The 229336-nt window shown below is 63.9% G+C and carries 206 protein-coding genes, 2 tRNA genes, 1 pseudogene and 1 riboswitch (1 of these 210 only partly in view); of the genes and pseudogenes, 99 read left to right on the top strand and 110 right to left on the bottom strand.

Annotated features, from left to right (window positions below; all coding sequences use genetic code 11):
- On the top strand, positions 1–819 hold the 3' portion of the coding sequence (gene folD / locus QCE49_RS04655; protein ID WP_250456459.1) for a bifunctional methylenetetrahydrofolate dehydrogenase/methenyltetrahydrofolate cyclohydrolase FolD. 36 nt of this gene lie to the left of the window's left edge; only the last 819 of its 855 coding nucleotides appear in the window; the start codon falls outside the window, past its left edge; its stop codon occupies positions 817–819.
- A 167-nt stretch (positions 820–986) separates the two neighbouring features.
- A complete protein-coding gene (locus QCE49_RS04650; protein WP_250456460.1) occupies positions 987–3110 on the top strand; it encodes a M3 family metallopeptidase in 2124 nt (707 codons plus the stop codon).
- Positions 3111–3161: 51 nt separating this feature from the next.
- Here QCE49_RS04650 and QCE49_RS04645 read toward each other — a convergent pair whose 3' ends face one another.
- Together QCE49_RS04645 and QCE49_RS04640 are read right to left on the bottom strand one after the other, a co-directional pair.
- Complete coding sequence (locus tag QCE49_RS04645) at positions 3162–4439, bottom strand: amidohydrolase family protein (protein ID WP_008350489.1); 1278 nt, start codon at positions 4437–4439, stop codon at positions 3162–3164.
- Positions 4440–4508: 69 nt separating this feature from the next.
- The gene (locus QCE49_RS04640) at positions 4509–4991 is read right to left on the bottom strand and encodes a hypothetical protein (protein ID WP_250456462.1); all 483 of its coding nucleotides are present in this window, start codon (positions 4989–4991) and stop codon (positions 4509–4511) included.
- Between the two features lie 91 nt (positions 4992–5082).
- Here QCE49_RS04640 and QCE49_RS04635 point away from each other — a divergent pair, with 91 nt between their 5' ends.
- Entirely contained in the window at positions 5083–5982 is a 900-nt protein-coding gene (locus QCE49_RS04635) for a LysR family transcriptional regulator (protein ID WP_175979921.1), read from the top strand.
- On the opposite strand, the gene QCE49_RS04630 is transcribed toward QCE49_RS04635, so the two are convergent.
- The 8 genes from QCE49_RS04630 to QCE49_RS04595 form a co-directional block, all read right to left on the bottom strand.
- A complete protein-coding gene (locus QCE49_RS04630; protein ID WP_008350495.1) occupies positions 5966–6550 on the bottom strand; it encodes a GNAT family N-acetyltransferase in 585 nt (194 codons plus the stop codon). The genes QCE49_RS04635 and QCE49_RS04630 overlap by 17 nt on opposite strands.
- 46 nt (positions 6551–6596) lie before the next feature.
- Entirely contained in the window at positions 6597–9386 is a 2790-nt protein-coding gene (locus QCE49_RS04625) for a DUF4118 domain-containing protein (protein ID WP_250456464.1), read from the bottom strand.
- A gap of 710 nt (positions 9387–10096) precedes the next feature.
- The gene (kdpC, locus tag QCE49_RS04620; RefSeq protein WP_309805755.1) at positions 10097–10666 is read right to left on the bottom strand and encodes a potassium-transporting ATPase subunit KdpC; all 570 of its coding nucleotides are present in this window, start codon (positions 10664–10666) and stop codon (positions 10097–10099) included.
- A gap of 5 nt (positions 10667–10671) precedes the next feature.
- On the bottom strand, positions 10672–12801 hold the full coding sequence (kdpB, locus tag QCE49_RS04615; protein ID WP_284504285.1) for a potassium-transporting ATPase subunit KdpB: 2130 nt from the start codon (positions 12799–12801) through the stop codon (positions 10672–10674).
- 14 nt (positions 12802–12815) lie between these two features.
- Entirely contained in the window at positions 12816–14600 is a 1785-nt protein-coding gene (gene kdpA / locus QCE49_RS04610; RefSeq protein ID WP_250456465.1) for a potassium-transporting ATPase subunit KdpA, read from the bottom strand.
- Entirely contained in the window at positions 14597–14692 is a 96-nt protein-coding gene (kdpF, locus tag QCE49_RS04605; RefSeq protein ID WP_008350504.1) for a K(+)-transporting ATPase subunit F, read from the bottom strand. Before kdpF ends, kdpA begins: the two co-directional genes overlap by 4 nt.
- Before the next feature lie 277 nt (positions 14693–14969).
- Positions 14970–15698, bottom strand: a complete 729-nt coding sequence (locus QCE49_RS04600) for a polysaccharide deacetylase family protein (RefSeq protein ID WP_250456466.1) — start codon at positions 15696–15698, stop codon at positions 14970–14972.
- Positions 15699–15795: 97 nt separating this feature from the next.
- On the bottom strand, positions 15796–16659 hold the full coding sequence (locus QCE49_RS04595) for a YfaP family protein (RefSeq protein WP_250456467.1): 864 nt from the start codon (positions 16657–16659) through the stop codon (positions 15796–15798).
- Positions 16660–17115: 456 nt separating this feature from the next.
- Here QCE49_RS04595 and QCE49_RS04590 point away from each other — a divergent pair, with 456 nt between their 5' ends.
- Positions 17116–17625 (top strand): DUF2628 domain-containing protein, encoded by a 510-nt coding sequence (locus QCE49_RS04590; RefSeq protein ID WP_250456468.1) that lies wholly within the window; start codon positions 17116–17118, stop codon positions 17623–17625.
- A gap of 52 nt (positions 17626–17677) precedes the next feature.
- Here the strand turns inward: QCE49_RS04590 and QCE49_RS04585 are convergent, their stop codons facing one another.
- From QCE49_RS04585 to QCE49_RS04570, 4 genes are read right to left on the bottom strand one after another with little or no spacing between them, the layout of a single operon-like run.
- Positions 17678–18097, bottom strand: a complete 420-nt coding sequence (locus tag QCE49_RS04585; protein WP_250456469.1) for a hypothetical protein — start codon at positions 18095–18097, stop codon at positions 17678–17680.
- Complete coding sequence (locus QCE49_RS04580) at positions 18094–19416, bottom strand: phosphatase PAP2/dual specificity phosphatase family protein (protein ID WP_409017143.1); 1323 nt, start codon at positions 19414–19416, stop codon at positions 18094–18096. Before QCE49_RS04580 ends, QCE49_RS04585 begins: the two co-directional genes overlap by 4 nt.
- Before the next feature lie 56 nt (positions 19417–19472).
- Positions 19473–21248 carry a bifunctional alpha/beta hydrolase/class I SAM-dependent methyltransferase gene (locus QCE49_RS04575; protein ID WP_250456471.1) on the bottom strand — a complete coding sequence of 592 codons (1776 nt, stop codon included), beginning with the start codon at positions 21246–21248 and terminating at the stop codon, positions 19473–19475.
- Between the two features lie 40 nt (positions 21249–21288).
- Positions 21289–21903, bottom strand: coding sequence for a CDP-alcohol phosphatidyltransferase family protein (locus QCE49_RS04570; RefSeq protein ID WP_008350520.1), 615 nt, complete (start codon positions 21901–21903; stop codon positions 21289–21291).
- A gap of 230 nt (positions 21904–22133) precedes the next feature.
- On the opposite strand from QCE49_RS04570, the gene QCE49_RS04565 reads away from it, so the two are divergent.
- The 3 genes from QCE49_RS04565 to xth all read left to right on the top strand — a co-directional run bounded on the left by QCE49_RS04565 (position 22134) and on the right by xth (position 24594).
- Entirely contained in the window at positions 22134–22763 is a 630-nt protein-coding gene (locus tag QCE49_RS04565; protein WP_034474110.1) for a lysophospholipid acyltransferase family protein, read from the top strand.
- A 32-nt stretch (positions 22764–22795) separates the two neighbouring features.
- Entirely contained in the window at positions 22796–23725 is a 930-nt protein-coding gene (locus QCE49_RS04560) for a phosphatidate cytidylyltransferase (RefSeq protein ID WP_034474132.1), read from the top strand.
- Positions 23726–23811: 86 nt separating this feature from the next.
- The gene (gene xth, locus QCE49_RS04555) at positions 23812–24594 is read left to right on the top strand and encodes an exodeoxyribonuclease III (protein ID WP_008350523.1); all 783 of its coding nucleotides are present in this window, start codon (positions 23812–23814) and stop codon (positions 24592–24594) included.
- Positions 24595–24611: 17 nt separating this feature from the next.
- Here the strand turns inward: xth and ntrC are convergent, their stop codons facing one another.
- The 3 genes from ntrC to glnA all read right to left on the bottom strand — a co-directional run bounded on the left by ntrC (position 24612) and on the right by glnA (position 28926).
- The gene (ntrC, locus tag QCE49_RS04550; protein ID WP_008350524.1) at positions 24612–26102 is read right to left on the bottom strand and encodes a nitrogen regulation protein NR(I); all 1491 of its coding nucleotides are present in this window, start codon (positions 26100–26102) and stop codon (positions 24612–24614) included.
- Between the two features lie 100 nt (positions 26103–26202).
- Positions 26203–27345, bottom strand: a complete 1143-nt coding sequence (gene glnL / locus QCE49_RS04545) for a nitrogen regulation protein NR(II) (RefSeq protein ID WP_008350525.1) — start codon at positions 27343–27345, stop codon at positions 26203–26205.
- 165 nt (positions 27346–27510) lie between these two features.
- Positions 27511–28926, bottom strand: a complete 1416-nt coding sequence (glnA, locus tag QCE49_RS04540; RefSeq protein WP_008350526.1) for a type I glutamate--ammonia ligase — start codon at positions 28924–28926, stop codon at positions 27511–27513.
- 346 nt (positions 28927–29272) lie between these two features.
- Here glnA and QCE49_RS04535 point away from each other — a divergent pair, with 346 nt between their 5' ends.
- Positions 29273–29737 carry a rhodanese-like domain-containing protein gene (locus QCE49_RS04535; protein ID WP_008350527.1) on the top strand — a complete coding sequence of 155 codons (465 nt, stop codon included), beginning with the start codon at positions 29273–29275 and terminating at the stop codon, positions 29735–29737.
- A 9-nt stretch (positions 29738–29746) separates the two neighbouring features.
- Here QCE49_RS04535 and QCE49_RS04530 read toward each other — a convergent pair whose 3' ends face one another.
- From QCE49_RS04530 to hrpA, 6 genes are all read right to left on the bottom strand, one after another.
- Complete coding sequence (locus tag QCE49_RS04530; protein WP_250456472.1) at positions 29747–30442, bottom strand: copper homeostasis protein CutC; 696 nt, start codon at positions 30440–30442, stop codon at positions 29747–29749.
- Positions 30439–31257 carry a molybdopterin-binding protein gene (locus QCE49_RS04525; RefSeq protein WP_008350529.1) on the bottom strand — a complete coding sequence of 273 codons (819 nt, stop codon included), beginning with the start codon at positions 31255–31257 and terminating at the stop codon, positions 30439–30441. Before QCE49_RS04525 ends, QCE49_RS04530 begins: the two co-directional genes overlap by 4 nt.
- Before the next feature lie 25 nt (positions 31258–31282).
- Positions 31283–32134, bottom strand: a complete 852-nt coding sequence (locus tag QCE49_RS04520) for an EI24 domain-containing protein (protein WP_008350531.1) — start codon at positions 32132–32134, stop codon at positions 31283–31285.
- Positions 32135–32210: 76 nt separating this feature from the next.
- The gene (locus QCE49_RS04515; protein WP_008350532.1) at positions 32211–33230 is read right to left on the bottom strand and encodes a sterol desaturase family protein; all 1020 of its coding nucleotides are present in this window, start codon (positions 33228–33230) and stop codon (positions 32211–32213) included.
- 81 nt (positions 33231–33311) lie between these two features.
- Complete coding sequence (locus tag QCE49_RS04510) at positions 33312–34325, bottom strand: beta-propeller fold lactonase family protein (RefSeq protein WP_034474119.1); 1014 nt, start codon at positions 34323–34325, stop codon at positions 33312–33314.
- 116 nt (positions 34326–34441) lie between these two features.
- Positions 34442–38809 (bottom strand): ATP-dependent RNA helicase HrpA, encoded by a 4368-nt coding sequence (gene hrpA, locus QCE49_RS04505; RefSeq protein ID WP_250456474.1) that lies wholly within the window; start codon positions 38807–38809, stop codon positions 34442–34444.
- Positions 38810–38915: 106 nt separating this feature from the next.
- Here hrpA and argA point away from each other — a divergent pair, with 106 nt between their 5' ends.
- The 3 genes from argA (at position 38916) to proP (ending at position 42760) form a co-directional block, all read left to right on the top strand.
- Positions 38916–40286, top strand: coding sequence for an amino-acid N-acetyltransferase (gene argA / locus QCE49_RS04500; RefSeq protein ID WP_309805749.1), 1371 nt, complete (start codon positions 38916–38918; stop codon positions 40284–40286).
- 58 nt (positions 40287–40344) lie between these two features.
- Complete coding sequence (locus QCE49_RS04495) at positions 40345–40617, top strand: oxidative damage protection protein (protein WP_008350541.1); 273 nt, start codon at positions 40345–40347, stop codon at positions 40615–40617.
- Positions 40618–41284: 667 nt separating this feature from the next.
- Positions 41285–42760, top strand: coding sequence for a glycine betaine/L-proline transporter ProP (gene proP / locus QCE49_RS04490; protein ID WP_033536864.1), 1476 nt, complete (start codon positions 41285–41287; stop codon positions 42758–42760).
- A 54-nt stretch (positions 42761–42814) separates the two neighbouring features.
- Here proP and QCE49_RS04485 read toward each other — a convergent pair whose 3' ends face one another.
- Positions 42815–43267: a metallophosphoesterase family protein gene (locus tag QCE49_RS04485; protein ID WP_175979903.1), complete on the bottom strand. Its 453-nt coding sequence runs from the start codon at positions 43265–43267 to the stop codon at positions 42815–42817.
- A 203-nt stretch (positions 43268–43470) separates the two neighbouring features.
- On the opposite strand from QCE49_RS04485, the gene QCE49_RS04480 reads away from it, so the two are divergent.
- A tRNA-Leu gene (locus tag QCE49_RS04480) sits at positions 43471–43555 on the top strand.
- Positions 43556–43584: 29 nt separating this feature from the next.
- Here the strand turns inward: QCE49_RS04480 and QCE49_RS04475 are convergent.
- Together QCE49_RS04475 and QCE49_RS04470 are read right to left on the bottom strand one after the other, a co-directional pair.
- Positions 43585–43797, bottom strand: a complete 213-nt coding sequence (locus tag QCE49_RS04475; protein WP_008350546.1) for a hypothetical protein — start codon at positions 43795–43797, stop codon at positions 43585–43587.
- Positions 43798–43908: 111 nt separating this feature from the next.
- Positions 43909–44193 carry a hypothetical protein gene (locus QCE49_RS04470; RefSeq protein WP_008350548.1) on the bottom strand — a complete coding sequence of 95 codons (285 nt, stop codon included), beginning with the start codon at positions 44191–44193 and terminating at the stop codon, positions 43909–43911.
- Positions 44194–44392: 199 nt separating this feature from the next.
- On the opposite strand from QCE49_RS04470, the gene QCE49_RS04465 reads away from it, so the two are divergent.
- Complete coding sequence (locus QCE49_RS04465; protein WP_250456475.1) at positions 44393–44749, top strand: hypothetical protein; 357 nt, start codon at positions 44393–44395, stop codon at positions 44747–44749.
- 59 nt (positions 44750–44808) lie between these two features.
- Positions 44809–45609 (top strand): phosphodiesterase, encoded by an 801-nt coding sequence (locus tag QCE49_RS04460; RefSeq protein ID WP_250481515.1) that lies wholly within the window; start codon positions 44809–44811, stop codon positions 45607–45609.
- 9 nt (positions 45610–45618) lie between these two features.
- On the opposite strand, the gene QCE49_RS04455 is transcribed toward QCE49_RS04460, so the two are convergent.
- The 5 genes from QCE49_RS04455 to QCE49_RS04435 all read right to left on the bottom strand — a co-directional run bounded on the left by QCE49_RS04455 (position 45619) and on the right by QCE49_RS04435 (position 47999).
- The gene (locus QCE49_RS04455; protein WP_008350554.1) at positions 45619–46059 is read right to left on the bottom strand and encodes a response regulator; all 441 of its coding nucleotides are present in this window, start codon (positions 46057–46059) and stop codon (positions 45619–45621) included.
- A gap of 49 nt (positions 46060–46108) precedes the next feature.
- Positions 46109–46741: a response regulator transcription factor gene (locus QCE49_RS04450; RefSeq protein WP_008350556.1), complete on the bottom strand. Its 633-nt coding sequence runs from the start codon at positions 46739–46741 to the stop codon at positions 46109–46111.
- Between the two features lie 94 nt (positions 46742–46835).
- Positions 46836–47411 carry a bacterioferritin gene (locus QCE49_RS04445; RefSeq protein ID WP_008350558.1) on the bottom strand — a complete coding sequence of 192 codons (576 nt, stop codon included), beginning with the start codon at positions 47409–47411 and terminating at the stop codon, positions 46836–46838.
- A gap of 195 nt (positions 47412–47606) precedes the next feature.
- A complete protein-coding gene (locus tag QCE49_RS04440; protein WP_008350559.1) occupies positions 47607–47768 on the bottom strand; it encodes a DUF1328 family protein in 162 nt (53 codons plus the stop codon).
- Between the two features lie 54 nt (positions 47769–47822).
- Positions 47823–47999, bottom strand: coding sequence for a DUF1328 domain-containing protein (locus QCE49_RS04435; RefSeq protein WP_008350561.1), 177 nt, complete (start codon positions 47997–47999; stop codon positions 47823–47825).
- Between the two features lie 149 nt (positions 48000–48148).
- Here QCE49_RS04435 and QCE49_RS04430 point away from each other — a divergent pair, with 149 nt between their 5' ends.
- From QCE49_RS04430 to QCE49_RS04420, 3 genes are all read left to right on the top strand, one after another.
- Positions 48149–49612 carry a sensor histidine kinase gene (locus QCE49_RS04430; RefSeq protein ID WP_250456477.1) on the top strand — a complete coding sequence of 488 codons (1464 nt, stop codon included), beginning with the start codon at positions 48149–48151 and terminating at the stop codon, positions 49610–49612.
- Positions 49613–49800: 188 nt separating this feature from the next.
- Positions 49801–49935 (top strand): entericidin A/B family lipoprotein, encoded by a 135-nt coding sequence (locus tag QCE49_RS04425; RefSeq protein WP_008350566.1) that lies wholly within the window; start codon positions 49801–49803, stop codon positions 49933–49935.
- A gap of 293 nt (positions 49936–50228) precedes the next feature.
- The gene (locus QCE49_RS04420) at positions 50229–50870 is read left to right on the top strand and encodes a dihydrofolate reductase family protein (RefSeq protein ID WP_175980118.1); all 642 of its coding nucleotides are present in this window, start codon (positions 50229–50231) and stop codon (positions 50868–50870) included.
- A 59-nt stretch (positions 50871–50929) separates the two neighbouring features.
- On the opposite strand, the gene QCE49_RS04415 is transcribed toward QCE49_RS04420, so the two are convergent.
- From QCE49_RS04415 to QCE49_RS04400, 4 genes are all read right to left on the bottom strand, one after another.
- Positions 50930–51712, bottom strand: coding sequence for a DUF4397 domain-containing protein (locus QCE49_RS04415; RefSeq protein ID WP_008350569.1), 783 nt, complete (start codon positions 51710–51712; stop codon positions 50930–50932).
- Between the two features lie 300 nt (positions 51713–52012).
- Entirely contained in the window at positions 52013–52879 is an 867-nt protein-coding gene (locus tag QCE49_RS04410; RefSeq protein ID WP_250456478.1) for a hypothetical protein, read from the bottom strand.
- 199 nt (positions 52880–53078) lie between these two features.
- The gene (locus QCE49_RS04405) at positions 53079–55133 is read right to left on the bottom strand and encodes a YadA family autotransporter adhesin (RefSeq protein WP_250456479.1); all 2055 of its coding nucleotides are present in this window, start codon (positions 55131–55133) and stop codon (positions 53079–53081) included.
- Between the two features lie 455 nt (positions 55134–55588).
- Positions 55589–56530 (bottom strand): EamA family transporter, encoded by a 942-nt coding sequence (locus tag QCE49_RS04400; protein WP_250456480.1) that lies wholly within the window; start codon positions 56528–56530, stop codon positions 55589–55591.
- Positions 56531–56750: 220 nt separating this feature from the next.
- Positions 56751–56891, top strand: a riboswitch (TPP riboswitch).
- Positions 56892–57020: 129 nt separating this feature from the next.
- Between QCE49_RS04400 and thiC the strand changes: the two genes are divergently transcribed.
- The gene (gene thiC, locus QCE49_RS04395; protein ID WP_008350573.1) at positions 57021–58952 is read left to right on the top strand and encodes a phosphomethylpyrimidine synthase ThiC; all 1932 of its coding nucleotides are present in this window, start codon (positions 57021–57023) and stop codon (positions 58950–58952) included.
- Here thiC and QCE49_RS04390 read toward each other — a convergent pair.
- Positions 58940–59170, bottom strand: a complete 231-nt coding sequence (locus QCE49_RS04390) for a hypothetical protein (RefSeq protein ID WP_250456482.1) — start codon at positions 59168–59170, stop codon at positions 58940–58942. The genes thiC and QCE49_RS04390 overlap by 13 nt on opposite strands.
- Before the next feature lie 22 nt (positions 59171–59192).
- Between QCE49_RS04390 and QCE49_RS04385 the strand changes: the two genes are divergently transcribed.
- The 6 genes from QCE49_RS04385 (at position 59193) to QCE49_RS04360 (ending at position 64051) form a co-directional block, all read left to right on the top strand.
- Entirely contained in the window at positions 59193–59372 is a 180-nt protein-coding gene (locus tag QCE49_RS04385; RefSeq protein WP_372492622.1) for a glycine zipper 2TM domain-containing protein, read from the top strand.
- A gap of 205 nt (positions 59373–59577) precedes the next feature.
- Entirely contained in the window at positions 59578–60102 is a 525-nt protein-coding gene (locus tag QCE49_RS04380; RefSeq protein WP_051996818.1) for a hypothetical protein, read from the top strand.
- Positions 60103–60362: 260 nt separating this feature from the next.
- Positions 60363–60491 carry a hypothetical protein gene (locus QCE49_RS04375; RefSeq protein ID WP_268811669.1) on the top strand — a complete coding sequence of 43 codons (129 nt, stop codon included), beginning with the start codon at positions 60363–60365 and terminating at the stop codon, positions 60489–60491.
- A 257-nt stretch (positions 60492–60748) separates the two neighbouring features.
- Entirely contained in the window at positions 60749–62350 is a 1602-nt protein-coding gene (locus QCE49_RS04370) for an L-lactate permease (RefSeq protein WP_175979898.1), read from the top strand.
- 119 nt (positions 62351–62469) lie between these two features.
- A complete protein-coding gene (locus QCE49_RS04365) occupies positions 62470–63402 on the top strand; it encodes a DMT family transporter (RefSeq protein ID WP_175979897.1) in 933 nt (310 codons plus the stop codon).
- Positions 63403–63526: 124 nt separating this feature from the next.
- A complete protein-coding gene (locus QCE49_RS04360; RefSeq protein ID WP_008350584.1) occupies positions 63527–64051 on the top strand; it encodes a hypothetical protein in 525 nt (174 codons plus the stop codon).
- A 1-nt stretch (position 64052) separates the two neighbouring features.
- Here the strand turns inward: QCE49_RS04360 and arfB are convergent, their stop codons facing one another.
- The 4 genes from arfB to recC are packed head-to-tail and all read right to left on the bottom strand — an operon-like array spanning position 64053 to position 73511.
- Positions 64053–64466, bottom strand: coding sequence for an alternative ribosome rescue aminoacyl-tRNA hydrolase ArfB (arfB, locus tag QCE49_RS04355; protein ID WP_244807860.1), 414 nt, complete (start codon positions 64464–64466; stop codon positions 64053–64055).
- Positions 64463–66415 (bottom strand): exodeoxyribonuclease V subunit alpha, encoded by a 1953-nt coding sequence (recD, locus tag QCE49_RS04350; RefSeq protein ID WP_250456484.1) that lies wholly within the window; start codon positions 66413–66415, stop codon positions 64463–64465. Before recD ends, arfB begins: the two co-directional genes overlap by 4 nt.
- Entirely contained in the window at positions 66412–70116 is a 3705-nt protein-coding gene (gene recB, locus QCE49_RS04345; RefSeq protein ID WP_250456486.1) for an exodeoxyribonuclease V subunit beta, read from the bottom strand. Before recB ends, recD begins: the two co-directional genes overlap by 4 nt.
- The gene (gene recC / locus QCE49_RS04340) at positions 70113–73511 is read right to left on the bottom strand and encodes an exodeoxyribonuclease V subunit gamma (RefSeq protein ID WP_250456488.1); all 3399 of its coding nucleotides are present in this window, start codon (positions 73509–73511) and stop codon (positions 70113–70115) included. The genes recB and recC overlap by 4 nt, the downstream gene beginning before the upstream one ends.
- A gap of 203 nt (positions 73512–73714) precedes the next feature.
- On the opposite strand from recC, the gene QCE49_RS04335 reads away from it, so the two are divergent.
- Positions 73715–76261 carry an FUSC family membrane protein gene (locus QCE49_RS04335; protein ID WP_250456490.1) on the top strand — a complete coding sequence of 849 codons (2547 nt, stop codon included), beginning with the start codon at positions 73715–73717 and terminating at the stop codon, positions 76259–76261.
- 7 nt (positions 76262–76268) lie between these two features.
- On the opposite strand, the gene QCE49_RS04330 is transcribed toward QCE49_RS04335, so the two are convergent.
- Together QCE49_RS04330 and QCE49_RS04325 are read right to left on the bottom strand one after the other, a co-directional pair.
- Positions 76269–76490 carry a hypothetical protein gene (locus QCE49_RS04330; protein WP_008350594.1) on the bottom strand — a complete coding sequence of 74 codons (222 nt, stop codon included), beginning with the start codon at positions 76488–76490 and terminating at the stop codon, positions 76269–76271.
- Positions 76491–76771: 281 nt separating this feature from the next.
- Positions 76772–77245 (bottom strand): Lrp/AsnC family transcriptional regulator, encoded by a 474-nt coding sequence (locus QCE49_RS04325; protein ID WP_033536869.1) that lies wholly within the window; start codon positions 77243–77245, stop codon positions 76772–76774.
- Positions 77246–77372: 127 nt separating this feature from the next.
- Between QCE49_RS04325 and QCE49_RS04320 the strand changes: the two genes are divergently transcribed.
- Complete coding sequence (locus tag QCE49_RS04320; protein WP_051079032.1) at positions 77373–77981, top strand: cysteine dioxygenase family protein; 609 nt, start codon at positions 77373–77375, stop codon at positions 77979–77981.
- Between the two features lie 7 nt (positions 77982–77988).
- Here QCE49_RS04320 and QCE49_RS04315 read toward each other — a convergent pair whose 3' ends face one another.
- Positions 77989–80658 (bottom strand): mechanosensitive ion channel family protein, encoded by a 2670-nt coding sequence (locus QCE49_RS04315; protein WP_250456491.1) that lies wholly within the window; start codon positions 80656–80658, stop codon positions 77989–77991.
- 115 nt (positions 80659–80773) lie between these two features.
- Positions 80774–81247, bottom strand: a complete 474-nt coding sequence (locus tag QCE49_RS04310) for a hypothetical protein (RefSeq protein WP_051079045.1) — start codon at positions 81245–81247, stop codon at positions 80774–80776.
- Positions 81248–81424: 177 nt separating this feature from the next.
- Here QCE49_RS04310 and QCE49_RS04305 point away from each other — a divergent pair, with 177 nt between their 5' ends.
- The 7 genes from QCE49_RS04305 (at position 81425) to QCE49_RS04275 (ending at position 92959) form a co-directional block, all read left to right on the top strand.
- On the top strand, positions 81425–82006 hold the full coding sequence (locus QCE49_RS04305; protein WP_250456492.1) for a DJ-1/PfpI family protein: 582 nt from the start codon (positions 81425–81427) through the stop codon (positions 82004–82006).
- Between the two features lie 194 nt (positions 82007–82200).
- Entirely contained in the window at positions 82201–82509 is a 309-nt protein-coding gene (locus tag QCE49_RS04300) for a hypothetical protein (RefSeq protein ID WP_144403775.1), read from the top strand.
- A 512-nt stretch (positions 82510–83021) separates the two neighbouring features.
- Positions 83022–83855, top strand: a complete 834-nt coding sequence (locus QCE49_RS04295; RefSeq protein WP_008350606.1) for an IclR family transcriptional regulator — start codon at positions 83022–83024, stop codon at positions 83853–83855.
- 321 nt (positions 83856–84176) lie between these two features.
- Positions 84177–85532, top strand: coding sequence for an MdtA/MuxA family multidrug efflux RND transporter periplasmic adaptor subunit (locus QCE49_RS04290; protein ID WP_250456493.1), 1356 nt, complete (start codon positions 84177–84179; stop codon positions 85530–85532).
- Between the two features lie 15 nt (positions 85533–85547).
- Positions 85548–88667 carry an MdtB/MuxB family multidrug efflux RND transporter permease subunit gene (locus QCE49_RS04285; protein ID WP_008350610.1) on the top strand — a complete coding sequence of 1040 codons (3120 nt, stop codon included), beginning with the start codon at positions 85548–85550 and terminating at the stop codon, positions 88665–88667.
- 3 nt (positions 88668–88670) lie between these two features.
- Positions 88671–92006, top strand: coding sequence for an efflux RND transporter permease subunit (locus tag QCE49_RS04280; protein WP_250456494.1), 3336 nt, complete (start codon positions 88671–88673; stop codon positions 92004–92006).
- Positions 92007–92281: 275 nt separating this feature from the next.
- Positions 92282–92959: an SDR family oxidoreductase gene (locus tag QCE49_RS04275; RefSeq protein ID WP_008350614.1), complete on the top strand. Its 678-nt coding sequence runs from the start codon at positions 92282–92284 to the stop codon at positions 92957–92959.
- On the opposite strand, the gene kdpE is transcribed toward QCE49_RS04275, so the two are convergent.
- The 4 genes from kdpE to QCE49_RS04255 are packed head-to-tail and all read right to left on the bottom strand — an operon-like array spanning position 92935 to position 95845.
- The gene (gene kdpE / locus QCE49_RS04270; protein ID WP_008350616.1) at positions 92935–93633 is read right to left on the bottom strand and encodes a two-component system response regulator KdpE; all 699 of its coding nucleotides are present in this window, start codon (positions 93631–93633) and stop codon (positions 92935–92937) included. The genes QCE49_RS04275 and kdpE overlap by 25 nt on opposite strands.
- 31 nt (positions 93634–93664) lie before the next feature.
- Entirely contained in the window at positions 93665–94639 is a 975-nt protein-coding gene (locus tag QCE49_RS04265) for a quinone oxidoreductase (RefSeq protein ID WP_008350618.1), read from the bottom strand.
- Between the two features lie 23 nt (positions 94640–94662).
- Positions 94663–95052: a methylglyoxal synthase gene (locus QCE49_RS04260; RefSeq protein ID WP_008350620.1), complete on the bottom strand. Its 390-nt coding sequence runs from the start codon at positions 95050–95052 to the stop codon at positions 94663–94665.
- A 13-nt stretch (positions 95053–95065) separates the two neighbouring features.
- The gene (locus QCE49_RS04255) at positions 95066–95845 is read right to left on the bottom strand and encodes an SDR family oxidoreductase (RefSeq protein ID WP_008350622.1); all 780 of its coding nucleotides are present in this window, start codon (positions 95843–95845) and stop codon (positions 95066–95068) included.
- Positions 95846–96057: 212 nt separating this feature from the next.
- On the opposite strand from QCE49_RS04255, the gene upp reads away from it, so the two are divergent.
- The 9 genes from upp (at position 96058) to rng (ending at position 104173) form a co-directional block, all read left to right on the top strand.
- Complete coding sequence (gene upp, locus QCE49_RS04250) at positions 96058–96711, top strand: uracil phosphoribosyltransferase (RefSeq protein WP_008350624.1); 654 nt, start codon at positions 96058–96060, stop codon at positions 96709–96711.
- Positions 96712–97029: 318 nt separating this feature from the next.
- Positions 97030–97758: a YebC/PmpR family DNA-binding transcriptional regulator gene (locus tag QCE49_RS04245; RefSeq protein WP_008350627.1), complete on the top strand. Its 729-nt coding sequence runs from the start codon at positions 97030–97032 to the stop codon at positions 97756–97758.
- 266 nt (positions 97759–98024) lie between these two features.
- Complete coding sequence (gene purD, locus QCE49_RS04240) at positions 98025–99326, top strand: phosphoribosylamine--glycine ligase (protein ID WP_008350628.1); 1302 nt, start codon at positions 98025–98027, stop codon at positions 99324–99326.
- A gap of 133 nt (positions 99327–99459) precedes the next feature.
- Positions 99460–100419, top strand: a complete 960-nt coding sequence (hemF, locus tag QCE49_RS04235) for an oxygen-dependent coproporphyrinogen oxidase (protein ID WP_008350629.1) — start codon at positions 99460–99462, stop codon at positions 100417–100419.
- Positions 100410–101087, top strand: a complete 678-nt coding sequence (locus tag QCE49_RS04230) for a nicotinate-nucleotide adenylyltransferase (protein ID WP_008350630.1) — start codon at positions 100410–100412, stop codon at positions 101085–101087. Before hemF ends, QCE49_RS04230 begins: the two co-directional genes overlap by 10 nt.
- Before the next feature lie 2 nt (positions 101088–101089).
- Positions 101090–101542: a ribosome silencing factor gene (rsfS, locus tag QCE49_RS04225; protein WP_008350631.1), complete on the top strand. Its 453-nt coding sequence runs from the start codon at positions 101090–101092 to the stop codon at positions 101540–101542.
- Positions 101543–101556: 14 nt separating this feature from the next.
- A complete protein-coding gene (gene rlmH, locus QCE49_RS04220) occupies positions 101557–102027 on the top strand; it encodes a 23S rRNA (pseudouridine(1915)-N(3))-methyltransferase RlmH (RefSeq protein WP_008350632.1) in 471 nt (156 codons plus the stop codon).
- 54 nt (positions 102028–102081) lie between these two features.
- The gene (locus tag QCE49_RS04215; RefSeq protein WP_008350633.1) at positions 102082–102696 is read left to right on the top strand and encodes a nucleoside triphosphate pyrophosphatase; all 615 of its coding nucleotides are present in this window, start codon (positions 102082–102084) and stop codon (positions 102694–102696) included.
- Positions 102697–102703: 7 nt separating this feature from the next.
- Positions 102704–104173: a ribonuclease G gene (gene rng / locus QCE49_RS04210; RefSeq protein WP_008350634.1), complete on the top strand. Its 1470-nt coding sequence runs from the start codon at positions 102704–102706 to the stop codon at positions 104171–104173.
- A 35-nt stretch (positions 104174–104208) separates the two neighbouring features.
- Here the strand turns inward: rng and msbA are convergent, their stop codons facing one another.
- Both msbA and QCE49_RS04200 read right to left on the bottom strand, forming a co-directional pair.
- The gene (msbA, locus tag QCE49_RS04205; RefSeq protein ID WP_372492573.1) at positions 104209–105936 is read right to left on the bottom strand and encodes a lipid A export permease/ATP-binding protein MsbA; all 1728 of its coding nucleotides are present in this window, start codon (positions 105934–105936) and stop codon (positions 104209–104211) included.
- Between the two features lie 142 nt (positions 105937–106078).
- The gene (locus QCE49_RS04200; RefSeq protein WP_250434310.1) at positions 106079–107356 is read right to left on the bottom strand and encodes an O-antigen ligase; all 1278 of its coding nucleotides are present in this window, start codon (positions 107354–107356) and stop codon (positions 106079–106081) included.
- Positions 107357–107514: 158 nt separating this feature from the next.
- Between QCE49_RS04200 and QCE49_RS04195 the strand changes: the two genes are divergently transcribed.
- Together QCE49_RS04195 and QCE49_RS04190 are read left to right on the top strand one after the other, a co-directional pair.
- Positions 107515–108510: a glycosyltransferase gene (locus tag QCE49_RS04195; RefSeq protein WP_033536667.1), complete on the top strand. Its 996-nt coding sequence runs from the start codon at positions 107515–107517 to the stop codon at positions 108508–108510.
- Between the two features lie 58 nt (positions 108511–108568).
- Positions 108569–109330, top strand: a complete 762-nt coding sequence (locus QCE49_RS04190) for a glycosyltransferase family 2 protein (protein WP_008350638.1) — start codon at positions 108569–108571, stop codon at positions 109328–109330.
- A 5-nt stretch (positions 109331–109335) separates the two neighbouring features.
- Here QCE49_RS04190 and QCE49_RS04185 read toward each other — a convergent pair whose 3' ends face one another.
- Both QCE49_RS04185 and dnaE read right to left on the bottom strand, forming a co-directional pair.
- Positions 109336–110400: a glycosyltransferase family 4 protein gene (locus QCE49_RS04185; protein ID WP_250434306.1), complete on the bottom strand. Its 1065-nt coding sequence runs from the start codon at positions 110398–110400 to the stop codon at positions 109336–109338.
- The gene (gene dnaE / locus QCE49_RS04180; protein WP_409017139.1) at positions 110400–113927 is read right to left on the bottom strand and encodes a DNA polymerase III subunit alpha; all 3528 of its coding nucleotides are present in this window, start codon (positions 113925–113927) and stop codon (positions 110400–110402) included. Before dnaE ends, QCE49_RS04185 begins: the two co-directional genes overlap by 1 nt.
- Positions 113928–114137: 210 nt before the next feature.
- Between dnaE and QCE49_RS04175 the strand changes: the two genes are divergently transcribed.
- Together QCE49_RS04175 and gluQRS are read left to right on the top strand one after the other, a co-directional pair.
- On the top strand, positions 114138–115001 hold the full coding sequence (locus QCE49_RS04175; protein ID WP_244807851.1) for a sulfurtransferase: 864 nt from the start codon (positions 114138–114140) through the stop codon (positions 114999–115001).
- On the top strand, positions 115001–115870 hold the full coding sequence (gene gluQRS / locus QCE49_RS04170; RefSeq protein ID WP_008350646.1) for a tRNA glutamyl-Q(34) synthetase GluQRS: 870 nt from the start codon (positions 115001–115003) through the stop codon (positions 115868–115870). The genes QCE49_RS04175 and gluQRS overlap by 1 nt, the downstream gene beginning before the upstream one ends.
- A 55-nt stretch (positions 115871–115925) precedes the next feature.
- Here the strand turns inward: gluQRS and QCE49_RS04165 are convergent, their stop codons facing one another.
- Positions 115926–117407, bottom strand: coding sequence for a DEAD/DEAH box helicase (locus QCE49_RS04165; protein ID WP_034471240.1), 1482 nt, complete (start codon positions 117405–117407; stop codon positions 115926–115928).
- Between QCE49_RS04165 and QCE49_RS04160 the strand changes: the two genes are divergently transcribed.
- Positions 117406–117807: a hypothetical protein gene (locus QCE49_RS04160; RefSeq protein WP_244807849.1), complete on the top strand. Its 402-nt coding sequence runs from the start codon at positions 117406–117408 to the stop codon at positions 117805–117807. The two genes, QCE49_RS04165 and QCE49_RS04160, sit on opposite strands and share 2 nt — an antisense overlap.
- Before the next feature lie 64 nt (positions 117808–117871).
- On the opposite strand, the gene QCE49_RS04155 is transcribed toward QCE49_RS04160, so the two are convergent.
- The 3 genes from QCE49_RS04155 to purT are packed head-to-tail and all read right to left on the bottom strand — an operon-like array spanning position 117872 to position 119698.
- Positions 117872–118228, bottom strand: coding sequence for an MliC family protein (locus tag QCE49_RS04155; RefSeq protein ID WP_250456496.1), 357 nt, complete (start codon positions 118226–118228; stop codon positions 117872–117874).
- Between the two features lie 37 nt (positions 118229–118265).
- Positions 118266–118421 (bottom strand): DUF6726 family protein, encoded by a 156-nt coding sequence (locus tag QCE49_RS04150; RefSeq protein ID WP_308196654.1) that lies wholly within the window; start codon positions 118419–118421, stop codon positions 118266–118268.
- A gap of 44 nt (positions 118422–118465) precedes the next feature.
- Positions 118466–119698, bottom strand: coding sequence for a formate-dependent phosphoribosylglycinamide formyltransferase (gene purT, locus QCE49_RS04145; protein WP_008350653.1), 1233 nt, complete (start codon positions 119696–119698; stop codon positions 118466–118468).
- 257 nt (positions 119699–119955) lie between these two features.
- Between purT and QCE49_RS04140 the strand changes: the two genes are divergently transcribed.
- Positions 119956–120546, top strand: a complete 591-nt coding sequence (locus QCE49_RS04140; protein ID WP_008350655.1) for an META domain-containing protein — start codon at positions 119956–119958, stop codon at positions 120544–120546.
- Between the two features lie 143 nt (positions 120547–120689).
- Complete coding sequence (locus QCE49_RS04135) at positions 120690–124271, top strand: DNA translocase FtsK (RefSeq protein WP_250456498.1); 3582 nt, start codon at positions 120690–120692, stop codon at positions 124269–124271.
- Between the two features lie 17 nt (positions 124272–124288).
- Here the strand turns inward: QCE49_RS04135 and QCE49_RS04130 are convergent, their stop codons facing one another.
- The 3 genes from QCE49_RS04130 to QCE49_RS04120 all read right to left on the bottom strand — a co-directional run bounded on the left by QCE49_RS04130 (position 124289) and on the right by QCE49_RS04120 (position 127310).
- Positions 124289–125341, bottom strand: a complete 1053-nt coding sequence (locus QCE49_RS04130; protein WP_008350659.1) for a transporter — start codon at positions 125339–125341, stop codon at positions 124289–124291.
- 85 nt (positions 125342–125426) lie between these two features.
- Positions 125427–125990: an antimicrobial peptide resistance and lipid A acylation PagP gene (locus QCE49_RS04125; RefSeq protein WP_250456500.1), complete on the bottom strand. Its 564-nt coding sequence runs from the start codon at positions 125988–125990 to the stop codon at positions 125427–125429.
- Between the two features lie 39 nt (positions 125991–126029).
- Positions 126030–127310, bottom strand: coding sequence for a lactonase family protein (locus QCE49_RS04120; protein WP_409017206.1), 1281 nt, complete (start codon positions 127308–127310; stop codon positions 126030–126032).
- A gap of 213 nt (positions 127311–127523) precedes the next feature.
- On the opposite strand from QCE49_RS04120, the gene QCE49_RS04115 reads away from it, so the two are divergent.
- A complete protein-coding gene (locus QCE49_RS04115; RefSeq protein ID WP_008350665.1) occupies positions 127524–127676 on the top strand; it encodes a DUF3096 domain-containing protein in 153 nt (50 codons plus the stop codon).
- 151 nt (positions 127677–127827) lie between these two features.
- Here QCE49_RS04115 and QCE49_RS04110 read toward each other — a convergent pair whose 3' ends face one another.
- Positions 127828–128076 (bottom strand): hypothetical protein, encoded by a 249-nt coding sequence (locus tag QCE49_RS04110; protein ID WP_033536686.1) that lies wholly within the window; start codon positions 128074–128076, stop codon positions 127828–127830.
- A gap of 451 nt (positions 128077–128527) precedes the next feature.
- On the opposite strand from QCE49_RS04110, the gene QCE49_RS04105 reads away from it, so the two are divergent.
- A complete protein-coding gene (locus QCE49_RS04105) occupies positions 128528–130402 on the top strand; it encodes a glycoside hydrolase family 15 protein (protein ID WP_175981864.1) in 1875 nt (624 codons plus the stop codon).
- Positions 130403–130757: 355 nt separating this feature from the next.
- Positions 130758–132029, top strand: coding sequence for a polyhydroxyalkanoate depolymerase (locus tag QCE49_RS04100; protein WP_008350671.1), 1272 nt, complete (start codon positions 130758–130760; stop codon positions 132027–132029).
- 109 nt (positions 132030–132138) lie between these two features.
- Here QCE49_RS04100 and QCE49_RS04095 read toward each other — a convergent pair whose 3' ends face one another.
- On the bottom strand, positions 132139–132771 hold the full coding sequence (locus tag QCE49_RS04095; RefSeq protein ID WP_008350673.1) for a TetR/AcrR family transcriptional regulator: 633 nt from the start codon (positions 132769–132771) through the stop codon (positions 132139–132141).
- Positions 132772–133148: 377 nt separating this feature from the next.
- On the opposite strand from QCE49_RS04095, the gene rsxB reads away from it, so the two are divergent.
- The 3 genes from rsxB to QCE49_RS04080 all read left to right on the top strand — a co-directional run bounded on the left by rsxB (position 133149) and on the right by QCE49_RS04080 (position 135153).
- Entirely contained in the window at positions 133149–133985 is an 837-nt protein-coding gene (gene rsxB, locus QCE49_RS04090; protein ID WP_250456502.1) for an electron transport complex subunit RsxB, read from the top strand.
- 16 nt (positions 133986–134001) lie between these two features.
- The gene (nth, locus tag QCE49_RS04085) at positions 134002–134646 is read left to right on the top strand and encodes an endonuclease III (protein WP_008350681.1); all 645 of its coding nucleotides are present in this window, start codon (positions 134002–134004) and stop codon (positions 134644–134646) included.
- Positions 134647–134721: 75 nt separating this feature from the next.
- Positions 134722–135153, top strand: a complete 432-nt coding sequence (locus QCE49_RS04080; RefSeq protein WP_008350683.1) for a DUF1841 family protein — start codon at positions 134722–134724, stop codon at positions 135151–135153.
- A gap of 81 nt (positions 135154–135234) precedes the next feature.
- Here QCE49_RS04080 and QCE49_RS04075 read toward each other — a convergent pair whose 3' ends face one another.
- Both QCE49_RS04075 and QCE49_RS04070 read right to left on the bottom strand, forming a co-directional pair.
- Positions 135235–135615 (bottom strand): c-type cytochrome, encoded by a 381-nt coding sequence (locus tag QCE49_RS04075; RefSeq protein WP_008350685.1) that lies wholly within the window; start codon positions 135613–135615, stop codon positions 135235–135237.
- A gap of 40 nt (positions 135616–135655) precedes the next feature.
- Positions 135656–136021: a c-type cytochrome gene (locus tag QCE49_RS04070; RefSeq protein ID WP_008350687.1), complete on the bottom strand. Its 366-nt coding sequence runs from the start codon at positions 136019–136021 to the stop codon at positions 135656–135658.
- A 398-nt stretch (positions 136022–136419) separates the two neighbouring features.
- Here QCE49_RS04070 and QCE49_RS04065 point away from each other — a divergent pair, with 398 nt between their 5' ends.
- The 7 genes from QCE49_RS04065 (at position 136420) to QCE49_RS04035 (ending at position 142382) form a co-directional block, all read left to right on the top strand.
- Positions 136420–137262: a MoxR family ATPase gene (locus tag QCE49_RS04065; RefSeq protein ID WP_008350690.1), complete on the top strand. Its 843-nt coding sequence runs from the start codon at positions 136420–136422 to the stop codon at positions 137260–137262.
- A 7-nt stretch (positions 137263–137269) separates the two neighbouring features.
- Positions 137270–137860, top strand: a complete 591-nt coding sequence (locus QCE49_RS04060; protein WP_008350692.1) for a GNAT family N-acetyltransferase — start codon at positions 137270–137272, stop codon at positions 137858–137860.
- Between the two features lie 19 nt (positions 137861–137879).
- The gene (locus QCE49_RS04055; protein WP_008350694.1) at positions 137880–139055 is read left to right on the top strand and encodes a VWA domain-containing protein; all 1176 of its coding nucleotides are present in this window, start codon (positions 137880–137882) and stop codon (positions 139053–139055) included.
- 13 nt (positions 139056–139068) lie between these two features.
- Positions 139069–140265: a benzoate/H(+) symporter BenE family transporter gene (locus tag QCE49_RS04050; protein WP_175981862.1), complete on the top strand. Its 1197-nt coding sequence runs from the start codon at positions 139069–139071 to the stop codon at positions 140263–140265.
- A gap of 72 nt (positions 140266–140337) precedes the next feature.
- Positions 140338–140595, top strand: a complete 258-nt coding sequence (locus QCE49_RS04045) for an energy transducer TonB (protein WP_250456503.1) — start codon at positions 140338–140340, stop codon at positions 140593–140595.
- Positions 140596–140823: 228 nt separating this feature from the next.
- Complete coding sequence (tal, locus tag QCE49_RS04040) at positions 140824–141777, top strand: transaldolase (RefSeq protein WP_008350701.1); 954 nt, start codon at positions 140824–140826, stop codon at positions 141775–141777.
- A gap of 176 nt (positions 141778–141953) precedes the next feature.
- The gene (locus tag QCE49_RS04035) at positions 141954–142382 is read left to right on the top strand and encodes a VOC family protein (protein WP_008350703.1); all 429 of its coding nucleotides are present in this window, start codon (positions 141954–141956) and stop codon (positions 142380–142382) included.
- Between the two features lie 12 nt (positions 142383–142394).
- Here QCE49_RS04035 and QCE49_RS04030 read toward each other — a convergent pair whose 3' ends face one another.
- The 6 genes from QCE49_RS04030 to QCE49_RS04005 form a co-directional block, all read right to left on the bottom strand.
- On the bottom strand, positions 142395–143501 hold the full coding sequence (locus tag QCE49_RS04030; protein WP_008350705.1) for an FUSC family protein: 1107 nt from the start codon (positions 143499–143501) through the stop codon (positions 142395–142397).
- Positions 143502–143614: 113 nt separating this feature from the next.
- Complete coding sequence (mctP, locus tag QCE49_RS04025) at positions 143615–145165, bottom strand: monocarboxylate uptake permease MctP (RefSeq protein WP_008350706.1); 1551 nt, start codon at positions 145163–145165, stop codon at positions 143615–143617.
- Complete coding sequence (locus tag QCE49_RS04020) at positions 145165–145413, bottom strand: DUF3311 domain-containing protein (protein WP_008350708.1); 249 nt, start codon at positions 145411–145413, stop codon at positions 145165–145167. The genes mctP and QCE49_RS04020 overlap by 1 nt, the downstream gene beginning before the upstream one ends.
- Positions 145414–145641: 228 nt before the next feature.
- Positions 145642–146535 (bottom strand): spermidine synthase, encoded by an 894-nt coding sequence (locus QCE49_RS04015; protein WP_175981856.1) that lies wholly within the window; start codon positions 146533–146535, stop codon positions 145642–145644.
- Positions 146532–147014 carry a DNA-deoxyinosine glycosylase gene (locus QCE49_RS04010; protein ID WP_250456504.1) on the bottom strand — a complete coding sequence of 161 codons (483 nt, stop codon included), beginning with the start codon at positions 147012–147014 and terminating at the stop codon, positions 146532–146534. Before QCE49_RS04010 ends, QCE49_RS04015 begins: the two co-directional genes overlap by 4 nt.
- On the bottom strand, positions 147011–147652 hold the full coding sequence (locus QCE49_RS04005) for a chorismate lyase (protein WP_250456505.1): 642 nt from the start codon (positions 147650–147652) through the stop codon (positions 147011–147013). The genes QCE49_RS04010 and QCE49_RS04005 overlap by 4 nt, the downstream gene beginning before the upstream one ends.
- 137 nt (positions 147653–147789) lie before the next feature.
- On the opposite strand from QCE49_RS04005, the gene QCE49_RS04000 reads away from it, so the two are divergent.
- On the top strand, positions 147790–148047 hold the full coding sequence (locus tag QCE49_RS04000; RefSeq protein ID WP_008350714.1) for a hypothetical protein: 258 nt from the start codon (positions 147790–147792) through the stop codon (positions 148045–148047).
- Between the two features lie 54 nt (positions 148048–148101).
- On the opposite strand, the gene htpG is transcribed toward QCE49_RS04000, so the two are convergent.
- Positions 148102–150006 (bottom strand): molecular chaperone HtpG, encoded by a 1905-nt coding sequence (gene htpG / locus QCE49_RS03995; protein WP_008350715.1) that lies wholly within the window; start codon positions 150004–150006, stop codon positions 148102–148104.
- Positions 150007–150124: 118 nt separating this feature from the next.
- On the opposite strand from htpG, the gene QCE49_RS03990 reads away from it, so the two are divergent.
- Positions 150125–150670 (top strand): hypothetical protein, encoded by a 546-nt coding sequence (locus QCE49_RS03990; protein ID WP_034471272.1) that lies wholly within the window; start codon positions 150125–150127, stop codon positions 150668–150670.
- Here the strand turns inward: QCE49_RS03990 and QCE49_RS03985 are convergent.
- A complete protein-coding gene (locus QCE49_RS03985) occupies positions 150667–152133 on the bottom strand; it encodes a PLP-dependent aminotransferase family protein (RefSeq protein WP_034471274.1) in 1467 nt (488 codons plus the stop codon). The genes QCE49_RS03990 and QCE49_RS03985 overlap by 4 nt on opposite strands.
- A 177-nt stretch (positions 152134–152310) precedes the next feature.
- Between QCE49_RS03985 and QCE49_RS03980 the strand changes: the two genes are divergently transcribed.
- From QCE49_RS03980 to QCE49_RS03965, 4 genes are all read left to right on the top strand, one after another.
- A complete protein-coding gene (locus QCE49_RS03980; RefSeq protein ID WP_051079033.1) occupies positions 152311–153093 on the top strand; it encodes a VOC family protein in 783 nt (260 codons plus the stop codon).
- Complete coding sequence (locus QCE49_RS03975; RefSeq protein ID WP_250456506.1) at positions 153090–154031, top strand: DMT family transporter; 942 nt, start codon at positions 153090–153092, stop codon at positions 154029–154031. Before QCE49_RS03980 ends, QCE49_RS03975 begins: the two co-directional genes overlap by 4 nt.
- A gap of 75 nt (positions 154032–154106) precedes the next feature.
- Positions 154107–155303: a PLP-dependent aminotransferase family protein gene (locus QCE49_RS03970; protein ID WP_250456507.1), complete on the top strand. Its 1197-nt coding sequence runs from the start codon at positions 154107–154109 to the stop codon at positions 155301–155303.
- Between the two features lie 24 nt (positions 155304–155327).
- Positions 155328–155789: a RidA family protein gene (locus QCE49_RS03965; RefSeq protein ID WP_008350722.1), complete on the top strand. Its 462-nt coding sequence runs from the start codon at positions 155328–155330 to the stop codon at positions 155787–155789.
- A 109-nt stretch (positions 155790–155898) separates the two neighbouring features.
- Here the strand turns inward: QCE49_RS03965 and QCE49_RS03960 are convergent, their stop codons facing one another.
- Positions 155899–156426, bottom strand: a complete 528-nt coding sequence (locus QCE49_RS03960; protein ID WP_250456508.1) for a hypothetical protein — start codon at positions 156424–156426, stop codon at positions 155899–155901.
- On the opposite strand from QCE49_RS03960, the gene QCE49_RS03955 reads away from it, so the two are divergent.
- Both QCE49_RS03955 and QCE49_RS03950 read left to right on the top strand, forming a co-directional pair.
- Entirely contained in the window at positions 156417–157328 is a 912-nt protein-coding gene (locus QCE49_RS03955; protein ID WP_250456509.1) for a PhzF family phenazine biosynthesis protein, read from the top strand. The two genes, QCE49_RS03960 and QCE49_RS03955, sit on opposite strands and share 10 nt — an antisense overlap.
- Before the next feature lie 453 nt (positions 157329–157781).
- The gene (locus QCE49_RS03950; protein WP_250456510.1) at positions 157782–160223 is read left to right on the top strand and encodes an EAL domain-containing protein; all 2442 of its coding nucleotides are present in this window, start codon (positions 157782–157784) and stop codon (positions 160221–160223) included.
- Positions 160224–160236: 13 nt separating this feature from the next.
- On the opposite strand, the gene QCE49_RS03945 is transcribed toward QCE49_RS03950, so the two are convergent.
- From QCE49_RS03945 to QCE49_RS03920, 6 genes are all read right to left on the bottom strand, one after another.
- On the bottom strand, positions 160237–160695 hold the full coding sequence (locus QCE49_RS03945; protein ID WP_008350729.1) for a CopD family protein: 459 nt from the start codon (positions 160693–160695) through the stop codon (positions 160237–160239).
- A 204-nt stretch (positions 160696–160899) separates the two neighbouring features.
- Positions 160900–161076 carry an XRE family transcriptional regulator gene (locus QCE49_RS03940; protein WP_409017205.1) on the bottom strand — a complete coding sequence of 59 codons (177 nt, stop codon included), beginning with the start codon at positions 161074–161076 and terminating at the stop codon, positions 160900–160902.
- A gap of 115 nt (positions 161077–161191) precedes the next feature.
- A complete protein-coding gene (gene parC / locus QCE49_RS03935) occupies positions 161192–163510 on the bottom strand; it encodes a DNA topoisomerase IV subunit A (RefSeq protein ID WP_008350732.1) in 2319 nt (772 codons plus the stop codon).
- A gap of 26 nt (positions 163511–163536) precedes the next feature.
- Positions 163537–165516: a DNA topoisomerase IV subunit B gene (locus tag QCE49_RS03930; protein ID WP_008350734.1), complete on the bottom strand. Its 1980-nt coding sequence runs from the start codon at positions 165514–165516 to the stop codon at positions 163537–163539.
- A gap of 301 nt (positions 165517–165817) precedes the next feature.
- Complete coding sequence (locus QCE49_RS03925; RefSeq protein WP_250456511.1) at positions 165818–167752, bottom strand: ATP-binding cassette domain-containing protein; 1935 nt, start codon at positions 167750–167752, stop codon at positions 165818–165820.
- Between the two features lie 202 nt (positions 167753–167954).
- On the bottom strand, positions 167955–168362 hold the full coding sequence (locus QCE49_RS03920) for a DUF4399 domain-containing protein (RefSeq protein ID WP_033536673.1): 408 nt from the start codon (positions 168360–168362) through the stop codon (positions 167955–167957).
- A 217-nt stretch (positions 168363–168579) separates the two neighbouring features.
- On the opposite strand from QCE49_RS03920, the gene QCE49_RS03915 reads away from it, so the two are divergent.
- Positions 168580–168762, top strand: coding sequence for a rubredoxin (locus QCE49_RS03915; protein ID WP_008350739.1), 183 nt, complete (start codon positions 168580–168582; stop codon positions 168760–168762).
- A 41-nt stretch (positions 168763–168803) separates the two neighbouring features.
- Here the strand turns inward: QCE49_RS03915 and QCE49_RS03910 are convergent, their stop codons facing one another.
- The 6 genes from QCE49_RS03910 to QCE49_RS03885 all read right to left on the bottom strand — a co-directional run bounded on the left by QCE49_RS03910 (position 168804) and on the right by QCE49_RS03885 (position 176116).
- On the bottom strand, positions 168804–170615 hold the full coding sequence (locus QCE49_RS03910; RefSeq protein WP_250456512.1) for a GT99 family glycosyltransferase N-terminal domain-containing protein: 1812 nt from the start codon (positions 170613–170615) through the stop codon (positions 168804–168806).
- Positions 170616–170739: 124 nt separating this feature from the next.
- Positions 170740–172704 carry an HAD family hydrolase gene (locus QCE49_RS03905; RefSeq protein WP_250456513.1) on the bottom strand — a complete coding sequence of 655 codons (1965 nt, stop codon included), beginning with the start codon at positions 172702–172704 and terminating at the stop codon, positions 170740–170742.
- 2 nt (positions 172705–172706) lie between these two features.
- Entirely contained in the window at positions 172707–173789 is a 1083-nt protein-coding gene (locus QCE49_RS03900) for a glycosyltransferase (protein WP_250456514.1), read from the bottom strand.
- Positions 173790–174374: 585 nt separating this feature from the next.
- Entirely contained in the window at positions 174375–175121 is a 747-nt protein-coding gene (locus QCE49_RS03895; protein ID WP_250456515.1) for a bifunctional 2-polyprenyl-6-hydroxyphenol methylase/3-demethylubiquinol 3-O-methyltransferase UbiG, read from the bottom strand.
- Positions 175121–175918, bottom strand: a complete 798-nt coding sequence (locus QCE49_RS03890) for a hypothetical protein (protein WP_008350748.1) — start codon at positions 175916–175918, stop codon at positions 175121–175123. Before QCE49_RS03890 ends, QCE49_RS03895 begins: the two co-directional genes overlap by 1 nt.
- Before the next feature lie 123 nt (positions 175919–176041).
- Positions 176042–176116 (bottom strand) — tRNA-Arg (locus QCE49_RS03885).
- 140 nt (positions 176117–176256) lie between these two features.
- Here QCE49_RS03885 and QCE49_RS03880 point away from each other — a divergent pair.
- Positions 176257–176574: a hypothetical protein gene (locus tag QCE49_RS03880; protein ID WP_008350750.1), complete on the top strand. Its 318-nt coding sequence runs from the start codon at positions 176257–176259 to the stop codon at positions 176572–176574.
- A 6-nt stretch (positions 176575–176580) separates the two neighbouring features.
- On the opposite strand, the gene QCE49_RS03875 is transcribed toward QCE49_RS03880, so the two are convergent.
- The gene (locus QCE49_RS03875) at positions 176581–178479 is read right to left on the bottom strand and encodes a bifunctional sugar phosphate isomerase/epimerase/4-hydroxyphenylpyruvate dioxygenase family protein (RefSeq protein ID WP_033536690.1); all 1899 of its coding nucleotides are present in this window, start codon (positions 178477–178479) and stop codon (positions 176581–176583) included.
- Positions 178480–178728: 249 nt separating this feature from the next.
- Between QCE49_RS03875 and QCE49_RS03870 the strand changes: the two genes are divergently transcribed.
- Positions 178729–179586 carry a shikimate dehydrogenase gene (locus QCE49_RS03870; protein ID WP_250456516.1) on the top strand — a complete coding sequence of 286 codons (858 nt, stop codon included), beginning with the start codon at positions 178729–178731 and terminating at the stop codon, positions 179584–179586.
- A 69-nt stretch (positions 179587–179655) separates the two neighbouring features.
- Here QCE49_RS03870 and QCE49_RS03865 read toward each other — a convergent pair whose 3' ends face one another.
- The gene (locus QCE49_RS03865) at positions 179656–180336 is read right to left on the bottom strand and encodes a TetR family transcriptional regulator (RefSeq protein ID WP_008350756.1); all 681 of its coding nucleotides are present in this window, start codon (positions 180334–180336) and stop codon (positions 179656–179658) included.
- 131 nt (positions 180337–180467) lie between these two features.
- On the opposite strand from QCE49_RS03865, the gene QCE49_RS03860 reads away from it, so the two are divergent.
- Positions 180468–180866 carry a hypothetical protein gene (locus QCE49_RS03860; protein WP_239295192.1) on the top strand — a complete coding sequence of 133 codons (399 nt, stop codon included), beginning with the start codon at positions 180468–180470 and terminating at the stop codon, positions 180864–180866.
- On the opposite strand, the gene QCE49_RS03855 is transcribed toward QCE49_RS03860, so the two are convergent.
- Complete coding sequence (locus tag QCE49_RS03855; protein ID WP_250456517.1) at positions 180867–182345, bottom strand: sensor domain-containing diguanylate cyclase; 1479 nt, start codon at positions 182343–182345, stop codon at positions 180867–180869. It lies immediately after the preceding gene.
- Between the two features lie 281 nt (positions 182346–182626).
- On the opposite strand from QCE49_RS03855, the gene QCE49_RS03850 reads away from it, so the two are divergent.
- The 6 genes from QCE49_RS03850 (at position 182627) to QCE49_RS03825 (ending at position 186810) form a co-directional block, all read left to right on the top strand.
- Positions 182627–183130, top strand: coding sequence for a YbhB/YbcL family Raf kinase inhibitor-like protein (locus QCE49_RS03850; protein WP_008350762.1), 504 nt, complete (start codon positions 182627–182629; stop codon positions 183128–183130).
- A gap of 103 nt (positions 183131–183233) precedes the next feature.
- Complete coding sequence (locus QCE49_RS03845; RefSeq protein ID WP_250456518.1) at positions 183234–184601, top strand: MFS transporter; 1368 nt, start codon at positions 183234–183236, stop codon at positions 184599–184601.
- Between the two features lie 116 nt (positions 184602–184717).
- Positions 184718–185266, top strand: coding sequence for a type 1 glutamine amidotransferase domain-containing protein (locus QCE49_RS03840; RefSeq protein ID WP_244807824.1), 549 nt, complete (start codon positions 184718–184720; stop codon positions 185264–185266).
- Positions 185267–185291: 25 nt separating this feature from the next.
- The gene (locus QCE49_RS03835; protein ID WP_051079046.1) at positions 185292–185822 is read left to right on the top strand and encodes a DUF4142 domain-containing protein; all 531 of its coding nucleotides are present in this window, start codon (positions 185292–185294) and stop codon (positions 185820–185822) included.
- A complete protein-coding gene (locus QCE49_RS03830; RefSeq protein WP_008350770.1) occupies positions 185819–186178 on the top strand; it encodes a DUF1488 domain-containing protein in 360 nt (119 codons plus the stop codon). The genes QCE49_RS03835 and QCE49_RS03830 overlap by 4 nt, the downstream gene beginning before the upstream one ends.
- A gap of 56 nt (positions 186179–186234) precedes the next feature.
- Positions 186235–186810, top strand: a complete 576-nt coding sequence (locus tag QCE49_RS03825; protein WP_034471300.1) for a glycine zipper domain-containing protein — start codon at positions 186235–186237, stop codon at positions 186808–186810.
- A gap of 58 nt (positions 186811–186868) precedes the next feature.
- Here the strand turns inward: QCE49_RS03825 and QCE49_RS03820 are convergent, their stop codons facing one another.
- Positions 186869–187120, bottom strand: coding sequence for a hypothetical protein (locus QCE49_RS03820; protein ID WP_250456519.1), 252 nt, complete (start codon positions 187118–187120; stop codon positions 186869–186871).
- Between the two features lie 183 nt (positions 187121–187303).
- Here QCE49_RS03820 and QCE49_RS03815 point away from each other — a divergent pair, with 183 nt between their 5' ends.
- Positions 187304–187756: a PA2169 family four-helix-bundle protein gene (locus tag QCE49_RS03815; protein ID WP_008350776.1), complete on the top strand. Its 453-nt coding sequence runs from the start codon at positions 187304–187306 to the stop codon at positions 187754–187756.
- A 102-nt stretch (positions 187757–187858) separates the two neighbouring features.
- Here the strand turns inward: QCE49_RS03815 and QCE49_RS03810 are convergent, their stop codons facing one another.
- Positions 187859–188080 carry a hypothetical protein gene (locus QCE49_RS03810; RefSeq protein ID WP_008350777.1) on the bottom strand — a complete coding sequence of 74 codons (222 nt, stop codon included), beginning with the start codon at positions 188078–188080 and terminating at the stop codon, positions 187859–187861.
- 322 nt (positions 188081–188402) lie between these two features.
- Positions 188403–188744 (bottom strand): BON domain-containing protein, encoded by a 342-nt coding sequence (locus QCE49_RS03805; protein ID WP_008350779.1) that lies wholly within the window; start codon positions 188742–188744, stop codon positions 188403–188405.
- Positions 188745–189194: 450 nt separating this feature from the next.
- Between QCE49_RS03805 and QCE49_RS03800 the strand changes: the two genes are divergently transcribed.
- The gene (locus QCE49_RS03800) at positions 189195–190682 is read left to right on the top strand and encodes an RNA polymerase factor sigma-54 (RefSeq protein ID WP_175981825.1); all 1488 of its coding nucleotides are present in this window, start codon (positions 189195–189197) and stop codon (positions 190680–190682) included.
- Positions 190683–190754: 72 nt separating this feature from the next.
- Here the strand turns inward: QCE49_RS03800 and QCE49_RS03795 are convergent, their stop codons facing one another.
- The 9 genes from QCE49_RS03795 to QCE49_RS03755 form a co-directional block, all read right to left on the bottom strand.
- Complete coding sequence (locus QCE49_RS03795; RefSeq protein ID WP_034471304.1) at positions 190755–191666, bottom strand: YihY/virulence factor BrkB family protein; 912 nt, start codon at positions 191664–191666, stop codon at positions 190755–190757.
- A gap of 116 nt (positions 191667–191782) precedes the next feature.
- The gene (locus QCE49_RS03790) at positions 191783–192130 is read right to left on the bottom strand and encodes a hypothetical protein (RefSeq protein WP_008350784.1); all 348 of its coding nucleotides are present in this window, start codon (positions 192128–192130) and stop codon (positions 191783–191785) included.
- Between the two features lie 108 nt (positions 192131–192238).
- Positions 192239–193693, bottom strand: a complete 1455-nt coding sequence (gene otsA / locus QCE49_RS03785) for an alpha,alpha-trehalose-phosphate synthase (UDP-forming) (protein ID WP_008350786.1) — start codon at positions 193691–193693, stop codon at positions 192239–192241.
- A 191-nt stretch (positions 193694–193884) separates the two neighbouring features.
- The gene (locus QCE49_RS03780; RefSeq protein ID WP_008350788.1) at positions 193885–194121 is read right to left on the bottom strand and encodes a hypothetical protein; all 237 of its coding nucleotides are present in this window, start codon (positions 194119–194121) and stop codon (positions 193885–193887) included.
- A 224-nt stretch (positions 194122–194345) separates the two neighbouring features.
- Positions 194346–194564 carry a hypothetical protein gene (locus QCE49_RS03775; protein ID WP_008350790.1) on the bottom strand — a complete coding sequence of 73 codons (219 nt, stop codon included), beginning with the start codon at positions 194562–194564 and terminating at the stop codon, positions 194346–194348.
- Positions 194565–194786: 222 nt separating this feature from the next.
- Positions 194787–196190, bottom strand: coding sequence for a sigma-54 dependent transcriptional regulator (locus tag QCE49_RS03770; RefSeq protein ID WP_008350792.1), 1404 nt, complete (start codon positions 196188–196190; stop codon positions 194787–194789).
- Positions 196191–196513: 323 nt separating this feature from the next.
- Positions 196514–196747: a hypothetical protein gene (locus QCE49_RS03765; RefSeq protein WP_008350794.1), complete on the bottom strand. Its 234-nt coding sequence runs from the start codon at positions 196745–196747 to the stop codon at positions 196514–196516.
- 71 nt (positions 196748–196818) lie between these two features.
- Positions 196819–197136, bottom strand: a complete 318-nt coding sequence (locus tag QCE49_RS03760) for a YqjD family protein (RefSeq protein ID WP_008350795.1) — start codon at positions 197134–197136, stop codon at positions 196819–196821.
- A gap of 48 nt (positions 197137–197184) precedes the next feature.
- Positions 197185–197514: a hypothetical protein gene (locus tag QCE49_RS03755; protein ID WP_008350796.1), complete on the bottom strand. Its 330-nt coding sequence runs from the start codon at positions 197512–197514 to the stop codon at positions 197185–197187.
- A gap of 589 nt (positions 197515–198103) precedes the next feature.
- Between QCE49_RS03755 and QCE49_RS03750 the strand changes: the two genes are divergently transcribed.
- The 3 genes from QCE49_RS03750 to QCE49_RS03740 all read left to right on the top strand — a co-directional run bounded on the left by QCE49_RS03750 (position 198104) and on the right by QCE49_RS03740 (position 200541).
- Positions 198104–199171, top strand: coding sequence for a sigma-54-dependent Fis family transcriptional regulator (locus tag QCE49_RS03750; protein WP_008350797.1), 1068 nt, complete (start codon positions 198104–198106; stop codon positions 199169–199171).
- 294 nt (positions 199172–199465) lie between these two features.
- The gene (locus QCE49_RS03745) at positions 199466–200020 is read left to right on the top strand and encodes a hypothetical protein (RefSeq protein ID WP_008350798.1); all 555 of its coding nucleotides are present in this window, start codon (positions 199466–199468) and stop codon (positions 200018–200020) included.
- Positions 200017–200541 (top strand): hypothetical protein, encoded by a 525-nt coding sequence (locus tag QCE49_RS03740; RefSeq protein WP_008350799.1) that lies wholly within the window; start codon positions 200017–200019, stop codon positions 200539–200541. The genes QCE49_RS03745 and QCE49_RS03740 overlap by 4 nt, the downstream gene beginning before the upstream one ends.
- Positions 200542–200604: 63 nt before the next feature.
- Here the strand turns inward: QCE49_RS03740 and QCE49_RS03735 are convergent, their stop codons facing one another.
- The 4 genes from QCE49_RS03735 to QCE49_RS03720 all read right to left on the bottom strand — a co-directional run bounded on the left by QCE49_RS03735 (position 200605) and on the right by QCE49_RS03720 (position 204523).
- Positions 200605–201006 carry a type II toxin-antitoxin system HicB family antitoxin gene (locus QCE49_RS03735; protein ID WP_175981817.1) on the bottom strand — a complete coding sequence of 134 codons (402 nt, stop codon included), beginning with the start codon at positions 201004–201006 and terminating at the stop codon, positions 200605–200607.
- 11 nt (positions 201007–201017) lie between these two features.
- Positions 201018–201218 (bottom strand): type II toxin-antitoxin system HicA family toxin, encoded by a 201-nt coding sequence (locus tag QCE49_RS03730; protein ID WP_074168898.1) that lies wholly within the window; start codon positions 201216–201218, stop codon positions 201018–201020.
- Positions 201219–201391: 173 nt separating this feature from the next.
- On the bottom strand, positions 201392–202747 hold the full coding sequence (locus tag QCE49_RS03725) for an AAA-associated domain-containing protein (protein ID WP_033536675.1): 1356 nt from the start codon (positions 202745–202747) through the stop codon (positions 201392–201394).
- 12 nt (positions 202748–202759) lie between these two features.
- A complete protein-coding gene (locus tag QCE49_RS03720; protein WP_250456520.1) occupies positions 202760–204523 on the bottom strand; it encodes an ABC transporter permease subunit in 1764 nt (587 codons plus the stop codon).
- Positions 204524–205249: 726 nt separating this feature from the next.
- On the opposite strand from QCE49_RS03720, the gene QCE49_RS03715 reads away from it, so the two are divergent.
- On the top strand, positions 205250–206935 hold the full coding sequence (locus tag QCE49_RS03715; RefSeq protein WP_033536694.1) for a diguanylate cyclase: 1686 nt from the start codon (positions 205250–205252) through the stop codon (positions 206933–206935).
- A gap of 120 nt (positions 206936–207055) precedes the next feature.
- A complete protein-coding gene (locus QCE49_RS03710; protein WP_008350806.1) occupies positions 207056–207319 on the top strand; it encodes a hypothetical protein in 264 nt (87 codons plus the stop codon).
- A gap of 31 nt (positions 207320–207350) precedes the next feature.
- On the opposite strand, the gene QCE49_RS03705 is transcribed toward QCE49_RS03710, so the two are convergent.
- Positions 207351–208691, bottom strand: a complete 1341-nt coding sequence (locus QCE49_RS03705; RefSeq protein ID WP_008350808.1) for an ATP-binding protein — start codon at positions 208689–208691, stop codon at positions 207351–207353.
- Complete coding sequence (locus QCE49_RS03700) at positions 208675–209397, bottom strand: response regulator (protein WP_008350810.1); 723 nt, start codon at positions 209395–209397, stop codon at positions 208675–208677. Before QCE49_RS03700 ends, QCE49_RS03705 begins: the two co-directional genes overlap by 17 nt.
- A 245-nt stretch (positions 209398–209642) precedes the next feature.
- On the opposite strand from QCE49_RS03700, the gene QCE49_RS03695 reads away from it, so the two are divergent.
- Positions 209643–210239, top strand: a complete 597-nt coding sequence (locus QCE49_RS03695; RefSeq protein WP_034471310.1) for a periplasmic heavy metal sensor — start codon at positions 209643–209645, stop codon at positions 210237–210239.
- A 69-nt stretch (positions 210240–210308) separates the two neighbouring features.
- Here the strand turns inward: QCE49_RS03695 and QCE49_RS03690 are convergent, their stop codons facing one another.
- On the bottom strand, positions 210309–211007 hold the full coding sequence (locus tag QCE49_RS03690; protein WP_250456521.1) for a pirin family protein: 699 nt from the start codon (positions 211005–211007) through the stop codon (positions 210309–210311).
- Between the two features lie 355 nt (positions 211008–211362).
- On the opposite strand from QCE49_RS03690, the gene QCE49_RS03685 reads away from it, so the two are divergent.
- From QCE49_RS03685 to QCE49_RS03665, 5 genes are all read left to right on the top strand, one after another.
- Entirely contained in the window at positions 211363–212049 is a 687-nt protein-coding gene (locus QCE49_RS03685; RefSeq protein ID WP_309805718.1) for a histidine ABC transporter permease HisQ, read from the top strand.
- Between the two features lie 27 nt (positions 212050–212076).
- Complete coding sequence (locus QCE49_RS03680) at positions 212077–212790, top strand: ABC transporter permease (RefSeq protein ID WP_008350819.1); 714 nt, start codon at positions 212077–212079, stop codon at positions 212788–212790.
- A 25-nt stretch (positions 212791–212815) separates the two neighbouring features.
- Positions 212816–213595 (top strand): ABC transporter ATP-binding protein, encoded by a 780-nt coding sequence (locus QCE49_RS03675; RefSeq protein ID WP_008350821.1) that lies wholly within the window; start codon positions 212816–212818, stop codon positions 213593–213595.
- A gap of 550 nt (positions 213596–214145) precedes the next feature.
- Entirely contained in the window at positions 214146–215294 is a 1149-nt protein-coding gene (locus QCE49_RS03670) for a porin (RefSeq protein ID WP_008350822.1), read from the top strand.
- A 333-nt stretch (positions 215295–215627) separates the two neighbouring features.
- A complete protein-coding gene (locus QCE49_RS03665) occupies positions 215628–216737 on the top strand; it encodes a porin (RefSeq protein WP_008350824.1) in 1110 nt (369 codons plus the stop codon).
- A gap of 78 nt (positions 216738–216815) precedes the next feature.
- Here the strand turns inward: QCE49_RS03665 and QCE49_RS03660 are convergent, their stop codons facing one another.
- The 3 genes from QCE49_RS03660 to zwf form a co-directional block, all read right to left on the bottom strand.
- A complete protein-coding gene (locus tag QCE49_RS03660) occupies positions 216816–218726 on the bottom strand; it encodes a bifunctional transcriptional regulator/glucokinase (protein WP_033536676.1) in 1911 nt (636 codons plus the stop codon).
- On the bottom strand, positions 218707–219417 hold the full coding sequence (pgl, locus tag QCE49_RS03655; RefSeq protein WP_175981807.1) for a 6-phosphogluconolactonase: 711 nt from the start codon (positions 219415–219417) through the stop codon (positions 218707–218709). The genes QCE49_RS03660 and pgl overlap by 20 nt, the downstream gene beginning before the upstream one ends.
- 128 nt (positions 219418–219545) lie before the next feature.
- On the bottom strand, positions 219546–221006 hold the full coding sequence (gene zwf / locus QCE49_RS03650; RefSeq protein ID WP_008350831.1) for a glucose-6-phosphate dehydrogenase: 1461 nt from the start codon (positions 221004–221006) through the stop codon (positions 219546–219548).
- Positions 221007–221589: 583 nt separating this feature from the next.
- Here zwf and QCE49_RS03645 point away from each other — a divergent pair.
- The 6 genes from QCE49_RS03645 (at position 221590) to QCE49_RS03620 (ending at position 228616) form a co-directional block, all read left to right on the top strand.
- Positions 221590–222843 (top strand): ABC transporter substrate-binding protein, encoded by a 1254-nt coding sequence (locus tag QCE49_RS03645; RefSeq protein WP_008350833.1) that lies wholly within the window; start codon positions 221590–221592, stop codon positions 222841–222843.
- 255 nt (positions 222844–223098) lie between these two features.
- Entirely contained in the window at positions 223099–223956 is an 858-nt protein-coding gene (locus QCE49_RS03640) for a sugar ABC transporter permease (protein ID WP_309806051.1), read from the top strand.
- On the top strand, positions 223946–224803 hold the full coding sequence (locus QCE49_RS03635; protein WP_008350838.1) for a carbohydrate ABC transporter permease: 858 nt from the start codon (positions 223946–223948) through the stop codon (positions 224801–224803). Before QCE49_RS03640 ends, QCE49_RS03635 begins: the two co-directional genes overlap by 11 nt.
- A 30-nt stretch (positions 224804–224833) precedes the next feature.
- Positions 224834–225952: an ABC transporter ATP-binding protein gene (locus QCE49_RS03630; RefSeq protein ID WP_008350840.1), complete on the top strand. Its 1119-nt coding sequence runs from the start codon at positions 224834–224836 to the stop codon at positions 225950–225952.
- A 106-nt stretch (positions 225953–226058) separates the two neighbouring features.
- Positions 226059–228170: a prolyl oligopeptidase family protein gene (locus tag QCE49_RS03625; RefSeq protein WP_250456522.1), complete on the top strand. Its 2112-nt coding sequence runs from the start codon at positions 226059–226061 to the stop codon at positions 228168–228170.
- A gap of 89 nt (positions 228171–228259) precedes the next feature.
- Positions 228260–228616: a hypothetical protein gene (locus tag QCE49_RS03620; protein ID WP_250456523.1), complete on the top strand. Its 357-nt coding sequence runs from the start codon at positions 228260–228262 to the stop codon at positions 228614–228616.
- A 278-nt stretch (positions 228617–228894) separates the two neighbouring features.
- On the opposite strand, the pseudogene QCE49_RS03615 reads toward QCE49_RS03620, so the two are convergent.
- A pseudogene (locus tag QCE49_RS03615) lies at positions 228895–229336 on the bottom strand (Bcr/CflA family drug resistance efflux transporter); the annotation flags it as partial.

The following is a 229336-nucleotide window of genomic DNA, read 5'->3' as shown; positions in this document are numbered from 1 at the left end:
AAGACCCTTCGCGCCGATGTCGCCCGGCGCGCCGCCGCCCTCTCCGCCCGTGGACACAAGCCGGGCCTGGCCGTCGTGCTCGTCGGCGACAATCCGGCGAGCGAAGTCTACGTGCGCAACAAGGTGAAGGCCTGCCAGGACAACGGCCTGCACTCGGTGATGGACCGTTTCCCCGCGACGCTCGCCGAAAACGAACTGCTCGCGCACATCGAAAAGCTCAACGCCGATGCGTCGATCCACGGCATCCTCGTGCAACTGCCGCTGCCCGCCCACATCGACAGCCACAAGGTCATCGAGGCGATCGCGCCGGAAAAGGACGTCGACGGTTTTCACGTCGCCAATGCGGGCGCGCTTCTGACCGGCAAGCCGCTCTTTCGCCCGTGCACGCCCTACGGCGTGATGAAGATGTTCGAAGCGCACGGCATCGACCTGAAAGGCGCGAACGCCGTCGTGATCGGGCGCTCGAACATCGTCGGCAAGCCGATGGCGCTGCTCCTGCTCGAAGCGGGCGCGACCGTCACGATCTGCCACAGCAAGACGCGCGACCTCGCCAAACATACGCGCGACGCCGATGTGATCGTCGCCGCGGTCGGCCGCCGCGACATCCTCACCGCCGACATGGTGAACCCGGGCGCGACGGTCATCGACGTCGGCATGAACCGCAACGACGAAGGCAAGCTGTGCGGCGACGTCGATTTCGCGGGCGTGAAGGAAGTGGCGGGCTATATCACGCCGGTGCCGGGCGGCGTCGGCCCGATGACCATCACGATGCTGCTCGTCAACACGATCGAAGCGGCCGAGCGCGCGGCGCAGGCTTGAGCGGCGTGGGGCGGCCGCGGGTTGTAGGGGAATGCCGGGCATTGCCTTAATCGGCCCCTTAAAAACAAACGATTGGAATTTGCCGCGCCCGCCCCAATAATCTCCGAACGAGCCGGCGCGGGGCGCGACACCCGTGCGGCGTCATCCAATATCAGCACGGGAGAGCCATGAGCGATACCACGTCAGCCATCACGTCCGAAGCGGCAGCGGCCAATCCGCTGCTCGACTTCTCCGATCTTCCGCGTTTCGGCGAGATTCAGCCGGCGCACGTCACGCCCGCGCTCGATGTGCTCCTTGCCAATGCCAAGGCCGCCGTCGACCGTGCAAGCGCGCCCGAGACGCCTGCGACGTGGAAAGACGTCGTCGCTGCCGTCGAGCAGGAATCGGAAAAATTGTCGCGCGCGTGGGGCATCGTCGGCCATCTGAACGCCGTCGCCGATACGCCCGAACTGCGCGCCGCCCACGCTGAAAACCTGCCGCGCGTGACCGAATTCTCGGCGAGCGTCGGACAGAATCTCGCGCTCTACGAAAAGTACAAGGCGATCGCCGCCGGTACCGAATTCGCGGGCTTGTCGGCCGAGCGCAAAAAAATCCTCGAAAACTCGCTGCGCGATTTCCGTCTCTCGGGCGCCGAATTACCCGAAGACCGCAAGCCGCGTTTCGCGCAGTTGCAGGAAGAACAGGCGGCGCTGTCGAAGGCGTTTTCGGATCACGTCCTCGATTCGACCAACGCCTATGCGTACATCGTCACGCAGAAGAGCGATCTCGCCGGTCTGCCCGACGACGTGATCGAAGCCGCCCACGAAGCCGCGCAACGCGACGGCAAGGAAGGCTGGAAGTTCACGCTGCATTTCCCGTCGTATTTCCCGGTGCTGCAGTATTCGGAGCATCGTCCGATGCGCGAGGCGATGTATCGCGCGTACGTCACGCGCGCGTCCGAACTCGGCGCGACCTATGGCAACGGCAAGGCCGAATGGGACAACACGGCGAACGTCGTCGAGCATCTGAAGCTGCGCGAGGAAGAAGCGAAGACGCTCGGTTATCAGAACTTCGCGGAAGTGTCGCTCGCGCCGAAGATGGCGGAATCGCCCGCGCAGGTCATCGCGTTCCTCGAAGACTTGGCGAAGCGCGCCCGCCCCTACGCCGAAAACGACTGGATGGAACTGCGCGCGTTCGCCGCGACCGAGCTCGGCATGCCCGAGTTGCAGCCGTGGGACATCGCGTACGCGGCGGAGAAGCTGCGTCAGAAGCGCTATTCGTTCTCGGAAAACGAAGTGAAGCAGTACTTCCCGCAAGAAGCCGTGTTGAAGGGCCTCTTCAAGGTGACGGAGACGCTCTTCAACGTGTCGATCCGCCGCGACGAAGCCGCCGTGTGGAATCCGGACGTGCGCTTTTTTCGCGTCGAGAACAAGGACGGCACGCTCGTCGCGCAGTTCTATCTCGACCTCTACGCGCGCGAAGGCAAGCGCGGCGGCGCATGGATGGACGACGCGCGCTCGCGTCACAAGCGCGGCGAAGGCGGCGTGCAGACGCCGGTTGCTTATCTCACCTGCAACTTTTCGGCGCCGGTGGGCGGCAAACCCGCATGCTTCACGCACGATGAAGTCATCACGCTGTTCCACGAATTCGGGCATGGGCTGCATCACATGCTGACGCGCATCGACGAACTGGGCGTGTCGGGCATCAACGGCGTGGAGTGGGATGCGGTCGAACTGCCGTCGCAGTTCATGGAGAATTTCTGCTGGGAATGGGACGTGTTGACCGACATGTCCGCGCACGTCGAAACCGGCGCGCCGCTGCCGCGCGAACTGTTCGACAAGATGCTCGCCGCGAAGAACTTCCAGAGCGGTTTGGGCACGCTGCGCCAGATCGTCTTTTCGATGTTCGATATGGTGCTGCACACGTCCTACGATCCGGCCAACGCGACGCAGAACGTCAACGATCTCGCACGCGCGATCAACGAGAAGTTCCATGTGATCCCGCAGGCGCCCTTCTCGCGCTGGCCGAATACGTTCAGCCATATTTTCGCGGGCGGGTATGCGGCGGGGTATTACAGCTACAAGTGGGCAGAAGTTTTATCCGCCGATGCGTACGCCGCGTTCGAGGAAGCCGCGAAGGCCGGAAGCGGTTCGGTGCTCGATGCGACCACGGGTACGCGTTATCGTCGCGAGATTCTGGAAGTCGGCGGCAGTCGTCCGGCGATGGAATCGTTCAAGGCGTTCCGTGGGCGCGAGCCGGATATCGACGCGTTGTTGAGGCATAACGGGATGTCGGGCGCGACGGTGCATTGACGTCTCCTGCCGATTGATGCGAAAACCCGGTCCGCGAGGACCGGGTTTTTTTTATCGCCTCTCAATCCTGAAATCCACCTCCCCCGGCCTTCCTTCCAGCGCCAGCGTCGCGCGCACGGCCGGACTCCGGCTCACCACCTTTCCGCGCCTGACAACAACCGTTCGCGCCGCCCGCAGCCGAATAGCTTCGACAGGATCGCGCGCATCCAGCACCACGCAATCCGCGTTGCAGCCCACTTCGATGCCATACCCTTCGAGCCCGAGAATCCGCGCAGGATTTTTCGTGACCGCATCGAAGCACGCGCGCATCGCGTCGACGCCCGTCATCTGCGCGACGTGCAAGCCCATGTGCGCGACGTCGAGCATGTCGCCCGAACCCAGGCTGTACCACGGATCCATCACGCAGTCGTGCCCGAACGCGACCGTGATGCCCGCCGCCATCAGTTCCGGCACGCGCGTCATGCCGCGCCGCTTCGGGTAAGTATCCGAGCGCCCCTGCAACGTGATGTTGATGAGCGGATTCGCGATCGCATTCACGCCCGCCTCGCGCATCAGCGGAATGAGCTTGCTGACGTAGTAGTTGTCCATCGAATGCATCGACGTGAGATGCGAGCCGGTGACGCGTCCATGCAAGCCGAGCCGATGCGTCTCCGCAGCGAGCGTTTCGATGTGGCGCGACATCGGATCGTCGGACTCGTCGCAGTGCATGTCCACGCGCAAGCCCTGCTCCGCCGCGTATTCGCACAGCAGTTTCACCGATGCCGCGCCGTCCGCCATCGTGCGCTCGAAGTGCGGAATGCCGCCGACGACATCGACGCCCATCGCGATCGCGCGCTTCAGATTGTCGAACGCGCCCGGGCTGCGCAACACGCCGTCCTGCGGAAACGCGACAAGTTGCAGATCGAGATACGGCTTCACGCGCCGTTTCACTTCGACGAGCGCTTCGACGGCCAGAAGCCGCGGATCGCACACATCGACATGAGAACGGATCGCGAGCAATCCGCGCGCGACGGCCCAGTCGCAGTACTGCAGCGCGCGCTCGACGAGCGCTTCCTGCGTGAGATCCGGCTTCAATTCACCCCATAGCGCGATGCCTTCGAGCAGCGTGCCGGACGCATTCACGCGCGGCAGGCCGTAGGAAAGCGTCGCGTCCATATGGAAGTGCGCGTCGACGAAAGGCGCGGTGACGAGCGAGCCGTTCGCATCGATTTCCTCGCGCGCGGTGGCCGCAAGATGCCGCTCGATCGCGGCGATGCGCCCCGCCTCCATGCCGATGTCGACGAGTTCGCGCGAGTGAGCGAGCGCCGCGCGGCGAATGATCAAATCCATGTGCGAAACCTCCGTGCCGGGCTGTTCGTCCGATTGTATCGGGACATAAAAGCCGTGCGGAGGCGCGATTCAACCCGTCAATCCATGACGGCCGACGATCGCGAAACTGAGCGGCAGCGAACCGCGCGGCATCGTGCGTTCCGTCGTGCGTTCCGTCTCGTGCGCAAGCGGATGCGCGTCGAATACGCTGAAGCGATCGCCGCTGTGCGAACCGCGCCGCGCCGCACTCGGCATGCGATGACGCACGCGCGCGCCGCCGGGAAAACATATCGCGTAGCTGTCGAAGCGCCCGCCGTCTTCGGTGCGCTCGATCCAGCCGACGCCCGCCGCGACGCCGCTTTCATCGACGGCGGCGGCGATCGCGTGAATCGACGGATCGTCGAACGGATCGGCGCGCGAATCGTCGATACCCGAAGGGGAAAACAGCGCGAGCCACACGCCTTGGCGCGCGGCATAGGCGAGCTTTGCGGCGATGAATCGACAGTCGAGCGCGGCATCGCCCTTCCGCGATTCGAGCGCGATGACGGCGACACGAAACGATGCGGCATCCAAGTGGAACTCCCGATGTGACGAGTGAGTATCCTCATTGAAGCGCTCGGCAATCGATAAGTAAAATGAATGTTTCGACGTGTTCGATCGCCAGATGGAATTAAAACTCCTGCGCTCCTTTCTCACCATCGCCGAATTGCGTCATTTCGGCCGTGCCGCCGAAGCGCTGCACTTGAGCCAGCCTGCGCTCAGCAAGCAGATTGCGTCGCTCGAAGAAAGCCTCGGCGCGCGCCTCTTCGAACGCGGACGCCACGGCGCGGATCTGACGACGTTCGGCGCGGGCTTCATCGGCGATGCGCAAGCGCTCGTGCGCGACGCCGACGCCGTGCTGGCCCGCGCACGCGAAGCCGCGAGCGGCGCGCGCGGATTTCTGCGCGTCGGCTTGTGCCTGTCGACGCTCACGCATGTGCCGAAGCTGATCGCCGAATTCGGCGCGCTGAATCCGGACGTGAGCATCACGCTGCACGATCTCTCGTCGCACGAACAGACGCGCCGCATCCTCGCGAACAAGCTCGATGTCGGATTCATGCGGATGCCCGCGAGCGCCGGGCTTTCCGGCTTCACCGTGCTCGATGAAACGCTCGCGCTCGCCGTGCCCGAGCACACGCGCTACAAGCGTCTGCCCGCGAATCTGAACGAACTGAACGAACCGGGATTCATCGCGCTGTCGCGTGGCCGCGGGCCGGGGCTTGCTGCGCAGATCGATCGCTGGTGCGCGAAGCACGATTTCGCGCCGCGCGTGATTCAGGAAGCGGACGATATCCAGTCCGTGCTCGCATCGGTGGCGGGCGGCGTGGGCGCTGCGTTCCTGCCATCGCGCGCGCAGTACTTGCTGCGCGATGCGCGCGTGCTGACATTGCGCGATCGAGCGGCGCGCTGGCGCGTCGGACTTGCATGGCAAGACGAACGCGACGACACCGTCACGCGCCGCTTCGTCGCGTTCATGAAGGCGCGCGTGAAAGCGCTGAAGGCGCGCGCTACGCTCGACGCGTGAGCTTGGCGAGCAGCATCGCTTTGACGTCGGGCCATTCGTCGTCGATGATCGAAAAGCGCACCGAATTGCGCTTGCGGCCATCGGGCATGATGCGCTCGTGCCGCACGATGCCTTCCTGTTTCGCGCCGACGCCGAGTATCGCCGCGCGCGATTTCGCATTGAGCTCGTCGGTGGTGAACTGCACGCGCACGCAACGCATTGCTTCGAACGCGTGCGCGAGCAGCAGAAACTTCGCTTCCGTGTTGATGCCCGTGCGCTGCGTCGATGCCGCGAGCCACGTATGTCCGATTTCGAGCTTGCGGTTCACGCGGTCGATCTTCCAGTAACGCGTGCTGCCGACGACGCGCGCATCGCTGGCGCGCACGATCACGAACGGCATCACGGTGCCGGCATCGCGGCCCGCGAGTGCGGTGTCGATATAACGATCGATGGTGTCTTCGTTCGGCACGACCGTCACGCTCAGATTCCAGAGTTCGCCGTCGGCGGCTGCATCGAGCAAGGCGGCGCGATCCTCGCGTTGCAGCGGACGAAGCTGCACGCGCTCGCCGTTCAAAGTCGGTTGGCTCATCGTTGGTTTGCAGTTTGCTCGTGAGCCGACATCATAATTCGCCGCGTCAGACATCGTCCGTTCCCGGCGCGGCCGCCTTCGAGTCGACATCCTCGTCGGGCGGCAATTCTTCGGGCGGCGCATCGTTGGCCGGCAGCGTGAACCGGAATCGTGCGCCGAGAATGCGCCCGTTCGCGTCCGCGCGATTCTCGACGCCGATGTGCCCGCCATGCGCCTCGACGATCGCGCGGCAGATGGCGAGACCGAGCCCGATGCCCGGTTGCGCCGATTCCTTCTCGCCGCGCGTGAACTTGTCGAAGAGACGGTTCTGCATGCCGGCCGGCACGCCCGGCCCTTCATCGTCGATGCACACGCGCACGAAGCGCGCATCGCCGTCGTGCGCGAGCGCCGCGCCGATGCGGATCGGCGTCGCGGGCGGCGTGTACTTCGCGGCGTTTTCCAGCAGGTTGGCGAAGAGACGCTCCATCAGCACGGCGTCGAGTTGCAGCAAGGGCAGGTCCGCCGGCACGCGCGTCTGTACGGGACGCCCGGCGAGCACGCGGCGCGAACTCGCGAGCGCGGCGCCCACGGTTTCTTGGAGCATCGACCATTGACGATTCAGCCGGATCGCGCCCGCCTGCAGACGCGCCATGTCGAGCAGATTGATCACGAGGCCGCTCATGCGCAGCGCTTCTTCGTGGATCGCGTGCACGAGTTCCTGCGATGCCTCGCTATGGCCGCCTGCTTCCCGCGCCTCTTCCTCCAGCACCGAAGCGAAGCCGACGATCGAGGTGAGCGGCGTGCGCAGATCGTGCGATATCGCGGATAAAAGCGAGTTGCGCAGGCGCTCCGATTCCATGTTGACGAGCGCGTCCTGCGCGATTTCGACGTAATGCACGCGTTCCAGCGCAAGCGCGATCTGCGACGCGAACGTTTCGATCATGCGGCGCTGCTCGGGCACCGCGAGTTCGGCTTCGCGCCCGGTCACGAGCGCGAGCACGCCGCGCGTGCGCATCGGCGCCTTGAGCGGGAGATAAAGCGCCTGGCTCGCGGGCAAGGTCTCGGTGCCGCGTCCCGCCGGTTTCTGCTGGTCATAGACCCATTGCGCGATGTCGAGATCGAGACGCGCGGCATCGAGCGTCACATCGGGATTCGGTTCGTCCACTTTCTGCCGCACTTTCTCGGCGGCGTCGGGCAGGAGCATCGCGACCTTCGCCTGAAACACTTCCGCGACGTGGCGCGTGCCGATCTCGATGATCTGCTCGGTCATCAACGCGGCGCCGAGTTCCTTGGTCATCGCGTACATCGCGCCCGTGCGCCGCTCGCGTTGCGATGCGATGCGCGCCTCGCGCCGCAGACTGGACGTCAGATGGCTGATCGTGAGCGAGGTCAGCAGCATGACGAGGAACGTGAGCAGATACTGCGTGTCCGTCACGGAGAAAGACAGCTCGGGCGGCACGAAGAAGAAGTCGAACGCGGCGACCGACAGAAACGACAGCATCACGCCGGGACCGCGCCCGAGCCGCACGGCCGCGAAGATCACGCCGAGCAGATAGAGCATCACGAGATTCGTGATTGCGAACTGACGGGCGGCGAGCATGTCGGCGACGAGCGTGATGCCCCCGCCGATCGCGAACGCATGAAGATAGGCGCGCGGCGGCGAGTGCGCGCCGTCGCGCCAGGTGCCGAAGGCTTGCGTGATCCTGCGGCGTGGCTCGTCGCGTGTGCCGGTCGACACGAGCGTCACGTCGATATCGGATCCTTGCCGGATGATGCGCTCGCTCACCGGCCGAGCGATGAGACGCCGCCATCCCGCGCTCGCCGACGCGCCCGCCACGAGCTTCGACACGTTGCGCATGTGCGCGTAGTCGATGAGCGTCGCGGCGGCATCGGCGCCATCGAGCGTGACGGTTTCCGCGCCGAGTTCGGAGGCGAGCTTGAGCGCGTCGAGCGTGCGGCGGCGCTGATCGTCGGAGAGGCGCTGCAGCTTCGGCGTCTCGACGTACACCGCGAGCCAGTCGGCCTTGAGCGCCGTGGCGAGCCGCGCGGCCGCGCGCACGAGCGTCGCGCTTTCCGGTCCCGGGCCGATGCACGCGATGAGCCGTTCGCGCGCGCGCCAGATGCGTTCGATCGACTGATCGGCGCGGTATTCGCGCATTTGCGCGTCGACGCGATCGGCCGTGCGGCGCAAGGCGAGTTCGCGCAGCGCGATCAGATTGCCCTTGCGAAAAAAGTTGCGCACGGCGTGCTCGGCCTGCGCCGGCAGGTAGACCTTGCCTTCGCGCAGACGGTCGAGCAGTTCTTCGGGCGGCAGGTCGACGAGCGTGACTTCATCGGCGAGGTCGAAGATGCGATCGGGCACGGTCTCCCAGACCCGAATGCCGGTGATGCGCCCGACGATGTCGTTGAGGCTTTCGAGGTGCTGGACGTTGACGGTCGTATAGACGTCGATGCCCGCGTCGAGCAGTTCTTGCACGTCTTGCCAGCGCTTCATGTGGCGCGAGCCGTGCACGTTCGAGTGCGCGAGTTCGTCGACGAGGATGAGTTGCGGTTTTCGGGCGAGCGCGGCGTCGAGGTCGAATTCGGCGAGCAGACGGCCGCGGTGTTCGATGCGCGCGGGCGGGAGCGTTTCGAGGCCTTCGACCAGTGCAAGGGTTTCCTTGCGGCCATGCGTTTCGACCACGCCGACGACTACTTCCACGCCCTCATCGCGGCGGCGGCGTGCGGCCTGCAACATCGCGAAGGTCTTGCCTACGCCCGCCGATGCGCCGAAGAAAATCTTCAGTCTGCCGCGCTCGCGTTTTTCTTCCTCGCGGTGGAGTTTGTCGAGGAGTTCTTCTGGGGTTGGGCGGGGCATGGTTTTTTTTGGGGTTCTTGCTGGCGCTTGTTGTGGTGGTTCGCTTGCGATTTCGCCGGATCCCGTTTTCGTGTCGGTCTGTTAGCACTGCCCCTGTGCGGGGCGGCACTCACTTTCTTTGCTGCTGCAAAGAAAGTAAGCAAAGAAAGCAGCTCCCGATACGCCCGCGGTCACACGCAATTTGGGTAGTCCTCTCGTCCATCGTGGGCTGCCTAAAGAGTGCCCTCAAACGCCTAATCGGGCTTGGCTCGCGCACGGTCTGCCACATCGCACCACACAACAAACTGGTTCAGCACCAAATAGCTCCAGCCCGCTTCGCGGCCGACCGGTCAATCGGGTCTGCGCGTGCTCCTCTACTAACGTCTCCATCTCTCCGCAAGTGCCGCACGTTGGTTTCCCTTGCATACCCGGCGGCAGCGCGTAGCGCTGTGCCGAAGCTCTTTCGTGCTGAACCAGTGTCCTTGGAAAACTAGCTCGTCAGACCGTGCGCGATCCAAGCCCCGTTATTGTGATGAGGGCACTCTTTAGGCGAGTGCCACCTGGAACGAGAGAACTACCCAAATTGCGTGTGACCGCGGGCGGTGACGAGCTGCTTTCTTTGGTTACTTTCTTTGCAGCAGCAAAGAAAGTGACTGCCGCCCCGCACAGGGGCAGTGCAAATAAACCGAGAGCAAAACGGGATCCGGCGAAACCAAGCCAAGCGCCCCCAACTACTCCCCATCCAACGCAAGATTCAATTTAAGCACATTCACCCGAGGCTCTCCGAGCACTCCAAACTGCCTCCCGCTAGTAGCTTGAGCGACAAGCGCTTCAACGCGAGCCACCGACATCCCCCGCGCCTTCGCGACCCGCGAAACCTGATACGCCGCAGCCGCCGGACTGATTTCCGGATCGAGCCCGCTCCCGGACGAAGTCACCAGATCGACGGGAACAGCCGCCTCATTCCCCGGATCGGCATCGTGCAAGGCGGCAATGCGCGCTTTGATCTCATCGGCGAGCGCCGGATTGGTCGGCCCGAAATTGGAGCCACTAGAACTCCCCGCGTTATAAGGATTCGGCGCAGTAGCCGACACACGCCCCCTGAAATACCGAGGCGCATCGAACTGCTGCCCGATGATCTCCGTGCCCATGAGACGCCCATCGCGCTCGATCAAACTCCCATTCGCCTGATGCGAAAACGCCGCCTGTCCGATCGCGGTGACGACCGCCGGATACACCACGCCCGTCACGACAGTCAACGCGACGAACAACACCAGCATGGGACGCAACAGATTCTTCATGATGTTCAACTCCAGCCAAGAGCGGTAATGACCATATCGATGAGCTTGATGAACGGAAACGGCAACACGATGCCGCCCAGCCCGTAAATCAGCAGGTTCCGTCGCAACAACGACGCGGCGCCCAAAGCGCGATACTTCACGCCCTTCAACGCGAGCGGAATCAGAAACACGATGATGAGCGCATTGAAGATCACCGCCGACAGAATCGCCGACGATGGCGACGCCAGATGCATCACGTCCAGCACGCGCAACTGCGGATACGTCGTCGCAAACGCGGCCGGGATGATCGCGAAGTACTTGGCGACGTCGTTGGCGATGGAAAACGTCGTCAGCGAGCCGCGCGTCATCAGCATCTGCTTGCCAATCTCCACGATCTCGATGAGCTTCGTCGGGTTCGAATCGAGATCGACCATGTTGCCCGCTTCCTTCGCGGCCTGCGTGCCCGTGTTCATCGCCACCGCGACGTCGGCCTGCGCGAGCGCGGGCGCATCGTTGGTGCCGTCACCCGTCATCGCGACGAGACGCCCCTCGGACTGATGCGCGCGGATCGTCGCCAGCTTCGCTTCCGGCGTCGCTTCGGCGAGAAAGTCGTCGACGCCCGCTTCCGCCGCGATCGCAGCAGCCGTCAGCCGGTTGTCGCCCGTCACCATCACCGTCTTGATGCCCATCTTGCGCAGCTCCGCGAAGCGCTCCTTGATGCCGCCCTTCACGATGTCCTTCAGCTCGATCACGCCCAGCGCGCGCGTCGTATCGTGCACGCGCTCGGCCACCACGAGCGGCGTGCTGCCGCGCCGCGCGACTTCATCGACGGCATGCTGCACTTCCTGCGGAAAACGTCCGCCGCGTTCTTCGACGTAACGCTTCAACGCATCGGCGGAACCCTTGCGGATCTCCCGATTCGGCAGATCCACGCCGCTCATGCGCGTCTGCGCGCTGAACGCGAGAAAGGTCGCGTGCAACGTCGCCATGTCGCGCTCGCGGATATTGAAGCGCTGCTTCGCCAGCACGACGATGCTGCGGCCTTCCGGCGTTTCATCGGCGAGCGATGCGAGTTGCGCCGCGTCCGCGAGATCGCGCTCGGCCACGCCGGGCGCCGCCACGAACGTCGACGCCTGGCGATTGCCGAGCGTGATCGTGCCGGTCTTGTCGAGCAGCAGCACGTCGACGTCGCCGGCCGCTTCGACCGCGCGGCCCGACGTCGCGATCACGTTCGCCTGCATCATGCGGCTCATGCCCGCGACGCCGATCGCGGACAGCAGCCCGCCGATGGTCGTCGGAATCAGGCACACGAGCAGCGCGACGAGCGCGGTAATCGTGACGACGTGGCCCTGCTTCGCCGCCTCGACGGAGAACATCGAGAACGGCAGCAGCGTCGCGGTCGCGAAGAGCAGCACGAGCGTCAGCGCGACGAGCAAGATCGTCAGCGCAATTTCGTTCGGCGTCTTCTGACGCTTCGCGCCTTCGACCATCGCGATCATGCGGTCGAGAAACGCCTCGCCCGGATTCACCGATACGCGCACGACGATCCAGTCGGAGAGCACGCGCGTGCCGCCCGTCACCGACGAGAAATCGCCGCCCGACTCGCGGATCACCGGCGCGGATTCGCCCGTGATCGCGGATTCGTCGACCGACGCGACGCCTTCGATCACGTCGCCGTCGGCGGGAATCACGTCGCCCGCTTCGACGAGCACGACATCGTCGCGACGCAATTCCGTGGACGTCGTGATGCGGATCGGCGATTTCGGATGCGGCTCGTTGAGCTTCTTCGCCATCACGTTGTGCTTCGCCTGGCGCAGCGATGCCGCCTGCGCCTTCGAGCGCCCTTCCGCGAGCGCTTCGGCGAAGTTCGCGAAGAGCACCGTGAACCACAGCCACAGCGCGATCGCGAGGATGAAGCCCGCGGGCGCTTCCGCCTGGCCGGCGAGCGCGGCGATCCAGAGCACCGTCGTCAGAATGCTGCCGACGTAGACGCAGAACATCACCGGATTGCGCAACTGCGTGCGCGGCGCGAGCTTCCTGAACGAATCGACGATCGCCGGCTTCACGAGCGCCGGATCGAACATCGAACGTGCCGCTGTGCGCGCCTGCCCGAGATTCTCCGGGCGATGCAGCGGCGTTTGATTCTCTTGATTCATGCTGTCCTCGGAAATCAATGGCTTGCGGTCATCGTGACGTGCTCGACGATGGGCCCGAGCGCGAGCGCCGGCACATACGTGAGCGCGCCGACCAGAAGGAGCGTGCCGAGCAGGAGCACGACGAAGAGCGGTCCGTGGGTCGGCAAGGTGCCCGCTGTCACGGCGAGACGCTTCTTCGCGGCGAGCGAGCCCGCGATGGCGAGGATCGGAATGAGCGAACCAAAGCGGCCGAACCACATCGCGATGGCGAGCATCGAGTTATAGAACGGCGTGTTCACCGAAAGGCCCGCGAACGCGCTGCCGTTGTTGTTGGCGGCGGAGCTGAACGCGTAAAGCACTTCGGAGAAGCCGTGCGCGCCCGGATTCGCGATGCCCGCCGTGCCCGCCGCGCTCAGCACGGCGATCGACGTGCCGAGAAGCACCAGCAGCGGCGTAAGCAGAATGACGATGGAGACCATCTTCATCTCGAACGATTCGATCTTCTTGCCGACATACTCGGGCGTGCGGCCGATCATCAGACCCGCAACGAACACCGCGAGCAACGCGAACGCGAGCATGCCGTAGAGACCGGAACCGACGCCGCCGAAGATCACTTCGCCGAGCTGGATCAGCAGCATCGGCACGAGGCCGCCGAGCGGCGTCAGCGAATCGTGCATGCTGGAGACCGCGCCGCACGATGCGGCCGTCGTCGCGACCGTGAAGATGCCCGATTGCGCGATGCCAAGGCGCGTTTCCTTGCCTTCCATGTTGCCGCCGGCCTGTAGCGTGGACGCTTGCGTATCGACCTTGAGCGACGCGTAAAGCGGATTGCCGGCCTGCTCCGATGCAATCTCGCCCCAGCACGCGACGGCGAACACGATGGTCATCGCCGCGAGCACGGCATAGCCCTGACGCCTGTCGCCGACCGTGCGCCCGAACACGACGCACAGCGCAGCCGGGATGATCAGCATCGCGAGCATCTGCATGAAGTTTGAGAACGGCGTCGGGTTCTCGTACGGATGCGCGGAGTTCGTGTTGAAGAAACCGCCGCCATTCGTGCCGAGCATCTTGATCGCTTCCTGCGAGGCGACGGGGCCCATCGGCAGCGTCTGTTTCTCGGCCTTGAGCGTCTGCGTGACGGGCTTGCCTTGTGCGTCGGTGGATTGCGTCTGATATGTGGTGACCTGCAGCGTCGATACGTCCTGATACGCCTTGAAATTCTGGATCGCGCCCTGGCTCACGAAGACGAGCGCGAACACGACGGCAAGCGGCGCAAGGATGTAGAGCGTCGTGCGCGTGAGGTCGACCCAGAAGTTGCCGATGGTCTGAGCGCTATGCCGCTTGAAGCCGCGAATCAGCGCGATGACGACCGCGATGCCCGTCGCCGCCGAGAGAAAGTTTTGCACGGTCAGGCCGAGCATCTGCGCGAGATAGCCGAGCGTGCTTTCGCCGCCGTAGTCCTGCCAGTTCGTGTTAGTCACGAAGCTGATGGCGGTGTTGAACGCGGCATCGGGCGTCATGCCGGCCATGCCTTGCGGATTGGCGGGCAGCGTGCCCTGCAGACGCAGCAGCGCATACAGCACGAGCGCGCCGAGCACGTTGAAGAGCATCACGGCGAGCGCGTAATGCTTCCATGACATCTCGGATTCGGGATCGACGCCGGCGATGCGATAGAGCATCGATTCGATCGGGCGTCCGATCTTGCGCACGATAACGGACGATCCGTCGAGCACGTTCGAGATATAGCGGCCGAGCGGAATGGCCAGCGCAATCAGCACGACGATGAAGAGCGCCGTCTGCATGAAGGTGTTGGCGTTCATTCGAGATCCTCCGCACGCAGAAGCGCGTACACGAGATACACGAAGAGCAGCAGCGTGGAAGCCGCCGCGAGCCACAGCATCCAGGCGCTCATGGACGCCCTCCCGTCGCGCGGCGGCCGAGTCGCTCGCAGCCGCGCGTGAGCGCCACGCAAAGTCCCCAGAACAGGACGATGCCGGCGAGGTAAATCAGGTCCATTTTGGTGTTCTCCCCTTGTGCGGTTCAGGACAAGGTGGAGATTAAGAAAATGGACGTAAAGGGCGGGAAAAGAGTGGGAGGCGGGGTGTAAAAATGGTGTAAAAAAACGCCCGCCTTGGATAGGCGGGCGCTAATGCTTCGTGCCTTGCGTGAGTGAGCCCGAGTCGATCTGATCAACCGGGCGTCACATCACACGAAAGTTCCGCATAAAGACCACATAGAGGACAGGCAACAATGGAATGGCGAGGATCATCAGCGCGCCAGCGCGCTTGCAACCGCGTCCCGAGCGTGAAGAACACGCCATTCAAGCGAGCGTCTCGCAACGTCCGCAGCAACGCGTCGGTTGTGCCGCCGGCGGTGGTCGGGCCATCGTCGAAGGTGAGCAGGAAGGTGCGGTCGGCGAACTCGTTGCCGTCGATCTCGCGCGACGAATACGTGTCGATCTCACTGCTGACCTTCGGAAAGAGCGCGGCCAGTCTCAGCAGTTCGTCGAGATACGTGTTGTGAAACGTCCGAGCCTGCGATGACCACGCGCGATACGGACTATCCGCCGGGACTGCGAAGGCTTTGGCCGCGTTCACGAAGTCAGCCTCGCCATGCACCTTTACGCAAAACGGAGCACTCGGCGTGCAATTCGCCGAAGCGGTCAGATAGTTTCCGGTCAGACGCTTCCAGTAACGGCCCCGGATACGATCGACCGATGCCCGATCGAACGATTTCACCTTCAGCCGGCTCTGCAACTCGGCGTCTGACAGTTGTTCGCTATCGGCCAGCGCTTTGCCGAATGCGAGAAGTTCGGCGCGCGAAGCGAGATCGAAGTTCTCTGTACTATCGATGGATATCGGCCACGTCCCGCGATCGCCGATGGCGACCGAAACCGGACCTGCCGCGTGCGACGACATCGCGGCGAATGCCATGAGCATCGCCGCCAGAGCTTTCTTGTACATGTGATGAGCGATGCGGGCCCCGGCGCGATGCCGGGGCCTGGATTGAACGGATTTAGCGATTGCTGACGCGCGTAATGGCGGCGTCGTAGACCGGATTCGACTTTTCGCGTCGCGCTGCGCGGTAGTTGCTCAATGCGTCGGTGAACTGGCCGGCGTCCTCATAGATGCGGCCGATGTTGTAGTACGAACTGGCGCGGACCGTCGCGGCCGTCGCTCCATTCGCGAGCGCGATCGCCTTGCGATTGGCCCAGATGGCTTCGGCAGCACGGCCGGCCTTCTGGAAGGCGAGCCCGAGATTGCTGTACGCCTGGCCGAATTCCGGATTGAAGCTGATCGCCTCGCGGTACAGCCAGATAGCGTCGTCGAAGTTGCCTGCGTGATAGGCACGCTCGCCGTCCTTGTTGATCAGGCTCGCGCGGGCCGCGTCGACATAGTCCTGATTGGACGGCACGATTCTCAACTGCTCGTCGTTGTAGTTGTCGATGGTGCCGAGCACCTCGCTCGCTCTGACCGTCACGCCGCGCATGGTGTTGATGTCCTGAATCTCGCCCTCGCCGTTGACGCGGAACACGGTCCACAGATTGCCCGCCTGACGCGGCACGCTGAACGTTCGAACCAGCGACTGGCCGACATACACGAACACCCTTGCCTCGCTGTTCGCAAGCTCCGACGACGCGGGGTTGCTCTCGTTGCTGAAATCGTGCACGGCGAAGACGTAGGTCTGGCCGGAACGCTTGTGATCGAGCGTGATGGTTTCCGGACCGTAGCTATCCGTGTGGTCGACATCCAGATTGGCGTCGTCCCCGGCTTGGTGTTGAAAGTAGACGTGATTCTGCGGATAGGACACGTGCAGATCGAGATCGCGCGGGCGCTGTCCCCATGTAAGCACGACGCGCATGCCATCCAGATTCTTCATCACCGGACTCAGCGCATAGGACAGTCCAGCGCATGGGCACCTGGCGGCCAGATCGGAATAACCAGCCTTCTTGATGATCAGAAGCACCTTGCTGTCATTCGCCATATCGGCTGGAATCTGCGCAGCGCCTTGTGCATCACTCTGGATACGAACCGACTGGGCGCCGTCCCTTTGAAGAATGACAGTCGCGCCGGATATCTTCTAGGAGTAGACGGTTGATTGATGTTGGACATTGCTTTTTCTTCATTACGATGAATGAAGCGATTCATCGCATCGCTACTTCTTCGGATACCGAATCATGAAAGCATAGCAATCGCCGATTCGCTCGGTCTAGCAGCCGATGCGCAATTTCTTCAAATTTCCGCAAAAGCCATACGGCACCGTGGACAACAGCGCAGCATGCTGCAATGCTCGCGACCGGACATACGAAAGGACCGCACACTCGAGGCAAGCATCATGGAACCAACCGAACATCAACTAGACGTGCGTCAAATCAACACCGAGATACAGTCGCCCACGCTCGAACCGGACGTCGCTCTCTTCGTCGGAAAGAACGCGAAGTACTACGCGTACAAATGGTCCTTTCTGAACAAACGCGGGCAGCCAAGATGTACATGGAACGGAGCCGCGTTCGTGATCGGTCCAATTTGGCTCGTCTATCGAAAGATGTACTGGCAAGCTGGAGCGTTGTTCGCGGCTGCTGTCCTGCTTCGGTTCGCCGTCGGTTCGCTGGGAGATGGGGCTGGCGGCTTTGTGTCGTACGCGATTTCGTTCGCGCTGGGACTCTCCGGCAATCTTCTCTACCGGGAACATGTGCTAAGGAGCATCGGCAAACTTCGCAGCGAGGGTTCATCCGGCAGCGCGCTGGAATACGAACTGTGCCGCAAGGGCGGCACGAACGCCGCGGCGGCATGGATGCTCGCGCTTCTGATGATCGTGGTTCTGGGCATTGCCCTCTTCGGCTGACGGTGTGTCGGGGATGGGAGTGGCTTAGCTGCAAGCGTTTGAAGCAACGATGTCACCCGCCCTCAACCATCACCGCCACACCCACGCACACCCACTGCACGACCGCAAGCATCACGCTCGCCCTGAGCAGTCGAGTCACGCCGCGCACCCGTGCATCGAGCGGCCGGCCGGCACGCGATGCACCGGTCCATCCGAGCTCGATCAGCACGCGGTCGAGATCATCGAGCGTCGAAGATTCCATTGCGGCAAGCGTGGCGAACAACTGTCGGTCGATGACGATTCGCACCATTAGCCACGAAGCGCCTATGCCCGAACATGTGCTGATGAGCGCGATCAGCGTTCGCACGTAATGCAAATGCTCGCAATGAATGGCGACACCGCACCCCACGCCTGCCGCTGCCAAGGCGACCGCGCACGCACAGCAGCCAGCATCGAGCGCACCACGCGCCGCCGCGATGAAACAGGCTTTCATCCTTGTCTTCCATGAACCGTGCAATGGTCGATCCAGTCCTGCAGCAACGCGACGGTGTCCTTCGACCAGACCGCGCGACGCTGCGCCGACCGCACAGCCAGAAGTGCCGCGCGTGCATCGTGCAAACCTTGCGTCTTCGCGATCCACGCCGCCGCGCACAGCACGCTGCGCCCATAACCGAGCGCACAGCAAACCAGCACATCGCGCCCGTCGCGATGCAGTTCACCGAGCGCCTCGACAGCCGCGTTCAGACGCAGCAGAGTCGGCGGCACGAGATCCAGATGCGGCACGCATAGGTACACATGCGATTGATCGAGCGCGATCCAGCGCGGCATCTCGGCCGTCAGATCGAGCAATGCATCGAAACCATGCTGCCGCCATTCGCGAGGCGTCGGCGTGCGACCGATGGAAACGCCGGTCGCAACGCGAACAGGCGATGGCCTCTTGCGCGTCCATAACCGTGAGTTGATGAATGCGCCAGCGATAGCCGGAGCGAGCAGCAGACGGACGGCCAACGGAATGCGGCCCCGCTCGTCCTTCTGAAACGCGGCAGGCGAGCCTTGCCAATAAATCCACGCAACGCAAGCGAATGCCAGCGAAACCCATCCCGTGACAAGCGCGGCACCAACGGCATGCCGCACAAGGATCAACGCGAACGCGGTCAGCGCGACCGCGACGGTCGCATAGACGCCAGCTATCCGCCGGCTTCGCGCGCAAGGGAGCGCGGCGCCGGTCACATCGTCTGCGAGAGGAAAGAGAAATAGCGCAAAGGCACCCACCGCCGCGCCGGTCGGCACGTCGATCACATGGTGCTGCCATGTGGTCAGAACGGAAACACCGATCGCCATGAACCAGAGATCCAAGACCGCACGAGCAGCTTTGTTCCGCAGAACGCCCGCGTAGAACGTCCAAAGCACGATCAGCAATCCGATGTGCAGCGATGGAGCCTGGTTATACGGCTTATCGATGCCCGTCAGGAGGTCGAATAGCACGCCGGTCACACCGCTCGAGACTGGCCGCTCGGCGCCGAAGCTCAACGGCCACGCGATGAAACATGCCACGGAGATCATTTGCACCGTGAAAAGCCTGCGGACGTGCGCGTGGAGCGCCGCGCGCCTGACGCACAACAGGAACGAGAGCGCGTAGAACACATCGATGGACCAATACGGCACGATGCTCCACGGCATGAACGGAATGGCCCGTTCCCATGCGAATGCGAAGGTGGGCACCGAGGCGCGCGTCGACGCCAGCCAGTTCGCGAAGGCGTATGTCGAAAAGAACAACGCGCCCATGATCGCGAGCCATCCGGATCGCAACATCAGGGAGGCGTCCCGTTCGCTTCGCGCACCGGCGACGGACAAGGCAGCGCTAGTCATCAGGACGCGACGCGCTCGGCAAGCGTCACCGTGAAGATCCCCTTTTCATCGATGCGCTGCGTGATCTTGCGAAAGCCGGCGCGCGCGACGAGTTCGTCCATTTCCGCCTGCGAACGGCGACGCATGACCCACGCTGTCTCGCCACGATGATTCCCAAGCACGCGCGCAATGAATTCGAGCTGCGGATGCCACGGCTGTCCGGTATAGACGAGGTAGCCGCCAGGTTGCACGGCGCGCGCGAGACCACGGAGCGACTGTTCTATCGAAGCGTTGTCGCCAAAAAGCTCATACAGCCCTGACACGATCGCAAGCGTCGGACGGGGATCGAGCGCGGCGAGCGAGGCCTCGTCGAAGGCATCGCCTTGCTCGAAACGCGCAACGCTTTCGAGACCACGTTGCGCAATCAGAGCGCGTCCAGCATCGACGTTCGGCGCGCTGTAATCGCGCAACAGAATGTGCTCGGGCGACACGCCATCGCGACGGGTCACCGCGGCGATGGCGTCAAGGACATAACGGCCATGTCCCGCCGCGATATCGACGATCCGGACCGTCTCGCCCGAGCGCGTGATTCGCGTCATCGCCTCGGCGATCAACGCCTCGATATTGATCTTGCGCTGACGGATGCCCACCCAGCCAGGAGAGTCGAGGTAGTTGCGATCGATGTGCCGCCCCACACATCCGCGTCCCCTCGCTTCGTTGCGGTACACGTAGTCGAGCGTCGAGCCGGAATCGAACCCGAGCCGATGCCCAAGTGCAATGCCCTCCGAGAATGCGCCGCCCACCCGCAACCCCGCGCGCGCAGTCATCCAGTACAAACGCGCGAGCGGACTGGCGGGAGCTTGTTTCAACGCTTCGTATTCCGCATGAAAAGGTCCGCGCGTGTCGGCATCCACGAGCGAGACTCGCGCGCAAGGCGCCTCGAACTCACGCAGCAGAAACGCCCGCAGCGGCGCGAGCGCCTGCGCGCGGTCGCGTTCACCGAGCGTATCGTGATAGAAACCGGGCAGCACGATGCGCTCCTTGCGCGCCGACCCGAGCCGCTCGAAGAAGCGTTCCTGCGGTCCGCGATGCACGACCCAATCCGCACCCGAGATCAGCAGTTGCGTCGGCACGGTGATGGCGGCCGCATCGTCGACGATGCGCCTCGCCGTGTCGTGCAGGTCCAGCAGCATATTGACCGCGATCGGCCGCGTGATCAGCGGATCCGCGGCATAGCTCGCGATGCGCTCCGGATCGTGCGTCAAAAATTTTGGCTTCACATAGCTGTTCACATAGAACAGACCGCGAAGCTTGTGCATCAGACGCAAACCCGGACGTGCAAATGGCACGTACAGCTTGATATGAAACGCCGGCGATGCGAGCGCGAGACAGCGCACGGGCGGCGCATAATCGTGCGCCCAGGCCGCGGCCAGCACGGCGCCGACGCTCTGACCGACGACCGCCATGTCTTCGATGGCGACGCCATGAACGTCGCGGATGTGTTCGACGAAGCACTGGAGGTCGCGCACGCAAGCCGCTGCGTTCGGACTGTATCCGCGCGCGCCGGGCGAACGTCCGTGCCCACGCGCGTCCCACGCAAAGAAATCGTAGCCAGGCATGTCGAGTTCATCGACCAGATGCGCGACACGCGCCGAATGCTCGTGCCCCCGATGCAGCAGCACCACAGCGCCGCTGCGTGGCGCGCCCGCCGCGGGCCAGTGCCGATAGAAAAGCGCTTCACCGTCGTGAGTCGTGAAGCGCGCCTCTTGTGCGCGTCGAATAGTCGCTTGAGTCATGTGATTTTTGCCTTCGTTGTTTCGATGTTGCAGGTAACGCTTAACGGCCCGTTTCACGCGATAAGCGAACGCCCATCGCGACGCGTCTGATCGCAGTCAATACCGCGAGTGCGATCAGTGCACGCCACAGCCAGACAAACGTCGAACCGACCGGCAGCCCCATTCCGAACCAGAGCGCAAATGCCCCGAGCGCCAGCGCGCGGTCGCTCTTGCCGAATGGCCCGTCGTAGCGACGATCCGCGCCGGCCAGTGGTCCGATCAGTCCCGCGCACTCGACTACGCACGCCGTCCAGGCGAAGAGCCACACGTCCGATGGCGCGAAAGCCGGCACGGCCAGAAACGGCAGCACGAGCGCCGTGTCCGAGATCACATCGCCTAGTTCGTTCAGGTAAGCGCCCAATGCGCTCTTATGGCCGTGTTCGCGCGCAAGCATGCCGTCGATGGCATTCAGCGCCATGCGGATGAAAAGCCACAGCGGAATGAGCAGAAACAGACCGCGCTCGGGATAACCGAGCCACGCCGATGCACCGACTGCCATCGATCCAAGCATCGCGGCTACCGTGACCTGGTTTGCGGTCACGCCTCGCCGCGCGAGCCAATTTGTGAATGGACGAAGCAGAATTTGGAAGCGCGGCTTGAGTGCGTAGAGGCTCATTGCGATGTTTTCGCCGGTTCGTCGACCATGCCTGACGTCCCGATGGATCGAAAAAGCCGCTACTATCAGGTCACTTTCGCATCCCGTCAACCGTTAGGATTGCAGAGCCTCTTTGTTATGCAGTTTTGTTATCACTTGCTAAACATCTGACACATCTTGTCAAGACCACTTGCTCCGTCGATGCGCATGTGAACGGAATATAAATAAGCAATCCACACCACTACCGACTCATGAAACGGATATATGCCTGGCAACGCGATTTACTGTTATCTCTCGTTCGGTTGGTCGCTGGAGCCTACCCAGTCTGTCATGTCCCTCGTGCAGGCGAAACTCAACAGATCTACTTCTCGAATCACACGAGCCATATCGACACACTCGCTATCCTCGCTGCGTTGCCGCGCAGTTTGCGCGATTCCGTGCGGCCCGTTGCTGCGCGCGACTACTGGAACGCCAACGCGCTCAAGCGACATATCGCGCAGAAACTGCTGAACGTCGTGCTGATCGATCGTCGACGCGAAGGAGATGGCGATCCGCTCGATCCGGTTCGCGATGCGCTCACGAAGGGGCATTCGGTGATTATCTTTCCCGAAGGCACACGTGGCACGGATGCTTTGCCGCAAGGCTTCAAGAGCGGACTCTTTCACTTGGCAAGCGAGTTTCCCGGCATCGCCCTCACGCCGGTCTATCTCGAGAATCTTCAGCGGATCATGCCCAAGGGCGCGATCTGGCCGATTCCGTTGATCTGCAAAGTCCATTTCGGCGCGGGCGAAGCGCTTCGGGCGACCGATGACAAATCTGCTTTTCTCACACGCATGCGCGATGCGATCGTCGCGCTGGCGCCATCGGCTTGCTCAGACTGAGCTTGCTGCAACAACATCTCCGATTCTCGAACATGCCAGAACTGTTTTGGAAATTGATCGCGGGCGTGGCGGGCTTTCTCGCCGTCGCGACCGTGACAGGCGCCATCCTCGCCGCCCGGCCGAATGGCAAGAGCGCGACCATCGTCAACCTCAATGAACGCATCCGCGCGTGGTGGGGCATGGTCGCCGTCATGGCGATCGCCATTGGACTCGGCGAGACTGCAACTTATGTGGTCTTCGCGCTACTGTCATTCCTCACGTTGCGCGAGTTCATAACACTCACCCCGACCACGCCGAGCGATCACTCGACGCTGTTCCTCGCGTTCTTTGTCGCGGTTCCCGTTCAGTACATTCTGCTTGGCATCAACTGGTACGGCATGTATTCCATCTTCGTACCGGTGCATCTCTTCTTCGCGATGTCACTGGTATCGGCGCTGACGCAGGATACGCGCGACTTTCTGAGTCGCAATGCACGCATTAACTGGGCGCTGATGGTCTGCGTCTACGGCCTGAGCCACGCCGCCGCGCTCCTGACGCTCGACATTCCCGGCTATCGCGGGCAGAACGCGTTATTGCTCTTCTACTTCCTGCTCGTCGTGCAGATCAGCGATGTCTTGCAGTACGTCGTGGGGAAACTGTTCGGCAAGCGCAAGATCGCACCCGTGCTTTCGCCTTCTAAAACGGTCGAAGGCTTCGTCGGCGGTGGCGCGCTGGCGACCCTTTGCGGCGCGGCGCTTTACCGGATCACGCCATTCGGCTTCGGCGCGGCGCTCGGCATGTCGTTCGCCATCGTTCTGGCGGGGTTCATCGGCGGGCTGGTTCTTTCAGCGGTGAAGCGTTCGCTCGGCGCGAAGGACTGGGGCTCGATGCTCGCCGGACACGGCGGCATGCTCGATCGTGTCGATTCGATCTGCTTCGCCGCGCCTGTGTTTTTTCATCTGGTCAGATTCGTTTATGTGTGACGTCTGCGAGCCCGCCCCGCCCCACCGCTCCGCTAGAATCGAGCCTTCAGCGCAACGGCCGCGCTCTACGAAGAAAACGGGCACTCATGAAAATCGCCACCTGGAACGTCAATTCCCTCAAAGTCCGCCAGCAGCATGTCATCGACTGGCTCGCGCTCTCGGGCGTCGACGTGCTGTGCCTTCAGGAACTGAAGCTCCCCGACGAGAAATTTCCCCGCGCCGAACTCGAAGCCGCCGGCTACAAAAGCTGGTTCGCCGGGCAGAAGACGTACAACGGCGTCGGCATTCTGGTGCGCGCCGATGCGGGCTTCGAAGTCGATGAAATCAGCGTCGTGCGCAACATTCCCGGATTCGAAGATCTGCAGCAACGCGTGATCGCCGCGACGATCGACGGCGTGCGCATCATCTCCGCGTATTTCCCGAACGGACAGGCGCCCGGCTCCGAGAAATTCGCCTACAAGATGCGCTGGCTGGACGCACTGCGCGAATGGTTGCGCGAAGACATGGCGCGTCATCCGCAGCTCGCGTTGCTGGGCGATTACAACATCGCGCCGGAAGACCGCGACGTGCACGATCCGAAAGCATGGGAAGGCCAGAACCTCGTGTCGCCCGAAGAGCGCGCGCACTTCGCGCAACTCGTCGGGCTCGGCCTGACCGATGCCTTCCGCAAGTTCGAGCAGGCCGAGAAGCTCTTTACGTGGTGGGATTATCGGATGATGGCGTTTCGCCGCAACGCGGGGCTGCGCATCGACCACATCCTGCTGTCGGCGGAACTGGCCGCGCGCTGCACGTCATGCGAAGTCGACAAGGTGCCGCGCAAGTGGGACCAGCCGTCGGACCACGCGCCCGTGATCGCGACGATCGGCTGATCCCGTCGTAACGACGTTCACGCGTCGAGATGCAACTCCTGAATCTTGCGCGTGATCGTATTGCGGCCGATGCCCAGACGCTCCGCCGCCTCCACCTTGCGCCCGCGCGTGAAGTCGAGCGCCTCGCGGATCACCGCCGCTTCGAAACGGCGCGCGAGTTCGTCCATGACATCGGCGGAATTCTCGCGCAACAGTCGCGCGACTTCCGTGCGCAAGCCGTTCTCCCACACGCTCGCCGCGACGCCCGCCGGCGCCGCCGCGATCGGCGCGGATCCGGCGCCGTTCACGGCATTGGGAACCGGCGCGACCGCGCCATCCGTCGATACGGCGAGACTCTCGGCGCTCACCTCCTGACGCGACGTGAGATCGGGCGGCAGATCCTTCTGCTCGATCACCTGCGCGGGCGCCATCACCGTGAGCCAGTTGCACAGGTTCTCCAGTTGACGCACGTTGCCGGGAAACGGCAGCGACGCGAGATACGCGAGTGCATCGTCCGACACGCGCTTGGGCTCGACACCCAGATCGCGCGCGCTCTTCTGCAGGAAGTGTCGCGTGAGCAGCGGAATATCCTCGCTGCGTTCGCGCAACGCCGGCAGACGCAGCCGAATCACATTCAATCGGTGATACAAGTCCTCGCGAAACAAGCCCTGCCGCACGCGCGATTCGAGATTCTGATGCGTCGCCGCGATCACGCGCACGTTCGCCTTCAGCGGATTGTGCCCGCCCACGCGATAGAACTGCCCGTCCGACAGCACGCGCAGCAGGCGCGTCTGGAGGTCGAACGGCATGTCGCCGATTTCATCGAGAAAGAGCGTGCCGTTCTCGGCTTGTTCGAAGCGGCCCTGACGCATCGCCTGCGCGCCGGTGAACGCGCCGCGCTCGTGCCCGAACAGTTCGGACTCCAGCAGATCCTTCGGAATCGCCGCCGTGTTCAGCGCGATGAAGGGTCCGTTTGCGCGTGGGCTATGTCGGTGCAAGGCGCGCGCGACAAGCTCCTTTCCGGTGCCTGATTCGCCCGTGATGAGCACGGTCGCCGCCGAATGCGACAGACGGCCGATCGCGCGGAACATGTCCTGCATCGCGGGCGCCTGACCGAGCATCTCGGGCGTCTCGGTCACGCGCTCGTCGACCGACGCTTCGCCGCGCATGCTTTCATCCACGGCGCGGCGGATCAGCTCGACGGCCTTGTCGACATCGAATGGCTTGGCGAGATATTCGAAGGCGCCGCCCTGAAACGCGGCCACTGCGCTGTCGAGATCCGAGAACGCCGTCATGATGATGACAGGCAAGCCCGGCAAGCGGTCGCGCACGGTCTGCAGCAGTTCCAGCCCGGACCCGCCCGGCATGCGGATGTCCGAGACGAGCACTTGCGGGCTTTCTCCTTCGAGCGCGGCAAGCGCGTCGCGCACGCCGGAGAAGCTGCGCGTCGTGAAGTTTTCTCGTGCGAGCGCCTTTTCCAGCACCCAGCGGATGGATTGGTCGTCGTCTACTATCCAGATCGGCTTCATATCGTTCGGCGAGAAGTCTTCGTGTGGTTCGGTGTGAGCCCGTCGAAACGGTCAGGCGTCAAAGCATGCGGCACTACGTTCCTTGGCGTGAAGTCGCTGGTCAATTCTCGAACGGCAACAGGATGGCGAACTCGGTACAGCCCGGCCGGCTTTCCACTTCGATCAGCCCATCGTGCTGATGCACGAACGACTGCGCGAGCGTGAGGCCGAGACCGCTGCCGTCTTCCCTGCCCGATACGAGCGGAAAGAAGATCCGGTCGCGGATTTCGCTGGGGATGCCGGGACCGTTGTCAGTGATATGCAAGTCCAGTGCCAGTTTGTGCAGCTTCTTGCCGATGGTCACCTTGCGCGCGATGCGCGTGCGCAGCTCGATCTTCGCATCGCCTTGTGAGATGCGTTCCTTCAGCGCTTCGGCCGCGTTGCGCACGATGTTCAGCAGCGCCTGAATCAACTGTTCCTTGTCGCCGCGCAGGTCGGGCACGCTCACGTCGTAGTCGCGCTCGATCGTGAGGCCGCGCGGAAACTCCGCGAGGATCACCGCGCGCACCCGCTCGCAGACTTCGTGGATGTTCACGTCGCCCACGATATGCGGATGCCGGTGCGGCTCCAGCAAGCGATCGACGAGCGTCTGCAGCCGATCCGATTCCTTGATGATGACCTGCGTGTATTCGCGCAGTTCGTCGCGTTCGCGCGCGCCGAGTTCGAATTCGAGCAACTGCGCCGCACCGCGAATGCCGCCGAGGGGATTCTTGATCTCATGCGCGAGATTGCGGATGAGCTGCTTGTTGACCGCGGTGAGATCGTGGATACGCTCTTCGCGGTCCGTGCGCAGATGTCGCTCGTTCTCGAAGAGTTCGAGCAGCACGTATTCCGGCGCGGCTTCCAGATAGCCGACGATCGCATGCACATGCACCGGCTCGCGATTCTGCCTCTCGAGCACCGCGTCGAGCCGCGTCGCATTGAAGCGGTTCTCGGCGATCGACGCGATCGTGGTCGCGAGCTCGTCCGCGTTCGCGAAGAGGTCGGGCCAGTTCGTCTGCGTCAACTGCTTGCGCGACATTTCCAGCATCGCTTCGGCCGATGGATTCGCATACGCGATCCGCAGATTGCGCACGTCCAGAACGAGCACGTTCGTGGGCAGCGCCTCGAAGCCGGGCAGCAGTCCGCTTGCCGCGAGCTGCGTATTGTCGGAAAGCGCATCGGCGTGGCCTTTGCGCGCCTTGATCAGATTCTTGAGCACCATCGTGCAGTCGATGAGGTCGTTCGTGACACCGATCTTCTTATCGTTTCATGACACTGAGCAGCGATTAAAAAAGGGACGGCGCGCCGTCCCTTTGGATCACTGTTCAGCACACGTCGCGCGCCTCATCGGACTGCTCACGACAAAACGCGCTTCGATCATGCTGCTTTACAGCGAGTAGTACATCTCGAACTCGATCGGATGCACCGCCTGACGATAACGCTGCAGCTCGTTCGTCTTCAGTTCGATGTATGCGTCGAGCATCGAATCCGTGAACACGCCGCCGCGCGTCAGGAACTCGCGGTCCGCGTCGAGTGCGTCGAGCGCCTGGTCGAGGCCCGCGCAAACGGTCGGGATCTTCTTGTCTTCTTCCGGCGGCAGGTCGTACAGATTCTTGTCCGCGGCTTCGCCCGGGTGAATCTTGTTCTGCACGCCGTCGAGACCCGCCATCATCAGCGCGGAGAAGCACAGGTACGGGTTCGCGAGCGGATCCGGGAAGCGCGTTTCGATACGGCGGCCCTTCGGATTCGAGACGTGCGGAATACGGATCGATGCCGAACGGTTGCGAGCCGAGTAAGCCAGCTTCACCGGCGCTTCGAAGTGCGGCACGAGGCGCTTGTACGAGTTCGTGCCCGGGTTCGTGATCGCGTTCAGCGCGCGCGCATGCTTGATGATGCCGCCGATGTAGAACAGCGCGAATTCCGACAGACCCGCGTAGCCGTTGCCCGCGAACAGGTTCTGACCGTCCTTCCAGATCGACTGGTGAACGTGCATGCCCGAACCGTTGTCGCCGACGACCGGCTTCGGCATGAACGTCGCCGTCTTGCCGTACGTGTGCGCCACGTTATGGATGATGTACTTCATCTGCTGCAGCCAGTCCGCGCGCTGAACCAGCGTCGAGAACTTGGTGCCGATTTCGTTTTGGCCCTGGCCCGCCACTTCGTGGTGATGCACTTCGACCGGAATGCCGATCTGCTCGAGCAGCAGACACATTTCCGAGCGGATGTCCTGGAACGTGTCGACGGGAGCGACCGGGAAGTAGCCGCCCTTCGTGCCCGGACGGTGGCCGGTGTTGCCGCCTTCGAATTCCTTCGCCGACGACCACGGTGCTTCTTCCGAGCCGATCTTCACGAACGTGCCCGACTGGTCCGTGTTCCACTGCACCGAGTCGAAAATGAAGAATTCCGGCTCCGGACCGAAGTAGGCGGTGTCGCCGAGGCCCGAGCTCTTGAGATAGGCTTCCGCGCGCTTCGCGAGGGAACGCGGGTCGCGCTCGTAGCCCTTGCCGTCGGCCGGCTCGACCACGTCGCAGGACAGAACCAGCGTCGATTCTTCGAAGAACGGGTCGATGAAGGCGGTGTTCGCGTCCGGCACGAGCAGCATGTCCGACGCTTCGATGCCCTTCCAGCCTGCGATGGACGAACCGTCGAAAGCGTGGCCGCTTTCAAATTTGTCTTCGTCGAATGCCGAGACCGGCACGGAAACGTGTTGTTCTTTGCCGCGCGTGTCGGTGAAGCGGAAGTCGACGAACTTGACGTCCTCGTCCTTGACGAGTTGCATGACGTCGGCCACGGATTTACTCATTACCTATCTCCTGATTAACAAAAGTCGGCGAATCGCTTCGCCGCCCCGACCAATCCTGTACATCGATTCAATCGAGGATGGAAAAGCAGCTTCCGTGCCAAGCGCACCATCTTCGCGCTAAGCGCTTGAAGCAGCGCGCGTTTTGGGTGAAACCACTTCGCTTTCGATGGCGGCGTTCGTGTCGCCGTCTCCGCGTCGAGCACCAAATCAGTGCAGCACGGTTTGTCTGATATTTCTTCAGCACGTTTATAGTGCATCCGAGTCTTCTTGCACCAATTTCGCGCGCGGCGTCGAAACTGCGCGCCACGCTAGAATGATTCTTTGCGCCTACGGAGACCCATACGTCATGAGCACGCTCGAACAGCTGTATGCCCAGGCCGGCAAACGCGCCGCCGAAAACAATCTGACCTACGCGGGCGCGTTCTCACCCGCCGAAGCATTTGAATTACTGCAACTCGACCCGCGCGTACGCCTCGTCGACGTTCGCACCCGCGCCGAACTCGATTGGGTCGGCCGCCCGGCCATCGATGGCGCTCAGTACGCGCACATCGAATGGATTCGCTACCCCGGTTCCGTGCCAAACGCCGAGTTTATCGAACAATTGCGACAGGTCGCCACCCCGGATACGCCTGTCGTGTTTTTGTGTCGCAGCGCCGCGCGCTCGAAGCTCGCTGCGGTCGCGGCGCAGAAGGAAGGCTACGCCCAGGCGTACGACCTGCTCGAAGGCTTCGAAGGCGACAAGGACGGACAGGGGCATCGGAAAACGGTATCGGGATGGTGTTTCCGCAAGCTGCCCTGGATCGGGGCTTGAAGGTTTTGCTCAAGCGCGCGCGTCGAGCAAGGTGCGCACGCGCCTGACCCTCGCTTCATCGACGGGCGCCAGAGACTTCCCATCGACGCGCACGCCCGAGCCAAAGTGCACCGCTTTCACGCGCGTCGATGCGACGAACGGCGCGACCGCATCGACGGTCAATCCGGCGCCCGCCAGAATCGCGCAGCGCGTTCCCGCCGCGTTTTCGACGAGCTTCGAAATCGCTTCCTGAGCGTCCAGCACTGAAGGCTTGCCACCCGACGTCAGCACATTCGTGACGGCACCGAACTGCAGCAGCGTATCGAACGCAGCGAGCAGATCGCGTGTTTCGTCGAATGCGCGGTGAAACGTGAGCTGCAGGCCATCCGTTGCTTCGATCACGCGCGCGAGGCCGTCGGTGTCGACGGAGCCATCGGCGCGCAGCATCCCCACGACGATCGCGTTCGCGCGCGTCTTCGCGATCGCGCGAACATCGCGCAGCATGACCGCGTAGTCGTCGGCATCGTAGACGAACGAGCGGCTGTGCGGCCGCACGATCACGTTCACCGGAATCCCGACCGCCTCGATCACCGATTCGATCAGGCCGATGCTCGGCGTCAGTCCGCCCTCGCCCATCGCGGTGATGAGTTCGAGACGGTCCGCACCGCCGCGCTCGGCTGCCCGCGCGTCGGCGACGGTCGTGGCGATCACTTCCAGCAGCGTCACTTCGCTTCCTCCGGCGGCACTTCCACGACTTCACCGCCGAGCGCGATCACGCCCTCGCGCAGCACGTCGAACGCCGCGTTCGCCTGCTCGGGATCGCCCTTCACGCCCAGATCGATATGCGCGCGCTCGTAAAGCGCCCCGCGCGTAGCATCGCCGACGCTCGGCAGGCTGAACGCACGCACGCCCTCGAAGTCGCGCTCGATCGAAACCATCAGCGGCGTGATGCGCGACTCGGGCAGGCCGAAGACGAGCAGCGACCGCTCGACATGCGGCGTCGCGTGATGCAGATGCGCGTACTTCGTGTCGAGCACCCATTCGATCATCGGCCAGGCCATGACCGGAAAGCCCGGCACGAAATGATGATCGCCGACCGAAAAGCCCGGAATCTTGTTGTAGCTGTTCGGGATGATCTCTGCGCCGCGCGGAAACGTGCCCATGTTCAGCCGATGCAAGTTCTCCGGCGACTCCAGCTCGACCGGCTTGCCTGCCTGCGCCGCCGTGTCGCGGATGCGCGCGCGGATCAGTTCCGCCGCTTCGGGATGCAGCTCCAGCGGCACGCCGAGCGCCTTGGCGGCGCACTGGCGCGTGTGGTCGTCGGGCGTCGCGCCGATGCCGCCCGTCGAAAACACGATATCGCCCGATGCGAACGTGCGCGCGAGCGTCGCGGTGATGCGCGCGGGATCATCGCCGACGTATTCGGCCCAGTCGAGCGACAGGCCGCGCGCGCCCAGCAGTTCGATGATTTTCGGCAGGTGCTTGTCGGTGCGGCGGCCGGACAAGATTTCGTCGCCGATGATGATGACGCCAATGCCCATGAATGCCCCTTTGCTTTTTTCGTGCTTACAGTGAAACGTCGCGGGATTCGACCGTGATCGCCGGGAATTGCGGCTCGCTCGCGCGCAAGCGCTCCAGCGCGTGCAGGCAGTAATGCGCGAACCAGAGCGCCGAAAACACGAGGATGAACGCATACGCCCAGATCGTCACGGCGGCGACGACCGGAAAGAGCGGCAAGAGCCAGACGGACCATGCCCAGAGCATCGTCGGGACAGAACTGAGCAGGCCGCTCACGATGCCGATCGCAAGCAAGGGCCAGCGTGCATCGCGCACGATCGCGCGGCGCTCGTCGGCGCTCGCGTGAAGCGCGAGCGCGTCGTAAGTCATCACGCGATACGTGAGCCAGCCCCACAACAGCGGCGGAATCAAGGCGAAGAACGGCGGAATGAGCCACAGCGGCAGCGTGACGACGAGCAGCACGAGACAGACGACCGTGGTCACGACCGAGTGTCCGAGACTGCCGTACCACGAGCCGCCGCGCCGCTCTTCGAGCGATGAGTAATGACCTTTCGGGCGACGTGTGAGGAGCTTGACGACGCCCGGCATCGACAACGTGGCGATGAGCAGCAGCACCGTCACGACGATCAGCGGCACCGTCATGATGACGACGAGAAACGGCGCGATCACCGCGTGCAGCGACGAAAAGCCGACGGCATCGAAGAGACGGTACATCCACGAGGTCAGCGCCCACGCGCTGAGCCAGTCGTTGGCGGCGCCGGTAAGCGTCTGCCAGAAGAACCAGAGCACCGCGCCCCAGACCACGGTGGCGACGCCGAAGGGCATCAGCGTCAGCCAGAGCATGCGCGGATGAAAGACGTTCGCAAGCGCGCGCACGAACGAACGCAGCAAGTCACTCATGCGTGATTCTTAAAAGAAGAAGGAACCGACAGGATAAACCAGCGCCGCGCACGGGCGCTGGTCGAACCGGAGACGTTCAGACGGCCGCCGAGTTGTCGGAAGCGGATGCACCCGCACGGCGAGCGGAAAGGCGCGCGGCGATGCGCTTGAACGCGAGCCAGTGCTGTTCGACGAAGCCGTCGCCGTAATGGACGGGCGCAACGCCCGGCGCACCGAGCTGGTCGCGAATGCCCGTCGGCTCGACGGTGCGGTCGAACGACGCCGAGCGGAAGATGATGTCCCAGAACGAGAACAGCACGCCGAAGTTGCAACCGTAAGTCGTGCCTTCGTGACCGAAGCCGATCGCGTGATGGCGGCGATGAAACGCCGGACTTACGACAATGCGCTCCCCGAGCCAGCCGAAGTGCATGCGGATGTTCGCGTGCTGCACGCTCTGCATGAAGTTGGTGATGGCGACGAGCACGACGAACTGCGACGGCTCCACGCCGATCACGAGCGCGACGCACGCGAAAAAGCTCGCCTGAAGAACGTCGTCGAGCAGATGGTTGCGGTCGTCGGTCCAGAGCGACATCTTCTGCTGGCTGTGATGCACCGCGTGCAGTTCCCACCAGATGCCGAAACGATGCTCCAGCCGGTGATACCAGTATCCCGCCAGATCGAGAATGAGCAGATAGATGACGAACGTGACGAGCGGCTGCGTCGTCACGCCGGGCCACAGGTTGTCGATCTCGAGATTCGGCACGTTATGGAGGCGCAGCCAGCTCTGCATCGAATCGAAGAGCGGCTGGAACGTGAAGAAGAAAAACAGATTGAGGATGCCGAGCTTGACGATCCACGTGTAGAGCACGTCCACGCGCACGCCTTTGCGGTCTTTCCACTCCTCCGCCGGGCGGAAAGCTTCGAGCGGCCGCAGGATCGCGTACATCGCGAGCACTTCGAGCACGCCGACGATCACCCAGTACAGCGCGTCGTAGGTGTCTTCGTCGTAGTCCATCATGCCGATCTTGAACAGGACCGGCTGCACGACATCGACGTAGAGCTGCGTCTGAAGCCAGGAAACGAGACCGTCCAGCGACGAAAGAATGGAATGAAACATGGTGCTCCGTGGTGCGTGCGGCCGTCCGGGACCGGCCATCCCTCAATCGTAGTACAGGGCGCGAATGCGCGCCCTGTTTGCTTACGCCCCGTTCGGCGCCGTCACCGGCGCGCGATTGTAGAAGTAGATGCCGTGCGGCGAGCGGCCGACCTTGATGGTTTCGATCAGCTTACGATTCGCCAGGTCGATCACGCCGACGTGCTTCGCGAAGCGGAACGTAACCCACAGATACTTCTTGTCGGCGGAAAGTTCCATGTCGTCGGGGCCGGGCAAGAGACCGGTGATGTCGCCGACGTTCGTGAGCGTGTCCTCGTCGATGATGCTGATCGTGTTCGCCACGCGATTAGAAACGAGTACGTGCTTGCCGTCGACCATCGAGCGGAAGTTGTGCGCGCCCTTGCCGGTCGTGATGGTCTTGACGACCTTCTGGTTGCGCCAGTCGACCACGGCCACGTAATCCGCGCCGGTCATGCCGACGAGCAGATATTTGTCGCCCGGCGTGAGCCAGACGCCCGCGGGCACCTTGCCGACCTTCATCTTCCATTTGACGGTCTGCGTCGGCAGGTCGATCGCCGCGATTTCGCCGGACACCTGCAGCGAGATGAACGCGGTCGAGCTGTCGTTCGTGAACGCGATGTGGCTCGGCATCGTGGCGAGCGGCAGGCGCTTCGCGACGCTCAAATTCTTGCCGTCGAAATGATAGATATCGAGGCGGTCGAGACGCAGACCCGTCGAGACGAACCATTTCTTGTCCGGCGAAAAGCCGAGCTGATACGGATCTTCGATGTCCTGCACCCAGCGCTGGAACGCGCCGGTTTTCGGATCGACGAACATCAGGTTGTTCGACACCGAATTCGCAACGATCAGCGATGAGCTGTCGGGCGTGGGCATCAGGTGATGCGGCTCTTTGCCCGTCGGCACGGTGCCGACGACCTGATGCGTGTTTTCGTCGATGAGACTCAGCGTGGCTTCCGCCGAGTTGAGCACGATGACATTGTTGGCGAGTGCTGCGGAGGCGACCAAGGCGGCGCCGGTTGCGATGGCTGCGCGTGCGGCGAAGGCACGCACACGGCCGGAACGGAAAATATTGCGCATGAAAAGTAGGCTTCGGAGGGCAGGCGTCATTGTAGAACGTTTGCCTCGCGCGGCGGGTTGACGAGCGAGGTCTTTTTGCGCAATACGTTGATTCTTTGCGTCTTTCCAGCGGAAACCTAACGCTGCATCGATTCCCACACCTTGTGGAGGCGTTTTACCGAGACCGGCATCGGCGTGCGCAGTTCCTGCGCGAACAGCGATACGCGCAATTCCTCCAGCAGCCAGCGATATTCGGCAAGCCGCGCATCCGCGACGCCGCCGCGCTGCGATAACGCGCGCTGATAGTTCTGCGCGAGCGGCTGCAGATCGGCGGCGAGACGCGCGTCGCGGGCCGGATCGGCCTTGAGCTTGTCGACGCGCTGCGCGATCGCCTTCAGATAGCGCGGAAAATGCGCAAGCTGCGCATACGGCGTATCGATGACGAAACGCTTGCCGATGAGCGCGCTCAATTGCGCCTGCATGTCCGCATAGGCCGAAGCGAACGATTTCACCGACGCCAGCTTTTTGGCGAGCGCCGCATATTCGTTGAGGATCGTGCCGACGAGCCGCGCGATTTCGTTCGCGAGCAGCGTCAGACGCCCTTTCGCGGCGTCGCGGCGCGCGTGGAAGCTGGCGTCGTCGTCGGGCAGCGGGTCTTGCAGGCACGCGCGATCGAGCGCCGTTTCCACGATCTGATCGCGCAGTTCGTCCGCCGTGCCGAGCGCCATGTATTGCATCGACATCTCCCGCAGGCCCGGCAGATTTTTCTCGAGATAGCGAATCGGCTCGCGCAACTGCAGCGCGAAAAGCCGGCGCAACCCCGCGCGATGAATACGCACCGCTTCCTCGGGCGAATCGAACACTTCGACGTCGCAATGCGTGCCGCGATCGACGAGCGCCGGATAGCCGAAGAGCGTCTGCCCGCGCCGGCGGATTTCCAGCAGCTCGGGCAGCTTGCCGAAGTTCCACGTCGTCAGGTTCTCGTAGAGCGCGGTGCCTTCGCTTGCCGGTTGCTGTGCGGGCGGCGTATCGGAGTCCCCGGAAAGCGCATCGAACGCCGCCGCCGACGTCAGTTTCTGGAACTGCTGCTGCGCCTGCCCGCCGAGTTCCGCGCGCAACTGCGCGAGATTGCGGCCCATCGCGAGCTGGCGGCCGTGTTCGTCGATCACCTTGAAGTTCATGAACAGGTGCGCGGGCAGCGTTTCCAGCTTGAAATCGGCGCTTTTCACGGCGATTTGCGTCTGCTCGCGAATATCGGCGATGAGCGAATCGACGAGCGCGCCCGCGCCGAACTTCGGCCCGCCATGACGCCCGGCGAAAGCCGCGGCGTATTCCGGCAACGGCACGACGTGACGGCGCAGCTTCTGCGGCAGCGACTTCAGCAGCAGTTGCACCTTCTCCTTGATCATGCCGGGCACGAGCCATTCGACGCGGCGCGCATCGACCTGATTCAGCCCGTAAAGCGGCACTTGCAGCGTGACGCCGTCGCGCGGCGAACCCGGCTCGAAGTGATACGTCAGCGCCATTTCGATGCCCGACATCGTCATGCGCTTCGGAAACAGATCCGTCGTGACGCCGGCAGCTTCGTGACGCATGAGGTCGTCGCGCGACAGGAACAGCAGCTTGTCGTTGCCCTCTTTCTTCTGCTCGTCGCGATACCAGCGCTCGAACGCCGCGCCCGTCCAGATGTTTTCGGGGATCAGCGAATCGTAGAAGCCGTAGATGAGTTCATCGTCGACGAGCACGTCCTGACGGCGCGACTTGTGTTCCAGTTGCTCGATGTCCGCGACGAGCTTGCGGTTGTGCGCGAAGAACGGCAGACGCGTATCGAATTCGCCTTCGACGAGCGCCCCGCGAATGAACAGTTCGCGCGCGTATTTCGCGTCCTGCTTGCCGAAGCTCACGCGCCGACGCGCATACACCGTCAGCCCGTACAGCGTCGCGCGTTCGTAGGCGACGACCTGCGCGGCCTTCTTCTCCCAATGCGCGTCCGATAGCGATTTCTTCAGCAGATGCGCGCCGACCGTTTCGAGCCATTCCGGCTCGATCTTCGCGATCGTGCGCGCGTAGAGGCGGCTCGTCTCGACGAGTTCGCCCGCCATCACCCAGCGCCCCGCTTTCTTCAAGAGCGCCGAGCCCGGCCAAAGAAAGAACTTGATGCCGCGCGCGCCGAGATAATGCGGCTCGTCGTCGGCCTTGAGACCGACGTTGCCGAGCAGGCCCGTCAAGAGCGACAGATGCACCTGCTCGAAGGTCGCATCCGATTCGTTCAGACGCCAGCCGTGCTCGCGCACGACCGTCAGCAGTTGCGAATGCACGTCGCGCCACTCGCGCAAACGCAGATGCGACAGGAAATTCGCGCGACACGCATCCGCGAGCTGCTTGTTCGATTTCTTGTGCGCGACCGCTTCCTCGAACCACTTCCAGATGCGCGTCCACTGCAGAAATTCGGAGCGCTCGTCGACGAACTGCCGATGCGCCTGATCCGCCTGCTCCTGCGCCTCGATCGGCCGGTCGCGCGGGTCCTGCACCGACAGCGCCGACGCGATGATCAGCACTTCCGCGAGCGCATGATGATCGCGCGCGGCGAGAATCATGCGGCCGACGCGCGGATCGAGCGGCAGGCGCGCGAGTTCGCGGCCGAGACTCGTCAGCGCGTTGTCGTCATCGACGGCGCCGAGTTCGTTCAGCAATTGATAGCCGTCCGCGATCGCGCGGCCCGGCGGCGGTTCGATGAACGGAAACGTTTCGATCGCCGTCAGATGCAGCGACTTCATCCGCAGAATCACGGCCGCGAGCGACGAGCGCAGGATTTCGGGATCGGTGAAGCGCGGCCGCGCGGCGAAATCGGCTTCGTCGTACAGACGGATGCACACGCCGTCCGCGACGCGCCCGCATCGGCCCGCGCGCTGATTCGCCGCCGCCTGCGACACCGGCTCGATCTGCAGTTGCTCGACCTTGTTGCGATACGAATAACGCTTCACGCGCGCCATGCCGGTATCGACCACGTAGCGGATGCCCGGCACCGTCAGCGACGTCTCCGCGACGTTCGTCGCGAGCACGATGCGCCGCGCGTTCGACGGCTTGAACACGCGCTCCTGCTCCTGCGCGGAAAGACGCGCGAAGAGCGGCAGGATCTCCGTATGCGGCGGATGATGCTTGCGCAACGCTTCTGCGGCATCGCGGATTTCGCGCTCGCCGGGCAGGAACACGAGCACGTCGCCGGGACCGACGCGGCACAGTTCATCGACGGCATCGACGATGCCTTCCATCAGATCGCGATCGGCTTTGCGATCGTTGCGTTTGGGCGCCGTGCCCTGCGCGTTCCTGATCGCCTCGCTTTCCTCTTCGATCGGCCGATAACGTACTTCCACCGGATACAGCCGTCCGCTCACCTCGATCACCGGCGCGGGCTTTTCGTCGCTGCCGAAATGGCGCGCGAAGCGTTCTGCGTCGATGGTCGCGGACGTGACGATCAGCTTCAGATCCGGGCGTTTCGGCAGGATTTCCTTCAGATAACCGAGCAGAAAGTCGATGTTGAGGCTGCGTTCGTGCGCTTCGTCGATGATGATCGTGTCGTAGGCGGTCAGCAGCGGATCGGTCTGCGTTTCCGCGAGCAGAATGCCGTCGGTCATCAGCTTGACGGACGCGCCGGGCGCCAGATTGTCCGTGAAGCGCACTTTGTAGCCGACGACTTCGCCGAACGGCGTGCCGAGTTCCTCCGCGATGCGCCGGCCGGTCGCCGAAGCGGCGATGCGGCGCGGCTGCGTATGCCCGATCAGCCCGCTGCCGCCCGCGCCGAGACCGCGTCCGAGCGCGAGGCAGATCTTCGGCAATTGCGTCGTCTTGCCCGAGCCGGTTTCGCCGCTGACGATCACGACTTGATTCGCAGCGATCGCGCGCGCGATTTCCTCGCGTCGGCCGGAAACGGGCAGCGCTTCGGGAAACGTGATCGGCGGAATGGGATTCGGCGTGACGACGCGCGGCGCGCGCGGCGGACGTTGCTCGCGAGGCGGGCGCGTTTCGGCCGGGCGTTCGACGTGCGACGGACGTGCTCCAACCGGGCGTTGTTCGCGCGGCGGACGTGCATCAACCGGGCGTTGTTTGCGCGGCGGGCGCGTTTCGGCCGAAGGTTCGACACGCGGCGCAGGTTGCGGCTGCGGCTGGCGCGCTTCGACGGGCTTCGGCTGCTGAACGCGCGCCGGACGCTGCGGCCGCGCACCTTGTTCACGCCTCGCGTCTTCGCGTTTCGGGGGCGCTTGCGTGGCAGCTTGCGCCGTGTCGCGCGGCTTCGGCGGACGTTGCGCCGTGACTTCCGCTTTCGCGGGCCGCTCTTTCGATTGCGCCGCCTTCTTCGGTTGCGAAGGAGCCTCCGCCGCCGCTTTCCCGCCCGCGAACCGCTGCGCGGCGCGTTCCTTCTTGCTCAAACCCGCCGCTTCGCCGGAATCGGACGTGCCCGCGCCCTCCCGCGTCTCGCGCAGCAGATTTTCACGCAGTTGTCGCAACTGCTCCTGAGTATCGAGGGATTTGTCGGCGGACTGAGACTTGCCCGCCTGATCGGGGCGTGAGGGACGAGAAACATTCGGCATAGCGTCGCATTATAATCCCGGGATGAATTCCCAAACCGACCTCACGATGACCGCGACGCAGCCGGCAGTCGAGCCCGAAGCGCCGAATCCCCACGCCCAGTTCGTCGACTGGATGCGATCCGTCGCGCCCTACATTCACGCGTTTCGAAACAAGACTTTCGTTGTCGCGTTCGGCGGGGAACTCGTGCAGGAAGGTCGCCTCAACGCGCTCGTGCAGGACGTCGGCCTGTTGCACGCAATGGGCATCCACGTCGTGCTCGTGCACGGCTCGCGTCCGCAGCTCGACGAGCAACTGAGCCTGCACGGCGTCGAGTCGTCGTTCTCTCACGGCTTGCGCATAACGGATGCCCGCGCGCTCGAATCCGCGAAAGAAGCCGCCGGCGAAGTGCGTCTCGACATCGAGGCCGCGATCAGCCAGGGCTTGCCGAACACGCCGATGGCGCACGCGCACATCAGCGTGGTGTCGGGCAACTTCGTGACGGCGCGGCCGGTCGGCATTCTCGATGGCGTCGATTTCCAGCACACCGGCGTCGTGCGCAAGATCGACGGCGATTCCATCCGCCAGTCGCTCGCGTCGAACAAGCTCGTGCTGCTGTCGTCGCTCGGTTTTTCGCCGACGGGCGAAGCCTTCAATCTGTCGATGGAAGATGTCGCGTCCGCCGCGGCCATTGCGCTGCGCGCCGACAAGATCATTTTCGTGACCGAAATTCCGGGTCTCGGCGACTCGGAAAACGAGCTGATCCGCGAAATGTCGCTCGACGACGCCTATCGCTTGCAGGAAAGCGGCGAATTGCAGGGCGACACGGCGTTCTATCTGAAGCATACGGTGCGCGCGTGCCGCGGCGGCGTTGCGCGCGGCCACATCATTCCGTATTCGCTCGACGGCCGCGTGCTGCTCGAACTGTTCCTGCACGACGGCGTCGGCACGATGATCTCGTACGAGAATCTCGAAAGCCTGCGCGAAGCGACGCCCGACGACGTCGGCGGCATTCTCACGCTGATCGAGCCGCTCGAATCCGACGGCACGCTCGTACGGCGCGGACGGCACCAGATCGAGCGCGACATCGACCATTTCTCGGTCATCGAGCACGATGGCGTGCTGTTCGGCTGCGCGGCGCTCTATCCGTACACACAGGAGCGCATCGGCGAAATGGCCTGCCTGACGGTCGCGCCGGAAGCGCAAGGTTCGGGCGACGGCGAACGCCTGTTGAAGCGCATTGAACAGCGCGCCCGCGCACGCGGCTTGACGCGCATTTTCGTGCTGACGACGCGCACCGAACACTGGTTCCTGAAACGCGGTTTCGTGAAAGTGACCGTGGACGATCTGCCCGAAGATCGCCGGCGGCTCTATAACTGGCAGCGCAAGTCGCTCGTCCTGATGAAACAGCTTTGAACATGATCCAAGAAGCGTCGAACGGCGCTTTGCCCCCGATACAGAGGAGAAACTCACAATGGCCCGAATGGTTCAATGCGCGAAGCTCGGCAAGGAAGCCGAAGGACTCGATTTCCCGCCGCTGCCGGGCGAGCTCGGCAAGCGCATCTACGAAACGATCTCGAAGGAAGCCTGGCAAGGCTGGCTCAAGCAGCAGACCATGCTCATCAACGAGAATCGGCTGAACATGGCCGATCCGCGCGCACGCCAGTATCTGATCAAGCAGACGGAGAAGTATTTCTTCGGCGAAGGCGCCGATACGGCGTCCGGCTACGTGCCGCCGCAAAGCTGAAATCGCGCGTTCATCGCATCGCAAAAACCGGCCCGAGCGGCCGGTTTTTTGTTGTCCGCGCGGCGGAAAATTGTTCCGCTTAGTACATCGGACCACGAGATGACAATCGGCGCAATCCTACGTCCGACAAGGCTTTGCGGCCGCCGGGCTCGAGCGCGGTGGCAGACCGGTTTGCAGATCGTCTGTCATCGTGTTATCATCTTGCTCGTTATCAACAGCAATTCACCATCATTCACGTGCAAATGTTTCCGACTTCAAGTTCGGGCGTTGCGCGGTAGTGACAGTTTCTTATACAAAGAGGCGCGTCGGTTTTCCAAGCAGTAACGCCGGCCTTTTTCGTCTCAAGTTGTTTTTTCGCCGACGTCGCGGCCCACCCGCGGCAACTCAGTCATTCAGCGCTGCGTTCGCCGTCCGCACGTCAAATTCGTGTGTTTCACCCGAGTGCAATTTCGCGACTACACCCGCGCGAGGCACCGGCACCGTGTTTCTTTTCGCTCATCGACTTCGAGCCGCTCGGCCCGAGGTCGCGGAAAGCCTTTGCTTTCGTCTTCAAGCGTTCGCGGCGCCGTCTCGAAACTGCACTATCCCGGCAATTTGCGTCCGTCCTCCGCGGCGACGCACCCGACGTTCTTTGAGCGTCGGGATCGAATACGGAGTTTTTCGAACTATGTCTTCTCTTAACGAGGGCCTTTGGCGCAAACGCGATTCATCCAGTCAGAAGTCCGACCTCACCCTCGACGACATCACCATCGTCGATCAATCCCTGTTGAAGCGCGCCGTCGGCGCCATGGCCATCGGTAACGCGATGGAGTGGTTCGATTTCGGCGTGTACAGCTACATCGCCGTGACGCTCGGCCGTGTGTTCTTCCCGTCGAGCAGCCCCACCGCGCAGTTGCTCGCGACCTTCGGCACGTTCGCCGCCGCTTTCCTCGTGCGCCCGATCGGCGGCATGGTGTTCGGCCCGCTCGGCGACCGCATCGGTCGCAAGCGCGTGCTCGCGATGACGATGATCATGATGGCCGTCGGCACCTTCTGTATCGGCATCATTCCGAGCTACGAATCGATCGGCGTGATGGCGCCGGTACTGCTGCTCATCGCGCGTCTCGTGCAGGGCTTCTCCACGGGCGGCGAGTACGGCGGCGCGGCGACCTTCATCGCCGAATTTTCGCCGGACAAGAAGCGCGGCTTCATGTCGAGCTTTCTCGAATTCGGCACGCTCGTCGGCTACGTGCTCGGCGCGGGCGTGGTCGCGGTGCTGACGGCGGTGATGTCGGAAAAAGACCTGCTGTCGTGGGGCTGGCGCATTCCGTTCATGATCGCGGGTCCGCTCGGGCTGATCGGTCTCTACATCCGGATGAAGCTCGAAGAAACGCCTGCATTCCAGCGTGAAGCCGAAAAGGCCGAAGCCGTGTCGCACGAGACGACCAAGGAGCAGTTCCGCGAGACGCTGATCCAGCAATGGAAGCCGCTCTTGCAATGCGTGGGCCTCGTGCTGATCTTCAACGTGACCGACTACATGGCGCTGTCGTATCTGCCGAGCTATCTGTCGGCGACGCTCAAGTTCAACGAGACGCACGGCCTCTTCATCGTGCTCGTCGTGATGGTGCTGATGATGCCGCTCACGCTCCTCGCCGGCCGTCTGTCGGACACGATCGGCCGCAAGCCGGTGATGCTCGCCGGCTGTATCGGTCTGCTGGTGCTGTCGATTCCTTCGCTTTCGCTGATCCGCATGGGCACCGTTCCGTCGATCTTCGCGGGCATGATGATTCTCGGCGCGCTGCTGTCGACGTTCACGGGCGTGATGCCGTCGTCGCTGCCGGCGCTCTTCCCGACGAAGATCCGCTACGGTGCGCTCGCGATCGGCTTCAACGTGTCGGTGTCGCTCTTCGGCGGCACGACGCCGCTCGTCACCGCATGGCTCGTCGACACGACCGGCAACCTGATGATGCCCGCGTACTATCTGATGGGCGCGTCGATCATCGGCATCGTGTCGGTGCTCGCGCTCTCCGAGACGGCGAAGAAGCCGCTGAAGGGCTCGCCGCCGGCGGTCGCGTCGAAGTCGGAAGCGCATGCGATTCTGCGCGGCCATCGCGAAGCCGCCGAAATGGACGATGCGTTCCCGGAAGGCACGGTGCGCGCGTAAGCGTTCTGGCGTGATCGAATGGAAGGGCCGGTGCGTGAAGCGCCGGCCCTTTTTTCATTCGATCAGCGAAACGATGCGCGCTTCCGCTTTGCCGTCGTCGATATCGAGCAGCGCGAGCGTGACCGGCAATCTGAAGCGACGCGGCCCCGCGCTGCCGGGATTCACGAAGAGCACGTCGCCGCGCCGCTCGATGAGCGGCTTGTGCGAATGACCGGTCACGACGACATCGATGCCGTCGAGCTGCTTCGGCACATCGGCGATATCGTGGACGACGTGAATCGTCGCGCCGCCCAGTTCGATGCGCGCGTGTTCGGGCAGCCGCGCGAGGTCATCGGCGATATCGTTGTTGCCGCGCACGACGGTGAGCGGCGCGAGCGACGCGAGCGCATCGAGCACGTCGCGTCTGCAGATATCGCCCGCGTGGATGATGTGCGCGGAGCCGCGCAAGGCGTCGAGCGCTTCGGGGCGCACGAGGTTATGGGTATCGGAGATAAGGGCAATGCGCATGAGGCGTCACGCTTCTTCGTTCGCGCGCACGCCGAAGTCCTCACCGTGCGCCACGTTCGGTTTCAGCACCATCATCGTGTCCTCGCGACTGAATCGGTGCCGGCGATTATGCGGGACGGCCGAAACCTTGTCGAACGGCTTGTATACGACGAGCGGCGCGGCTTTGGCGCGGTCGCATGCAATGGTAGAATCGCGTCCGCCCTGCCGGGGTGATGAAATTGGTAAACATAGCGGACTTAAAATCCGCCGCCTCACGGCTTGCCGGTTCGAGTCCGGTCCCCGGCACCAAGCAGTATGAAGGGCAGCGCGCCGCACCCTCACACCGCGTTCAACAACCGCTCCGCATCCCTCACTGCATCGAGCAGCGCTTCGATCGCCGTATCGCGTTCGAGCAGGCACACATGCTCGATATCGAACGGCAACGCATCCACGCCGACGAAGCGCACCGTACCGCCGAAGCAGTCGCGCGCCTTGCCGCTCTTCACGGAAGCGATGTAGTTCGGGGTGATGTAGAGCGCAACGGGCGTCATGGCGGGCTCCGCGATGGTCCGGTCGATGAACCCGAGTCTAGCCGCACGCACCATCTCGCTGAACCCGCCGCACGCGGGGAAACCGATCCCCTCTTTCGCTGCCTTCGCTGCCTACACCGCATGCCCCAGCACACGCGCGACGTAGTGCCGTCCCCACGCCTCGCCGTGCGCGATCGCCTCGGCGACGGTCTCGAACGGGCCGCGGTCGCCGGTCATTTCGCCGGAGTCGTCGGCGAGTTTCGAACCGTGCAGCGGCTTCTGGTCGAGGCGCGTCACGCGCACGCGGATCGCGTAACCTTCGGACGGCGCCGCATCCTCGTCGCCATCGGCCGCGAGCGGCTTCGGCACGGCCTGCATGGCGAGCAGGTAATCGCCTACTTCGATGTCCTTCTGCATGGCGGTCGTCTCCATCGGTGAGGAACGCGCTCGTCGAACGTCAGTGCCGATTGTGCTACCGCATCGCTGCACAAAACAAGCGGTCACGCGCCGCGATGCACTACAGTGATGCACTGCGGCACGCGTGTTATAAAGCTCCGCCCGACACTCATCACGCCCCGGCGCGTCTCGCCGCATCGGGCACCGACCGAATTCATCGATGAACCATCGCATCCGTCACCTGCTGCCCGTCCTGCTCACGACTTCGCTCGCCTGTCTCGGCGGCTGCACGTCCTATTACAAGAACGTCGAGACCTGCAAGGAGAAGGTGCGGGCCGACTATCCCGACGCCGCGAGCGCGCCGCTCAAAATCACCGGTTCCGGCGCGAGTTATCATGGCTCGCGGGTCGTCGTGCACGGCACGATCCAGAATCCGCCGAAGCTGCCGGCCACGAAGTCTTCATCGGTGCCCGCAGCCGCCGAATGCACGTTCAGCGAAACGTCGATGACCGGCTTCCAGTGGCTCGTCCCCGCGAAGCTCGCGCCCAAGCCGCCGGTCGCCGAATCCGACGGCTGAATCCGACGGCTGAATCCGACGACCCAGCCCGAAACCGTCCGCGACGAGGAGATTCGCGCATGCTGCTCGCCCAGATCAGCGATCTGCACATCACGCCGCCGGGCACGCTCGCCTACGGCCGCGTCGATACTGCCGCGTATCTCGCCCGCGCGATCGACGTCCTCAACGCGCTCGATCCGCGCGCCGACGCCGTGCTTGTTACCGGCGATCTCGTCGATGCGGGCGGCATCGACGAATACCGGCATCTGCGCACGCTCCTCGACCGGCTCGCCATTCCGTGGCGCGTCATCGCCGGCAATCACGACGACCGCGCGAATCTGCGCGCCGTCTTCGGCGATCTCCCCGAACTCGCGGGTCACGACGGTTTCCTGCAGTACGCGTTCGAGGTCGGCGAAGTCCGCGTGATCGCGCTCGACACCCTCGATCCCGGCTCCGGCGCGGGACGCCTGTGCGCCACGCGCCTTGCTTGGCTCGAAGCGCAGCTCGACGCCTCGCGCGACCGGCCGGTGCTGATCGGCATGCATCATCCGCCGATCGAATGCGGCATCGGCTTCATGGACGACATCCGCCTCGCGCCCGACGACAGCCGCGCGCTCGACGCACTCGTGCGGCGTCATCCGAACGTCGAGCGCATAATATGCGGCCACGTGCACCGCGCGATCAGCGCGCGCTTCGGCGGCACGATCGTGTGGTGCGCCCCGTCGACGGCGCATCAGGTCGCGCTGCAATTGAAATCCGATGGTCCAGAAGCCTTCGTGATGGAGCCGCCCGCATTCGGGCTGCATCTGTGGCGCGCCGGCGTCGGCCTCGTCACGCATTGCATGAGCGTCGAACAAGGTGGCGGGCCGCAGCCTTTCTGAGCCGCGCCTTCAGGTGCGCTCGCGCGCGAAGTCGTCGAGCGCGTCGAGCACGCGATCGAACTCGAGCGATTTGTCGAAGAAGTGGCGCACGCCGTATTGCAGGCAACGCTCGCGATACGTCGGCAGCGCGTGATTCGTGAGCACCGCGATGAACGCGGTTTCCGAGCGCGGCGCGCCGCCCTCCTTGAGCCAGGCGAGCACGTCGATGCCCGAGCCGCGCTTCAGTTGCAGATCGACGATGATCGCATCGAAAGTCCGCGACGACAGCAGCGCGATGGCCTCGTCGGGCGCATCGGCGAACGCGGTCACGCGCCACGGCCCGAGCGCGTCGATCGCCTCGGTCAGGCTGCGGCGGATAAGCGGCGAATCCTCGATCAGCAACGCCGCGAGCGGCGGCCGCCGCGCGCCCGGCTGCTCCATTCGGTCGTCAGTGTCGATGTGATTGCCCACGGCGGGCGTCCTCCGGCAGTGCTCTCGCGGATGTTCGAACGATGCGCCGCTATTCGATCAGGCCGTTCTTGATCGCGTAATACGTGAGGTCGGCGTTATTGGAAAGCCGCATTTTTTCGAGCACGCGCGCGCGATACGTGCTCACCGTCTTCACCGACAGATGCAGTTCCTGCGCGATTTCCGTCGGCAACTGGCCGCCCGCGAGCTTGCAGAAAATCTGAAACTCGCGTTCCGACAGCAGTTCGTGCGGGCGCTCGGCGGCGGGCTTGTCGAGCTTGTCGGCGAGCGCATCCGCGATGAACTCCGACAGATAACGATGCCCGCGTGCCACCGTGCGGATCGCGCGCACGATTTCGTCGGGCGCGGCATCCTTGTTCAGATAGCCGTTCGCGCCCGCCTTCAGCAGGTTGATTGCGTACTGGCTTTCGGGGAACCCCGAAAGCATCAGCACGCCCTGCTCCGGGCGGATCTGCTTGATGACGCGCAAGGTATCGACGCCGTTCTTGTCGGGCATCGCGATGTCGAGCAGCACGACATCGAACGCCTGCGCGCGCACGAGCGCGATGGCCTCGTCGCCGGTGGCGGCTTCCGCGCCGACTTCCATGTCGGGTTCGTCGGCGACGAACTGCCTGAACCCGCTGCGCACGATGGCGTGGTCGTCGGCTATCAAGACTCGAATCATTCGCGTGGTCCGTGCTGCCGGACGGTCTGCTACCAGTGGATCGGCCATGTCATGCGGGCGCCGGGCGCGCGACGCGTCCCCGGCGACCTCGTCCTCATCCGTTGCGGCCTTCCAGCAGATCGGCCATGTCGTCGGCGTGCTCTTCCTCGACGGCGAGAATGTCCTCGAAGATGCGACGCGTCGTGACGTCCTTGTCGCCGAGATAGCGGATGATCTCGCGATACGTGTCGATCGCGATGCGCTCCGCGATCAGATTCTCGCGGATCATGTCGATCAGATCCTTACCTTCGCTGTACTGCGAATGCGAGCGCGACGAGAGGCCGTCGGGCGCGAAATTCGGCGCGCCGCCGAGTTGCACGATGCGCTCGGCGAGCGTGTCGGCGTGCTGCTGTTCCTCGTTCGCGTGCTCGAGAAACTCCTGTGCGACGGCTTCCGAGTGGATGCCCTTCGCCATGAAATAGTGGCGCTTGTAGCGCAGCGTGCAGACGATTTCCGTGGCGAGCGAATCGTTGAGCAGCTTCAGCACGGTCTCGCGATCGGCGCCGTAGCCGGTCGTCACCGCGCCTTCGTCCATGTGCTGCCGGGCATCGGCGCGGATCTTCTCGACATCGAGAACGAAGGCGTCGGTGGATTGGCTCGGCTCGGCGTTTACCGCAGACGATTTGGACATTTGGTTCGCTCCTCTTTGACAGGTGAGTTGACGTTGTTCGCTGGAGCAGGCTTCGGCGCCAGGGTTTCCATAGCGCCCTGCTATCCAATCCGATACTCCGATGCACACACCATGCCTGATCTGTCGAAGAAACCGCGCGACGGTGATGAAACCCGCGCGCGGCTTGATGGCTCGTGGCTTTTAGCTAAGCGGGCGTCACGTTCGGAACACGCCGAGCAGCAAAGTGACCACGAACACGACGAGAAAAATGAAGAAAAGGATCTTCGCGATTTCCGCCGCGCCGGCCGCGATGCCCGTGAAACCGAACACGGCCGCGATGAGGGCGATGACGAAGAAGACTGCAGCGTAATGAAGCATGTGACCTCCTTCCTGAGTTGTTGATTACGTTTTGTCGATACGTCCGGAACGCCGCTAATCGATCGCTTTTTTCGTGACGACGAAGCCGAGCACGAGAAACACGACGCACAGGATCAGGAACAGCACGAACAGGAACTTGGCGATGGCGGCCGCTCCGGCAGCGACGCCGGTGAACCCCAGCACGCCGGCGATCACGGCTACGATCGCGAAAAACAAGGCCCACTTCAGCATGATCGTTCCCCGTAGGAGTGGATGACGGAACTATCGTAGCCACGCGATGCGCGCCGCGCATTCGGGCAGGCTCCTTTTTTGCTGTGGGAATCCACCGACACTTGCTTTCAAATCGGCTGCTCTAAGTGAAACGCCGGACGACCCACGCCATGAGCCACGTACCGCCCACCGCGATACCGACGACGATCTTGCCCGAGGACACGCCGCCGCCCGCGCCGGAAGGCATCGCGCGCCGCGCCACGCGCTTCAACGACTGGATGCGCCGCTATAGCTGGGCGGTCGCGATGACGGTGGCGATCGTCATCACGGTCGGCGGGCTGATCATTCTGGAATCGGGGCGCATGCGGATCGCGTCGGAATACGAGACCGCGCTCGAAGCGAAAGGCGCGACCGCGCAGCTTTCGATGCTCGCCGCCGATATCGCCGCGCTCACCGCCGACGAACGCGGCTTCGCGCTACAGGCCGACGACGCGTATCAGGCGCATTTCCGCGACGCGGCCGGACGCGTGCGGCGCACGCTGGCGTGGCTCGATGCGTATTACCGGCGCATCGGTGACGACACCGCGCTCGCGAGCTTCGCGCAGATCCGCGCCGCCGCCGACGATGAAATCGCGCAAGGCACCGCGCGCATCGCCGATTCGCCCGATGCCACGCGTGCGCTGCCGCCACCCGACGCGAGCGCCACGCTCGATGCGGCGCTGTCGCTGTTGCGCCTGAACGAAGAGCAGCGCGCGCAACACGCGCTCGACGCGAGCCGCGCCGACCAGCGCATCTCGACGCTGTGCGTGGGCGCGTTGTGCGCCCTCAACATCGTGCTATTCATCCTGCTGTTTCGTAATCTCGGCATTCAGCTCGACAAGCAGGCGCGCGTGCAGAAGGCGCTCATTACGCAGCAGGAAGAGCTCGATCAGCTCGTGTTCGCGCGCACGCGTCAGCTCGAGGCGCTCGCGTGGCACTTGCAGTCCGTCAGCGAAAACGAGAAGACGGAGCTCGCGCGCGAACTGCACGACGAACTCGGCTCGATCCTCACCGCGAGCAAGATGGATGTCGCGTGGGTGCGCGGCAAGCTGAAGGACAGCGAGCCCGCGATGGCCGAAAAACTCGCGCGCGCGCTCGGCAATCTGGATCAGGGCATTGCGTTGAAGCGCCGCATCATCGAGGACATGCGCCCGACGGTGCTCGCCAACTTCGGTCTCGTCACGGCGCTGCGCTCGCTCGCCGATGAAGCCGCGCAGCGCAACGGCTGGAACGTCGAATTCGATCTGCCGGGCGAGGACGTGAAGCTCGGCGAGGCGATCGAAATCGCGCTTTTCCGCGTCGCGCAGGAGACGCTCACGAACGCGGCGAAGTACGCGCACGCGAGCCGTATCCGCGTGGCGCTGACGGTCGATGAAGCGAACGTGTCGCTCTCGATCACCGACGACGGCATCGGCATTCGGCCGCAGGATTTGAAGCGCACGCAGACGCATGGGCTCGTCGGCATGCGGCAGCGCGTGTCGGCGCGCGGCGGACGCTTCGAGATCGAGCGCGCGACGCCGCGCGGCACGGCGATCAGCGTGTCGATGCCGCGCGAGCGCAGCGCCGATGCGCCGGTCGTGGCGGCATCCACGTAGGACGGCGCCGACACGAAATGCGGACGACGCCGACACCAGAATCGCATGCGTGCCTACATCCGCGAACGATGCGCTTTTTTATGATTGTTCACACCGGTAAGACAGGACGTCAGCCAGGCGCCCGTCGACCACACACGATGCGCGAACCGTTTTTCCTGTCACGCATTTCAACTCCAAGGGGAATACACATGACTCGACTCATCGCTCTACTCCTCATCGCCGGCAGCGCGGCTCTCGCAGGCTGCAACACCGTTTCGGGAGCCGGTCAGGACATCTCGAAGGGCGGCCAGGCCATCTCGAACTCCGCGGAGCAGCACAAGTAATTCACGAGGCGCGCCGCTTCGCTGCGGCGTTCCCGCTCAGGCGTTCCATAGCGTTGACGTAGTTCTCTCTCTTCCCGCCACCTTCGCGTGGCGGGATTTTTTTTGTCTTTGGAGCCGTTCGTGTGTCGTCCAGGCCGCTCGCGGCGTCCCACGGGTCACGCGTCATTCTCTGCACAATGACGCCGATGACCCAGATCCCCTTCGCTGCGATAGAGTTCGCTCATCTCGATGCCTTCCTGAGCGATGATGCCTGGCTTCAGACATCGGGATTCACAGCGCAAACGGAGACACGAATGGCCAAAGTAAAAGTAGCCGGGTTCGGCGTTTCGCTCGATGGCTTCGCCGCGGGAACCGGTCAGAGTCTGGAACATCCGCTCGGGGTGCGGGGCCCGGAGCTCTTTCAGTGGTTTTTCCCGACGCAGACGTTTCGGCGGATGCAGGGAAAAGACGACGGCGAAACCGGTGTCGATGACGACTTCGCCCGGCGCGCGATGGACGGATTCGGCGCGTTCATCCTCGGGCGCAACATGTTCGGGCCGATTCGCGGCGAATGGCCGGATGAACAATGGAAAGGATGGTGGGGTGAGGATCCGCCCTATCATGCGCCGACTTTCGTGCTGACCCATTACCCGCGTCCGCCGATTCGGATGCAAGGCGGGACGACGTTTCACTTCGTCTCGGACGGCATCGAGGTCGCGCTGCAAAAGGCACGCGAAGCGGCCGGCGCGAAGGACATCAAGATCGGCGGCGGAGCGGCCACGGTCAAGCAATACATTCAGGCCGGCCATGTGGATGAAATCCACCTCGCTTTCGCGCCGGTGGCGCTCGGGCAAGGGGAATCGCTCTTCGACGGTCTGGATTTGCGCGCTTTGGGATATCGGACGGTCGAGCACGTTCCGACGGAGCGGGCCACGCACATCGTCCTTGCGAAGTAGCTGCGCGCGATACGAAAAAGCCCGGCCGATTCTTCCGGCCGGGCTGTGCGGTTCATGCCTTATTGCGTGTCGGGCAGTTCGAGCGCCGGCTGCTGCGTGTTGCCACCCTGCGCGACGAGCACGCGAATCTTCTCGGGCACGAGTTGCGTGGCTGCATTTCCCGAAGGCAGCGTCGTCACGAGCCAGTCCGCGTTGTTGACGAGATCGAACGACGCCGATTTATAGACCGGCGTCTTCGAGCCCGGCAGCGTCGCGATCAGTTGATACGTGCCGCCGGAGACGTAGATCGAGTCTTGCGTCGTCGCCGGTACGGCGTTCTTGTAGGCCACGCCCGCCATCGTCGGGCTGACGGTCGAGATGTTCGTGCCCGGCGCGACGAGATAGATGTCGAGGTTCGGCGCGTTCGTCGATGCGTTGAACGCGCGCACGCGTGCGCTGCTCGATAGCAGGCCCTTGTCGAACGGATCGTCGATCACCGCGATCGACGGCACGAAGCCCGCGTCCGGCAGCGCGATCACCGTGTATTCGTGCCCTTTCGCCGCGTTCGAGATGGTCGTGTCGGTCGCGAGTTGCGTCGTCGTGTTGACGGCGGCGTAGGAAAAGTTGTGCTGGCCCGTGTCGATGTTCGCGAAGTTCGTCACCGCCTTATAGGCGAGATTCGGCTGCAGGATCTTGCTGTTGTCGTAGAAGTCGACGTTCGGGCCGCTCGGGATCGCGTGGATGAAATGGACTTGCGGCTGAGTGACGCCGATTTCCTTGCCGACGTCATCGGAGCTTCCGCCGCAAGCGGAGAGCAAAGCGGCGACGGCGGCAAGCGCGGCAGCGGTGCGGATGAGCTTCATGGTTTCACCTTTTCTCTTGGTTTTAATCGTTGTTTGAGTCCGCAGTGCGTTTCGTAAGGCGTGGTGCGTTTCGAGGTTTGAGGCCGGGACTCTCCCGTTTTGGCCTTGCTCACCGTCAGCGGCGACGCTTACCGCGAATGACACCGCGACGGGGTAACCGGCGTTAGCAATCCCTGTGCCCCGGTTCGGCGCAGGGAGGCTCGAACTGTGGACAAGCATCGTTGACCGCGCGCCGGCATTCTCCAGATCAAGCTTCACGAGATAACGTGTCGACGAGGGAACCAGAAGGAGCACTTGCGGCTATGCCATTGCGCGACAGGATTGATACAGTTTCATTCCAAGTTCATATTCAGGCGACCCTTCCGCATCGGAAATCAACGCGGCCATTTCCGTCATGTCGAGCCGGTGATCGCCCGCAAATAACAGACGCCGAATCGCGTTAGCAAGGAGCCCTTCTCTCTCCCCTACCGGGAGATAGTCGAGCTTTTCATAGGGAATCGTTGAAACGTTCCTAAAGCTAGGCGTCGCCAGGAACGGAACAGTCAGATTTGCCATCACACGTCCACTGGAAATCCAATCCCGGTACAGAATATCCACCGCTATTCCGGGATCCGGCTCTTCAGAGAAAAGCTGCCGCAGTGTTTGCTTTCCCTTCGGAGTCACGACGTAACAGGCAGAGCAATATGCAAAGATCCCACGTGCGTCAATAATGCTCACGCCTGAGAGCGCATGTCTATCCTCTTCCGAAGCATCGCCGCGCATCCGATTCTTCATTTGTATCTCACTAAGAGATAACAGGAAGGGCGCCTGTGCATAGAAGGAGCAACAGTCTAAAAAAAGAATATCGCAGGTCGGATTTCTAGCGATAAATTCACTTAGCGTGGCTGGATTCGCTATTTTCGAAAAAGAACGACTGATTTCTACATCGTCCTCCAAAATCAGAAGAGCCGACGAATCATCAGAGTCTGCAATAGCCTCCGTGTGCGACTGTCGACACGCCCAAACACTGTTTTCAACAACGCCGACGAACGGCCCACGCGTGCTTCCATCGACTGCGGCGAAACGCTTGATCCAATCTTCGCAGCCCAAATCATGCAGCTGACGCTCGATTGAATGTCGACGCTCCTTACTTCTTTCAAGATTTATGTACACCCCTTCAAGCCGCATGATCGATGCTCCATCCTAAATCGATAAGTATAGCTCATCATTTTCTTGCTGATGATCATCGCTCTCTTGAAGCTTTACATCTGCCGCCCGCGCTTTGCCGAATCGATGATCCGAGCGCACGTGTTCAGGTCCGCTGTGAACACATCTAGATCGCTGCGGAGGACGGATCCCGCATAAAATCGTCCTCCGCAACAGCTGCTTACCAGCGATATCCCGCCTGTGCTTTCATTGCGACCGGACCGCTCGTGCCTGTCGACACCCCCAGACCAATGTTCAGGTTCGCCGTCGCCTGATAGGCGGCCGCGAGACCGACAGCCGTCGCGGAGCCGTAGTTGCCGACGGCCGTGCCGACCCACTTCTCACCGACGTTGAGCACCGGAATGCTCGGGATCGCGAGAGTTGCAGCGGCGGCGCGGTCGGCGTAGTGCTTCATCTCGTTCTTCGCACCTGCAACGGCTTGGTCGGTGTAGGAATTCGCCCCTGCGATGGCCTCGTCGGTGTAGCCGTTGGCCTGCTTCACCGCGCTGTTCAACTGATCGACGTTGACGGCGTCGGTGCCTTGCGTACCGGCGGCCACGTTCGTGATCTGCCGTTCGCTGCCTGATGCGCCGACCGAGACGGTGTTCGCGCGATTAGCGACCGAATCGGCACCGAGCGCGACGGAATTGTCGGCGTTGGCGTTAGCGTTAGCGCCCATTGCCATCGAGTGCGTAGCGCTTGCGACAGCAGCCTCTGACGGATCGCCGTCAAGGGCGAACAGCAGACTGGAGCCGCTTATTGACGCAGAGACCACCGGTGTCGCACCTACGTCCGACGTTGCCCCGAGCAGAGAAGGAGCGCTCTTTGCGGCGACTTCGACGCCCGATGGAAGCGACGCGCCCACGAACGTCGCTCTGACGCCACCACGCAAAGCCGCGATGCTCGCTGTGTTCTGCGCGACTTGGGCACTCACCGCGTTTAGCTGCGACATGTTGACAGCGTCATTGCCGTCAATTCCATTCGCTACGCCGATAATGCGTCGGGAAAAGCCCCAATCTCCACCGACGCTGACCACATTGCTTTGACCAAAATCGTTTGCGTTCGCACCCAGTGCGACTGAGTTGAGACCGCTTGATTGCGCGCCGGAGCCGAGCGCCACCGAGTATTTATTTTGAGCATAGGAGCCGTTACCGAAGGCTGCGCTTTCTTCACCCGCTGCTCGGCTGTAGCCACCAGCAGCAATGCTCAACCAACCTGAAGCATTCGCCGCCGAACCAAACGCCGCGGAGAAGTGATCGCCGGCTTTCGCCCCGCCGCCGACTGCGACGGAGCCCCACCCTTCAGCGACAGAGTTTTCGCCGATCGCTGTTGCATTTTCATTAGTAGCTCTTGCGCTGTCCCCGAGTGCTGTCACGGCATTGCCCGTTGCTTTAACGTAACGACCGATCGCGATGCTAGCATCGCCTTGAGCGTAAGGAGCGGCGCCAATTGCAATCGAGGGTCCGTCCGTTCGCGCGTCATATCCGATCGCAATCGCGCCGTTGCCGTTCGCATGGGCATTGTTGCCAAATGCCACCGGGAACCAGCCATCTTCGGCGATCGCATTATTGCCCAACGCTGTGCTGTATTGGCCGGATGCTCGTGTGCCCTTTCCGATGGCAATACTGTCGTTTTGGGCTTGCGTACCCGCTCCGATGGCGAGGCTCGCGCCAGACGCCTTCGCGCTCGCTCCGACTGCAAGACCATAACTGTCGGCACGAGCTTGGGCACCGATCGCGGTGGCGTCCCATCCCCCTCCGTAGGCATCGATACCTATCACTACCCCGTTCGCACTCGCGCGAGTGTTTGCGCCAATGGCAATCGCATCTGCGTATGTGGTCGTGGCATTCGGACCTATTGCAATACTGTTCTGCCGCGCACTGCTATTCAGACCGATCGCGACAGCCGGTGCATCATTGGAATATTCGTCACCCGTTGAATACGCGTTGGCGCCGTTTCCGATCAGTACGCTGTCTGCCAAGCGGTTCGACTGACCGTTGCCGATCATGGTTCCGGTCGCCGCAGCGTCGTTGTTGTCACCAACGATATTGGTACCATCACGAGACACCGTGTTGTTGTCGCCGACGACGTTCGTGCCATCACGGGACACATTCGGGCCGACCCTGTTATTCCACCCGTTAACCGATCCTGCCGACACATTGGCGCTCGCTAGAACTGCCATGGTAGTCAAGACAGCCAGCATGACGGGCTTGAATCGCATCTGTTGAACTTTCATTTATAATTTCCTCACAACAAGAACGTCGTTGTTTGTACGTTTTGACGCGTTCGGCTCCCGGCCAAGGTTCGCCGAACGCGGTCTTTTCTCAATGCCATAATCTGCGTTAGCTCAATGTTGTGATCCTCCTTTCGCCGGGCCGAAAATGCCCGACTTTTAGTGCATCGCTTTACAAAAATGGGAGACAAACTGCACAGTTAATTATCTGTCATCCTAACTATATAGAAGAGACAAACCCGACTGCGTGAGAGCAATTATGTAATAGTTACATAAGGGCCGCAATTAAGCATGCCTGAGTATTTTGTCGCATCTAGATGGGTATGTTGACCAGTGCGATGCGCTCTGGACGAGCGCTCGATTTCGGCAATTTTTGTATCTGGTATTGCCGAGATTTCAATTCGCCGAGTCCGGTTTGTCGTGCATTTTTCCAAACATCGTGCGAAGAAAGTGCGCCGTTACGCCATCCCCCGCCGCCGCTGATCAAACCAGAACGACAGCCCAACGGAAAGCAGAATCACAACGGTCGCAATCACGGTCCACTGCGTGACGATTTCCCCGAGCAGCAGCGCGCCCAAACCAACCGCCACCACCGGATTCACATAAAGACAACTCGTCGCGACGATCGTGCTCGTATTGCGTATCAGAAAGTTATACGCGACATAAGCGGCCATCGAACCGATCACGACGAGATACAAAAACGAGAACCCCGCGCCGACACCGACGCTCGCCAACCGCTCGCCCGATGCGAACGCGATCGCCGTCGCGATCAATCCGCCCAAACCGATCTGCAGCGCCGTCGACATCAGCAGATCGGAAGGCTGCGGCAGGCGCGTCGCCAGATGCGCGCCGCCCGCCCAGAAGATCGCGGCGCACAGAATCGCCAGCGTGCCGACCGTCGAACTCGGCGAGGGATCGCCGTGATTCAGCAGCACGATCCCGAGCAGACCCAGCGCCACCGCGAACCACTCGCCTTTCGCGACGCCGCGTCCGCTGAGCGCGGTGAAGATCGTCGCGAAAAGCGGCACCGTCGCGACCATCACGGCGGCCGTGCCGGTCCCCACGGTCCGCATGCCGTAAGCCATCATCCCGCTCGACAGACCTTCCAGCAACGTGCCGACGATCGCCGCGTTGCGCACTTCCCGCGCGCTGGGCCACACCGACTTGCGATGCACCGCGATCAAGAATAGCCCGATGCCCGCGAACAGATTGCGCAGCCCGCCGAGCATCAACGGCGGAAAAGATTCGAGCGCGAGATGGATGCAGAGATACGTCGATCCCCAAACGAGATAGACGACCGTCAGTGCAAGCGCGACCTGCCCCTTGAAAGAGCGCGGCGCGCGAAACGGAAAACGGTCAGGGAAGCTGAACGGCAGGCGCGGCGGAGGCAGTGCGGACATGCATCACTCCGCGGCGACGGCTGCGCGCCGGAGAAAAACGGGCAAAACCAGACAGAACGACATGGCGTAAAGCAAAGGGGAATGGCGCGAGGAAGGACCGCGCGACCTTCGGGAAAACCCGGAAATCCGCGGCGCCCGACATTATGCAGTAAGCGCTCGCATCCATCGGCTCATTTTCGGGATGGTTGCCAAGACGCCACGCCGCGGTGTAACGTGTCGGCTGCTAACGCGGGGGTCCTGCGTTGCACATCGCGGTTTCGTGCGGTTTCATCGACGAAGCGCTTCGTGTGGCGTGGGTGAGAAATACCCTTTGAACCTGATCTGGATAATGCCAGCGCAGGGAAGCGTTCGGGTTCCATAGGCCGCAGTCCACGCCACTTCAACCGAACCCGTACCTTTCCATCTCGTTCCTCCCTGTTTAGCTCCTGAGTCACCACGAGCTACGACATCGCTCGTGCTGAAAAAAAACGTCCCTTAGGAGATCAAGCACATGAATGCCAACCCGAAGTTCCTCTCGGAAAACGCCGTCGTCGATGCCGCCGCCATCGCGCCGCTGCCGAACTCGCGCAAGGTCTATGTCGAAGGTTCGACGCCCGACATCCGCGTGCCGATGCGCGAGATCACGCAATCCGACACGCCCGACGGCTTCGGCGGCGAGAAGAATCCGCCCGTCTACGTGTACGACACGTCGGGCCCGTATACCGATCCCGACGCGCAGATCGACATTCGCAGCGGTCTGCCCGCGCTGCGCGGCGCGTGGATCGAAAAGCGCGGCGACACCGAGGAACTGAGCGGCCTGTCGAGCGAGTTCGGCCGCGAGCGCGCCGCCGATCCGAAAACGGCCGAACTGCGCTTTCCGGGTTTGCACCGTCATCCGCGCCGCGCGCTCGCCGGCAAGAACGTCTCGCAGATGCACTACGCGCGGCAAGGCATCATCACGCCGGAGATGGAGTACATCGCGATTCGCGAGAACCAGCGTCGCGCGGAGTATCTCGAAAGCCTGCGCACGAGCGGCCCCAACGGCGAAAAGCTCGCGAAGATGATGGGCCGCCAGCACGCCGGACAAGCCTTCGGCGCGGCGGCGTTCGGCAAGGACGCGGCGAAGGAAATCACGCCTGAATTCGTGCGCGAGGAAGTGGCGCGCGGCCGCGCGATCATCCCCGCGAACATCAATCACCCGGAAAGCGAGCCGATGATCATCGGCCGCAACTTCCTCGTGAAGATCAACGCGAACATCGGCAATTCGGCGGTCACGTCGTCGATCGGCGAGGAAGTCGACAAGATGACGTGGGCAATTCGCTGGGGCGGCGACACGGTCATGGATCTGTCGACCGGCAAGCACATCCACGAAACGCGCGAGTGGATCATCCGCAATTCGCCGGTGCCGATCGGCACGGTGCCAATCTATCAGGCGCTCGAAAAGGTGAACGGCAAGGCCGAAGACCTGACGTGGGAAATCTTCCGCGACACGCTCATCGAGCAGGCGGAGCAAGGCGTCGATTACTTCACGATTCACGCCGGCGTGCGCCTGCAATACGTGCCGCTGACCGCGAACCGCATGACGGGCATCGTGTCGCGCGGCGGCTCGATCATGGCGAAGTGGTGCCTCGCGCATCACAAGGAAAGCTTCATTTACGAGCACTTCGAAGACATCTGCGAAATCATGAAGCAATACGATGTCTCGTTCTCCCTCGGCGACGGCCTGCGCCCCGGCTCGATCTACGACGCCAATGACGAAGCCCAGCTCGGCGAACTGAAGACGCTCGGCGAACTGACGCAGATCGCGTGGAAGCACGACGTGCAGGTGATGATCGAAGGCCCCGGCCACGTTCCGATGCAGCTCATCAAGGAAAACATGGACCTGCAACTGGAATGGTGCGACGAAGCGCCCTTCTACACGCTCGGGCCGCTGACGACCGACATCGCGCCGGGTTACGACCACATCACGTCGGGCATCGGCGCTGCGATGATCGGCTGGTTCGGCACCGCGATGCTCTGCTACGTCACGCCCAAGGAACACCTGGGGCTGCCGAACAAGGACGACGTGAAGGAAGGCATCATCACGTACAAGCTCGCGGCGCACGCGGCCGATCTCGCGAAGGGTCATCCGGGCGCGCAGGTGCGGGACAACGCGCTGTCGAAGGCACGCTTCGAATTCCGCTGGGAAGACCAGTTCAATCTCGGTCTCGATCCGGACAAGGCGCGCGAATTCCACGACGAAACGCTGCCGAAGGATTCCGCGAAGGTCGCGCATTTCTGCTCGATGTGCGGCCCGCACTTCTGCTCGATGAAGATCACGCAGGACGTGCGCGATTTCGCGGCGAAGCAAGGTGTCAGCGAAAGCGAGGCGCTCGCCAAGGGCATGGAGACGAAGGCGATCGAGTTCGTGAAAAAGGGCTCGGAAATCTATCAGCCGACCTGAAGCTTCTGACTCGCTGACAACGGCCTGTCGCACAGCGCGTGCGGCAGGCCGTTTTTTATGTGTGCGCCGGGCGCAAAGCCTTGCCGGGCCTGAATGAGCGGTTCATCCGACGATTCGGGCATCTTTTCTGCTGGTTGAGTGCGTGAACCGGCGCAAATGCGGCCGAGCCGCAGCCGATTCATCTCATCTTCGAATTGGAGAGTCGACATGAAAATCATCAAACAGATCGGCGCCGCTGCAATGATCGTTGGGTTTCTGGGAGGACTGACCGCTTGCGGCGACATGACCACGCGTCAACGGGATACGGCTATCGGCGCCGGCGTCGGTGCGGCGGGCGGCGCGGTGATCGGCGGCAGCGCGCTTTCGACGCTCGGCGGCGCGGCGGTCGGCGGGATTATCGGCAATCAGGTCGGGAAGTAGCGCGAACATCGTCTGAACGACGCAACGGACGCGTTTCGCCGCCATCAACGACCCGCTGTTTCATTTCTGTTACATAAAGGCGCGCCGCAATGCTTTTTCACATCACGCGGCGCGCCTCCCGGTTGTCGTTCGACTAAGCTGCTTCTTAAGGGGCCAATTTCATTCGATCCCACGTCCCGCAAGCCGTAACGCAAGGAGCAGTGCCATGATTTCCGCCCGCAGCATGTCCGGACCCAGGACGGCCGCCGCAGCGCTCGCCGCCGGGCTTCTTCTCGGCGGATGTTATTACCCTTACGGTTATCCGGCTTATCCAGCTTATCCGCCCGCGCCTGTCGTCGGCGCGACCTACACGCAGCGGGAATTTGCGTTGCCCGCGTCCGGCACGGCGGCCACGCCGACGTCATCCGCGACCTTGCCGCCACAGTACGAATACGCCGTCGGCTCGTCGTACTCCGACTACTACCGGACGTATCCCTATCCGTATTACCCGCCGTATGCGGCTTACCCGTACTACGGCTATCCGGCGTACTACGGCTACGGCTACGGTTATCCGGCGGTTTCGTTCAGCTTCGGCTACTGGGGCGGCAGCGGATGCTGCTGGGGACATGGCTATCGCGGCGGCTACCACGGTGGCGGATGGCACGGCGGCGGCGGGTGGCATGGGGGCGGCGGCTGGCACGGCGGCGGCGGCAGTTGGCATGGCGGCGGAGGCGGCGGCCGCGGACACTGATCGCCGCGCCGCGATACGCCAGGTGAGACAAAAAGCCGTTTGTCGCCTTGCCGCGTAACACTGCTGCAACATTTTCCTTTCGACACGGGCTCGCGCGCACGACGCGCTTCATCGTGCGCCGGCGCACTTTCCTTATCCGACAAGGCTTCGCCACTATTCGCCAGATGATTGGCACGGTTTTGGCTACATAGCTTCCCTGCATCGAGTCGCAACGGCGATAACCGTTGTTCCGCGCACTTTTCCGTATCGGGGGATCGGACATGATGGCCTTCGTGTTTTTCCTGCTGTGGATTTTCGCCTCGCTCGGCCTTCTGACCGTGTGGGTCTTCCGCCAGACGCCATCGGCCGGTCGCGACGAGAGCGCGCCGAGCGCCGTCGCCGAGGGCTGATCGCGCTCGTCCGTGCTTCTCCATCCGCATCGATGACGCGCCCGCAAGCGGCGCGTCCCTTCACGTCCATTCACCTCTGCGCGCCACGCCGTGGCCGGAATGGACGGGCATTCACGCCTTGACGCATGCCCTTCGCGCCCTATTCTTAGTGTGCGCGTTATGCGGTTGCTTAAGCCGGCGACCGGACATCGAACTCCACGCGCATCGCGGCTTCGCGTTGGCGCCGCTTCGGTTCATGACAGAACGAAGGAGACCCGATGTTCCACCAGCTACTCACCCCGATCGCCAATTCCCTGTTCGCATCCTTCATCGTCGCCGCGCTGCCGATCATCCTCGTGCTCGTGCTGCTCGGCTGGGCGCGCCGTCCCGCGTGGCAGGCGTCGCTCGCGGGGCTAGTCCTTGCGCTCGTCATCGCCATCGCGGGCTGGCATTTTCCGGTCGGGCTCGCGCTCGATTCGGTCGCGGCCGGCGCCGTGTTCGCGCTGTGGCCCGTCATGTGGATCGTCTTCGCCGCGATCCTGCTCTACAACGTCGCCCAACGCTCGGGGCGCTTCGAAGCGTTTCGCGTGTGGATGGTCGATAACCTGCCGAACGACCGGCGCATCGTGCTCGTCGTGATCGGCTTCTCGTTCGGCGCGCTGCTCGAAGGGATTTCGGGCTTCGGCACGCCGATCGCAATCACGAGTTCGCTCTTGATCCTGCTCGGCTTCCCGACGCTCGAAGCGCTGACCTTCACGTTGATCTTCAACACGGCGCCGGTCGCGTTCGGCGCGCTCGGCGTGCCGATCACCGTGCTCGGCGCAGTGACGCACCTGCCCACCGATGCGCTCGCCAAAATGGTCGGTCGCCAGTTGCCGTTCTTCGCGCTCTTTCTGCCCTTCTATGTGATCGGTATCTACGCGGGCTTTCGCAACATGATGCGTATCTGGCCCGTGCTGCTCGTCTCGGGCGGCGTGTTCGCATTGACGCAGTTCGTGACGTCGAACTACATCAGCTATGCGCTCACCGACGTGCTTTCGTCGCTCGTCTCGCTGATCGTGACGATCGCGTTCCTGCGCGTGTGGAAGCCGGTCGCGGACGAGCGCTTCGCGGTGAACGTCGAGCGCGCCGGCGCGACGCGTTCGGCGATTCCGGGCGGCCAGGGCTGGGTGCCGTGGATCGTGGTCTCGGTGGTCGTGATCGTGTGGACGGTGCTCAAGATCTTCATGATCGGCGACGTGAAAATCGCGTGGCCGGGCCTCGACAAGGCGGTCTACATCACGCTCTACAGGCAGCCTTACGGCGCGATCTGGGATTTCCAGCCGCTCGCGACGGGCACGGCGATCCTGGTCGCGTCGATCATCACCGCGTTGATGGTGAAGCTGCCCGCGCGCGAATACGTCGCGGCGATCGGCGATACGTGGGTGCAGACGCGCATCGCCATTCTGACGGTCGCGACGATCGTCGGCCTCGCGTATCTGATGAACTACTCGGGCATGAACTACACGCTCGGTCTGGGCGTGGCGTCGGTCGGGCCGTTCTTCCCGCTCGTGTCCGCGTTCCTCGGGTGGGTCGCGGTGTTCCTCTCCGGCAGCGACACGTCGGGCAACGCGCTCTTCGGCAATCTGCAGGTCGTCGCGGCGAACCAGCTCAACCTCAATCCGGTGCTGATGGCGGCGACCAATTCGTCGGGCGGCGTGATGGGCAAGATGATCTCGCCGCAAAACATCTCGACCGGCGTCGCGACCACCGAGCTCAAAGGCAAGGAAGGCCTCGTGTTCGCGCGCACGTTCAAGCATTCGATCTTGCTGACGATCCTGCTCGGCGTGCTCGTGTGGCTGCAGCAAAACGTGCTGACGTGGATGATCCCGCCGCATTGAGCTTTCGCGCTTCTCCTGTTTCTCCCGCTTCTTGCGCTTTCGTCCGGCGGACCATTTCTGAGACGAACGCGGTGCTAACATGCGCGGACTTTCGATGAGCCTTGCGAAGTCCGCCCGCCATGTCACCCGCCAATCTGCTGCAACTGATCGTCCTCGCCGCCCTGTGGGGCGCGTCGTTTCTCTTCATCCGCGTGGGCGTCGCCGAGTTCGGCGTCGCGCCGCTGATGGCCGTGCGCGTGGGCATCGGCGCCGTGTTCCTGATCGCGATGCTGCTTTCGCGGCGGCCGCTCGCCCAAACCGCCGCGACGCTGAAGAAACGCTGGCTTCAGTTGCTCGCCGTCGGCATTCTCAACTCGGCCGCGCCGTTTTGTCTCTTCGCGTATGCCGAATTGACGCTTTCGGCCGGGGCCACGTCCGTCATCAACGCGACGACGCCGCTGTTCGGCGCGCTCGTCGCTTTCCTGTGGCTCAAGGATCGCCTGACGACCGCGCGCACGATCGGCATGGCGATCGGCTTCGCGGGCGTGCTCGTGCTGGTGTGGAACCAGATCGCGCCGGAGCACGCCGGGCAAGCCGCCGCGCTGCCGGTGCAAGGCATGCTCGCGGCGGCGGCGGCGCTGGCGGCGTCGGCGCTTTACGGCGTCGCGGGCAACTTCGCGAAAAAGTATCTGATGGACGTCGACGCGATGACCAACGCGGCCGGCAGCATGATCGGCGCAACGCTCACGCTCGCGCCGATCGCGCTCTTTACGTGGCCCGCCGCGCCGGTTTCCGCGCACGCATGGGGCGCGGTGCTCGCGCTCGGCATCGGCTGCACGGGGATCGCGTATTTCATCTACTTCCATCTGGTCGCGGTCGCGGGCCCGGCGCGCGCGATGACCGTCACGTTCGTGATTCCGCTGTTCGGCATTCTGTGGGGCGCGCTCTTTCTCGGCGAGCACGTCTCGCTCGTCATGATGGCGGGCTGCGCGATCGTGCTCGCGGGCACCGCGCTCGCGACGGGCGTTGTGAAACGCGTGCCGTTCGTCGGACGGCGAAAATTCGCGCGCTGACTATACTGCTTTCGGGAAAAGCGGCGGTGTGCGGGCGGCATCGTCCGCAAGGGTGAAATTGTTTGGATGCCGTTGCACGCCGTGCGGCGCCGCGTCATCCTTCGCGCTTTTGCCGGGAGCCGTCATGCACGATCTGTTCGCCAAGCTCAAGCACGAAATGATGAAAATGGTCCCGCCGACCGTTTTCTTTTTCATCCTCCTGCATGCCGTCGCCATCGTGCGCGCGTTGATGGTAATGGGCACCGGCATTTCGCTGACCTCGTCGATGTCGGTGCTCGTCGCTTCGCTGATTCTCGGCAAGTCCGTGCTGATCGCCAACATGCTGCCGTTCATCAACCGCTATCCGGACCGTCCGCTGGTCTGGAACGCCGCCTGGAAAACGCTGATCTACACGGCCATCGCTGGCATCCTGCACTATCTCGAGCGGCTGCTGGACTTCTGGAAGGAGACCCACGGCCTTGCTGCCGCGAATCAGGCGCTCATCGCGCATATCAACTGGCCGCAGTTCTGGGCCGTCCAGATCCTTCTCGTGCTGATGATCGGCAACTACTGTGCGTTCGCCGAACTGGGCCGCGTGATCGGACGCGACGTGCTCAAGTCGTGGTTCTTCGGGCCGCGCGTCGACATGCCGCCGAAGTGGCAAAGCTGAGTCATTCGCCACGCACCGGCCCGCGCCCCGCCTTGATCGCGCCGCGTTTCACCTTGCCTTCGACGCGCCGCAACTGCGATGCGCGCGTCGGCTTCGTCGCGATTCGCTTGCGGCGCGTGACCGACACGCTGCGGATGAGTTCGTCGAGACGCGCGAGCGCCGCCGCGCGATTCATGTCCTGCGTGCGATGCTCCTGCGCCTTGATGACGATCACGCCCTCGCGCGTGACGCGGCTGTCGGAAAGCGCGAGCAGACGCGCCTTGATGTGCTCCGGCAACGAAGACCCGCGGATGTCGAAGCGCAGATGGATCGCGCTCGACACCTTGTTGACGTTCTGACCGCCCGCGCCTTGCGCGCGCACGGCCGTCAGCTCGATTTCGTTGGGCGGGACGGCGAGGCTGTCGGTGATGGTCATCGGTCGAATTCCCTGGATAGGCGCCGCATTCTCGCGGCCAGCCCGGAGTCGCGGCGCGTCGGCTCCCGGACGGCTTGCGCGAAGATCGCCGCCGAGCCGATCACTTCGACTCTGCGCTTCGCCCGCGTGATCGCCGTGTACACCAGCTCGCGCGACAACACGCGCACGAACGCGCCGGGCAACACGAGCGCCGCGTGCTCGAACTCCGAGCCTTGCGACTTGTGCACGGTGAGCGCGAACGCGGTGTCGTGCGGCGGCAGCGCAGCGGGCGACACGTAGCGCAGCGCGCCATCGGCCAGGCGGAACGCGACGCGCAACAGGCCGTCGGCGCCCGGCAGCGCGATGCCGATATCGCCGTTGAAAAGCCCGAGCGCGTAGTCGTTGCGCGTGACGATCACCGGCCGTCCGGCGAACCACTGTGCACCGAGTGCAAGCGCAATGCCCGCTTGCTCGCGCACTTTCGCCGCGATGCGCGCGTTCACTTCGTCGACGCCGCGCGGCCCCTTGCGCGTCGCGCACAGCACGCGGAAGCGATTCAGCGCATCGAAGAGTCGGGCGTGATCCGCTTGCTCGCCGTCGAGCACGGCCGAGAGCGCGTCCGCGTACGGCGCGAAGCCTTTCGCGAGACGCGCGAGGGTGCGCTCGGACAGCGTCGCGTCGCCATCGTCGAAGAGCACGGCCGCGCGCTCGCCCGATGGATCGAGCGCATCGAGCGCGGCCCGTTCGTCGCCATTGCGGATTGCGATCGACAGACGCCCGATGTCCGAATCGAGCCCGAAGCGATAGTTCTTCTGCAGCCACACGACGCAATCGGTGAGCGCGGGCTCGGCCTTCGCGTCGAAGAGATCGCCGTAGCCCTCGGAATCGTCGATGGGCGCGGCGTTCGGCAATGCGGCTTCGAGGCGCTTCGCATCGACCGAAAGCGCCGCCGCGATGCGCGCCACGCCCGCATGGCTGAACGACGGCTCCGCGCTCAGTTCCGCGAACACCGCGCCCGCTTCCACCGCCGACAGTTGATCCTTGTCGCCGAGCATCACGAGACGGCTCGCCGGCGCGACGGCTTCGAGCAGATGGGCGGCGAGCGCGACGTCGATCATCGAGGCTTCGTCGACGACGATCACGTCATACGGCAACGGATTGTCGCGATGATGCCGGAAGCGCCCGTCCGACTGCACGCCGAGCAATCGCTGCAACGTGAACGACGTGCGCGGCAGGCGTTCGGCGAGTTCGGGCGGCAGCTTGTCCGCGCGTTCGATGAGCGCCTCCTGCATGCGCTGCGCCGCCTTGCCGGTCGGCGCGGCGAGCGCGATGCGCAAGTCCGGATCCGCGTCGAGCAGACACGCGAGCACGCCGACGACGGTCGTCGTCTTGCCGGTGCCCGGCCCGCCGCTCACGATCGTCAGCCGTCCCGCCAGCGCGACGAACGCCGCGACCCGCTGCCAGTCGATGTCGTCATCCGCGCGCGGGCCGAAATAGCGCGCGATGCGTTCGGCCTGTCGCGCGATGTCCTCTCGCGAAGCGGTCATGCGCGCATCGCGCGAACGTTCGACGAGCGAGCACGCGAGCCTGCGCTCGTAGTCGAAGTAGCGCGCGAGATAAAGCCGCCCGTCCTCGTCGATGACGAGCGGCAGCAGGTCGGCCGCGTCCGCGCGCGCGCCGCCGCGCACGAGGCACGCGACACCGCTTGCAAGCAGCGCGTCGCGCGCCTCGTCGAAACGCGCGTCGTGACGGCGCGCGAGCGCGGCGAGCGGCAGGCACACGTGGCCTTGCGCGGTCGCGCGGCTCATCGCGAGCGCGGCGCGTTCGGCCCACAGCACGCTGCGTTCGTCTGCGTTCAGGCGCGCCGCGAGCGCGCTCATGCGCCGCGCGAAACCTTCGGCGAGCGCCGCGCTTTCATCGGCGGGCGCGGGCACGGGGCGCGTCGCCTGCATTGCATCGAGCGTGCTCATGCCGCGCCTCCCGACATCAAACGATCGAGCGCCTCGACCAGTTCCAGCGACGGCCGTCCGCGATGCACGCCGCACGCTTCTTCACCGTCGCGCCAGTCCGGGCGCACGCCGCGCACGAACAGATACAGATAGCCGCCGACATGCGTGTCGTACGCATAGCCCGCGAGCCGCGCGCGCAAATATCGATGCAGCGCGACCACGTAAATGAGCGCCTGAAGGTGATACGCGTGCTCCGCCATTGCCGTGGCGAGCGGCGCGGCGGCGTAGTCGGAAGCGGTGTCGCCCAGATGATTCGACTTCCAGTCGATGATCCAGAAACGGCCTTCGTGCTCGACGATCATGTCGATGAAACCCTTGATGAATCCGCGCAACGCGCCCGCCTCCAGCGCGACGTCGGGAAAACCGTGCGCCGCGAGCAGACGCCGCAACGCGCTGAAATCGAGCGAATCCGCCGGGAACAGGAACTCCAGTTCGTTCATGCGGCGCGTCGTCGGGATGGTCGCGAGCCGCATGCCGGGCGCGATTTCGCTCCTCACGGTGTCGCCGATGAGACGCAGCATCATCGGACGCAGACGCGGCGCGAGCGCTTCCGGCGCGGGCGTCGGATGCTCGTGCAGCGCGCGCTCGACGGCGGCCGGCCAGCTCGACTCATCGGTGAAATCCGCCAGCTCGAACATGCGATGCAGGCACTCGCCCGCCGCCGCGCCGCGCGGAAACGCGAGAATGTCGTCGGGATCGAGCGGCGATTCGTCACTTGAAGCGGCGTCCGTGCGCGCGGTGTCATCGAGCGCGGCGAGTTCGTCGTGATCCGGACGCGCTTCCACCGGCTGCGCCTGATTCGCCTCGTCGCGCGCGCCCGCCGCGATCAGCGAACTGAAGCTCGCCATGCGCCAGCGATCGCGCAGGATGCGCCGGTTCGTGCGCGCGGCGATCTCGTGTTCGTGGGACGCGTCGGCTTCGAGCGGCTCGCGCGTGTCGATCACCGGCAGCGGCGCGACGCCGATCGCGCCTTGCGACCGCGCCGCAACCGCATGCCACGCCGCGACGATTTCCGCTTCCTCGGGCGGCGCATCGCAGAACGCATCGAAGTCTTTTCCGCCACCCGCGACGAGCCAGTTGAGGACGCTTCGGCGCGACTCCTTCGTCGACCGGCTCGACAGATAAGAACCCGCGACGACATAGCAGCGGAACACCGCGCGCGTCAGCGCGACATACACGAGACGCGCGCTCTCGGCCGCCTGCTCGCGCGCAATGGCCGCACTCGCGAGATCGTCTTCCTCGCCTTCCATGCCGTAATGCAGCACCGCCACGCCCGCGTCGTCGTGATACTCGCGCGCATCGGGCAAACCGGATTTCGACGCCTCGCGCGACGCGCCGTCGTTCAGGAACGGACAGAACACGACCGCATACTCAAGCCCTTTCGACTTGTGCACGGTCACGATCTGCACGAGATTGCGGTCCGATTCGAGACGCAGTTGCGCTTCCTCGCCGCCGCCCTGCTGCTCGCGTTGCGCCGCGAGCCAGCGCAGCGTCGGCGCGATGCCGGGCTGTTCGGCCGAGCGCGCCTGCAGCAGCTCCGCCAGATGATTGACGTTCGTGAGCCGGCGCTCGCCGTCGGGCCGTGCGACGAGACGCGTCGCGATCGACAGCTCGCGCGCGAGCGTGCGCCACATCACCGCGAAGCCGCGCTCGTGCCAGATCGTGCGATAGCGCGAGAAGCGCTCGACCCAGCTCGTCGAATCGATCGGCTCGCCGTGCGGATCGGCGGCGTCCGCGTGTTCGAGCCGCCAGAGCGCGGCGGCGTCGAGCCCGAACCAGTCGGTAGCGAGCGCGGCGCGCAGGCGGCGCAGATCGCCCGGCGTGTCGATGGCGGCGAGCACGCGCTCGATCTGCTCGGCATCGAGCGAGCCGAACACGGACGCCTGCGCGAGCTCCACGCTGCCGATGCCCCATGCCGCGAGCACGCGCTTCACGAGACTGCCCTGCCGATGCGTCCGCACGAGCACGGCGATATCGCCCGCCGACAGCGGCGCTTTCCCGATGGTCACTTCGCCGCGCTGCGCACCGCGCAACAGCCGCGCGATCTCGGCGGCGCAGGCCTCTGCGGCATCGCGCTGCGCATTCGCTTTCACAAGCACCGATTCGCCGTGCGGCAGCATCCACACGCAGAAATCCGCGATGTCCGAATACGCGGCGGCAGGCGTGTTGTCGACGAACGGTCCGCGCTGGCGCGTGCCCGCGCGCACCGGCTGATAGTCGAGCCCATCTAGGATGAACGCCGACGGATTCGCCTCGAACAAACGGTTGCACGCCTCGATGATCGGCGGCGTCGAGCGCTGGTTGACCGCGAGCGTGTAGCGCGCGCTCGCGCCGTCGCGCGCGGCGAGATACGTGTGCAGGTCGGCGGCGCGGAAGCTGTAGATCGCCTGCTTCGGGTCGCCGACGAGAAAGAGCGGCCCGTGCGGCGCGAATACGCGATCGAAGATCGCGAACTGCAGCGGGTCCGTGTCCTGGAATTCGTCGATGAGCGCGGCTGGATAACGCGCGCGCAACGCCTCGGCGAGCCACGCGTGCTTCACGAGCGCGTGATGCAGGTTCGACAGCAGATCGTCGAACGACACGACGCGGCGCGCGCGCTTGCGCGCGGCGAGTTCCGAAGGCGCGTGATCGAGCCATTCACGCACGATGTCGAGCCACATCGCGCGCTGCGATGCCTCGGCGGCGGCGGCGGACGCGGCGAGCGCATCGGCCTGATCGAAGAAGGCGTGCGCGGGCGGCGTGTTCTTGACCTTGGTGCCCTTGGCGAGCGCGGTCGCCGTGAGCTTGAGCGCCCGCTCGGGCGGCGGCGCGTGGCAATCGCCTTCCGCGAAGTAGGCGCTCCATGCCTCGATGGCCTCGCCGACGATCTTCGTGCTGTAGCTGTTCGCTTTCAGCGCATCCTTCGCGTCGGAGAGCAGCTTCACGATGCCGTCGCGCTCGGCGTGCCACAACGCGCAGGCTTGGTCGAAGAGCGCCTGCATGTCGGCGGTTTGCGCGGCGCCGAAGTCACCGAAACGCAGCGCCGCGAGCGGCTTCTTCAGACGCCGCGCGAGTTGCGCATCGAGCGATGCCGGACCCGCGCCCTTCGCGACGAGCCACGACGCGAACGACGGCACGCGCGCCGCCACCGGCTCGACGCGCTCGCGCCAGAAGTCGGCGGCGAGCTCGAAGCGCAACGCGCTGTCGTCGGCTTCCATTTCGAACGCGAACGGCATCGCCGCGGCGAACGGCGCTTCCTGCAGCGCGCGCTGGCAGAACGCGTGAATCGTGTGGATCGCCGCCTGATCGAAGGTCGACACCGCGATGCGCAGGCGCTTCCCGGCTTCGTCTGCGTCGATGCCGGCGAGCGTCGTGTCGAACAGTTGCTCGATGAACGGATCGCCCGCCGCATCGCCGTTTTCGATCGCATGCGCAACGCCCGCGAGCCGCGAGCGGATGCGCTCGTGCAGCTCGGCGGTCGCCGCCTTCGTGAACGTGACGACGAGAATCTGCTCGACGGACAGGCGCTTTTCGAGCAGCAGCCGCACGTAGAGCGCGCAGATGTTCCAGGTCTTGCCGGTGCCGGCGGAAGCCTCGATCTGATTGACGCCGTCGAGCGCGCAAGAGAAGACGTCGAGTTCCTGCACGCCGATGTTGTCCAGAGATGAAGTCAGGTTGGTCATGCGCCGCTCCGCAGATGTTGCACGAGCGGTTCGAACACGATGCGCGCGAGCGCGGCGAAGGCGTCGTCGAGTGCGAGGTCCGCGCCGCGAAAGGCGATGCGAAACACCGGATCGTCGGATTCGGCGTGCGTGCGCTCGGATTCCCACGCGGCCTGCGCTTTCGAATCGCCCTCCTTCACCTTGAGCCACGCGCTCTTCGGAAAGAAGCGCAGCGGCATGCGGCGTCCCGCGCGATAGAGCGACGCGAGCGCGGCGAGATGCGCGAGCGGATCGGCGACGGGCATCAGTTCGAAATCCGCCGATTGTGCGCCGCGCCCATGCCAGATCGTGCGGCGCGGTCCGTCGGGCAGCGCCGCGCAGTAGGCGAGATGCGCGAGCCACGCGGACAGATAATCGCGCGCGCGCGGCGCGTCGTAGCGATAGATCACCTGGCCTTGCGGCGTCAGCGCGTTCAACGTGCCGACGAGCGCCATCGGACGGACGTCGACGAGCGAATCGTCGTGCGCGCCGAATAGCGCGATGCCCGCGGTGTCGGGCCAGCGTGGCCTCACGTCCAGCGAGAACGGCAGACGTTCGACGCCCGCCGACGTCGATGCCCGCACGCGCTCCGCCAGTTGCCCGAGCGCGTGCAGTTCGCGCGCCTGCCACACGCCGCCCGTCGCGCCACCCGGCATTTCGGGACTCGCGCGCGCGACGCGTCTTGCGAGTTCCCGCGCGGCGCGCTCGCCATCGTCGGCGGCGTCGAGCAGCGCGGGCAGCACGCGCGCGGCGAGCGCATCGCGGCCCGCGAAGCCGAGCTCGAACGGCTCGGTGTCGTCGAGTTCGGACTCGGCATCGACGAGCGCAATGCCCAGGCGGTCGCGCAACAGCGAGCGCGCCGGATGCCGCCAGAAGCGCACGAAGTCGTCGAACGCGACGGTCTGCGCGTCGTCTTCCGGCGGCAACGGCGCGCTGAAGAATCGCGCGACGGGCTGCGACTTGCCCGACTCCAAAGCGCGAGCGAGTTCGGCGCGCTCGGGTTCGTAAGTGAAGAGCCTGCCATCGTCGCGAAAATACTCGGGCGCATACGGCTGCAGCGGATGCTCGAACACGAAGCGCGCGCGCGCGTTCGCGAGTTCGTCCGGCGCCGCGTGCTTGCCCGCGACGGACTGCGCGAGATAGTCGAGCAGTTCGTCGATGAGCGCGGCGGGCGGCAGCACGGCGTTGTCGCGGATGCTGCGGCCCGTGTACGCGATCATCAGCCGGTCGCGCGCCGCGAGCGTGAGATCGAGAAACAGATTGCGCTCGTCGTCGCGGCGCTGACGGTCGCCGAGCTTGCCGAAGCGGGCCATCAGATCGAACTCGTCGGCGCGCGCGAGGCTCGGCAGCATGCCGTCGTCCATGCCGAGCAGACACACGACGCGATACGGCAGCCCGCGCAAGCTCGTCAGCGACGAGAACGTGACGCCGCCCCAGGGCACGCCGCCGCGCGCTGGATCGTCGAGCGTATCGGTGAGCGCGGTGCGGATCACGGCGGCCGATACTTCGGTCACGCCCGCGCCCTCGTCCATTGCGGCGATCAGCGAATCGATCGCGCGGCGCACGTCGCCGACGGCGTCGGCGAACGCGACGCCCGCATCGAAAAAACGCTCCAGCGCGTCGAGCAGCAGATCGCCCCAGGCGCGCGCGGTGCGCGCTCTCGCGATGCGTTCGGCGAACGCGTCGATGTCGTCGACGAAGCGCGTGAGACGGCCGAGCAATTCGGCCTCCGACCCGTTCGCCCCTTCGATCGGCAGCCAATCCGCGACCGGCGCGCCGCCGCCCGGCAGCGCATAGCCGAGATAGAGCCGCGTGAGCGCATCGGCGAATGTGTGACGCGCGGCGGGCACGTCGTCCGCCGTCACGTCGTCGGGACGCAGGCCGCGCCGCGCGCCTGCCGCCGCGAGCCACGCCTGCGCCGTTTCGAGCGCGGCGGCGTCGATGCCGTAGCGCGCCGCGATCGCATCCACGCGCAGCCATTCGACGAGCTCGGGCGCGCCGACGCTGCGTTCGGTGAGCGCGAGCCAGTCGATGAGCGCGCGCGCGACGGGATTCGCCTGCGACGGCGGCAGGCCGGTAATCCGATACGGAATGCGCCGGCGCTCGTTGCTCGCGCCCGCGGGCGCGGTGCCGAAGATGCCGTCGATGAGCGGCCCGGCGACCGCGAGATCCGGAAACGCGACGAGCACGTCCGAAGGCTCCAGCCCTTCGATATCGTCGAACCAGTCGAGCAAGCGGTCGTGCAGCACTTCGAGCTGGCGCGACAGGCTGTGACAAACATGCACTTCGATGCCGTTCTCGACGATGTCCTCGGGCTGCGGCTCGGCGCTGTCTTCATCGAGCGCGAGGATGCCGTTTTGCAGACGCGCGAGCCACGTAGGCGCGGGATTGTTCTCGAACAGTTGCCGCTCGCTCGACGCCGCGCTCTCGGTCAATTCGTGCAGCATGTGCAGTTGCGCCTGCGTCTGCCGGCCCCACTCCGCGAGCAGCGGATGGCCGACTTCCTGATAGTCCGCCTCGCCCTTCAATTCGAGTTGTTCGACGCGCGCCTCGCTCACGATGTCGAACCAGAACTCGCGGCAAGGATTCTGCGCGTAGACGCGCACGTCGATCCAGCGCGACAGCTCGCGCAAGAGCGCGATGTGCAGCGGCGGCATCGTCGGCAAGGCGAACACGCTGATGCGGCTCGGCCATTGCGCGCGCATCACCGTATCGAGATCGAAGCCGGGGGAACCGGCGAGGAAGCGGTATGCGGGCGGCGTCGGGTCTTTCTCGTCGCCGTTCGCATCGCGGGACAGGTCTTCGAGCAGTGCGCGCCAGAGCGCTCGTTGCCAGCGCTCGTCCTCGCGCTGGATGTCGTTCGCGCCAGAAAGACGCGGGCCGCGCGCGTCGATTTCGGCATTGCTTCCCGTGAGAATCGAGCCGCCCGCCTGCCAATGCGTGAGCCACTCGGGCCGATACGTCAGATAGTGATCGAAGACTGTCGCGATGCGCCGCGCGAGTTCGTAGCGCATGGAATCGTCGGCGGCGTTCAGATACGTCGATAGCCGCGCCGAATCGCCGAACGATGGATCTTCGAAGAGCCGATAGCAACGCCACGCGAGCCGGTCCGGCGAAAACGGCGAATGCGCGGGCACCGGCAGCACGCGCCCGATCTGCGCCCACAGCCATTGCGCGAGATAACAGAAGTCGACGTTCGCGCAGATGCCGAAGCGCTCCGCCATATCGAGTTCGAGCCGGCGCCGCAACGCCGCGCTCGGCACGATGACGGACTCGCGCGCGAAGGGATCGCCCTCGCGCATCGCAAACGCGTCGAGGTCTTCGAAGAGCGCTGCGGCGAGCGTCTCGTGACGATTCGAATAGAAGAGTTCGAGCATGGAAAGCGGCTTGCTATGCGGTCTGTGAAAGCTTCACCGGCGCGCGATTTGAAAAGCTTTGTCAGCTAATGCGCCAGCATAACAAAGCGGACGTGCCGCCGAGAACCTGGCCGAATGGCCGAGGGTCGAAGCCCGGGTGAGTTGGGTTAGACTCGATTCTCGCTTCGTCCCCATGACGTCAACGAGCGTAAAACAGGAAGTCGATGCGCTATTCGTTCGAAATCAGGAAGTTCATTTACAGCCAGTATTTCTTTGGCGGGTTGCGCATCGCGCTCGGCGTATCGCTGCCCGCCGTCCTGATGCTCACCGTCTTTCACAATCGCGAGCTTGGTTTCACGATCGCGACCGGCGCGCTCGGTGCGTGCGTCGTCGACATGCCCGGCCCGCTCAGGCACAAGCACAACGAGATGCTCGCGTGCACGGTGATCGGCTTTCTTGCGGCGCTCGCAACGGGCATCGCGACCGCGAATCCGATCACGCTCTGGCTGACCATCGTGCCGCTGACCTTCGTGCTGTCGCTGATCGTCGTGTACGGCAATCGCTGGCCGCAGATCAGCTTCGCGACACTCTTCATGATGGTCGTCACGCTGGAAGAGCATTTCACGCCGATGCAGGCGCTCATCAACGCATCGTGGATTTTGCTGGGCGGCCTCTGGTACACGTATTGGGCGACGCTGGTCTCACGGCTGCTCGTCTATCGCATCGAGCAGCAGGCGCTGGCCGAAAGCATCTTCAGTTGCGCGGAGTATCTGCTCGCGCGCGCCGAGTTCTACGACAGCGACGCCGATCTCGACGAGTGTTATCGCGTGCTCATCGAAAAGCAGATTGCGGCCGTCGAGCGGCAGGAAGCGGCGCGCGACATCGTGCTGCGCAACTTGCCGAAGGTGAAGAGCGGCAAGCTCGACGCGCGGCGCGCGCGGCTCTTCAATCTGTTCATCAACGTGGTCGATCTGCACGAGTTCTTCGTCGGCGCGCATACGGACTATCCGCTCGTGAGAAAGACGTTCGCCGGCTCCGACGTGCTGATCTTCTATCGCGACCTGATGCGCAAGGCGAGCGCGGATCTCGAGGAAATCGGGCTCGCGGTGCTGCAGAACAAGGCGGCCGGCCGGCAGATCAGCATGAAGGCCGAACTGCGCGCGATCGAATACGAACTGGAACTGATGCGCAAGCACGGGCTGCCGGAGAAGAATCCCGAAGCGTACGCGGCGGCGGCCGCCGTGTTCAGGCGTCTGTGGAGCGCGACGCGTCTCATCGACAAGATGCGCCGCCGCACGCGCGACGAACCCAGCGTCACCGAAACAGAAGTGCAGATCGACCACGCGCTGTCGCGCTTCATATCGAGCCGGCGCGTGCCGTTCATGCAGATATTCTCGAACCTCACGATGTCGTCGCCGAGTTTCCGGCATGCGCTGCGCGTGACGATCGCCGTGGGTATCGGCTTCTGGCTCGGGCGTCTCTTGCCGCTCACGAACGCGTACTGGATCGTGATGACGACCGTCATCATTTTGAAGCCCGGCTACTCGCTCACCAAGCAGCGCAACACGCAGCGGATCATCGGCACGGCGATCGGCTGCGCGGTGACCATCGCGCTGATCCTGTTCTTCAAGGAGCCGCATATCCTGCTCGTCGTGATGTTCGCGTCGATGGTGATGAGCTACAGCCTCCTGCTTTTCAACTATGCGGCGAGCGTCGTGTTCACGTCGTCGTATGTGCTGCTGATGTTCCATCTGCTCGCGCCGGGCAACATGCGGATCATCGGCGAGCGCGCGATCGACACCGTCGTCGGCTGCGCGATCGCGATCGCGGCGAGTCATCTGTTTCCGTACTGGGAATATCGGCTGATGGGCAAGCCCGTGAAGGATCTGCTCGCCGCGACGCGCAATTATCTCGAAGCGAGCTGGTGGTGGCGCGGGACGCAGACCGACAAGGCGCGCGCGGCTGCGGTTCACGCGCCGGCGGCCGAAACGCCGGTCGATCGCGCCGTGTTCGCCGATGCGAATGCGGGTGCGGTGGCGGCGACGTCGTCGGCCGTGGCGACGCCCGCGCAAACGGTGACGATCACGGCGGAAGCGGTCAGCGAACCGGTCGAGCCGATGGCCGCCACGCCGCCGCCCGCCGCCGATTCCGCGATGAAAGCCGCGAGCGCGACGGCGCAGCGTTTATCGTCGGTGAGCATCGGCGAGAGCACGGCGGCCACGGCGAGCAAGGGAGCATCCGCCGCGGCGACGGTGACCGCCACGGCGCTCGACCGCGACTTCCGCTACCGGCTCGCGCGCAAGAACGTGCATATCGCGTTCGCCAATCTCGCGCAGGCGTTCCAGCGCATGATGCTGGAGCCCAAGGCGCAGCAAAGGTATGCCGCCGAATTGAACGATCTGCTCGTGCAGAGCCATGTGCTCGCCTCGCAGATCACCGCCGCCGCGCCGCTGCTGCAATCGCTCAACGAGGTGGGCGGTCAGCCGTTCGAGCCGGTGCAGCGCACCTTCGGGATCGTGCGCGACAATCTCGCCGAGGCCGAGGGCGAACTGCCCGGCGCCGCCAAGCCCGATGCGCCGCCCGCTCACGCGGACGCGCTCAAGCAACTGCGGCGCGATCTGGACAAGATGGTCGTCGATGCAGAGCGCGCGCAGTCGCTGCCCGCCGATGCGCTTCACGATCTCAAGCTGCTCGCGCATCAATGCAAGCAGATGCTGACGGCGTCATCGCTGATCGAGAAGGACGCCGCGCAGATTCGCCTGCCGGTTTGACGCGTGCCTACTGCGACGCGCCGACCGCCGGCACGGCGGGCCGCACGTCGCTCGCCGCGGATGGCTGCGCGTTTTCCTCGTCGAACTCGCGCTTCTCGCGGATCGCGTTGAACAGGATCGTGCCGATCACGATCAGCACCACGACGACGATGAACACGCTGACGGCGCGGGTCGGATTCTTTTTCGGCGTACCGTCCGGGCGGCGCGGATCGCGGGGGTCGTGGCTCATGAATGGATTCGTGGCGGCGTGTCGGGAAGAACCCGCTATGGTACTCGGGTTGGGTTTCAGTTGGATTGCGGGGCGCCCATCGTCGTTTCGCAACCCGCGCCGCCATCGCGAAATTCTCTGCTGCACGCGCGCGCTTGAACGCGGCCCGTCCGATTGACGATACTAGTCACGATTCCATGCGCGTCCGATCCCGGGAAGGGCTAAAGGGGCAATCCCGGGATACCTAGTGACCGGACGTGTTGAGCCGCCCGCCCGGGCGGCTTTTCTTATGTGTCGGCGGTTCAGGGTTCGAGCGTGGGGCGCACCGGCAACGCCGTCGAATACTTGATCTGCTCCATCGCGAAACTCGAGCTCACGTCATACAGCGGCACGGCGCGAATGAGTTGCTTGTAGACGCGATCGTAGTCGTCGATATCCGACACCACGACGCGCAACAGATAATCGGTCTCGCCGCTCATCCGGTACACCTCGACCACTTCCGGAATATCGCGCACGGCGCGCGTGAAATCGTCGGCCCAGGTCTGCGTGTGCTGGTTGGTGCGTACCGCGACGAACACCGTCGTCCCGACGCCCAGCTTCTTCGGATCGCACAACGCAACCTGCGCGCGGATCACGCCCGTCTCTTTCAGACGCTGCACGCGTTTCCAGCACGGCGTCTGCGAAAGGTTCACGCGCTGCGCGAGTTCCGCGATGGGCATCGTCACATCCTGCTGAAGCAATTCGAGCAGCTTGCGGTCGATGAGGTCCATTCCCATGCTGCACCCCTTATAGGAAATTATTCTATTTCTTGATGGTCGAGCGGAATTATATGGAAACTAATTCTGGAGGCAAGCCGGTATAAATGAGCGGATCGAACAACAACGACGCGACGGCTCATCCACTATGCGACTCGAACATGTCAGCCGCCTGGCGCGGCCCTCTTCATCGGCTTTGGCGGCTTCCCCGGCCGCCGATTGTGCCGCGTTCCGAAACCCCGCGCTCGAACGACTGTGCCGCGAAATCGACGCCGCATTCGCCGCCGCCGAAGCGGATTCGCGCGCGTCGTTCGGCGAGCGCGTGCGCCTCGCGCTGCAACGCGCGATCGCCGATCCGGGTCTGCTGCGCCCCGATCAGCGCGTGAGCGATCCGCGGAACTATTGCCGTCATCTGCTCGCCGCCGACCCGCTCAACCGTTACGCGATCGCCGCGCTCGTCTGGGAGCCGGGGCAAGCGAGCCCGGTGCATGGTCATCGGACATGGTGCGGCTATGCGGTGATCGATGGCGCGCTCGAAGAAACGCTTTATCGCTGGGATGCAGTCGCCCATCGCGCGATCGAGACGCGGCGTCATCCGCGCGCGCCGGGCGCGGTGTCCTATGTGGATGCGGGACGCGGCGCGATTCATCAGCTCGGCAATCCCGCCGATGCCGCCGCGCGCGCCGTATCGCTGCATGTCTACGGCGTCGCGGGCGAGCAGATCGCCACACACGTCAACGATCTGCTCGCCGCCTGAAAAAAGCTCAGCCCTTCCCCGGCTCGGACGCGGTCGGAATCTGCGGCGGAATCTGCACGGATTGATCGGTCGGCGGCGGCGCCGGCTGGGGTTCGTGCGAAACGTCGCGGGCCGCGGCTGCGGCGATCTTCGTCTCGCGCACAAAGGCCGGCCCGGCCGCGAGTTCTTCTTCCTCTTCCACCGGCGCCGGCGCCTCGCCCGTCCAGATGCGCCGCGCGCGCTCGCGTCCTTCGGCGTCGGCGCCCGACATCGCGTCGCGCGTCATTTGCACGTGCATCTGCGGAACCGGAATCTCGATGCCGGCTTCGTCCATCTTGCGCTTGATACGCAGATTGAACGCCCGCGCGACGCTCCATTGCTGCAACGGGCGCGTCTTGATCTGCCCTTTCACGACCATCCAGTTCGGATCGAAGCGGTCGAGTCCCCACACTTCGACCGGCCCGAGCATTTCGAGCCGATAGCGGAAATCGTCCAGCAGATCCGCGCCGACTTCGCGAATCATCTGCGTGACCTGGTCGACGTCCGCCGAAAACGGCACGCGCACCTCGAACACCGCGTACGCGAAATCGCGCGACAGATTCTTCACCGTCTTGATCTGCGAGAACGGAATCGCGTGGATCGCGCCCTGGCCGTCGCGCAGGCGCACGGTGCGGATCGTCAGGCTTTCGACGATGCCCGCGTGACCGCCTTCGACCTCGATCGAATCGCCGACCGAAATCGTGTCCTCGATGATGATGAAAAGCCCGGTGATCAGATCCGCCACGAGCGATTGCGCGCCGAAACCCACCGCGAGGCCGATCACGCCCGCGCCCGCGAGCAGCGGCGTCACATTCAGGCCGAGATTCGCGGCGGTGACGATCGCGGCCACCGTCAGCAGGAACACGAACACCACGTTGCGCACGAGCGGCAGCATCGTGCGGGCGCGCATGCTCGGGCCGCGTCCGCCGCGCCGCGCCGCGTCGGGCCTGAGCGCTTCCTGAATGCCCGTGTCGATCAGAATCCAGATCAGCCAGACGACGAAGAACGTCAGCACGATCATCCCGACCGCGTGCGTGATGCCGCGCGCGGCGACGCTCTCCTCGGCCATGTGCGCGAGCGAGAATCCCCAGAAACGCGACGACAATTCGAGGAACACGAGCCAGACGCCGACCACGATCATCGTGCCGACGAACTTGACGAGCCTGCGCACATACGCCGACTGGCGGCGCGGTTTTCTCGACTTGGGCCGCGTGATACGCACGACGATCGCCGAGAGAAAGAACGCGACGACGAGCAGGCCCGCGGTGGCGATCGCCATCTGCAGCACGTTTTCCGACGTACCGATGCCCATGAGCGTCGCCACGACCGACGCCGACGCGAGCAGGAGCAGCGGCAACTGCCAAAGCGACGCGACCACTTCGAACGTCTCGGTCGCGGCCTTGCGCGTGTTGCGCTGCTCGTACGTGCGGCTGCGGATCAGATGCGCGACGGGCCGCTGGAACGCGAGCGCGAAATACGCGGTGAGCGCCGCGGCGCCCATGTTCGCGCACGTCGAGATCAGCGCGGAGAGATTGGTGCCGAGCTGCTGCGCGACGTCGTAATTCGCGGCGGCGTCGCCGAGCGCGCCGAGCGTGCCGATCAGAAAGAGAAGCCGCCGCGCGCGGCCGATGAGCAGGTTCACCGCGACGCGCCGGTGCGCCGAGCCGAACAGCGAGAACATGATGAGACAGATTGCGGAGAACACCGCGCCCGCGACGATTGCGTAAGCGGTGACCATCGCGAGCGTGCGGCCGAGCGACAGCGGCATGTAGTGCGTGAACGTGAGCGCCGCGAGGAACGCGAACAGGTACGGCGCGACGCGGCGCAGCGTGAAGAGCAGCAGTTCGCGCGTCGTCGGGTTCGAATGCAGGCCGCTGTCGATGCCGAATCGCGCCCGCACGCGCCGCTGCAGATAGACGAGCGCCATCGCGCATGCGCCCCAGCCCGCGAGCGTCGCGAAATAGTTGAAGAGCGTGCGGCCGAACGATTCGCGGCTCTGGCTCGTGACGATCGTGAAAAGCTCGTTGCCGGCGGCGTTGAAGCGTCCGACCCAATAGGCGATAGGCGTCTTGCCGCGCTTCACGTCGGCCTCGATGTTCGTGAGCGCCGACGCGATCGCGCCCAGCAAGCCCGCGTTCTGCGCGATGGTCGCCACGACCGACGATGCCGTCGTTCCCGAAGTCGGCTGTGCGCCCGCTGCCGTGCCGCTCGCGGCTGTGTCCGCCGTCGCGGAGGTCGCCGCGCCGGATGCCGGAGCGGTGGAATCGGCGGCGCGCTTCGCATCGCGCAGATGCTTGAGCTGCGCGACGAGCGCCGTGCGCTGCTTGTCGCTATCGAGGGTGGCGATGATGTTGTCGAGCGAGCGCAGCATCTCGGCGTCGGACATCGCGGGCGCCGACGCGGCATCCGGTGCGGATGCGGGCGCGGCCGGCGTGATCAGTTCCTGGAACGTGGGCAGCGTGAGGGCCTGTGCGGCCTGGACGGCAGGCGAGGCGAACACGATCGACGCGGCCAGCGCGGCGAGCATCGACGACATTGCAAGCGAAAACGCGCGCGCAGCGTGGCGCGCGAGTGCGGCGCGCAACAGCACGCACGCCGCCATCCAGGAGATCGCGCCAGACGCCGCCGCGCTTCGCGGCGCGAGCTTGCGTGACTTCATAACGGTCTCGATTTCTGAAAGTCCGCCAGTTTAGCGGCTATAACAGGGAGGCCGCCCAAAGCGGACGTAACCGAATGTTAAGCGCTTCTGCGTTGATTTTTCAGACGAAACATCTCTATTTATCCATCTCGGTGCGCGCGCCGCTGGACTCGGACGTGGGTCCGGCGACCGAGCCTTGCGCGCTCGCTTGCGGATTCGACGCGCCGCCCGACTGCGCGGACCATTCCTGCAGCTTGCGCCCCGCCGATTGCAAGCCCGCGCCCGTCGCGCTCGCGGCATTGTTGATCGCGGCGTTCGTCGCGCTCGCCGCGCTGTCGAAGTTCGATCGCGCCGTCGCGGCGACGCTGCTCGCGGAGACATCGGGCATCGATCCGGCGCTGTCGATGTTCTGCTGCGCCGATTGTTTCGCGGCATCGACCTTCTGGCCGACGTAGCTCGCCGCCTGGTCGAACTTCTGGCTCGTCTGGCTCGCCAGATTGTTGAGAGCGCTCGCGGCCTGCCCCGCGGTTGCGTCGTGCTTCTCGCACGCGGCCAGCACGCCCAGCGCGGCGAGCGTCACGGCGATGCGGGTCATGGGAGTCATCTGCATGGTGATACCTTCCTTCGTCTCGAAACTCGCGCCCATCATACGCTGTCGGTGCGCGTCGCTTCGCGCCGTCACATGCGAAGCGCGGCGCGAATAGTAGACTGATCCGCGCGGCGCGAGCGCGATGGAGCGGCGCGCGGCATCGAGCATCCGACAACCCATTCCCTGACGAGGTTAGCGATGGCTGCCAAGAAGATTCTGTTTCTCACCGGCGATTTCGCCGAGGACTATGAAACGATGGTTCCGTTTCAGGCGTTGCAGGCCGTCGGCCATACGGTGGATGCGGTGTGCCCCGGTAAAAAGCGCGGCGACACCGTGAAGACGGCGATCCACGATTTCGAAGGCGATCAGACTTATACGGAGAAGCCGGGACATCGCTTCACGCTGAATGCGAGCTTCGACGACATCGATCCGGCCCGTTACGACGCGCTCGCGATCGCAGGCGGCCGCGCGCCGGAATATCTGCGCCTGAACGATCGCGTGCTCGAACTCGTGCGGCACTTCGCGCAGGCGAACAAGCCGATCGCCGCGGTCTGCCACGGCGCGCAATTGCTCGCGGCGGCGGGCGTGATCGAAGGGCGGCGCATTTCCGCGTACCCGGCGTGCGCGCCCGAAGTGCGGCTCGCGGGCGCGACTTACGCCGATATCGCCGTCGATGAGGCCATCACCGATGCGAATTTCGTCACCGCGCCCGCATGGCCCGCGCATCCGGCGTGGATCGGGCAATTCCTGGCGCTGCTCGGCACTCGAATCGAACCTTGAAACCTTGCATCGCAGGGGAACCTCGCCTCTGGTCAACGGGGTGCGCCAGCCTTACATATAGCTGGCGCAAACGATTTACCCGCGGTGAGCGGCGAATAGAATTTTCCCTCTACATTTCGGAGACTTCTGGTTTTGGCACGCTATACGGTTGGCATATATTTGCCGCCGTCCCGCCTCCCACGAAGTCTCGCACCATGCTCTTCATGAATGTCGCCGTCGCCCTTGTCGCAGGGTTGATGCTCTTCGAGCCGTTCACTCGCGCCCCTGTCTCCCGCTTCACCACTCCACGCATGCGTCGCAGTCTCGCTCACCGCGCTTTCTGTCAGGCGGGCGCTGCATTCTTCGCGGCTCTGCTCATCGCGACGAGCCCGCCCGCGCCCGAACGAATTTCGCCGCTCGTGGTGTACTCGGTCGCGCTATTGCTGGTGTGCGCAGCGGTCTACTGGATCGGGCGCGGCAAACGCTTGCTTCGGCAGCCACGCGTGTTTGCGAACATGTATTGATCTCCCAGCGCGGCGCACATTGCGCCGCGTTTTGCTTTCGGCAGCGGAGATGACTGCCGCTTCTCTCCCCATCATTTCCTTTCGACGTCCGAACGACGAGACCCGGCTCCCCCGCGCTTTCCGGTATATTCGCGCCAAGACTTTCGACGAACGCACGGACGAAAAAAAAGGCGCTACGTTTCCGTAGCGCCTTAAAAGTTCTAGCCATTCCGAGGGCCGTGCTAGAACCTGAGAGCCTGTCTCCGAAGCTCGGGCGGTAAGCGCTGAAGCGCACGTCACCCCGGGTTTCGAAATTCGGTTCCATTTTTTCCGGGATCGCTGCTCAAGTCAAGCAAAATCTCGCGGTCCGGGCAACTGCCCAAGTTTCGTTCAACATGCACCGAAACACATAAAAGTTTCGTTGCGAGTACAGCTTATTCTGAAGGTTTGCATCGTTTGCAAGTTTCTCGTGCTGGCCTTGTAGAATTGCGCCAGGTCATCAAACAAAACGATGTTTCACTTAACGAATGCCTATGCAAAACGAACCGTCGGTGGGCCGCGAACGCGCCCGGGAGAAGGACGGCGAGGAAGTCACCGCGCTCGCCCGCGGGCTCGATGTGCTGCGCCGGATCGCCGCCGCGGACGCGCCGGTGAGCAATCGCGAACTGACCGACTGGACGGGAATTCCGAAGCCCACGATATCCCGGATCACCGCGACGCTCGTCGGCGCCGGATTGCTGCACCGCTTGCCCGACAGCGAGCGCTTCGTGCTGACGGCGTCCGTTCTCGAACTGAGCAACGGATTCTTACGTAATTTCGATATTCGCGCTCGAGCGCGCCCGTTTCTTATCCGTCTCGCCGAGCGCACTGGTCTCTCGGTGCACCTCGCCGTGCGCGATCGTTTGGAGATGGTTGTAATCGATGCCATTCGTCCGCGGTCCGCCGTTCTGGTGTCGCGGCTGGAAGTCGGCGGCAGGATGGACCTGAGCCGCACCGCTGTCGGACGCGCGTATCTCGCGGTGTTGTCCGACGCGGATCGGCGTGCGCTGATCGGCAGCTTGCAGATCGCATCCGGCGACGACTGGCCGGCCATCGCGGGCGGCTTGCAACGCGGCCTCGACGATGCGTTGCGCCTCGGCTTCGCGATCTCCATCGGCGAATGGCATCACGGATTGAATGCGGTCGCGGCGGGCTTCGTCGGGCCGTCCGAAGAACGCTATTCGGTCAATTGCGGCGGCGCCGCGCATCAGTGTCCGCGCGACATATTGATCGACGAGGTCGCGCCCGCCCTGCTCGATTGCGTCGAGCAGATCACACGCGAGATCGGCGGAACGCACGCCCCGAACCTATTGCGCGCCGCCAGTTAGACTACGCGACGGCCGCCGCGCGGCCGAACGCCTTCGAAAGCGCGGCCGGTTGCGCGTGTAACACTCGTAATCAACAGAAAGAAAGGCCGGTGGACGCCCTCGGGTGCGGGACGTAGCATCATGCTTCGCGCGCACCGGGGTCGCGCCGGATTGCTCGCCTAACTCGACAGGCAGCCTTTCCAGCCGCTTTCAACGGCCCCGCGTCATTCACGGCCTCCGCTTCGGTCTCGGTTCATGCGCGCGGCGCATCGTCTGGCGCTTGAACCGTGACCGCCGCCCGTCCGCGCTCCGAACAGATTTGAAAGACCAGCCTCCGAACCGATGGACGACCAAAAGAATCCCCCAGGGCACTCGCGCCCGACGCCTCCGACGCCTGCCGCCATCGAACCCGCGCCGCGGCGGCGCCGGGTCGTGCCGCTCATCGTCGCGATCCTGATCGTCGCCGGCGCAGTTGCGTGGTGGCATCCGTGGAATCGCGGCGAGAGCGGCGGCACGAGCGGCGCGCCGGAAGCCCGTCAAGGCGGAAGGCGCGGCATGCCGAATCCGATGAATCAGCCGCAGCCGGTGCATGTCGCGACCGTCACGCAAGGCGAAATGCCTGTGGTCATCAATTCGCTCGGCACCGTGACGCCGCTCGCGAACGTCACGGTCAAGACGCAGTTGAACGGCACGCTCGTCGATGTCGCGTTCAAGGAAGGCCAGATGGTCAAGAAGGGCGACGTGCTCGCGCAGATCGATCCGCGTCCGTATGAAATCTCGCTGCGCAACGCCGAGGGCACGCTCGCGAAAGACCAGGCGCTGCTGCAGACCGCGCGCCTCGACCTGCAGCGCTATCAGACGCTGCTCTCGCAGGATTCCATCGCGAAACAGCAGGTCGACACGCAGGCGTCGCTCGTCAAGCAGTACGAAGGCGCGGTGAAGTCGGATCAGGCCAACGTCGATACCTACAAGCTCGATCTGACCTACGCGCGCATCACGGCGCCGGTGTCGGGGCGCGTCGGCTTGCGTCAGGTCGATCCGGGCAACTACGTGACGACGGGCGACACGAACGGCCTCGTCGTCATCACGCAGTTGCAGCCGATCAGCGTGATCTTCACCACGTCCGAAGACAATCTCGCCGCGATTCTCAAGCCGCTGCACGCGGGCACGAAGATGTCGGTCACGGCGTATGACCGCGCCAATACCACGTCGCTCGAAGCGGGCTATCTCGAGACCGTCGACAACCAGATCGACACGACGACCGGCACCGTCAAGCTGCGCGCTACCTTCGACAACAAGGAAGGCATGCTTTTCCCGAATCAGTTCGTGAACACGAAGCTGCTCGTCGATGTCATCAAGAACGCGACCATCGTGCCGACGCCGGCGGTGCTCAACGGTTCGTCGGGCGCGTTCGTGTACGTCGTGAAGCCGGACAACACCGTCACCGTGCGCAACGTGAAAACCGGCCCGGTCGACGGCGAGCGCACCAGCATCAAATCCGGACTGCAAGTCGGCGAGCGCGTGGTCATCGACGGCTCGGACCGCCTGAAGGAAGGCGCGAAAATCACGATTCCGGCTGAAAAGGCGAAAGCGGCATCGGGCGCGTCGGGTGCATCGGGCGCGTCGGCTGCGGCGCCGGCTTCGGCGGCGTCGGGTGCGCGCCACGGCGGTCATCGGCGTCAGCAATCGCAGCAGTAAGCGCAATTCGAAAGCATGAATCCATCCCGCATTTTTATTCTGCGTCCGGTCGGCACGGCGCTCCTGATGGCGGCGATCATGCTGGTCGGCCTCGTCGCGTTGCGCTTTTTGCCGCTCTCGGCGCTGCCCGCCGTCGACTATCCGACGATCCAGGTCCAGACGTTCTATCCGGGCGCGTCGCCCGACGTGATGACGTCGAGCGTCACGGCGCCGCTCGAAAAGCAGTTCGGGCAGATGGCGAGCCTGAACCAGATGTCGTCGCAAAGTTCGGCGGGCGCATCGGTCATCACGCTGCAGTTCAGCCTTGATTTGCCGCTCGATATCGCCGAACAGGAAGTGCAGGCGGCGATCAACGCAGCGGGCAACCTGCTGCCGTCCGACCTGCCCGCGCCCCCGATCTACGCAAAGGTGAACCCCGCCGACGCGCCGATCATGACGCTCGCGGTCAGCTCCAAAACCTTGCCGCTGACACAAGTGCAAGACCTCGCCGACACGCGTCTCGCGCAGAAGATCTCGCAGGTCGCGGGCGTCGGCCTCGTATCGGTGAGCGGCGGCAATCGCCCTGCCGTGCGGATTCGCGCGAACACGCGCGCGCTGGCGTCGTATGGCCTGAACATCGACGATCTGCGCACGACGATCTCGAACCTCAACGTCAACACGCCGAAGGGCAACTTCGACGGCCCGACGCGCGCCTACACCATCAACGCGAACGACCAGCTCACCGACGCCAACGCGTACAAGAGCGCGGTCGTCGCGTATCGCAACGGCCGTCCGGTGATGCTGACGGACGTCGCGAGCATCGTCGAGGGGCCGGAGAACACGAAGCTCGGCGCATGGGTCGATTCGACGCCCGCGATCATCCTGAACGTGCAGCGTCAGCCGGGCGCGAACGTGATTGCGGTGGTCGACGGCATCAAGAAAATCCTGCCGCAATTGCAGCAATCGCTGCCGGCCGCGCTCGACGTGCGCGTCGTCACGGACCGCACGACGACCATCCGCGCTTCGGTGCGCGACGTGCAGTTCGAACTCGCGCTGTCCGTCGTGCTGGTCGTGCTCGTCATCTATCTGTTCCTCGCGAACGTCTACGCGACCATCATTCCGAGCTTGTCGGTGCCGCTGTCGCTCGTCGGCACACTCGCGATCATGTACCTGTGCGGCTTCTCGCTGGACAACCTCTCGCTGATGGCGCTGACCATCGCGACCGGCTTCGTGGTCGACGACGCCATCGTGATGATCGAGAACATCGCGCGTTACGTCGAGGAAGGCGATCCGCCGCTCGAAGCGGCGCTGAAGGGTTCGAAGCAGATCGGCTTCACCATCATCTCGCTGACGGTCTCGCTCATCGCCGTGCTGATTCCGCTGCTCTTCATGGGCGATGTCGTCGGCCGCCTCTTCCACGAGTTCGCGATCACGCTCGCGGTGACCATCGTCATTTCGGCAATCGTCTCGCTCACGCTCGTGCCGATGATGTGCGCAAAACTCCTGCGCCACACGCCGCCGAAGGAAAGCAAGCGCTTCGAGGCGCGCGCGCATCAGTTCATCGATTACGTGATCGGGCGTTACGCGGTCGCGCTGGAATGGGTGCTCGCGCGCCAACGCGCGACGCTGTTCGTCTTCGTGCTCACGCTCATTCTGACCGCCGTGCTGTACGTGTACATTCCGAAGGGCTTTTTCCCGACGCAGGACACCGGCGTGATCCAGGCGATTACGCAAGCGCCGCAGGCCGCGTCGTACCAGGCTGTCGCGGACCAGCAGCAGGCGCTCGCGAAAAAGATTCTGCAGAACCCGGACGTCGAAAGCCTCACCTCGTTCGTCGGCGTGGACGGCTCGAACATCACGCTGAACAGCGGGCGCATGCTCATCAACCTGAAGCCGCGCGACGACCGCAGCAATACGTCGAGCGATGTCATCCGCGAGATTCAGAGCGAAGTCGCCGATATTCCCGGCATCAAGCTGTACATGCAGCCGGTGCAGGATTTGACGATCGATTCGACCGTCAGCCCGACGCAGTATCAGTTCATGCTGACGGACCCGAACGCGTCGGAGTTCGCGGAATGGGTGCCAAAGCTCGTCGAGCGGCTGCAACACACGTCCGTGCTGACGGACGTCGCCACCGATCTGCAGCAGAACGGCCAGTCGGTTTATATCGAGATCGACCGCGAGACAGCCGCGCGCTTCGGCATCACGCCCGCGACCGTCGACAATGCGCTCTACGATGCATTCGGCCAGCGCATCATCTCGACGATTTTCACGCAATCGAACCAGTACCGAGTGATTCTCGAAGCCGAACCGTCAGACGCGCATTACAGCGAAACGCTGAACGGCATCTATCTGCCCTCTTCCACCGCGACCAACGGTCAGGTGCCGCTCTCGGCCATCGCGAAGTTCCACGAACGCGCGGCGCCCTTGCTCGTCACGCACCTCGGCCAGTTCCCGGCGACGACCGTTTCCTTCAATCTCGCGAAGGGCGCGTCGCTCGGCGAGGCCGTGAAAGCAATCGAGCAGGCCAAGGAGGAAATCGGCTTGCCCGCGTCGTTCCAGATCCGCTATCAGGGCGCCGCGCTCGCGTTCCAGGCGTCGCTGTCGAACGAGCTGTTCCTGATTCTCGCGGCCATCGTCACGATGTATATCGTGCTCGGCGTGCTGTACGAGAGCTTCATCCATCCGATCACGATTCTCTCGACGCTGCCGTCCGCAGGCGTCGGCGCCCTGCTCTCGCTGATGATCACCGGGCACGATCTGGACATCATCGGCATCATCGGCATCGTGCTTCTGATCGGCATCGTGAAGAAAAACGCGATCATGATGATTGACTTCGCGCTCGAAGCGGAGCGCGATCAGGGTAAGCCCCCGCGCGAAGCGATCTTCCAGGCGTGTCTGCTGCGCTTCCGCCCGATTCTGATGACCACGATGGCCGCGCTCCTCGGCGCACTGCCGCTGATGCTCGGTTGGGGCGCGGGCTCGGAGCTGCGGCGTCCGCTCGGCGTGGCGATCGTCGGCGGCCTGATCGTGTCGCAGTTGCTCACGCTGTTCACGACGCCCGTCATCTATCTCGGCTTCGATTCGCTCGCCCGCAAGCTGCGCGCGCGCTTTCATCGCGACGCGCCGCCGGCCCCGGCCAGCGAGGGCCGCTGAGTCATGAACCTGTCGCGCATCTTCATCGCCCGGCCCGTCGCCACGACGCTGCTCGCGGTCGGCATCGCGCTCGCGGGCATGTTCGCGTTCGTGCGCTTGCCGGTGGCGCCGTTGCCGCAAGTCGACTTTCCGACCATCTCCGTGCAGGCGTCCTTGCCCGGCGCGAGTCCGGAGACGGTGGCGACGAGCGTCGCGAGTCCGCTGGAGCGACATCTGGGCACCATCGCCGATGTCAGCGAAATGACCTCGATGAGCTCTGTCGGCACGACGCGCATCACGCTGCAATTCGGCCTGAATCGCGATATCGACGGCGCCGCGCGCGACGTGCAGGCCGCGATCAACGCCGCGCGCGCCGACCTGCCGACCGCGCTGCGCCAGAATCCGACGTACCACAAGGTCAACCCCGCCGACGCGCCGATTCTCGTGCTCGCGCTCTCCTCGCCCACGCGCACGGCGGGCTCGCTCTACGATTCCGCGGCGACCGTGCTGCAGCAGACGCTCTCGACCGTGCCGGGCGTCGGCGAAGTGGACGTGAGCGGCTCGGCGAATCCGGCCGTGCGCGTCGAGCTCGAGCCGGGTGCGCTCTTTCACTACGGCATCGGGCTGGAGGACGTGCGCGCCGCGCTGGCGTCGGCGAACGCGAACAGTCCGAAGGGCGCGATCGAGTTCAAGGGCACGCGCGTCCAGCTCTACACCAACGATCAGGCGAGCAAGGCCGCGCAGTACAAGGACCTCGTGGTCGCGTACCGCAACGGCGCGGCGGTGAAGCTTTCGGATGTCGGCGAAGTGGTCGATTCCGTCGAAGACTTGCGCAATCTCGGCCTCATCAACAACAAGCGCGCGGTGCTCGTGATCCTGTATCGCCAGCCGGGCGCGAACATCATCGAGACGATCGACCGCGTGAAGTCGATGCTGCCGCAGTTGCAGGCCGCGCTTCCCGCCGACGTGCAGATCACGCCGACCGCCGACCGCTCCACGACCATCCGCGCATCGCTGCACGATACCGAGCTCACGCTCGTGATCGCCGTGGCGCTCGTCGTGATGGTCGTGTTCCTGTTCCTGCGCAACTGGCGCGCGACGCTGATACCGAGCGTCGCCGTGCCGATCTCGATCATCGGCACGTTCGCGGCGATGTATCTGCTCGGCTTCTCGCTCGACAATCTCTCGCTGATGGCGCTGACCATCGCGACGGGCTTCGTCGTCGACGACGCGATCGTCGTGCTCGAGAACATCACGCGGCATGTGGAAAAAGGCGTGCCGCGGATGCAGGCCGCCATACTCGGCGCGCGTGAAGTCGGCTTCACGGTGCTGTCGATCAGCGTGTCGCTCGTCGCCGTGTTCCTGCCCATTTTGCTGATGGGCGGCATCGTCGGGCGGCTGTTCCGCGAATTCGCGCTCACGCTGTCGCTCGCGATCGCGGTGTCGCTCGTCGTCTCGCTGACCGTCACGCCGATGATGTGCTCGCGCCTGCTCGAAGAGCCGCACGAGCGCAAGCAGGAAGGCCGCGTCGCGCGCTGGCTGGAGCGCCAGTTCGATCGCATGCAGCGCGGCTATGCGCGCACGCTCGGCTGGGCGCTCACGCATCCGCGCACGATTCTCCTGATCCTGCTGGCGACCATCGGGCTGAACGTTTATCTGTACGTCATCGTGCCGAAGGGCTTTTTCCCGCAGCAGGACACGGGCCGCATCATCGGCGGCATTCAGGCGGACCAGAGCACGTCGTTCCAGGCGATGAAACTCAAGTTCGCCGAGATGATGAAGATCGTCGAAGCGGACCCGGCCGTCGACAGCGTCGCGGGCTTCACGGGCGGGCGCTCGACCAATTCGGGCTTCATGTTCATCTCGCTCAAACCGAAGAGCGTGCGCAAGGTGTCCGCCGATCAGGTCATCAACCGCCTGCGCAAGCCGCTCGCGGAGGTCGCCGGCGCGCGCACCTTCCTTCAGGCGGTGCAGGACATTCGCGTGGGCGGGCGGCAATCGAACGCGCAATATCAGTTCACGCTGCTGTCCGACTCCACGGCGGACTTGTACAAGTGGGGGCCGCTTCTCACCGAGGCGCTGCAAAAGCGCCCCGAACTCGCCGATGTCAACTCCGACCAGCAGCAAGGCGGCCTCGAAGCGATGGTCACGTTCGACCGCGCGACGGCCGCGCGCCTCGGCATCAAGCCCGCGCAGATCGACAACACGCTCTACGACGCATTCGGCCAGCGGCAGGTATCGACCATCTACAACCCGCTGTCGCAGTATCACGTCGTGATGGAGCTCGCGCCGAAATACTGGCAGGACCCGGAGATGCTCAAGCAGATTTACATCAGCACGTCGGGCGGCACGGCGAGCGGTTCGGCATCGACGCAATCGACGACCACGTCCGGCACGACGACGACCGCGTCCACTTCGGCGACGGGATCGACGGGCGCGGGCGGTTCCTCGACGAGCACGTCCGACACAACCGCTGCCCTTGCGCTGGCCGCCGTGAAGAACTCGGCGACCAACGCGATCGCGGCGACGGGCAAGAACGGGTCGTCGTCGGGTGCTGCGGTGTCGACATCGAAGGAAACGATGGTGCCGCTTTCCGCGATTGCGAAGTTCGGGCCGGGCAACACGCCGCTTTCGGTGAATCACCAGAGCCAGTTCGTCGCATCGACGATCTCGTTCAATTTGCCGCCGGGCAAGTCGCTCTCCGACGCGACCGCGGCGATCTACGAGACCATGGCCACGATCGGCGTGCCGCAGACCATTCACGGCAGCTTCCAGGGCACGGCGCAGGCGTTCCAGCAATCGCTCAACGACCAGCCGCTCCTTATTCTGGCGGCGCTCGCAGCGGTTTACATCGTGCTCGGGATTCTGTACGAGAGCTACATCCATCCGATCACGATTCTCTCTACTTTGCCGTCGGCGGGCATCGGTGCGCTGCTCGCGTTGCTGTTGTTCAAGACGGAGTTCAGCATCATCGCGCTGATCGCGGTTATTTTGCTGATCGGCATCGTGAAGAAGAACGCGATCATGATGGTCGATTTCGCGATCGAGGCGACGCGCCACGGCGCGCAGACGCCGCAGGACGCGATCCGCGAGGCGTGTCTGTTGCGCTTTCGCCCGATCATGATGACGACCGCCGCCGCCCTGCTCGGTGCGCTGCCGCTGGCGTTCGGCAGCGGCGAAGGTTCGGAGATGCGTGCGCCGCTCGGGATCGCGATCGTTGGCGGGTTGATCGTGAGTCAAATGCTCACGCTCTATACGACGCCTGTGGTCTATCTTTATATGGATCGGTTTCGGATTCGCGCGGAAGAACGGCGCGCTCGGCGGCAGCGCGGGGCGGGGCCGGCTGGCGCGGCGGAGTGAGGTTTTGCTCTTTGTTTTCTCCGGATCGCGGAGTGGGCGTTTGTTGTTGGTCCTTCGCCGGATCCCGGAGTGGGCGTTTGTTCTTGGTCCTTCGCCGGATCCCGGAGTGGGCGTTTGTTCTTGGTCCGTCGCCGGATCCCGTTTTGCTCTCGGTCTATTAGCACTGCCGCCCCGCACAGGGGCAACGTTAATAGACCGACACGAAAACGGGATCCGGCGAAAGCCGAAGCCACCGACCAAAAAAAAGGAACCGCAAGCAAAGGAGACTTCCGCACATGAACTCGCTGAAGGTTCTGCTGATCGGCGCCCACGGCCGCACGGGCCGCCTCATCGCCGAGCGATTGCATCGGCAAGCCATGCCATTCCGCGCAATGCTGCGCAAATCCGCGCACAAGAGCGAGTTCGCGGCGATGGGCGCCGAAATCCTGCTAGGCGATCTCACCAACGACTTTTCTCACGCCTTCGATGACATCACGCATGTGATCTACGCAGCCGGATCGGCGGACAACGAAGGCGTCAACGAGGAACGCGCGATCGATCGCGATGCCGTCATGCGCACCGCCGATTACGCCAGGCGCCGCCGCGTGCAGCAGCTCGTCGTCGTGAGCGCGCTATCCGCACTTCATCCGGCGCGAAGCAGTTTTGCATTGCGCCATTACTCGCGGATGAAGCGCGAAGCCGACGAATACGTCGCGCATCGCGGTGTGCCGTTCGCGGTTCTTCGGCCAGGGCCTTTATCGGACGCGCCGCCGCGCGGGACCATCGCGCTCGCCGACGAACTCACTGAACACACGCCCGAAGTCGCACGCGCCGACGTCGCGCGCATCGCCGTGCGATGTGTGACGCTCGGCATCCGCGACCGATTGATCGCGTTCGTCGGCGGCGACGTGCCGATCGATACCGCGCTCGCTTCGCTCAGCGCGGTCCGTCACGCCACGCCGACGAGCCTGTAACCCACGCCCGTCTCGGTCACGATATGTTCCGGCTGCGCGGGATCGCGCTCCAGCTTCTGCCGCAGATGCGCCATGTAAATGCGCAGATAATGCGGGCTTTCGACATGCGACGGCCCCCACACTTCCACCAGCAATTGCCGATGCGTCAGCACTCGCCCCGCGTGACGCACGAGCGTCGATAGCAGCCGGTATTCGATCGGCGTCAGATGCACGTTTTCGGCGTGCTTCGTGACGCGGCGCAGCGCGAGATCGACGGTCACATCGCCGAAAGTCACGACCGGCGTCTCGCTCGCGGACGCCTGATTGCGCCGCCGCAAATGCGCGCGAATCCGCGCCATCAGCTCGGAAACGCCGAAGGGCTTCGTGAGGTAATCGTCGGCGCCGGCATCGAGCGCGGCGACTTTCTCCTCCTCCTGCGTGCGCGCCGACAGCACGATGATCGGCAGCTCGGTCCAGCCGCGCAGTTCGCGGATCACGTCGATGCCGTCGGTGTCCGGCAGGCCGAGATCGACGATCACGAGATCGGGCTTGCGCGTCGCGGCTTCGACGAGACCTTTCTGACCGGTGTCCGCTTCGTGGACCGTCATGCCCTGCGCTTCGAGCGACACGCGCACGAAGCGCCGAATCTGCTTCTCATCCTCGATCAGGACGACGGTAAAGGACGGCTCGCTCATCGGATAGCCGTCCGCGCGGTTTCGCGTCGCTTCACGGCAGAAGAATCGTCGAGCCGGTCGTCCTGCGCGCTTCGAGGTCTTCGTGCGCGCGCGCCGCTTCCGACAGCGGATAACGCTGGCGCACGTTCGTCTTCACTTTCCCCGACGACACGACATCGAACAGTTCCGCCGCCATCGTGTCGAGATCGCTGCGTTTGGCGATGTAGCTGAAAAGCGTCGGCCGCGTGAAATACAGCGAGCCGCGACCGGCCAGCTCCGACGAATCGAGCGGCGGCAACGGGCCCGACGAATTGCCGAAGCTCACGAAAAGCCCAAGCGGCGACAGGCAATCTAGCGACGCGATATACGTGTCCTTGCCGATCGAATCGTAGACGACAGGCACGCCCGCGCCGTTCGTGATCTCGCGCACGCGCTGCGTGAAATTCTCGCGCGTGTAGACGATCGGATGATCGCAGCCGTGCGCCTTCGCGAGCTCGGCTTTCTCGTCGGAGCCGACCGTGCCGATCACCGTCGCGCCGAGCGCCTTCGCCCACTGACACGCGAGCATGCCGACGCCGCCCGCCGCCGCGTGGATCAGCACCGTGTCGCCCGCCTTCACGCGATACGTCCGGCGCAGCAGATATTGCGCGGTCAAACCCTGCAGCATGATCGACGCGGCATCTTCGTAGCCGATCGAATCGGGCAGCTTGACGACGTAATCCGCCGACATCACGCGCTCTTCCGCATAGGCGCCCGGCGGGCGCGACGCATAGGCGACGCGATCGCCCGGCTTGAACTGCGTGATGCCCTCGCCCACCGCCGTCACCTCGCCGGCCGCTTCCATGCCGAGGCCGCCCGGCAGCGGCATCGGATACAGGCCGGTGCGAAAGTACACGTCGATGAAATTGAGGCCCACCGCATGATGCTTCACGCGGATTTCGCCCTTGCCCGGCGCGCCCACGTCCACGTCGACCCACTTCATGACTTCGGGGCCGCCTGCCTTGTCGAATCGGATTGCCTTGGTCATCGCTCGTTCGTCTCCTTTGATCTTCAGGACGCCCGCGCGAAGCGCAGACGCAAGTCGTCGAGAATCATGCGCGCCGTCGCGATGTTGGTCGCGCACGGCACGTTGTGCACGTCGCAGGCGCGCACGAGCGCGTTGATGTCGGGCTCGTGCGGCTGCGGCGTCATCGGGTCGCGCAGGAAGATCACGATGTTCACGCGCCCTTCCGCCAGTTCCGCGCCGATCTGCAGGTCGCCGCCGTGCGGGCCGGACAGCTTGCGCTCGATCTCCAGCCCGTGCGCCGCCGCGATGCGTCCGCCGGTCGTGCCGGTCGCGACGAGATTGCATTGCGCGAGCGTGTCGACGAACTCGCCCGCCAGCGTGACGATGTCGTCCTTCTTCATGTCGTGCGCGATGAGCGCGACGCGTGTGGTCATCAGAGGCTCCGTCTCAGTAGGTGCCGGGATAAGCGCCGCCGTCGATCAGCAGATTCTGACCGGTGATGTAGCCCGCATGCACGCTGCAGAGGAACGCGCATGCCTTGCCGAATTCCTCCGATGTGCCGAAGCGGCCCGCGGGCAGGCTTTGCGCACGGCGCGCCCGCATTTCGTCGATCGAAATGTTCTGCGCCTTCGCCTGCGCTTCCATCGTCACGGCGATACGGTCGGTGTCGAACGTGCCCGGCAGGAGATTGTTGATCGTGACGCCCGTCGATGCGACCTTGCGCGCGACGCCGGCGACGAAACCGGTCAGGCCCGAGCGCGCGCCGTTCGAGAGACCCAGCACGTCGATCGGCGCCTTCACCGACGAACTCGTGATGTTCACGACGCGCCCGAAGCCGCGCTCGATCATCCCGTCGATGGTCGCCTTGATGAGCTCGATCGGCGTCAGCATGTTGCCTTCGAGCGCCTTGATCCACATCTCGTGCGTGAAAGTGCGGAAGTCGCCCGGCGGCGGCCCGCCCGCGTTGTTGACGAGAATGTCCGGCGCGGGACAGGCGGCGAGCGCGGCGGCGTGGCCTTCGGGCGTCGTGATGTCGCCCGCGACGGTCGTCACGGTGACGCCGTAAGTCGAGCGGATGTGCGCTGCCGTCGCTTCGAGCGTTTCCGCCGTGCGCGCGGTGATGACGAGATTCACGCCTTCGGCGGCGAGCGCTTCGGCGCAGCCGCGTCCCAGGCCCTTGCTCGCCGCGCATACCAACGCGGTGCGGCCCGCGATTCCCATATCCATCGTCTTTCCTCCAGTTGTCTTTCGTCACAGATCGTGACGTCTTCGCGCAATTCTAGAAGAATCGGGGCAGCAACGTCGGCGGCGGAAACGCCAAGGCCCGCGCGAATCTTCTTAGGCGTGCGCGGGCTTTTGGGTAAACTGTCGCCACTGTCCGCTCCCCGAGCGTCAGAGGCAGAACATCACACGAGCAGGACGCGCCGCGCGCGAGACCCATGAAACAAGACAGCCGCTTTCCCAATCTCTTCATCACCGATCATCCGCTGATCCAGCACAAGCTCACTCACATGCGCGACAAGGACACGTCGACGCGCACGTTCCGCGAGCTGCTGCGCGAAATCACGCTGCTGATGGGCTACGAAATCACGCGCAATCTGCCGCTTACGACCAAGCGCGTGGAAACGCCGCTCGTCGGGATCGACGCGCCGGTGATCGCCGGCAAGAAGCTCGCGATCGTGCCGGTGCTGCGCGCGGGCATCGGCATGTCGGACGGCCTGCTGGATCTCGTGCCCTCGGCGCGTGTCGGGCATATCGGCGTGTATCGCGCGGACGATCATCGTCCGGTCGAGTATCTCGTGCGTCTGCCGCCCGATCTCGAAGAGCGCGTCTTCATTCTGTGCGATCCGATGGTCGCGACGGGCTACTCGGCGGTGCACGCCGTCGACGTGATGAAGCGCCGCAACGTGCAAGCCGAAAACATCATTTTCGTCGCACTGGTCGCCGCGCCCGAGGGCGTGAAGGTGTTCCAGGACGCGCATCCGGATGTGAAGCTGTATGTCGCGTCGCTCGATTCGCATCTGAACGAGCATGCGTATATCGTTCCGGGTCTCGGCGACGCGGGCGACCGTCTCTTCGGCACGAGGAATTAAGCGTTCGCCGGAACCATTCCAGCCGCCGCGCGATTCTGCGCGGCGGTTTGCGTTTACGGCTTCGTTCGCGCGAATTCCACGCGATTCGACGGAATTTCGCACGGTTTGCGCCGATTTTCGCGTTCCGGCCCGTGCCACACGGCATTGAGAGCGCACGACGCCATGCTAAAATTTCGGTCTGTTCCTATTCGGGTCAGGCCGGATCGAAACGATCCCCGAGCGAACCCGACCGCGGCCGAGCAGCGCGCGGCAGACAGACACATTCAGCACGACAGCACACTAGGCGCCCGGCAGGTCCGCGCGCGATGGAGAAAGGTAATGGCGGGTCATTCGAAATGGGCCAACATCAAGCATAAGAAAGCCGCGGCCGACGCGAAGAAAGGCAAGGTGTGGACGCGCCTCATCAAGGAAATCCAGGTCGCGGCGCGCATGGGCGGCGGCGAGATCGATTCGAACCCGCGCCTGCGCCTCGCCGTCGACAAGGCCTACGACGCCAACATGCCGAAGGACAACATCAACCGCGCGATCCAGCGCGGCACCGGCGGCGTCGATGGCGCGAACTACGAGGAAATCCGCTACGAAGGCTACGGTATCGGCGGCGCGGCGATCATCGTCGACACGATGACGGACAACCGCACCCGCACCGTCGCGGAAGTGCGCCACGCGTTCTCGAAGTTCGGCGGCAACATGGGCACGGACGGGTCGGTGTCGTTCATGTTCGATCACGTCGGCCAGTTCCTGTTCGCGCCCGGCACGCCGGAAGACAAGCTGATGGACGCCGCGCTCGAAGCCGGCGCCGACGACGTCGTGACGAACGAGGACGGCAGCATCGAAGTGGTCTGCCCGCCGAACGATTTCCAGAAGGTGAAGGACGCGCTCGAAGCCGCGGGCTTCAAGGCGGAACTCGCCGAAGTGACGATGAAACCGCAGACGGAAGTCGAATTCAGCGGCGACGACGCAGTGAAAATGCAAAAACTGCTCGACGCGCTCGAAAATCTCGACGACGTGCAGGAAGTCTATACAAACGCCGCGATCAACGAAGACTGAGCTTTCCGAGCTTCGTAGCGCAGGGGCGCGGCGGCATCGAAGTCCGCCGCGGCCTCGCATGGAACATCTTTCGCTTCGGCTGCCATGCCGGAGCAGCGCCGCACGGCCTTCGCGGCGCGGCATCGCCCGAGGAAGGCGCGTGACGCAGCCGATGTCAGCGCGAGCCGCCTTCGCGACGCCATGACGAGTGTCATACGCGCGCTTTACGGTCGATGCGCCCGCCGCTTTTTCTCAAGCCGCTTTTTGTCAGGATTTCGGGGATTCACATGAAGTTACTCGTCGTCGGTTCCGGCGGCCGCGAACATGCGCTGGCCTGGAAGCTCGCGCAATCGCCGCGCGTGCAGATCGTCTATGTCGCGCCGGGCAACGGCGGCACCGCGCAGGACGAGCGCCTGCGCAACGTCGACATCACGGATCCGGCGGAACTCGCCGATTTCGTCGAGAAGGAACATGTCGCGTTCACGCTCGTAGGGCCGGAACAGCCGCTCGCCGCGGGCATCGTCAATCTGTTCCGTTCGCGCGGGCTGAAAATCTTCGGCCCGAGCAAGGAAGCCGCGCAGCTCGAAAGCTCGAAGGACTTCGCGAAGGCGTTCATGAAGCGCCACAACATTCCGACCGCCGAATACGAGACGTTTTCCGAGCTCGCCGCCGCGCACGCCTACATCGACGCCAAAGGCGCGCCGATCGTCATCAAGGCGGACGGCCTCGCCGCCGGCAAGGGCGTCGTCGTCGCGATGACGCTGGAAGAAGCGCACGCCGCCGTCGATTCGATGCTCGCCGACAACAAGCTCGGCGACGCCGGCGCGCGCGTGGTGATCGAGGAGTTTCTGGCGGGCGAGGAAGCGAGCTTCATCGTGATGGTCGACGGCAAGCACGTCCTGCCGCTCGCGTCGAGCCAGGACCACAAGCGCCTGCTCGACGGCGACAAGGGCCCGAACACCGGCGGCATGGGCGCGTACTCGCCCGCGCCGATCGTCACGCCGCAACTGCACGCGCGCGTGATGCGCGAAATCATCCAGCCGACGGTGCGCGGCATGGAAAGCGAAGGCATCCGCTTTACCGGTTTCCTGTACGCCGGCCTGATGATCGACGCGAACGGCAATCCGAAAACGCTGGAATTCAACTGCCGCATGGGCGACCCCGAGACGCAGCCGATCATGGCGCGCCTGAAGGGCGATTTCTCGAAGGTCGTGGAAATGGCGATCGACGGCAAGCTCGACACCGTCGATCTGGACTGGGACCGCCGCACCGCGCTCGGCGTGGTGCTCGCGGCCCATAACTATCCGGATACGCCGCGCAAGGACGACCGCATCAGCGGCATTCCCGCGGAAACCGAGAATTCGGTCACTTTCCATGCCGGCACGACGCTCACCGACGGCAAGCTCACGACCTCGGGCGGGCGCGTGCTGTGCGTCGTCGGCCTGGCGGATTCCGTGCGCGGCGCGCAATCCGTGGTCTACGATACAGTCAACCAGATCTCGTTCGACGGCATGCAGTATCGGCGCGACATCGGCTATCGCGCGCTGAATCGCAAGCAGACGGCGGAAAAACCCGGCGACAAGCACTGACACGGCGCGGCGCACGCCGCCCAAGCACCCGCGCTGCCGGACCTCGTGTCCGGCAGCGTGCTTTTGAGAGTTTCGATACGAAGGGTTAACCCCTGCCATTCAAGGCCGCCCACAGGGGCGCACGCAGCAATCGATGAGTGAACCGAACCGCAGCGCGGAACAACGCACACAATCCGACGCAGCCCACGATATCGCCGCCGTTCGCGATTATCTGAGGGGCCTGCAGACGCGCATCGCCGATGCGCTCGGCGCCTTCGACGGCACCGCCTTCGCTACCGACGCCTGGACCCGCGAGCCCGGCGCGCATCTGCGCGGCGGCGGCGTGACGCGCATCCTCGAAGGCGGCGGATTCTTCGAGCGCGGCGGCATCGGCTTTTCGGATGTGCAAGGCGACGCGCTGCCGCCCTCGGCGAGCGCGGCGCGTCCGCAACTCGCCGGACGCGGTTTCGAGGCGCTCGGCGTCTCGCTCGTCATGCATCCGCGCAATCCGCACTGCCCGACCGTGCACATGAACGTGCGTATGCTCACGGCGACCAAAGACGGCGAAGCGCCGATCTTCTGGTTCGGCGGCGGCATGGATCTCACGCCGATCTACGGCTACGAGGAAGACGCGCGGCATTTCCATCAGGTTTGCCGCGATTCGCTCGATCCGTTCGGCGCGGAGTTGTATCCGCGTTTCAAGACCTGGTGCGACGAGTACTTCTATTTGAAGCATCGCAACGAGCAGCGCGGCATCGGCGGAATTTTCTTCGACGATTTCTCGGAGCCGGGTTTCGAGCGCTCGTTCGCGATGATGCGAAGCGTCGGCGATGCGTTCCTGAAGGCGTATCTGCCGGTCATCGAACGACGCCGCGACACGCCCTACACGGAGCGCGAGCGCGAGTTTCAGGCGTATCGGCGCGGGCGTTATGTCGAGTTCAATCTCGTGTTCGACCGCGGCACGCACTTCGGCCTGCAAAGCGGCGGACGCACCGAATCGATTCTGATGTCGATGCCGCCCGTCGCGAACTGGCGCTATGACTGGAAGCCCGCGCCCGGCACGCCGGAAGCGCGGCTGTACGAAGACTTTCTGGTGCGCCGGGAATGGCTGTGACGCCCTGCGCCAAGCGCGTCGGCCTGCTCGGCGGCACATTCGATCCGATCCACAACGGGCATCTCGCGCTCGCGCGGCGCTTCGTCGAGTTGCTGCAACTGACCGAGCTCGTACTGCTGCCCGCCGGACAGCCGTGGCAGAAGGCGGGCGTATCGGCGCCGGAGCATCGGCTGGCGATGACGCGTGCGGCGGCGGCATCGCTTTCGCTCGATGGCGTGCAGATCGTCGTCGCCACCGATGAGATCGACCGCCACGGCGACACGTACACCGTCGACACGCTCGCGCACTGGCGCGAGCGCGAAGGCGCGGACGCGTCGATCACGCTCTTGATGGGCGCGGACCAGTTGGTCAAGCTCGATTCGTGGCATCAGTGGAAGCGGCTCTTCGACTACGCGCACATTTGCGTGGAAACGCGCGCCGGCTTCGACGTCGCGACGCTGCCCGCCCCGGTCGCGGCCGAATTCGAAGCGCGCCGCGCATCGCCCGACGTTTTGCGCGGGAGTCCGCACGGTCACATGCACATCGACGAAATGCTGCTACTCGACGTATCCGCCACGGCGATCCGCGAAGAAGCGCGTTCGATGAACGGTGCGACCGACGCCCGCGCGCAGGTCCCATCCGCCGTATGGGACTATATTGTTCAACATCACCTGTACCAGACATCGTAACTATGGAACTTCAGAAGCTGCAACGCGCGATCATCGACGGTCTCGAAGACGTCAAGGCGCAAGACATCAAAGTGTTCAACACGACCCATCTGACGTCGCTTTTCGACCGCGTGGTCGTGGCGAGCGGCACGTCCAACCGCCAGACCAAGGCGCTCGCCAACAGCGTGCGCGAGAAGGTCAAGGAAGCGGGCGGCGACATCGTCAGCACGGAAGGCGAAGAGATCGGCGAATGGGTGCTGGTCGACTGCGGCGACGCGGTCGTGCACATCCTGCAACCCGCTCTGCGTCAGTACTACAACCTCGAGGAAGTCTGGGGCGACAAGCCCGTGCGCGTGAAGCTCCAAAGGCCGAACATGTTCGGCGGCGCGAGCGTCACCGCCGATGAAGACGAGGACGACGAAGACGACGCGCCCGCCGTCAAACGTCCCGCGCGGAAGACCGTGCGCAAGCACTGACACCGCTTCGTTTCATGAAGCTGGTCATCCTCGCCGTCGGACACAAGATGCCCGACTGGATCACGAATGGCTTCGACGAATACGCGAAGCGCATGCCGCCCGAACTGCGCATCGAGCTCAAAGAGATCAAGCCGGAACAGCGCTCGTCGGGACGCAATGCCGAGAGCGTGATGGCGGCCGAAAAGCAGCGCATCGAAGCCGCCTTGCCGAAGAACGCGCGCGTGGTCGCACTCGACGAACGCGGCCGCGACTGGACCACGATGCAACTCGCGAACGCCCTGCCCGGCTGGCAGCAGGACGGGCGCGACGTCGCGTTCGTGATCGGCGGCGCGGACGGGCTGCATCCGGAGGTGAAATCGCGCGCGGAACTGATGCTGCGCATTTCGAGCCTGACGTTGCCGCATGGCATGGTGCGCGTGCTGCTCGCCGAACAGCTTTACCGCGCGTGGAGCATCACGCAGAATCATCCCTATCATCGCGCTTGAGGGTGCTTCGACGCTGGATCGAATGCCCCGCGCGTCATTCGAATCCACATCACGATGCCGACTCATCCCTACGTTTATCTCGCCTCGCAAAGCCCACGCCGCCAGGAGTTGCTTCTTCAACTGGGCGTGCAGTTCGAACTCCTTCTTCCCCGTGCCGATGAAAACGCCGAAGCGCTCGAAGCCGAGTTGCCCGGCGAAGCCGCCGATGCGTACGTCGTGCGCGTGTGCGCGTTAAAGGCAAAGGCCGCGCGCGCGCGATTGCTCGCTGGCGGCTTCGCGTCCGCGCCGATTCTCGTCGCCGATACGACCGTCACCATCGACGGGCTGATTCTCGGCAAGCCGCTTCACGAAGAAGACGCCGTCGCGATGCTCGAACGCCTCGCAGGCCGCGAGCATGAAGTGCTGACGGCGCTCGCCGTCGTCGATGCCGATGGCGCGTTGCTGGAACCCGCGCTCTCGCGCTCGCAAGTGCGTTTTTCGAACGTCGACCGTGCTGCGCTGCAACGCTACGCGGCATCGGGCGAGCCGCTCGGCAAGGCGGGCGCGTACGGCATTCAGGGCCGCGCGGCCGAGTTCATCGAGCGAATCGACGGGTCCTATTCGGGTATCATGGGTCTGCCCCTTTTCGAAACCGCTGCTCTCTTGCGCCTGGCGCGCGTCGCATTCTAAACAGGCCATGAACGAAGAAATCCTGATCAACGTCACACCCCAGGAAAGCCGCGTCGCACTGGTTCAGCAAGGCGCCGTTCAGGAGCTTCACGTCGAGCGCACGCTTTCGCGCGGGCGCGTCGGCAACGTCTATCTCGGCAAGGTCGTGCGCGTGCTGCCGGGCATGCAGTCCGCGTTCATCGACATCGGTCTCGAGCGCGCCGCGTTTCTTCATGTGGCGGATATCTGGCATCCGCGCATCGCGGGCGAGCCGCATAACTCACAGCCGCATACGCCGATCGAAAAGATCGTCTTCGAAGGTCAGTCGCTGATGGTGCAGGTCGTGAAAGACCCGATCGGCACCAAGGGCGCGCGCCTGTCGACGCAGGTGAGCATCGCGGGACGCACGCTGGTGTATCTGCCGCAGGAGCCGCATATCGGCATCTCCCAGAAGATCGAGAGCGAAGCGGAGCGGGAGGCCGTGCGCGCGCGACTGACCGCCGTCCTGCCCGCCGACGAGAAAGGCGGCTACATCGTGCGGACCATCGCCGAAGACGCGACGAGCGAAGAACTCGCGGCCGACGTGGCGTACTTGCGCAAGACCTGGGCGACGATCGTCGCGCAAGCGCAGCGCGTGCCGCCCACCACGCTGCTCTATCAGGATCTGAACCTCGCGCAACGCGTGCTGCGCGATTTCGTCAACGACGAAACCACGCGTATTCAGGTCGATTCGCGCGAGACGTTTCAAATGCTCGCGGATTTCGCCGCGGAGTTCACGCCGGCGGTGGCGTCGCGTCTGCATCATTACACCGGCGAGCGGCCGCTCTTCGATCTGTACAACATCGAGGCGGAGATTCAGCGGGCGCTGTCGCGGCGCGTCGATCTGAAGTCGGGCGGCTATCTGATGATCGACCAGACCGAAGCGATGACGACCATCGACGTGAATACGGGCGGGTATGTCGGCGCGCGCAACTTCGACGACACGATCTTCAAGACCAATCTCGAAGCTGCGCATACGATCGCGCGGCAACTTCGTTTGAGGAATCTCGGCGGGATCATCATCATCGATTTCATCGACATGGAGAATGTCGAGCATCGCGATCAGGTGCTGGGCGAGCTGAAGAAGGCGCTCTCGCGCGACAGAACGCGCGTGACCGTGAATGGCTTTTCGCAGCTCGGGCTCGTCGAGATGACGCGAAAGCGCACGCGCGAGTCACTGGCTCACGTGCTGTGCGAGCCGTGTCCGGTGTGTCAGGGCAAAGGTCAGGTGAAGACGCCGCGCACCGTCTGCTACGACGTGCTGCGCGAAATCATGCGCGAGTCGCGGCAATTCAATCCGCGCGAGTTTCGCGTGGTGGCTTCGCAGCAGGTGATCGATCTGTTTCTGGAAGAGGAATCGCAGCATCTGGCGATGCTGATGGACTTCATCGGGAAGCCGGTTTCGCTGCAGGTGGAGAGTAATTTGTCGCAAGAGCAATACGACATCGTGTTGATGTAGCCTCGCCCAAAGTCATTCGAGCGAGGCCGACTGCCTCACGCCGCCTGCTGCTGATACTGAATCCGATGCAGATGCGCGTACAAGCCGTCCTTGCGCAGCAACTCCGCATGACTGCCCTGCTCCGCGATCTTCCCCGCTTCCATCACGAGGATGCGGTCGGCGCGCTCGATCGTCGACAGCCGGTGCGCGATGACGAGCGTCGTGCGTCCTTTCATCAGCGTCTCGAGCGCCGACTGCACGTGCCGCTCCGATTCCGAGTCCAGCGCCGAGGTCGCCTCGTCGAGAATCAGGATCGGCGCGTCCTTGTAGATCGCGCGCGCGATCGCGAGACGCTGGCGCTGCCCGCCCGACAGACGCATGCCGTTGCCGCCGACGAGCGTGTTGATTCCGTCCGGCAAGGACGCGACGACATCCGCGAGATTCGCCGCCGTCAGCGCCGACATCACGCGTTCGGGGTCCGGCGTCTGCCCGTACGCGACATTCGCGGCGATCGTATCGTTGAAGAGCACGACGTCCTGGCTGACCATCGCGAGCTGGCCGCGCAGGTCGTGCAGGTTGTACTCGCTGATCGGCACGCCATCGACGAGCAACTGGCCGGCGCGCGGATCGAAGAAGCGCGGCAGTAGATTCACGAGCGTCGTCTTGCCGCTACCAGAGGGGCCCGCGAGCGCGACCATCTCGCCCGGCGCGACCTTGAACGACACGCGATCGAGCGTCGGCCGGTCGACCGAGCCATAGCTGAACGACACGTCGCGGAATTCGACTTCGCCGCGCGCGCGTTCGAGACGCCGGCCGCCGCCAGCGGGCTCGGCCGGCTCGTCGATCAGGCCGAAGATCAGCTCGGCCGCCGTCATGCCGCGCTGCAAGGGCTGATTGATGTCGATCAGATGCTTGAGCGGCGAGATCACGAGCAGCATCGACGTGACGAACGCGACGAAGCCGCCGACCGTCGTCTGATCGTTGGCCGATTGTACGACCGCGATCGTGATGACGATGGCGAGCGCGATCGATGCGAGAAACTGCGTAAGCGGCTGCGCGAGACCACCCGAGACTTGCATGCGCATCGAGTAGCCGCGCAACCGCTGGCTCATCTCCGTGAAGCGGTCGATTTCGTACGGCTCGCCGTTGTGCACCTTGACGACTTTGTAGCCGCCGACCGTCTCCTCGACGATATACGACAGATCGTTCGTCAACGACTGATGCTCGCGATTCAGGCGCCGCAGCCGGCGGTTGATCTTGCTGACGAGCCAGCCGATCGCCGGCAGGATCACCGCGACGATCAGCGTGAGCCGCCAGTTGAGGATGAACAGATAGCCGAGCAGGAACACGACCGTGAGCGAATCGCGCACGAGCGTCACGACCACGCTCTGCAGCACGCTCAGGATCTGATTGACCTCGAAGACGATCGCGTTGATGACCGTGCTCGCGGTTTCGCGCTGAAAGAAGCCCGCGCTCGTATGGATCATGCGCTGGAACATTTCGAGCCGCAGTTGCAGCAGGATCTTGTTCGTCACGTAGGAGAGAAAATAGCCCGATGCGTATTGTGCCCCGCCGCGCACCAGCGCAAGGCCGATGACCGCTGCGGGCACGAGCCATTTCGCATGATCGCTGCTCTTCGAGCCGAAACCATGGTCGAGCAGCGGCTTGAGCAACATCGGAATGCCGGCCTCGGTCGCGGCGACGATGCCCATCGTCAGCAGGCCTAGCATCACCATGCCGAGCAGCGGACGGATATACGGCCATAGCCGTTTCATGACGGCCATGGGCGAGCTGCTTTCCTCGCCGCCGATCGGTTTGCGCAAACTTGCCTGGTTGTTCAAGAGCGTATCTCCACTTCGCACGGCGCCGGAATCGCCTGTCGCGCAAGGTTTGTTGGTTTGGTCATCAGCCAGGACGGCTCGCCGATCAGCCGATCGGACCGCGGCCCGGGTTGCCTTGCGGCTGGCGCGTGTCGTGTGTGATGACCGCGAGCAGCACGGCCCAGAAAAGCGCGATGAGCGCCGTGCTCATCACCACCGTGAACACGTCGATGCTCAAACCGAAGATGATAACCGACCCCGACACCGCGATCCCGCAATAGGCGGCCGTCGAAACGTCCCGTTGCGGCGATTTCCGATAGCGCACGAAATACAGAAGCGGCCCGAAGTAGAGCAAGGCCAGACAGACGACGCCCACCGCGCCGAGTTCGGATATCGTCGAAAAGAACTCGCTATGCGCGCGCTGATTGACGATGAAACCCGGAACTTCGCCCTTGTTCGCCATCTCTTTCAGCGACGCCTCCAGATGCCCCTTACCGACGCCCAGCAGCGGATGCGCCTCGAACAGATGGATCGACGCGCGCCAGAGCTGCAAACGTGCACCGATGGAACTGTAGGCGCCCGAGCCTTCCGAAAGCATCACGAGATCCGAGCGCGTCGCCATCACGCGTTCGCGGCCGAGCGGCGACGCGAGCAAGGCGGACATCGCCACGATCGCGACCAGCAACGCGGCGAGCCAATGTCGCCGCCGCCTGATCCAGCCGAAATTGAGCGAGCACAGCACGAGGAACAGCGGGATCGCGAGCCATCCGCCGCGCGTGCCGGACAAGTAGGATGCATACACGCCGCCCGCGAGCCCCAGAAGCTTGATCGCAATACCGACGCGTTTTACGAGCACGTTGGGGTAGTCGTCCCAGCGCATCGTCATCACTGAGAGAAAGCCGAGCAGGAGCGCCGTATTGCCGTAGGGAATCGGATTCGTATAGTCGTTGCCGAGACGATTGAGATCGTTGATCGTCATGTGCAGGTTGCTGTCGACGGCCCAGAGGCCCGCGCCGATCGCGCCCAGCGCGCAACCCCAGCCGAGCGCCTTCAGGTAGCGGACCGGGAGATTCACGAGCAGCAGAAAAATAGGCAGGCTCAGCGCCAGACGCGAAAGGCCGTCGAATTCACGCGGCAGATAGTAGCCTTCGATCGCCTGTTGCAGCGGCAGATAAACCATGAAGCACAGCATGGCTGCGGTGTACCACGGATAAGCGGTGACGAGCAGACGGCCCTTCAGCCGAAACGGCTTGCTGAATCCGGCAAAGAGCGCAATAGCGAGCAACAGGAAAAAGCAGTAACCGGTTCCACCGCGCACGATCAGTGTGGTCGCGGGCGCCAGCAAAACCATGCCGGCGATGACATAACGCAGAATTTTTTCCAAATCGATGAACCTGACATGGGTTCGACCGGCCGTTCCGGTCGCGCGCCCCGAAAACCCGCGATATTATAGCCGTTGCCGCCTGGCACGCTCTTCGCTCACGGAACGCCTGACTCGCGCCGGGAAGGCATGCCGGTCATTCCATGCGTTGTGAATCCGAAATGCCAGCGACACCTAAAACAGAGCCGGACGCACCGCTCGCCAGCCTCCTGCTCATCACGTTCAATCAGGAAGAAACCGTCGCCGACGCCATCCGCGGCGCGCTGGCCCAAACCTGGACGCCGCTCGAAATCCTCATTTCCGACGACGCCTCCGCCGACGGCACCTTCTCTGTCGCCGAACGCTGCGTGCGCGATTATCGCGGCCCGCACACCGTGCGCCTCTATCGCAACGAGAAGAATCTCGGCATCAGCGCGCATCTGAGCGCGCTCGCGGCACGCGCATCGGGGGAAATGCTCTTCATCGCGGCGGGAGACGATATCTCCCGCCCCGAGCGCGTCGAGCGCGTGATGCGCGACTGGCTCGCGAGCGACAGGCGCTACGACCTCGTCGCGACGGACCTGCAGGATATCGACGCCGACGGCAATGCGCACGGCGTGCTGCGCGTGACCGACCTCGACGGCTACCGCAGCTTCGAAGACTGGTCGCGGAACCGGCCGCACGTCGTCGGCGCGGCGCATGCCTGGGCGCGGCGTCTCTTCAACGAATTCGGGCCGATCGCGCCCGGCATCTACGGTGAGGACCAGATCATGACGTTTCGCGCGATCATGAGTCACGGCGCTCATACGCTGCATGAACCGCTCGTGCAGTACCGGCGCGGCGGACTGTCGAGAAAGCGCAAATGGCGCACGCCCGCGGATTTCGTCGCGCGCATCAAGCTGGCGAACGTCAACGGTACGGGCGAAACGAGCCAGCTCGTGAGCGATGCCGAGAAAGTGGGCGTCGGCGGCCCGATGCGCGCGCTGCTCGCGAAGAAGTCCGCGCGCGAAAGCTATGTCAGCGCGATGTTCGGCGAGCGCTCGCTCGCGCGCAAGCTCGCGCTCGTCATGGCGTCGAAAGACGTGGACTTCGGCTTTCGCGTCAAAATGTTCGTCTATGCGACGTGTCCGTGGCTGCTTTCCCCGTTCTTCTTCGTGAAGTGGCATGTGCGCGGATGAGCGCGCGAGCGTCGCGCCCGGCAGAACAACAAGGCGCTAGCGCCACTCGAAAGGCACCATGACATTTCCAACCCTCGGCATCGCCATCATCACCCACAACGCGGCCGCGCGGCTCGCGCAATGCCTGCAGGCCGTTTCCTTCGCCGATGAAATCGTCGTCGTCGACGGCGGCAGCAGCGATGCGACCGTGGGCATCGCCGAGGCGCATCGCGCGCGCGTGATCGTGGCGCGCGACTGGCCAGGCTTCGGCCCGCAGAAGAACCGCGCGCTCGACGCGCTCTCGACCGACTGGGTGCTGTCCATCGACGCCGACGAGATCGTGTCGCCCGAACTGGCCGCTTCGATCCGCGCCGCGATCACCGATCCGCAAGCCGACGTCTACGCGGTCGACCGCCTGTCGAGCTTCTGCGGCACATGGGTGAAGCACAGCGGCTGGTATCCCGACTGGATTCCGCGCCTGTTCCGGCGCGGCACGGCGCGCTTCTCGCCCGATCTCGTGCACGAGCGGCTCGTGCTGTCGACCGGCAAGCCCGTCGTGCGCCTTTCCGGCAAGCTGATGCACTACTCCTACGAGGATTTCGAAGCGGTATTGCGCAAGCTCGACGCCTACTCGACGGCGGGTGCGCAACAACGCCACGCGGCCGGAAAGCGCGGCAGCTTCGGCATCGCGGTGTCGCGCGGCGCGTGGGCGTTCGTGCGGACTTACGTGCTGCGCCGCGGCTTTCTGGACGGCAAAACCGGCTTCATGATCGCGCTATTCAACGCGCAGACGGTCTACTACCGGTTCCTGAAGCTGGCGCATCTCAACGAAGCGCGCTGATTGGCTCAGCGCTTCGCATCGATGTCACGCGCGAGATCGAGCAAAGCGCGCACATGCGACTCGACGCTCGCGTCATAGCGCACCGCGCCGGCTAGCGCGCGCGGGGCGTCGCGCCGCGCTTCGATCGCCTCCTGCACCGTGCGGCGCAGATCGTCGGCGTCGCCAGGTTTGAAGACGTGCTTCGCGTGATCTGCAATGGCGTCGCAACAGCCGATGCACGCCGGGAAGATCACCGGCGTCCCGGACATCACCGATTCGATGCCGACGAGTCCGAATGGCTCGTAGCTCGACGCAAGAATGGTGAAATCCGCCGCGCGATACGCATCTTCGATGTTCTTCGCGTAGCCGACATAGCGCACGTTCGCTGCCGGCTTCTCGGGCGCGCGGCCCGCGACGGCGATCACGACGTTCATCCCGGCGAGCGCCTTCTCGATCAGCGGCAAGCCCTTGCGCTCGTGGCTGCTCGACGGAAACAGCAGCACGGTTTCATCCGGTTCGAAGCCGAACTGTTCGCGCAGACGCGCACGCGCAGCGGCACCGACGGGCGAAAATCGCGCGCCGTCGACGGGCGGATAAAGCACGCGAATCTTGCGGATATCCACGCCATACAACGCGCGCAACTCGTCGCTCATCATGTCCGAATGCGCGACGACCACGTTCGCGTGCGCGTATTGACGCCGCTCCAGTGCGATCTGCCGCGTGTCCGAGGGTTTCTCGCGCCGCCCGGTCGCGCGCAGGAAGCCGAGATGGGTGCCGCCGCAAATGGCGATCTCGGAACCTTCCACGCGATTGCAGCCGATGAGCACGTCGACCTTCGCCTTCTTGCGCGCACGCTTGAGCGCCCACGAGAAATACGCGTCGCGCAGCTTGCCCGGCAGAAACGACACCTTGATGCGATGCGGCTCGATCAATCGGCTTTCGGGCAGCGACGTGTCGATCTTGCGGGCGAAAAACGCGGGCTTGCGCTTGCCTTCGAAGCCCGCGGCGGCGAGGCCGCGCACGAGATCCATCGCGTAGCGTTCGAGTCCGCCGGAATGCTTGAGCGCATTCGCCGAAATGCCGATCCGCATCAGTAGACGATTTCGATCGCGCTGCCCGCGAATTCGCCGCGCAGCGCCGTGATGAGATCGTCGGTCGGCTTCACGCGCCACGCGTCGCCGAGGCGCACTTCGCCTTCGGCATGCTCGCTGCGATAGACGATGCTCACGTTCAGGCCGTTCGGAATCGGCGCGCTTTGACGCTGGCGGCCGTTCTCCTTCACGGGCATGGGCGGCGGCGCTTCCTGCGCGCCCGCCGCATGCGCTTCGAGCACGCGGCGCAGGCGCAAGGCATCGGCGTTGCCGTTCATCTCGACCTTGACCGACTGCGCGTAGCGGCTGCGCGCGCGTTCGAGGTCCATCGCCGTATCGACGGTGAAACGGATGCCGCCCGTGAACGCGTCGTTGCGCGCCATGCCCTGCACGACGAGCAGCTCGTCTTCCTTGAAGAGCGCCTTGTTCGCTTCGAACTGCTCGTTGAAGACGGTGACTTCGCATTGGCCGCTGCCATCGTCGAGATTCACGATCAGCATCTTGCCGCGCTGGGTCATCTGCGTGCGCATGGCGGAGATCACGCCCGCGATGAGCTTGTCGCGCCCTTCCTTTAGCTCGCCGATCTTCTGGCGCACGAAGCGGCGCACTTCACCCTTGTAGGCATCGAACAGATGGCCCGACAGATAGAAGCCGAGCGCGGTCTTTTCTTCCTGCAGACGCTTCTTGTCGGACCACTCGGCTTCGTCGACGTACTCGTGCTTCGCGAGCGGCGCGTCGCCCATGTCGAAGAGGCCGGCTTGCATTGCGTTGGCGGCGGCCTGATCGGCGGCTTCCATCGCCATCGGGACGGAGGCGAGCAATTGCGCGCGATTCGCGTGAATCGAATCGAACGCGCCCGCGCGGATCAGCGCTTCCACCGTGCGCCGATTCACGACACGACGGTCGATGCGCTCGCAGAAGTCGAACAGATCGACGAACGGGCCGTCTTCGCGCGCACGCAGAATCTCTTCGATTGCGTTCTGGCCGCTGCCTTTCACCGCACCCAGGCCGTAGCGAACGGTTTTCGAGCGCTTGCCATCGGCTTCCGCGACCGGTTCGAAGCGATACGCCGACTGGTTGATATCGGGCGGCAAAACCGCCATGCCGTTCGCCAGGCAGTCTTCGAACAGGATCTTGACCTTGTCCGTGTCGTCCATGGCGAGCGACATGTTGGCGGCCATGAATTCCGCCGGATGATGCGCCTTCAGCCACGCCGTGTGATACGCGAGCAACGCATACGCCGCCGCGTGCGACTTGTTGAAGCCGTACCCGGCGAACTTCTCCATCAGGTCGAAGGTCTCGTCCGCCTTCTCGCGCGTGAGGCCGTTCTTCGCCGCGCCTTCCGCGAAAATCTCGCGATGCTTGGCCATTTCCTCGGGCTTTTTCTTGCCCATCGCGCGACGCAGCAAGTCCGCGCCGCCGAGCGAGTAGCCGCCGATGATCTGCGCCATCTGCATCACCTGCTCCTGATAGACCATGATGCCGTAGGTCTCTTTCAGAACAGGTTCGACGCGCGGATCCGGATATTCGACGATCTCGCGCCCGTGCTTGCGCGCGCAGAAGCTCGGGATCAGGTCCATCGGGCCCGGCCGATACAACGCCACCAACGCGATGATGTCCTCGAAGCGGTCCGGCTGCGCGTCCTTCAGCATGCCCTGCATGCCGCGGCTTTCCAGCTGGAACACGGCGACGGTGTTCGCTTTCTTCAATATCTGGAACGAGGCCGGATCGTCGAGCGGAACCTGCGCGAGGCTCCAGTCCTTCTTCGACGGATCGAGGCGGCGAATATAGCGCTCCGCCCAGTCCAGAATCGTCAGCGTGGTGAGGCCCAAAAAGTCGAACTTCACGAGGCCGACGGCTTCGACGTCGTCCTTGTCGTACTGACTGACGACGCCGCCGTCTTCGCCTTGCGTGTAGAGCGGGCAGAAGTCCGTGAGCTTGCCCGGCGCGATCAGCACGCCGCCCGCGTGCATGCCGACGTTACGCGTCAACCCTTCAACGCGCTGCGCGAGTTCGAGCAGTTGATGCACTTCGTCTTCGGAATCGAAGCGTTCCTGAAGCGTGGGCTCTTCCTTCATCGCGTCCGCGATGGTCACGTGCTTGCCCGGCTTGAACGGAATCAGCTTCGCGACGCCGTCGGTGAACATGTAGCCGAGATCGAGCACGCGGCCGATGTCGCGCACCGCCGCCTTCGCCGCCATCGTGCCGAAGGTCGCGATCTGCGACACGGCATCCGCGCCGTACTTGCCCTTCACGTACTGAATGACGCGGTCGCGCCCTTCCTGACAGAAGTCGATGTCGAAGTCGGGCATCGACACGCGTTCCGGGTTCAGGAAGCGCTCGAACAGCAGGTTGTAGCGCAGCGGATCGAGATCGGTGATGCCGAGCGCGTACGCGACGAGCGAACCCGCGCCCGAGCCCCGCCCCGGACCGACCGGCACGCCATTGTTCTTCGCCCACATGATGAAGTCGGCGACGATCAGGAAGTAGCCCGGAAAGCCCATCTTGATGATCGTGCCGCATTCGAAATCGAGGCGCGCGTAGTACGTTTCGCGCTGCGCGCTGCGTTCGGCTTCATCGGGATAAAGCTGTTGCAGACGGACTTCGAGGCCTTCCTTCGACAACTGCACGAGGTAGTCGTCGAGCGACATGCCGTCGGGCGTCGGGAACAGCGGCAGCTTCGGCTTGCCGAGTTCGAGCGTCAGATTGCAGCGCTTCGCGATCTCGACAGTGTTCGCGAGCGCCGACGGAATGTCCGCGAAAAGCGCGCACATCTCGTCCTGCGTGCGGAAATGCTGGTCCTGCGTGAAGCGCTTCTGCCGACGCGGATTCGCGAGAATATCGCCTTCGGAGATGCACACGCGCGCTTCGTGCGCGGTGAAGTCGTCGGGCGTCATGAACTGCATCGGATGCGTCGCGACGACCGGCAGCTTCAGCTTCGCCGCGAGCTTGACCGCTTCCTGCACGTAAGCCTGCTCGCCCGGCTGACCGGCGCGCTGCAGTTCGATGTAGAACGCGTTCGGAAAGAGCTTCGTCCAGCGCTCGGCGTTGCGTTGCGCGGATTGCACGTTGCCCGCCGCGAGCGCCATGCCGATATCTCCGCCCTGCGCGCCCGAAAGCGCGAGCAGTCCCGTTGCGAGCCCTTCTTCGAGCCATTCGACCATCACCTCGGCGCGGCCGCGATACTGGTTCGTGAGCCACGCGCGGCTCAACAGCTCGCACAGGTTGAGGTAGCCCTGTTTGTCGCGAACGAGTAACAGGAGGCGCGAAGGCTTGTCGCGATCGGCGGGATTGGTAATCCAGACGTCGCAACCGGCGATGGGCTTCACGCCCATGCCGCGCGCTTCCTTATAGAAGCGCACGAGACCGAATGCGTTGCCGAGATCGGTCAGCGCGAGCGCGCCTTGCCCGTCTTTTGCGGCAGCCTTGACGACGTCGTCCAGCCGCACGATGCCGTCGGCGATCGAGAATTCGGAGTGGACGCGGAGATGAACGAAGCGGGGATCTGACATGGCGGTATTGTACATGCGGGCCATCGGCTGAACCGGCGCCGAAGGGCGCGTTAGCCGAACGGATAAGGCCCGCGCCGCGCCCGGAATTGCGCGTGCGCAAGGCTTCGCGACGCGACAGCGGGAATCCGGCGAAGATGCGGGCCGTTTGCGGGATAATACGTGTTTTGCGCGCGATTTTCGCCCGCACTTTTTACCCGTCACAGCCGTTTTGCGCGTCATCCGATCATGAGCATCCTGAATCTCTCCGCCTATAAATTCGTCACCATCGAAGACGGCCCCGCGTGGCGGCCGCTCGTCACCGAACGCTGCAACGCGCTCGGTCTGAAGGGCACGATTCTGCTGGCGCCGGAGGGCATCAATCTGTTCATCGCTGGGCCGGTCGCCGAGGTCCGCGAGTTCATCGACTACATCCGCACGGACGCGCTCTTCGGCGGCCGCTTCGCCGATCTGCAATTCAAGGAAAGCCTTTCCGCGAAGCAGCCGTTTCGCCGCATGCTGGTGAAGCTCAAGCGCGAAATCATCACGATGAAGAAGCCCGCGATCAGGCCGGAACTCGGCCGCGCGCCGTCCGTCGACGCGCCCACGCTCAAAGCCTGGCTCGACCGCGGCCACGACGACGAAGGCCGTCCTGTCGTGATGCTCGACACGCGCAACGCATTCGAGGTCGATGTCGGCACGTTCGACAACGCGCTCGACTACCGCATCACGAAGTTCAGCGAGTTTCCTGAAGTGATCGAGCAGAATCGGGCGGATCTGGACGGCAAGACGGTCGTGTCGTTCTGCACCGGCGGGATTCGCTGCGAGAAAGCCGCGATTCACATGAAGGAAGTGGGCATCGAGCATGTTTATCAGCTTGAAGGCGGCATTCTGAAGTATTTCGAGGAAGTCGGCGGCGCGCACTACAACGGCGAGTGCTTCGTGTTCGATTACCGCACGGCGCTCGATCCGAACCTGCAGCCGACCGCAACCGCACAATGTTTCGGCTGCCGCGCGGTGGTGTCGGTCGAAGATCAGCAGTCGCCGTTCTACAAGCCGGGCGAGGCGTGCCCGGCTTGCCATCCCGACGCGAAGGTCGGCGCCGCCGCGTAATGATTTATCGAGGACGATTTGCGCCCTCACCCACCGGCCCGCTGCATGCGGGCTCGCTCGTCAGCGCGCTCGCGAGTTTTCTCGATGCGCGCGCGCACGGCGGACGCTGGATCGTGCGCGTCGAAGATGTCGACGCACCGCGCACGGTTCCCGGCGCCGCCGATGAAATCCTCGCGACGCTCGAACACTTCGGCATGCACTCGGACGAGCCGCCCGTCTGGCAGAGCGCGCGCGGCGACGCGTATCGCGCCGCGTTCGAGCGTCTTCAGGCGACGGGTCTCATCTATCCGTGTGGTTGCACGCGCCGCGAAATCGCCGACTCGCTGGTGAACGCCCACGCGCGCCATGCGACGCTCGCCTATCCGGGAACGTGCCGCACCGGCCTGCACGGCAAGCCCGCGCGCGCGTGGCGGCTGCGCGTGCCGGACGGCGACGCGGCAGTCGTCAGGTTCGTCGATCGCTGGCAAGGCGCGCAGACGCAGGATCTCGCGACCGAAGTCGGCGATTTCGCGCTGAAACGCGCCGATGGACTGTGGGCCTATCAGCTCGCGGTCGTCGTCGACGATGCCGATGCCGGCATCACCCACGTCGTGCGCGGCGCCGACCTGCTCGATTCGACCGCGCGGCAAATCTACTTGCAGCAGTGCCTTGGCGTGCCGACGCCGGAATACCTGCATGTGCCTGTGGTCAACAACGGCATCGGCGAAAAGCTGAGCAAGCAGACGGGCGCGGCGCCGCTCGATCGCAACGCGCCGCTCGATGCGCTCGTCGAAGCGGCGCGGCATCTGGGCATCGAAGCGCCGGCCGCATCGCTGGAAACGTTCTACAGCGCCGCAACGGCGGAATGGGCGAAGCGTTTCGCGCGCTAGACGCAAAAAAGGCAGCCGCGCGGGCTGCCTCTTTCGATTCGAAGCGCAACGAAAATCACGACTTGCGCGGCATGCCCAGACCGCCGAGCAACGCCGCGAGCGGCTGCTTCGGCGCGCTCTTGCGCTCGGGCTCGACCGTTTCTTCCTGACGCTTCATCGCCGAGGGCGACGGCTCGTACGGCTTTAGGAAAAATTCGTCGATGGGCTGCTGACGGCCGCGCGGGCGATCGTGCGTGCCCGTCGTGCGGCGGCGCGGACCCGACTCGTCGCGCGGCGAATGCCGATGCTCCGTGCGCTCCGGTCGACCGAATCGCTCGTCACGACGCGGCGCCGATGCGTCGCGGCGCGCGCGAATCGTCACTTCGAGCGGCTCGACCTGGAGCGGACGCTTGATCAGCTTCTCGATGTCGGCGAGCTGCTTGCGCTCGTTCGCGCTGCACAGCGACAGCGCATCGCCCGATGCGCCCGCGCGCCCGGTCCGGCCGATGCGGTGCACGTAATCTTCCGCGTTGAACGGCAGATCGAAGTTGATGACCGCCGGCAATTCGGCGATATCGAGACCGCGCGCGGCGACGTCGGTGGCGACGAGCGCCTCGATCTCGCCGCGCTTGAACGCATCGAGCGCCTGCATGCGTTCGCTTTGCGAGCGGTCGCCGTGGATCGCCGTCGCGACGATGCCGTCCTTCTCCAGCACGCGCGCGAGGCGGCTCGCGCCGATCTTGCTATTGCAGAAAACGATCACCTGCTTCAGTTCGCGCTCGCGGATGAGCTGCGCGACCGCGCCGGATTTGTCGCTCTCGTGCACTTCGTAGACGATCTGGCGCACATTCGCATTCGTCGAATTGCTGCGCGCGACTTCGATCGTCTGCGGATTGCGCAGATACGTGGACGCGAGCTTCTTGATTTCCGGCGAGAACGTCGCCGAGAACAGCAGCGTCTGACGTTCCTTCGGCAGCAGATTCAGGATGCGCTGGAGATCGGGCAGAAAGCCCATGTCCAGCATGCGATCGGCTTCGTCGAGCACGAGCATCTGAACCTGACCGAGATTCACCGTCTTCTGCTGAACGTGATCGAGCAGACGGCCCGGCGTCGCGATCAGGATCTCGACGCCACGGCGCAACGCGTCGGACTGCGGATTCATGTCGACGCCGCCGAACACGACCGTGCTGCGCAGCGGCGTGTGCTTCGAGTACGTCTGCACGTTGGCGGCGACCTGGTCAGCGAGCTCGCGCGTCGGCGTGAGCATCAGCGCGCGCACCGGATGACGCGCGGGCGAGGCGCTCGTGTTCGCGCTCGGCAAGAGCCGCTGGATGATCGGCAGCGAGAAACTCGCGGTCTTGCCGGTGCCGGTCTGCGCGGCGCCCATGACGTCGCGGCCCGCGAGGACGACGGGAATGGCCTGCGCCTGAATCGGCGTGGGCGTCGTGTAGCCGGACTCGCGCACCGCTTTCAGGATGTCGGCGGACAAACCGAACTGGTCGAACGTCGGCGCTGCGGCCGGTGCGGTGGACGTGTTCGTGGCGACGGAATCGGACATGGTGACTATATTGGCTTTCGCTAAAATGCCGCACGATGCGGCGCGCGTAAAAAACTCGGTCGGTTGTTTCGGTCGATCGTCGCGATCGGTTGCTTACGCGGATGGTTTCGTTGGTGCACGCGGCGCGTCGGTCAAGCGCAAGGTGCGCGCGCTGGACGGGGCGGCCGGTCAATCGAGCATCACGCCCCGCTCATTGCTCTGTTTCGATCCGCGTGCCGGCGTTCCGATGGAACACGGCTTCGATGACGCCTTCAAGGCACGCGGCATCGCGCGATCTGTCTTCCAAAGCGGCCGGGCGCTCGACGCCCAGTGCCCGCTCAAGCGGCATCGAACGGCGATGCCGGAAATTCTGGACCCGATCCGGCCGCGATTTTTACAGCCGGAAAGCCGCACATTGTAGCACCGCGCGCCGAAGCGCTCCGGCGGCGCGAGAGCGCACCCGGAGCGTACAGCAAGCGGCGCGCCTATTTCTTGCGCGCCCCGCAATCGGCGAGCAGCGGCGGCGAATCTTTCGCGGCCATCTCATCGTAGAGATTCGCCTGCGGGCCCTTGGTCCACCACGTATATTGATCGGCGACGTATTTCGCGCCCGATCCCGCGATCACGTTGACGAACAGGAGCTTACGTCCGTCGACGGTCAACGCCGCGAAGCTCTGATGGTTGCGCGTGTTCGTGTATTGAACGGACACGCTTTTGCCGTCCTTGCAGTCGTAGCGCGTGGTCTGCGTCGACGCGGTCTGGATCTGCGGCACGGTGAGCGGCATGGCGAGCGCCGCCTGGGCGCCGAGCAACGCGAGCATGATCGCAATCGGTTTTTTCATCGTTCGATTCACTTGTGTTTGGTGCGCGAGGCAGCGCTCAAGGGTCGATGACTTCCGCGCATGCGTCGGTCGGCGCGGCAGCGACATGCCCGACCACCGGCACGATTTTCAGTCCCGCCGACGCGATCCGGCACGGCGCCGCCGCAAGTCCGCAGCCCGAAAGCGCCACGCAGACCACGACGAGCGCGGACATCGGTTTCCATTTCACTTGCTCGCTCCCGCCGGCGCGCGCGCCGGTCATCTGGCCGAAACCGGCCTTACCTTCGACGCTGCGAGTTTCGCGCGTTCGCGCGCTTCGCCGGTGTCGGCGCCCGTTGCAAGCGCGACGCCCATGCGGCGCTTCACGAAACTTTCCGGCTTGCCGAAAAGCCGCAGATCCGCGCCCGGCACGGCGAGCGCTTCGGCGACGCCCTCGAACGCGATGCCCGCTTCATCCAGCCCGCCGTAGATCACGGCCGACGCGCCGGGCGCGCGCAAAGCGGTATCGACGGGCAAGCCGAGGATCGCGCGCGCGTGCAGTTCGAACTCGGAGAAACGTTGCGTCGCGAGCGTGACGAGGCCGGTGTCGTGCGGACGCGGGCTCACTTCCGAGAACCAGACGTCGTCGCCGCGCACGAAGAGTTCGACGCCGAAGAGTCCGCGCCCGCCGAGCGCGGTCACGACCTTCGCGGCGACATCGCGCGATTTGGCGAGCGCGGCCGGACTCATCGCCTGCGGCTGCCACGACTCGACGTAATCGCCCGCGACCTGAACGTGACCGATCGGATCGCAGAAGTAAGTTTGCGTCTCGCCGCTCGCGGGGTCCGCCGCGCGCACGGTGAGCTGCGTGATCTCGTATTCGAAGTCGATGAAGCCCTCGACGATCACGCGCCCGTGATTCACGCGCCCGCCCGCCATCGCGTAGTTCCACGCGGGTTCGACGTCGGCGTCGCTTTTGAGCACCGACTGGCCTTTCCCCGACGACGACATCACCGGCTTCACGACGCACGGAAAGCCGATCTTCGCGATCGCCGCCTTCATCTCGTCGAGCGATTGCGCGAACGCGTACGGCGAAGTCGGCAAGCCCAGTTCTTCGGCCGCGAGCCGCCGGATACCTTCGCGATTCATCGTGAGCTGCGTGGCGCGCGCCGTCGGGATGACGGTTGCGAGCCCGGCCGATTCGATATCGGCGAGCGCTTCGGTCGCGATCGCCTCGATCTCCGGCACGATCAGATGCGGCTGCTCCTTCTCGACGAGCGCGCGCAGCGCGGCGGCGTCGGTCATGTCGATCACGTGCGCGCGATGCGCGACCTGATGCCCCGGCGCGTTCGCGTACCGGTCCACCGCGATCACTTCGACGCCCAGCCGCTGCAATGCGATGATCACTTCCTTGCCGAGTTCGCCCGCGCCGAGCAGCATCACGCGCGTGGCATTGGGAGAAAGCGGCGTGCCGAGGCGCGTGGCGCCGGTGCGGCGTGGATCGGTCTGCATGAGTGCTCCAGAATCGGGTGGTGAGGTCAGCGAGGCGCAAAGCGGCTGAATTGGGCGCGATGTTAACACGCAGCACCAGCGGCGACACTTTGCCGTTCGGCCTATTGACAGGCGAATGCGCGTCGGAATTCCCGGCGCGTTTCCGATCGATGGCAAGCTCCCGAAAGCGCAGCCAGGCATTTTGTTGCATCGCGGCGCTGGACAAATCACAGGACGCGTGCGATACCCTTACGCTTTCGCCAGCTTCAGGATCATCGATGCCCACGCACTTCCCTCGCGCGTCCGCGCTTACCTCGCCGCGCTCATCGTCAAATCCGCTGTGGCGCCGCAAGAAGGCGCTCGCGCTGGTCTCCCGCACGTGCGCGCTCGTGGTCGCGGCGAGCGTCGTCGCCGGCTGCGCGATGCCGAAGCACACCGATGCAAGCGCCCCGCCCACCGATCCCTATAATCCTGCCGCCACGCAACTGCTCGACGATACGCAATGGGCGCTCACGAGCTGGACCGATGCCAGCGGCCAGCCGCGCGCCATCCCGCACGCGGGCGAGAACAACGCGCAGCCGCTCACGCTCGATTTCTCTACCGCGAACGGACGCCGTCAGGCGAGCGGCTTCTCGGGCTGCAACCGCTTTGCGGGCGCCTACGAGCTGAAGAACGGCAAGCTCACGTTCGGTCCGCTCGCCGGCACGCGGATGGCGTGCGTGTCCGGCGCGGGCGCGGCGCTCGAGCGGCCGTATCTCGACGCGCTCGCACACGTCGCGAAGAGCGGCGTGCAGATGAATCCGCCGCAAGCGCTGCAACTGACGCTCGACGACGGTCAGGTGCTCACCTTCGCGCCACGTGGGAAGTGATGTGTTGCGTACTCGCGGCAGGAACGTCGTGCGCGTGCGCCAGCCGTTAAACTGCTCGATCGAACAGCCCGGCCGACCGGCGATATCGCTGCGCCCGGGCAGCAGTCTCATTTGTTTCACCCAACATTGATTCAATCTCAAGCATGCACATGGTAGTTCTCGGCTGGTTCGGTGCATCGGTCGTCTGGTTCCTTCCGCTCTTCTGGCGCATCGTCAAACAGGCGCTGCCCGGCGGCGCAGGCGTGCGCGGCCCCGGCACGATCCGCCTCTGGATCGGGTTTGTCGCCGTGCTGATCGCGAGCAGCACGCTCGAAGGCGCGCTCGCAAACTCGCTCGAAACGCAGGCGAACATCAATCGCATCGGACTCGCGCTCGCCGCGGCGCTGAGCGGCCCGGCGCATCTGGCCGGCGCGGGCGCGATCGCGGCGCTCGTGCTCGCCATCTTTCTGCCCTGGCTGATCGAATTCAGCTGGCGCTCGGTGCTCGCATGGGCCGACGAAGCGTTCGGCTTCGGCCTGCCGCAAAGCTGGCTCACGCCCCGCGAACGCGAAAGCGAGTCGCGGCAACAGTCGACGACCCGTGACAAGGCGCGCGACAAAACGCGTGACAAGACGGCGAACTGGTTCGAACGGCGCGCCCGCGCGAAGACCGCACGCGATTCGCAGGAACGCGCCCATCGCGCCGAGCGTTTCGATTCGCCGACGCCGCGCACCTTGCCCGACGAGCCGACGCTCGGTCTGCCGACCGGTCATCGCAGCACACGTTATCAGCGGCCGACGGCATGGCGCCCGCCCGCGACCGGCAAGAGCGGCGCGAGCCGCACGGTGGCGGCCGCCGCGAGCGCCGTCGCCACGGCCGAGGCGTACGCGAAACGCCCCGCCTTCGAGGCCGCAGGCGTCGCTCCTCCCGTGACGCAGACCGAGCCGATGGCGCCTTCGGGCTGGTTGAATTCGTCGCCATCGGCGGCGAATCGCGAGGCCCGCGCGCCGTTTGCGCCGCGTCAGGCGTCGGCGTTCGAGCCTTCCGGATCGGGCTTGCGCGCATCCGTCGCCGTCGACAAGCCGCGCGTCCAGACGCCGCCTCCTGCGCCGCGCGTGGATCGCCCGCGCAGTCCGGCGACATCGATGCCCGCGCAGCGATCGACGGGCGTGGCGAGCATGTCGACATCCGTCGGCACGAATCCCGGCGCGTCACGCCGGCCGCCTGTGACGCAAGCCCCGCAGGGCTTCAGGCGTCCCCCGGCGCGTCCGGCCGCAGCCGCCGCAGCCGCCGCAGCCGTTTCGACGCGCGAGTTCGCGCCCTCGCCGCTCGCCGCGCCCGCGTTCTCGCGTCCTGCCGCGCCGCTCGGACCGCCGACGCCGCCGCCCGCGCCCGAAGCCATCCAGGCGGCGCTGCGCTCGATCGAAGAGAAGACCGCGATGTGGACGTCACTCGCGGGCGCGAGTCTCGCGCGCGGGCATGTGGCGATGGCGCGCGCCGCGCAGCCCGAAGTCCAGCCGGCCGCCGACGTACCGGAGCTGGCGGCGCCCGTGAAAGGCATCGTCGAAACGGCGCCGGAAGTGACGCCGCTCGTGGACGTGCAGGAAATCGATGAACGCATCGATCCGCCGTCGATCGACGCGCACGTCATCGCGCCCGCGCTCGTCGAACCGCCGCCGCTTTTCGACATGCGTCTGCCCGAGCCGTCGATTCCCGAATTCGCGGCCTCCGAGCCCGACACGCCGCCCGCGATCGAGGCCGTCGAAGAGGAAGCGGAAGAAACTGCGATGCCGGAGCCGGCGCGCATCGATTTGCCGTCCGAACCGCCGCTGCCTCGCCCGGACGCAACGACGGCAGAACCCGCGCCTGTGGTCCGGGAGCGAGAACCCGAGCCCGAGCCCGAGCCGGACCTGCGCGATCTTGCGCAAACGCCGCCTTGGCTGGACGCGCCCGAGCCCGCCGACGAGCAAGGCGAGCCCCCTCCCCCATCGCTGCTTCGAGTGGTCGATGAGCCGGACGAAATGCCCGCCGAAGATGAACAACCGGTCGCCGAACAGCAGGCATCGGGCGACGAGTTCGCGACGCCCTCGAACATCGTGCGCTTTCCGGTGATCGCCGCCGCGCCGGTCGCGCCGCTGCCAGCGGTCGCCGCGCCCGCCGCTGCGCCCGTCGTGAATCAGCCGAGCCCGGCGCCCGAACCGCGCCCGCCGGTACGCGGTTCCGCGCCGACGGAATTCGAATTCCACGCGCCGCACGCATCGGCGGTGGAATTGCCGACGCTCGATCTGCTCGAACCCGCATCCGATGAAGTCGAGCCAGTCTCCGAGGAGCGTCTGAACGAAACCGGCCTGCTCATCGAGCAGCGCCTTCAGGAATTCAAGGTGCCGGTCACGGTCGTCGGCGCGTCGGCGGGTCCGGTCATCACGCGCTTCGAGGTCGAACCCGCGCTCGGCGTGCGCGGCAGCCAGATCGTCGGCTTGATGAAGGATTTGTCGCGCGGCCTCGGCCTTACGTCGATTCGCGTCGTCGAGACGATTCCCGGCAAGACCTGCATGGGCCTCGAACTGCCTAATCCGAAACGCCAGATGATCCGCCTTTCGGAGATCCTCGAAGACGACGTGTACCGCAACTCGAAGTCGAATCTGACGATCGCGATGGGCAAGGACATCATCGGCAATCCGGTCGTGACGGATCTCGCGAAGGCGCCGCACATGCTGGTCGCGGGCACGACGGGCTCGGGCAAGTCGGTCGCGATCAACGCGATGATCCTCTCGCTGCTCTACAAGGCGAAGCCCGAGGACGTGCGCCTCATCATGATCGACCCGAAGATGCTGGAGCTTTCCGTCTACGAAGGCATTCCGCATCTGCTCGCGCCCGTCGTCACCGACATGAAGCTCGCGTCGAACGCGCTCAACTGGTGCGTCGGCGAAATGGAAAAGCGTTACCGGCTGATGTCGGCGGTCGGCGTGCGCAATTTGCAGGGCTTCAACCAGAAAATCCGCAACACCGAAGCCGCCGGCAAGAAGCTCACGAACCCGTTCTCGCTCACGCCCGATGCGCCCGAGCCGCTCTCGACGCTGCCGCTCATCGTCGTGGTCATCGACGAACTCGCCGATCTGATGATGGTCGCGGGCAAGCAGATCGAGCAACTGATCGCGCGTCTCGCGCAAAAGGCGCGCGCGGCCGGCATCCATCTGATTCTCGCGACGCAGCGGCCATCGGTGGACGTCATCACCGGCCTCATCAAGGCGAATATTCCGACGCGCGTGGCGTTTCAGGTGTCATCCAAGATCGATTCGCGCACGATTCTCGACCAGATGGGCGCGGAATCGCTGCTCGGCGCGGGCGACATGCTGTTCCTGCCGCCCGGCACCGGCTACCCGCAGCGCGTGCACGGCGCGTTCGTCGCGGACGAGGAAGTGCATCGCGTGGTCGAACATCTGAAGCAGTTCGGCGAACCGGAGTACGAGGAAGGCATTCTGTCCGGACCGACGCCCGAAGGCGGCGGCACGCAGGATCTTTTCGGCGATTCGTCCGATGCCGAAGCCGATCCGCTCTACGACGAAGCTGTCGCATTCGTCGTGCGTACGCGGCGCGCGTCGATTTCGTCGGTGCAGCGGCAATTGCGCATCGGCTATAACCGCGCGGCGCGGCTCGTCGAGCAGATGGAAGCAGCAGGCCTCGTCTCGCCGATGGGCAGCAACGGCAACCGCGAAGTGCTCGCGCCGCCCGGCCCCGCCGAATAAGCGGCGCGCCTGAAGCGTTACCAGAGCCGCAAGCGGCGCAACAGAAAGATCGTGATGGCGGCGCAGCACGCCATCACGCCCACCACGATCCAGAACGACGCCGGATCTTTCGTGCCGGGCAAACCGGCCACGTTCATGCCGAAAATGCCGGTCACGAGCGTCGCGGGCAAGAGCAAGGCGGACATGATCGCGAGCCACAGCAGCTTGCGGTTGATGTCCTCCGAAAGCGCCGCGGCGATCTCGTCCTGCAACAGCTTCGCGCGTTCGTACAGCCCTTCCAGACCGCCGCCCAGGCCGTTCAGCACCTGGATCGCCTGCACGAGCGCTTCCATCGAACGCGGCTCGGCCCATTCGAGCTTGCGCAAGACGAGCTGCGTGAGCGCATTGCGCTCGGGATCGATGAAGCGCCGCACTTCCACGAGCCGCCGACGCACGTCGCCGAGCACGGAGCGGCACCTGGCGTGGCCGCCTTCGAGCACGCTTTCCTCGACATCGTCGAGACAGTCGCCGATTTCGTCGATGCGATCCGCGAAAGTGTCGTTCAGCGCGCGGATCAGGCCCGCGAAAAGATCGACGGTATCGCGGAACATCGCGCCTTCGAGCACGGCGTGACGCAGCCGGTCGGTCGATTGCAGCGGCCGCGCGCGCACCGTGATCATGCGATGCCGGTCGACGTAAAAGCGCAGCGCGCCGGTCGCGCGGTTCGCCTCGCGAGCATCGGGCGCGGTGGCGTCCGGCGTCTTCGCGACGAGCTCCAGGTCCGCGACGACGCCATACATGAAGTTCGATCCGATATGCACGCGCGGACGCTTGTCCTCGCCGTTCAGGAATTCGCGCGCGACGTCCGGCATCGACGTGACGCCTTCGAGCCAGCCTTCGACGGCGTCGTCGTTCGCGGACAGATGCAGCCACGTCGGGCCATCTCCGGCGACGGCTGCGCGCGCTTCGTCCCACGTCAGCCGCAACGCCTCGCCGCCCGCGAAGCTGAATGCGCTGATGAATCCCGGCGGCGCCGGTTCGTTGCGCTTCGCCGGGCGCTCGCGGGCGTCGAATGTATGAGTCGTGTTCAAGTTGCTTTCCCTGCTATTGCCTTTCGATTTCCTCAGTACACCTTTCAGTCGATGCGAAAGACAGGCGTATCAAAAAGGCATCGTACTAGAACTCGTAGCGGCCCCAGAAGAAGGCGACGTTCCCGTCGTTGAGACCGGGAATGTGCGGGATGATCGTCGCCATCACCGACGTGCTCCGGTAGCGGATCGAGCCGATCGGCAGCGCGAGCGGCAACGGCAGGTAATGCGCGATGTCGCTGCGCGCCGTGAAGCCGACGAAGAATCCGCCGCCCGCCTGCAATCCGCCGAGCACCGGCTTCGTGTACCACTGGCGCGCGTAGCCGCCGATCGGCTCGAAATTGTGATGCGAATCGGAAAAGGCGAATGCGAACAGGATGTCTTCGTTACCGTTCGCGTCGGTCCAGTGCTTGCCCGCGCCGCCGCCCCACGACCACGGATTCAGTGCGCTGCGATTGTCGAAGCCGTTGATGTGCCAGCCGTAGCCCGTCACGTAAAGATCCCAGGTGCCTTCATGCGCGACGCGCATCACGCGCTGGCACGCCGACGACATCCAGTCGCGCTTGTAATCGCATTCCTTGTCGTCCGCGTGGGCCGCGCACGACACGCACAGCATCGAAATCGTGACCGCCTTGACCAGTGTTGTTTTCATCGTCCGCGCCCGGTCGTTTCAATCGCCGCGATCGACGCGTCACGATGGCGATACGAACTTGAAATCGACCGGCGAGCCGATCGACAGCCGCTTCGGGTCCGACGCAAGCTCGCCCGTCTGCGGATCGCGGCGAAAGAAATACGCGCTGTCGCTCTCCTGATTGCCGACGATGAGCCAGCGTCCGGTCGGATCGATTGCGAATTCGCGCGGCGTCTTGCCGAGCGTCGGATAGCGCTTGACGAGCTTCAGATGGCCGTTCGCCGGATCGATCGAGAACTGCACGAGTTCGTTGGCGTCGCCGCGATTGGTCGCGTACAGGAAGCGCCCGTCAGGCGACAGATGAATCGCGCCGCCGCCGATCTTCCCTCTGAAACCCGGCGCGATCAGCGAGGCAGTCTGGATTTGCGTGAGCTTGCCGTCGCGGTAATCGAACGCGAGCACCGATGCGTTCAGCTCGGTCGTCAGATAAGCGTGCTTGCCGCTTGCGTCGAAGACCAGATGGCGCGGCCCGGAACCCGCCTTGATCGGTGTGTAGCGCGATTCGGTCGGACCCAGCAGACCGCGGCTCGATGCGGACGGATCGGCCGTGTACCGATAGGCGAACACCTTGTCGACGCCGAGATCCTGCGCGAAGAGATACTTGCCGTCGGGCGAGAACACGGTCGAGTGGACATGCGAATTGTCCTGCCGTCCTTTCACCGGGCCGGCGCCTTCGTGATGCACCGTCAGCACCGAATTGCCGACGTGGCCATCGGAAGCCAGCGGAAACACCGCGAAACTGCCGCCCGGATTGGACGCGACCGAATAGTTGGCTGTCAGCAGATATTTGCCGTCGGGCGATATCGCGAGATAGCACGGATCGTTGCCGTCCGATGACACGCGATTGAGAAAGCTCAACTGGCCGCTCGCGCGATCGAAGCGAAAGGCGCTGACGCCGCCGCGTTGCGTTGCCGGGCCGTTGTCGCCGGGCAATTCGTTCACTGCGTACACGTAATGGCGGTCGCGGCTCACGACGAGATACGACGGATTCACCGTCTGCGCCGACGCGATGCGGGACAGCTCGCCGCTGCCCGTGTCGAACCGATAGACATAGATGCCTTCGCTCTTGCCACCGCCCGTATAGGTGCCGATGAGCAGATCGTAGACGTCGCCGCTGGCCGGTTTCGACGCGGCGACGTCGCTCGCGGTGCCCGGCGCGGCGGGCGTCGCGCCCGTTTGCGCGAAGGCCTGCGCCGCTGCAAACGAGAGCATCAGCGCGACGCCTTTCGCCCACGCGACGCGCCTGGCGCGCTTCGGGCGCGGGTCTTGCAAGACGTGCATCAGCGGATTCGCGCCGCAAGGTTGGCTCGGGTGCATGAAACCTCCTCTTCGTCTCTTTGGTGCTTGTTATCGGGAGCGGCGCGCGAAACCGCCGACATCGCAAGGCCCAAGGACGTGCGGGAGCAAGTTCCGCTCCAAACGATGAAAACGACGATACACCTTTGCACGACCAGCCAACCGACACGATTCGAACCAACAACAGGAGTTGCCGCGATGACCATCCACCTAAGCCTCGCCCCGCTCGTCTCGCTGATCGCAGGGATCCTCATTCTCATCATGCCGCGGCTGCTGAACTTCATCGTCGCGATCTATCTGATCGTGATCGGGCTGATCGGCCTGTTCGGCATGGGATCGGCTCATTTCTGACGGGCGCGCGACTGTCGTTGTGACGCCGATTCCCGTCGGCGGTTCCGCGGACGCCCACGAACGCGCGAACGCACGCGTACGGAATGTCCGTGCGCGTGCGCAAAGTGTCACGAAAGAAGGACGCGCGGGCCTGCCGCGCGGATCGGCCGTGTCAGCCGTTGGCGAGCTGATCGAGACGCAGGCGTCCCTGCAGCGACAGCGCACCGACCGACACGCCGGTCACGCCGAACGTATAGCGGTTGAAACAGCCGCGCTCCGTAAGGAACGCGGCGGCGGCGTCCATCGCGTTGCGCGACAGGCCGAGGTTCTTGTGATCGAGCGCGAGGAGCATGTCGGCGTCCGATACGCGGCTCGCGGCGGAAAGAATGGCGATGCAGTCAGCTTTCGACGGATAGAGCATGGGATTCTGTTCCTCGAAAACGCTACGTTGAAAACCGGAAGAGACGTTGCGCGAAGCGACTGCATGACCCGCGCGCGAGACGACCGGGAACATGCTGAAAGACAAATGAAAGGCACAGAAAGTTTCCGCGCCCTGCTCGAAAAGGCCGCGGCGCGGATGCCTTTGACGAAGCTTCATTCTAAACATCAGTCGAAAGCAGAAGCAACGGTGCGTTCGGCGCTTCGCTAGTCATTTTCCGCCAACCGTGCGACACGTCCCGATGACGCCCGGCCCGGTTTCCTGCTCGCCGTGAACGATTGCGGCAGAATGCGGCCAGAAAGCATGCATGACGTCCGTCGCCCCGACCGCCGACGACGCCGCGTTTCGCTCGGGCGCTCGTGTCCCGGATCGTTTGCTCAACCCGCGGCGCGTTTCGATTCGGCCCGCGCCGCCTGCAGGAAGATGTTCGCTTATGCCCGCACTGATCGAAGACTATGCAATGGTCGGCGACGGCCACACCGCCGCCCTCATTTCCCGCGACGGCTCCGTCGACTGGCTCTGTTGGCCGCGCTTCGATTCGGGCGCGTGCTTCGCCGCGCTGCTCGGCACGCCCGAGCACGGCCGATGGCTCCTCGCGCCCGACATGCCCGACGGCGAGTCGCCGGTCGTCAGCCGCCGCTATCGAGATGACACGCTGGTCCTCGAAACCGATTTCGAGACACCGCAAGGCGCGGTGACGATCGTCGATTTCATGCCGCTTCGCAACGGCCATTCGGAGCTGGTGCGTATCGTGATCGGACGCCGCGGCACGGTACGGATGAAGATGGAACTCGTGCTGCGCTTCGATTACGGCTCCGCGGTGCCGTGGGTCAGCCGCCTGCCCGACGACAGTGGCATCCGCGCGATCGCCGGGCCGGATCTCGCGGTGCTGCGCACGCCCGTCGATCTCGTCGGCGAGAACATGCACACGACCGCCTGCTTCGATGTGAGCGCGGGCGAGCGCGTGCCGTTCTCGCTGTGCTATTCGCAGTCGCATCTGCGCTTGCCGCACGCATCCGATCCGAATACGCAACTCGCGCGCACCGAAAATCACTGGCGCGAGTGGTCCGGGCAAAGCGAGCTCAACGGCCGCTGGGCGAGCGCGATCCGCCGCTCGCTCATCACGCTGAAGGCGCTCGCGTACGAGCCGACGGGCGGCATCGTCGCCGCGCCGACGACATCGCTGCCGGAACAGCTCGGCGGCACGCGCAACTGGGACTACCGATACTGCTGGCTGCGCGATGCGACCATCACCCTGCTCGCGATGATGCGCGGCGGCTACTACGACGAAGCCCGCGCATGGCGCGCGTGGCTGGGCCGCGTGATGGCGGGCTCGCCCGCGCAGATTCAGATCATGTACGGCATCGCGGGCGAGCGCCGCCTGCCCGAATGGGAGATCCCGTGGCTGCCGGGATACGAAGGCGCGGCGCCGGTGCGGATCGGCAACGGCGCGGTCGACCAGTTGCAGCTCGACGTCTACGGGGAAGTGATGAACGCGCTCCATCTCGCGCGCGTCGGCGGGCTGCAGAGCGATGAAACCGCGTGGTCGATCCAGTGCGCCATGCTGCAACACCTCGACACGATCTGGGAAGAACCCGACGAAGGCATCTGGGAAGTGCGTGGCGGCAAGCAACACTTCACGTTCTCGAAGGTGATGGCGTGGGTCGCGTACGACCGGGCGATCAAGTCGGCGGAAAGCTTCGACCTGCCCGGCCCGATCGATCACTGGCGGGAGATGCGTGCGCGCATCCGCGCCGAGGTGCTGAAGAAGAGCTGGAATCCGAAGCTCAACTCCTTTACGCAGGCTTATGGCAGCGACGCGCTCGATGCCAGCCTGCTGCTCATTCCGTTGCTCGGATTTTTGCCGCCAAAAGATCCGCGAGTGACCGGAACCGTACATGCGATCGAGACCGATTTGACGCACGATGGGCTCGTCAAGCGCTACCACACCGCGGAAGTCGCGGACGGGCTGCCGCCCGGGGAAGGCACGTTTCTGGCTTGTAGCTTCTGGCTGGTCGACAATCTGGCGCTGCAGGGCCGGATCGACGAAGCGCATCAAATGTTCGAGCGCCTCGTCGGTCTCGCGAACGATGTCGGGTTGTTGGCCGAGGAGTACGACACGGTGGCGAAGCGCATGGTCGGGAATTTCCCGCAAGCCTTTACCCACGTGGCTCTCGTGCACACCGGGATGAACCTGATGCGTCACGAGGAAGAAATGGCGAAGGCGACCGGTCAGCCGTCCGGCTCGGAACATCACGCCGAATCGGAAGCGCAGGCCGAAATCGACGCCGCGGCGGGAAAGTCATAAATCTCTGTTTTATTGGCGAAATCAGTGTTTTGACGGTAATATTTGTGCAATGCACAAAAAGTATGATCGCAGGACGTGTTGTTTCCAGGCGAGCAATTTCAACCGATCGGTTGAATTGAACGTTTAATGCGCGGAAAATATTGCCTCGACTCAAGTTGCATTCTTCCCGCGTCGATAACGCGCAGGTGGCAACGCGAAAAAGGCACGCGAAGCATCGCAGGAAGTCAGTGCCCCGGCAGCAAGGCGACAGCCCGCCGCGCCGCCGGGGATCTTCGAAAGCCGTTGAAGTTCGTCGCCGGAAGCATTGCCGGGATCAACGGGCGTACCGGTTTCCACCGGAGTTACTGGGGCAACCATGCTCTATCAAATTCACGAATTCCAACGCGCCATGCTGTCTCCCCTCACAGCATGGGCCCAGGCAGCATCGAAATCCTTCGTCAACCCGGCCAGTCCGCTCGCTTATGTGCCGGGTTCGAGCCGTCTCGCCGCAGGCTACGAACTGCTCTACCGGCTGGGCAAGGACTATGAGAAGCCGGAGTTCAATCTTCATCAGATCGTCAAGGACGGTCACAACATTCCGATCGTCGAGCAGACGGTGATCGAGAAGCCGTTCTGCCGCCTCCTGCGCTTCAAGCGCTTCGCGGACGACAGCGCCACCGTCACCAAGCTGAAGAACGAGCCGATCGTGCTCGTGTGCGCGCCGCTCTCGGGCCACCATTCGACGCTTTTGCGCGATACGGTCAAAACGCTCTTGCAGGACCACAAGGTGTACATCACCGACTGGATCGACGCGCGCATGGTCCCGACCGAGAACGGCCCGTTCCATCTGGACGATTATGTCGAGTACATCCAGGAGTTCATCCGTCATATCGGCGCGAAGGACCTGCACGTCATTTCGGTGTGCCAGCCGACCGTGCCGGTGCTCGCCGCCATTTCGCTGATGGCGAGCCGCGGCGAAGACACGCCGCGCACGATGACGATGATGGGCGGCCCGATCGACGCGCGCCGCAGCCCGACCTCCGTCAATTCGCTCGCGAACGAGCACTCGTATGAGTGGTTCGAGAACAACGTCATCTACACGGTGCCGGCGAACTATCCCGGCGTCGGGCGCAAGGTCTATCCGGGCTTCCTGCAGCACGCGGGCTTCGTCGCGATGAATCCCGAGCGCCATCTCACGGCCCATTGGGACTTCTATCAAAATCTGCTGCGCGGCGACGATGAGGACGCCGAGCAACATCGCCGTTTCTACGACGAATACAACGCCGTGCTCGACATGGCCGCCGAGTACTACCTCGAAACGATCCGCATCGTGTTCCAGGAATTCCGGCTCGCCGAAGGCACATGGGAAGTCAACGACGAGCTCGTGCGTCCGCAGGACATCAAGCACACGGCGCTTTTCACGATCGAAGGCGAACTCGACGACATCTCCGGCAGCGGCCAGACGCGCGCCGCCCACGATCTGTGCACCGGCATTCCGGAGAAGCACAAGCGCCATTTCACGGCGGAAAAGGCCGGCCACTACGGCATTTTTTCGGGCCGCCGCTGGCGCACGATGGTGTATCCGCAATTGCGCGAGTTCATTCTCGAGCACGACAAGACGCCGAAGACCGAAGCCGTGCCGGCCTAAGGTACGAGCGGTACGAACGCACGAACGCGCCGGTACCGATTCCATCGCGGCAAACAAAAACGTCGCGCCTTGCAAAAGGCGCGACGTTTTTTCTTCCGACCGCGTCGATTCAGCGGCGCGTCAAAAAGGCCAGCAGCAACTCGGTATTCATCCGCACGATCTGCTCGCGCTGCGCCTGCTCGCTGAAATCGAGCCCGAAAGTCGCTTCCAGCGTGAAGCGATTCGAAACGATGTAATAGCCGAGTCCCGACAGGATGATGTAGAACTTGAGCGGATCGACGTCGGTGCGAAACAGTCCGGCTTTCTGACCGCGATCGAGAATGGCCGTGAGCGTCGCGACGATCGGCGAAATGAGCTCGCGTATTCGATTCGATCCTTTGATATATCTCGCCTCGTGCAAATTCTCGTTGTTGATGAGGCGCAGCAACTCCGGATGATCCCGGTAGTAATCCCAGACGAAATGCGCGAGACGCGTCATCGCTTCGATAGGCGCAATGCCGTCGAGTTCGAGCGTGCGTTCCGCTTCGACGAGCGCCGATAGCGCATGTTCGAGCACGGCGGTGAATAACTGCTCTTTGCTACCGAAGTAGTAATAGAGCATGCGCTCATTGGTCTCCGCCCGACGCGCAATCTGATCGACACGGGCGCCGAACAAGCCACCGGCCGCGAACTCTTCTGCGGCGGCAAGCAAAATACGGCGCCGGGTGCCTTCAGGATCTCTTTTGATTTTCGGCTGATTCATGGTGGCATGACTCGGGAGCCGCGTTGCCGGATTAGCGTCACGCGGCCCGCATTGGGTACATGACGTGAACGGGCGCTGCCCAGGGTTATTGGGAAACACCGTCCTGCGGTCAAACGGAAAAGCGCTTCGATTATGCGCACATCGAAAGGACGTTGGCAATTGGGAGTAGAAGCCATTCGGCACGACTGTTGACGACTTCGGCGATAATGTCGATCAAAGCCGAGCGTGCGCCCGCGAAACGGGACGCGCCGAACAGGCAGCGTGCCCGTCGTCGTGGACGCCGAAGCGTTTTCTTCGCATCCGAAGCGCACCGCGCGATTCCCAACGCGATCTTCGCCCACGCTGCGCCAGTCCCCAAGGCATCATCGCAATTCCTCGTGACCGCAACCTTTTCCAAGACGCTCGCCGAGCGCATCGAAGACCTGCTGCCGCAGACGCAATGCACCAAGTGCGGCTACCCGGCCTGCCGGCCCTACGCCGACGCCATCGCCGCGGGCGAGGCGAGCTATAACCGGTGCCCGCCGGGTGGCGCCGAAGGTGTCGCGCGTCTCGCCGCGCTGCTGGGCGCGCCCGATATACCGCTCGATACGACGCATGGCGTCGAGCGCGCACGGCCCGTCGCGGTGATCGACGAGAACGTGTGCATCGGCTGCACGCTGTGCATGCAGGCGTGTCCGGTCGATGCGATCGTCGGCGCCGCGAAGCAGATGCACACGGTCATCGCCGAACTGTGCACGGGTTGCGATCTGTGCGTGCCGCCCTGCCCCGTCGATTGCATCGCGATGGTGCCCGTGACCGGCGATCGCACCGGCTGGGACGCGTGGAGTCAGGAACAAGCCGATGCTGCGCGCGCCCGGCACGACCGCCGCGTGGCACGTCTGGAGCGCGAGCGCGCCGAGGCGCAGGCACGCGTGAGCGCGCGTCAGGCCGCGCGGGCGGCGCAAACAGCGCAAGCGACGCAGGCCACGCACGAAGCGCAGCCCGCGAGCGACGATCCGGAAGCGAAGAAACGCGCGATCATCCAGGCCGCGCTGGAGCGCGCGCGCAAGAAGAAAGAAGAGATGGCGAAGCTCGGCGCCGGTCCCAAGAACACGGCTCACGTGAGCGCGGCCGTGCAGGCGCAGATCGACGAAGCGGAAGCGCGCCGCCGCCGTCTTGGCATTACGGACGACGCAAACGCGTCCCATCCCGATAAAGGCGATAAACCCGCGTAAGAACGGACATCGAATCATGAACGCCACGAAGCGCCGCGCGATCTACGAGACCTTGCAGAGCCTGAATCCGCACCCGGTGACCGAGCTCGAATACACGACGCCGTTCGAACTGCTGATCGCCGTGATGCTCTCCGCGCAGGCCACCGACGTCTCCGTGAACAAGGCGATGCGCAAGATGTTTCCCGTCGCCAACACGCCGGCAACGGTGCTCGCGCTCGGCGAGGAAGGCGTAGCGGAATACATCCGCACGATCGGGCTGTATCGCACGAAGGCGAAGAACGTGATCGCGACGTGCCGCATGCTCGTCGAGCAGCACGGCGGCGAGGTGCCGGACAATCGCGAGGCGCTGGAAGCGCTGCCGGGCGTCGGCCGCAAGACCGCGAACGTCGTGCTGAACATCGCGTTCGGGCAGCCGTCTATCGCCGTCGATACGCACATCTTTCGCGTCGCGAATCGCACCGGGCTCGCGCCGGGCAAGGACGTGCGCGCCGTCGAAACCGCGCTCGAGAAATTCACGCCGAAGGAATTTCTGCACGACGCGCATCACTGGCTGATCCTGCATGGACGCTATGTCTGCAAGGCGCGCGTGCCGGAATGCTGGCATTGCGCGATCGAGCCGCTCTGCGAATATCGGCCGAAGACGCCCGCGCCCGTCGAATGAAGAGGGTTTGGGCAGAACCTGCGCATCGCGGTCTACAATAGCGGATTCAGAAACCCGCAATAGAATCAATACGTTATGTTCAACCCCAGCCGCGACGAAGTTCGCCAGTTCTTCACCGAAACGTGGCGCAAGGAGCGCGCCGGCGAGATTCTGACGCCGCTCGAAAGCATGGCCGCCGACTGGATCGGCGAGCATCCGGAATATCACGACGCGCTCGTGAACCCCGAATCGCGCGAAGCCGATTACTCGCCCGATCGCGGTCAGACGAACCCGTTCCTGCATCTGTCGATGCATCTCGCGATCAGCGAGCAGCTTTCGATCGATCAGCCGCCGGGCATCCGCCGCGCGCACGACAGGCTCGTCGCACGCCTCGGCTCGCCGCACGACGCGCAGCACGCGATCATGGATTGCCTCGGCCAGATCATCTGGGAAGCGCAGCGCTCCGGCACCCCGCCCGACACCGACGCCTATCTCGCGCTGATCGAGCGCCGTGCTTCGCGCGACTAAGCATCGAAACCGGACGCATCAAGCAAAACACCCCGCTTCGAGCGGGGTGTTTCGTTGTGCGGATTGCGGGAGAAATCGCGCTTACTTCTTCAGCACGAGACTGCCATCGAGCGATTCGATGTATGCCGCGAGATCCTTCAGATCGCTCTGCGACAGGTTCTGCACCTGCGCCGCCATGATGGCGTTGTTGCGTCCGAAGTTCGGGTTGTTGCCGCCGATCTGATACTGCCGCAGCGCCCAGTAGATGTACGTCGCGTGCTGACCCGCGAGACGCGGATACTCGCCGCTCACCGGCTTGTTCAGACCGGGACCGTGACAGGCCGCGCAGTTGTGGCTGTCGGAAAGCGCCTTGCCGTTTGCGACATCGGCTGCGTGCGCGCTGCCGAACGCCGTCATGCCGATGAGCGCCGCTGCGGCGCTCGCTGCCTTGAAGCTTGAGTGAAGTGCCTTGGACGGCTTCATGAATTCTCCTTCCCGTTGTCGCTTTGCGTTCACGCGCGGATCACTTGTCGGGATTGTTCTTCGATTGGGGAGTCTGCGCAGCGTAGTACGCGGCGATATCGGCGATATCCTGATCCGACAGCGTCGTCGCGATGGCGCGCATCGTGTCGAAATGACGGTCGCCCTTCTTGTAGGCATGCAGCGCATTGGCGATGTACTGCGCGTTCTGGCCGCCCAGCATCGGCACTTCGTACACCTCGGGGTACGCGGTGCGATAGCCGGGGATGCCGTGGCAGCCGATGCACATCGCAACCTTGCCCTCTGCGGCCTTCGCGTTGCCGACGACGTCGGCCGACGCCTCACTCGCGAAGCCGGCGAGACCGGACAGCGCTGCAATCACGGCACATTTGCCGACGAAATTGTTCATAGCTCTTCTAACCTGGCTTGAGGGGAAATCCGGCGCTCACAAGGCCGCGGCCCGCGCCGAGCGCAATACAACCTTCTCGGGACTGTTTGCTGTTGCAGGGTCTGTCGCCACGCAGGCCAAAAAAATCGCGCTAATTGTACCGCGCGACCTACCCTCCGTCCACACGCGAACCGCGCCGAAGCCCTGCTGACAAGGGGAATCGGCTGAAAAGCAGCCGTTTGCCCTGCGACAATTCGTCCCTGTACACGCGATGAACCCGCTTGCGCGCACGCTTCACCCGCGCTCGGGCATGCAGCGTCGACCTGCCGATAAAGCGGCTCAAACGATACCGGGCGCGCCTCAATGCGGAAAGGTCTTCTGACTTATACTGGGATTTTTTTGCCAACCGGATCTTCGTCATGCGTTTCGAAGGCTCATCGCAATACGTCGCAACCGACGATCTCAAGCTCGCGGTGAACGCCGCGATGACGCTGCAACGGCCGCTGCTCATCAAGGGCGAACCGGGAACCGGCAAGACCATGCTCGCCGAGGAAGTTGCGGGAGCACTCGGCATGCCGCTTCTGCAGTGGCACATCAAATCGACGACGAAAGCCCAGCAAGGCCTGTACGAATACGACGCCGTCTCGCGCCTGCGCGATTCGCAGCTCGGCGACGAGCGCGTGAAGGACATCCGCAATTACATCGTCAAGGGCGTGCTGTGGCAGGCGTTCGAGTCGGACCAGCAGAGCGTGCTGCTCATCGACGAGATCGACAAGGCGGACATCGAATTTCCGAACGACTTGCTGCGCGAACTCGACCGCATGGAGTTCTACGTCTACGAGACGCGCGAGCTCGTGAAAGCGAAGCACCGGCCGCTCGTCATCATCACGTCGAATAACGAGAAGGAGTTGCCCGACGCGTTCCTGCGCCGCTGCTTCTTCCACTACATCAAGTTCCCCGACGCGGAGACGATGAAGGCCATCGTCGAGGTGCATTTTCCGAACATCAAGCAGGATCTGCTCGCCGCGGCGATGCAGAGCTTCTTCGAGCTGCGCCAGGTCTCGGGCCTGAAGAAGAAGCCGTCGACGTCCGAACTGCTCGACTGGCTCAAGCTGCTCCTGGCCGAAGACATTCCGCCCGAGGCGCTGCGCTCGTCGGATCAGAAACAGATCGTGCCGCCGCTGCACGGCGCGTTGCTCAAGAACGAACAGGACGTCGCGCTCTTCGAGCGGCTGCTGTTCATGAACCGCAACCATCGCTGATAACGACATGAGCCGCTGGATCGAACCCGTCACGCTGCAAGGCGAACACGTCAGGCTCGTGCCGCTCACGCCCGAGCACGAGCAGGCCCTCACGGCCGCCGCGAGCGATGGCCAATTGTGGAAGCTCTGGTACACCTTCGTGCCGCCGCCCGACAAGACGCGCGCCTATATCGACACCGCGCTCGACATGCGCGACCGCTCGGGCGCGCATCCGTTCGCGGTGATCGATGCGAAGAGCGGCGACATCGTCGGATCGACGCGTTACTTCAACGTCGACGAAGCGAATCGTCGGCTGGAGATCGGGCATACGTGGTATGCGAAGCGCGTGCAGAAGACCGCGCTCAACACCGAAGCCAAACTGCTGCTGCTCACGCACGCCTTCGACAGGCTCGATGCCATCGCCGTCGAATTCCGGACGCATTTCATGAACCACGCGTCGCGCACGGCGATCGCGCGGCTCGGCGCGAAGCAGGACGGCATTCTGCGCAATCATCAGGTCGGCAAGGACGGCGTGTTGCGCGACACCGTCGTGTTTTCGATCATCCGCTCGGAATGGCCGGCGGTGCGCGCCAATCTGAATTTCCGGCTCGAACGTTAAGCACGATGGAGAGCGCGCCATGCTGATCGACTTCTTCTACTCGCTGCGCGACGCGAAGCTGCCCGTTTCGGTGAAGGAATATCTGACCTTGCTCGAAGGGCTGAAGGCGCAGGTCATTTCGCCGTCGCTCGACGAGTTCTACTTCCTCGCCCGCATGACGCTCGTGAAGGACGAGAAGTACTTCGACAAGTTCGATCGCGCGTTCGGCGCGTATTTCCACGGCCTGACGCAGCTTCCCGACGAAGTCTTCGACATTCCGCTCGACTGGCTCAGGAAGCGGCTCGAACGCGAATTCACGGCGGAAGAAAAGAAGCGCATCGAGGCGCTGGGCGGCCTCGACAAGCTCATGGAACGCCTGAAGGAACTGATGGACGAGCAGAAGGAGCGTCACGAAGGCGGCAACAAATGGATCGGCACGGGCGGCACGTCGCCCTTCGGGCATGGCGGCTACAACCCGGAAGGCATTCGCATCGGCGGGGAATCGGCGGGGAACCGCACCGCCGTGAAAGTGTGGGACGAGCGCGCGTACAAGGATTACGACGATCAGGTCGAAATCGGCACGCGCAACATCAAGGTCGCGCTGCGGCGCTTGCGGCGCTTCGCGCGCGAAGGCGCGAACGAAGAGCTCGATCTGCCCGGCACGATCCGCAGCACCGCCGCCAACGCCGGCTGGCTCGATCTCAAGATGGTGCCCGAGCGCCACAACAACGTGAAAGTGCTGATGCTGCTCGACGTCGGCGGCTCGATGGACGATCACATCAAGCGCGTCGAAGAGTTGTTCTCGGCGGCGAAGGCCGAGTTCAAGCATCTCGAGTTCTACTACTTCCACAACTGCGTGTACGACTATCTGTGGAAGAACAACCGCCGCCGTCACACCGAGCGCACGCCGACCTTCGACGTGCTGCACAGGTTCACGCCGGACTACAAGCTGATCTTCGTCGGCGACGCCACCATGAGTCCCTACGAAGTGCTGCAGCCGGGCGGCTCCGTCGAATACAACAATGCCGAGGCCGGCGCGGTGTGGTTGCGCCGTCTCGCGGATCAATTCCCGCATCACGCATGGCTCAATCCCGAGCCCGAGCGGCTATGGGAATATCGCCAGTCGATCTCCGCGATCCGCAACGTGCTCGGCAATCGCATGTATCCGCTGACGATGGCCGGCCTCGAAACCGCCATGCGCGCCCTGTCGAAGTAATCGAGACACCCGAATGAAAGCTTCCGCTCCGGCGCCCGCCGCGCCGCGTTTCCTCTTTGATACGTCGCTCTCCACGATCGTCGCCGGTTTCGTCGCGATGATGACCGGCTACACCAGTTCGCTCGTCCTGATGTTCCAGGCGGGCCAGGCCGCGCATTTGTCCGATGCGCAGATTTCCTCGTGGATCTGGGCGCTCTCGATGGGCATGGCGGTCTGCACGATCGGCCTGTCGCTGCGCTATCGCGCGCCGATCGTCGTCGCATGGTCGACGCCGGGCGCGGCGCTGCTCGTCTCGTCGCTGCCGAACGTCGCCTACGCCGATGCGATCGGCGCGTTCATCGTCTGCGCGGTGCTCTTGACCGCCGTCGGCCTGACCGGCTGGTTCGACACGCTGATGAAGCGCATTCCGTCGGGCATCGCCGCCGCGCTGCTCGCGGGCATCCTGTTCGAGATCGGCATCGAGATTTTTCGCGCCGCCGAGCATCGCACCTCGCTCGTCATCGTGATGTTTTTCACGTATCTCACCGGCAAGCGCTTCCTGCCGCGCTACGCGATCCCGGCGACGCTCGTCGTCGGCATCGCGGTCGCGGGCGCGCTCGGGCTGCTCGACTTTTCGCGCTTTCATGTGGCGCTCGCGCATCCCGTCTTCACGATGCCCGCGTTCTCGATCGCCTCGGCGATCAGCATCGGCATTCCGCTTTTCGTCGTCGCGATGGCCTCGCAAAACGTGCCAGGCATCGCCGTGTTGCGCGCCGATGGCTACACGACGCCTTCCGCCCCGCTCATCTCGACGACCGGCCTCGCGTCGCTCGTGCTCGCGCCGTTCGGCTCGCACGGCGTGAATCTCGCCGCCATCACCGCCGCGATCTGCACCGGCCGCGAGGCGCACGAGAATCGCGACAAGCGCTACACGGCGGCCGTCTGGTGCGGCGTGTTCTATCTGCTCGCGGGCACGTTCGGCGCGACCATCGCGGCGCTGTTCGCGGCGTTTCCGAAGGAGCTCGTCGTGTCGGTGGCGGCGCTCGCCCTCTTCGGCTCGATCATGAGCGGCCTCGCCAACGCGATGCAGGACGCGCGTCAACGCGAGCCCGCGCTCGTCACGTTCATGGTGACGGCGTCGGGCCTCACGCTGCTGTCGATCGGCTCCGCGTTCTGGGGCTTGATCGCGGGCGTTGTGACGCATGTCGTGCTCAATGCCAGACGCGCCTGACGCAGCCTACAATGGCGGAATCGGCCCCGATTTCCGGCAGATGCTTCCGCAATCGTTTTTGGCATTTCCGTCATGGCTTTGATCGACAGACTGTTGGCGCGCTCCACGCCGCCTGGCACCGCACGGAAGCGCAAGACGATCGTGCGCGTGCTGCTCGACGACGCCGGGCACGTCCAGGACGTCGTCCTGAAGATGAGCGGCGGCGATCCGGCGACAGACGCGCACGCGCTCGACGAGTCCGCAAGATGCGTTTCGCGCGCGGCCAGTTGGACTCGGGCACGGTGCGGCGCTGGCACGAGCTCGCTTACGCGGCCGATTGAACGCGACTGAACGCGCTTGGACGCGATTGAACGCGCGAGGCGGCGCGCCGGTCGAATTCCGGCACGCCGCGTGCGTGCGCGCACGGTATCAGCGCGTTCGCCGCGCTCGGGACTAGAATGGGAAAATGAATTCAGGGGCGCGCCGCGCGAACGAAGTCGCCGCGCGGCGTCGCAATCATGGGCAATCCGCGGGTTGTTTTCCGCAATTTGACAAGACGCCACGCGTCTGAGACTCGACATGACATCCGCTCTCGACCAGCTCAAGCAATACACGACCGTCGTCGCCGACACGGGCGACTTCCAGCAATTCATCGCATTCAAGCCGCAGGACGCGACGACCAATCCGTCGCTGATCCTGAAGGCCGTCCAGAAGGACGACTACAAGCCGCTGCTCGAAAAGACCGTCAAGGAGCACGCGAAGAAGCCGATGCCGCAGATCATCGACAATCTGCTCGTCGCGTTCGGCACCGAGATTCTCAAGATCATTCCGGGCCGCGTGTCCACCGAAGTCGACGCGCGCTTGTCGTTCGACACGAAAGCGTCCATCGACAAGGCGCACGACATCATCAAGCTGTACGAGAACGCGGGCATCAGTCGCGATCGCGTGCTGATCAAGCTGGCGTCGACGTGGGAAGGCATCCGCGCGGCCGAAGTGCTGCAGAAGGAAGGCATTCACTGCAACATGACGCTGCTCTTCTCGCTCGCGCAAGCGGTCGCGTGCGCCGAAGCGGGCGCGCAGCTTATTTCGCCGTTCGTCGGCCGCATCTACGACTGGTACAAGAAGTCGGCCGGCGCGGAATGGGACGAAGTGAAAAACGGCGGCGCGAACGATCCGGGCGTGCAGTCGGTGCGCCGCATCTACTCGTACTACAAGAAGTTCGGCTACAAGACGGAAGTCATGGGCGCGAGCTTCCGCACGGTGAGTCAGATCACCGAACTGGCGGGCTGCGACCTGCTCACGATCAGCCCCGATCTGCTGAAGAAACTCGCCGACAGCAACGAAAAGGTCGAGCGCAAGCTCTCGCCGGAGAGCGTGAAGAACGAGAACGTGGAGAAGATCGCCGTCGACGAGCCGACGTTCCGCTTCCTCGTCAACGACGACGCAATGGCGACCGAAAAGCTCGCGGAAGGCATCCGCGCTTTCGCCGCCGATGCGATCAAGCTCGAAAAGCTGATCACCGCGCTGCAATAAGCGCGCTGAAAACAGAACCGCGAATCGCGCCGGATCACTGGTGCGATTTGCGGTTTTTTCCATTTCGCTGCTTCTTGACGTAATTTGACCGTTTCCGAGTCGACGTAGGACGCCGTTGCAATAGACTTTCGGGCTCTGGCGGCATGTCCGCTTTATATGCACGGAGTCATTCGGTCATGCAACTGGATACCTATATCTTCTACAACGGCGACTGCGCCGAGGCGCTCGAACTCTATCAGGCCGCGTTCGGGGCGCAGATCGCCGCGCTGGTGCGCTTCCGCGATGCGCCGGACGGCGGCAACGCCCCGCCCGACTGGGCAGACAAGATCATGCATGCGGTATTCTGCGTCGGCCCGAACGCGATTCTGGTGTCCGACGGCCGCTATGGTCAGCCGCGCAAGGACTATTCGGGCTTCACGCTGTCGATCGCCGCGGACGACGCGCAATCCGGCGAGCGCATCTTCAACATGCTTGCCGAAGGCGGCAACGTGCTCACGCCGTGGCAATCCACGTTCTGGACACAAGGCTTCGGCATGCTGACGGATCGTTTCGGCGTGCCCTGGCTCATCAACGTGGTGCACGAAGCCGAAGTGCAGGCCGCCTGAGCATTTACTGCTTCATGGATTGAGCGGCCGCGCCCCTTCGATATTCCACTGCCGCTCGATTTCCGACAGCCGCATCCGCAAGCGATCCACCTGCTCGACGAAACGCATCGCGAGCCAGTGCATGCCCTGCGTCGTCGCGTTCTCGTCGTCGGCGGCGTTCGATTGCGGCGCGCCCGACGCATCCATCGCGCGATACAGCAAACCGACGCGCCCGAAGCGCAGCGCGCGCGCCATCTGCAGGAGCTGTCCGCGCACCGCGTATTCGCCCGGCGAGCATGCAATCGCAAACCGGCTGGGCGTTGCGCCCGAGACTTCCGGCATCGACGTCACGAGCATTTCCAGCGCCGCGAGAATCGAGCGATGCAGGCGCTGGATCTCTTCCAGCCGCGCCATCGGCACATCGGTTTCCTTCGCGACCGACTCCATCAGCGCGCGCGCCTGCACGAGCCGCTGGCTCATCGCATACATGCGGCGCGCCGTGTCCTCGGCGACGAGCGGCGTGCCATCCAGTAAAGCGCCGTAGATCCTCGCGCATTCGCGCAGATTGTCCGCGAGACGGTAGCGCCACGAATACGTCGCGTATTGCGGCAGCACGAACGAGAACGCGAGCGCGATCACGACGCCGATCATCACATTGGCCGTGCGCCACAAACCCGTGGAAAGCGGCAAGTCGCCGTGCCCGGAAACGATGACCATCGTGATCGCCGTGAGCAGCGCGACATAGCCCGGCTTGCCGATGGCGTAATACGCGCAGCCGCCCGCGACCAGGCACATCAGCACGAAGAACACCATCTGCGAGCCGGTCAGCGTCTCCGCGAGAATCAGCACGAGGCCGAAGCCCGCGCCGAGCGTCGTGCCGATGGCGCGTTCGGCGGCCTTCTTGCGGATGTTGCCGTAGTGCTGCAGCCCGCCGATCACGACGAGCACCGACACCGTCGCCCAGATGCCGTGCGGCATGTCGACGCCCGTCGTGACGGCGATCGACATTGCCACGGCAAGGCCGACGCGCAGCCCGTGGATCAGGTTCGCGTGCCGGTATCGGAAGTACGGCGACGTGACCCAGTGAACGAGGCGTGAGAGACGGCCGCGCCTGATTGACGTCGATGTCGGAGAAAGCATGGTTCGCTCACACGAAGGCTGTCCAAAAAAACGCCCGCAAAGGCGAGAAGCCTGTTACGGGCGTTTTACCAGCTTTTCGCGCGCCGCGCCGGGCAGGTGCGCGACGGCCGGAATCAGCCTTCCACGATGTCCAGATAATCTTCCGGACGCGTGCGGTCGTCGGAGCGCTTGAGGCCGAGAACGCGCACGAGCACGCTCACGACGATCGAAACGATGAGGTTCGCGATCAGCGCCCACACCGCCGCGTAGCCCGGCACGACGTAGCCGAACAAATGCAGCGGATAGATCGAGCCCTTCAGTTGCAGCGACACGGCCATCCACGTACCGACGCCGATGCCCGTCGCCCAGCCGATCAGCAAGCCGCGATGATCGAGCACGCGCGTATAGAGGCCGAGCACGAGCGCGGGCAGCGTCTGGATGATCCAGATGCCGCCGAGCAGTTGCAACTGGATCGCGTACGTGAGCGGCAGCGCGAGAATGAACACCACCGCGCCGACCTTCACGATCAGCGACACGAGCTTGGCGACGTTGGTCTCCTGCTCCGGCGTCATGTTCGTGTTGACGAACTCGCGATGCACGTTGCGTGTGTACAGGTTCGCCGCCGCGATCGACATGATCGCCGCCGGCACCAGCGCGCCGATGCCGATCGCCGCGAACGCCACGCCCACGAACCACGACGGGAAGTAGTGCAGGAACAGCGCCGGCACGGCGAAGTTCGCGCCGTAGGCCTTGAAGTACTGCGCGTATTCCGGCATGTCCTTCACGCCCGAGGCGAGCGCCATGTAGCCGAGCAGCGCGAGCAGGCCGAGCACGAGCGAGTACGCCGGCAGAAGCGACATGTTGCGGCGGATCGTGTTGCCCGAATTCGACGACAGAATCGCCGTCACCGAGTGCGGGTACAGGAAGAGCGCGAGCGCCGAGCCGACCGCGAGCGTCGCGTACGCGCTGTAGCCGTTCAGGCTCGCGGCATCGGGCGCTTTCAGCAGCAGCTTTTCAGGCGGCACGGTGCTGAAAATATGGCCGAAGCCGCCGAGCTGCGCCGGAATCACGATCATCGCGGCGATGATGGTGACGTAGATCAGCACGTCCTTCACCACGGCGATCATCGCGGGTGCGCGCAGGCCCGACGTGTACGTGTACGCGGCGAGAATCGCGAACGCGATGATGAGCGGCAGATCGCCGACGAAGCCCTGCGTCGAGAAGCCGAGCGCGCCGATCACCACTTCGATGCCGACGAGTTGCAGCGCGATGTACGGCATGGTCGCGACGATGCCCGTCAGCGCGACGGCGAGCGCGAGCATGCGGCTGTTGTAGCGCGCGTGCACGAAGTCGGCGGCGGTCACATAGCCGTGACGCTTCGCGATGCTCCAGAGCTTCGGAAACACGACGAACGCGAATGGATAAATGAGGATCGTGTACGGCAGCGCGAAGAAGCCCGTCGCGCCCGCGCCGAACACGAGCGCCGGCACCGCGACGAACGTGTAGGCGGTATAGAGATCGCCGCCGAGCAGGAACCACGTGACAATGGTCCCGAAGCGGCGTCCGCCGAGGCCCCATTCGTCGAGCTGGGCGAGATCGCCCTTGCGCCAGTGCGCGGCGATGAAGCCGAGAATCGTGACGCCGACGAAGAAGAGGACGAAGACGAAGGTTGCGGTGGTGTTCATCATCGCGCGCCTCCGTTCTTTCGTCCCGAGGGCAGCGCCTTCGTCTTCTTATAGACGACGGCGGTGATGACGGCGCTGATCAGCACCCACAGCAGCTGATACCAGTAGAAGTACGGAAAGCCCCACAGAACGGGCTCGATCTTGTTGTAGAAAGGCACCCAGACCACACCGATCCACGGAAGGATCAGAAGCCACAGCCAATGCTTGTTGCGCGGTTGTCCGGTGCCGGTCGTAGCTTCGTGAGCCATGAACGGTCTCCTCTTGTTTTGTCGTTATTGCGAGCCCGGCGGGATGCCGGTCGTCGGGTAGACATGCCGCTTGAAGCGCCCCGAAATAACAGAGGGAGTATATGGACCGATAAATAGCGCTCAAATCAGGGAGAATCCCGACTATTCAGATTCCGCTGATTTCTCTGCTTGCTTCTGTGATAGCCGCGAAAGGGCCAGAACGCACGTTCCGGCCCGATGCATGTTCGGTCAGATGGAGAACGAACCCGTCGTCGGGATGCCCGCGCTTTCGGCGAGACCCTTCACCCACTTGCGCGCGGGCAGGCCGAGTTGGGCTTCGATGAGCTTCGCGCGCGTTTCGAGCGCGGCGAATGGCACGTCGAGCGCGGGACCGGCGAAGGCGAGCGCGACGCGATTGCCGTCGTGCACTTCGGGCAGCGCGATCACGCGATGATCGAACGCTTCGTTCAGATGCCGCATGTTGCGCACGAAGCTCGGATGATCGCCGAACAAATTGATCGTGACGACGCCCGCCTCGGGCGTGAGACACGCGCGGCACGCACGATAGAACGACACGCTGTCGAGGACGGGGCCGCGCGCGGTGGCGTCGTAGAGATCGATCTGCAATGCGCCGATCGTGCCGTGGTTCGCGCGATCGTTGACGAACTCCCACGCGTCGCGCTCGGTGACGGTGAGGCGCGCGTCGTCATAGGGCAGTTCGAACATCGCGCGCGCGGCGATCACGACCGCGGGGTTCAGTTCGACCGCTTCGACCTTCGCGCGCTTGAGAAAGCGGTAACAGAACTTCGTGAGCGCGGCCGCGCCGAGCCCGAGCTGCACAATGCGCTCGGGCGTTTCGATGAAGAGCAGCCACGCCATCATCTGCTGCGCGTATTCGAGCTCGATGTGATCGGGCTTCTTCAAACGCATCGCGCCTTGCACCCATTCGGTGCCGAAATGCAGATAGCGCACGCCGCCCTCTTCCGAGAACGTCACGGGCGCGAAGCGCGGCTTGCGCGGCGCCTCGATGCGCGGGGCGTTCGCGAGCTCGTCATCGTCGCGATTGCGCTTCGATTTGGCGTTGTCTTTCTTGCGGCCGAACGCGCGGGCTTCGGCCGACGCGCGCTTGATGAGATTCGTCATTGTGTGGTGAGGATGTCGCGCCAGATGCGCAATTTTTGATCGAACGAGAGGATAGCATTGGCCGCGCTCGACGACGGCAGCACGAGCGTCGCGTAGCCTGCCGCTGCAAGGACGGGCGCGAACTTGCCCGAGGTCTTGCCGTTGAAGCAGACCTTGCGCAAGTTCGGGAAGCGCGTGCGGAACACGGCGAAGTCGTTGGGCGATGCGTTGCGGATCGCGGCATCGAGACTGCCTTCGCGTTCGCACGCGGCGAGTACGTCCCATAAGCCGATGCCGTGCTGCTTCACGAGCGCCAGACGTTCGTCGTAGCTCAGTTCGTGCAGCGATTCCCCGATCGCCGCGCCGACGAGCCGCCAGAACTGATTGCGCGGATGCGCGTAATACTGCGTCGCCGCCAGCGATGCGACGCCCGGAAAGCTGCCGAGGATGAGGGTGTGCGTGGCGTCATCGCCGACCGGTTCGAATCCCGCGAGCTTCATTTCGCCTCGCCGTGCGCGACGCGCTTCGCATGCGAGCTCAGATGTTCGAGCGAACGCGCGTGTTCCCAATGGTGCTTTTTCGCGGCTGATACGTCGAGGCGCGTCCAGAGCGCATCGAGCATGCATTCGGTGACCATCAGCGGCGCGCCGTGACGCTTGAACACGGATCGTCTCGCGACGAGCGCATGCGCGCTTTCCCTATGCGCCGATGCCAGCCGATGCAGCGGATGCCGCGCGGTGATCCTTCTGCTGACGAGCGCCGAGCGCGACACGCTGCCATCGCTATAAAGCAGTTCGGCGAGCGGACGCGTGCGCAGACGGCGCATCGATTGCCAGATGCCCGTGCTGTGCGAAAGCGGCACGACGCTATGCGCGACGACGAACGGCGCGCCATCGACCTTGAGCGTGACTTCGCGCGTCCAGACGGGCGTGCGCGGCGTGACATCGAGCGCGCGCCATTCGTCGCGCCACGGCATAGCGACGGCTTCGCGCGTCACTTCGACCGTCACCGCGCCGAGCGTGCGCAGATGCGCGGTCAGCGAGCCGCCGCGCGTGAGCCAGTCCTTTTGAGCGTCGGTGAGCGAGGCAAGCGGGACGACGCGCCAGTGTGCGTCGATGGGATCGTTGGGCGTGAGCATGCGGCGGATTATAGAGGCACCCGCTATTCGGACGTTTCGGCTGGAATTGCTCGCCATCCACGGATATAAGGGGATTGGCCGCGAACACTGCATCACCGAGGCGCGGCGTCCAGACGAAGAATCAATGAAACAAGACTATGACAATCAACAAGAAACAGTCGTCGAAAGCAGTCACCGAGATCGCCGAAAAGACATTGCATGATCCGCACGCATCGAAGATTGCGAAGAGCTTCGCGGGATCGGTTCTCGCGCAGCGCCACACGAACAAACAGACCGGCGCGGCAATGGAACACAAGGCATCGGAAGCATTGAGAAGCCCGAAGTATTCGGAAGAGACCCGAAGGATGGCGGCATCGCTCATCGCTCAGTCGAACAAGGAACGCAAGAGCAAGTAAAAAACGCGCCGCCGGTTCCCCGGCGGCGCGTTCATTCAAATCACCTGCAAAGACTTACCGCGCAAGCAACAACGCGTTCGTGCGCTTCACGAAGCTCGCCGGGTCCTCCAGCGCGCCGCCTTCGGCCAGCAACGCCTGATCGAACAGCAGATGACACCAGTCGACGAAATTGGCGTTATCCGCATTCAACGACTTCACCAGCGGATGCTCAGGATTCACTTCGAGAATCGGTTCCGCTTGCGGCGCGTTCTGCCCCGCTGCCTTCAGCATGCGTTGCAGATAACCGCTCATGTCGCCTTCATCCGCGACGAGACAGCTCGGCGAATCGGTGAGACGGAACGTGAGGCGCACGTCCTTCGCCTTGCCTTCGAGCGCTTCCTTCATCTTCTCGACGAGCGGCTTCATTTCCTCGCCGACCTTCTCTTGCTGCTGCTTTTCCTCGTCGTCGAGCGCGCCGAGATCGAGGTCGCCGCGCGCGACGCTCTGCAGCGGCTTGCCATCGAACTCATTGAGGAACGACAGCATCCACTCGTCGACGCGGTCCGTCAGCAGCAGCACTTCGACGCCCTTCTTGCGGAACACTTCGAGATGCGGGCTGTTCTTCGCGGCCTGCCAGCTATCGGCGGTGACGTAATAGATCTTCGTCTGCTCGGGCTTCATGCGCGCAACGTAGTCCGCGAGCGACACGTTCTGCTCGTTGCTGTCGTTGTGCGTCGATGCGAAACGCACCAGCTTCGCGATGCGCTCGCGATTGCTGAAGTCCTCGCCGATGCCTTCCTTCAGCACTTGCCCGAACTCGTTCCAGAACGTGGCGTACTTCTGCTTGTCGGCGTCTTCGGTGGCTTCGGCCGAAGACGTCGCGAGCTCTTCGAGCATCGACAGCACGCGCTTGGTCACGCCTTCGCGAATCGCCCTCACGTCGCGGCTTTCCTGCAGGATTTCGCGCGATACGTTGAGCGGCAGATCGGCGGAATCGACGACGCCCTTCACGAAACGCAGATACGCGGGCAGCAGTTGCTCGGCGTCATCCATGATGAACACGCGCTTCACGTAGAGCTTCAGTCCGCCGCGATGCTCGCGGTTCCACAGATCGAACGGCGCGTGCTTCGGTACGTACAGCAGTTGCGTGTACTCGCTGCGGCCTTCGACGCGGTTATGCGTCCACGCGAGCGGCTCGTCGTGATCGTGCGAAACGTGCTGATAAAACTGCTTGTACTGCTCGTCCGTGATGTCGTTCTTCGGACGCGTCCAGAGCGCGCTCGCCTGGTTGACGGTCTCATCCTCGTCCTTCGTGACCATCTCGCTCTTTTCGGCGTCCCACTCTTCCTTCTTCATCAGGATGGGCAGCGCGACGTGATCCGAATACTTCTGGATGATCGACTTCAGACGATGCGTCGACAGGAACTCGTCCTCGTCCGCGCGCAGATGCAGCGTGATGGTCGTGCCGCGTTGCGCGCGCTCGATGTCCTCGACTTCGAAATCGCCCTCGCCCGCGCTCGTCCAGCGCACGCCCTCGTTCGCCGCGAGACCGGCGCGGCGCGTCTCGACCGTGATCTTGTCCGCGACGATGAAACCCGAATAGAAGCCGACGCCGAACTGCCCGATGAGCGCCGCGTCCTTCTGCTGGTCGCCGGAGAGCTTCGAGAAGAATTCCTTGGTGCCCGAACGTGCGATCGTGCCGAGATGCGAAATCGCTTCGTCGCGGCTCATGCCGATGCCGTTGTCGTCGATGGTGACCGTGCGCGCGGCTTTATCGAACGACACGCGGATGCGCAGATCCGGATCGTTCTCGTAGAGCGCGCTGTTCTCGATGGCTTCGAAGCGCAGCTTGTCCGCGGCATCGGATGCGTTGGAAATCAGCTCGCGCAGGAAAATTTCCTTGTTGCTGTAGAGCGAATGGATCATCAGATGCAGAAGCTGCTTCACTTCTGCCTGAAAGCTCATGGTTTCTTGCGCCATGTCGGTTCCTCTTTGATTTCGTTGATGCGGATGCGTTGGCCGTGTTGGCCGAATTCGTCCGATATAAGGGCGCGCCGCTCGATTTCAAGAGCGACGTGCACGCCGTTATGATGCCTGCATGCACCGCACCGCCCGCGCACTCACACCCGGCGAGATCGACATCGCCCGTTCGATCTTCCGCGACGCCATCGACTATTCGCGGGTGCGCGTGCACGCGCGCGCCTATCTGCCGTTCGGCCTGCAGCCGCGCCGCACGGCGATGGCGCCGAACGGCAACCTCTATTTTCCGCGCGGATGTTTTCAGGACGACTTCTCCGCCTGCGACATCGCCGACCGCATGTGGTTCATCCACGAGATGACGCATGTCTGGCAATTCCAGCTCGGCTATCCGGTGCGGCTGCGCGGCGCGATTCGCATCGGCCTGCGGTATGCGTACACGCTCGCCGATGACAAGCGCCTCTGCGATTACAACATGGAAGCGCAAGGCAACCTGCTCGCGGATTATTTCGCGCTCAAGTTCTGCGACGGGCAAAACCGCCTTTACGAGCATCGCTACCGGCATACGCCCGGCGCGCTCGCGCTCTATGAGACCGTGCTCGCGGAGTTCATCCGCGCGCCCGCCGCGCGCCGCAATCTGCCAAGGCTTGCCGGACGGCGCCGCTAGGCGCTGCGCCGCGCGGCCTTTTCCAGATAGTTCGACAGCAAGGCGGGCAACGCCGGATCGCCGCAATTGGCGATGTTGAAGCGCATCCACGTCGTCGGAGACTGATGCGGCGAAAACAGGCTGCCGGGCGTCAGCAGAAAACCGGCTTCGTGTCCGGCTGCCGCGAGTCCATCGGAATCGATGCCCGCGTCCGCCCACAGGAACATGCCTGCCGCAGCGGGCGGCGCGAAAAGTCTGAGGCCGGTTTTTTCCAGCATGCGCGCGGTCTTGTCGCGCACGCCGTCGAGCCGGGCCCGCAGCCGCTCGACGTGACGCCGGTAATGCCCTTCCGTCAACACCTTGTAGACGACGCGCTCGTTGAGCTCGGGACTCGTCATGCCGACGAGCATCTTCTGATCCGCGAGCGCTTTCGCGACTTCCGGCGCCGCCGCGATATACCCGACGCGCAGATTCGCCGCGAGCGTCTTCGAAAAGCTGCCGAGGAAGATCACGCGCTTCAACTGATCGAGCGATGCGAGGCGCGTCGCGGGAAAGCCAGCGGGACACAGATCGCCGTAGACATCGTCCTCGACGACGATGAAGTCGTATTCCTGCGCGAGTTGCAGGATGCGGTACGCCTGCGCCGCCGTCAGCGACGTGCCGGTCGGATTCTGCAGCACCGAATTGATGATGAGCATCTTCGGCCGCCAGGTCGCGACGAGCGTCTCCAGCGCATCGAGATCGGGGCCGTCGGGCGTGTACGGCATGCCGACGAGCCGCGCGCCTTGCGAAGCGAAGCGGCCGAACATCTGAAACCACGCCGGATCGCCGACGATCACGGCATCGCCCGGCTTCACATAAAGGCGAGAAATGAGATCGATCGCCTGCGTGATGCCCGACACGAGCACGATCTGCCGCGCCGCCGACGCGCCGATCTCCAGTTCCTCGAGCCGCGTCTGCAACTGCTGGCGCAGCGGCAAAAAGCCTTGCGGCGTGCCGAAGCCCAGCATCTGCGCCCCGCTCTGGCGCGACAGCGAGCGCAGCGCGTTGGTGATCAATTCGCCGTCGAGCCAGCGGCCCGGCAAATAGCCGAGCCCCGGCCCTTTTTCAGGACTGGACGTATGCAGCATGTTGCGCAGCAGCCAGACCACGTCGATGGTGTTCTGCACCGGCTCGCGATCCGCCGCGACGGCGGGCGTCTCGCCCTTCGCGACGAGCGTCGGCGCGATGCGCTCGCGCACGTAAAAACCGGAGCCGCGCCGCGAATCGAGATAGCCGTGCGCGACGAGCCGCTCGTACGCCTCGACCACGGTAAAGCGCGACACGCCTTTATCCAGCGCGAGTTTGCGGATCGACGGCATCCGCATGCCCGGACGAAATACGCGCTCGTCGATGCGCCTGCGCCCCCATTGCACCAGTTGATCGACGAGCGTGAGCTGCGCGGCGTCGTGCGGGGCGGGAATCTGATCGAGCGGAACGGACATGCGGGCCTCCGGTCTGCGGCGCGCAGCGTGACTGGGCCGTCAAAAAGTGTACCGAATAGTATGGGGCCGATTGTACCGTTACTGTTCCGGTGCAAGCGGCTACATTTTGCTTTCGGGCTGCGCGTCGCGTGCGAACGAAGCGCTATGCTATCGGCCCTTTTTATCGCTTTGCCCGTCATGACCGACCATCGACTGAAACTCGATCACCTCGTGATCGCCGCACGCACGCTGGAAGAAGGCGCGCAGTTCGTCGCCGCGAAATTCGGCGTGGAAACCGCGCCCGGCGGCGCGCATCCGCTGATGGGCACGCATAACCGGCTGCTGAATCTGTGGGGCGGCGCGTATCTCGAAGTGATCGCGATCGATCCGGCGGCGAATGCCGAAGCAGCGCGGCCACGCCTTTTCGCACTCGACGATCCGTCGATGCAGCGCCGCCTCGACGAGCACGGACCGCAGCTCGTGCACTGGGTCGCGCGCGTGGACCGGCCGAAGTCGCTCGCGCGCTGGCGCGAGCAGTATCCGGAACGCATCGCGCCCGTCGCGGCGATGTCGCGCGCAGGCAATACCTGGGGCCTGACCGTTCCCGACGACGGCGCGTTCCCCGCGTGGCAGGGCGCCGGCGATGGCGTGCTGCCGTCGCTGATTCAGTGGGACACGCCGCGTCATCCGAGCGGCGCGCTGCCGGAAACCGGCATCGCGCTGCGTTCGCTGACGGGGTTTCATCCGCGCGCGCGGGCCGTGGCGGAGCAGCTCGCGTGGCTCGGCGCGGCGCATCTGATGCGCGTCGAGGAGACGGCGGGCGCGCCGGTGCTCGTCGCGCAGTTCGATCTGCCCGATGGCACGACGCTCACGCTCGGCGAATCGGCGGAACAGGCCGAGGCGCGGGCGGCATCGAAGCCACGTCGCCCGAAGAAAACGGAATCACCCGACATGACCGACCACGGAGACACCGCACAATGAAGACCCGCGAAACCGAAGGCATGCTGCTCGGCCTGATCGGCGTCGTCATTTTCAGCCTGACGCTGCCGATGACGCGCATCGTCGTCGCGGAAGTCAATCCGATCCTGAACGGCCTCGGACGCGCGCTCGTCGCGGCCATTCCCGCCGCCGCGCTGCTTTTGTGGCGTCGCGAAAAGCTGCCGACGTGGCCGCAGGTCAAGAGCCTCGCGGTGGTCGCGCTGGGCGTCATCATCGCGTTTCCGGTGTTTTCCGCGTGGGCGATGAAAACCGTGCCCGCGTCGCACGGCGCGGTCGTGAACGGCCTGCAGCCGCTGTGCGTCGCCATCTATGCCGCGTGGCTCTCGCACGAGCGGCCGTCGAAGGCGTTCTGGGCGAGCGCGATCGCGGGCAGCGGGATCGTCGTCGCGTTCGCGTTGCAGGCGGGCGGCGGCGGGCTGCAGGCCGGCGACCTGCTGATGCTCGTCGCGGTCGGCATCGGCGCGCTCGGTTATGCGGAAGGCGCGCGGCTCGCGCGTCAGATGGGCGGCTGGCAGGTCATCTGCTGGGCGCTCGTGCTCTCGGCGCCGTTCCTGCTGCTGCCGGTCGGCTGGCTCGCGTGGGCGCAACTGTTCGGCAGCCACGCGACGCATCCCGAACCGCTCGCTCTCAAGACCTGGCTCGCGTTCGGCTACGTGACGCTGTTCTCGCAGTTCATCGGCTTCTTCGCGTGGTACGCCGGACTCGCGATGGGCGGCATCGCGCGCGTCGGGCAAGTGCAACTGCTGCAGATCTTCTTCACGATGGCGTTCTCGGCGCTCTTCTTCGGCGAGCACGTAAGCGGGTCGACGTGGCTGTACGCGGCCGCCGTCATCGTGACGGTCGTGCTCGGGCGCAAGTCCGCCGTGCGCGCCGCGCCGCAGCCGGCCGTGGTCGCTGCCGGCACGACGCACGTAAGATGACGCCTTCGCGCGATAATCGACGTTTGCGGTACGTTCCGCGATAAGAAATCACCCCAGAGACAATCGAGGCATTTCATGAATCAAGCCGATCTCCGCGCCACGCCGTGGCAACTCTCCGAACGTGCTCGCAAGCTCACCAGTTCGGCGATTCGCGAAATCCTGAAGGTCACGGAGCGGCCGGAAGTCATTTCGTTCGCGGGCGGCCTGCCCTCGCCGGCGACGTTCCCCGTCGAGGAAATGCGACACGCCTCCGAACGCATCCTGCGCGACCAGCCCGCCGCCGCGCTCCAGTACAGCGCGACCGAAGGCTACATGCCGCTGCGCGAGTGGATCGCGAAGCGGTATTCGGTGAACGGCGCGCATATCCGTCCGACGCAGGTGCTCATCACGACGGGCTCGCAGCAGGCGCTCGACCTGCTCGGCAAGACGCTCGTCGATCCGGGCAGCCGCGTGCTCGTCGAGACGCCGACGTATCTCGGCGCGCTGCAGTCGTTCTCGCTATTCGAGCCGCACTACGTGCAGGTGCCGACCGATGAATCGGGCCTGATCCCCGAAGCGCTTGACGCCACGCTCACCGCGAACGCGCGCCTGCTCTACGCGCAGCCGAATTTCCAGAACCCGACCGGCCGCCGCCTGCCGCTCGAACGCCGCCGCGCGCTCGCCGCGCTGGCTCAAAATGCGTCGTTCCCGGTGATCGAGGACGATCCCTACGGCGCGCTGGACTACGCGGGCGCGCCGCTGCCCACGATGCTGTCGATGGCGCCCGATCACATCGTGCATCTCGGCTCGTTCTCGAAAGTGCTGGCGCCGGGCCTGCGCGTGGGCTACATCATCGCGCCCGAGGAGTTGCACTTCAAACTCGTGCAGGCCAAGCAGGCGACCGACCTGCACACGCCGAGCCTCACGCAGCGCATCGTTTATGAAGTGGTGAAAGACGGCTTCCTCGACACGCACGTTCCCAAGATCCGCGCGCTCTATCGCGATCAATGCAACGCGATGCTCGACGCACTGGAACGCCACATGCCCGCGGGCGTCGAATGGAACCGGCCGGAAGGCGGCATGTTCGTGTGGGTGAAGCTGCCGCAACACATCGATTCGATGAAGCTGCTCGAACAGGCGATCGCGCAGAATGTGGCCTTCGTGCCGGGCGGCCCGTTCTTCGCCAACGAAGCCGAACACAACACCATGCGTCTTTCGTTCGTGACGGTGCCGCCCGCCACGATCGACGAAGGCGTCGCGAAGCTCGGCGCGCTGATCCGCGCGAGCATCTGATTTCAACGTTTAGAGGAGCAACCGATGGCATCGAACGTGTACGACAAGCTGAAGGAACTCGGCATCGACCTGCCCGTCGCGGGCGCGCCCGCCGCCGCTTACGTGATGAGCGCGCAGAGCGGCAACACGGTGTATCTCTCCGGACACATCGCGAAGAAGGACGGCAAGGTCCACGTCGGCAAGCTCGGCGACAACATCACGACGGAAGAAGGCAAGGCGGCGGCGCGCAGCGTCGCCATCGACCTGATCGCGACGCTGCACGCGCACGTCGGCGATCTGAACAAGGTCAAGCGCATCGTCAAGGTGATGAGCCTCGTCAACTCGACCTTCGATTTCACCGAGCAGCACATCGTCACGAACGGCGCGTCCGAGCTGATCGCGGAAATCTTCGGCGATGCCGGCAAGCACGCGCGCTCGGCGTTCGGCGTCGCGCAGATTCCGCTCGGCGCGTGCGTCGAGATCGAGCTGATCGCGGAAGTCGCGTAAGGCGCGCTTTCGCTTCTGCATCGAGGCGACGCAAACACCTGCGCCAATGACAACGCCCCGTCTCCGGACCGCGAGAACGGGGCGTGCGTCACGTCACTTCATGTGAGTCTTACTTTGCCGGACGGCCGAAGCTCTGGAACTCGAGGTCCAGCCCCATCGGGCGCACCACGGCGACGCGGAAGGTCAGCGAATCGTATGCCGCGGCGGAGACGCCCTTCAGATCGGTGCTGATCGTTGCATTCGGACCCGACCACGTCAAACGTGCTGCATCCGCGACCGACAGATAACCGCCACCGGCCGGATTGGCCACCGCATCGGCTCCCAAGGTCGCATAGACGGGATTACCGTTCCTGTCGGTGATTGCCTTGCCGTTGCCGTCAAGCGTCGGGGTGTTGTCGAGCGCACTCGTGACAAGCACGCCGAGTTGATAGTCGATCGCCAGCGAGATCGCGTACTTCGCATTGTCGACCGTCGAAGGTGAAACGCCGACGAAGCGGCTTGCCGCCGCATTGGTCGCTCGCGCCCGGCGCCAGACCGCAACGTGAAGCGCGGACCGCGGCCTCTCACAGACCGCGCCGGAGTGTATTGGGGGCAGAATGGCCCTTCCATCGAACTCATTCGAAAACCATGTCCTCACGCACCGTCCAGTTCAAGCAGGTCGATGTCTTCACAGCCGTTCCATTCAAGGGCAATCCGCTCGCGGTGATCTTCGACGCCGAAGGCCTCACGGCCGAGCGCATGCAGGAAATCGCCCGCTGGACGAATTTGTCGGAGACTGCGTTTCTCCTGCCGCCGACCGATCCGCGCGCCGACTACCGCGTACGCATCTTCACGACGGCAGTTGAACTGCCGTTCGCCGGACATCCGACGCTCGGCAGCGCGCACGCGCTCATCGATGCCGGTTACACGCCGAAGACGCCCGGCCGGCTCGTGCAGGAATGCGGCGTCGGACTCGTGGAGCTCGCGCAACGCGGCGATGCCAATGGCGATGCCGATGGCGGCGAGTGGGCGTTCGCCGCGCCGCCCGCCACCATCGCGCCGCTTTCAGATGCGCAGTGCGAGCGCCTCGCCGCCGCACTCGCACCCGCCGTAATCGATTTCAGTTCGCCGCCCGCCGCCTTGGACAACGGCGTGCCGTGGCTCGTCGTGCGCGTGAAGGACGCGGCGCAGTGTTTCGCGACGTCGCTGCAAGGCGCGGCGCGCGAATCGCTCGCGGCGCTCGTCGCCGAGGTCGGCACGCACGGCATCGCCATGTATGGGCCGCACGAAGCCGGCGGACCCGCGACGTTCGAATTGCGCGTGATTCTGCTCGGCGCGGAGAACATCGAAGATCCGGTGACGGGCAGCGCGAACGCGGCGCTCGCGACGCTGCTGCGCGCGCGGGACCAGCGGCCCGGCCAGCGTTTCACGGTGAGACAGGGCACGGCGCTCGGCCGCGATGGCCGCGTCAGCATCGAATACGACGATGGGGCGGACGGCGCACCGATCTGGATCGGCGGCGCCTCGGTAACTGTGATCGACGGCACATTCCGCATCTGAAACAATGACCTACGCGCTGCCCGACGCCGCGCGTATACCCCCAAGCGCGGCCCCTTTCTTAATCCCGGCGGCTTCGTTAATATCTGAACAATCGGGGATCGGAACGCAATGGCGGTTCACATCGGCGGGCGACAGGCGTCGTGAGGGTGAGCCGCTCGCGCCGCAGCGCAAACGTATGCACTCGACGACACCGGATGCTCGCCGTCTCGCTCATGCCGGGCTTCGGGCGCTGCAGCGGCAAACGGCTCGCCGAACGGCCGTCGCGCGCGGACCTGAGGTGGATCGAGATGTGGATCGGGTCTCGGAGAAAATATCCGCCGATCATCCGCTGCGCGCCGCGCGCGGTATATTCACTCGTTTCGGTCGAACGCCTCAGAACATGCATCGCTTCATCCACCTCGCGCAGTCCGCAGCACGCAAGGCGCCACGCGACAGAGCGCCGACGGACACCCCATGAAGCGCACGCGCTCCCACGCCTTTTCCGACACCGTCCTCGGCGCGCCGTCGGCGCGGCGTCGGCGCGCGCTTCTCGCGATTCCCGTGCTCGGCACCTTCGTGCTGGTGCTGCTGTGGGCGGTGATCTTCGCCCGGCTGTCGGTCGAGCGCGAAGCGACTACGCATGAGTCGATGTCGTCCGCCGCCATTCTTTCGTCGGCGCTCGAACAGCACACCATCAAGGCGATTCACCAGGTCGACCAGATCACGCGCTTCGTCAAATACGAGTACGAGAAGTCGCCCGACAACTTCGATCTGATCGCCACCGTCGAAAAAGGCGTCGTGCAAAGCGACACGCTCGTGCAGGTTTCGCTGATCGACGAATACGGGACGCTGATCGCCAATACATCCGATCCGCATCCGAAACCGATCGATCTCTCCGACCGCGAACACTTCAAGGTCCACGCGCATTCGAACGACGATCTGCTCTACATCAGCCGCCCGGTGCGCGGGCGGGTATCCGGGCTCTGGACGCTGCAGATCACGCGGCGGCTCAATCATCCGGACGGCTCGTTCGCGGGCGTCGTGGTCGTGTCGGAAGACCCGGCGTATTTCACGAACGACTTCTACAACGTCGCGTCGATCGGGCACGAAGGCGTGATCGCGGTCGTGTCGGACAACGGCTCCGTGCTCGCGCGCAGCACGGGCGGCAGCCTGGCCGAGAGCGCCGCCGCGAATGCCGCCGCGGGCGCCCCGGCGAAAGGCAGCGCGCGCAGCGGCCCGGCCGATCGCTCGCACGCCGCGTTCAGCGCGACCGGCGTGTATCCGACGACCGATCACGCGTCGGGCATCTACGTCGATCCGATCGATCACGTGAAGCGCATCGTGTCGTACCGGCATATCGACGGCTATCCGCTCGGCGTGCTCGTCGGCCTGTCCGAGCGCGAGGAGATGGTCGACTACAACCACACGCGCAATGTCTATCTGCTGATGGCGAGCTTCATTTCGCTCGCGATGCTCGGCTTCTTCGCGGTCGCGACGGGCCTCATCGGCAAGCTGCTCGGGCGCGAGCGCGAGATGACGCATCTCGTCGAATACGACCTGCTCACCGGCCTGCGCAACCGGTATTCGACGCTGCGCGCGCTCAGGCTCGACGTGGCGCAGCCGGAAAACATCGGGCGCCTGGCGCTGCTCTTCATCGATCTCGACAACTTCAAGACCGTCAACGACACGCTCGGCCACAACGCCGGCGACATCGTCCTGCAGATGACCGCGTCGCGGCTCGCCGAAACGGTCGGGCAAAGCGGCACGCTGTCGCGCATCGGCGGCGACGAGTTCGTGGTCGTCGTGAAGGGCGACGACGTCGAGCAACGCGCCGTCACGCTCGCCGACGACATCTCGACGATGTTCGCCACGCCCTTCGACGTGCGCGGCAGCGCGTTCGTGCTGCATGCGAGCATCGGCATCGCGCTCTTCTCCGTGTCGAACGAGAGCGAAATCGATCTGCTGAAGAAGGCCGATCTCGCGATGTACAGCGCGAAGGACGCGGGCCGGAACTGCTATCAGTTCTATTCGCCGCAGTTGTCGCATCGCGCGGACCATTTGATGAAGTGGGAGCAGCAACTGCGCGTCGCGTTGACGGAGCAGCAGCTTTTCCTCGTCTATCAGCCGAAGATCGATCTGACGCGCCGCTGCATCACCGGTTTCGAGGCGCTCGTGCGCTGGAATCATCCGCAGCACGGGCTCATTCCGGCGAACGAGTTCATTCCGGTGGCGGAATCGACAGGACTGATCGTCGCGGTCGGCGATTTCGTGATTCACACCGCGTGCATGGAGCTCGCGCAATGGCAGCGCGACGGGTATACGGGACTGTCGCTCGCCGTGAACATTTCGGCCGTGCAGTTCTGGCGCGGCGATTTGCTGGAGACGGTCGCGCGCGCGATCGAGGCGAGCGGCATTCCGCCCGACAAGCTGGAGCTCGAAATCACCGAGACCGTGATGGTCGAGTATCCGGAGCTCGTGCAGGAGAAGATCGTCGCGCTGAAGCGGCTGGGCGTGCGTATCGCACTCGACGACTTCGGCACGGGATATTCGTCGCTGTCGTATCTGAACCGCTTTTCGGTCGATACGCTGAAGGTGGATCGCTCGTTCATCCAGGCGATTCCGGAAGATCGCAGCGTCTGCGTGATGGTGTCGGCGATCGTCAATCTGGCGCGCTCGCTCGGGTTGACGGTGATTGTCGAAGGCACGGAGCGCGAGGAGCAGATTGCGTGGCTCGCCGCGCTCGGGCCGGTGGAAGCGCAAGGCTTCCTGTTCTCTCGCCCGGTGCCGGCGGATGGCGTGCAGGCGCTGCTCGACCGTTTCGGCGTATGCGGATGGCCGCGCGGACACGCCCCGCGATCGCGCAAGGACGCCGGCCACGAATCGAGCACCGCGCTCAGCGACGAGCGCGGCGTTTAAGCGACGGGTCGAATCAGAAGCCGCGCGAAAGAACCGCCGTGCCGATCGTCACGACGCCCAGCACGAGATTGATCACGACGAGCCTTCTCACGGTGCCGACCGCCCTCGCGCCATCGGGCCAGTTCTGCGCCTGCACCGCGCGGCGGATGCGCGGAAAAACGGCGAAGCGGATGTGACCGAAGATCAGCATCATCACGATGCCGAGACCGGCCATCGCGTGCAGCGGCCACGCCGCATGACCGCCGCCGAATTGCATGAGCAGGAAACCGCCGGTGAGCAGGATGACGATCACCGAGGCGCCCACCCAGTTGAAGAAGCGCGCGAATACCGACTCCCAAAGCGGAAGACGCAGTTGCGGCGTGAGATCGCCGAGCGCGGGACGCAGGCAGAAATGCGCGAAGATCATTCCGCCTATCCAAACGGCGACGCCGAGCAAATGCAGAAAGAGCGCCGCTTCGATGGCTTTGTTCATTGTGAATTCCGGGGCTGATTTGAGTTGTTGAGTACGTGCAGGCACAAGGCATAGGAATACGCGCGGAGTGTGGAGTTCCCCGCCCGGCCGATTTTGTTCGACGATGACAGCGTGGCACGCGAAAGAATCAGATTATTCGTGACCCTAAGGATCGCGCGAATGGGATATGTCTTGCCGATGCCCCATGCCAGTCCGAGGCTTGCCTTAGTGACGGATATCGGCCGCCGGGCAGCTTTCCCGCCCCGGCTTCGCCGAGCGCCGCGGTGGACCGACGACGATCTGCACATTGCGACCAAGGCGCGCGAGCAGTTCGAGCAACTTCGCCTCGCTGACCCCGCGAAACTGGCCACGCATCAGCTGCGAGAGCGTGGGCTGACTGATGCCAAGAAGCGTTGAAATGATTAATGTCTGAATCTCGCGAACGACAGACGATAAAAAGCCCGCACTGAGCGGGCTTCATGCTGTCATGGAGCGCGCGCGGCGCCCCACTGAAACATCACCCCTCGAACACCGGCCGCAGCTCCGTCACCTTCAACGACGAATCCGGCGCCCTTCCCTTTCTCGATCGCTTGCCGAGATGCAGTTGCAACTGCGATCCGCTGAGCTTCTCGTCCCTCACCTTCCCGCCGCGCCCGGTGCCGATCATCATCACGCCGCGCGCATCGATGGCGAGCGCCTGGCGCAGCGTTTCCTTCGGATCGAGGCCCATCAGAATGACGCCGCGCCCCCCGCCCGACAACGTCTTCATCTCGTCCATGCCGAAGACGAGCAGTTTGCCCGCGCTCGACAAGCACGCGACATAGATCGCGCCCGGAATGACGGGCATCGGCGCGAGCGGTGCCGCGCCTTCATCGATCGTCATGAACGCCTTGCCGGCCTTCTGGCGGCTCACCATGTCGCCGAGCTTCGCGATGAAGCCGAAGCCGTTGCTCGATGCCAGCAGCAGTTGTTGTTCAGCATTCGCCGCGAAGTAATGCAGCAGATGCGTGCCCGATTCGAGCTCGATCAGCGACGTCACCGGCACGCCATCGCCGCGTCCGCCCGGCAACGCCGAAACCGGCACCGAATACACGCGACCCTTGCTGCCCCACGCGACGAGCGAATCCGGCGTGCGCGCCTGGAACGCGGCGTACAGCCCGTCGCCCTGCTTGAACGTGAAGCCCGCCGGATCGAGCCCGTGGCCCTTCAGCGCGCGCACCCAGCCCTTCTGCGACACGACCACCGTCACCGGTTCGTCGACGACACGCGCCTCGAACGTCGCGCGCTTCTCCTGCTGAATCAGCGTGCGGCGATCGTCGCCGTACTGCTTCGCGTCCGCTTCGATTTCCTTGATCAGCACGCGCTTCATCGCGGCGTCGCTGTTGAGCAGTTCTTCGAGCTTCGTCTTTTCGTCGCGCAAGTCGGACAACTCTTGTTCGATCTTGATCGCCTCCAGCCGCGCCAACTGACGCAGACGAATCTCGAGAATGTCCTCGGCCTGCCGGTCGGAGAGATTGAAGCGCGCGATCAGCGCCTGCTTCGGTTCCTCCGACTCGCGGATGATGCGGATGACTTCATCGATATTCAGGAAGACGATCATTCGTCCTTCGAGAATATGGATGCGGTCGTTGACCTTGCCCAAACGATGCTGCGTGCGCCGCGTCACCGTGACGAAGCGAAAGCCGATCCACTCGTGCAGGATCTCGACGATGCCCTTCTGACGCGGCCGGCCATCCGAGCCGATCATCACGAGGTTGATCGACGCGTTCGATTCGAGGCTCGTGTACGCGAGCAGCGTGTTGACGAACTCGGTCTGATCGATACGGCTCGACTTCGGCTCGAACACGAGCCGCACGGGCGCGTCCTTGCCCGACTCGTCGCGCACGGCGTCGAGCAGCGCGAGCATCGACTGCTTGGTCTGCACCTGCTCGGGCGTGAGCGTCTTCTTGCCGAGCTTGATCTTCGGATTCGTGAGTTCCTCGATTTCCTCGAGCACTTTCTGGCTCGACACGCCCGGCGGCAATTCCGTGATGACGACCTGCCACTGGCCGCGCGCGAGATCCTCGATCTTCCAGCGCGCACGCACCTTCAGGCTGCCGCGTCCGGTTTCGTAGGCCGTCGAGATTTCCGTCGGCGATGAAATGATTTGCCCGCCGCCGGGGAAATCCGGTCCGGGCAGTTTCTCCATCAAGCCCGCGTGGCCGATCTTCGGATCGCGGATCATCGCGACAGCGGCTTGCGCGACTTCGCGCAGATTGTGCGACGGAATTTCCGTCGCCAGCCCGACCGCGATGCCCGATGCGCCGTTCAGCAACAGGAACGGCAAGCGCGCGGGCAATAGCTTCGGCTCTTCGAACGAGCCGTCGTAGTTCGGCATGAAATCGACCGTGCCCTGATCGATTTCATCGAGCAGCAAACGCGCGATCGGCGTCAGACGCGCTTCGGTGTATCGCATGGCCGCTGCGCCGTCGCCGTCGCGCGAGCCGAAATTGCCCTGACCGTCGATGAGCGGATAGCGCATCGAAAAGTCCTGCGCGAGACGCACCAGCGCGTCGTACGCCGATTGATCGCCGTGCGGGTGATATTTACCCAGCACGTCGCCGACCACGCGCGCCGACTTCACCGGCTTGGCGTTGGCCGCGAGGCCCATCTCGCTCATCGCGTAGAGAATGCGGCGCTGCACGGGCTTCTGTCCATCGCACACGTCGGGCAGCGCGCGGCCCTTCACCACGCTCACCGCGTAGTCGAGATAAGCACGTTCGGCGTAATCGCCGAGCGTCAGTTGTTCGCCGTCCGGTGCAGTCTGTTCGGCGAAGAGATCGTCTGTGATTCCCATCGAATGTCCGTGTTAATGCGTTCGCGTCAGATGTCCGCTTCGACTTCGTTGCCCTTTTCTTCGAGCCAGCTTCGGCGCGAGGCCGCTTCACCCTTGCCCATCAGCATCGTCATGCGCGAAACGGTGAGATCGAAGCCGAGATCGCCGAGCGCGACCGGCAGAAGACGGCGCGTGTCCGGGTTCATCGTCGTGTCCCAGAGCTGTTCGGCGCTCATTTCGCCGAGGCCCTTGAAGCGGCTGATGGTCCACGCCGTTTCGCGCACGCCGTCCTTGCGCAGCTTGTCGAGGATCGCTTCGAGTTCGCCTTCGTCGAGCGCGTAGAGCTTCTGCGCGGGCTTCTTGCCGCGCGCGGGCGCATCGACTCGGAACAACGGCGGACGCGCGACGCACACATGGCCGCGCTCGATCAGTTGCGGGAAATGCTTGAAGAAGAGCGTGAGCAGCAGAACCTGAATGTGCGCGCCGTCGACGTCCGCATCGGAGAGAATGCAGATCTTGCCGTAGCGCAGATTCGACAGATCGATCTGATCGTCGGGACCGTGCGGATCGACGCCGATCGCCACCGCGATGTCATGCACTTCGTTGTTCGCGAAGAGCCGGTCGCGTTCCGTTTCCCACGTATTCAGCACCTTGCCGCGCAACGGGAGAATCGCCTGGAACTCCTTGTCGCGGCCCATTTTCGCGGAGCCGCCCGCCGAATCGCCCTCGACGAGAAAGAGTTCGTTGCGGGAGATATCCGTCGATTCGCAATCGGTGAGCTTGCCCGGCAACACGGCGACGCCCGAACTCTTCTTCTTCTCGATCTTCTGGCCCGCGCGCGTGCGCGCCTGCGCCTGGCGAATCACGAGCTCCGCGAGCTTCTTGCCGTATTCGACGTGCTGATTCAGCCACAACTCCAGCGCCGGCCGCGAGAACGACGACACGAGCTTCACGGCATCGCGGCTATTGAGGCGTTCCTTGATCTGCCCCTGGAACTGCGGATCGAGCACCTTCGCCGACAGCACGAACGACACGCGCGCGAACACGTCTTCCGCGAGCAGCTTGACGCCCTTCGGCTGGAGATTGTGAATCTCGACGAAGTTCTTCACCGCCTGAAAGAGACCGTCGCGCAAACCGGATTCATGCGTGCCGCCCGCGGGCGTCGGAATGAGGTTGACATACGATTCGCGCAGCAGCGGGCCTTCCTCGGTCCACGCGACGACCCACGACGCGCCCTCGCCTTCCGCGAACGTTTCCTCGGTGTTCTTCGAGCTTTCCGCGTAGCGTTCGCCTTCGAACAACGGAATCAGCAGTTCGCTGCCGCCCATGCCTTCGAGCAGATAACCGCGCAGACCGTCTTCGTATTTCCACGTCTGACGCTCGCCCGTTTTCTCGATGACGAGCACCACTTCGACACCCGGCAACAGCACGGCTTTCGAACGCAGGAGGCGCTGCAATTCGCCGAGCGGCAGATTCGGCGAGTCGAAATACTTCGGATTCGGCCATGCACGCACGCGCGTGCCGCTCTTCTTCGCGCCGCGTTCGGCTGGGCGCGTCGTCAGTTCTTCGATGACGTCGCCATTGGAAAACGCAAGCTGCGCGACCTTGTTGTCGCGCCAGACGGTGACTTCGAGACGGGTTGCGAGCGCGTTCGTCACCGAGACGCCGACGCCGTGCAGACCGCCCGAGAACGTATAGGCGCCGCCCGCGGCCTTATCGAACTTGCCGCCCGCATGCAGCCGCGTATAGACGATCTCGACGACCGGCACGCCTTCTTCCGGATGCAGCCCGAAAGGAATGCCGCGGCCGTCGTCCTCGACGGTCACGGAGTTGTCCTGATGCACGGTGACGGTGATTTGCTTGCCGAAGCCGCCGAGCGCTTCGTCGGAGGCGTTGTCGATCACCTCCTGAATGATGTGCAGCGGATTCTCGGTCCGCGTGTACATGCCGGGCCGCTGCTTGACCGGCTCCAGGCCCTTGAGCACCTTGATCGATGCTTCGCTGTAGCCGGCTGCCTTGGCGTTCATGACCTGGCGCTTGCCTCGTTCAGTGCCTGTCGCCATTGCGCTGGATTTTTTCGTGGACATAGTTGAACGTTGATCCGGCTCTCGAACGCCTGACGGAATGTCACGACATGACGCCCGATCTGCCGGCAAATGCTTGATGTTGTGCCTGGCCGGATGCGTTGAAAGCGAGGCAAAAAAACGCCCGCCGATCCGAGCCGCGCTAGGAGAATAGCGGTTTTCGCCCGCCGCGCCCACCTCGGCGCGATAAAACGCGCTTCGTTCGCGTACATGCGTTCAGCACACGCACAGCGGGCGCGAGCCGCTATTTGCGCTTCGCTTCGAGCTCTTCCCAGCGCTCGAGGGCGACGAGCAACTCCTCTTCGATCGCCGCGTGTCGCTCGGAAAGACGCGCGCCTTCCTTCGCGTCCTTCGCGAAGATCGAGCCGTCTTCGAGTTGCGCGCCGATAACCTTCTGCTCGTCTTCGAGTTCGGCGATGCGCCCCGGCAGCGCTTCGAGTTCGCGCTGTTCCTTGAACGACAGCTTCACCGTGCGCTGCGCATTGCGGCCGGCGGCGCTATCTTTCGGCGCATCGTCTTTCGGCGTGTCCTTCGCGGTCTGACGCGCCGCTTCTTCGGCAATGCGCTCCGAACGTTCGCGCTGAACCTGCCAGTCGGAGAAACCGCCGACATATTCGCGCCACTTGCCGCCGCCTTCCGCGGCGAACACCGACGTCACGACGTTGTCGAGGAACGCGCGGTCGTGGCTCACGAGCAACACGGTGCCGTCGTAATCCGCCAGCAGTTCTTCGAGCAGTTCGAGCGTCGGGATGTCGAGATCGTTGGTCGGCTCGTCGAGCACCAGCACGTTCGCCGGCCGCGCGAAAAGGCGCGCGAGCAGCAGGCGATTGCGCTCGCCGCCGGACAGCGACTGCACCGGCGAGCGCGCGCGTTCGGGCGCGAACAGGAAGTCGCCGAGATAGCTCATGACATGCTTCTTCACGCCGTTCACTTCGACCCATTCGCTGCCGGGACTGATGGTGTCGGCAAGCGATTTGTCGAGATCGAGTTGCGCGCGCATCTGATCGAAATACGCGACCTGAATGTTGGTGCCGGTCCGCACGCGGCCTTCGTCGGGCTGCAGTTCGCCGAGGATGAGCTTGAGCAGCGTGGTCTTGCCCGCGCCGTTCGGGCCGACGAGACCGATCTTGTCGCCGCGCATGACAGTTGCCGTGAACCGGTCGACGATCGTGCGTTCGCCGTAGCGTTTGGTCACATCGGTCAGTTCGGCGACGATCTTGCCGGACTTCTCGCCCTGCCCGACATCGAGCCTGACATTGCCCTGCACGTTGCGGCGCTCGGCGCGTTCCTTGCGCATTTCGACGAGCCGCGCGATGCGTCCGACGCTGCGCGTGCGCCGCGCCTCGACGCCTTTGCGGATCCACACTTCTTCCTGCGCGAGCAGCTTGTCGAACTTCGCCTGTTCGATCTGCTCGACTTCGAGCTGTTGCGCCTTCCTCGTCTGATACGCGCTGAAATTGCCGGGATACGACAGCAACCGACCGCGATCCAGTTCGACGATGCGCGTCGCCACGCGATCCAGAAACGCGCGATCGTGCGTGATGAAGAGCAGGCCCGTGCGCAACGTGACGAGCAGTTCCTCCAGCCAGCGGATGCCTTCGAAGTCGAGGTGGTTGGTCGGCTCGTCGAGCAGCAGCACGTCGGGCTGAACGACGAGCGCGCGCGCCAGCGCCACGCGCTTTTTCATGCCGCCGGACAGATCGCCTGCGCGGGCATCGCCATCGAGACCGATCTGCGCGAGTGTCGTCGCGACGCGCGTGCGCCAGTTCCACGCGTCGCGGGTATCGAGCGCCGACTGCAGCGCGTTCATGCGCGCGAGCAGCTCGTCGTGCTTCGCGCCTTCGGGCGTATCGGCGAGCGCGTGCGCGACGGCGTCGTACTCGTCGAGCAACGCGCGCGCTTCGGTGAGGCCGGAGGCGACGACATCGAACACGGATGCGTCGAGATCGAACTCGGGTTCCTGCGGCACGTAGACGGTCGTGAGCTCGCTCTGACGCGTGACGAGCCCGTCGTCGGGCGCGGCGAGCCCCGCGACGATCTTGAGAAGCGACGACTTGCCCGCGCCGTTGCGGCCGATCAGTCCGACACGCTCGCCCGCTTCGAGCGAGAAGTCGGCGTGGTCGAGCAATGCGACGTGGCCGAACGCGAGCTGCGCGTCCGAGATGGAATAAAGCGACATGGGAAAACCGGATGAATGGCGAAGAATCGGCGCCGAACACGCGAGCAACCGATGGAAGCGGCCATTGTACCGGGCGCGGCGCGCGATCACGCACGCTCCATTCGCCATTGGCCGAACGGACGAGGCGCGCAGCGCCAGCAAGCGCGAAAGGCCGCCCGGATGCGCTCCGTGGCGGCCTTTCCTCGCGTCGTGCCGAAACAACTTACTGCACGTGCACCTTGATCGTCTGGCTCATTTCGGGGCCGTACGAGCGGTGCGCGCCGTCGCCGAACTGCATTGTCAGCGTGTGATCGCCGGGCGGCAGCTTCACGTCGGCTTCGGTCTGGCCCTTGCCGAAGTGCAGCGACGTGTCGTTCGCCGGGATCACGGTGCCTTTGGGCAGCGGCTTGCTATCGATCAGCAGGTGGTGATGGCCGGTTCCATCGGTCATCGTGCCCGCCGGAGCGACCGACATGCCGTCGACGCCGAATCTGACGTGCACGGGGCTCGTGACGGTCGCGCCATCCTTCGGTTCGACGAAATAGACGCGCGCCTGCGCATGCGCCGCGCCGGCGTACTGGGTGAGCAGGACCGCGCCCGTCAGCATCGCGCCCAAGAGCTTTTTCTTCATCGTTTTCTCCACGTTGTGAAACCGGTCGATGGCGCGAGTCGGCGCCGGAGCCTCGAAAAGCATACACCGGGCTTTCGGCACGCCGGAATCGGGACCATCCTGCCTACGGCGATCGGGGAACGATCGCGCCGATTACGGTAAGATGCCGGCTCGCTGCGCCGCGCATCGTCTTCGAACGCACGCGGTCCGTTTATTTCTTTCGAATCAAGAGTCTGTCGTGAGCGAAGTCATCGAATTCAAAAGCTGGGTCTGCCTGATTTGCGGCTGGATCTACAACGAGGAAGAAGGTCTGCCGGACGATGGCATCGCTGCCGGAACCCGTTTCGACGACATCCCCGCCGACTGGCGCTGCCCGCTGTGCGACGTGGGCAAGGCCGATTTCGTCGTCGTCGAGTTTTGATGCTGGCGCCGCGCCTAATTGGCGGCGCGGCGCAGGCCCTGTCAATCGCAAAGTTTTAGCATCGCGACAAGGTGGCGGGTGCGCCATCTGGTTGTGACCAATCTACTTTGCAGATATGACGCTACGATGCGCGCGGCATGAAGCAGTCGGTCATGGCGCAATTCTAGCGCCGCCAGCCTGCTACTCAACATCACCGCATCGCTTTCTGCTTTCTCGCGCAACGCGACTTCCGTTGCTTTCTGCGCGTTGATGTTTGCAAATTCCTCCCTTAAACGCTCGTGTTCTTGCTTTGCAATTTCCTGCGCTTCCTTCGACTCCGCCAACTCCAGCCGTAACACTTCGGCTTCTGCCGACAGCCGATCAAGCGCAACGTTGCGGTCATTCAGCGCGAGTTCCTCGGCAGCGCTTCGGCCATCCGGTCTTTCCGAACTTGCGTTGTGCTCGATGCCGCAGGTTTCCAGCACCCGAATTCTGGCGTCTCGCTCCTCGATCCACTGATCACGCTCTTTGATCCAGCCGTCCCTATCGCTTATCCAGCGATCACGGTCGAGAATGAACGTCTGCAGTTGTGAGATACGGGTATTTTGCTCAGCGCACTGACGTCTCAGATTGAAGAGCTCATCAAGGAGTTTATTTGGAGCATCAACCTCCAGCGTTCGGCCGCTAGTTTCCGGAACTGGCTTTTTGTCCACGAGCCGTTCACCGCGCCGTTGACTCTGAAACGAAACGAAGTGCTTTTCTGCGATGTCCGCAACTGAAGGGTTCGATAACCGCCATAAGTAGTATTCAGACGAAAACAACAGCGAATACGGTATCAAATAAGTCAAGAAGAACCATATCCGAAATAACCGTGACGACTCGCCGGACTCGTCGAAAAAAGTCTGAATAGGGGTGCTACCGAAGAATCGAACCTTTTTGCGCCACAGTACCGCCTCGATCCCGAGGCTCGAATTGATGGTCCATAATTCCTGAATCGCGCCAAGGAATTTCAATGGCGAGCTTCCCAGGTCGACCTTGCCGGGATAAAGCGCCTTTCCGTTCGGATGATATCGGACAAGCGGAGTGTGTTCGGACATTGATCTCGACGCGAATTCGAGCAGCGAGAGATTGTTCCATCCTTTGCTGAAGGCGAGCGCGTTAGAGTCCGTTTCCACCTGCAGCGCGACGCCGATCGTATGCGAGTCTTCCGAAGAACGATACATCTCGCGCGCTGCATCCGAGATCAGTACCGATTCGAGAGTCTCGGAAATCGCGGCGTCACCTCGATCGCCGACCCAATCGCGAAATGCGGCTTTCTCGCGCTGCCACCGGATGCCGACTTCAGTATCTCCGTTGACTCCGCTCGTGTCCCAATAGGCGCATTGTGCGTAATACGGTTTTCGCAGTGGTCCGATCTCATTGAAAACAAGCGCGCAACCGGACTCTTGGGCCGCGCGTCGCATTGACGGACAATTGAGCCATGTGACCGCGACAACTTCTTGATGCAGCGCTTTCAAGCGCGAAAAGGCGTCTGCGAAATATCGATGCAATTCCGAAGAGTCTCGTGTCACGTAAGAGATGAACCGCTCAAGCGGTGCTTTGTCAAGTGACCAGTCCGTCAAACCGTCTTCATAGCAAACCAGCCGGACCCTTTCAGAATCCAAATTCCCCACGTTATACTCGTGAAACTGCTTTGACCAGTCCGACAGTTCCCAACGAGAAAGGTCGGATTGGATATTCAAGTAGTACCGCGGTAAAAGAATGGTCGACTGCTTTGCTCTGAACGCGTGAAGCCATTTCAGGATTACCCAATAGTAATGAGCAGTTCCTTCCACCGGAGCGACGAGTGGAACGAGCAGGACGAAATGCGTCATACGATTTGCCGGTCTGATGCTTCGTTATTTTCGATGGGACTTGAAACGAAGCGTGCAGTGCGTCCTCGCGTCGTGCGCGAGCCATTTGCGGCGCTTCTTCCTCTCAGCAATCCAGCTACTTGTTTTAAGTTAGCGCATTCAATACATCAAAACCAGCCTTCCAGAAAGAGCGAGCTCTGCTGAGCGCGATTTCCTCGTTGCTCGGCCGGCCATTTTTGACGTCAAGCCGTTCGGCGAGGCTCGTTCGTGCGCTGGTGTCGCCTGCAGAATCCGAGTGCGTGAGCGCGCCGAATAACGCCGCCTCGCTCTTGCTCGGACGCTCGACCAGTCGGCTGAACGGCTGCGCCCATGCCGGCGAGATGAATTTCTCGTAGCCGAAAGCCAGGATCGTCGGCAAGACCGTATGCACATATTCGAGCGCGCCAGCTTGAACCTCCGCCGCAAGCTTTTGCACGGAGATGTCTTCGTTGTTCTCCTCGAGTATGGGAACGATCTCGTCTCCTTCACGACGGTATCCCAATGTCGTGCCGTGCGGTGCTACCGTCGCAAACTCCAGAATTTCGACGCCCCCCGCTTGCAAAAGCTCCGTTTCGTGACGGGGATCGCTGTTCTGAACCATGAAACCGAAGTAGGCGTCACTCGGTAGCTGATTGATTCGCACCGATTCGAAAGTCCCGAAATAATAGCCAAACGTACGGAAGTCGCTTCGAGACGTCTGGAGGATACGTGAGAGGCCCCCTTGCATGTTTCCTCCCCAGCCAATGTCAGACACGGCGATTCTCTTGCATCCGATAACTGTCTTCGACAAGTACGCAGATACCAGCGCACGCTGCTCGGCTGCGACGTCCATGAGTTGCGAAAGAAGAATACTGATCAGCCGGTGCATTCGCATGTCGCCGCCTACTACTCGCTCGTCTTCGCTTGCGAAGCCGACCGCCTTTATCGCGGCACGATTACGCGAAACGTCGAGCCCCAGACGTTTGAAATGCTGCTTGACCGTTCTCTCCGTTTTTCCACCGAAAAGATGCCACACACGATCGGGCGGAAAATCGACGAAGCTCGGCAGGAGCGTGGCGGCGCGCGAAATGTAAACGTACTCGCTCGGAATTTTGACACCCATTTGCTCCGCGTACTGCTCATACAGCTTATGGAACAGGTAACTGTCACGCGCGAAGAACAGAACCTTGTCAACGTTGTCCAGCTTCAACTGATGCATCATCCAGATGAAGTAGCCGAGGAACAACGGTCCAAACACCTGTGCGCCGATGTCGAACCATGGCTCCGCCACCTCGCGCTTTCTCTGCATAAGTACTGCCCGCGTCCCGCCGGCGATGAGACTGGCGGTGTGCGGCATGTCCACTGACGACACTATCGGATTCCGTAAGAAATCGGACTCGATGCGGGCGAGATAATCGAAATGCACGCCCTTCACGCCAGCGCGCTTCGCCATTTCTACATCCGCGTGGAGGTTGTCACCGAAGTGCAGCATGCCCCGCGTCGTGCCGCCTGCCCTTTTTGCAGCGATCGCGAAAAGAGAGCCTTCGTGCTTGCTGGCTCCCTCCTCGCAGGACACCACCAGTTCTATCTTTCCGTATCCGCATGCCTGAATGAGTTCGAGAATGACCGTCGACGGGAGATACATGTCGGAGCAAAGCACCACGGGCTTGCCAATGGCTTGCGCGTATTGCACTAGCTCCCGCATGACTGGGTTGCAACAGACGATTGCCCGCTCCACCTGGAGTTCTACCACCTTGCACCGGTCAACCAGGCGATCCGCTCCCAGTTGCGATGCCAACTCTTCATAGATCTCGTCGTAAGTCACTTCGTAGGAGTTGCGGAGCCTGTAGTACTTCTCGCGCGTCTGAATTTCCGCGAGAAGTCGATTCGCCGGAAACGAGTCGACCATCCCGTAATCCAATTCAGTGTACTCATCGTGCCGCAATTGAGCCGCCACCAAGTCGAAAACGTCAGCAGGTCTTGCAACCAGACGATGAATGAGCGTATCGAACACGTCGAACGACACGATTCCTGCTTCGTCGATCAGACGTTTTGCGTCCTCAAAACTGCAATTCTTGTTTATGCGCCACATATCTATCGCTGCAGGAGTAACCAGGTTTTTGTTCGGTCCACGGCTTGCCGCAAGCCGACCGAATTCGCCGTCCGCAAGAACTGAAGCAAGTAATGAAGTGCGCGGCCAGAGCGCAGCCACAAATAGCCGAGCTTGAACCCGTTTCGCACTGGACGACGTGAGACTCTGCCGGACACGTTCGACAGCTCCGCCCCCAAGGCCCCTATGTCGCCGTGTAATCGTTCGAGCATCGCTCGGGACGAGTTGCTGCTTTGCGTCGCGTACCACGACAAGTGCTCAAGAACCGGTCGAATGCTGTTCAGAAACCCAAGGCCGACTGTTCCCGATGAAATGTCGGCTCTAAGCCAGGCATTTCCCAAAATCGTTGCTTCTGCGACGGTCCCGGCAAATGCACGAGCGGCGGCCGAACGGTTTGCATAGGGGCCGCGTACCGAGCTTCGGACGTGAGAAAACACTAGCACCTGCGGAATAACATAGATATCTCCTGCCATGAGCAGACGAAGGTGAAAATCCCAGTCCGACATTCCGCCGAATAGCGAATTGAAGCGAATTTTGGCAACCGCACTTTTCTTTACGAGTAGCTGAATGTTCTTGAACTGATTTTCGACCACCATCGCATTAAGCGAAATAAATCCCGCGCTCATATGCGGCCGCATCAGCTCCGTGCTTTTGACACGCACCACGTTACCGTCGATTTCCTCATCGACGCGTTTTCCCAAAGCTATCACGGCCACCGTTGCCGGATATATTTCCGATAATGTTTCTAATTGCCTAACGCAGATTCCCAGAAAATCCGGGGCCCAGCTATCGTCATCGTCGTGAAATGCGATATGCTCTGCGCCGCTCAGACGCTCCAGCGCCGCGTTCGTTGCAGCTTCCGCGCTGAGCTCCTTGTCCAGATGCACTATCTCGATAGCTAGACCGTCGGTGGCTCCCAAGCTTTCCAACACGCGTTGAACGACTCGCGGATCACCGGTATTAGCAATGACGACGTGCCATTTTTTCCACGATTGCCGCATGACGCTTTTCAGCGCTCTACGCAGAAGGACTGGCCGGTCCTTCGTACGCATCACAATCCCGATCATGACGATTCCTTGACCGCTGACTTGTAGAGGTTTCGCGACATCGAGAAATCCGATGCCGAGATGGGACGGGTTGAATTCATAAAGTGCGAACCATTTGCTTTTATGCGCCTTAAGGCCCGAACCAGCCGGATGTCTAACTGGGTCTCAAATTGACGATCCGAGCCATGCGCGATAATTGCCGAAAATCAACAGACGCTTGCCCTTCAGCAGACCTTCGGAATTAACCTTCGCATCTTCCGCTAAGGCCTGAACACTATAAGTGTAATCGCCGATGCTCACAGGTCGATCATGATGCGCTGAATACAACGATGATTTAGGAAATTTCGGCGTTTATTCTGTGATAAATTGTTTTCCGATGTACAGGTTTAGATGCGCAACTGCTATTTGTATAAAGCCTATTATCAGGATAATATCGCGAATTAGATTGCAAACGTCCGAGGTTTTCGGCGCGTCAACTTATCGATCCCGGCGAAAGGCATAGGGTTCGCGCATGACACCGCGCGCCGAGGTTCAAACAATGCGAAGAACATTGATCCGCTGGACAGAATGCCAACGCGTTAAGTCAGGGGATTGAACTTGATCCAGTCAGCGCGCCACCGCGATCAACTCGCGGCTCACTTCATCGACCGGCGCGCGGTTCCAGTCTCCGAACCAGTCGATTTTTGCGAAACCCGCATCGGTCAGCAAGCGCGCAAGTTCGTCACGCGTGCGAAAGCGCAGCTCGCTCACGGCGCTCAGCGTTTGCTCCGGCGCGTCGGGCGTCGGCATGAAGCGGTAATGCGTCGTGAACGCGACGCGTCCCGTCGAAAGCGGATCGGGCTCGGCGTGCCGCTCCTGCCACACTTCCACCGCGCGTCCATCGGGCGCGCTCACGCATTTCGACGAACGCTCGCGCGTCCAGTTGTCCCACGCGCGCGCCGCCGGATGGCGGCTCTCGAACGCGATCGCGCCGCCCGGCCGGATCGCCCGGCGCGCGGCTTTGAGCGTCGCGAGAAACGCGTCATCGTCGAGAAAGACTTGCGCGACGTGGCCCGTCATCACGAGCAGATCGGCCGCGCCGACGAACGGCAGCGCGCTCGCGTCGCCTTCGATCCACGTCACCTCGTCGCCGTCGGGACGCGAGCGCGCGACGCGCAGCATCTGCGGCGACGGATCGATGCCCGTCACGCGATGGCCGCGCTTGGCCAGCTCGCAAGCCAGCAACCCCGTGCCGCAACCCAGATCGACGACGTGCCGCGCCGATTGCGCCAGCGCGAGATAAAACGCCGTGTCGGCGGCGAACGGATTGAGGACGTCGTAGAGCGCGACGAGGCGCGGATCGTCGTAGAGCATCAGCGGGATTCGTAGGAGAGCGCGTCGCGCATCGGCTGGCTGCCGACCATGATCGGCCCGGTGAACGGCGTATCGAGATCGAGGATCACGAGCACCGCCGACGCGATCGACAGCGCGCCGAGCATGATCGTCACGAGCGAGAGCGCGTTGCGCGGCGCGATCAGCCCGAAGCACAGAAAGATGATGAGCAGCCAGCCGACGAGAATCCGGTCGAACGGATACGAAATCGATCCGTGCGCCTCCTCGATCAGCTTCCAGCGCAGCGCGATCAGCTGCTCGAAGCGCGCGGCGGCTTCGACCGCGAGCTGGCGATGATAGTCATCGCGCGGAACCAGCAAGCGCACTTCGCGCTGCGCCTCGCTCAGCATGGCGCCGAGCGTGCTGCTCGCGAGACTGTCGTTCTTGTTCGGTGCCTCGACCGCCGGATATTCGCCGGGCGGCCGCGGCTCGCTCGGCCACGTGCTCGCCACCGCCGCCGCCGTGTATTTGCGCAGGAGTTGCCGCGCGTGACCGAGTTCGGCGCCGTAGTCGCGCATCGTGCGATCGAGTTCGATGATCGAGGACGCGTAGCTGCGCATGTCGTTGTTGGTCGTGTCGAAAACCGTTTTCGCCGATGCGGTCAGAAGGCCGAGCACGAGCGCCGCGAACGTGACCAGCATGCCGACGAGCAACTGGACCAGTTGCACCGTCTCCTGCGCCTTGTGTTCCTCGGGCAGAAGCGGCCGCACGATCGCGCCGATGCCCGTGCTGGCCAGAAGGAGAACGAAGACGAGCACCGCGGATTGAATTTCCGTCATGAGCGCGCGAGCCGTGATGGCGTGACCGGAGTGGACGCATTATCGACGGGAAAGCGCGCGCGGTCCAATGCGGACCGGATACGGCGAAGAAAAAGAAGGGGGAAAAACGGCGTGCGGGAATCGTGGTCCCCCCGGCAGGAATCGAACCTGCATCTAGCGCTTAGGAGGCACTCGTTCTATCCATTGAACTACGGGGAGCGGACCGCGCAGGGCCGACAGCGTCGGCGAAGCGAGCGCAGAGTATAGCAAACGCTTTCGTTCGCCGCGTATCCGAAAAATCGGCGAAAACCAGGGTTTGCACCTATCAAGTTCCGCCTGATCGCGCCGCCATCGGAGTAATGGACCCATTTCCCGATACAAAGCCGCAGGGCGCGTTTTCGGCGTTGCTGGCAGACCAAGACCTGACGCACCTCGAACTGGTGCTGCGCCGTTCATTGTCGTGCGATCTCGGCGGCCCGCTGCTGCCGCCTTCGTACTGGCGCGAGCGGCTCGCATCGATCACACGTCGGTCACATCTCTCTCATACGCAGATCCAGACCGTGCATCGGCTGTTTCTGCACATCGACGCGTTCGAGGCCGCCGGCCGCGCCCGCGAAGAAGAACTCAGGCGCGAGCGTGAACTCGCCGCGGGCAGCGGAAAAACCGCAAGCGCCTGAGCGTCTTCAGGCCGACTGACGCGCGCGCTGTTGCGCGTGCGCGGCGAGCCGCACCGCCGCGTTGGCCGCGCCGTAGCCGTCGTAGCCGCCGCGCCGCTCGATCACTTCGAGGAAGAAGCGCTGATCGAGCTGCTCCGTGTACGCATGGAAGAACTCGCCGCCGCGCTCGTCGCGGTCGTAGAGGATATTGTGCTCGCGCATCTGATCGATCTGCTCGTCGGGCAGGCCGAAACGCGCGACAAGGTCGTCGTAGTAGTTGCGCGGGATTCGCAGGAATTTGACGCCATCGGCTTCGAGGCGCGGAATCGCGTCGAAGATATCGGGCGTGCTGAACGCGACGTGATTCAGACCCGAGCCCCGATACGTCGACAGCGACTCCGACACCGCCGTATAGCGATCCATCGACGCATTCAGCGCGATTCGCACCGAACCATCGCGGCTTCGCACCGCGCGGCTGCGCACGAGCCCGTACGGATCGGGCACGAGCACGGCGGGCTCGGTCTCGAAACCGAACGCGCTGCGAAAGAAGAGCACCCAGGTATCGAGCGCATCGGCGGGAAGCGACAGGCACACGTGATCGATGCGCGACAGCGGCCCGACTTCGTACGGCCCGTCGATGTCCGTCAGGATGAAATCCGATTCCCACAAAGTCGGGCCGCCTTTCGCTTCGTCGACGAAATAGTCGAGGCTGCCGTCGGGCGACTGCACGCCCGGCACCACGCGCTCGTTCGGACCGACGCGCCCCGAGAACGGCTGCGAGCCATACGCGGCGGCGCGCTCGAACGCCTGCTTCGCGTCATCGACGTGAAACGCCGACGCGCACAGCGACAAGCCGTGCTTCTGGAAGAACGCGCTCGCGAAGGAATCGGCCTCGGCGTTCAGCACGATCGAACCCGCGCCATGCCGATACAGCGCGACATCCTTCGAGCGATGCTTGCCCGCGAGCCTGAAGCCGAGCCGTCCGAGCCATTGCGACAGATGCTCGCGCGTCGAATCGTCGACGGCGAATTCGAGGAACTGAAAGCCGATGTGCTCGGGCGGCGCGGGCGGATTGAACAGCTCCGGCGGCACGGCCTTGCCTTCGGAAACCAGCAGCTCGCGCGTCTGCTCTTCCAGAAAGCGCAGCGAGCGATAGCCGTCCGCCGCCGTGATCGCGGTCGGCGCGGCGCGAAAGCCGTCGTTGAAGATTTCGAGCGACAGCGGCCCCTTGTAGCCCGCTTCCAGCACGCGCGCGGTGAAGCGTGCGACATCGAACGCGCCTTGCCCCGGAAAGCACCGATAGTGACGGCTCCATTCGAGCACGTCCATCGCGAGAATGGGCGCATCGGCGATTTGCACGAACGCGATGCGCTCGCCCGGAATCGACGCGATCTCGTCGACGGAATCGCGGATCGACAGCGTGTGGAACGTATCGAGCGCGAGGCCGAGACTCGGATGATTCACGGCATCGACGAGTTTCCACGCGTGCTTGTACGAGTTGACGTAGCGGCCCCACGCGAGCGCTTCGTACGCGACGATCACCCCCGCTTCTTCCGCGATTTTGGCGAGCACGCCGAGCTGGTCGACGATGAGCGCGTCGTCGCGAATCGTATCCGGCGACACGTTGCTGCAGACGAGAATGCGGTCTGTGCCGAGCTCGTGCATCAGCTCGAACTTGCGCTTCGCGCGCTCGACGTTGCGCGCGAGACGCTCGGCGCTCACGCCGTCGAAATCGCGGAACGGCTGAAACAGATAGATCTCGAGGCCGAGATCCGCGCACATGCGGCGCACGTCGGCGGGCGTGCCGTCGAAATACAGCAGGTCGTTCTCGAAGATCTCGACGCCGTCGAATCCGGCGGCCTTGATAGCGTGCAGCTTCTCGGGAAGCGTGCCGCTGATGGAAACCGTCGCGATGGAAGTGCGGATCGAACGCAGCATCGCTGCCTCCTCGTTGCAATTCAGTGAATGCGGGATGGATCGAGCGGTGCCTTCCAGTGTAGGACGTCCGCATGGCGAACGCGCGCAATCCATGTCATTCTGCGAGATAATAACAAACTAACTAGACCGTACAAATCAGTGGAAACACGAACCGACAAGCCTCGCGCGGGCGTTCACACTGCGACGTATTCATCTCGCACTGCAGCATGCAGTGCTCATCCATGCCGGAGCGCTCGCATGACCAACAAGACTTCGTATCTCATCGGCCTGATCGGATCGGGCATCGGCGGCTCGCTCACCCCCGCCATGCACGAAAAGGAAGGCAGCAACCTCGGACTCAATTACGTCTACCGGCGCATCGACCTGCAGGCGCTGGAACTGGAGCCGTCCGCCCTGCCCGATCTGCTCGATGCCGCCGAGCGCATGGGTTACGACGGCCTGAACATCACGTATCCGTGCAAGCAAAACGTGATCCCGTTGCTCGATGACCTCGATCCCGACGCGCGCGCGCTCGGCGCGGTCAACACCGTCGTGCTGAAGGACGGCAAGCGCATCGGCTACAACACGGACTGGTCGGGCTTCGCGCGCGCGTTTCAGCGCGGTCTGCCGGGCGCGCCGCTCGAACGCGTCGTGCAACTGGGCGCGGGCGGCGCGGGCGCGGCCGTCGCGCACGCGGCGCTCACAATGGGCGCGCGCGAACTCACGCTCTTCGATTCCGACGATGCCCGCGCGGCTTCGCTCGCCGCCGAGCTCGCGGCGCGCTTTCCGGATCGCGTCGTGAAAAGCGGCGGCGACTTGCGCGACACGCTCGCCGGCGCGAGCGGCCTCATCCACGCGACGCCGACCGGCATGGCGAAACTGCCCGGCCTGCCGTTGCCGGCCGAGTATCTGCACAAGGAACTGTGGGTCGCGGAAATCGTGTACTTCCCGCTCGAAACCGAGCTGCTGAAAGTGGCGAAGGCGCTCGGCTGCCGCACGGTGAGCGGCGGCGGGATGGCGGTGTGTCAGGCGGTCGATGCGTTGCGCATCTTCACCGGGCTGGAGCCGGATGCCGAGCGCATGTTCGCGCACTTCCAGAGCCTGCTGGAACGCTGATGCATCGGCAGCAATGAAAAAACGGCGACCTCGCGAGAGCGTCGCCGTTTTGCTTTGCGCGCGGGGAAATCAGCCGTCGCGCCGCATGAACCGCAGCACCGCATCGACGATCATCTCGCGATGACGCGCACGCGAGCGCGCGCCCGACGGATCGCGCCCGAACGCCGCGCCCCAGGTATGACGGTTCGCCACGCGATGAAAGCAGAACGAGCTGATCATCAGATGCAGGTCGATCGGATCGACGTCTTCGCGAAACTTGCCGGCAGCGACGCCACGCGCGATGAGATCTTCGATCGTCTTCACGACCGTCGAATTGCGCGCCTTGAAGGTCTTCGATTGTTCGATGTACTTCGCGCCGTGGATGTTTTCGATTGTCACGAGCCGCACGAAATCGCGATGCTTGTCGTGATAGTCGAACGTGAAGCCGACGAATTCGCGCAGCGCTTCCTCCGGCTCCATTTCCGCGAGCTGCAATTCCTGTTCGAGCGCGCGGATATCGCCATAGACCTGCTCCAATACCGCTTCGTACAGCCCTTCCTTGCTGCCGAAGTAGTAATACAGCATGCGCTTCGTGGTGTTGGTGCGCTCCGCGATGGCATCGACGCGCGCGCCCGCGAGTCCCATCGCCGAGAACTCCTGCGTGGCGATGTCGAGAATGTTCCGCTTGGTCTCCTCAGGATCGTACTTGCGCCGCCCCTGCTCCGTGGTCGACGAGGGCGCGGCGCTAGCGGCCTTGCTTCCTTTTTTCATTTTTCTGTCTGAGAACGGCGTTGAAAATCGATTCTAGCACGCGATATTGACGCATCCTCGCCATAACAGACGTTGCGCACGGAGGGCTTCACCTATAATTTTTCGACCCCACGAACAAAGCGAAAAATCACATGCCGACGAAGCGCTCGACCCTACTCGTTCCCGCCGTTCTGACCACATGGTGCCTGTGTGCGATGGCGCAGACCGCGATGCCGCCGGGCCATCCGTCATCGAAGGAACTGGCGGCTGCGGAAGGCGTGATGACGAGCGCGAACATCGCTCGGGGCGCGGCGGATGTCTGTCATATCGACGCCGCCAAGGTCGCGCGCTTCAAGAACGTCGTGCGGACAAGCTATCCCGACGCACCCGATTTCGATGGCGAATGGAAGCTCGGCCTTGCGCAGGCGCAACCGACCGTCGATCGCTTCGACAAGCTGAAGACGAGCAATCCCGCCGAGTACAAGAAGCAGATCGGCGAAGCGTGTCCGGCGCTCAGCCGCGGCATCGACGAAGTCACACAGTCGCAGTGATCACTCGCTCGCGCCGTCGTAATGCGCGCGCTTTTCCGCGTACATCGCGGCATCGGCGCGTTGCAGCATCGGTTCGAGACGCTCGCCTTCGTGCGCGGTGGCCGCGCCCGTCGCGAAGGAAAGCGGATTGCCCGAATAGAACTGATTGTTCACTTCGAGCAACTGGCGAATGCTCTCGATGACCGTCTCGCCGCCGCGCTCGTCGGTGCCCGGCAAGAGCACCATGAACTCGTCGCCGCCGATGCGCGCCGCCTGGAACGGCTTCTCCACCGCCTTGGCGAGCACTTCGCCGGCGCGCCGCAGAAGCGCATCGCCGGCGGCGTGGCCGAGTTGATCGTTGACGGCCTTAAGGCCATTCACGTCGATGGCGATCGCCGTCACCGGGAACGGGCCTTTGCGTTCGAGACGATTGATCTCATCGATATAGAACGAGCGATTCTTGAGCTTCGTGAGCACGTCGTGCTTGCCGAGAAACTCCAGATACGCCTCGGCCTTCTTGCGCGCGGTGATATCCGTCAGCGCGACGAGCACGAGATCCCAGCGCGCCTCGTGCCCCGGAAACACCGAGAACTGCAGATGCACGTGCACCTCGTGGCCTTCGAGCGAATAGTTCAGCACTTCGCGCTGCTGGAAGAGCTTGCCGTCCCACAAATCGATGAGCTGTTCCTGAAAGTACTGTTGCATGTCGTCGCGGAACACATCGGACAGGCGCGCGAGCAGCGTCGCCTTGTCGGGCGCGGCGAACATCCGCAGCGTGTGCTGATTGACGTCGAGAACGTGGATCTCCTGCATGCAGCGCTCGACGAACTCCGGGTGCACGTTCGTGAAAGTGCGAAAGTCGACGATGCCGCGCTCGCGCACATCGTCCAGCAACGACTTGACGGAACTGAAATCCTCGACCCACAGCGACACCGGCGAATGCTCGAAGAGCCCGCGTGCATAGAGCTCGCTCGCGGCGGCGCTGCGGCGCATCGCTTCGAGCTCGGTGATGTCCTCGATCGTGACGAGCACGCGGCTCCATGTGTCCTCGTGTCCCGGCAGCACGACCGCCTTGAGCAGCACGTCGAGACGCTTGCCGTCGACCGTGTAGTTGACCGTCTGACTGACGAAGCGCGATTGACCCGCCCAGAGTTGCTCGAGTTCGTCGACGTGCGTGGCGAGCATGTCGTCGCGGAACACGCGATCGAGGTTCTGCACGAGATGATCGACATCCTTCGCGTGAAAGAGCGACAGCGTGCGCCGGTTGACCTTCACGACCCGAATGCGCGACGAGCACTCCGCGATACGCCCGGGATTCTCCGCGAGAAACGACCGCAGATCGGCGACGCCCGCCGCGCGCCAGCGTTCGAACTGCTCGCGCACGGCGCTGAAATCTTCGAGCCAGAGCGAAACGGGCGCGAGCTCGAACATGTCGGCGTCGTCCGCCGGCATGCTCGCCGGCACGAATTGACCGGCAGCGCGGCGCGGGTCGTTTGGCATGGTCGTCCTTTCGGCTCGCGCCGGCTGAATTCATCTCATTATTGTAACGCGCGTCATATTTCGAGGGCTCGATCGCCCGCTTCCGGCCGTCTTCGCGCATTCCGTCCAGCGGCATTCGCGCTCATGCGGGATATCGGGGGCGGATGCTACACTCGACTGGCTTCGCCTTGCCGCCTCGGGCACGTTTGCTGCACCGGCTCACGCGAGGCTCGCGGCGCCACGCAGTCCGATGCGCCGTGCCGCATCCATCCACATCGCTATAAGAAGGAGGCTCGACTCTCATGGCTGATTTCCGCATCTGGTCCGACGAATTTCCGGCGAACGGCTTCATGACGCGCGCGCAGGAATTCGACCAGCAGGCCTTCGGCGGCTCGGGCGAGAACGTATCGCCGGCGCTGCAATGGGAAGATCCGCCCGCCGAAACGCGCAGTCTCGCGCTCACCGTCTACGATCCCGACGCGCCGACCGGCAGCGGCTTCTGGCACTGGATCGTCGTCAACATTCCGCCCGACGTGCGCTCGCTGCCGCGCAACGCCGGCAAGGCCGACGGCAGCCTGCTGCCGCCAGGCGCGCTGCAGTTGCGCAACGACTACGGCACGGTCGGCTTCGGCGGCGCGGCGCCGCCGCGTGGCGACAAGCCGCATCGCTACATCTTTCGCATCCACGCGCTCTCGGCGGAAAGCCTGCCGCTCGATGGCAACGTGACCAATGCCGTCGCGCGCTTCATGACGCATCTCAACGAGATCGATTCGGCAACTTACACCGGCCTCTACGAACTGAAGTAAGCACGCGGGCGAAGACGCGGCCCCGCGTGGCGGCGTCTTCGTCCTGGCCATTCGAAAAAACGGCGCGACACACGATGCGCCGCCCGCCACTTCCCGCCCATCGATGGACTCCGATAAAGGTCTGCCGCTGCCCCAGCGATACTGGGCCATTGCCGTCGTCGCGCTCGGCATCACGCTCGCGGTGCTCGACGGCGCCATCGCCAACGTCGCGCTGCCGACCATCGCGCGCAATCTGAACGCGTCTCCCGCCGACTCCGTCTGGATCGTCAATGCGTATCAGCTCACGATCACCATATCGCTGCTGCCGCTCGCCTCGCTTGGCGACCGCATCGGCTACCGGCGCGTGTACATGACGGGGCTCGCGCTCTTCACGCTGTCGTCGCTCGCGTGCGCGCTGTCGGGCTCGCTCGCTACGCTCACCATCGCGCGCGTCGTCCAGGGCTTCGGCGCGGCAGGCATCATGAGCGTGAACACGGCGCTCGTGCGCATCATCTATCCGCAGGATCAGCTCGGTCGCGGCGTGTCGATCAACGCGACGGTCGTGGCGATCTCGTCGGTGATCGGGCCGACCGTCGCGTCCGGCGTGCTTTCGGTCGCGACGTGGCCGTGGCTCTTCGCGATCAACGTGCCGATCGGCGTCGCGGCGTTCGCCATCGGCTGGAACGCGATGCCGCGCACGCCGGGGCATCGGCAGCCGTACGACTACATCAGCGCGATCATGAACGCGCTCTTTTTCGGCCTCGCGATCGTTGCCGTCGACGACATCGGGCACGGCGAGCATCGGCCGTATCTCGTCGCCGAATTCATCGCGACGGCGGTCATCGGCTATTTCTTCGTCAAGCGGCAACTGACGCAAAGCGCGCCGCTTCTGCCCGTCGATCTGCTGCGCATTCCGGTGTTCGCGCTGTCGGTCGGCGCGTCGGTGTGTTCGTTCTGCGCGCAGATGCTCGCGTTCGTTTCGCTGCCGTTCCTTTTGCAGAACAATTTCGGCATGGGCCAGGTCGAGACCGGGTTTCTGATGACGCCGTGGCCGCTCGTGATCGTGTTCGTCGCGCCGCTCGCGGGCGTGCTCGCGGACCGGTATTCGGCCGGCCTGCTCGGCGGCATCGGTCTCGCGATACTGACCGTCGGACTCGTGCTGCTCGCGAGCGTCGGCGCGCATCCGACGGCCCTCGACGTCGCATGGCGCATGGCCGTGTGCGGGCTCGGCTTCGGGCTGTTCCAGTCGCCGAACAATCGTCAGATGCTCGCCTCCGCGCCGCGTCATCGCAGCGGCGGCGCGAGCGGCATGCTCGGCACCGCGCGCCTCACCGGTCAGACGCTCGGTGCCGCGCTCGTCGCGCTGATCTTCGGCGTCGCGCCCAAGCAAGGCCCGGTGATCGCGCTCGGCGTCGCAGCCGTGTTCGCGGCTGCCGCAGCGGTCGTCAGCGTGCTGCGTCTGACGGGCAAACGCAGCGTCGAGCCCGCCTGATCCGCCCTTCCCGCTCAAGGCCGCCCGGCCGTTCCGCTGGGCACAGCCTTTGCTGAACTTCGACCATGGATTCCGCACGCGCGGAAGAGTCGAAATCAGCAATAAGGAGTGTGTTCATGGCCAATTCCCTCAACGGTTGCAAGGTCGCGATTCTCGCCGTCGACGGCTTCGAGCAGGCCGAGCTCGTGGAACCGCAACGCGCGCTCAAGGAAGCGGGCGCGCAGGTGGACGTCATATCGCAGAAAGCCGGTCAGATTCAGGGCTTCAAGCATGTCGACAAGGGCGACAAGGTCGATGTCGACGTGACCTTCGACGCCGCCAATCCCGCCGACTACGACGCTATCGTCCTGCCGGGCGGCGTCGTCAACGGCGACGCGATCCGTCTCGACGCGAAAGCGCAAGCCTTCGTCAAGGACGCCGACCGCGCGAAGAAGCCGATCGCAGTGATCTGCCACGGCGGCTGGCTGCCGATCTCGGCTGGCATCGTCGCGGGCCGCACGATGACGAGCTGGCCGAGCCTGCAGGACGACGTGCGCAACGCGGGCGGAACGTGGGTCGATCAGGAAGTGCAGATCGACGGCAATCTCATCACGAGCCGCAAGCCCGACGATATTCCGGCGTTCAACAAGGCGCTGATCGACGCGCTCGGCAAGGCGCGCGCCTGAGCGCATGTTCATCGGAGGCTCGCCGATGCCGAGATACTTTCCATCCGTGACGCGCGTGATCGTGCTGTCGCTCGCCGCTGCTTTCGCGCCGCTCTCGCAGGCACAGACGCCAAGCGAGAAGCTCTCGCCCATCGATCAGCAATTCCTGCAGGACGCGGGTCAGGCGGGCGCAACCGAACTCACGGCGAGCAAGCTCGCGCTCACGCATGCGAGCGACCGGCAGGTGCGGGAGTTCGCACAGCGAATGATCGTCGATCACACGAAGCTCGCGCGCAATCTCGACGTGCTCGCGAAGCGTCACGGCATCACCGCGCCGCCCGCCGCCGATACCGCCGTGATCGGCAGCCTGCAAAATCTCCAGGGTGCCGAGTTCGACAAGGCCTATATTGAAAAGGTGGCCGTGGGCGGGCATCAAAAGGCCGTCGAACTGTTCAGAAAAGAGAGCGAAACCGGCAACGACACCGCGCTGAAAGCCGCGGCGACCAAGGCGTTGCCGATCATCAGCCATCACTACGAGATGGCGCAGCAGCTCGCAAAAGCGAAGGCGGCGTCATGAGGATCGCGCACGTCGCCGGTCGCGCCGCCTTGCGTTCCGTTTCCCGTCCCGCTTATGAGGACTCGACCATGCACATCACGTTTGCCGACGAACCGCCTGTCTACGACGGCGACGATCTCGCGATTCACTTCGCCGCGCTCATCGACGGCGAGCCGGTCGTCTGCTCGATCACCGCCGAAGCCCTCGAAGATCACTTCGGCGCGAAATCGCCGCGCGAGGACGATCTGCTCGCCGCGTTCGAACAAGGCGCGTCGCGCATCCGCGCGGTGTGCGCCGAAGTGCTCGACGACAACGGCGGCCAGCCCGCCGTGCTGAGGAGCGGATTGTTCCGCGTCGCCGGCCTGGAGCCCGAGTGAGCGGCCTCGTCGTCTGAACGACGCATTCCCAAAACCCAAGCCAACAAGGAGGGAACATGTCCCTGATCATTGCGGGCCGATTTCAGACTTTTCGCGCGGCCGAAACGGCAGCGCAGAAGCTCTTTGCGCGCGGCTTCCTGGAAGAAGACGTGACGCTTTTCTTCGTCAATCCGAGCGGCCAGCACGCACGCCATCCGATCGGCGGCGATGTCGGCACCGATGCGGGTGCGAGCGGCGCGCCCAAGGGCGCCGGCAAGGGCGTGACGATCGGCGCGGTGGTCGGCGCGGTCATCGGCGCCGCCATCTTCGCCGTCTTCAAGGCGCCGCTGCTGGTTTCGGTGATCGCGGCGGGCGTCGGCGCGTACGTCGGATCGCTCGTCGGCGCGATGTCGCATACCAAGAAGAAGCCGCACGGCGCGGCGCAAGCGGAAGAGCCCGCGCGTCATGCGGGCGTGCTGGTGGCCGTGCACGTATCGCCGGAAACGCACGATCAGGCCGCGGCGGTGCTGCGTGAAGCAGGCGGAATGGACATCGAACGCGCGTCGGGCCGCTGGCAACAAGGCCGCTGGAGCGACTTCGATCCGCTGAAGCCGCCTCAACCGGCTGGCGAGTTCGCGCAATCGCGCGTGTGATCGTAGTTTCGCGCCGTATCCATGAAACGCCCGCTTCGTGCGGGCGTTTTCGTCTGTGCTAGACCCAGGGCGCGTTCGGCCGATTCGGCTGCACGTTGGCGCGAATGGCGCAGTCGGCCGGCAGGACGCGCGCCTTCTCCGCATGTGCGACGGGCGGCTCGCAGATGCGTCCGTATTCCGCGCGCGAAACGTGTGTCGAGCGCGCGTGCGCGTCGATGCTTTCTTGTCGGATATGCAAGGTCAGCGCCGATGCGGCGACAGCCGCCAGCACCAGAAACTCGCGATGCGCGAGCCGGTTGAAAAATTTCACTGCGTTCTCCTGTTGCCTTGTCGTGCGCACGTCCCGAACCGGTCGCGCGCTGTAGTGCGGTGACGGCAGCAAGGCGTATGCCGCGCGGCCCGCGATCGGGCACGCCGCGTGCGTCATGAATCCGCGAGCCGCATCCCGCAGGGGTTGCGCAGTGGCAATGTCCTAACGAAAAGGAGGTCTCATATGAGCACGAATGTCGTATCGGTACTCAACGATCTGGTCGAAACCTCGAAGGACGGCGAAAAGGGTTTTCTGAAGGCCGCCGAGGATACGCGTGATCCAAGCCTCAAGCTGCTGTTTCAGAATCGCGCGCAAAAGTGCGCAGAGGGCGCGCGCGAATTGCAGGACATCGTTGCACGCCTGGGCGGCAAGCCCGAAACCGGCGGGTCGGTGTCGGGCGCGCTGCATCGCGGCTGGGTCGACGTGAAGTCGGCCGTAACCGGCCATAGCGATCACGCGATCCTCGCCGAATGCGAGCGCGGCGAGGATGCAGCGAAGAAGAATTATCGCGAGGCGCTCGACAAGGACCTGCCCGCCGATGTCCGCGCCGTGGTGGAGCGCCAGTATCAGGGCGTGCTGGAGAATCACGACCGCATCCGCGATCTGCGCGATCAATACGCAGCCGCGAAGTCCTGATGCTGACGCGGTGAAGCACGCGGCCCGGCTTTCCGGGCCGCTTCGAAAGCAAACGGCCGCACGAAGCGGCCGTTTGTTCGTCAAGCGACAGTACGACGCGGGTTACTGCGGCTGACCCTTGTCATTGGTGCCGAGCGCCGAAGCCGCCGCCGCTGCGGATGCGCCGTGCAGCTTGTGCGCCTTGTTCTGCTGATGCAGATTGGTGCCCTTCTGCTTCTTCGCCACCGGCGCCGAGGCTGCCGCATCGGAGGCTGCCTGGGCGAATGCCGTCGTCGAGAATGCCAGCGCGAGCGCGCCGATCAATGCCATCTTTTTCGTCTTCATGAAGAGCTCCTTTTTGCCGGGGCCTCTGAACGCCGGGCTACTGCGCATTCGTGAGCCGCCTGTTTGAGTGTCGACCTGAACGGCCGTCTCGTTTTTGAGTTTCGAAGTGCTGCGAGGTGCTGCGCACTGGTGAAGCGTCTTGCGAGAACTTGCGACTGAAGCACCGGACGACGAAAACGTGAACCGATGCCTCCAAGCGAGAACCCGCGCTTCGTCCGAGTCATCGCCTTTTGCGGCGAATCGTCGAACCCGCGCGGGTTCCGGTACTGCTGGCACTCAACCGCGGCCCGCCGAGGCGAAGCCGGGCATACGAACTATGCCATTACTTGGCGGCAATTTTAAGATGGTTCTTCACGGAAGCAACACCCGAGACGTTCGAGACGACTTCTTCGGCGGCGGTCTTGTCTTCCGCCGACGGCACCGTGCCCGTCAGGGAGACGACGCCCGCGTGCGTCTTGACGTGGATATGCGTGGACTTGACGTTCTTCGCGCCGAGCAGTTCGGCCTTCACTTTGGTGGTGATCGCGCTGTCGTCGACCTTCTGGCCCATCGACGTGCCGGAACCGCTCGTCGACGACGCTGCGTTGGTCTGTGCGCCGACGTTGAGCGCGAACACCACGCACGCGATACCGCCGGCTGCCTTCAGGATTTGAGTCGTCTTCATGTCGATACTCCCTTTTTTCGATTTTGGTCTGACGCCGCGTTCACGCATTCCGTGCTAGACGCGGCTCTTCGATGACGTCCGCGCCGTAGCACGCGGATCGTGAACTTCGATCCGCAACTTGCGTGCCAGATCCGGCGGCCGCGCGAGCCGACCGAAGCCGAAGCGTCCTGAACGCCCCGCGCGGCAAGGCCTGAGTGCGTAGGCGAACAAATCTTCGACGTTCATCGGAAGGCTTGCCCGCACGCAACGCGACGCGCCTGAAACCCGCAGCGGTTTTGTCTGAGCGCGTGTAAAAACTGCGTGAAAGCGGCCTCGGAAAGGCTTCAAAAGAAGGGGGCGGGTGAGGAAAAACGTAGTCCCTGCACGACCTTAACGTTCGATGGCATGGCTGTTGCTTTAGTAGTCGCAAACCTGCCCATCACGTCTGGAACAATCGAGGATTAGCAAGCAATGCCGCCTACACTCGAACTACGCGCGAAGCAAACGCTCGCACTCACGCCGCGCCTTCAACAGTCGGTTCGCCTTCTGCAACTCTCGTCGCTCGAGTTCCAGCAGGAACTGCGAAACGCACTGGATACCAACCCCTTTCTCGAATACGACGAGTCCCAGACCGAGGACAACGCGCTCGGCGCCGACAACGGCAGCTCGATGTCCGACTCGACCCTGTCGACCACATCCGACAACGCCACCGAGACGCCGCTCGCGCCCGAAGCGAGCATGGAAGCCGAAACGAACGTGGATTCCGGCTCGCGCGACGATTCCGTCAGCGAATTCTCGTCCGATCCGTTCGGCCGCGGCGCGTCGCGCAACAACGGTGACGGCGAAGGCTCCGATCCCGCCGACTGGGTTCGCATCGAACCTTCGTTGCACGAAACGCTCCACGACGCGCTGCGCCTTTATCAATTGAACGAACGCGATCGCGCCATCGCGCAGCTCATCATCGAAGCGCTCGATGACGACGGCTATCTGCGGCAGGACTTGAGCGACCTCGCGAATGTCGTGGAGATCGAACCCGCGCTTCACGAGGACGAACTCAACATCGCGCTGAAGCTCGTGCAATCGCTCGACAAGCCGGGCGTCGGCGCGCGCAATCTCTCGGAATGCCTGACGCTCCAACTCCAGGCGCTCGACGAGGACACGCCGGGCCGCGCCGTTGCGATGGAAATCGTCGCGCATCATCTGGAGCGCCTCGCACGCCGCGAGCAGGCGGAACTGCAGAAGAAGATCGGCTGCAGCGCGGATGAACTGCGCATCGCGTGCGCGCTCGTACGCCGCCTCGATCCGAAACCGGGCGAGAACTACGGGTCGAGCGAGGACAACTACGTCGTGCCCGACGTCATCGTGCGTCAGGTGAAAAAGCAGTGGGTCGTGACGATCAATCCGGCGGTGTTGCCGCGTGCGCGCATCCATCGGATGTACGCGGAACTGTTCGCGCAGTCGGCCGGCGCGAGCCGTTCGCCGCTCGCGCAGCAGTTGCAGGAAGCGCGCTGGCTGATTCGCAACGCGCAGCAGCGCTTCACGACGATTCAGCGCGTGGCCGAATGCATCGTGTCGCATCAAAAGGCGTTCTTCGATTACGGCGAAATTGCGCTGAAGCCGCTCGTGCTGCGCGATGTCGCCGATGAACTCGGCCTGCACGAATCGACCATCTCGCGCGCGACGGGCAACAAGTACATGGCGACGCCACGCGGCATCTTCGAGTTCAAGCACTTCTTCCCGCGCGAGCTGTCGACGGAAAGCGGCGGCACGTGTTCGGCCGCGGCCGTGCGCGCGCTGCTCAAGGAAATGATTTCGAAGGAGAACACGCGCGATCCGCTCTCCGACGTGAGTCTCGCGAAGATGCTCGCCGATCAGGGCGTGATCGTCGCGCGCCGGACGGTAGCGAAGTATCGCCATCTGATGAAGGTGCCGCCTGCGGAATTGCGTCGTCAGGCGTAAGGCGTTTCACCCATCACAGCGGGTAACTGCTGAAGAGGCCGTCCCTTCGCGGACGGCCTCTTTCATTGATGCTCAACGCCAGCCCGATGCGCGATGCGTGCGCTTCCTCGCCGCCGTCGCCGCTAGCTCCGCGCCTAGCAGAAACACCGCCGCCGAGTAGTACAGCCACATGAGGATGATCGCGAGCGAACCGGCCGCGCCGAACATGTTCGCCGTGCCCGCGTGCGCGAGATAGAACGCGAAGAGGCGCTTGCCGGCTTCGAAAAGCATCGCGGCGGCGGCGGCGCCGAGCGCGGCATCGCGCCAGAGCATGCGCGTCGTCGGCAGGAATTTGAGCAGCACGGTGAAGGCGATCATCAGCACGCCGAGCGATATCGCGCGTCGCGTCAGCCCCGAGAGCACGACGAACGGACTGCCATCGCCCAGCACCCAATGTCCGAGCAACTCGACGAGCGCGTCGAGCACGAGCAGCACCGCGACCAGCAAACCCGAACCGACCACGAGCCCGAACGACATCAGCCGCACGCGCAGCAGCGTGACGATGCTTTCGCGCGTGCTCACGGCGGGCGTCGGCCAGATGACGTTGAGCGCGCTGTGCAGCGACGAGAATGTCGCCGATGCGCCGATCAGCACGCCCGCGAGCGACAGGATCGCCGTGCTGCGCGCGATGTCCGCGTGCCACGCGTTCGCGACGATCGCTTCCAGCGCGTGCGCCGCATCGACGCCGACGACGCCGCTGATTTCGTCGAAGAGCCTGCCTTGCACGGCATCGGCGCCGAAGAAGACGCTCGCCACCGCGATCACGATGACGAGTGTCGGCGCAAGCGAGAACGCGGCGAAGAACGCGATCGCCGCCGAGAACATCAGGCAGTGGTCCTGCGACCATTGCATGACGGGATCGACGATCCACGAAAGCCAGCCGAAGCGCGACGTGCGGCCCGATGCGACGGGCGCGGATTGTGTGGCGGAGACGTCCTGATCCATCGTGAGCGTGACTGGGAGCAATCCGACGATGTTAGCCCCGCGATGCGAAGCGCGTGTAAAAAGCGGCGCGCTCCGTCCGGAGCGCGCCGCTTGCAGTGTGCCTCAGCCGATGCGTGTCAGGATCGATCGGCTGCGGGGTCGGCGTCCTCGTCGGGGAGATCGCGCGTTTCGTCCTCGATTTCGTCGGGCAGGATGTCGGCATCGGCTTCCAGATTGTTGTCGCCATCCGCCGATGCCGCCTCGCCCGTGCCGAAGCGGTCCGTATCGCTGTTCAGCTCCGCCTCGGACTGCCCGAGCGCGTGGGCGTCGAGCTCGTCCTCGATGTCGCCGGGATAGCGCTTTTCGCCCTGCACGTCGGAGCCGCTATCCGACGAGTCGCTCGGGCCGAGCGCGCCGGTGCCGTGTCCCTTGCCGTATTCCGCGCCGTCGTCTTCGGGCGGGTTCAATGTGCTTCCGCTCATCATGACCTCCTTCGTTCGTGTCCACGATGAATCCGCAAGTCCCGTTCCGCGCGTAAAAAACCCGCGCTTCTTTCGAAGCGCGGGTTCTTCTCTATCGGCGAATCGGAGCGCTCAGGCCTTGGCGGCCGGCCGCTTGGCTTCGGACGCGCCCTGCTTCACGGTCTTGACGGTTTTCTCCGTGACGGAAGTCGCCGTCGCGACGCTGCGCAAGTCCGACAGGAACGAATCGCGCCAGACCGAAAGATTATTCTCGCGCAGCGGCGCCATCATGTCGGCGTGACGCGCCTGGCGTTCGGCGAGCGGCATCGACAATGCGCGCTCCAGCGCTTCGGACATCTGCGACAGATCGAACGGATTGACGACGAGCGCGCCCGGCAACTGGTCCGCCGCGCCCGCGAACTGCGACAGGACGAGCGCGCCCGGATCGGCCGGATCCTGCGACGCGACATATTCCTTCGCGACGAGATTCATGCCGTCGCGCAGCGGCGTCACGTAGCCGACTTGCGAGAGCCGGAACAGCGCCATCAGCAGATTGCGCTCGTATTTGCGGTTGAGATACTGGATCGGCGTCCAGTCGAGCTGCGCGAAACGTCCGTTGATGCGCCCCGCCTCGCCTTCCAGATTCTGTCGAATGCGCTGATAGGTCTGCACGTCCGAGCGCGTCGGCGGCGCGATCTGCACGAGCGATACGCGCCCATGCCAGCCGGGCGCATTCAGCAGCAGGCGCTCGAACGCCTGAAAGCGCTCGACGAGACCCTTCGAGTAGTCGAGACGATCGACGCTCATGATGAGCTTGCGGCCGCGCATGCTGTCACGCAGGCTTTTCACCGGCTTGCGGTTCGAGAACTGCTCGGCGGCCTTGGCGATGGCGTCCGGATAAATGCCGATCGGATACGCGCCCACCTTGAGCATGCGGCCGAAGGCCTGAAGCATGCCGTCGTCGTCGTTGTAGTGGCCGCGGCTCGTGCGTTCCACGTAATCGATGAACGACTGCTTGTCGGCATCCGTCTGAAAGCCGACGACGTCGTACTGGCACATCGCCGCGATCAGTTCCTCATGCGGCGGAACCGTACGCATCATCTCCGGCACCGGAAATGGAATATGCAGGAAGAAGCCGATCGGATTCGCGACGCCGAGCTTGCGCAGCTCCTGCGCGAACGGGAGCATGTGATAGTCGTGCACCCAAATGATGTCGTCGGGCTTGAGCAGCGTCTTCAGCTTGGCCGCAAGACTCGCGTTCACGCGCATGTAGCCCGCGTACTCCTCTCGATCGAAGCGCGAGAGGTCGTTGCGATAGTGAAAAGTCGGCCACAGGGTGGCGTTCGAGAAACCTCGGTAATACTGGTCGTAATCGCGGCGCGTCAGGCCGACGGTCGCGTAGGTCACTTTTCCGCTGTTCTCCAGAACAGGCGCGCCCGATTCGCCGACGATCTCGCCGCTCCATCCGAACCACACGCCCCCAGTCTCCTTGAGCGCGTCCAGAACGCCGATCGCGAGGCCGCCCGCGCTGGGCTTGCCTTCCTGGATCGGTGCGACGCGATTCGATACCACGATCAATCTGCTCATTACAGCATCACCTCATCAGTTGTCGTTGCATGCTCGAATTGGCGATCAAGGGTATGCAAAAGCTGTGCCTTTTTGTTGGTTTTTGTAAACGAAAGTTTGTATGGAGATGTTACGGACGAACGAAAACACGCGGCGAAGGCGCGCCGCGTAGAAATTTTTGTTCTTTTGCCGGATGCTGCCGCCGGCTGAAATCACGAGTCCTGCTCGGAGCCCAAATCGCGCTGATAGTCGATTCCTTCGCGCCGCACGCCGCCCTGATTGTGTTCGCCATCGGGCGGAACGCCAGGCGCGGGGCGGTTCTGCGAGGCGGGATCGTGTTCGGCGGGCGGTGCGGACGCGCTCTGCGTGCCGGCCGACTTGGCGGCTTCGGCGCGCGCTTCGCGCTTGGAAGAATGACGCGCGGAGCGTCGAAGTGCGGGATGCCTCATGATGCCTCCAGGTAAGAAGGCCGTCGCGATAGTGACGTCGGCGGCGTCGGACCGATGCGCTGCGATGAGCGCGGCTTCAGAAAAAACGACCGGCGACAGAACGTGTCGCCGGTCATCGTTGCGTCATCTGTTGTAATCCCTACGTCCGGGATGGAAACTTATTCAAACCTTGCACGAATTCTGGGCATTGTCCAACGTCTGCGGTTCAACATCGTTCTGACACGCTACTGCACATGCGGCTGATCGCCCGGTCCAGGCGGCGGATCGCCGATCGGCTGCGACGGCGGTTCGGGCGGCTCGCGCGTCGGGTCCGGATTGGTGTCGGGCGGAATCGGCGTGGGCGGCGGCTGGTCCGGCGGCGTCACCGGCGGGTCCGGCGGCTGCGGCGTCTGAGCTTCGAAACGGGCATCGTCGGAAGCGCGGATCGACATGTTGAGTGACATGATGGGCTCCTTGCGGTCTTGTGATCGTACTTTTCCCATCCGCGACACGCACTGGCGCGACTGCGCGGATGTCATTCGATCGGCAGCAAGGGCCATGCCCCTGAGACACATCGGCTACGTTCGCTTCTGAGACATTATCGGCGTAGAAAACGTGCCTGCCAATGAAAAACGCCTGCGGTTTTACAAGCCGCAGGCGTCGATTTGTCTAAAGATACGCGAAGTTCAGGGATTTTCGCTGTCGGAATCGCTTATGTCGCCGCCTTCGCCGACGGCAGCCTTGTTCGCATCCTCGCCGTACTCGACGAGCCGGTTATAGAGCGTTTTCAGGCTGATGCCGAGGATTTCCGCCGCGCGCGTCTTCACGCCGCCGCACTGATCGAGCGTCGCCAGAATGAGCTGACGGTCGGCCTGCGCGAGCGACGTGCCGAACGGAATCGTCACCGCCGTGCCCGCCGACGGCTTCGAAAGCGAAATCTGCAGCGGCACGGTCGCGGTGCTGTCCGAGTCCGACGCCGACATGATGTACGCGCGCTGCACGTAGTTCTTCAGTTCGCGCACGTTGCCGGGCCAGTTGTACGACGCCAGCATCTCGCGGACGGCGGGCGGGAAATCCTTTTTCGTGTTGTACCGGGCGTTCAGTTCGTCGAGAAACGCCTGGCCGAGCAGCTCGACGTCCTTGCCTCGCTCGCGCAGCGGCGGCAGGTTGATCGGGAACACGTTCAGACGGTGATAAAGGTCGAGGCGCAGCTTGCCTTCGAGCACGGCCTGCTCGGGATCGCGATTGGTCGCGGCGATCAGGCGCACGTCCGTCTCGATTTCCTTGGTCGTGCCGACGCGCATGAACATGCCCGTCTCCAGCACGCGCAGCAGTTTCACCTGAAGCTCGATCGGCATTTCGGTGATTTCGTCGAGGAACAGCGTGCCGCCGTTCGCGCGTTCGAAATAACCCTTGTGCTGCCGATCCGCGCCCGTGAACGAGCCGCGCTCGTGGCCGAACATCTCCGATTCGATCAGGTTCGGCGAGATCGCGCCGCAGTTCACCGCGATGAACGAATGCTTGCGGCGCAGCGAGAGCTCGTGCAGCGTCTGCGCGGCGACTTCCTTGCCGGTGCCCGACTCGCCGATGAGCAGCACCGATGCCGCCGTCGGCGCGACGCGGCCGACCTGGTCGTAGACGGTCTGCATGGCAGGTGAATTGCCCAGCATCAGACCGAAGCGCCCCATGCGGCGCAATTCGCCGCGCAAGGTGCCGATTTCCGCTTTCAGGTCGCCGGCGCGCGGCAGGCGCGAAAGGATGGCCTTCACGCGCTGCATGTTGATCGGCTTGACGAGGTAGTCGGCGGCGCCCATCTTGAGCGCGCTGACGGCGGATTCCACCGTCGCGTGTCCCGTAATGACGATGAACTCGACGCCCGAGCGCGGATCGAGATCCTCGAACAGGTCGACGCCCGTGCCATCGGGCAGTTTGAGATCGGTGAATACGACGTCCGGCGTTTGCCGCACGAGCTGGATGCGCGCCTCGCGCAGATCGCTGGCGGTGGCCGTCGTCAATCCGTCTTCGCCGATGATCGCGGCTAGCGCCTCGCGGGTACTGGGATCGTCATCGACAATCAATACGTGTGGCATTGCGTTTCGAATTCTTCCTAAGCGTTTCAGGGTCACACGCCAGGTGGCGGCGTGGTCTTCTCCGCGCGGCGGCGCTGCCGCACGGGCCGGTGCGATTCGCGGTTACGGCCGAAAAAAGATAATCGGCGTCACGCAGAATGCGCGAAAAATAAAATAATTTCCGATTTCTGCACGCTTGATTCGGCCCAAGTAAGTTTTTCCATTTAGGCAACTTATGGCCGAAGTTTCACTGATTATAAGCGTTTATCAAGATGAAAACGCACGCTGGTCCAGCGTGCGTTTGATTGATCGGACCATTAATTCGGCCGAATGTCTGAAGTGAATCAACTCCGCGGAAAATGCCATGCATCGGCGGTGCCGCCGACCGCACCGTGGCCATTAACGGCCTGCCCGCTCGCGCCGGTGGCGGGCGTGAGCACCTTGCCGCCCTCGTCTTCCCAACGGCTCAGATCGCGTGCAGTGCGCCGCCCGGCGTCCTGAGACTGCACCCACTTCCATGCGAGAACGCCGCCTAGCGCGAACAGCGCGCCGAAAATTCCGATTGAAGGCCGTGCCATTTGTGTTCTCTCCTTCGTCTAATGAAAATCGCCGCTGTCAGGAAAGCCGGCCGGAGCGATAAAGCTCTAAATCACCGCGAAACCAGAAGTCCCACCAGAAAACCGACGCCCGCCGCCATGCCGAGCGATTGCCAGGGATTGTCCTTCACGTATTTCTCGGTGCAATCGACGCCTGCGCGGTATCGGCTTTGCGCACTCGCCTGTGCATCTTCGAGCGCGCCGCGCGCCGAATCGACGTGATCGCGCAGACGCGAGCGCAGCGCATCGACGCCCTCGCCTGGCAGCGTCGCCGACAAGCGCAGCAATTCCTCCGCGTCGTTCAGCAGCACCTTGATGTCTTCGATGATCTTTTGCTTGCCCAACGCAAGCTGGACAGTCGTTTGACTCATGGAATGTAGTCCTCGCCCAAGTGGGTTTGTCGGGATCGTCGGCGCGCGTCAGCGCGTTTCGGCGACAGGCACGCCCGCGACGCGGAGGCGCTCGCCCGCCGCGCTCCGCGCGCGCAGGCTGCGCACGACGCCGCTCGCCATCAACGCGCCGCCCATCGCGCCGAACACGAGGCTCGTCACGTTCGCGGCACGCGCGAGCGCTGGCGTGCCCGCCGCATAGCCTAGCACCGCGCACATCAGCGCGGTCACGAGCGCGACAGCGGCCCAGTGATAGATGTCGATCGGCTCGCCGGCCGTGAGTTCCTTCCGGGTCCGGGCCGGCCGCGTGGGAATCGAGCGCGGATGTGCGCCCCCGTCGAAGTTGAAAATGTCTTCCATGATGCGTTGCCTCTCTCGCCCATCCTCGTGTGTGCGCCTCCGAGACCGCGCCCGTCGGCAATTTTTCGAATATGAGTCACGATGTGAGCCCTATCTTGCAGTTTTCGTGCCAGATCCGGCGACACCGCGCAGGACTGCCGATGGGAGGCGAACCCGCCGACGATCGGGTAACAATTACGCCGTCGCCTTGTAAATTTTCAGTACGGCAAGGAGAACCTTTCCGGAAGCGCCGCGAGGGCCCGCGCGATGCAGACAAAATGCGCCGAACGGCCGGCCCGCGCATTGCCGCAATGTCGTTGCGAATGGTTAAATAGCGTTTATGAGATAGGTGCGTTTGCAACGAACCGGCTCTGAACAAGCAGCCGATGCAGACGCGCCTGGACCGACGCTCAACCAGGAACGACGCTCACGGATCGCGTGAGTCTCAAGGGCAGCGCGCAAGGGCGCGTCATATGCCGATGCGCGCGGTCATCCACGGTTGCGCCGCTCGCGCGCGCCGAGCCGCGCCAGGCCGATTGCGACCGGAAGCGCCCGCGCGAGTCCGCCGCCCGCCCACTACATACGCAGCACTCAGGAACGATCAGGACACATGGCGTCAACCGATCTGGATCAGCCGCCCGCCGCGGTCGGCGATACACCCGCGCAAAGAAAACGCAACACGGGGGAAGTGCCGGGCTTGAAGTCTTATGGACTGCTCTATGGCTCGTCGCCCGTGATGCAGGAGTTGTACGCGCAAATCGAGCGCGTGGCCGCGACCGATGCGACCGCGCTCATCATCGGCGAGTCGGGCACAGGCAAGGAGCTCGTCGCCCGTACGATTCACGACCACAGCGCGCGCAAGGACGCGCCGTTCATCGCGGTGAACTGCGGTGCGATTCCCGACAATCTCATCGAGGCCGAGCTCTTCGGCCACGAGAAAGGCAGCTTCACGGGCGCGGTGCAGGGACGCATCGGCTATTTCGAGCATGCGAACGGCGGCACGCTCTTCCTCGACGAAGTGACCGAGATGTCGCCCGTGCGCCAGGTCAAGCTGCTGCGCGCGCTGGAAACAGGCACGTTCTTTCGCGTCGGCGGCAACGATCTCATCAGCTCCGATGTGCGCGTGATCGCGGCGACGAACCGCGATCCTGTCGCGGCCGTGAAGGAAAACGGCCTGCGCGAGGATCTCATGTACCGGCTCGCCGTATTCCCGCTGCGCGCGCCGCCGTTGCGCGAGCGCGATTCGGATCGCGAACTGCTCGCACAGCATTTCCTGTCCGAAATGAACGCGCAGGAAGGCACGAACAAGGTGTTCAGCAAACGCGCGCTCGACGTGCTGCGCACGTATTCGTGGCCGGGCAACGTGCGCGAACTGAAGAACACGGTTTATCGCGCGTTCATTCTGGCGGAGAAGACGGTGGAGATCGCGCATCCGCATCTCGCATCGCGCGTGAAGAAGCCCGTCACGCAAGGCGACGCGATGAACGTCTGGGTCGGCACGCCGCTCGCCGATGCGCAGAAGCAGATCATCCTCGGCACGCTCAAACACTGCGGCGGCGACAAGCGGCGCGCCGCGAAAGCGCTCGGGGTGAGCCTGAAGACTTTGTACAACCGCTTGGGCGCGTACGAAAACGAGGACACCGAGGGCAGCGACGCGTCGTCGAATAGCGAAAGCTGAAGCGTATCCGAGGCGATATCCGCATGACCGGGAAGCGAGCGCAGACATCCGCGCTCGCTTTTTTTTCGCGCACGGAGCGATACGTGGATCGAAACGTGCTCTTCACGCTTGCAATTTCTTGCAATTTTCTCAAACCGGTAATTAGAAGCATGCTTCAAAATGCGCGGAGCCCGCGTGCGCGTTTCGTCTCTGCGCGTTGTCGGGCGGTGACTTGAGGGCGGTACCTCAAGTAGATTCGAGCCCCTCGAACCCCGATCGCAAGCGTCGGGAAACGGAAGACGAAGGAAAAGCAACATGCAGATCAGGGTTCATCGGCGCGGGTCGCGTGCCGCCGCGCTCGCCGCGATCGTTTCGGGCGCCATCGCTTGCGTGAGTCTCAGCGGATGCAACTCGCTCTACAGCGAAGGCGCGACGGCCGGCGCCGGTATCGCGGGCGCCGCGGTGGCAAACAGTGTCACCAGCAACGCCGCCGTCGCAACGGGCATCGGCCTCGGCGCGGTCGCCGCCGCGCGCGCGGGCGTGCAGTACACGCAGCGCGTCGCGCATACCTACTCGCAGGATCAGATTGCGACGGTCGCCGGTCCGCTCGCGGTCGGCGCGGTTGCGCCGTGGAAGGCCGTGCATTCAGTGCCGATCGAGGACGACGAAAAAGGCCGCGTGACGGTGAGCCGCACCATCAGCAGCGGCGTGCTCGAATGCAAGGAGATCGTGTTTTCCGTCGATCGCGACGCGACCAAGGACCGCCCCGCCGACAGCGCGTTCTACGTGGCATCGGTTTGCCGCGACGGCAACAAGTGGAAGTGGGCGTCCGCCGAACCGGCTACGCCGCGCTGGGGCGCGCTGCAATGACGCTGTCTTTCGACGTATCTTTTGCGCTGCGTCTTGGGCTCGTCGCTGCCGGCGCGGCCGCGTGCGTGACGATGAGCGGCTGCGCATCGATCGGCGCCGCGACGGGTGCGGTGGCGGGCGTCGCGACCGGCGCGTTCACGACGAACCCGGCTGTGGGCCTGGGCGTCGGCATCGCGGTGCAGGCCGCCACCGACGAACTCGTCGCGCGCACGATGAAATCGCTGCATCAGGATCAGCAGGTCATGATCGCGGTGACGGCGGGCATGTCGCAGGTCGGCGAAACGCGGCCATGGAAGGTCAAGCATACGTTGCCGGTCGAGAACGGCCACGGCGAGGTGCGCGTGCTGCGCGAGTTCAATAGCGCGCTCGCGAGCTGCAAGGAATTCGCGTTCTCGGTCGTCGATGGCGACGATGCGAAAGCGCCCGCCGAGTGGTTCGTCGCTACGGCCTGCCAGCAATCCGAAGGATGGAAATGGGCGTCGGCGGAACCGGCCGTCGAGCGTTGGGGGAATCTGCAGTAGGTTTCCCGCGGCTGGATATCGAACGCGCGGCGCTCGTCACGAGCGCCGCGCTTTTTTGCGGTCTCAGCCGTTCGCGATCGCTTCGAGCGCGACCCGCGCCAGAAAGCCGCTGCGGGTTTCGTGGCGCGCCTCGACGTAGCTGTCGATCTTGCGCAGCACGAATCGCGGCAGGCTGATGTTGATGCGCTCGGGACGCGAGTCGAGCTTCGAGAGATCGACTTCGACGTAGGCCCAGATTGCCGTGGCGAAGTCGGGATCGACGATCAGTTCCTCGATGCTTCGCGACGTGATTTCGACTTCCCCGCCGTCTTCGATAATCGACTCGATGTGGAAGAAGATGGCTTCCCGGGCGTTATGAATCGCTTCGTCGATCGTATCGCCGGCCGAAAAAACGCCGGGCACATTGGGCACGGTCACGCCGTAGCAGCTATCAGGATCCTTGTGAATGGCGAGGGCAAACTCCATGTCCAACTCCGTTACGACGAATACAGACGGTTGAGCAATCCGGCGGCTTTGAGTACCGATCTGACGGTCCCGATCGCCACGTCTTTCTTTGGATGAACCACAGTCACACAACCGGTCTTGGTCCTGTGTCTGAACTGGTGATGACTGCCGCGCGAGCGAACGCGCTCCCACCCGTCATCCAGCAGCATTCGTATCAAGCGCGATGAATCCATCTCGTCTCCGAACGCTGCGTGTGTAGCTTTACACACGCAGCAACACTGTTCAAGACGAAAACGGTACGATTCAACGCACCGCGCGAACATTCAGCCAAACGGCCAACGCGCAAAGAAAAAGCGCGGCGCCGTCGCCGGCAACCGCGCTTCGCGTGCTTGCATCCACAGGAAATTCAAGCCTCCACGTCCTCCAGGCTCAGCATCTCGGTCTGATCGTTGTACGAGAAAATTTCCCCGTAGCGGCCCCAGTCGATAACCGCATCGAGCGTTTCCTGCGCGGCCTTGTCGGAGAGAAAGTCCTCCAGTTCCTGCTCGAAGCGCAAGCGCGGCGCGCGATGCCCAGGCCGCTCGTTCAGCACCTTCTTGATCCGCGCCGCCAGCGGCACGTGCCGCAGCAGATGCTCCGCGAACATCATCTTGCGCTCCTGCGTGCCGAACTCCGCGAACACACGCGCCTGCGGCGTCAGGTAGATGTCGCCCTCACGCACGTCCGCGAAACCGAGATGTTGCAGCACTTCCGCGATCGGAAAGAGATCGTCCACTTCGAGATGCAGCGACCGCGCGATTTCCGGCATATCCGCGCGGCCATGGTACGGCTCGGCCGCGAGCGTTTCGATGAGACCCGCCATCAGGTTCGTCGACACTTCGGGCAGCCAGCTTCCCAATTCCAGCCCCTTCTTCTTCGCTTCGCCCATCTGCCGCGCGGTCATCTTCGCGTAGATATCGTCGACGAGACGCCGGAACGCCGGATCCAGGCGATTGCGCGGATGCTTGAACGGCACCTTGATCTCGGCCATCACGCGGCCCGGATTCGACGACAGCACGAGAATGCGGTCGCACATGAACACCGCTTCCTCGATGTTGTGCGTGACGATCAGCACCGACTTGATCGGCATGCGCCCTTGCGTCCACAAATCGAGCAGGTCGGTGCGCAGGTTTTCGGCGGTGAGCACGTCGAGCGCGGAGAACGGCTCGTCCATCAACAGCAAGGTCGGATCGACGACCAGCGCCCGCGCGAAACCCACGCGCTGACGCATCCCGCCCGACAATTCACGCGGATACGCGTTCTCGAAGCCGTCGAGACCGATCAGGTCGATCGCGGCCAGCGCGCGCTCGCGCCGCTCGCGCGCGGCCACGCCTTGCGCTTCCAGACCCGCTTCCACGTTCTGCAGCACGGTCAGCCACGGAAACAGCGCGAAGGTCTGAAACACCATCGCGACGCCCTTCGCGGGACCGCGCAACGGCTCGTTCAGATAAGTGACTTCGCCGCCCGTCGGCTCGATCAGCCCGGCGATGATGCGCAGAAGTGTCGACTTGCCCGAGCCCGAACGTCCGAGCAATCCGACGATCTCGCCTTCGCGCAGCGAGAGATTCGCATCGTCGAGCACGAGCAGTTCGCCCTGCGTCTTGTTGAAGCCGCGGCTCACGTTCGCGACGCGCAGGATTTCCGCGCCGAGACGCGGCGGCGTGCCCTGGGGTCGCCGCGAGTCTTGCGCAGCGGACGTCTGCGTAGTTTTCAGGTTCTGCATCGGAACTCGTCCTCAATCCAGCCGGAGTCTTGCTTCGGCGTAGGCGTATAGCGGGCGCCACAACAGTCGGTTGAACAGCGTGACGAACAGCGACATCACGGCGATGCCAAGAATGATTTTCGGATAGTCGCCCGCGGCGGTCGTCTGGGCGATATATGCGCCGAGACCATGCGCGACAACCTCCGTCTTGCCCCACGACACCGCTTCCGCGACGATGCTCGCGTTCCACGCGCCGCCCGAAGCGGTGATCGCGCCGGTGATGTAGTAAGGGAAGATGCCGGGGAGCATGCACTTCTTCCACCACTGCCAGCCGCGAATCTGGAAGTTGGTCGCGGCCTCGCGATAATCGTTCGGGTAGGAAGACGCGCCCGCCACCACGTTGAAAAGGATATACCACTGCGTGCCGAGCACGATCAGCGGCGAGAGCCAGATATCCGGGTTCAGATGCCAGCGCACGATCACGACGACGAACACCGGAAACAGCAGGTTCGCCGGGAACGCGGCTAGGAACTGCGCGAGCGGCTGGATCTTCTCGGCGAGCGCCGGGCGCAGGCCGATCAGCACGCCGAGCGGCACCCAGATCACCGAAGCGATCGCGATCAGCACGACCACGCGCAAGAGCGTGATGAAGCCGAGCACGAACACGTGGCCGACTTCGCTCCACGTGACGCCCGTCGCGACGAACGACGCGACCTTCCACACGACGAACACCGTGACTAGCAGCACGGCCGTGCCCCACGCGATATCGCCCGCGCGCGTGGACGGCACCTTCGCGCGCAGCGGCAGGCCGACGTTTTCCAGCGCGCCCTGCAGCGACGGCAGCTTGATCGGCACGCGCGCCGCCTTCGCGAGAATCCAGCCGGCCGGAACCAGCAGACGGTGAATCAGGCGCGTGCGGCGGATCAGGACGAGCAGCCACGACTTCGGCTCGTCGCCGGAACTCGTGTTCTCCATGCGGAATTTGTCCGCCCACGCGACGAGCGGGCGGAACATCAATTGGTCGTAGGCCAGGATGACGACGGTCATCGCGAGAATCACCCAGCCGATCGCGGAGAGATTGCGCTCGCCGATGGCGGTCGCGAGATACGCGCCGATGCCCGGCAGTACGATCGTGCGGTTGCCGACCGTGATCGCCTCGGAGGCGACCACGAAGAACCAGCCGCCCGACATCGACATCATCATGTTCCAGATGAGGCCCGGCATCGAGAACGGCACTTCGAGCTTCCAGAAGCGCTGCCAGTTGGTGAGATGAAAACCGCGCGAGACTTCGTCCAGATCGCGCGGCACCGTGCGCAGCGACTGATAGAAGCTGAACGTCATGTTCCACGCCTGGCTCGTGAAGATCGCGAAGATCGCCGCGCATTCGGCGCCGATCACGCGCCCCGGGAACATGGCGAGGAAGAACGTCACCGTGAACGAGATGTAGCCCAGCACCGGCACCGACTGGAGAATGTCGAGAATCGGCACGAGCACGATCGACGCGCGCCGGCTCTTCGCCGCGAGCGTGCCGTAGATCAGCGTGAAAATGAGCGACGCGACCATCGCCAGCAGCATGCGCAAGGTCGTGCGCAACGCGTATTCGGGGAGATTCGCGGGGTCGAGCGAGATGGCCTGGGTCTGCAGGGTCGAGATCGGCGCCAGGGTCTCGTGGAAACCGACTGCGGCGAGCGCGATGATGCAGATGATCATCGGGAACGCGACGAAATCCCAGCGGTTGGGCAGGATCCGCCACGCCGACGCATTCGCCGTGCGATTCAGATTGAAACCAAATTCCATGCAAGGCCCTCCCCGTAAGGCTTTGTTCCGACCGCGCCGGGCGCGGGATGTTGCTTCTGACGGCAGATAACCGTCAGGCGGGCAAGAAGCCTCTGCCCGGGACGACCCCATGCTCAACGCACGGAGCCGCCGAAACGACGACACGTTCAGCTCGCAGCGCGGCGCCAGGCAGTCGCCGCGTCAGACGATCCCCGTTCTGAACCGCGCGACACTACACCAACCCGCGTGACAGGCACAACCTTCATGCGGTCCGGCACGCGAATCATGCGATGTTTCTGTTGCTCTTCGGCACGGCACGGGCAAAATGAAGGGCAGCCCGCGTCGAATGCGCCCGGCGCTCGTGCTTTCGCTTCCTTTCAGTTTGGCTGCGGCTCGCCGCTATTCGACGAAGAAGCGCCAGCGCGTGCGCCCGGCGCGCGTCCGTTGTGTTGGACAGACGTCGCACGCCGTGACATGGCGCTTGATAGGCGGCAAAAAACATCGTCCAATCTGGGCTTATCACAAACAATAATTTGAGCGCCGATGCGATGCGAGACGCCAGATCCGAGCCGAATAACCGCCTGAGCCGCGCCCGCCGCCCCGTTGCGAGCACAAGCCGGAATACGGCAGACATCACGCGCTGCAATCCACACGCCCGCGTCGACCGCCATGTGCACACCGCGCCGAATGGCCGGCATGGCGCATGCGACCTTTGTCTCGCGTGAACCTCCCATGCGCGCGCGTCCGATGAACAAACTCATCCTGCACCGTGTGATCGCGACGCTCGGCATCGCCGCGTTGGCGTGCGCGTGCTGGGTGGCCGCCGGCTTGTTGTCGGACCGAATGGTACAACAGGAGATGACGGCGACGGTGCGTACCGAGCGTCAGATGGCGGGGTCGATCGTCGACAACATGGCGCAGATCATCGCGAGCGATCTGGCGATGTCGCGCGCCATTCCCGCCACGCTCGCGCAGATGGACCTCACGCAGCGCGCGCTCGCGGAGTCGCGGAATTATGCCTCGAACCCGGCCGGGACGGAACTGGAACGCCGCAAGGACTGGACCGCGCGCCCCGCGCTCGAAAAGGTCAATCACTTCCTGCACGACGCGCAGGGCTTCTCCGGCCTCGACTCGATCTGGCTCGTCAACGAGCGCGGCTTCTGCATTGCGTCGAGCAACGCCGCCGACGACGACAGCTTCATCGGCTACGACATGAGCGCCCGGGGCTATGTCGCCCGCGCGCTGCTCGGCGGCTTCGTCGAGATGTACGGCGTCGGGCGGCTGTCCGGCGAGCCGGGCATCTTCATCGCGGCGCCCGCTTACGAAGACGGCATCCTGGTCGGCGCGGTGATCGCCAAAGTGAGCATCGACCGGCTGCGGCACTGGGTGTCGCGCGCCGGCACCTTCGTGACCGATGAAAACGGCGTCGTCGTAATGGCGCACGACGGCCGGCTCGAATACCAGGCGATGCCCAATGCGCCCATCGCGCGCATGACGGAGCGCGAACGCGTCGAGCACTATCGGCGCGAGTCGTTTCCGGAGCTGCGCATCTCGCACATCGGCGAGCAGATGCGCGCCTCGGAGCACTGGCTCGCGCCCGCGCTCGCGCAAACCTTCTACGCCGCGAACGGCAGCAACGTGCCTTCGCTCTACGACGAGCGCACGGGTCTCAATTCGGGACTGTCGGCGCATATCGTGCATCCGCTCACGAGCTGGCCGGAGATCAGCCGCAATCACAGCCGCGACCGCTTCCTCGTGTTCCTGACGATGCTCGGCGTCGTGACGCTCGCGATCGTGATCGCGACGTCGTATTCGCGTGAGCGGCGCCTGCACCGCGCGACCCGCGATCTCGCTGAACAGCTCCAGTCGGCCAATACGCTGCTTTCGGCCGAAGCGCGCCACGACGCGCTCACCGGCGCCCTCTCGCGCCGCTATTTCCTCGACACGCTGCGTCACGAAGTGGAGCTCGCGCGCTCGGTCGGCACCCCGCTGTCGGTGGCGATCGCGGATCTGGATCACTTCAAGCAGATCAACGACCGCTTCGGGCACGCGTCGGGCGATCGCGCGCTGGAGCATTTCGTCGAAGTGTGCCGTGCGCAGCTTCGTCCGAGCGATGCGATCGGGCGGCTCGGCGGCGAGGAATTCGGCATCCTGCTGCCGCAAACCCCACTCGCCGACGCGCACGCCGTGCTTGAGCGCCTGCGGAAGCGCTTCCATCACGAGCACTGCGCGCATCTGCCGGACGACGCGGCGCTGTCGGTATCCATCGGCATCACGGAGCTCGCGCCCGACGACGCGCTCGAATGGATTCTCTCGCGCGCCGACCTCGCGCTTTACGAGGCGAAATCGCGCGGGCGCGACCGCAGCGAAGTGCGCCCCGCCGATCCCGGCCCGTCCACCCGGCATCCCGAAGACACGCTGGCCGGCAAGTAGCCGGCCGAACCGGCGCGTCGAGTCACCGCACGGTCATGCGCGTGCCGCGACGCGCACGCATCGCGCAGGTATCATCGATGTTCGAAATCGAATGCCGCTGGCGTGAATCGGGAGGATTGCATGAAGGGAAATCTGGTCATCGTGTGCCGGGATCAGGACGCAGAAACGTTCGACCACCTGCTCGCCGAGTACGGCTCTTTTCAGACGCGGCTGTCGTCGACGACGTGGTTCCTGAAGATCGATCTCGCGCCCGAGGTGATTCAGGAGGAGATTCTCTCGCGCCTCGGCAAGTACACGACGCACTACATCTTCGAGGCGTCGACGGTGACGTACAACACGGTGGACAGCGAAGCGGCGTCCGCGCTCGAAACCCTGTTCGACTGACGCCGCTCCGCCTCTCTGACCGAGCGCGCCGTTACAGCGCGCGCTCTTCGTGCTGCGACCCGGCGCGGCGCTCCTGCACCGGCCGCGTGGCGCTGTCGAACGGAAAGGTCATCGTGACCTGCAATCCGCCGTCGGCACGATTGCCGATCTCGCACTCGCCGCCCGCACGTCGCGCGAGCCGCTCCACGATCGCGAGTCCGAGCCCGCTGTGGCCGCTGCCGCCGCGCGCCGGATCGAGCCGCACGAAAGGCCGGCTCGCCTTGATGAGATCGTCCGGCGCGATGCCCTTGCCGTGATCGGACACCGACAATACCCAGCCCTTGGCTTCCCGCCGCGTCTCGATGACGACCGGCGGCGCGCCGTATGCATGGGCGTTATCCAGCAGATTCGACAGCAACCGGTCCAGCGACGCCGCCGGCAGCGCGAAAGCGGGCCCCGCTTCGAGCTTCAAGCGGATCGGCTGCGCGTCCGGCGACACCGCGCGATACGCCCGCGCGATCCGCTCGCACTGCTCGTCGACGGGAACCGGCTCGCTGCCGTCCGGGCGGTCGTGCGCGAACACGAGGAACTGGTCGACGATATGCGCCATCGAATCGACATCGCGCACGACGCCATCGCGCATTTTGTCGTCGTCCATCATTTCGGCGCGCAGACGCAGGCGCGCGAGCGGCGTCTTCAGATCGTGCGCGACGCCTGCAAGCATGACGGCGCGATCGTTCTCCGTCTGCGAGACCTCGCGGACCATCTGATTGAAGCCGTGCGTGAGCTGCCGCAATTCGCGCGGACCGCGCTCCGGCACGGGCGGCGTCGGCTGGCCGCGTCCGAAGCGCCCGACCGCCTGCGCGAGCGCGCGCAGTGGCGACTGCAACTGCCACGCGCCGAAAAGCGCGGCGAGCACGGCGGTCGAAAAGATCAGCGCGAGCCAGACGAGCATGCGGTCGCGCGAGCGCGGCGGACGCAGCGGCTGCACCGGCACGACGACCCAGCCTGCGTCCTTCGCGCCGTGCACCCAGACGCTCGGCGGGCCGCCGGGCTCGTTGAGACGCACGTCGGTGCCGTCGGGCAGACGGTCTTTCAGATCCTCGACAAAGCGCTGCAGCGGCGGCGGCGTGCCCTCGTCGGGCTGCTTCGGCACGTCCGGGCTATCGAGCGCCACGAGGCGCACGCGCGGCGGCAGCGGTTGATCCGGCGTATTGGCGATGTGCTGGCGCACCGCCTCGACCAGGAACACGGCCTCCTCGACGGCGAAGCGCGTCTGCACGTTATCGCGCTCGAAGCGGATGATCGCGAACCACGCGACATGCGACAACACCAACATGCCGATGACGATGACGACCAGCCGGCCGAACAGCGTGTCAATTGCCCGGCGCATTTTGCTCGCCGTCCGGCACGAACACGTAACCGCGTCCGCGCACCGTCTGGATGAAGCGCGGCGCCGACGGATCGGTTTCCAGGATGCGGCGCAGGCGCCACACCTGCACGTCGATGCCGCGATCGGTGCCGTCGTACTCCGGACCGTGGAGCAGTTCGAGCAGGCGCTCGCGCGTGAGCGTGCGCATCGGGTTGTTCACGAAAATTTTCAGAAGCGCGAATTCGCTGCCCGACAGCGTGAGCGGCCTGTCGTCCTGTTGCAGCGTGCGCGACTGGAAGTCGAGCCTGAAGCGGCCGAACGAATACGGTTCGCGCTGCTCCGGCGCGGCGGACGGAATCGTGCGGCGGCGGCGCAGCACGGCCTGCACCCGCGCGAGCAGTTCGCGCGGATTGAACGGCTTGCCGAGGTAATCGTCCGCGCCGAGTTCGAGGCCGACGATGCGGTCAACGTCGTCCGCGCGTGCGGTCAGCATGATGACGGGGATGTCGTCGCCGGATGCGCGCAATGCTTTGAGCGCGGTCAGCCCGTCGACGCCCGGCATCATCAGGTCGAGCACGATGAGATCGGGCCGCTCGCGTTCGATTCGGCGTTCGAGACCGCCGGCGTCATGCAGCACCGATACCTCGATGCCCTGCCGGACCAGATAGTCGCGCAAAAGGTCGCGCAGTTCGGCGTCGTCGTCGACGACAAGTATTTGCGTAGTCATGGAATGGAGTTTAGCGCGTGCGTCAGACCTCGATTGATGACAGGCCTGCCATAAGGGTTACGGGGTGTTACGACGAAAGCGAGGCGTAAACCTGCGTAACAAGCCTAAACCATGCCGTAACACGCCGTGCACCGCGACCCCCTACGCTGTGTCTCACCGACAAGCGCGAGACCTCCACGCATCAACCCGTACGTCGATGCAGGTTTCGCGGCTTCGGCTTCGAAAACAATCAAGGGAGTATCAAGATGGCCAAGCAATATCGCATCCTCACCGCCGCCGCTGCCGCAATCGCGCTGACGTTCGGCACGGCCTACGCCGCGACGAACGACGCGCCGCCCCCGCCGCCTCCGGGCGGTCCGGCCATGATGGGCGGCCCCGGCGGTCACGGCGGCCACCGCATGGAAATGCGGATGCAGAAGCAGCTGGACGAACTGCACGGCCAGTTGAAGCTGAACGCGGATCAGGAAAAGCTGTGGCAGACCGCGCTCACGACGATGAAGCAGAATCGTCAGGCGATGCGCGAAAGCTTCAGGCAGATGCACGATCAGATGAAGTCGATGGAAAACCAGCCGATCCTCGACCTGAACGCGATGCACGCCGCGCATCAGAAGATCGAGCAGCAGAACGAGCAGTTGCGCGAGCAGACCGCGACCGCGTGGTTGAACTTCTATAACGCGCTGAACGACCAGCAGAAGACGACGGTCAGCACGGCGCTGAAGAAGCACTTCGCGAAGATGCGCGAGCACGAGCAGAAGATGCACGAGCGCTGGGGCAAGCACCGCGGCGGCCCGGACGGCGCACCGGGCGCGGCGGCGGGCGCATCCGCCACGGCCAAGCCGTAAGCCGTCTCGGCGCATGAAAGAAGGCCGCGGAGCATGCGCTCCGCGGCCTTCTTTACATCAGTGGAACGATCAGGCGAGGTCGAACAGCAGCACTTCCGCGTTATCGCCCTTCTCGATCGTCACCTTCGACACGTCTTCGAGCTTCACGGCGTCGCCCGCGCCGAGCGCTTCGCCGTTGACCGTCACCGCGCCGCGCGCCACATGCACATACACGCGGCGGCCCGCCGGCACGTCGAAGTCCGCGCGCTCGTCGCCGTCGAAAAGTCCCGCGAAGATGCGCGCGTTCGCGCCGATCTTCACCGAACCGTCGGTGCCTTCCGGCGATGCGATCACCCGCAGGCGGCCGCGCTTTTCATCGTCGGCGAAGCGCTTTTCCTCATACCCGGGCGCGCCGCCCGGCGCATCCGGAATGATCCAGATTTGCAGGAAGTGCGCGGCGTCCGTCGGCGAACCGTTGAATTCGCTGTGGCGCACGCCGGTGCCGGCGCTCATGCGCTGGACATCGCCGGGACGGATCGTCGAGCCGTTGCCCATGCTGTCGCGATGCGCGAGCGCGCCCTCGAGCACGTAGCTCACGATTTCCATATCGCGATGGCCATGCGCGCCGAAGCCCTGTCCGCCCGCGACGCGGTCCTCGTTGATCACGCGCAGCGCGCCGAAGTGCATGTGCTCGGGATCGTAGTAATCGGCGAAGGAGAAGCTGTGATACGAGTCGAGCCAGCCGTGGTTGGCGTGACCCCGTTCGTTGCTGCGGCGAATCTCGATCATGGTATTTGCTCCCGCCCAAGGCGTTGTTTTGCGATGGAGAGAATGTAAGGGCGACGCCCTTCCGAAACAACGCGCGCCACGGCACTACATCGTTCCGCTGATGCATGTAATCGGACACATCCTGCTTCGAACTCGCGCCCTGGCCGGCTTCGGGTAAAATACCGCGCTTTTCCGGGCGGCGACGGGTTGGGAACGCCCGCGAGACGCCGGAACGCGCCGCGATGCGCCGGAAAAACGCATCCGAAACGTTGGCAGGGTTAGCAGCAGCGGCTGCTCGCAATTTTGGCCATCTAGAATACCGACCGCCGCGCTCGTCACACTCCATGCACGTCAGGCACCTTACCAAGGAATCACCATGTTGCAAGGCTACGGTCCGCTGATCCTCGCGGGCACCTGGCAGACCGTCAAGCTGGCGGTGCTGTCGCTCGTGTTCGCCTTCGTGATCGGCCTGATCGGCGCGGCGGCGAAGCTGTCGAAGAACCGCGTCGCGGCGGGCGTCGGCACCGTCTACACGACGCTCATCCGCGGCGTGCCCGATCTCGTGCTGATGCTGCTGCTCTTCTACAGCATCCAGATCTGGCTGAATCTCTTCACCGACGCGATGGGCTGGGATCAGATCGACATCGATCCGTTCCTCGCCGGCATTCTGGTGCTCGGCTTCATCTACGGCGCGTATTTCACCGAAACCTTCCGCGGCGCGTTTCTTTCCGTGCCGCGCGGCCAGCTCGAAGCGGGCGCGGCCTACGGCATGACGCCGTGGCAGACCTTCGCGCGCATCATGTTTCCGCAGATGATGCGTTTCGCGCTGCCGGGCATCGGCAACAACTGGCAGGTGATGGTCAAGGCGACGGCGCTCGTGTCGATCATCGGTCTCGCGGACGTCGTCAAGGCCTCGCAGGACGCGGGCAAGGGCACGCTGCGTTTCTTCTTCTTCACGCTGCTCGCGGGCGCGATCTATCTCGCGATCACCACGATCTCGAATCTCGTGCTGATCTGGCTGGAGCGGCGCTATTCCATCGGCGTGCGCAAGGCCGACCTCTAATCGGTCCATAACAGGGCGGCAGGGATCATGATCGAAATCATCCAGGAATACTGGAAGAATTACCTCTTCACCGACGGCTACCGCATCACCGGTCTCGCGATCACGATGTGGCTGCTCGTCATCTCCATCGGCCTCGGCTTTTGTCTTTCGGTGCCGCTCGCGGTCGCGCGGGTGTCGAAGAACAAGCTGCTCTCGCGTTCGGTGTGGCTCTATACCTACGTGTTTCGCGGCACGCCGCTCTATGTGCAATTGCTGCTCTGCTACACGGGCCTGTATAGCCTCCAGGTCGTGCGCGATCACATGCTGCTTTCCGAGTTCTTCAGAAGCGGGATGAACTGCACGCTGCTCGCGTTCACGCTGAATACGTGCGCCTACACCACCGAGATTTTCGCCGGTGCGATCAAGGCGACGCCCTACGGCGAAATCGAAGCCGCGCGCGCGTATGGCATGTCGAGCTTCACGCTGTATCGGCGCGTGATTCTTCCGTCGGCGTTGCGGCGCGCGCTGCCTTACTACAGCAACGAAGTCATTCTGATGCTGCACGCGACCACCGTCGCGTTCACGGCGACCGTGCCGGACATCCTCAAGATCGCGCGCGATGTCAACTCGGCGACGTATCAGTCGTTCGAGGCGTTCGGCCTCGCCGCCCTGCTCTACCTCTGCATTTCGTTCGCGCTCGTGTGGCTGTTCCGCCGCGCCGAGCATCGCTGGCTCGCTTATTTGCGGCCGCAAGGCAAATAAGTTCACCGCCGCTCAAGGACCGTTCATGATTTCCCAGCAGCACAAGCTTTTCGTCGATGACATTCACAAGCAGTACGGCAGCAACGAAGTTCTCAAGGGCGTGTCGCTGAAGGCGAAGGCCGGCGACGTCATCAGCATCATCGGGTCGTCGGGCTCGGGCAAGAGCACGATGCTGCGCTGTATCAACTTTCTCGAACAGCCGAATCAGGGGCGCATCTTCGTCGACGGGAAAGAAGTCCGCACGATGAAGGACAAGACCGGCGCGCTGAAGGCGGCGGACGCGCAGCAATTGCGGCAGGTTCGCTCGAAACTGTCGATGGTCTTCCAGCACTTCAATCTCTGGTCGCACATGAACGTGCTGGAGAACGTGATCGAGGCGCCCGTCAACGTGCTCGGACTTTCGCGGAAAGAAGCGGAGGAGCGCGCGCGTACCTATCTGGAGAAAGTCGGGCTCGCGCCGCGCGTGGAGAAGCAGTACCCGTCGCATCTGTCGGGCGGGCAGCAGCAGCGCGTGGCCATCGCGCGGGCGCTCGCGATGCATCCCGATGTCATGCTCTTCGACGAGCCGACCTCCGCGCTCGATCCGGAGCTCGTCGGCGAAGTGCTGAAGGTGATGCAGACGCTCGCCGAGGAAGGCCGCACGATGATCGTCGTCACGCACGAGATGGCGTTCGCGCGCAACGTGTCGAACCATGTGGTGTTTCTGCATCAGGGGCGCATCGAGGAAGAAGGCCATCCGGATGCCGTGTTCGGCAACACGAAGAGCGAGCGCCTGAAGCAGTTTCTGTCGGGCAGCCTGAAGTAAGCGATCGCTGCCGGAAGCAGCCTTCCACTCCAAAAAAAGCGTCCGTGAGGCGCTTTTTTTATGCCCGGCCGCAAGGCTTTAGACCTCTTTCGCGCCCTGCCTCGACCTAGCGCCGCGGCGAGCGCGCGTCAATAGGCGACAAACCTGACCCCGAAACTTACATGCCGCTGAAGCCCTGATGGAATAAGGCTTTGCGGCGTATTTCCCATCCTGTGGGTCGACTGCCTAGCACATGGGCATTGCATTTTTGACACAAACGGTCGGCGATCGTCATTTTTCTTTGGCGACCATAACGTAATTTGTTAAATTGGTAACGAAAGTACCAAAACGAAGTACACAAAAAGTAGTTTTACTTCAAAAGTCCAAAAGAAACTGAGGAACGGCACCGATCGACGGATCGGGGTCAGATTCGCGCCCACGACGTGCGAATCGTCACTAGCACTACAGCCCGCGCGTGTCCTTCCTCTGAAAACATTTTCGGTTGGGTGCGCTCGCATCGAACCACACAGCAGCACTTGGGTTCTATTTCTTGACAGGGTTGGAGGAGATGATGAAGAAAGCTTTGCTCGCGTCGGCAGCACTGCTGGCGTTCAGCGCGGGGGCGCACGCTCAGAGCAGCGTGACGCTGTATGGCCGCCTGGACGCGGGGCTCGAATACATGAACGGTGTGCCGACCGGTCCGGCCGGCGCGCCCGCCACCGGCTCTTCGCACCGCTTCAAGGCGGAAAGCGGCGATTGGGGCACGAGCTTGTGGGGTTTGAAGGGCGTCGAAGATCTGGGCGGCGGCTATCGCGCCGTGTTCCAGTTGGAAGGCAGCTTCAACACCATGACGGGTCAAGGCCCGGGCGGCGGCGGCCTCTTCAATCGCTGGGCGACGGTCGGTATCGCGAACAATCAGTTCGGTACGCTGTTGCTGGGTCGTGAACTCTTCATCGCCAACGGCGTATGGGACTTCGATCCGTTCGGTCAGTCGAACTGGTCGTCCGCATCGCTGGTGCGTGGCCGCAACTGGCCGCAGTCGAGCAACAACATTTCGTACCAGTCGCCGAAGTTCGCGGGCTTCGACTTCTACGGTCAGTACTCGCTCTCGAACGCGACGAACTGGAACGGTAACGGCACGACGCCGCAAGGCCGCGAAGCGGGCGCGTACATCACGTACACGACGCCCCTCTTCCAGATTCGCGGTATGTACGACGAAATCCGCAACCCGGCAAACGGTACGCTCGGCGGCGCGTACAACCCGATCGACGGCGGCTCGGGCGGCAACGGCGTCTATGCGTACTCGCGCGAGTACACGGCGATGTTCAACCTGTTCCTCGGTCAGTTCAAGGTACAGGGCGCTTATCAGGCAATCCGCAGCTCGGGCATGACGGGCCAGTTGCCCGGCCAGCCGACCACGCTCGATCACGAATGGGGCGGCGTGACGTGGCAAGCCACGCCGGCAGCAGCGCTGATCGCGGCGGTGTACCACGTCAACGGCAACAACGGCGCGGGTAACGCGACCATCTACACGGTCGGCGGCTCGTACAACCTGTCCAAGCGCACGCTGCTCGACCTGCAGGTTGCGACGGTGCAGAACAGCAAGGCCGCGAACTACGGTCTCAACGCCAACAACTATGGCTCGGCTGCTTCGACGGACAACCCGTTCCCTGGCCACAGCCAGACGGGCGTGTACGCAGGTATCCAGCACTCGTTCTAAGCAACGGGTCTGACAGAAAAGTCTTTTAGAAGGTTTTCACGCTGCTGCGAGAGGCGCGTATCGGTGCGGTGCCCGAAAGGGTATCGCACCGTTTTTTATTGGATCGCGAGACTTTCGGGCGTTTGCAGCTCGGGCATAACGAACGTCGATGCCGACGGTATCCTGCCCGCGCACGACATTTGTCAACTCGGCAACTAAAACTACAAAACCGGGCATCCGACAAAGTAGTTCTACTTCACAATCCCTCCGAATTCGAGAAATGACGCGGATCGCGGCGTGATCGCGATGCCTCGTTATGCACATGTTTTCTTTGACAGCGTTTTGGAGGGGATGATGAAGAAGGTATTGCTCGCGTCGGCAGCACTCATGGCGTTCAGCGCAGCGGCACATGCACAGAGCAGCGTGACGCTGTACGGCCGCATCGACGCGGGACTCGAATACATGAGCGGCGTGCCCGACGGCGCCGGCGGCAGCACGCACCGTTTTCGCGCCGAAAGCGGCGATTGGGGCACGAGCCTGTGGGGCATCAAGGGCGCCGAGGACCTGGGCGGCGGCAACCGCGCCGTTTTCCGGCTGGAAAACGGCTTCAACGCGATGAACGGCCAGGCGCAAGGCAACCTCTTCAATCGCTGGGCGACGGTCGGTATCGCCAACGATCAGTTCGGTACGGTTCTGCTCGGCCGTGAGCTCTTCATCTCGAACGGCATATGGGACTTCGATCCGTTCGGTCAGTCGAACTGGTCGTCGGCATCGCTGGTGCGTGGCCGCAACTGGCCGCAGTCGAGCAACAACATTTCGTATCAGTCGCCGAAGTTCGCGGGCTTCGATTTCTACGGCCAGTACGCGCTGTCCAACGCGACCAACTGGAACGGCAACGGCACCACGCCGCAGGGCCGTCAGGCCGGTGCGCAGATCACCTACACATCGCCGCTGTTTCAGGTGCGCGGCATCTACGACGAGATCCGCAACCCGGCGAACGGCACGCTCGGCGGTGACTACAGCACGGGCAACGGTGCCTACGCCTACTCGCGCGAATACACGGCGATGTTCAACGTGTTCCTCGGCCAGTTCAAGCTGCAGGGCGGCTATCAGGCGATCCGCACGTCCGGCATGACGAACCTGCTGCCCGGCCAGCCGAGCACGCTCGATCACGAATGGGGCGGCGTGACGTGGCAAGCCACGCCGGCAGCGGCGCTGATCGGCGCGGTGTATCACGTGAACGGCAACAACGGCGCGGGCAACGCGACCATCTATTCGGTCGGCGGTTCGTACAACATCTCGAAGCGCACGCTGTTCGACATTCAGATCGCCACGGTGCGCAACAGCAGCACCGCGAACTACGGCCTGAACGCCAACAACTACGGCACGTCGGCGGCGACGGACAACCCGCTCGTCGGACACAGCCAGTCGGGCGTGTACGCGGGCATCCAGCACTCGTTCTGACGCGCCGGTTCGATCCGCAAGACAAAGGGCCGCCGATTCGCATCGGCGGCCCTTCGTTCATCGCGCTTCGAAAGCGCTTCAGTCGCGCGCCATTCCCGATGCGCCGTGGCTCAGCCAGTCGAGCACGGCGGCGGCGTCATCGTCGCTCGACTGACGCGCCTTCGCGACCGTCTCGCTGATCTTCGCGCCGGGCTTCGGCGCGGCACGGCGAATCGCGACGCCGACCGCGAGAATGTCGATGATGACGAGGTGCAGAATGCGCGAGATCATCGAAAGCTGCGACTCGCGGATCTCGATGTGATCCGTCTCCAGCGCGACCGTCGCGCGCTTGGCGAGCGGCGTGTTGCTCGACGTAATAGCGATGACCGTCGCGCCTTGCTGCATCGCCACTTCGAGCACGCGCAGCAGTTCCGGCGCGCGCCCCGACTTCGACACCGCCACGATCACATCGCCCTTGCCGAGCAGCGCCGCGGACGCCGCCTGCATGTACAGGTCGCCGTACGCGATCGTCGGAATGCCGAAGCGGAAGAACTTGTAGTGCGCGTCCTGCGCGACGATATTCGAATTCCCGAGCCCGTAGAACTCGATGCGCCGCGCGCCGTTGAGGATATCGATCGCGCGCTCGACGTTCTCGAAGTTCAGATGCTCGCGCAACTGCAGGATCGCCGACACGGTGTTGTCGAGCACCTTCGCGCCGAAGTCCGTGGCCGTATCGCCGAGATGCACCTGGCTGTGGCTCACCGGAATGGTGCCGGTCAAGCCGGTCGCGAGCTTCAGCTTGAAGTCGGACAAGCCCTGGCAGCCGAGCGAGCGGCAAAAGCGGATTACCGTCGGCTGGCTGACGTCGGCCTTGCGCGCGATGTCGATGATCGGATCGTTGATGATCGAGCGCGGATGATTCAGCGCGAGATCGGCGACGCGCCGCTCGGCGGGCGTCAGCGCGTCACGCATCTGGCGGATGCGTTCGAACACGGCCGACGAACCGCTGTTCGCGCGATTCGACAACTGTTCCGACAAAATCGCCGACACGCCGAGAAACGCCGGATATTCCGCCGTGATGATGTACGTCGGAATGCCCGACAGATACTGCTGGAAGCGCCCTTTCGACTCGAAGCGCTCGCGAAACGGCGACTTGTGGAACAGCTCGCCGAGCTTCAGCACGATGCCGCCGCCGATGTAAATGCCGCCCAGCGCGCCCAGCGTCACCGCGATATTGCCCGCGAACGTGCCGAGGATCGCGCAGAAACAGTTCACCGTTTCGAGCGCGAGCGGCTCGCCTTGCAGCGCGCGCGTCGTGACATCGGCGGCGGTGAAGGTGTCGGCGACCGTGACGTTGTCGCGCTCCGCGAACGCCCGGTAGATCAGCTCCAGCCCCTGCCCCGCGCACACGCGCTCGAACGAGACGTGCGGAAACTTGCGGCGCGCATAGCGGGTGACGAGGTCTTCGTTCTCGTCGAACGGCGAAAACGTCGCGTGGCCGCCTTCGCTGCCGAGCGCGATCCAGCGATCGTCCGCCGGAATCAGCCCGGAGACGCCCAAACCCGTGCCGGGGCCGAGCAGACCGATCACGCTGTTCTGCCGCCGCGAGCCGCCGCCGACCTGTTCGCGCTGGGCGTCGGTCAGGCCGGGCAGCGCCATCGCGAGCGCGGTGAAGTCGTTCACGACGAGCAGCGTGTCGAAGCCGAGCGCGCGGCGCGTCGCCTCGATCGAGAAGCTCCAGTCGTGATTGGTCATCTTCACGTGATCGCCGTCGACCGGATTCGCGATCGCGATCGCCGCATGATTGACGCGGCCGACCTTCGTGTCCTTCAGATACTGCTGCATCACCTCCGCGATGCCGGGGTAATCGGCCCCCGGATACACGCGGATCTGCCCGATCTCGCCGGTTGCGGTCTCCAGCGCGAAGCGCGCGTTCGTGCCGCCGATGTCGGCCAGAAGCCGCGGTCCGTCGGCGTGCTGAGCCGCTGTCTTATGCACACCAGTAGACATCGAGCTTCACTCCTTCAGCGTGGGCCAGCGTCGAGATGGCGTTTTTTTGCGGCGCGGCGAGCGCCGCGTTCAGGACGTCGAGTTTCTTCTGCCCGGCGATGAACAGATACAACTGCCCGATCTGCTTGAGCGCCGACATCGACAGGCTCACGCGCGCATGCGGCGCCGCGCCCGGATGCACGGCGATGAACCGGTCCGGCGTGGAGATCGCGAAATCCCATTCGGGCGCGTCGGCGAAAATCGAGGCCGTGTGGCCGTCCTCGCCCATGCCGAGCACGGCCACGTCCGGCAGACGGCGGCGCGGATCGGCGTTCAGTTCGGCGATGTGCGCCTCGAGCGGCTTGGCCGTATCGACGAGCGGCAGGAAATACGCCGACGCCGCCGCGTTCTGCAGCAGCGTGTCGCGCACGAGCTGCGCGTTGCTCGCGGAATCGGTTTCGGGCACCCAGCGGTCGTCGACGAGCGTCACGTCGATGTGCGCCCAGTCGAGCGGCTCGCGCGAGAGCGACTGCAAGAACGGTTTCGGACTCGTGCCGCCCGAGACCGCCAGCGTGGCGTGAGCGGTTTGTCCGGCGGCATCGGCCGATGCCGCGCCTCTTGCCGCGAGGGACGCTTTCAGCGCGTCGCTCACGGCTTTCGCCAGCGCGTTCGAATGGGCGCGCGGATCGTCGAAAGTATGAAGCTCGATCACTGCTCCTCCTGCTTGTTCTGGTTTATCGATCCGCTTTCTGTTCGCGCCGTCGCAATGACGGGCGAAGCGGTGTCCTGAATCTTCGTGCGCGCCGCGCGCCTCTTGCGGGCTGCGTCGGCGTCAATCCCTCAATTCTCTTCTTCCAGCCAGCATGTGCCCGCCTGCGCGAGCATCGCGCTCGATGCCGCCGGTCCCCACGTGCCCGCCGCATACGGCTTCGGCTTGCTGGTCGCCGATGCCCACGCGTTCAGGATCGGCTCGACCCAGCGCCACGCCGCTTCCTGCTCGTCGCGCCGCACGAAAAGCGCGAGGCGGCCGTGAATCACATCGAGCAGAAGCCGCTGATACGCCTCCATCTGTCCTTCCTTGAAGAACTGATCGAACGCGAGATCCAGATGTACGCTCGCGAGGTTCATGCCCTCGCCCGGCTGCTTCGCCAGGCAGTAGAGACGAATCGACTCGTTCGGCTGCAACCGGATCACGAGACGGTTCGCGCCCGCGCGCAATGCGTTCGCGCCGAGCGCCGAATGCGGCACCGCGCGGAAATTCACGACGATCTCCGCGACGCGATCCGCGAGCCGCTTGCCGGTGCGCAGGAAAAACGGCACGCCCGCCCAACGCCAATTCTCGATCTCCACCTTCAGCGCGACGAAAGTTTCCGTCGTGCTGTCGGGGCGCACGCCCGGCTCGGTCACGTACGCGGGCACCGCCGTACCGCGGATCACACCCGCATGATATTGCCCGCGCACCGCGACGCGGCTGATGTCGCGCTCGTCGATGGGCTTGAGCGCGCGCAGCACGCGCAGTTTCTCGTCGCGCACGGAGTCGGAGTCCATCGAGTGCGGCGGCTCCATCGTCACGATGGAAAGCAACTGGAGCAAGTGGTTCTGCACCATGTCGCGCAGCGCGCCCGTATTGTCGTAGAAGTCGCCGCGCGCTTCCACGCCCAGTTCCTCGGCGATCGTGATCTGGATGCTCTCGACCCATTCCCGCCGCCACAGCGGCTCGAAAAGCGCGTTGCCGAAGCGCAGCGCGAGCAGGTTCTGCACCGGCTCCTTGCCGAGATAGTGATCGATCCGATAGATCTGCTCTTCCTGGAAGATTTCGCCGACGGCGTCGTTGATCGCGTTCGACGACTTCAGGTCGTAGCCGAGCGGCTTTTCGAGCACGATGCGCGCGTTCTGGTTCAGGCCGACATCGGCGAGCGCCCGGCAGATCGGCACGAACAGCGACGGCCCCGTCGCCAGATAGAAGACGCGCGTGCCGTCGAACCGGGCGAGCGCGTCGCGCAAGACGACGAAGTCCTCCGGACGTCCCAGGTCCAGCCCGACGTACTCGAAGCGCTCGATGAAGCTCTGCCACGCGGCTTCATCGATGCCGTTCTTCGCTACATGCGGCTTCACGTGATCCTCGACCCACGCGCGGTATTCCTCTTGCTGCTTGGCCTCGCGCGCGACCGAGACGATTCTGCCCGCCGGATTGAGCATGCCCGCGCGATGCGCCTCGAAGAGCGCGGGAAGAATCTTGCGCATGGAGAGGTCGCCGGTGCCGCCGAAGAGTACGAAGGTGAAGTTCGAGTCGCTTTGCATGAGTCTCTACGTGGGTTCGAGAGCGGATGTGAGTCGAATCGGGGCGAGTCGCCCGGGTAACTACCGATGACAGCGTAGTCCGATAAAATTTTTTTTGACACTGAATTGTAGTTTAACTACAATCCAAATCAAGAGGAAATGTCATCTACAGAAAATTGCCAAAGTCAATCAGACAAGTCTGGTGACGAGCTTTTTTACAGATGATCGTTCTGAGCGCATGTTAACGGAGCGCGCGGCGCGCCGCTTTCCACGGAAAGCGCCCCTTGCGGCTCACGATCGTTCAGGCCTCGCGCCTCGCCGTCGAGTGCGTCTTTCGGGGCAACGCTCGAACGAACGGGTAAAAATCAAAAGAGGAGACAGCCGTTGCGATTCAACCCACTCATCTCTTGAGCGCCGTGCGGCCGACTATCGGTCTGCCGGCCCGGCACGTCGCGTCCGTCGTGACTCGCGCCTGCCGCATCCCCGCCGACACCGCCGATTCCCGGCCATCCAGTTTTGCCGTTTTTTCCACCGCTTCTTAGCCATGCTTCTGGCTGCATCGGGAGCCAATCGTTTCTTGTCAGGTGTCTGGAGGAGATAAACAATGAAAGTCCGTAAGCTCATGGGCGCGCTGTGCGCCGCAGGTCTTCTGTGCGGCGCGACGGCGTCGGCGGTTCAGGCTGCCGAGGCCGTTTCCGTGTTGCACTGGTGGACGTCCGGCGGCGAATCCAAGGCTGTCGGCGTGCTCAAGGACGACATGACGAAGCAGGGTTACACCTGGAAGGACTTCGCTGTCGCGGGCGGTGCGGGCGCGGCCGCGATGACCGCGCTGAAGACGCAGGTCATCTCGGGCAACGCGCCGTCGGCGGCGCAGATCAAGGGTCCGCTGATCCAGGAATGGGCCGAGCAAGGCGTCCTCGTGCCGATCGATTCCGTCGCGGGCGACTGGAAAAAGAACCTGCCGCCGGAAATCGACAAGATCATCCACGCCGACGGCCACTACGTCGCCGCGCCCTTCTCGGTGCATCGCGTGAACTGGCTGTACATCAACAAGGCCGCGCTCGACAAGGCGGGCGGCAAGGTCCCGACCAACTGGAACGAGTTCTTCCAGGTCGCCGACAAGATGAAGGCCGCGGGCATCATGCCGATCGCGATGGGCGGCCAGCCGTGGCAGGACCTGACGCTGTGGGAAGACGTCGTGCTGTCGCAGGGCGCGGACTTCTACAAGAAGGCGATCGTCGATCTCGATCAGAAGACCTTGACCTCGGACAAGATGGTTCAGGTGTTCGATACGGTCCGCAAGATCCAGGGCTACTTCGATAGCGGCCGCACGGGCCGCGACTGGAACCTCGCGACCGCGATGGTCATCAACGGCAAGGCCGGCATGCAGTTCATGGGCGACTGGGCGAAGGGCGAATTCGCCGGCGCCGGCAAGAAGGCGGGCACGGACTACGTGTGCGCGCCGGTGCCGGGCACGGAGAAGGCCTACACGTTCAACGTCGACTCGTTCGTGTTCTTCCAGCAGAAGGGCCAGAAGGCTGCGACGCCGGGCCAGCTCGCGCTCGCGAAGACCATCATGACGCCGGAATTCCAGGAGCAGTTCAGTCTGAACAAGGGGTCGATCCCGGTGCGTCTCGGCGTCCCGATGGATAAGTTCGACGACTGCGCGAAGAAGTCCTACGCTGATGAACAGACGGCGATCAAATCGGGCGGCTATGTTCCGTCGCTCGCGCACGGCATGGCTCAGGGCGATGCCGTCGCCGGCGCGATGACCGACGTCGTGACGAAGTTCATGAATTCGTCGCAGGATTCGAAGAGCGCGGTTGCCGCACTCGCGAACGCCGCCAAGACGAAGTAAGGCCGCATCCGCCCGGCGCGTGTGCGAAAGGCATGCGCCGGGCGGGGCAAGACAGAGCAGGACTGCATCTGTAACGTCGCAACATTTCAGCGCCAGCAGGCATTCGCCACAGAAGCGCCAGTCAGTGCACCTAAACGCACGAAAAGCGCCGGCGCATCTTCCAGGAGTCGAGTCGTGACTGCCTCCATCGCCGCGGACAAGAAACCGCAAAACCCGCCCCGTCGCGCGTCACCGACGGCGGCGCTCGCCGATCGCATGATTCCGAAGCTGGTGCTCGCTCCCAGCGTCGTGATCGCGCTCGTTTTCGTGTACGGCTTCATCGCCATTACCGGGTATCTGTCGCTTTCCGAATCGCGGCTCATGCCGCGCTACGATTTCGCGGGCTTCGACCGCTACAAACAGCTTTTCGCCAACGACGTCTGGTGGACTTCCGCCGCCAACCTCGGCTGGTTCGGCATTCCGTTCATCGGGATTTGCGTGTTCCTCGGCCTTTTCCTTGCAATCCTTCTCGACCAGAAGATCCGCAACGAAGGTGCATTGCGCGCGGTCTTCCTCTATCCGATGGCGCTTTCGTTCATCGTGACCGGCACCGCGTGGCAGTGGATTCTGAATCCCGGCCTCGGTCTGGAGAAAGTGTTTCATGACTGGGGCTGGACGAGTTTCTCGTTCAACTGGCTCGGCGACCCGGACAAGGCGATTTTCTGCGTCGTGATCGCCGCGGTGTGGCAATCGACGGGCTTCGTGATGGCGCTCTTACTCGCCGGTCTGAGCTGCGTCGAAGGCGAAAATTTCAAGGCCGCGCAAGTCGATGGCGCGACTCTGCCGACCATCTACCGCAAGATCGTGATTCCGAGCATGCGCCCGGTGTTCTTCTCCGTGCTGCTGATCCTCTGCCACATCACGATCAAGACCTTCGACCTCGTCGTCGCGTTGACGGCGGGCGGTCCGGGCACGTCGTCGTCGCTGCCGGCAATCTTCATGTACACGTTCTCGTTCAATCGCGGGCAACTGGGCGTGGGCGCCGCATCGTCGATGATGATGCTCGCCACCGTCGTCGCCGTGCTCGTGCCGCTCATGTATCTCGAATCGAGGAGCACCCGCAATGCAGCCTAAGATGACCCTGAGCCGCGCCGTCATCTACGCGGTGCTCATACTTTTCGCGCTCTACTTCCTGTTCCCGATCTACGTGATGCTGTCGACGTCGTTCAAGGATCTCGACCAGCTTCGCACGGGCAATCTGCTCACGCCGCCGACGCACTTCACGTTCGCGCCGTGGGTCAAAGCGTGGCAGGAAGCGTGTACCGGCGTGCGCTGCGACGGCATGGAGCCGTTCTTCATGAACTCGGTCCGCATGGTGATCCCCGCCGTGCTGATCTCGTCGTTCATCGGCGCGTTCAACGGCTACGTGCTCACGCACTGGCGCTTCCGCGGCGCGGACGCCATCTTCACGATGCTGCTCGTCGGCTGCTTCATCCCCTTCCAGGCGATCCTTCTTCCGATGGCGCGTCTGCAGGGCTTTCTCGGCCTTTCGAACACGACGACCGGCCTCGTGCTCGTGCATGTGATCTACGGCATCGCGTTCACGACGATGTTCTTCCGCAACTTCTACGTGAGCATTCCGGCCGAGCTCGTGAAGGCGGCGCGCATCGACGGCGCGGGTTTCTTCACCATTTTCACGAAGATTCTGCTGCCGGTGTCGCTGCCGATCTTCATGGTGTGCCTGATCTGGCAATTCACGCAGATCTGGAACGATTTCCTGTTCGGTATCGTGTTTTCGGGCGTGGATTCCATGCCGATCACGGTGGCGCTGAACAACCTCGTGAACACATCGACGGGCGTGAAGGAATACAACGTCGACATGGCCGGCGCGATCATCGCCGCATTGCCGACCATCCTCGTCTACATGATCGCGGGACGTTATTTCGTGCGCGGGCTGACGGCCGGCGCGGTGAAGGGTTAAACGAGCAGTATCGAGAGATAGAGGATTCACATGGCAAGCCTTTCCATCCGTGACGTGTACAAGACCTACCCGAACGGGGTGCCGGTTCTCAAGGGCGTCAATATCGATATCGAGGACGGTCAGTTCCTGATCCTCGTCGGCGGCTCGGGCTGCGGCAAGTCGACCCTGCTGAACATGATCGCGGGTCTGGAGACCGTGACCCGTGGCGACATCATGATCGACGGCAAGACAGTCAACGACCTCTCGCCGAAGGACCGCGATATCGCGATGGTGTTCCAGTCCTACGCGCTCTACCCTTCGATGAGCGTGCGCGACAACATCTCGTTCGGTCTCAACATTCGCAAGGTGCCGAAGGACGAGCAGAAGAAGATCGTCGATCGCGTGTCGGAGACGCTGCAGATCGGTCATCTGCTCGATCGCAAGCCGGGGCAACTGTCGGGCGGGCAGCGTCAGCGCGTCGCGATGGGCCGCGCCCTCGCACGCGATCCGGTGATGTTCCTGTTCGACGAGCCGCTTTCGAACCTCGACGCGAAGCTGCGCATCGAGATGCGTTCGGAGATCAAGCTCTTGCATCAGCGCCTCGGCACGACGATCGTCTACGTGACGCACGATCAGATCGAAGCGATGACGCTCGGCGATCGCATCGCGGTGATGAAGGACGGCATCGTGCAGCAGTTCGGCGCGCCGCAGGAGATTTACGATTCGCCGTCGAATCTGTTCGTCGCGGGCTTCATCGGCGCGCCGCCGATGAACTTCATCACGGGCAAGCTCGTCGAGTCGGGTTCGGGCGTCGGTTTGCAACTCGATACGGGCGTCACGCAGAAGGTGCTGAATCTGCCGTTCGATGCGGGTCGTTTGCGCAGCAAGGTCGGGCAGGATGTGATTCTGGGCCTGCGCCCGGAGCGCATCACCGATTCGCGCAGCGCGCACGATGTGTCGGATGCGAGCCTGCAGCCGGTCGACGTGCGCGTCGACGTGATCGAGCCGACCGGCCCGGACACGCTCGTGTTCGCGCAGGTGAACGGCAAGCGCGTCGTGTCGCGCGTGCACCCTGCGAGCAATCCGCAGCCGATGACGAACATGACCCTGCTGTTCGATGTGTCGAAGGCCGTGCTGTTCGATCCGCAGACGGAAGAGCGGCTGGCTTGAGTCTGCCTGGTCGTTGAAGTTGAAAGCCGCGCTGATGCGCGGCTTTTTCATTGCGCCGCCATAACAGGCACAATCGGCGTTTTGCCTTTCGAAGCTCCGATTCCGCATGACCATCCTCGATCAGAATCCCGAACTCGCCTGGCCGCCCTCCGACGGCCCCGATCCCTTCATCGGCCTCGAAGCGCTCGACGACGCCCGCGTGCAGTCGTGGATCGACGCCCAGAACCGCCGCACCGAAGCCGCGTTCGGCAACACGCCCGACGCGCGCGCCCTCGCCGGCCGGCTCGAAAAGGCGTACACGTCGAAAGACCGCATCGTCGCCTGTTCGCGTTACGGCGACTGGGGCTACAACACATGGCAGGACGACGCGCATCCGCTCGGCATCGTACGCCGCACGCCGTGGTCTGCGTGGCTCGAAGGCAAGCCCGCATGGGAAACGATCCTCGACGTCGACGCGCTCGCCCTGAACACCGACGCGGTGGGCGACACACGCTGGGCCCTCGCCGACTTCGACATGCTCTATCCCGACTACGATCGCGCGCTCGTGAGCCTGTCGCCGGGCGGCTCGGACGCGTGCATGGTGCGCGAGTTCGAGATCGCGCCGAAAACGTTCGTCGCGGATGGCTTCGCATTGCCCGATGTCGGCAAGCACGACATCTCGTGGATCGATCGCGACACCGTGTACGTCGGCTGGGACGACAGCAAGACGAACCCGAGCCCCGCGCTGACGACATCCGGATTTCCACGGCAGGCGCGTCGCTGGAAGCGCGGCACGCCGCTCGCGGATGCGCCCGTCGTGTTCGAAGGCAATCGGCGCGACGTGTCGGCGGGCGTGGACTACGATCCGATCGAGAAGCTGCATCTCGCGTCGCGCGCGGTCACGTTCTACGACACGCTCAACTACTGGCTCGACGAAACCGCCAACGAATGGCGCCAGTACGATCTGCCGTCGCACGCGGAAATCGAGCACTGGAACGGCTGGCTCTTCGTCACGCCGCGCAAGTTCTGGAACGCGGGCGGGCGCCGCTACGCGCCCGGCACGCTGACCGTCATCCGCCGCGACGCGTTTCTCGCCGGCTCGCGCCGGTTCACGGCGCTTTTCACGCCGTCGGAACGCCTCGTCCTCGCGGGCATCGACTTCACGAAGCAGTTCCTCATCGTTTCGCAGATGGATGACGGCACGCCGCGCGTCACGCTGCTGCGCCCGGACGCGAATCCCGATGACGCATGGCAGGCGCGCGAATTCGCGCTGCCGGAAGCGAGCCAGTCATGGGTCGATTCGATCGACAGCGAACGTGACGACACCGTGCTCATCCACGTCGAGCATTTTCTGTTGCCGCCGTCGCTCTATCACGCCGATCTCGCCAGCGACGCGCCCTGGCGACTGCTCGCGCGCCTTCCCGCGCAATTCGACGCAACCGGTCTCGCCGCCGTGCGCCGCCACGCGATCGCGCCGGACGGCGAGCGCATTCCTTACTGGCTGATCGGAAGAGACATCGAGACCACCGCCGAACCGCGCCCTTGCCTGCTCTACGGCTACGGCGGCTTCGAAGTCGCGCTCGACCCCGGCTACGACGCAACCACGGGCATCGCGTGGCTCGAACGCGGCGGGCTGTACGCGGTCGCGAATATCCGTGGCGGCGGCGAGTTCGGCCCGGCGTGGCATCAGGCGGCATTGCGCGAGAACCGTCAAATTTCGTTCGATGATTTCACCGCGGTGGCGCAAGCGCTCGTCGATGGCGGCGTCACGACGCCGAAGAAGCTCGCCATTCGGGGCGGCAGCAACGGCGGCCTGCTCACCGGCGCGTGCATGGTCCAACGGCCCGAGCTTTTCGGCGCCGTGCTGTCCGAAGTGCCGCTGCTCGATATGGCGCGCTTTCACTTGCTGCTGCAAGGCGCATCGTGGATCGACGAATACGGCGATCCCGACGACGCCGGCGATCTTCATCATCTGATGGCGTATTCGCCGTATCAGAACGTGAAGGCCGACGTGACGTATCCGCCGGCGCTGTTCACGTCATCGACGAGCGACGACCGCGTGCATCCCGGCCACGCGCGCAAGATGGCCGCGAAGATGCAGGCGCAAGGCCACGCCGACGTCTGGTATCAGGAGACCGGCGACGGCGGGCACGGCGCGGGCGTCGAACCCGGAGCAGTCGCGCAGGCGGAAGCCGCGGCCTTCACGTTTCTCGCGGCGACGATCGGCCCGCTCGAATAGCAGCACGCGGGGACGTTTCAGTCGATGCCTATCGAGAAGCGCGAACGCATTCTGCAGGATCTGGACCCTTCGAATGCGCTTCCCGAGTCATGCCGATACCGATCCCGCCGACACGCTTCACGCTCGACCCCGATGCGTTCGCCGCCGCCGGCGAACGCGCCTTCGTCACGTCGAACCTGCATGAGATCGTCGCGCTCTGCGTGATCTCCGATGTCAACGAGGCCACGCTGTCCGCGCTCGCGGCGCGCGGCATTCGTCTCGCGCCGCCCATGCCGACGCTCGCGCGCGCAATTTTGGCGAACATCGGTTTCACGGCGCGCAACAGCGCGTTTCGGCCGTCACGCGGCCTTGCCCACCGATTCGAATTCCTTCGATATGTCGTCGTTCGACGACGGCCTACACTCGTCTCATTCCTTGATGCAGTCCAGCTTCGTCGACAAGGCTGAAACGGCAACGAGGAATAACCGAATCGACACGAACCCGATCAGGAAGCACCTTTGACCCAGGCACCACTGATCGCTCATCTGGAGAACATGCCTATTGCCCCTGCGACCGAAGCGAGCCGGTAAACAACTTTGACCCAGTAAGTTACCGAATCGACAAACAACTGCGATCGACCCAGGAAGCACCTTTGACCCAGGCACATCTGATTCGAGACCGCAAAAACGAGCATCAAATGTTGAGCCTCGCCACATAGCGAGGCTTTTTTGTTTCTGCGCGCCGTTCAGACCTTCACGGGCGCCGCGTGCGAGCGCAGCACCAGCGTGCGCCCGGCGAATGTCAGCACGCCGCACACGCCTATCACGATGCCCATTCCATGCGGCGAAACATCGTGAAACAAGCCGACGGCGAGACTCGCGAGCGCGCCGAGCGCGAGCTGCATCGCGCCGAAAACCGCGGCGGCCGCGCCCGCGTTGTGCGGATACCGATGCATCAGCTCGGTCGTGCAATTGGCCGACAGCAGTCCGACCACGCCGACCACGAAGAACAGCGTCACGACGATCGACCACAGGCCGCCCAAGCCCGTCAGCGCCACGAACGCGACCGCGAGCGCCGCCGCGACGCTCACGAACGATGCAGCCGAAATCATCTTCATCGCGCCGACGCGGCCGACGACCTTCGTGTTGAGCACATTCCACGCGATGATTCCGACGATGTTCAGGCCG

This window comes from Caballeronia sp. LZ008 (assembly GCF_031451435.1).
GTDB lineage: Bacteria > Pseudomonadota > Gammaproteobacteria > Burkholderiales > Burkholderiaceae > Caballeronia > Caballeronia zhejiangensis.
The sequence above is the reverse complement of the archived record's forward strand: the minus strand, read 5'-3'. Positions and strand labels throughout refer to the sequence as shown.

Bases quoted from the DNA above. Each gene is read 5' to 3' on its own strand.
- QCE49_RS04135 (WP_250456498.1), top strand. From the start codon at position 120,690: ATGCACATGGTAGTTCTCGGCTGGTTCGGTGCATCGGTCGTCTGGTTC.
- QCE49_RS03825 (WP_034471300.1), top strand. From the start codon at position 186,235: ATGTCCCTGATCATTGCGGGCCGATTTCAGACTTTTCGCGCGGCCGAA.
- QCE49_RS04630 (WP_008350495.1), bottom strand. From the start codon at position 6,550: ATGAGCCAACCGACTTTGAACGGCGAGCGCGTGCAGCTTCGTCCGCTG.
- QCE49_RS04260 (WP_008350620.1), bottom strand. From the start codon at position 95,052: ATGACCACACGCGTCGCGCTCATCGCGCACGACATGAAGAAGGACGAC.
- QCE49_RS04030 (WP_008350705.1), bottom strand. From the start codon at position 143,501: ATGCTTTCTCCGACATCGACGTCAATCAGGCGCGGCCGTCTCTCACGC.
- QCE49_RS04195 (WP_033536667.1), top strand. From the start codon at position 107,515: ATGCCAGCGACACCTAAAACAGAGCCGGACGCACCGCTCGCCAGCCTC.
- QCE49_RS04430 (WP_250456477.1), top strand. From the start codon at position 48,149: ATGAGCCACGTACCGCCCACCGCGATACCGACGACGATCTTGCCCGAG.
- QCE49_RS04420 (WP_175980118.1), top strand. From the start codon at position 50,229: ATGGCCAAAGTAAAAGTAGCCGGGTTCGGCGTTTCGCTCGATGGCTTC.
- QCE49_RS03860 (WP_239295192.1), top strand. From the start codon at position 180,468: ATGCCGACGAAGCGCTCGACCCTACTCGTTCCCGCCGTTCTGACCACA.
- QCE49_RS04325 (WP_033536869.1), bottom strand. From the start codon at position 77,245: ATGGGAATGGACCTCATCGACCGCAAGCTGCTCGAATTGCTTCAGCAG.
- QCE49_RS03620 (WP_250456523.1), top strand. From the start codon at position 228,260: ATGCCGATACCGATCCCGCCGACACGCTTCACGCTCGACCCCGATGCG.
- rlmH (WP_008350632.1), top strand. From the start codon at position 101,557: ATGAAGCTGGTCATCCTCGCCGTCGGACACAAGATGCCCGACTGGATC.
- kdpB (WP_284504285.1), bottom strand. From the start codon at position 12,801: ATGAATCAAGAGAATCAAACGCCGCTGCATCGCCCGGAGAATCTCGGG.
- QCE49_RS04445 (WP_008350558.1), bottom strand. From the start codon at position 47,411: ATGTCCAAATCGTCTGCGGTAAACGCCGAGCCGAGCCAATCCACCGAC.
- QCE49_RS04010 (WP_250456504.1), bottom strand. From the start codon at position 147,014: ATGAAGCTCGCGGGATTCGAACCGGTCGGCGATGACGCCACGCACACC.
- htpG (WP_008350715.1), bottom strand. From the start codon at position 150,006: ATGGCGCAAGAAACCATGAGCTTTCAGGCAGAAGTGAAGCAGCTTCTG.
- QCE49_RS04285 (WP_008350610.1), top strand. From the start codon at position 85,548: ATGAATCCATCCCGCATTTTTATTCTGCGTCCGGTCGGCACGGCGCTC.
- QCE49_RS03760 (WP_008350795.1), bottom strand. From the start codon at position 197,136: ATGAGTCAAACGACTGTCCAGCTTGCGTTGGGCAAGCAAAAGATCATC.
- QCE49_RS04460 (WP_250481515.1), top strand. From the start codon at position 44,809: ATGCTGCTCGCCCAGATCAGCGATCTGCACATCACGCCGCCGGGCACG.
- QCE49_RS04400 (WP_250456480.1), bottom strand. From the start codon at position 56,530: ATGTCCGCACTGCCTCCGCCGCGCCTGCCGTTCAGCTTCCCTGACCGT.
- kdpC (WP_309805755.1), bottom strand. From the start codon at position 10,666: ATGAAGAATCTGTTGCGTCCCATGCTGGTGTTGTTCGTCGCGTTGACT.
- QCE49_RS03950 (WP_250456510.1), top strand. From the start codon at position 157,782: ATGAAGCGCACGCGCTCCCACGCCTTTTCCGACACCGTCCTCGGCGCG.
- QCE49_RS04095 (WP_008350673.1), bottom strand. From the start codon at position 132,771: ATGAATCAGCCGAAAATCAAAAGAGATCCTGAAGGCACCCGGCGCCGT.
- QCE49_RS04465 (WP_250456475.1), top strand. From the start codon at position 44,393: ATGAACCATCGCATCCGTCACCTGCTGCCCGTCCTGCTCACGACTTCG.
- QCE49_RS04280 (WP_250456494.1), top strand. From the start codon at position 88,671: ATGAACCTGTCGCGCATCTTCATCGCCCGGCCCGTCGCCACGACGCTG.
- QCE49_RS03715 (WP_033536694.1), top strand. From the start codon at position 205,250: ATGAACAAACTCATCCTGCACCGTGTGATCGCGACGCTCGGCATCGCC.
- QCE49_RS04650 (WP_250456460.1), top strand. From the start codon at position 987: ATGAGCGATACCACGTCAGCCATCACGTCCGAAGCGGCAGCGGCCAAT.
- QCE49_RS03730 (WP_074168898.1), bottom strand. From the start codon at position 201,218: ATGGATTCATCGCGCTTGATACGAATGCTGCTGGATGACGGGTGGGAG.
- gluQRS (WP_008350646.1), top strand. From the start codon at position 115,001: ATGATTTATCGAGGACGATTTGCGCCCTCACCCACCGGCCCGCTGCAT.
- QCE49_RS04525 (WP_008350529.1), bottom strand. From the start codon at position 31,257: ATGGGCATTGGCGTCATCATCATCGGCGACGAAATCTTGTCCGGCCGC.
- QCE49_RS04185 (WP_250434306.1), bottom strand. From the start codon at position 110,400: ATGCGGATCGGCATTTCGGCGAATGCGCTCAAGCATTCCGGCGGACTC.
- QCE49_RS04245 (WP_008350627.1), top strand. From the start codon at position 97,030: ATGGCGGGTCATTCGAAATGGGCCAACATCAAGCATAAGAAAGCCGCG.
- QCE49_RS03670 (WP_008350822.1), top strand. From the start codon at position 214,146: ATGAAGAAAGCTTTGCTCGCGTCGGCAGCACTGCTGGCGTTCAGCGCG.
- QCE49_RS04440 (WP_008350559.1), bottom strand. From the start codon at position 47,768: ATGCTTCATTACGCTGCAGTCTTCTTCGTCATCGCCCTCATCGCGGCC.
- QCE49_RS04330 (WP_008350594.1), bottom strand. From the start codon at position 76,490: ATGAGCCACGACCCCCGCGATCCGCGCCGCCCGGACGGTACGCCGAAA.
- QCE49_RS04125 (WP_250456500.1), bottom strand. From the start codon at position 125,990: ATGAAAACAACACTGGTCAAGGCGGTCACGATTTCGATGCTGTGCGTG.
- QCE49_RS04055 (WP_008350694.1), top strand. From the start codon at position 137,880: ATGCTGATCGACTTCTTCTACTCGCTGCGCGACGCGAAGCTGCCCGTT.
- QCE49_RS04190 (WP_008350638.1), top strand. From the start codon at position 108,569: ATGACATTTCCAACCCTCGGCATCGCCATCATCACCCACAACGCGGCC.
- QCE49_RS04390 (WP_250456482.1), bottom strand. From the start codon at position 59,170: ATGATTTTCATGTCGACTCTCCAATTCGAAGATGAGATGAATCGGCTG.
- QCE49_RS04255 (WP_008350622.1), bottom strand. From the start codon at position 95,845: ATGGATATGGGAATCGCGGGCCGCACCGCGTTGGTATGCGCGGCGAGC.
- dnaE (WP_409017139.1), bottom strand. From the start codon at position 113,927: ATGTACAATACCGCCATGTCAGATCCCCGCTTCGTTCATCTCCGCGTC.
- QCE49_RS04385 (WP_372492622.1), top strand. From the start codon at position 59,193: ATGATCGTTGGGTTTCTGGGAGGACTGACCGCTTGCGGCGACATGACC.
- QCE49_RS04645 (WP_008350489.1), bottom strand. From the start codon at position 4,439: ATGGATTTGATCATTCGCCGCGCGGCGCTCGCTCACTCGCGCGAACTC.
- QCE49_RS04020 (WP_008350708.1), bottom strand. From the start codon at position 145,413: ATGGCTCACGAAGCTACGACCGGCACCGGACAACCGCGCAACAAGCAT.
- QCE49_RS04230 (WP_008350630.1), top strand. From the start codon at position 100,410: ATGGCTGTGACGCCCTGCGCCAAGCGCGTCGGCCTGCTCGGCGGCACA.
- QCE49_RS03900 (WP_250456514.1), bottom strand. From the start codon at position 173,789: ATGATCGGGATTGTGATGCGTACGAAGGACCGGCCAGTCCTTCTGCGT.
- QCE49_RS04290 (WP_250456493.1), top strand. From the start codon at position 84,177: ATGGACGACCAAAAGAATCCCCCAGGGCACTCGCGCCCGACGCCTCCG.
- QCE49_RS03830 (WP_008350770.1), top strand. From the start codon at position 185,819: ATGAGGATCGCGCACGTCGCCGGTCGCGCCGCCTTGCGTTCCGTTTCC.
- QCE49_RS03720 (WP_250456520.1), bottom strand. From the start codon at position 204,523: ATGGAATTTGGTTTCAATCTGAATCGCACGGCGAATGCGTCGGCGTGG.
- QCE49_RS03695 (WP_034471310.1), top strand. From the start codon at position 209,643: ATGGCCAAGCAATATCGCATCCTCACCGCCGCCGCTGCCGCAATCGCG.
- QCE49_RS04000 (WP_008350714.1), top strand. From the start codon at position 147,790: ATGACAATCAACAAGAAACAGTCGTCGAAAGCAGTCACCGAGATCGCC.
- upp (WP_008350624.1), top strand. From the start codon at position 96,058: ATGAAACAAGACAGCCGCTTTCCCAATCTCTTCATCACCGATCATCCG.
- QCE49_RS03945 (WP_008350729.1), bottom strand. From the start codon at position 160,695: ATGAACAAAGCCATCGAAGCGGCGCTCTTTCTGCATTTGCTCGGCGTC.
- QCE49_RS03700 (WP_008350810.1), bottom strand. From the start codon at position 209,397: ATGACTACGCAAATACTTGTCGTCGACGACGACGCCGAACTGCGCGAC.
- QCE49_RS04215 (WP_008350633.1), top strand. From the start codon at position 102,082: ATGCCGACTCATCCCTACGTTTATCTCGCCTCGCAAAGCCCACGCCGC.
- QCE49_RS04115 (WP_008350665.1), top strand. From the start codon at position 127,524: ATGACCATCCACCTAAGCCTCGCCCCGCTCGTCTCGCTGATCGCAGGG.
- QCE49_RS03845 (WP_250456518.1), top strand. From the start codon at position 183,234: ATGGACTCCGATAAAGGTCTGCCGCTGCCCCAGCGATACTGGGCCATT.
- QCE49_RS04510 (WP_034474119.1), bottom strand. From the start codon at position 34,325: ATGCGCAATATTTTCCGTTCCGGCCGTGTGCGTGCCTTCGCCGCACGC.
- QCE49_RS03755 (WP_008350796.1), bottom strand. From the start codon at position 197,514: ATGGAAGACATTTTCAACTTCGACGGGGGCGCACATCCGCGCTCGATT.
- QCE49_RS03840 (WP_244807824.1), top strand. From the start codon at position 184,718: ATGGCCAATTCCCTCAACGGTTGCAAGGTCGCGATTCTCGCCGTCGAC.
- parC (WP_008350732.1), bottom strand. From the start codon at position 163,510: ATGGGAATCACAGACGATCTCTTCGCCGAACAGACTGCACCGGACGGC.
- QCE49_RS03775 (WP_008350790.1), bottom strand. From the start codon at position 194,564: ATGTCACTCAACATGTCGATCCGCGCTTCCGACGATGCCCGTTTCGAA.
- kdpF (WP_008350504.1), bottom strand. From the start codon at position 14,692: ATGAGCGCCTGGATGCTGTGGCTCGCGGCGGCTTCCACGCTGCTGCTC.
- QCE49_RS03930 (WP_008350734.1), bottom strand. From the start codon at position 165,516: ATGAACGCCAAGGCAGCCGGCTACAGCGAAGCATCGATCAAGGTGCTC.
- QCE49_RS04380 (WP_051996818.1), top strand. From the start codon at position 59,578: ATGATTTCCGCCCGCAGCATGTCCGGACCCAGGACGGCCGCCGCAGCG.
- QCE49_RS04600 (WP_250456466.1), bottom strand. From the start codon at position 15,698: ATGTCGTCGCACGCGGCAGGTCCGGTTTCGGTCGCCATCGGCGATCGC.
- thiC (WP_008350573.1), top strand. From the start codon at position 57,021: ATGAATGCCAACCCGAAGTTCCTCTCGGAAAACGCCGTCGTCGATGCC.
- otsA (WP_008350786.1), bottom strand. From the start codon at position 193,693: ATGAGCAGATTGATCGTGGTATCGAATCGCGTCGCACCGATCCAGGAA.
- QCE49_RS04635 (WP_175979921.1), top strand. From the start codon at position 5,083: ATGGAATTAAAACTCCTGCGCTCCTTTCTCACCATCGCCGAATTGCGT.
- QCE49_RS03735 (WP_175981817.1), bottom strand. From the start codon at position 201,006: ATGGAGTTTGCCCTCGCCATTCACAAGGATCCTGATAGCTGCTACGGC.
- QCE49_RS04070 (WP_008350687.1), bottom strand. From the start codon at position 136,021: ATGAACAATTTCGTCGGCAAATGTGCCGTGATTGCAGCGCTGTCCGGT.
- QCE49_RS04580 (WP_409017143.1), bottom strand. From the start codon at position 19,416: ATGTTGCGATCCGGATGGCTCGCGATCATGGGCGCGTTGTTCTTTTCG.
- QCE49_RS04625 (WP_250456464.1), bottom strand. From the start codon at position 9,386: ATGCCCCGCCCAACCCCAGAAGAACTCCTCGACAAACTCCACCGCGAG.
- QCE49_RS04565 (WP_034474110.1), top strand. From the start codon at position 22,134: ATGAAACGGATATATGCCTGGCAACGCGATTTACTGTTATCTCTCGTT.
- xth (WP_008350523.1), top strand. From the start codon at position 23,812: ATGAAAATCGCCACCTGGAACGTCAATTCCCTCAAAGTCCGCCAGCAG.
- QCE49_RS04120 (WP_409017206.1), bottom strand. From the start codon at position 127,310: ATGCACGTCTTGCAAGACCCGCGCCCGAAGCGCGCCAGGCGCGTCGCG.
- QCE49_RS03705 (WP_008350808.1), bottom strand. From the start codon at position 208,691: ATGCGCCGGGCAATTGACACGCTGTTCGGCCGGCTGGTCGTCATCGTC.
- QCE49_RS04485 (WP_175979903.1), bottom strand. From the start codon at position 43,267: ATGCGCATTGCCCTTATCTCCGATACCCATAACCTCGTGCGCCCCGAA.
- QCE49_RS03725 (WP_033536675.1), bottom strand. From the start codon at position 202,747: ATGCAGAACCTGAAAACTACGCAGACGTCCGCTGCGCAAGACTCGCGG.
- recD (WP_250456484.1), bottom strand. From the start codon at position 66,415: ATGAGCACGCTCGATGCAATGCAGGCGACGCGCCCCGTGCCCGCGCCC.
- QCE49_RS04305 (WP_250456492.1), top strand. From the start codon at position 81,425: ATGGCTGCCAAGAAGATTCTGTTTCTCACCGGCGATTTCGCCGAGGAC.
- QCE49_RS03865 (WP_008350756.1), bottom strand. From the start codon at position 180,336: ATGAAAAAAGGAAGCAAGGCCGCTAGCGCCGCGCCCTCGTCGACCACG.
- QCE49_RS04515 (WP_008350532.1), bottom strand. From the start codon at position 33,230: ATGTTTCATTCCATTCTTTCGTCGCTGGACGGTCTCGTTTCCTGGCTT.
- QCE49_RS04575 (WP_250456471.1), bottom strand. From the start codon at position 21,248: ATGACTCAAGCGACTATTCGACGCGCACAAGAGGCGCGCTTCACGACT.
- QCE49_RS04595 (WP_250456467.1), bottom strand. From the start codon at position 16,659: ATGAAGAATCTGGATGGCATGCGCGTCGTGCTTACATGGGGACAGCGC.
- QCE49_RS03905 (WP_250456513.1), bottom strand. From the start codon at position 172,704: ATGTGGCGCATAAACAAGAATTGCAGTTTTGAGGACGCAAAACGTCTG.
- QCE49_RS04560 (WP_034474132.1), top strand. From the start codon at position 22,796: ATGCCAGAACTGTTTTGGAAATTGATCGCGGGCGTGGCGGGCTTTCTC.
- kdpE (WP_008350616.1), bottom strand. From the start codon at position 93,633: ATGAGCGAGCCGTCCTTTACCGTCGTCCTGATCGAGGATGAGAAGCAG.
- QCE49_RS03925 (WP_250456511.1), bottom strand. From the start codon at position 167,752: ATGTCGCTTTATTCCATCTCGGACGCGCAGCTCGCGTTCGGCCACGTC.
- hemF (WP_008350629.1), top strand. From the start codon at position 99,460: ATGAGTGAACCGAACCGCAGCGCGGAACAACGCACACAATCCGACGCA.
- mctP (WP_008350706.1), bottom strand. From the start codon at position 145,165: ATGAACACCACCGCAACCTTCGTCTTCGTCCTCTTCTTCGTCGGCGTC.
- recB (WP_250456486.1), bottom strand. From the start codon at position 70,116: ATGACCAACCTGACTTCATCTCTGGACAACATCGGCGTGCAGGAACTC.
- QCE49_RS03815 (WP_008350776.1), top strand. From the start codon at position 187,304: ATGAGCACGAATGTCGTATCGGTACTCAACGATCTGGTCGAAACCTCG.
- QCE49_RS03750 (WP_008350797.1), top strand. From the start codon at position 198,104: ATGGCGTCAACCGATCTGGATCAGCCGCCCGCCGCGGTCGGCGATACA.
- QCE49_RS04300 (WP_144403775.1), top strand. From the start codon at position 82,201: ATGCTCTTCATGAATGTCGCCGTCGCCCTTGTCGCAGGGTTGATGCTC.
- rng (WP_008350634.1), top strand. From the start codon at position 102,704: ATGAACGAAGAAATCCTGATCAACGTCACACCCCAGGAAAGCCGCGTC.
- QCE49_RS04175 (WP_244807851.1), top strand. From the start codon at position 114,138: ATGAGCATCCTGAATCTCTCCGCCTATAAATTCGTCACCATCGAAGAC.
- QCE49_RS04570 (WP_008350520.1), bottom strand. From the start codon at position 21,903: ATGAGCCTCTACGCACTCAAGCCGCGCTTCCAAATTCTGCTTCGTCCA.
- QCE49_RS04425 (WP_008350566.1), top strand. From the start codon at position 49,801: ATGACTCGACTCATCGCTCTACTCCTCATCGCCGGCAGCGCGGCTCTC.
- QCE49_RS03920 (WP_033536673.1), bottom strand. From the start codon at position 168,362: ATGAAGAAAAAGCTCTTGGGCGCGATGCTGACGGGCGCGGTCCTGCTC.
- QCE49_RS04315 (WP_250456491.1), bottom strand. From the start codon at position 80,658: ATGAAGTCACGCAAGCTCGCGCCGCGAAGCGCGGCGGCGTCTGGCGCG.
- QCE49_RS04060 (WP_008350692.1), top strand. From the start codon at position 137,270: ATGAGCCGCTGGATCGAACCCGTCACGCTGCAAGGCGAACACGTCAGG.
- QCE49_RS03710 (WP_008350806.1), top strand. From the start codon at position 207,056: ATGAAGGGAAATCTGGTCATCGTGTGCCGGGATCAGGACGCAGAAACG.
- zwf (WP_008350831.1), bottom strand. From the start codon at position 221,006: ATGCAAAGCGACTCGAACTTCACCTTCGTACTCTTCGGCGGCACCGGC.
- glnL (WP_008350525.1), bottom strand. From the start codon at position 27,345: ATGGTGCTCAAGAATCTGATCAAGGCGCGCAAAGGCCACGCCGATGCG.
- QCE49_RS04415 (WP_008350569.1), bottom strand. From the start codon at position 51,712: ATGAAGCTCATCCGCACCGCTGCCGCGCTTGCCGCCGTCGCCGCTTTG.
- QCE49_RS03660 (WP_033536676.1), bottom strand. From the start codon at position 218,726: ATGTCTACTGGTGTGCATAAGACAGCGGCTCAGCACGCCGACGGACCG.
- QCE49_RS03955 (WP_250456509.1), top strand. From the start codon at position 156,417: ATGTCCTCACGCACCGTCCAGTTCAAGCAGGTCGATGTCTTCACAGCC.
- QCE49_RS03990 (WP_034471272.1), top strand. From the start codon at position 150,125: ATGCACCGCACCGCCCGCGCACTCACACCCGGCGAGATCGACATCGCC.
- QCE49_RS03680 (WP_008350819.1), top strand. From the start codon at position 212,077: ATGATCGAAATCATCCAGGAATACTGGAAGAATTACCTCTTCACCGAC.
- proP (WP_033536864.1), top strand. From the start codon at position 41,285: ATGTCTTCTCTTAACGAGGGCCTTTGGCGCAAACGCGATTCATCCAGT.
- QCE49_RS03765 (WP_008350794.1), bottom strand. From the start codon at position 196,747: ATGGCACGGCCTTCAATCGGAATTTTCGGCGCGCTGTTCGCGCTAGGC.
- QCE49_RS03870 (WP_250456516.1), top strand. From the start codon at position 178,729: ATGACCAACAAGACTTCGTATCTCATCGGCCTGATCGGATCGGGCATC.
- QCE49_RS03795 (WP_034471304.1), bottom strand. From the start codon at position 191,666: ATGGATCAGGACGTCTCCGCCACACAATCCGCGCCCGTCGCATCGGGC.
- QCE49_RS03790 (WP_008350784.1), bottom strand. From the start codon at position 192,130: ATGATGAGCGGAAGCACATTGAACCCGCCCGAAGACGACGGCGCGGAA.
- QCE49_RS04045 (WP_250456503.1), top strand. From the start codon at position 140,338: ATGGCTTTGATCGACAGACTGTTGGCGCGCTCCACGCCGCCTGGCACC.
- QCE49_RS04450 (WP_008350556.1), bottom strand. From the start codon at position 46,741: ATGATTCGAGTCTTGATAGCCGACGACCACGCCATCGTGCGCAGCGGG.
- QCE49_RS03640 (WP_309806051.1), top strand. From the start codon at position 223,099: ATGATTCCGAAGCTGGTGCTCGCTCCCAGCGTCGTGATCGCGCTCGTT.
- QCE49_RS04470 (WP_008350548.1), bottom strand. From the start codon at position 44,193: ATGCAGAAGGACATCGAAGTAGGCGATTACCTGCTCGCCATGCAGGCC.
- QCE49_RS04265 (WP_008350618.1), bottom strand. From the start codon at position 94,639: ATGACCAAGGCAATCCGATTCGACAAGGCAGGCGGCCCCGAAGTCATG.
- QCE49_RS03805 (WP_008350779.1), bottom strand. From the start codon at position 188,744: ATGAAGACGACTCAAATCCTGAAGGCAGCCGGCGGTATCGCGTGCGTG.
- QCE49_RS04435 (WP_008350561.1), bottom strand. From the start codon at position 47,999: ATGCTGAAGTGGGCCTTGTTTTTCGCGATCGTAGCCGTGATCGCCGGC.
- QCE49_RS04155 (WP_250456496.1), bottom strand. From the start codon at position 118,228: ATGAAAAAACCGATTGCGATCATGCTCGCGTTGCTCGGCGCCCAGGCG.
- QCE49_RS03895 (WP_250456515.1), bottom strand. From the start codon at position 175,121: ATGCTCTACGACGATCCGCGCCTCGTCGCGCTCTACGACGTCCTCAAT.
- QCE49_RS04015 (WP_175981856.1), bottom strand. From the start codon at position 146,535: ATGACGAATCTCATCAAGCGCGCGTCGGCCGAAGCCCGCGCGTTCGGC.
- QCE49_RS03835 (WP_051079046.1), top strand. From the start codon at position 185,292: ATGCCGAGATACTTTCCATCCGTGACGCGCGTGATCGTGCTGTCGCTC.
- QCE49_RS03880 (WP_008350750.1), top strand. From the start codon at position 176,257: ATGGACCCATTTCCCGATACAAAGCCGCAGGGCGCGTTTTCGGCGTTG.
- QCE49_RS04585 (WP_250456469.1), bottom strand. From the start codon at position 18,097: ATGAAAGCCTGTTTCATCGCGGCGGCGCGTGGTGCGCTCGATGCTGGC.
- QCE49_RS04405 (WP_250456479.1), bottom strand. From the start codon at position 55,133: ATGAAAGTTCAACAGATGCGATTCAAGCCCGTCATGCTGGCTGTCTTG.
- QCE49_RS04360 (WP_008350584.1), top strand. From the start codon at position 63,527: ATGCACGATCTGTTCGCCAAGCTCAAGCACGAAATGATGAAAATGGTC.
- QCE49_RS03810 (WP_008350777.1), bottom strand. From the start codon at position 188,080: ATGAAGACGAAAAAGATGGCATTGATCGGCGCGCTCGCGCTGGCATTC.
- QCE49_RS04080 (WP_008350683.1), top strand. From the start codon at position 134,722: ATGTTCAACCCCAGCCGCGACGAAGTTCGCCAGTTCTTCACCGAAACG.
- QCE49_RS03625 (WP_250456522.1), top strand. From the start codon at position 226,059: ATGACCATCCTCGATCAGAATCCCGAACTCGCCTGGCCGCCCTCCGAC.
- msbA (WP_372492573.1), bottom strand. From the start codon at position 105,936: ATGGCCGTCATGAAACGGCTATGGCCGTATATCCGTCCGCTGCTCGGC.
- QCE49_RS03685 (WP_309805718.1), top strand. From the start codon at position 211,363: ATGTTGCAAGGCTACGGTCCGCTGATCCTCGCGGGCACCTGGCAGACC.
- purD (WP_008350628.1), top strand. From the start codon at position 98,025: ATGAAGTTACTCGTCGTCGGTTCCGGCGGCCGCGAACATGCGCTGGCC.
- QCE49_RS04520 (WP_008350531.1), bottom strand. From the start codon at position 32,134: ATGAGTGACTTGCTGCGTTCGTTCGTGCGCGCGCTTGCGAACGTCTTT.
- QCE49_RS04310 (WP_051079045.1), bottom strand. From the start codon at position 81,247: ATGCAGATGACTCCCATGACCCGCATCGCCGTGACGCTCGCCGCGCTG.
- QCE49_RS03910 (WP_250456512.1), bottom strand. From the start codon at position 170,615: ATGACGCATTTCGTCCTGCTCGTTCCACTCGTCGCTCCGGTGGAAGGA.
- QCE49_RS03800 (WP_175981825.1), top strand. From the start codon at position 189,195: ATGCCGCCTACACTCGAACTACGCGCGAAGCAAACGCTCGCACTCACG.
- QCE49_RS04495 (WP_008350541.1), top strand. From the start codon at position 40,345: ATGGCCCGAATGGTTCAATGCGCGAAGCTCGGCAAGGAAGCCGAAGGA.
- QCE49_RS03645 (WP_008350833.1), top strand. From the start codon at position 221,590: ATGAAAGTCCGTAAGCTCATGGGCGCGCTGTGCGCCGCAGGTCTTCTG.
- QCE49_RS04475 (WP_008350546.1), bottom strand. From the start codon at position 43,797: ATGACGCCCGTTGCGCTCTACATCACCCCGAACTACATCGCTTCCGTG.
- QCE49_RS04375 (WP_268811669.1), top strand. From the start codon at position 60,363: ATGATGGCCTTCGTGTTTTTCCTGCTGTGGATTTTCGCCTCGCTCGGC.
- glnA (WP_008350526.1), bottom strand. From the start codon at position 28,926: ATGAGTAAATCCGTGGCCGACGTCATGCAACTCGTCAAGGACGAGGAC.
- QCE49_RS03745 (WP_008350798.1), top strand. From the start codon at position 199,466: ATGCAGATCAGGGTTCATCGGCGCGGGTCGCGTGCCGCCGCGCTCGCC.
- QCE49_RS04370 (WP_175979898.1), top strand. From the start codon at position 60,749: ATGTTCCACCAGCTACTCACCCCGATCGCCAATTCCCTGTTCGCATCC.
- QCE49_RS04590 (WP_250456468.1), top strand. From the start codon at position 17,116: ATGGAACCAACCGAACATCAACTAGACGTGCGTCAAATCAACACCGAG.
- QCE49_RS04295 (WP_008350606.1), top strand. From the start codon at position 83,022: ATGCAAAACGAACCGTCGGTGGGCCGCGAACGCGCCCGGGAGAAGGAC.
- QCE49_RS04335 (WP_250456490.1), top strand. From the start codon at position 73,715: ATGCGCTATTCGTTCGAAATCAGGAAGTTCATTTACAGCCAGTATTTC.
- QCE49_RS03975 (WP_250456506.1), top strand. From the start codon at position 153,090: ATGAAGACCCGCGAAACCGAAGGCATGCTGCTCGGCCTGATCGGCGTC.
- tal (WP_008350701.1), top strand. From the start codon at position 140,824: ATGACATCCGCTCTCGACCAGCTCAAGCAATACACGACCGTCGTCGCC.
- QCE49_RS03690 (WP_250456521.1), bottom strand. From the start codon at position 211,007: ATGATCGAGATTCGCCGCAGCAACGAACGGGGTCACGCCAACCACGGC.
- QCE49_RS04110 (WP_033536686.1), bottom strand. From the start codon at position 128,076: ATGCTCTATCCGTCGAAAGCTGACTGCATCGCCATTCTTTCCGCCGCG.
- QCE49_RS03850 (WP_008350762.1), top strand. From the start codon at position 182,627: ATGGCTGATTTCCGCATCTGGTCCGACGAATTTCCGGCGAACGGCTTC.
- QCE49_RS04365 (WP_175979897.1), top strand. From the start codon at position 62,470: ATGTCACCCGCCAATCTGCTGCAACTGATCGTCCTCGCCGCCCTGTGG.
- purT (WP_008350653.1), bottom strand. From the start codon at position 119,698: ATGCAGACCGATCCACGCCGCACCGGCGCCACGCGCCTCGGCACGCCG.
- QCE49_RS04035 (WP_008350703.1), top strand. From the start codon at position 141,954: ATGCAACTGGATACCTATATCTTCTACAACGGCGACTGCGCCGAGGCG.
- recC (WP_250456488.1), bottom strand. From the start codon at position 73,511: ATGCTCGAACTCTTCTATTCGAATCGTCACGAGACGCTCGCCGCAGCG.
- QCE49_RS03770 (WP_008350792.1), bottom strand. From the start codon at position 196,190: ATGCCACACGTATTGATTGTCGATGACGATCCCAGTACCCGCGAGGCG.
- QCE49_RS04100 (WP_008350671.1), top strand. From the start codon at position 130,758: ATGCTCTATCAAATTCACGAATTCCAACGCGCCATGCTGTCTCCCCTC.
- QCE49_RS04410 (WP_250456478.1), bottom strand. From the start codon at position 52,879: ATGCGGCTTGAAGGGGTGTACATAAATCTTGAAAGAAGTAAGGAGCGT.
- kdpA (WP_250456465.1), bottom strand. From the start codon at position 14,600: ATGAACGCCAACACCTTCATGCAGACGGCGCTCTTCATCGTCGTGCTG.
- nth (WP_008350681.1), top strand. From the start codon at position 134,002: ATGAACGCCACGAAGCGCCGCGCGATCTACGAGACCTTGCAGAGCCTG.
- ntrC (WP_008350524.1), bottom strand. From the start codon at position 26,102: ATGAAGCCGATCTGGATAGTAGACGACGACCAATCCATCCGCTGGGTG.
- QCE49_RS03675 (WP_008350821.1), top strand. From the start codon at position 212,816: ATGATTTCCCAGCAGCACAAGCTTTTCGTCGATGACATTCACAAGCAG.
- QCE49_RS04320 (WP_051079032.1), top strand. From the start codon at position 77,373: ATGCGACTCGAACATGTCAGCCGCCTGGCGCGGCCCTCTTCATCGGCT.
- QCE49_RS04535 (WP_008350527.1), top strand. From the start codon at position 29,273: ATGAGCACGCTCGAACAGCTGTATGCCCAGGCCGGCAAACGCGCCGCC.
- QCE49_RS04005 (WP_250456505.1), bottom strand. From the start codon at position 147,652: ATGCTCACGCCCAACGATCCCATCGACGCACACTGGCGCGTCGTCCCG.
- arfB (WP_244807860.1), bottom strand. From the start codon at position 64,466: ATGACCATCACCGACAGCCTCGCCGTCCCGCCCAACGAAATCGAGCTG.
- QCE49_RS04050 (WP_175981862.1), top strand. From the start codon at position 139,069: ATGAAAGCTTCCGCTCCGGCGCCCGCCGCGCCGCGTTTCCTCTTTGAT.
- QCE49_RS04165 (WP_034471240.1), bottom strand. From the start codon at position 117,407: ATGTCCGATTCCGTCGCCACGAACACGTCCACCGCACCGGCCGCAGCG.
- QCE49_RS03980 (WP_051079033.1), top strand. From the start codon at position 152,311: ATGACCGACCATCGACTGAAACTCGATCACCTCGTGATCGCCGCACGC.
- QCE49_RS03855 (WP_250456517.1), bottom strand. From the start codon at position 182,345: ATGCCAAACGACCCGCGCCGCGCTGCCGGTCAATTCGTGCCGGCGAGC.
- QCE49_RS03890 (WP_008350748.1), bottom strand. From the start codon at position 175,918: ATGACGGAAATTCAATCCGCGGTGCTCGTCTTCGTTCTCCTTCTGGCC.
- QCE49_RS04160 (WP_244807849.1), top strand. From the start codon at position 117,406: ATGGTGACTATATTGGCTTTCGCTAAAATGCCGCACGATGCGGCGCGC.
- QCE49_RS04150 (WP_308196654.1), bottom strand. From the start codon at position 118,421: ATGTCCGCGCTCGTCGTGGTCTGCGTGGCGCTTTCGGGCTGCGGACTT.
- QCE49_RS03985 (WP_034471274.1), bottom strand. From the start codon at position 152,133: ATGTCCGTTCCGCTCGATCAGATTCCCGCCCCGCACGACGCCGCGCAG.
- QCE49_RS04275 (WP_008350614.1), top strand. From the start codon at position 92,282: ATGAACTCGCTGAAGGTTCTGCTGATCGGCGCCCACGGCCGCACGGGC.
- argA (WP_309805749.1), top strand. From the start codon at position 38,916: ATGAATTCCCAAACCGACCTCACGATGACCGCGACGCAGCCGGCAGTC.
- QCE49_RS03970 (WP_250456507.1), top strand. From the start codon at position 154,107: ATGAATCAAGCCGATCTCCGCGCCACGCCGTGGCAACTCTCCGAACGT.
- rsfS (WP_008350631.1), top strand. From the start codon at position 101,090: ATGGAACTTCAGAAGCTGCAACGCGCGATCATCGACGGTCTCGAAGAC.
- QCE49_RS03630 (WP_008350840.1), top strand. From the start codon at position 224,834: ATGGCAAGCCTTTCCATCCGTGACGTGTACAAGACCTACCCGAACGGG.
- QCE49_RS03965 (WP_008350722.1), top strand. From the start codon at position 155,328: ATGGCATCGAACGTGTACGACAAGCTGAAGGAACTCGGCATCGACCTG.
- QCE49_RS03665 (WP_008350824.1), top strand. From the start codon at position 215,628: ATGAAGAAGGTATTGCTCGCGTCGGCAGCACTCATGGCGTTCAGCGCA.
- QCE49_RS04065 (WP_008350690.1), top strand. From the start codon at position 136,420: ATGCGTTTCGAAGGCTCATCGCAATACGTCGCAACCGACGATCTCAAG.
- QCE49_RS03780 (WP_008350788.1), bottom strand. From the start codon at position 194,121: ATGAGGCATCCCGCACTTCGACGCTCCGCGCGTCATTCTTCCAAGCGC.
- QCE49_RS04075 (WP_008350685.1), bottom strand. From the start codon at position 135,615: ATGAAGCCGTCCAAGGCACTTCACTCAAGCTTCAAGGCAGCGAGCGCC.
- QCE49_RS03740 (WP_008350799.1), top strand. From the start codon at position 200,017: ATGACGCTGTCTTTCGACGTATCTTTTGCGCTGCGTCTTGGGCTCGTC.
- QCE49_RS04140 (WP_008350655.1), top strand. From the start codon at position 119,956: ATGCCCACGCACTTCCCTCGCGCGTCCGCGCTTACCTCGCCGCGCTCA.
- QCE49_RS03635 (WP_008350838.1), top strand. From the start codon at position 223,946: ATGCAGCCTAAGATGACCCTGAGCCGCGCCGTCATCTACGCGGTGCTC.
- QCE49_RS04105 (WP_175981864.1), top strand. From the start codon at position 128,528: ATGCCCGCACTGATCGAAGACTATGCAATGGTCGGCGACGGCCACACC.